Source organism: Kinneretia sp. DJ1R-11 (genome assembly GCF_025717595.1).
Lineage (GTDB): Bacteria > Pseudomonadota > Gammaproteobacteria > Burkholderiales > Burkholderiaceae_C > Paucibacter_A.
Genome location: NZ_JAJIRR010000005.1, coordinates 114946 through 315097, shown reverse-complemented (window position 1 = coordinate 315097; position 200152 = coordinate 114946). Strand labels below are relative to the sequence as shown.

176 protein-coding genes, 5 tRNA genes, 1 other RNA gene and 2 pseudogenes (1 of these 184 cut by a window edge) are annotated in these 200152 nt (G+C 65.9%); 101 read left to right on the top strand and 83 right to left on the bottom strand.

Annotation, left to right across the window (positions count from 1 at the left end):
- Nucleotides 1-253: 253 nt before the first annotated feature.
- The 4 genes from LNV23_RS11735 to LNV23_RS11720 all read right to left on the bottom strand — a co-directional run bounded on the left by LNV23_RS11735 (nucleotide 254) and on the right by LNV23_RS11720 (nucleotide 5394).
- On the bottom strand, nucleotides 254-1615 hold the full coding sequence (locus LNV23_RS11735; RefSeq protein ID WP_411910567.1) for a replication-associated recombination protein A: 1362 nt from the start codon (nucleotides 1613-1615) through the stop codon (nucleotides 254-256).
- A gap of 46 nt (nucleotides 1616-1661) precedes the next feature.
- Nucleotides 1662-2276, bottom strand: coding sequence for an outer membrane lipoprotein periplasmic chaperone LolA (gene lolA / locus LNV23_RS11730; protein WP_263563145.1), 615 nt, complete (start codon nucleotides 2274-2276; stop codon nucleotides 1662-1664).
- A 15-nt stretch (nucleotides 2277-2291) separates the two neighbouring features.
- The gene (locus tag LNV23_RS11725; protein ID WP_263563144.1) at nucleotides 2292-4655 is read right to left on the bottom strand and encodes a DNA translocase FtsK; all 2364 of its coding nucleotides are present in this window, start codon (nucleotides 4653-4655) and stop codon (nucleotides 2292-2294) included.
- Between the two features lie 73 nt (nucleotides 4656-4728).
- Entirely contained in the window at nucleotides 4729-5394 is a 666-nt protein-coding gene (locus LNV23_RS11720; protein WP_263520497.1) for a Crp/Fnr family transcriptional regulator, read from the bottom strand.
- 248 nt (nucleotides 5395-5642) lie between these two features.
- On the opposite strand from LNV23_RS11720, the gene trxB reads away from it, so the two are divergent.
- The 3 genes from trxB (at nucleotide 5643) to rpmG (ending at nucleotide 7284) form a co-directional block, all read left to right on the top strand.
- Complete coding sequence (trxB, locus tag LNV23_RS11715) at nucleotides 5643-6605, top strand: thioredoxin-disulfide reductase (protein ID WP_263563143.1); 963 nt, start codon at nucleotides 5643-5645, stop codon at nucleotides 6603-6605.
- 248 nt (nucleotides 6606-6853) lie between these two features.
- The gene (gene rpmB, locus LNV23_RS11710) at nucleotides 6854-7087 is read left to right on the top strand and encodes a 50S ribosomal protein L28 (protein WP_102766965.1); all 234 of its coding nucleotides are present in this window, start codon (nucleotides 6854-6856) and stop codon (nucleotides 7085-7087) included.
- A 29-nt stretch (nucleotides 7088-7116) separates the two neighbouring features.
- Nucleotides 7117-7284, top strand: coding sequence for a 50S ribosomal protein L33 (gene rpmG, locus LNV23_RS11705; protein ID WP_263520495.1), 168 nt, complete (start codon nucleotides 7117-7119; stop codon nucleotides 7282-7284).
- A 90-nt stretch (nucleotides 7285-7374) separates the two neighbouring features.
- Here the strand turns inward: rpmG and LNV23_RS11700 are convergent, their stop codons facing one another.
- The 3 genes from LNV23_RS11700 to LNV23_RS11690 form a co-directional block, all read right to left on the bottom strand.
- On the bottom strand, nucleotides 7375-7887 hold the full coding sequence (locus LNV23_RS11700) for a DUF3016 domain-containing protein (RefSeq protein ID WP_263563142.1): 513 nt from the start codon (nucleotides 7885-7887) through the stop codon (nucleotides 7375-7377).
- 150 nt (nucleotides 7888-8037) lie between these two features.
- Entirely contained in the window at nucleotides 8038-9258 is a 1221-nt protein-coding gene (locus tag LNV23_RS11695) for a DesA family fatty acid desaturase (RefSeq protein ID WP_318023230.1), read from the bottom strand.
- A gap of 154 nt (nucleotides 9259-9412) precedes the next feature.
- On the bottom strand, nucleotides 9413-10678 hold the full coding sequence (locus LNV23_RS11690; protein WP_263563141.1) for an RsmB/NOP family class I SAM-dependent RNA methyltransferase: 1266 nt from the start codon (nucleotides 10676-10678) through the stop codon (nucleotides 9413-9415).
- Nucleotides 10679-10747: 69 nt separating this feature from the next.
- On the opposite strand from LNV23_RS11690, the gene LNV23_RS11685 reads away from it, so the two are divergent.
- A complete protein-coding gene (locus LNV23_RS11685) occupies nucleotides 10748-10999 on the top strand; it encodes a DUF1653 domain-containing protein (protein WP_263563140.1) in 252 nt (83 codons plus the stop codon).
- Nucleotides 10999-11658: a DUF1345 domain-containing protein gene (locus LNV23_RS11680; protein ID WP_263563139.1), complete on the top strand. Its 660-nt coding sequence runs from the start codon at nucleotides 10999-11001 to the stop codon at nucleotides 11656-11658. Before LNV23_RS11685 ends, LNV23_RS11680 begins: the two co-directional genes overlap by 1 nt.
- Nucleotides 11659-11662: 4 nt before the next feature.
- On the opposite strand, the gene purN is transcribed toward LNV23_RS11680, so the two are convergent.
- Nucleotides 11663-12313, bottom strand: a complete 651-nt coding sequence (gene purN, locus LNV23_RS11675) for a phosphoribosylglycinamide formyltransferase (protein WP_263563138.1) — start codon at nucleotides 12311-12313, stop codon at nucleotides 11663-11665.
- 119 nt (nucleotides 12314-12432) lie between these two features.
- Between purN and trpS the strand changes: the two genes are divergently transcribed.
- The 3 genes from trpS to LNV23_RS11660 are packed head-to-tail and all read left to right on the top strand — an operon-like array spanning nucleotide 12433 to nucleotide 15308.
- Nucleotides 12433-13425, top strand: coding sequence for a tryptophan--tRNA ligase (trpS, locus tag LNV23_RS11670; protein ID WP_411910570.1), 993 nt, complete (start codon nucleotides 12433-12435; stop codon nucleotides 13423-13425).
- Between the two features lie 6 nt (nucleotides 13426-13431).
- On the top strand, nucleotides 13432-13893 hold the full coding sequence (locus LNV23_RS11665; protein WP_263563136.1) for a DUF3717 domain-containing protein: 462 nt from the start codon (nucleotides 13432-13434) through the stop codon (nucleotides 13891-13893).
- Nucleotides 13890-15308 carry an MATE family efflux transporter gene (locus LNV23_RS11660; protein ID WP_263563135.1) on the top strand — a complete coding sequence of 473 codons (1419 nt, stop codon included), beginning with the start codon at nucleotides 13890-13892 and terminating at the stop codon, nucleotides 15306-15308. Before LNV23_RS11665 ends, LNV23_RS11660 begins: the two co-directional genes overlap by 4 nt.
- Here the strand turns inward: LNV23_RS11660 and LNV23_RS11655 are convergent.
- The 4 genes from LNV23_RS11655 to ettA all read right to left on the bottom strand — a co-directional run bounded on the left by LNV23_RS11655 (nucleotide 15283) and on the right by ettA (nucleotide 19845).
- Nucleotides 15283-16668: a HAMP domain-containing sensor histidine kinase gene (locus LNV23_RS11655; RefSeq protein WP_263563134.1), complete on the bottom strand. Its 1386-nt coding sequence runs from the start codon at nucleotides 16666-16668 to the stop codon at nucleotides 15283-15285. The genes LNV23_RS11660 and LNV23_RS11655 overlap by 26 nt on opposite strands.
- Before the next feature lie 26 nt (nucleotides 16669-16694).
- On the bottom strand, nucleotides 16695-17408 hold the full coding sequence (locus LNV23_RS11650; RefSeq protein ID WP_263563133.1) for a response regulator: 714 nt from the start codon (nucleotides 17406-17408) through the stop codon (nucleotides 16695-16697).
- Nucleotides 17409-17508: 100 nt separating this feature from the next.
- Nucleotides 17509-18006 carry a Spy/CpxP family protein refolding chaperone gene (locus tag LNV23_RS11645; RefSeq protein ID WP_263563132.1) on the bottom strand — a complete coding sequence of 166 codons (498 nt, stop codon included), beginning with the start codon at nucleotides 18004-18006 and terminating at the stop codon, nucleotides 17509-17511.
- A 174-nt stretch (nucleotides 18007-18180) separates the two neighbouring features.
- The gene (gene ettA, locus LNV23_RS11640) at nucleotides 18181-19845 is read right to left on the bottom strand and encodes an energy-dependent translational throttle protein EttA (RefSeq protein ID WP_263563131.1); all 1665 of its coding nucleotides are present in this window, start codon (nucleotides 19843-19845) and stop codon (nucleotides 18181-18183) included.
- Between the two features lie 377 nt (nucleotides 19846-20222).
- Here ettA and LNV23_RS11635 point away from each other — a divergent pair, with 377 nt between their 5' ends.
- The 7 genes from LNV23_RS11635 (at nucleotide 20223) to LNV23_RS11605 (ending at nucleotide 31683) form a co-directional block, all read left to right on the top strand.
- Nucleotides 20223-21731, top strand: a complete 1509-nt coding sequence (locus LNV23_RS11635; protein ID WP_263563130.1) for a DEAD/DEAH box helicase — start codon at nucleotides 20223-20225, stop codon at nucleotides 21729-21731.
- 102 nt (nucleotides 21732-21833) lie between these two features.
- The gene (locus tag LNV23_RS11630; RefSeq protein WP_263563129.1) at nucleotides 21834-22514 is read left to right on the top strand and encodes an NAD(P)H-binding protein; all 681 of its coding nucleotides are present in this window, start codon (nucleotides 21834-21836) and stop codon (nucleotides 22512-22514) included.
- Nucleotides 22511-23884: an MBL fold metallo-hydrolase RNA specificity domain-containing protein gene (locus LNV23_RS11625; protein ID WP_263563128.1), complete on the top strand. Its 1374-nt coding sequence runs from the start codon at nucleotides 22511-22513 to the stop codon at nucleotides 23882-23884. Before LNV23_RS11630 ends, LNV23_RS11625 begins: the two co-directional genes overlap by 4 nt.
- Entirely contained in the window at nucleotides 23881-25200 is a 1320-nt protein-coding gene (locus tag LNV23_RS11620; RefSeq protein ID WP_263563127.1) for an MgtC/SapB family protein, read from the top strand. The genes LNV23_RS11625 and LNV23_RS11620 overlap by 4 nt, the downstream gene beginning before the upstream one ends.
- Before the next feature lie 2 nt (nucleotides 25201-25202).
- Complete coding sequence (mnmC, locus tag LNV23_RS11615; protein ID WP_263563126.1) at nucleotides 25203-27164, top strand: bifunctional tRNA (5-methylaminomethyl-2-thiouridine)(34)-methyltransferase MnmC2/FAD-dependent 5-carboxymethylaminomethyl-2-thiouridine(34) oxidoreductase MnmC1; 1962 nt, start codon at nucleotides 25203-25205, stop codon at nucleotides 27162-27164.
- A gap of 170 nt (nucleotides 27165-27334) precedes the next feature.
- The gene (locus LNV23_RS11610) at nucleotides 27335-29464 is read left to right on the top strand and encodes a sensor histidine kinase (protein WP_263563125.1); all 2130 of its coding nucleotides are present in this window, start codon (nucleotides 27335-27337) and stop codon (nucleotides 29462-29464) included.
- 8 nt (nucleotides 29465-29472) lie between these two features.
- Nucleotides 29473-31683 (top strand): sensor histidine kinase, encoded by a 2211-nt coding sequence (locus LNV23_RS11605; RefSeq protein ID WP_263563124.1) that lies wholly within the window; start codon nucleotides 29473-29475, stop codon nucleotides 31681-31683.
- On the opposite strand, the gene rpiA is transcribed toward LNV23_RS11605, so the two are convergent.
- Nucleotides 31670-32332, bottom strand: a complete 663-nt coding sequence (gene rpiA, locus LNV23_RS11600; RefSeq protein ID WP_263563123.1) for a ribose-5-phosphate isomerase RpiA — start codon at nucleotides 32330-32332, stop codon at nucleotides 31670-31672. The genes LNV23_RS11605 and rpiA overlap by 14 nt on opposite strands.
- A gap of 268 nt (nucleotides 32333-32600) precedes the next feature.
- Here rpiA and LNV23_RS11595 point away from each other — a divergent pair, with 268 nt between their 5' ends.
- A complete protein-coding gene (locus tag LNV23_RS11595) occupies nucleotides 32601-32984 on the top strand; it encodes a hypothetical protein (RefSeq protein ID WP_263520474.1) in 384 nt (127 codons plus the stop codon).
- A gap of 106 nt (nucleotides 32985-33090) precedes the next feature.
- Here LNV23_RS11595 and LNV23_RS11590 read toward each other — a convergent pair whose 3' ends face one another.
- The 4 genes from LNV23_RS11590 to LNV23_RS11575 all read right to left on the bottom strand — a co-directional run bounded on the left by LNV23_RS11590 (nucleotide 33091) and on the right by LNV23_RS11575 (nucleotide 37619).
- Complete coding sequence (locus LNV23_RS11590) at nucleotides 33091-34680, bottom strand: carotenoid oxygenase family protein (protein ID WP_263563122.1); 1590 nt, start codon at nucleotides 34678-34680, stop codon at nucleotides 33091-33093.
- 32 nt (nucleotides 34681-34712) lie between these two features.
- Nucleotides 34713-35222 (bottom strand): DUF2141 domain-containing protein, encoded by a 510-nt coding sequence (locus tag LNV23_RS11585; RefSeq protein WP_263563121.1) that lies wholly within the window; start codon nucleotides 35220-35222, stop codon nucleotides 34713-34715.
- A gap of 226 nt (nucleotides 35223-35448) precedes the next feature.
- Nucleotides 35449-36585: a 3-deoxy-7-phosphoheptulonate synthase gene (locus tag LNV23_RS11580; RefSeq protein ID WP_263563120.1), complete on the bottom strand. Its 1137-nt coding sequence runs from the start codon at nucleotides 36583-36585 to the stop codon at nucleotides 35449-35451.
- 44 nt (nucleotides 36586-36629) lie between these two features.
- Entirely contained in the window at nucleotides 36630-37619 is a 990-nt protein-coding gene (locus tag LNV23_RS11575) for a DMT family transporter (RefSeq protein WP_263563119.1), read from the bottom strand.
- A gap of 149 nt (nucleotides 37620-37768) precedes the next feature.
- On the opposite strand from LNV23_RS11575, the gene LNV23_RS11570 reads away from it, so the two are divergent.
- From LNV23_RS11570 to LNV23_RS11550, 5 genes are all read left to right on the top strand, one after another.
- Nucleotides 37769-38770 carry a LysR family transcriptional regulator gene (locus tag LNV23_RS11570; protein ID WP_263563118.1) on the top strand — a complete coding sequence of 334 codons (1002 nt, stop codon included), beginning with the start codon at nucleotides 37769-37771 and terminating at the stop codon, nucleotides 38768-38770.
- A gap of 59 nt (nucleotides 38771-38829) precedes the next feature.
- On the top strand, nucleotides 38830-39870 hold the full coding sequence (locus tag LNV23_RS11565) for a quinone-dependent dihydroorotate dehydrogenase (RefSeq protein ID WP_263563117.1): 1041 nt from the start codon (nucleotides 38830-38832) through the stop codon (nucleotides 39868-39870).
- A gap of 13 nt (nucleotides 39871-39883) precedes the next feature.
- A complete protein-coding gene (locus tag LNV23_RS11560; protein WP_263563116.1) occupies nucleotides 39884-40345 on the top strand; it encodes a CYTH domain-containing protein in 462 nt (153 codons plus the stop codon).
- Nucleotides 40346-40530: 185 nt separating this feature from the next.
- Entirely contained in the window at nucleotides 40531-42672 is a 2142-nt protein-coding gene (locus LNV23_RS11555; RefSeq protein ID WP_263563115.1) for a M64 family metallopeptidase, read from the top strand.
- Nucleotides 42673-42861: 189 nt separating this feature from the next.
- Nucleotides 42862-44733, top strand: coding sequence for an immunoglobulin domain-containing protein (locus LNV23_RS11550; RefSeq protein WP_263563114.1), 1872 nt, complete (start codon nucleotides 42862-42864; stop codon nucleotides 44731-44733).
- A 31-nt stretch (nucleotides 44734-44764) separates the two neighbouring features.
- Here LNV23_RS11550 and bla read toward each other — a convergent pair whose 3' ends face one another.
- From bla to LNV23_RS11520, 6 genes are all read right to left on the bottom strand, one after another.
- Nucleotides 44765-45607: a class A beta-lactamase gene (gene bla / locus LNV23_RS11545; protein WP_263563113.1), complete on the bottom strand. Its 843-nt coding sequence runs from the start codon at nucleotides 45605-45607 to the stop codon at nucleotides 44765-44767.
- Between the two features lie 84 nt (nucleotides 45608-45691).
- Nucleotides 45692-48049, bottom strand: a complete 2358-nt coding sequence (gene parC, locus LNV23_RS11540) for a DNA topoisomerase IV subunit A (protein WP_263563112.1) — start codon at nucleotides 48047-48049, stop codon at nucleotides 45692-45694.
- Between the two features lie 11 nt (nucleotides 48050-48060).
- Entirely contained in the window at nucleotides 48061-48765 is a 705-nt protein-coding gene (locus LNV23_RS11535; RefSeq protein WP_263563111.1) for a lytic transglycosylase domain-containing protein, read from the bottom strand.
- Nucleotides 48762-49298, bottom strand: a complete 537-nt coding sequence (locus LNV23_RS11530) for a GNAT family N-acetyltransferase (RefSeq protein WP_263563110.1) — start codon at nucleotides 49296-49298, stop codon at nucleotides 48762-48764. Before LNV23_RS11530 ends, LNV23_RS11535 begins: the two co-directional genes overlap by 4 nt.
- A complete protein-coding gene (locus LNV23_RS11525) occupies nucleotides 49295-50329 on the bottom strand; it encodes a histone deacetylase family protein (protein ID WP_263563109.1) in 1035 nt (344 codons plus the stop codon). Before LNV23_RS11525 ends, LNV23_RS11530 begins: the two co-directional genes overlap by 4 nt.
- A 22-nt stretch (nucleotides 50330-50351) precedes the next feature.
- Nucleotides 50352-52355, bottom strand: a complete 2004-nt coding sequence (locus LNV23_RS11520; RefSeq protein ID WP_263563108.1) for a DNA topoisomerase IV subunit B — start codon at nucleotides 52353-52355, stop codon at nucleotides 50352-50354.
- An 87-nt stretch (nucleotides 52356-52442) separates the two neighbouring features.
- Here LNV23_RS11520 and LNV23_RS11515 point away from each other — a divergent pair, with 87 nt between their 5' ends.
- The 7 genes from LNV23_RS11515 (at nucleotide 52443) to LNV23_RS11485 (ending at nucleotide 58891) form a co-directional block, all read left to right on the top strand.
- On the top strand, nucleotides 52443-53771 hold the full coding sequence (locus tag LNV23_RS11515; RefSeq protein ID WP_263563107.1) for an amidohydrolase family protein: 1329 nt from the start codon (nucleotides 52443-52445) through the stop codon (nucleotides 53769-53771).
- Nucleotides 53772-53793: 22 nt separating this feature from the next.
- Entirely contained in the window at nucleotides 53794-55029 is a 1236-nt protein-coding gene (locus tag LNV23_RS11510; protein ID WP_263563106.1) for an MFS transporter, read from the top strand.
- Entirely contained in the window at nucleotides 55026-55169 is a 144-nt protein-coding gene (locus LNV23_RS11505) for a hypothetical protein (RefSeq protein ID WP_263563105.1), read from the top strand. The genes LNV23_RS11510 and LNV23_RS11505 overlap by 4 nt, the downstream gene beginning before the upstream one ends.
- A 2-nt stretch (nucleotides 55170-55171) precedes the next feature.
- The gene (locus tag LNV23_RS11500; protein ID WP_263563104.1) at nucleotides 55172-55732 is read left to right on the top strand and encodes a class I SAM-dependent methyltransferase; all 561 of its coding nucleotides are present in this window, start codon (nucleotides 55172-55174) and stop codon (nucleotides 55730-55732) included.
- 67 nt (nucleotides 55733-55799) lie between these two features.
- The gene (dapA, locus tag LNV23_RS11495) at nucleotides 55800-56681 is read left to right on the top strand and encodes a 4-hydroxy-tetrahydrodipicolinate synthase (RefSeq protein WP_263563103.1); all 882 of its coding nucleotides are present in this window, start codon (nucleotides 55800-55802) and stop codon (nucleotides 56679-56681) included.
- 127 nt (nucleotides 56682-56808) lie between these two features.
- Nucleotides 56809-58005: an NlpB/DapX family lipoprotein gene (bamC, locus tag LNV23_RS11490; protein ID WP_263563102.1), complete on the top strand. Its 1197-nt coding sequence runs from the start codon at nucleotides 56809-56811 to the stop codon at nucleotides 58003-58005.
- Between the two features lie 88 nt (nucleotides 58006-58093).
- Nucleotides 58094-58891, top strand: a complete 798-nt coding sequence (locus LNV23_RS11485; RefSeq protein ID WP_263563101.1) for an MBL fold metallo-hydrolase — start codon at nucleotides 58094-58096, stop codon at nucleotides 58889-58891.
- Between the two features lie 85 nt (nucleotides 58892-58976).
- On the opposite strand, the gene LNV23_RS11480 is transcribed toward LNV23_RS11485, so the two are convergent.
- The 3 genes from LNV23_RS11480 to LNV23_RS11470 all read right to left on the bottom strand — a co-directional run bounded on the left by LNV23_RS11480 (nucleotide 58977) and on the right by LNV23_RS11470 (nucleotide 61033).
- Nucleotides 58977-59180: a hypothetical protein gene (locus LNV23_RS11480; RefSeq protein WP_263520452.1), complete on the bottom strand. Its 204-nt coding sequence runs from the start codon at nucleotides 59178-59180 to the stop codon at nucleotides 58977-58979.
- A gap of 179 nt (nucleotides 59181-59359) precedes the next feature.
- Nucleotides 59360-59893, bottom strand: coding sequence for a hypothetical protein (locus LNV23_RS11475; RefSeq protein ID WP_263563100.1), 534 nt, complete (start codon nucleotides 59891-59893; stop codon nucleotides 59360-59362).
- Complete coding sequence (locus LNV23_RS11470) at nucleotides 59894-61033, bottom strand: JmjC domain-containing protein (protein ID WP_263563099.1); 1140 nt, start codon at nucleotides 61031-61033, stop codon at nucleotides 59894-59896.
- Between the two features lie 183 nt (nucleotides 61034-61216).
- On the opposite strand from LNV23_RS11470, the gene LNV23_RS11465 reads away from it, so the two are divergent.
- Genes LNV23_RS11465 through LNV23_RS11440 form a run of 6 tightly spaced genes read left to right on the top strand, consistent with a single transcriptional unit; the run spans nucleotide 61217 to nucleotide 69177 of the window.
- Nucleotides 61217-62500, top strand: coding sequence for an efflux RND transporter periplasmic adaptor subunit (locus tag LNV23_RS11465; RefSeq protein ID WP_263563098.1), 1284 nt, complete (start codon nucleotides 61217-61219; stop codon nucleotides 62498-62500).
- 59 nt (nucleotides 62501-62559) lie between these two features.
- Nucleotides 62560-63345 (top strand): ABC transporter ATP-binding protein, encoded by a 786-nt coding sequence (locus tag LNV23_RS11460; protein WP_318023229.1) that lies wholly within the window; start codon nucleotides 62560-62562, stop codon nucleotides 63343-63345.
- The gene (locus tag LNV23_RS11455; protein WP_263563097.1) at nucleotides 63345-65807 is read left to right on the top strand and encodes an FtsX-like permease family protein; all 2463 of its coding nucleotides are present in this window, start codon (nucleotides 63345-63347) and stop codon (nucleotides 65805-65807) included. The genes LNV23_RS11460 and LNV23_RS11455 overlap by 1 nt, the downstream gene beginning before the upstream one ends.
- Nucleotides 65808-65861: 54 nt before the next feature.
- A complete protein-coding gene (locus LNV23_RS11450; RefSeq protein ID WP_263563096.1) occupies nucleotides 65862-67247 on the top strand; it encodes a sigma-54-dependent transcriptional regulator in 1386 nt (461 codons plus the stop codon).
- Nucleotides 67244-68620 (top strand): sensor histidine kinase, encoded by a 1377-nt coding sequence (locus tag LNV23_RS11445; protein WP_263563095.1) that lies wholly within the window; start codon nucleotides 67244-67246, stop codon nucleotides 68618-68620. Before LNV23_RS11450 ends, LNV23_RS11445 begins: the two co-directional genes overlap by 4 nt.
- A 32-nt stretch (nucleotides 68621-68652) precedes the next feature.
- Nucleotides 68653-69177, top strand: a complete 525-nt coding sequence (locus LNV23_RS11440; RefSeq protein WP_263563094.1) for an FKBP-type peptidyl-prolyl cis-trans isomerase — start codon at nucleotides 68653-68655, stop codon at nucleotides 69175-69177.
- 15 nt (nucleotides 69178-69192) lie between these two features.
- Here LNV23_RS11440 and LNV23_RS11435 read toward each other — a convergent pair whose 3' ends face one another.
- A complete protein-coding gene (locus LNV23_RS11435) occupies nucleotides 69193-69414 on the bottom strand; it encodes a SlyX family protein (protein ID WP_263563093.1) in 222 nt (73 codons plus the stop codon).
- A gap of 54 nt (nucleotides 69415-69468) precedes the next feature.
- Between LNV23_RS11435 and LNV23_RS11430 the strand changes: the two genes are divergently transcribed.
- The 7 genes from LNV23_RS11430 to LNV23_RS11400 all read left to right on the top strand — a co-directional run bounded on the left by LNV23_RS11430 (nucleotide 69469) and on the right by LNV23_RS11400 (nucleotide 75508).
- A complete protein-coding gene (locus LNV23_RS11430) occupies nucleotides 69469-70272 on the top strand; it encodes a sulfurtransferase (protein ID WP_263520443.1) in 804 nt (267 codons plus the stop codon).
- Nucleotides 70269-71273, top strand: coding sequence for an alpha/beta fold hydrolase (locus tag LNV23_RS11425; protein ID WP_263563092.1), 1005 nt, complete (start codon nucleotides 70269-70271; stop codon nucleotides 71271-71273). The genes LNV23_RS11430 and LNV23_RS11425 overlap by 4 nt, the downstream gene beginning before the upstream one ends.
- 63 nt (nucleotides 71274-71336) lie before the next feature.
- The gene (locus LNV23_RS11420; protein ID WP_263563091.1) at nucleotides 71337-72131 is read left to right on the top strand and encodes an ABC transporter substrate-binding protein; all 795 of its coding nucleotides are present in this window, start codon (nucleotides 71337-71339) and stop codon (nucleotides 72129-72131) included.
- Nucleotides 72132-72156: 25 nt separating this feature from the next.
- A complete protein-coding gene (locus LNV23_RS11415) occupies nucleotides 72157-72849 on the top strand; it encodes an ABC transporter permease (RefSeq protein WP_263563090.1) in 693 nt (230 codons plus the stop codon).
- Nucleotides 72846-73532, top strand: a complete 687-nt coding sequence (locus tag LNV23_RS11410; RefSeq protein ID WP_263520439.1) for an ABC transporter permease — start codon at nucleotides 72846-72848, stop codon at nucleotides 73530-73532. Before LNV23_RS11415 ends, LNV23_RS11410 begins: the two co-directional genes overlap by 4 nt.
- A gap of 25 nt (nucleotides 73533-73557) precedes the next feature.
- Nucleotides 73558-74685 carry a succinylglutamate desuccinylase/aspartoacylase family protein gene (locus LNV23_RS11405; protein ID WP_263563089.1) on the top strand — a complete coding sequence of 376 codons (1128 nt, stop codon included), beginning with the start codon at nucleotides 73558-73560 and terminating at the stop codon, nucleotides 74683-74685.
- A gap of 34 nt (nucleotides 74686-74719) precedes the next feature.
- Nucleotides 74720-75508 carry an ABC transporter ATP-binding protein gene (locus LNV23_RS11400; RefSeq protein WP_263520437.1) on the top strand — a complete coding sequence of 263 codons (789 nt, stop codon included), beginning with the start codon at nucleotides 74720-74722 and terminating at the stop codon, nucleotides 75506-75508.
- 34 nt (nucleotides 75509-75542) lie between these two features.
- Here LNV23_RS11400 and LNV23_RS11395 read toward each other — a convergent pair whose 3' ends face one another.
- Both LNV23_RS11395 and LNV23_RS11390 read right to left on the bottom strand, forming a co-directional pair.
- The gene (locus LNV23_RS11395) at nucleotides 75543-76253 is read right to left on the bottom strand and encodes a DUF599 domain-containing protein (protein ID WP_263563088.1); all 711 of its coding nucleotides are present in this window, start codon (nucleotides 76251-76253) and stop codon (nucleotides 75543-75545) included.
- 46 nt (nucleotides 76254-76299) lie between these two features.
- On the bottom strand, nucleotides 76300-77025 hold the full coding sequence (locus tag LNV23_RS11390; protein ID WP_263563087.1) for a pirin family protein: 726 nt from the start codon (nucleotides 77023-77025) through the stop codon (nucleotides 76300-76302).
- Between the two features lie 111 nt (nucleotides 77026-77136).
- Between LNV23_RS11390 and LNV23_RS11385 the strand changes: the two genes are divergently transcribed.
- From LNV23_RS11385 to LNV23_RS11360, 6 genes and pseudogenes are all read left to right on the top strand, one after another.
- On the top strand, nucleotides 77137-78105 hold the full coding sequence (locus LNV23_RS11385) for a LysR family transcriptional regulator (protein ID WP_263563086.1): 969 nt from the start codon (nucleotides 77137-77139) through the stop codon (nucleotides 78103-78105).
- The gene (gene gluQRS / locus LNV23_RS11380; protein ID WP_263563085.1) at nucleotides 78105-79019 is read left to right on the top strand and encodes a tRNA glutamyl-Q(34) synthetase GluQRS; all 915 of its coding nucleotides are present in this window, start codon (nucleotides 78105-78107) and stop codon (nucleotides 79017-79019) included. Before LNV23_RS11385 ends, gluQRS begins: the two co-directional genes overlap by 1 nt.
- 53 nt (nucleotides 79020-79072) lie before the next feature.
- Nucleotides 79073-79432: pseudogene (locus tag LNV23_RS11375) on the top strand (FKBP-type peptidyl-prolyl cis-trans isomerase); the annotation flags it as partial.
- Between the two features lie 30 nt (nucleotides 79433-79462).
- Nucleotides 79463-79810, top strand: a complete 348-nt coding sequence (locus LNV23_RS11370; RefSeq protein WP_263563148.1) for an FKBP-type peptidyl-prolyl cis-trans isomerase — start codon at nucleotides 79463-79465, stop codon at nucleotides 79808-79810.
- 125 nt (nucleotides 79811-79935) lie between these two features.
- Nucleotides 79936-80694 (top strand): MgtC/SapB family protein, encoded by a 759-nt coding sequence (locus tag LNV23_RS11365; RefSeq protein ID WP_263563084.1) that lies wholly within the window; start codon nucleotides 79936-79938, stop codon nucleotides 80692-80694.
- On the top strand, nucleotides 80681-82048 hold the full coding sequence (locus tag LNV23_RS11360; RefSeq protein WP_263563083.1) for a M1 family aminopeptidase: 1368 nt from the start codon (nucleotides 80681-80683) through the stop codon (nucleotides 82046-82048). Before LNV23_RS11365 ends, LNV23_RS11360 begins: the two co-directional genes overlap by 14 nt.
- Before the next feature lies 1 nt (nucleotide 82049).
- Here LNV23_RS11360 and LNV23_RS11355 read toward each other — a convergent pair whose 3' ends face one another.
- The 3 genes from LNV23_RS11355 to cysM form a co-directional block, all read right to left on the bottom strand.
- Entirely contained in the window at nucleotides 82050-82277 is a 228-nt protein-coding gene (locus LNV23_RS11355; protein WP_263563082.1) for a sulfurtransferase TusA family protein, read from the bottom strand.
- Nucleotides 82278-82366: 89 nt separating this feature from the next.
- Complete coding sequence (locus LNV23_RS11350; RefSeq protein ID WP_263563081.1) at nucleotides 82367-82903, bottom strand: NUDIX domain-containing protein; 537 nt, start codon at nucleotides 82901-82903, stop codon at nucleotides 82367-82369.
- Nucleotides 82900-83832 (bottom strand): cysteine synthase CysM, encoded by a 933-nt coding sequence (cysM, locus tag LNV23_RS11345; protein WP_263563080.1) that lies wholly within the window; start codon nucleotides 83830-83832, stop codon nucleotides 82900-82902. The genes LNV23_RS11350 and cysM overlap by 4 nt, the downstream gene beginning before the upstream one ends.
- A gap of 97 nt (nucleotides 83833-83929) precedes the next feature.
- Between cysM and LNV23_RS11340 the strand changes: the two genes are divergently transcribed.
- Nucleotides 83930-84014 (top strand) — tRNA-Leu (locus LNV23_RS11340).
- Between the two features lie 309 nt (nucleotides 84015-84323).
- Entirely contained in the window at nucleotides 84324-84902 is a 579-nt protein-coding gene (locus LNV23_RS11335) for a rhomboid family intramembrane serine protease (protein WP_263520429.1), read from the top strand.
- 14 nt (nucleotides 84903-84916) lie between these two features.
- Here LNV23_RS11335 and LNV23_RS11330 read toward each other — a convergent pair whose 3' ends face one another.
- Nucleotides 84917-85846, bottom strand: coding sequence for an SDR family oxidoreductase (locus LNV23_RS11330; protein ID WP_263563079.1), 930 nt, complete (start codon nucleotides 85844-85846; stop codon nucleotides 84917-84919).
- A 119-nt stretch (nucleotides 85847-85965) separates the two neighbouring features.
- On the opposite strand from LNV23_RS11330, the gene LNV23_RS11325 reads away from it, so the two are divergent.
- The 7 genes from LNV23_RS11325 to LNV23_RS11295 all read left to right on the top strand — a co-directional run bounded on the left by LNV23_RS11325 (nucleotide 85966) and on the right by LNV23_RS11295 (nucleotide 94038).
- The gene (locus tag LNV23_RS11325; RefSeq protein WP_263563078.1) at nucleotides 85966-87000 is read left to right on the top strand and encodes a CDP-6-deoxy-delta-3,4-glucoseen reductase; all 1035 of its coding nucleotides are present in this window, start codon (nucleotides 85966-85968) and stop codon (nucleotides 86998-87000) included.
- Nucleotides 87001-87029: 29 nt separating this feature from the next.
- Nucleotides 87030-87758 carry a 2OG-Fe dioxygenase family protein gene (locus LNV23_RS11320; RefSeq protein ID WP_263563077.1) on the top strand — a complete coding sequence of 243 codons (729 nt, stop codon included), beginning with the start codon at nucleotides 87030-87032 and terminating at the stop codon, nucleotides 87756-87758.
- 338 nt (nucleotides 87759-88096) lie between these two features.
- Nucleotides 88097-89194 (top strand): Leu/Phe/Val dehydrogenase, encoded by a 1098-nt coding sequence (locus tag LNV23_RS11315; RefSeq protein ID WP_263563076.1) that lies wholly within the window; start codon nucleotides 88097-88099, stop codon nucleotides 89192-89194.
- Nucleotides 89195-89390: 196 nt separating this feature from the next.
- Nucleotides 89391-89636, top strand: a complete 246-nt coding sequence (locus LNV23_RS11310) for an AbrB/MazE/SpoVT family DNA-binding domain-containing protein (RefSeq protein WP_102767035.1) — start codon at nucleotides 89391-89393, stop codon at nucleotides 89634-89636.
- Nucleotides 89637-89678: 42 nt separating this feature from the next.
- The gene (locus tag LNV23_RS11305) at nucleotides 89679-90083 is read left to right on the top strand and encodes a type II toxin-antitoxin system VapC family toxin (protein WP_102767036.1); all 405 of its coding nucleotides are present in this window, start codon (nucleotides 89679-89681) and stop codon (nucleotides 90081-90083) included.
- 45 nt (nucleotides 90084-90128) lie between these two features.
- On the top strand, nucleotides 90129-92744 hold the full coding sequence (gene acnB, locus LNV23_RS11300) for a bifunctional aconitate hydratase 2/2-methylisocitrate dehydratase (protein ID WP_263563075.1): 2616 nt from the start codon (nucleotides 90129-90131) through the stop codon (nucleotides 92742-92744).
- Nucleotides 92745-92910: 166 nt separating this feature from the next.
- Nucleotides 92911-94038, top strand: a complete 1128-nt coding sequence (locus LNV23_RS11295; protein ID WP_263563074.1) for a DUF5694 domain-containing protein — start codon at nucleotides 92911-92913, stop codon at nucleotides 94036-94038.
- A gap of 47 nt (nucleotides 94039-94085) precedes the next feature.
- On the opposite strand, the gene pdxR is transcribed toward LNV23_RS11295, so the two are convergent.
- Nucleotides 94086-95630, bottom strand: a complete 1545-nt coding sequence (gene pdxR / locus LNV23_RS11290; protein WP_263563073.1) for a MocR-like pyridoxine biosynthesis transcription factor PdxR — start codon at nucleotides 95628-95630, stop codon at nucleotides 94086-94088.
- A 147-nt stretch (nucleotides 95631-95777) separates the two neighbouring features.
- Between pdxR and LNV23_RS11285 the strand changes: the two genes are divergently transcribed.
- The 6 genes from LNV23_RS11285 (at nucleotide 95778) to LNV23_RS11260 (ending at nucleotide 99445) form a co-directional block, all read left to right on the top strand.
- A complete protein-coding gene (locus LNV23_RS11285; RefSeq protein WP_263563072.1) occupies nucleotides 95778-96458 on the top strand; it encodes a pyridoxamine 5'-phosphate oxidase family protein in 681 nt (226 codons plus the stop codon).
- 77 nt (nucleotides 96459-96535) lie between these two features.
- The gene (locus LNV23_RS11280) at nucleotides 96536-97072 is read left to right on the top strand and encodes a GbsR/MarR family transcriptional regulator (RefSeq protein ID WP_058719891.1); all 537 of its coding nucleotides are present in this window, start codon (nucleotides 96536-96538) and stop codon (nucleotides 97070-97072) included.
- An 82-nt stretch (nucleotides 97073-97154) separates the two neighbouring features.
- Nucleotides 97155-97619, top strand: a complete 465-nt coding sequence (locus LNV23_RS11275; RefSeq protein WP_263563071.1) for a thiol-disulfide oxidoreductase DCC family protein — start codon at nucleotides 97155-97157, stop codon at nucleotides 97617-97619.
- Between the two features lie 31 nt (nucleotides 97620-97650).
- On the top strand, nucleotides 97651-98547 hold the full coding sequence (locus LNV23_RS11270) for an NAD-dependent epimerase/dehydratase family protein (protein WP_263563070.1): 897 nt from the start codon (nucleotides 97651-97653) through the stop codon (nucleotides 98545-98547).
- Complete coding sequence (locus LNV23_RS11265; RefSeq protein WP_263563069.1) at nucleotides 98544-98936, top strand: DoxX-like family protein; 393 nt, start codon at nucleotides 98544-98546, stop codon at nucleotides 98934-98936. Before LNV23_RS11270 ends, LNV23_RS11265 begins: the two co-directional genes overlap by 4 nt.
- Nucleotides 98933-99445 carry a DUF2269 family protein gene (locus LNV23_RS11260; RefSeq protein WP_263563068.1) on the top strand — a complete coding sequence of 171 codons (513 nt, stop codon included), beginning with the start codon at nucleotides 98933-98935 and terminating at the stop codon, nucleotides 99443-99445. The genes LNV23_RS11265 and LNV23_RS11260 overlap by 4 nt, the downstream gene beginning before the upstream one ends.
- On the opposite strand, the gene LNV23_RS11255 is transcribed toward LNV23_RS11260, so the two are convergent.
- Genes LNV23_RS11255 through LNV23_RS11245 form a run of 3 tightly spaced genes read right to left on the bottom strand, consistent with a single transcriptional unit; the run spans nucleotide 99435 to nucleotide 103218 of the window.
- Entirely contained in the window at nucleotides 99435-100799 is a 1365-nt protein-coding gene (locus LNV23_RS11255) for a dihydrolipoamide acetyltransferase family protein (RefSeq protein WP_263563067.1), read from the bottom strand. The genes LNV23_RS11260 and LNV23_RS11255 overlap by 11 nt on opposite strands.
- A gap of 2 nt (nucleotides 100800-100801) precedes the next feature.
- Nucleotides 100802-101866: an alpha-ketoacid dehydrogenase subunit beta gene (locus LNV23_RS11250; RefSeq protein WP_263563147.1), complete on the bottom strand. Its 1065-nt coding sequence runs from the start codon at nucleotides 101864-101866 to the stop codon at nucleotides 100802-100804.
- A 20-nt stretch (nucleotides 101867-101886) separates the two neighbouring features.
- Entirely contained in the window at nucleotides 101887-103218 is a 1332-nt protein-coding gene (locus LNV23_RS11245) for a thiamine pyrophosphate-dependent enzyme (protein ID WP_263563066.1), read from the bottom strand.
- A gap of 211 nt (nucleotides 103219-103429) precedes the next feature.
- On the opposite strand from LNV23_RS11245, the gene LNV23_RS11240 reads away from it, so the two are divergent.
- Both LNV23_RS11240 and LNV23_RS11235 read left to right on the top strand, forming a co-directional pair.
- The gene (locus tag LNV23_RS11240) at nucleotides 103430-105466 is read left to right on the top strand and encodes a bifunctional 2',3'-cyclic-nucleotide 2'-phosphodiesterase/3'-nucleotidase (RefSeq protein WP_263563065.1); all 2037 of its coding nucleotides are present in this window, start codon (nucleotides 103430-103432) and stop codon (nucleotides 105464-105466) included.
- Nucleotides 105467-105598: 132 nt separating this feature from the next.
- Nucleotides 105599-107686 (top strand): sensor histidine kinase, encoded by a 2088-nt coding sequence (locus LNV23_RS11235; RefSeq protein WP_263563064.1) that lies wholly within the window; start codon nucleotides 105599-105601, stop codon nucleotides 107684-107686.
- 9 nt (nucleotides 107687-107695) lie between these two features.
- Here the strand turns inward: LNV23_RS11235 and LNV23_RS11230 are convergent, their stop codons facing one another.
- The 4 genes from LNV23_RS11230 to coaBC all read right to left on the bottom strand — a co-directional run bounded on the left by LNV23_RS11230 (nucleotide 107696) and on the right by coaBC (nucleotide 111031).
- Nucleotides 107696-107989, bottom strand: a complete 294-nt coding sequence (locus LNV23_RS11230; protein WP_263563063.1) for a flagellar basal body rod protein — start codon at nucleotides 107987-107989, stop codon at nucleotides 107696-107698.
- Between the two features lie 193 nt (nucleotides 107990-108182).
- Nucleotides 108183-109124 carry a sensor domain-containing diguanylate cyclase gene (locus LNV23_RS11225; protein WP_263563062.1) on the bottom strand — a complete coding sequence of 314 codons (942 nt, stop codon included), beginning with the start codon at nucleotides 109122-109124 and terminating at the stop codon, nucleotides 108183-108185.
- A 203-nt stretch (nucleotides 109125-109327) separates the two neighbouring features.
- A complete protein-coding gene (gene dut, locus LNV23_RS11220) occupies nucleotides 109328-109786 on the bottom strand; it encodes a dUTP diphosphatase (RefSeq protein ID WP_263563061.1) in 459 nt (152 codons plus the stop codon).
- A gap of 24 nt (nucleotides 109787-109810) precedes the next feature.
- Entirely contained in the window at nucleotides 109811-111031 is a 1221-nt protein-coding gene (gene coaBC, locus LNV23_RS11215; protein WP_263563060.1) for a bifunctional phosphopantothenoylcysteine decarboxylase/phosphopantothenate--cysteine ligase CoaBC, read from the bottom strand.
- Nucleotides 111032-111092: 61 nt separating this feature from the next.
- Between coaBC and LNV23_RS11210 the strand changes: the two genes are divergently transcribed.
- Nucleotides 111093-111869 carry a YoaK family protein gene (locus LNV23_RS11210; RefSeq protein WP_263563059.1) on the top strand — a complete coding sequence of 259 codons (777 nt, stop codon included), beginning with the start codon at nucleotides 111093-111095 and terminating at the stop codon, nucleotides 111867-111869.
- Here the strand turns inward: LNV23_RS11210 and trmB are convergent.
- The 9 genes from trmB to LNV23_RS11165 are packed head-to-tail and all read right to left on the bottom strand — an operon-like array spanning nucleotide 111814 to nucleotide 120812.
- Nucleotides 111814-112554 carry a tRNA (guanosine(46)-N7)-methyltransferase TrmB gene (trmB, locus tag LNV23_RS11205; RefSeq protein WP_411910566.1) on the bottom strand — a complete coding sequence of 247 codons (741 nt, stop codon included), beginning with the start codon at nucleotides 112552-112554 and terminating at the stop codon, nucleotides 111814-111816. The genes LNV23_RS11210 and trmB overlap by 56 nt on opposite strands.
- A gap of 55 nt (nucleotides 112555-112609) precedes the next feature.
- Nucleotides 112610-113926, bottom strand: coding sequence for a thymidine phosphorylase (gene deoA / locus LNV23_RS11200; RefSeq protein ID WP_411910569.1), 1317 nt, complete (start codon nucleotides 113924-113926; stop codon nucleotides 112610-112612).
- A gap of 11 nt (nucleotides 113927-113937) precedes the next feature.
- Nucleotides 113938-114705, bottom strand: a complete 768-nt coding sequence (gene deoC, locus LNV23_RS11195) for a deoxyribose-phosphate aldolase (RefSeq protein WP_263563057.1) — start codon at nucleotides 114703-114705, stop codon at nucleotides 113938-113940.
- A 10-nt stretch (nucleotides 114706-114715) separates the two neighbouring features.
- Entirely contained in the window at nucleotides 114716-115561 is an 846-nt protein-coding gene (locus LNV23_RS11190; RefSeq protein WP_263563056.1) for a purine-nucleoside phosphorylase, read from the bottom strand.
- 33 nt (nucleotides 115562-115594) lie between these two features.
- Nucleotides 115595-116023, bottom strand: a complete 429-nt coding sequence (gene cdd / locus LNV23_RS11185) for a cytidine deaminase (protein WP_171828024.1) — start codon at nucleotides 116021-116023, stop codon at nucleotides 115595-115597.
- A gap of 8 nt (nucleotides 116024-116031) precedes the next feature.
- The gene (locus tag LNV23_RS11180; protein ID WP_263563055.1) at nucleotides 116032-117012 is read right to left on the bottom strand and encodes an ABC transporter permease; all 981 of its coding nucleotides are present in this window, start codon (nucleotides 117010-117012) and stop codon (nucleotides 116032-116034) included.
- Nucleotides 117005-118153, bottom strand: a complete 1149-nt coding sequence (locus tag LNV23_RS11175) for an ABC transporter permease (protein WP_263563054.1) — start codon at nucleotides 118151-118153, stop codon at nucleotides 117005-117007. Before LNV23_RS11175 ends, LNV23_RS11180 begins: the two co-directional genes overlap by 8 nt.
- Nucleotides 118150-119763: an ABC transporter ATP-binding protein gene (locus tag LNV23_RS11170; RefSeq protein WP_263563053.1), complete on the bottom strand. Its 1614-nt coding sequence runs from the start codon at nucleotides 119761-119763 to the stop codon at nucleotides 118150-118152. The genes LNV23_RS11175 and LNV23_RS11170 overlap by 4 nt, the downstream gene beginning before the upstream one ends.
- Before the next feature lie 56 nt (nucleotides 119764-119819).
- Nucleotides 119820-120812 (bottom strand): BMP family lipoprotein, encoded by a 993-nt coding sequence (locus LNV23_RS11165; protein ID WP_263563052.1) that lies wholly within the window; start codon nucleotides 120810-120812, stop codon nucleotides 119820-119822.
- A 478-nt stretch (nucleotides 120813-121290) separates the two neighbouring features.
- On the opposite strand from LNV23_RS11165, the gene LNV23_RS11160 reads away from it, so the two are divergent.
- From LNV23_RS11160 to LNV23_RS11135, 6 genes are all read left to right on the top strand, one after another.
- Nucleotides 121291-121647, top strand: coding sequence for a FeoA family protein (locus LNV23_RS11160; protein WP_263563051.1), 357 nt, complete (start codon nucleotides 121291-121293; stop codon nucleotides 121645-121647).
- Nucleotides 121640-123508 (top strand): ferrous iron transporter B, encoded by a 1869-nt coding sequence (feoB, locus tag LNV23_RS11155; RefSeq protein WP_263563050.1) that lies wholly within the window; start codon nucleotides 121640-121642, stop codon nucleotides 123506-123508. Before LNV23_RS11160 ends, feoB begins: the two co-directional genes overlap by 8 nt.
- Nucleotides 123509-123667: 159 nt before the next feature.
- Entirely contained in the window at nucleotides 123668-124093 is a 426-nt protein-coding gene (locus LNV23_RS11150; protein ID WP_263563049.1) for a hypothetical protein, read from the top strand.
- A gap of 130 nt (nucleotides 124094-124223) precedes the next feature.
- On the top strand, nucleotides 124224-126119 hold the full coding sequence (locus LNV23_RS11145) for a cyclic nucleotide-binding and patatin-like phospholipase domain-containing protein (RefSeq protein ID WP_263563048.1): 1896 nt from the start codon (nucleotides 124224-124226) through the stop codon (nucleotides 126117-126119).
- Nucleotides 126120-126163: 44 nt separating this feature from the next.
- Nucleotides 126164-130168, top strand: a complete 4005-nt coding sequence (locus tag LNV23_RS11140; protein ID WP_263563047.1) for a non-ribosomal peptide synthetase — start codon at nucleotides 126164-126166, stop codon at nucleotides 130166-130168.
- Nucleotides 130165-130872: a TVP38/TMEM64 family protein gene (locus LNV23_RS11135; protein WP_263563046.1), complete on the top strand. Its 708-nt coding sequence runs from the start codon at nucleotides 130165-130167 to the stop codon at nucleotides 130870-130872. Before LNV23_RS11140 ends, LNV23_RS11135 begins: the two co-directional genes overlap by 4 nt.
- Nucleotides 130873-130892: 20 nt before the next feature.
- Here LNV23_RS11135 and LNV23_RS11130 read toward each other — a convergent pair whose 3' ends face one another.
- The 8 genes and pseudogenes from LNV23_RS11130 to uvrC form a co-directional block, all read right to left on the bottom strand.
- A complete protein-coding gene (locus LNV23_RS11130) occupies nucleotides 130893-131303 on the bottom strand; it encodes a low affinity iron permease family protein (protein WP_263520392.1) in 411 nt (136 codons plus the stop codon).
- A 173-nt stretch (nucleotides 131304-131476) separates the two neighbouring features.
- Nucleotides 131477-131552: transfer RNA gene (locus LNV23_RS11125), tRNA-His, on the bottom strand.
- 135 nt (nucleotides 131553-131687) lie between these two features.
- Nucleotides 131688-133604 carry a peptidylprolyl isomerase gene (locus LNV23_RS11120; protein ID WP_263563045.1) on the bottom strand — a complete coding sequence of 639 codons (1917 nt, stop codon included), beginning with the start codon at nucleotides 133602-133604 and terminating at the stop codon, nucleotides 131688-131690.
- Nucleotides 133605-133718: 114 nt separating this feature from the next.
- Nucleotides 133719-133794, bottom strand: a tRNA-Val gene (locus LNV23_RS11115).
- Nucleotides 133795-133838: 44 nt separating this feature from the next.
- Nucleotides 133839-134117 (bottom strand): annotated as a pseudogene (locus tag LNV23_RS11110) (HU family DNA-binding protein); the annotation flags it as partial.
- 234 nt (nucleotides 134118-134351) lie between these two features.
- Nucleotides 134352-134918, bottom strand: a complete 567-nt coding sequence (pgsA, locus tag LNV23_RS11105) for a CDP-diacylglycerol--glycerol-3-phosphate 3-phosphatidyltransferase (RefSeq protein WP_263563044.1) — start codon at nucleotides 134916-134918, stop codon at nucleotides 134352-134354.
- A gap of 122 nt (nucleotides 134919-135040) precedes the next feature.
- Entirely contained in the window at nucleotides 135041-135628 is a 588-nt protein-coding gene (locus LNV23_RS11100) for a hypothetical protein (RefSeq protein ID WP_263563043.1), read from the bottom strand.
- Nucleotides 135615-137675 carry an excinuclease ABC subunit UvrC gene (gene uvrC, locus LNV23_RS11095; RefSeq protein WP_263563042.1) on the bottom strand — a complete coding sequence of 687 codons (2061 nt, stop codon included), beginning with the start codon at nucleotides 137673-137675 and terminating at the stop codon, nucleotides 135615-135617. The genes LNV23_RS11100 and uvrC overlap by 14 nt, the downstream gene beginning before the upstream one ends.
- Before the next feature lie 33 nt (nucleotides 137676-137708).
- On the opposite strand from uvrC, the gene earP reads away from it, so the two are divergent.
- Together earP and efp are read left to right on the top strand one after the other, a co-directional pair.
- Nucleotides 137709-138788 (top strand): elongation factor P maturation arginine rhamnosyltransferase EarP, encoded by a 1080-nt coding sequence (earP, locus tag LNV23_RS11090; protein WP_263563041.1) that lies wholly within the window; start codon nucleotides 137709-137711, stop codon nucleotides 138786-138788.
- Nucleotides 138789-139011: 223 nt separating this feature from the next.
- Nucleotides 139012-139566 (top strand): elongation factor P, encoded by a 555-nt coding sequence (gene efp / locus LNV23_RS11085; RefSeq protein ID WP_263520386.1) that lies wholly within the window; start codon nucleotides 139012-139014, stop codon nucleotides 139564-139566.
- 81 nt (nucleotides 139567-139647) lie between these two features.
- Here efp and LNV23_RS11080 read toward each other — a convergent pair whose 3' ends face one another.
- Both LNV23_RS11080 and ilvB read right to left on the bottom strand, forming a co-directional pair.
- A complete protein-coding gene (locus LNV23_RS11080; protein ID WP_263563040.1) occupies nucleotides 139648-141339 on the bottom strand; it encodes a GGDEF domain-containing protein in 1692 nt (563 codons plus the stop codon).
- Between the two features lie 167 nt (nucleotides 141340-141506).
- Nucleotides 141507-143321: a biosynthetic-type acetolactate synthase large subunit gene (gene ilvB / locus LNV23_RS11075; protein ID WP_263563039.1), complete on the bottom strand. Its 1815-nt coding sequence runs from the start codon at nucleotides 143319-143321 to the stop codon at nucleotides 141507-141509.
- Between the two features lie 100 nt (nucleotides 143322-143421).
- Between ilvB and LNV23_RS11070 the strand changes: the two genes are divergently transcribed.
- The gene (locus LNV23_RS11070) at nucleotides 143422-143883 is read left to right on the top strand and encodes an Lrp/AsnC family transcriptional regulator (protein ID WP_263520383.1); all 462 of its coding nucleotides are present in this window, start codon (nucleotides 143422-143424) and stop codon (nucleotides 143881-143883) included.
- Between the two features lie 78 nt (nucleotides 143884-143961).
- Here the strand turns inward: LNV23_RS11070 and LNV23_RS11065 are convergent, their stop codons facing one another.
- The 8 genes from LNV23_RS11065 to LNV23_RS11030 form a co-directional block, all read right to left on the bottom strand.
- Nucleotides 143962-144384, bottom strand: coding sequence for a hypothetical protein (locus LNV23_RS11065; protein ID WP_263563038.1), 423 nt, complete (start codon nucleotides 144382-144384; stop codon nucleotides 143962-143964).
- A 38-nt stretch (nucleotides 144385-144422) separates the two neighbouring features.
- Nucleotides 144423-145295, bottom strand: coding sequence for a 2OG-Fe(II) oxygenase (locus LNV23_RS11060; RefSeq protein ID WP_263563037.1), 873 nt, complete (start codon nucleotides 145293-145295; stop codon nucleotides 144423-144425).
- A 37-nt stretch (nucleotides 145296-145332) separates the two neighbouring features.
- Nucleotides 145333-146118 carry a peroxide stress protein YaaA gene (yaaA, locus tag LNV23_RS11055; protein WP_263563036.1) on the bottom strand — a complete coding sequence of 262 codons (786 nt, stop codon included), beginning with the start codon at nucleotides 146116-146118 and terminating at the stop codon, nucleotides 145333-145335.
- A gap of 106 nt (nucleotides 146119-146224) precedes the next feature.
- Nucleotides 146225-147583 carry a TolC family outer membrane protein gene (locus LNV23_RS11050; RefSeq protein WP_263563035.1) on the bottom strand — a complete coding sequence of 453 codons (1359 nt, stop codon included), beginning with the start codon at nucleotides 147581-147583 and terminating at the stop codon, nucleotides 146225-146227.
- A gap of 78 nt (nucleotides 147584-147661) precedes the next feature.
- The gene (locus LNV23_RS11045; protein ID WP_263563034.1) at nucleotides 147662-148015 is read right to left on the bottom strand and encodes a rhodanese-like domain-containing protein; all 354 of its coding nucleotides are present in this window, start codon (nucleotides 148013-148015) and stop codon (nucleotides 147662-147664) included.
- 1 nt (nucleotide 148016) lies between these two features.
- A complete protein-coding gene (locus LNV23_RS11040; protein ID WP_263563033.1) occupies nucleotides 148017-148670 on the bottom strand; it encodes a protein-L-isoaspartate O-methyltransferase family protein in 654 nt (217 codons plus the stop codon).
- 31 nt (nucleotides 148671-148701) lie between these two features.
- Entirely contained in the window at nucleotides 148702-151890 is a 3189-nt protein-coding gene (locus tag LNV23_RS11035; RefSeq protein WP_263563032.1) for an efflux RND transporter permease subunit, read from the bottom strand.
- Between the two features lie 13 nt (nucleotides 151891-151903).
- Nucleotides 151904-153082 carry an efflux RND transporter periplasmic adaptor subunit gene (locus tag LNV23_RS11030; RefSeq protein ID WP_263563031.1) on the bottom strand — a complete coding sequence of 393 codons (1179 nt, stop codon included), beginning with the start codon at nucleotides 153080-153082 and terminating at the stop codon, nucleotides 151904-151906.
- Between the two features lie 263 nt (nucleotides 153083-153345).
- Here LNV23_RS11030 and LNV23_RS11025 point away from each other — a divergent pair, with 263 nt between their 5' ends.
- The 6 genes from LNV23_RS11025 (at nucleotide 153346) to LNV23_RS11000 (ending at nucleotide 159465) form a co-directional block, all read left to right on the top strand.
- A complete protein-coding gene (locus LNV23_RS11025) occupies nucleotides 153346-154170 on the top strand; it encodes an undecaprenyl-diphosphate phosphatase (protein ID WP_263563030.1) in 825 nt (274 codons plus the stop codon).
- A gap of 69 nt (nucleotides 154171-154239) precedes the next feature.
- Nucleotides 154240-155052, top strand: coding sequence for a type I methionyl aminopeptidase (gene map, locus LNV23_RS11020; protein ID WP_263563029.1), 813 nt, complete (start codon nucleotides 154240-154242; stop codon nucleotides 155050-155052).
- Between the two features lie 11 nt (nucleotides 155053-155063).
- Nucleotides 155064-157658: a [protein-PII] uridylyltransferase gene (locus LNV23_RS11015; RefSeq protein ID WP_263563028.1), complete on the top strand. Its 2595-nt coding sequence runs from the start codon at nucleotides 155064-155066 to the stop codon at nucleotides 157656-157658.
- Between the two features lie 112 nt (nucleotides 157659-157770).
- Nucleotides 157771-158553 carry a DUF2189 domain-containing protein gene (locus LNV23_RS11010; protein WP_263563027.1) on the top strand — a complete coding sequence of 261 codons (783 nt, stop codon included), beginning with the start codon at nucleotides 157771-157773 and terminating at the stop codon, nucleotides 158551-158553.
- Between the two features lie 73 nt (nucleotides 158554-158626).
- Nucleotides 158627-158845, top strand: a complete 219-nt coding sequence (locus LNV23_RS11005; protein WP_263563026.1) for a DUF2788 domain-containing protein — start codon at nucleotides 158627-158629, stop codon at nucleotides 158843-158845.
- On the top strand, nucleotides 158842-159465 hold the full coding sequence (locus LNV23_RS11000; protein ID WP_263563025.1) for a YitT family protein: 624 nt from the start codon (nucleotides 158842-158844) through the stop codon (nucleotides 159463-159465). Before LNV23_RS11005 ends, LNV23_RS11000 begins: the two co-directional genes overlap by 4 nt.
- Here the strand turns inward: LNV23_RS11000 and LNV23_RS10995 are convergent.
- The 8 genes from LNV23_RS10995 to lgt all read right to left on the bottom strand — a co-directional run bounded on the left by LNV23_RS10995 (nucleotide 159447) and on the right by lgt (nucleotide 164268).
- Nucleotides 159447-160049, bottom strand: a complete 603-nt coding sequence (locus tag LNV23_RS10995; RefSeq protein ID WP_263563024.1) for a DUF3501 family protein — start codon at nucleotides 160047-160049, stop codon at nucleotides 159447-159449. The genes LNV23_RS11000 and LNV23_RS10995 overlap by 19 nt on opposite strands.
- A 101-nt stretch (nucleotides 160050-160150) precedes the next feature.
- Entirely contained in the window at nucleotides 160151-161020 is an 870-nt protein-coding gene (locus tag LNV23_RS10990) for an alpha/beta hydrolase (RefSeq protein ID WP_263563023.1), read from the bottom strand.
- A gap of 262 nt (nucleotides 161021-161282) precedes the next feature.
- Nucleotides 161283-161594: a thiosulfate oxidation carrier complex protein SoxZ gene (soxZ, locus tag LNV23_RS10985; protein ID WP_263563022.1), complete on the bottom strand. Its 312-nt coding sequence runs from the start codon at nucleotides 161592-161594 to the stop codon at nucleotides 161283-161285.
- Between the two features lie 19 nt (nucleotides 161595-161613).
- On the bottom strand, nucleotides 161614-162108 hold the full coding sequence (locus tag LNV23_RS10980; protein WP_263563021.1) for a thiosulfate oxidation carrier protein SoxY: 495 nt from the start codon (nucleotides 162106-162108) through the stop codon (nucleotides 161614-161616).
- A gap of 213 nt (nucleotides 162109-162321) precedes the next feature.
- Nucleotides 162322-162396, bottom strand: a tRNA-Val gene (locus LNV23_RS10975).
- A 100-nt stretch (nucleotides 162397-162496) separates the two neighbouring features.
- Nucleotides 162497-162571, bottom strand: a tRNA-Val gene (locus tag LNV23_RS10970).
- Nucleotides 162572-162711: 140 nt separating this feature from the next.
- Entirely contained in the window at nucleotides 162712-163419 is a 708-nt protein-coding gene (dnaQ, locus tag LNV23_RS10965) for a DNA polymerase III subunit epsilon (protein ID WP_263563020.1), read from the bottom strand.
- 48 nt (nucleotides 163420-163467) lie between these two features.
- A complete protein-coding gene (lgt, locus tag LNV23_RS10960) occupies nucleotides 163468-164268 on the bottom strand; it encodes a prolipoprotein diacylglyceryl transferase (protein ID WP_263563019.1) in 801 nt (266 codons plus the stop codon).
- Between the two features lie 159 nt (nucleotides 164269-164427).
- Here lgt and LNV23_RS10955 point away from each other — a divergent pair, with 159 nt between their 5' ends.
- On the top strand, nucleotides 164428-166089 hold the full coding sequence (locus LNV23_RS10955) for a tetratricopeptide repeat protein (protein WP_263563018.1): 1662 nt from the start codon (nucleotides 164428-164430) through the stop codon (nucleotides 166087-166089).
- A 12-nt stretch (nucleotides 166090-166101) separates the two neighbouring features.
- Here LNV23_RS10955 and LNV23_RS10950 read toward each other — a convergent pair whose 3' ends face one another.
- On the bottom strand, nucleotides 166102-167106 hold the full coding sequence (locus LNV23_RS10950) for a tetratricopeptide repeat protein (RefSeq protein ID WP_263563017.1): 1005 nt from the start codon (nucleotides 167104-167106) through the stop codon (nucleotides 166102-166104).
- Between the two features lie 64 nt (nucleotides 167107-167170).
- Nucleotides 167171-168127 (bottom strand): LysR family transcriptional regulator, encoded by a 957-nt coding sequence (locus LNV23_RS10945; RefSeq protein ID WP_263563016.1) that lies wholly within the window; start codon nucleotides 168125-168127, stop codon nucleotides 167171-167173.
- A 97-nt stretch (nucleotides 168128-168224) separates the two neighbouring features.
- Between LNV23_RS10945 and ilvD the strand changes: the two genes are divergently transcribed.
- Entirely contained in the window at nucleotides 168225-169925 is a 1701-nt protein-coding gene (ilvD, locus tag LNV23_RS10940; RefSeq protein ID WP_263563015.1) for a dihydroxy-acid dehydratase, read from the top strand.
- 40 nt (nucleotides 169926-169965) lie between these two features.
- Here the strand turns inward: ilvD and LNV23_RS10935 are convergent, their stop codons facing one another.
- Nucleotides 169966-170952, bottom strand: a complete 987-nt coding sequence (locus LNV23_RS10935; protein WP_263563014.1) for a transporter substrate-binding domain-containing protein — start codon at nucleotides 170950-170952, stop codon at nucleotides 169966-169968.
- Between the two features lie 180 nt (nucleotides 170953-171132).
- Here LNV23_RS10935 and LNV23_RS10930 point away from each other — a divergent pair, with 180 nt between their 5' ends.
- The 3 genes from LNV23_RS10930 to LNV23_RS10920 all read left to right on the top strand — a co-directional run bounded on the left by LNV23_RS10930 (nucleotide 171133) and on the right by LNV23_RS10920 (nucleotide 175789).
- On the top strand, nucleotides 171133-171810 hold the full coding sequence (locus LNV23_RS10930; protein ID WP_263563013.1) for a response regulator: 678 nt from the start codon (nucleotides 171133-171135) through the stop codon (nucleotides 171808-171810).
- Nucleotides 171811-171986: 176 nt separating this feature from the next.
- The gene (locus tag LNV23_RS10925; protein WP_263563012.1) at nucleotides 171987-174446 is read left to right on the top strand and encodes a response regulator; all 2460 of its coding nucleotides are present in this window, start codon (nucleotides 171987-171989) and stop codon (nucleotides 174444-174446) included.
- The gene (locus tag LNV23_RS10920) at nucleotides 174443-175789 is read left to right on the top strand and encodes a diguanylate cyclase domain-containing protein (RefSeq protein WP_263563011.1); all 1347 of its coding nucleotides are present in this window, start codon (nucleotides 174443-174445) and stop codon (nucleotides 175787-175789) included. Before LNV23_RS10925 ends, LNV23_RS10920 begins: the two co-directional genes overlap by 4 nt.
- Before the next feature lie 30 nt (nucleotides 175790-175819).
- On the opposite strand, the gene LNV23_RS10915 is transcribed toward LNV23_RS10920, so the two are convergent.
- Together LNV23_RS10915 and LNV23_RS10910 are read right to left on the bottom strand one after the other, a co-directional pair.
- The gene (locus LNV23_RS10915) at nucleotides 175820-177115 is read right to left on the bottom strand and encodes a DUF1501 domain-containing protein (RefSeq protein ID WP_263563010.1); all 1296 of its coding nucleotides are present in this window, start codon (nucleotides 177113-177115) and stop codon (nucleotides 175820-175822) included.
- Nucleotides 177116-177170: 55 nt separating this feature from the next.
- Nucleotides 177171-178628 carry a DUF1800 domain-containing protein gene (locus LNV23_RS10910; RefSeq protein WP_263563009.1) on the bottom strand — a complete coding sequence of 486 codons (1458 nt, stop codon included), beginning with the start codon at nucleotides 178626-178628 and terminating at the stop codon, nucleotides 177171-177173.
- A gap of 269 nt (nucleotides 178629-178897) precedes the next feature.
- Between LNV23_RS10910 and LNV23_RS10905 the strand changes: the two genes are divergently transcribed.
- Together LNV23_RS10905 and LNV23_RS10900 are read left to right on the top strand one after the other, a co-directional pair.
- Nucleotides 178898-180643: a DUF885 domain-containing protein gene (locus LNV23_RS10905; RefSeq protein ID WP_263563008.1), complete on the top strand. Its 1746-nt coding sequence runs from the start codon at nucleotides 178898-178900 to the stop codon at nucleotides 180641-180643.
- Between the two features lie 119 nt (nucleotides 180644-180762).
- Complete coding sequence (locus LNV23_RS10900; RefSeq protein WP_263563007.1) at nucleotides 180763-185592, top strand: NAD-glutamate dehydrogenase; 4830 nt, start codon at nucleotides 180763-180765, stop codon at nucleotides 185590-185592.
- A gap of 247 nt (nucleotides 185593-185839) precedes the next feature.
- Here the strand turns inward: LNV23_RS10900 and LNV23_RS10895 are convergent, their stop codons facing one another.
- Nucleotides 185840-186853, bottom strand: a complete 1014-nt coding sequence (locus LNV23_RS10895; RefSeq protein ID WP_263563006.1) for a sulfate ABC transporter substrate-binding protein — start codon at nucleotides 186851-186853, stop codon at nucleotides 185840-185842.
- A 165-nt stretch (nucleotides 186854-187018) separates the two neighbouring features.
- On the bottom strand, nucleotides 187019-187282 hold the full coding sequence (locus LNV23_RS10890; RefSeq protein ID WP_263563005.1) for a DUF1488 family protein: 264 nt from the start codon (nucleotides 187280-187282) through the stop codon (nucleotides 187019-187021).
- 127 nt (nucleotides 187283-187409) lie between these two features.
- Between LNV23_RS10890 and acnA the strand changes: the two genes are divergently transcribed.
- From acnA to LNV23_RS10820, 14 genes are all read left to right on the top strand, one after another.
- Nucleotides 187410-190202, top strand: coding sequence for an aconitate hydratase AcnA (gene acnA, locus LNV23_RS10885; RefSeq protein WP_263563004.1), 2793 nt, complete (start codon nucleotides 187410-187412; stop codon nucleotides 190200-190202).
- 142 nt (nucleotides 190203-190344) lie between these two features.
- On the top strand, nucleotides 190345-190974 hold the full coding sequence (locus LNV23_RS10880) for a sensor histidine kinase (RefSeq protein WP_263563003.1): 630 nt from the start codon (nucleotides 190345-190347) through the stop codon (nucleotides 190972-190974).
- Entirely contained in the window at nucleotides 190971-191654 is a 684-nt protein-coding gene (locus LNV23_RS10875) for a response regulator transcription factor (protein ID WP_263563002.1), read from the top strand. The genes LNV23_RS10880 and LNV23_RS10875 overlap by 4 nt, the downstream gene beginning before the upstream one ends.
- A gap of 260 nt (nucleotides 191655-191914) precedes the next feature.
- Nucleotides 191915-192484, top strand: a complete 570-nt coding sequence (locus tag LNV23_RS10870) for a contractile injection system cap protein (protein WP_263563001.1) — start codon at nucleotides 191915-191917, stop codon at nucleotides 192482-192484.
- Nucleotides 192481-193308, top strand: coding sequence for a hypothetical protein (locus tag LNV23_RS10865; protein WP_263563000.1), 828 nt, complete (start codon nucleotides 192481-192483; stop codon nucleotides 193306-193308). Before LNV23_RS10870 ends, LNV23_RS10865 begins: the two co-directional genes overlap by 4 nt.
- Before the next feature lie 22 nt (nucleotides 193309-193330).
- Nucleotides 193331-195688 (top strand): phage tail sheath family protein, encoded by a 2358-nt coding sequence (locus LNV23_RS10860; RefSeq protein ID WP_263562999.1) that lies wholly within the window; start codon nucleotides 193331-193333, stop codon nucleotides 195686-195688.
- Between the two features lie 62 nt (nucleotides 195689-195750).
- Nucleotides 195751-195827: non-coding RNA, sX9 sRNA (locus LNV23_RS10855), on the top strand.
- 55 nt (nucleotides 195828-195882) lie between these two features.
- The gene (locus LNV23_RS10850; protein ID WP_263520804.1) at nucleotides 195883-196341 is read left to right on the top strand and encodes a phage tail protein; all 459 of its coding nucleotides are present in this window, start codon (nucleotides 195883-195885) and stop codon (nucleotides 196339-196341) included.
- 5 nt (nucleotides 196342-196346) lie between these two features.
- Nucleotides 196347-196835, top strand: a complete 489-nt coding sequence (locus tag LNV23_RS10845; RefSeq protein ID WP_263562998.1) for a phage tail protein — start codon at nucleotides 196347-196349, stop codon at nucleotides 196833-196835.
- Nucleotides 196832-197065, top strand: a complete 234-nt coding sequence (locus LNV23_RS10840) for a DUF5908 family protein (RefSeq protein ID WP_263562997.1) — start codon at nucleotides 196832-196834, stop codon at nucleotides 197063-197065. The genes LNV23_RS10845 and LNV23_RS10840 overlap by 4 nt, the downstream gene beginning before the upstream one ends.
- Before the next feature lie 20 nt (nucleotides 197066-197085).
- Complete coding sequence (locus LNV23_RS10835; protein WP_263562996.1) at nucleotides 197086-197802, top strand: CIS tube protein; 717 nt, start codon at nucleotides 197086-197088, stop codon at nucleotides 197800-197802.
- A gap of 10 nt (nucleotides 197803-197812) precedes the next feature.
- Entirely contained in the window at nucleotides 197813-199594 is a 1782-nt protein-coding gene (gene vgrG / locus LNV23_RS10830; RefSeq protein WP_263562995.1) for a type VI secretion system tip protein VgrG, read from the top strand.
- Nucleotides 199595-199618: 24 nt separating this feature from the next.
- Complete coding sequence (locus LNV23_RS10825; protein ID WP_263520795.1) at nucleotides 199619-199918, top strand: PAAR domain-containing contractile injection system baseplate protein; 300 nt, start codon at nucleotides 199619-199621, stop codon at nucleotides 199916-199918.
- A 2-nt stretch (nucleotides 199919-199920) separates the two neighbouring features.
- Nucleotides 199921-200152: the 5' portion of a gp25 family contractile injection system sheath assembly initiator gene (locus tag LNV23_RS10820; RefSeq protein WP_263520793.1), read on the top strand. 176 nt of this gene lie beyond the right edge of the window; only the first 232 of its 408 coding nucleotides appear in the window; it begins with the start codon at nucleotides 199921-199923; the stop codon falls past the right edge of the window.

Genomic DNA, 200152 nt, shown 5'->3' with positions numbered 1-200152 from the left:
AGCACCAGCCCGTTGATGATTTGCTGGAAAAAAGTTTCCATGAAGCCTCTCCGGTTCGGGGATCCACGCCGCGCGCAGACCCACCCATTGGTTGTGCTGAAAGACGAGCAAAAAAAAGGCCCGCCACAAAGTCGGCGGGCCCACTTGGCCATCTAGTCCTGCAGCCTGCGAGTCATTGTAGGAGTCGCTTTCCGCCGGACTTCGCTGGTAAATACCCCTAGCGCGGGCCGCAAAAAACCTCGGCAAATTGGACTCATTCGTCGCCCCCACGAGCTTCTTCATTGCGCCGCCGCAGCTCGGTCAGCCGTTCGCCGATGCGCAACTCCAAACCCCGGCCAACGGGCTCGTAAAAGCGCTGATCCTCGAGGCCATCGGGGAGGTAATGCACCCCCGCCGCAAAGCCTTCAGGCTCATCGTGGGCATAGCGGTACTCACGTCCATACCCTAGCTCGCTCATCAAGCGGGTGGGAGCGTTGCGCAGATGCAGCGGAACCGGTCGGCTGGCATCGGTTTTCACGAAAGCCCGCACCGCCTTGTAGGCGCTGTACACGGCGTTGGACTTCGGTGCCACAGCCAAAAACACCAGGGCCTGCGCCAGGGTGAGCTCGCCCTCAGGCGAACCCAGGCGCTCGTAGGTCTCTGCCGCATCGAGGCAGATGCGCAGCGCGCGCGGATCGGCCAGACCGATGTCTTCACTGGCCATGCGGATCAGGCGGCGAGCGATATAGCGCGCATCGACACCGCCATCGAGCATGCGGGCGAACCAGTACAGCGCGGCGTCGGGGTCTGAGCCTCGCACGGACTTGTGCAGGGCCGAGATGACGTCGTAGAACTGTTCGCCGCCCTTGTCATAACGGCGCAGTTGCTCGCCCAGGGCACGCTCAAGCACAACCTCGTCGATCTCAGCAATGCCGGCGGGCGCGAGTGAAGCCACCGACTCCACGGCGTTGAGCAGGCGCCGCGCATCTCCATCGGCATATGCCGCCAGGCGTTTGGCCGCCGCCGGGGTGATCGGCGGGCAGGCCAGCAGCTGTGTGCCGCGCTGCACCAGATCGAGCAGGTCCTGTTCATCCAGGGCCTTGAGCACATGGACGGTGGCCCGCGACAGCAGCGCCGAGTTCACCTCAAACGACGGGTTCTCGGTGGTCGCACCGATGAAGGTGAACAGGCCCGACTCGACATGCGGCAAGAACGCGTCCTGCTGCGATTTGTTGAAGCGGTGGACTTCGTCCACGAACAGAACGGTGCGCCGCCCTTGCGCCGACACGCTGAGTGCCCGCTCGACCGCATCGCGGATGTCCTTGACCCCGCCCAAGACGGCCGAAATGCTGATGAACTGGGCCTCGAAGGACTGCGCCATCAGGCGCGCCAGCGTGGTCTTGCCGACCCCAGGCGGCCCCCAAAGAATCATGGAATGCAGCCGCCCCGATTCAAAGGCGGTTCGCAAGGGCATGCCGGGGCCTAGCAACTGACGTTGGCCGATCACCTCGTCCAGATGCTGAGGCCGCAATCGTTCGGCAAGCGGAGGATGCAAAGAAGACTGCACTTGCGAGGACCCCGGCGCGGACATTCGAGCCGGAGCCGGCTCACTCTCGGGAAACAGGGAATCGTTCATCAACACTCAATCAAGCCAGCCCGCAGCGGCTGACGGGTCGCAGGCCTCATTGCTCGACCAGATCCGCACCGGCTGGCAGCACAAAACGAAAGCGCTCGGCCGGCAGGTTCGCATTCGTCGCCATGGCGCTGAAGTCCAGGCGCGACTGCTGCCCAAAGCCATCGACGATTTCCAGCGCCGCCAATTCGCGACCCTTGAAGCCGATCTTGAGCGACTGGAAACCACCATCGGCCTGCCGCGGCAATGCCTGGACCCAGTCCAGCCCCCCTTCACTAGGCAAGGCCTTAAGGCTGAAATCGCGCTCAAGATTGCCGCCCGCCAAAAGGGCCGCAGGCGTAGCACCCAAGGCCTGCGACATGCGCCGCGAGCTGGCCTGGTTCAGGTCCGGATCGAAGATCCACACCTTCTGCCCATCCCCAACGATCAGCTGTTCGAAAGGCTTGCTGTAGGCAAAGCGAAACTGGTTGGGCCGCTGGAACTCGAAGCTGCCCATGGACACTTTTTTGCGCTTGCCGTCGGGGGAATTGACGGTCTGCTTGAACTGGGCACTGGCGCTCTTGACCTCAGCGACAAAGGCTTTCAACGCCGCCACGGCGTCAGCCTGAGCCGCCAGGGATGCGCTCACCAGCAGGGTCGCGCACAGGCCGTTCTTCAGGGACATCAGTCGCTGTCTCATTCATTCATCTCGCTTGGGCACGATCAAATCGCGGTTGCCATTGGTGGCCATGCTGCTGACCAGGCCCGATTTCTCCATCTGTTCGAGCAAGCGGGCGGCACGGTTGTAGCCGATGCGCAAATGGCGCTGGACCAGTGAAATCGAGGCCCGGCGGTGCTGCAGCACGATGGCCACGGCCTGGTCGTACATGGGGTCGGCCTCGCCTTCGCCGGCACCACCACCGGCCGCCCCCGCCTCACCGCCCTCACCTTCGAGCACGCCGCCTTCCAGAATGCCCTCGATGTAATTGGGTTCGCCCTGGCTCTTCAGGTACTCGACCACCCGGTGCACCTCCTCGTCGCTGACAAAGGCACCGTGGACACGAATCGGCAGGCCGGTGCCGGAGGGCATGTACAGCATGTCACCCATGCCCAGCAGGGCTTCGGCGCCCATCTGGTCGAGGATGGTACGGCTGTCGATCTTGGAGCTGACCTGGAAGGACAAACGGGTCGGGATATTGGCCTTGATCAGGCCGGTGATCACATCAACCGAGGGCCGCTGCGTGGCCAGAATCAGGTGGATGCCGGCGGCCCGGGCCTTCTGAGCCAGGCGCGCAATCAGCTCCTCGATCTTCTTGCCGACCACCATCATCAGGTCGGCCAACTCGTCAATGACGACGACGATGAAGGGCAAACGTTCCAGCGGTTCCGGCTCTTCCGGCGTCAGACTGAATGGGTTGCCGATCGACTCGCCGCGCTCCTTGGCCTCGTCGATCTTCTTGTTGTAGCCGGCCAGATTGCGCACGCCCATCTTGCTCATGAGCTTGTAGCGGCGCTCCATTTCACCCACACACCAGTTCAGCGCATTGCTGGCCTGCTTCATGTCCGTCACCACGGGCGCCAGCAGATGCGGGATGCCTTCGTAGACGCTCATTTCCAGCATCTTGGGGTCGATCAGGATCAGGCGCACATCGCGCGCTTCCGCCTTGTAGAGCAAGGACAAGATCATGGCGTTGATACCGACCGACTTACCCGAGCCGGTGGTACCGGCCACCAAGCAGTGCGGCATCTTGGCCAGATCAGCCACCACCGGCAGGCCGACGATGTCCTTGCCGAGGCCCATGGTCAGCTGCGAGCTGGCATCGGCATAGACTTGGGAGCCCAGGATCTCGGACAGGCGGATCGTCTGGCGACGCGCATTGGGCAGTTCCAGGGCCATGAAGTTCTTGCCCGGGATGGTCTCCACCACACGGATGGACACCAAGCTCAGCGAACGCGCCAAGTCCTTGGCCAGGCCGACGATCTGCGAGCCCTTGACGCCGGTGGCCGGCTCGATCTCGTAGCGCGTGATCACCGGGCCGGGCGAGGCCGCTACCACGCGCACTTCGACACCGAAGTCGCGCAGCTTCTTTTCAATCATGCGCGAGGTCATTTCAAGCGACTCGGGCGTGACCGACACCACCTGCACAGGCGCTGTGTCCAGCAGGTCGACCTGGGGCAGCTTGGTGTCGCTGGAGTCTACAAACAGCGTGGTCTGGCGCTCCTTGGCGACCCGGGTTGACCTTGGAACCTCCATCACCGGCGCTTCGATGACGATGGGAATGTGATGCTCCTCCACCACCTGGCGCTCAACCTCCACCACCAACTCGCGCTCCTGCGCGGCCTGCTCGCCAAAGCGCTGGTCCTCGGCCTTCTCGCGCTTCTCGAGGCGCTGTTCGCGCCATTGGTCCAGGCGCGCACCCAGTTGTTCGGCCAGATGGGCCCAGGAGAACTTCAGCGCCAGACCGGCGCCGAGCAGCAAAAGGCTGATCCAGACCACGCCAGAACCGGCAAAGCCGAGCACCCGCATGCTCCAGGGACCGAGCGAATAACCCAGCACACCGCCGGCATGACCTGGCAGACGGGTTTCCCAGGAATAGAGCCGGGTCCATTCGAGCGCCGAACTCGCACACAGCAACAGCAGCAAGCCCAGAAACCAGAAAATCATCGGTCGCCGACTGCCCGGCGCTGGCGAACTCTCAGCGCGCAGCAGATCGGCGAGGTGGCTCAGCCAGACGCGCAGCCCGATCAGAAGCAGCCACCAGGCCGAAAAACCGAAGCTGAACAACAGCAGATCCGCGATCCAGGCCCCGACGGCGCCCATGCGGTTGCCATACATGGCGTGTTGGCCGGAAATGGAGAAAGCCGCGTCGGCGCGGTCGTAACTCACAAGGGCAAGCACCACCAGGCACCAGGCGGCGCCACTTAGCAATAGCCAGACCGGCGTACGCAAGGGGTTGGTGCGCGGCGGCGGCGGCGCTGCCGCCTTCTTGGATTGGCGTTTGTAGACTTTGTCGGGCGCGCCGACCTCGTCGTCACGCAACAGGGAACCCAGCGGAAAACTCATGCCACCATTGTGGCGCAGGATTCACACGAACTAGCCCTGCCGGCTACGCCGACGTCACCATCAGGCAAGGAGATCAGCCTGGGAAACGTTCCTTGATGACCACCGAGCCGTTTTCCAGGGTCTCGATGACACCGCGCTCTTCCAGATCCTTCATCACCCGGCTGACCATTTCGCGCGATGCACCGACGACCTTGGCCATGTCCTGGCGCGACACCTTGCCGCGGATGATCTTGAGGCCCTTTTCTTCTTCGGACATGTCCAGCAAGGTGCGAGCGACCCGGCCGTAGACATCCAGCAAGGCCAAAGACTCGATCTGACGGTCGGCATTGCGCAGGCGCGCCACCAAGCCGCGCAGAATGGCGTAAGACAGGCTGCTGCTCTCGGGCAGGCAACGGGCAAACTCATTGCGCCCCAGCACCAGCATGTCGGTCTGCACTTCGGCACGCACGGTGGCCGAATGCGGCTCGTGGTCGATCAGGCTCATTTCACCGACGTAATCGCCGGGCTGCAGCACAGCCAGGATGACTTCGCGTCCACGTGTATCGGCCGTCAGTACCCGGGCACGGCCGTTCAGCAAGATGAACAAGGCATTGGACTTGGTGCCCTGCTCGACGATCAACTCACCGCGTTTGAAACGACGCTTGACCACGCTGTCGGCGATCGACTGCGCCTGGTCGGTGGTGAGCAGAGAAAACAAGGGCACCCTGCGGATCAGATCCAGATTGGACAACATCGCCATGAACAGCCTCCTTTGGTTTAAGCCTGAATTTGGCACGCCCTCAGAGCGTCCGTGACATGCCTAGAATGCACGGGATTGTGCCCACCCGCCTCATATTTCAAACCATGTTTAGCCGGGTAAATCCGGCCATTACCGCCGACGCAACAGCACAGGCCGCAGGCACGAAAGATGCGCAATCCTGCTGCTTTCGACTTGGCCTTCAACTTCCCGCGCTTGCGAAACGATCCAACCGCCCCATCTGAGCCCCCATGAACGCAAACACCCAACACCATACGCTGCTGATCCTGGGTTCCGGCCCGGCCGGCTACACCGCCGCCATCTACGCCGCTCGCGCCAATCTGAAGCCGACATTGCTCACCGGCATGGCCCAGGGCGGCCAACTGATGACGACCACCGAGGTGGACAACTGGCCTGCCGATGTGATGGGTGTGCAGGGCCCGGAACTGATGGAGCGATTCCAGAAGCACGCCGAGCGCTTCCAGACGCAGATGATCTTCGATCACATCAACGAGGTCGATTTTTCCCAGCGCCCCTTCAAGCTCAAAGGCGACAGCGCCAACTACAGCTGTGACGCTCTGATCATCGCCACCGGCGCATCGGCCAAGTACCTCGGCCTGCCCTCGGAAGAGGCCTTCATGGGTCGCGGCGTCAGCGGCTGCGCTACCTGCGATGGCTTTTTCTATCGTGGCCAGGAAGTTTGTGTGGTCGGCGGCGGCAACACTGCGGTCGAAGAAGCGCTCTACCTGAGCAATATCGCCAGCAAGGTGCATGTGATCCACCGTCGCGACAAGTTCCGCGCCGAGCCCATCTTGATCGACAAGCTGATGGCCAAGGCCGAGTCCGGCAATGTGGTTCTCCACCTCTGGAACACGTTGGACGAGGTGTTGGGTGACCAGAGCGGCGTGACTGGCGTTCGCATCAAGAGCACCCAAGGTGGCGGAACGCAAGACCTGACCCTGCAAGGCTGCTTCATCGCCATCGGCCACCAGCCGAACACCGACATCTTCAAGGGCCAGCTGGAAATGAAGGATGGCTACATCGTCACCAAGAGCGGCTTGAACGGCTTCGCCACCATGACCAGCGTGCCGGGCGTCTTTGCCGCGGGCGACGTCCAGGACCATGTCTATCGCCAGGCCATCACCAGCGCTGGCACCGGCTGCATGGCCGCCCTGGATGCGCAGCGCTTCCTGGAGCAGCAAGAGCAAGGCTGAGCGACAGCACAAGCCTGCCACAAGGGCACGCCAGGGCAAATAGCCTGGAGTGCCTTTTCATTTTCAGCTATACTCTTTGGCTTGCTTGCTGGATGGACCGCGCCCAGAAGACAGATACCAGGGCAACCTGCGTGATGTCAGATAGGTTTAGCTTGCATAAAGCGGTCATGAGGTCATCGCGGGTCTTGAGTGTGCAAAAGCAAGCTCGACCGAGATGGCTGGTCATCAAATCAAACCGGAGAAGCGTCATGGCACGCGTCTGTCAAGTCACGGGCAAGAAGCCCATGGTGGGAAACAATGTTTCTCACGCCAATAACAAAACGAAGCGTCGCTTCCTGCCGAATCTGCAGTACCGCCGTTTCTTCCTGGAAACCGAGAACCGCTGGGTTCGTCTGCGTATCAGCAATGCTGCTCTGCGTTTGATTGACAAGGTCGGCATCGACCAAGTCGTCGCCGATCTGCGCGCCAAGGGCGAGCTCTGATCTAGTACTGAGAATCAAGGAGCATCATCATGGCAAAAGGCGCACGCGAAAAGATCAAGTTGGAGTCGACCGCAGGTACGGGTCACTTCTACACGACCGACAAGAACAAGAAGACCACGACCGGCAAGCTCGAATTCATGAAATTCGACCCCAAGGCTCGTAAGCATGTTCTGTACAAGGAAACCAAGCTGAAGTGATTCAGCTCGGCAACTCCCCGGCAACGGGGAGCTCCACAAAAAACCCCGCAAGGCGCAAGCCGGCGGGGTTTTTTCATGGGCGAGGCAAACTCAAGGCTGCTGGATCTTCGCCTCAGCCACGGCCGGCGCCTTGAACTCATCCCGGAACCAGTTGTCGATCATGCGGCGCTCATAGCGGATCGGGTCGGAGTCGGGGTAGCGATTGAAATTGGACATGTAAGCCATATCGTGCAGCCGGATCTTGCCGCTCTGCAGCGTCTTGCCCTTCTCGCTGAGCACATAGCTGAATTCGATGGCAGGAGAACTGACACCGCGCAGCACCCGAATCATCTCCATACGAGGCCCGACAGGCTCCCAATCTCCAGCCAGATCGATATTGCTGATTTCAAACTTGAGATCCTTGCCGGGCAACTGAGCACCCAGTTTCTCCAGATGCGCCTTGATCCCGTCCAGGACCGGCTCACGCTCGCGGCGACTGAAGTCGGCGCTGGCGTCACTGAACTTTTCGGGCTCGATGAAACGAACTTCGACATCGGCCAGAGCCAGCGAAGCCGAGGCACTCAAAGCCAGAACCAGACCGGCGGTACGAAGCAGTTTGCTCATGGTGACTCTCCTTGTGTGTTCCGTTGCTGTGCCTTCAGTCTAATCCTCGGGCGCAAAAAAGGCGCCTCTCAGGGCGCCCTTTTACCGCAGGATTACTTGCGGTCACAGACGGCAGACCGGCCGTCACAAACTGTCAAATCAAGCGGCCACTCAAACCCTAGCCATGCGCAGATTCATGGAGAAGCTGCGCAATTCGGCAATGCCGCTCTCCTCGGCACGACGGCACCAAGCCTGCAAATCAGCCACCAGCTGCTCGGCCGACACATTGGTACGTGTCCACAGCTGACGCAGTTCTTCGCGCATGGTCAGGAGCTTGTCCAGCGCCGGGCTGGCAGCGCGGGCCTTGGCGATCTGCGGCAGAAGACTGTCAGGAATATTGACTTCGTCGCGATGCGACCAGCGCATGGCCAACTTGAATTCCGCCCATTGCGCGCTGTGCTCCTGGCCTTGCGCCTTGAGCTTGTCCAGCTCCGAAGCGCAGGTCGCCTTCAAGCCGCGCCCATACTTGGCCATCACTTCATAGCGATTGGCGATGATGGCTTCCAGCGTGTCCTTGTCGGCAGGCTTGATGTCGCCATGGCGCAGTTTGGGTGCGGTCTTGCGAACCTTGGCCCAGCCCAAGATCTCGAATGCACGGATATAGCCCCAGCCGATATCAAACTCGAAGGGCTTGACCGAGAACTTGGCCGAGGTCGGGTAGGTGTGGTGGTTGTTGTGCAGTTCTTCGCCACCAATCAGGATGCCCCAGGGCGAAACATTGGTCGAGGCATCGGGTGCCTCGAAATTTCGATAACCCCAAAAGTGACCGATGCCGTTGATCACGCCGGTCGCCCAGACCGGGATCCAGACCATCTGGATAGCCCAGACCGTGGCGCCGATGGCACCGAACAGCGCTAGGTTGATGATCAGCATCAAGCCCACGCCTTGCCAGGAGAAGCGGGTGTAGAGATTGCGCTCGATCCAGTCATTGGGCGTGCCCAGACCATATTTGGCCATGGTCTCGGGATTCTTGGCTTCGGCGCGATAGAGCTCCACGCCCGTCAGCAACAAGGCCTTGAGGCCGCGGGTCTGCGGACTGTGAGGGTCTTCCTCGGTCTCGCACTTGGCGTGGTGCTTGCGATGCACGGCCACGAATTCCTTGGTCACCATGCCTGTGGTCAGCCACAGCACGGCACGGAAGAAATGCGAGGGAATAGGCCCCAGGTCCAGCGAACGGTGCGCTTGCGCACGGTGCAGGAAGATGGTCACGGCGAGGATGGTGAAGTGCGTGATGACCAGGGTGAAAGCCACCACCTGCCATGCACTGGCTTCGAGCAGGCCATGGGCCAGCATCTGGACCACCGCATCGTGTACCGACATCAAGAAGTTCATGGGTTCCTAATCCTGCCCAGGGCTGGGCATATCTATGGATTCAAGTCGCTGAATTGTAGGTGCCGGACTCTAAGCACCTCAGTGCATAAGTCTGCTTCAGGTCAAGAACCGGCAACTTTCGACCGGGGCCTGGTCTGACAGGCCCCGCCGGCCATCAGCTGGGCTGTTTTTCCCACACCGCGGCGAAGAAGCCATCGGTTTGGTGCTGGTGCGGCCAGAGGCGCAAATAGCCGTTCTCAACCAGACGGTCCGCCTGCTCGACATGGGCGCGGCTCAGCACCTCGGCGGCGTCGAGCTTCTTGAACTGGGGATGAGCGGCCGAGAAGGCTTCGGCGATCGCCTCGTTCTCGGCATCCAGCAGGCTGCAAGTGGCGTAAACCAGCCGACCGCCCGATTTCAGCAGGCGCGCGGCACTGGCCAGAATGGCCGTCTGCTTGGCCTGCAGCTCTTGTATCGCATGCAATGACTGGCGCCATTTCAGATCCGGATTGCGGCGCAAGGTACCCAGGCCCGAGCACGGTGCATCGACCAGCACTCGGTCGATCTTGCCGGACAGGCGCTTGATGCGCTCATCACGCTCATGGGCGATCTGAGTCGGATAAATATTCGACAGACCACTGCGCGCCAAGCGAGGCTTCAAGGAAGCCAAGCGGTGACCCGAGGTGTCGAAGGCATAGAGCCGGCCAGTGTTGCGCATGGATGCACCGAGGGCCAGGGTCTTGCCGCCGGCACCAGCGCAGAAGTCCACCACCATTTCGCTGCGCTTGGCGTCCAGCATCAGGGCCAGCAACTGGCTGCCTTCGTCCTGGACCTCGACACCGCCGCCAGTGAATAGCTCTAGCTTGTTCAAGGCCGGTTTGCCGTGAATGCGCAGGCCCACAGGCGAGAATGGTGTGAGTTCTGCCGGGATGCCGGCAGCCGCCAAAGTGGCCTGAGCCTCTTCGCGCTTGCCTTTCAGGGTGTTGACGCGCAGATCCAGCGGAGCCTGCTCATTCATGCTGGCAGCCAAGGACCAGAACTGTTCCTCGCCGAGGCGGGCCATCAAAGGCTGGGCCAGCCACTCGGGCAAGTTGTGGCGCAGGCGCGGCGCGAGCTGGGTCTTGTCTATTTGACGGACCTGTTCCAGCCATTGCTGTTCTTGCGTGTTCAAGGCGCCACGCAAAAAGGCCTCGTTGCCCTGCCAGCCCAAAATGGCCAGGCGGCGCTCGATCGGGCCACCGCCAGACTGGGCCAAATGCTGCAGCAGCGGGCGCTGACGCAGCACGGTGTACGCGGTCTCGGCCAAAGCATGGCGTTCGCGCTGGCCCAGGGCCTTGTGTTTGCGGAAGAAGGCGGACACCACGCTGTCGGCGGGAGTGTCCAACTGGAGGACAGCGCGCAAGAGCTCGCTGCTCATTTCAAGAAGGGCATTAGGATGCATAGCGCGATTATCCCAGGCCCGCGGGCTTTCCCTGCCGTGCCGCCATTTTTATCCCTTGCCGCCCCCGACATGAGTGCCGACGATCTTTCCCCCTTGCCCGCCACACCGCTGGGCCGCTACCGCCACTACAAAGGCGGCGAGTACGAAGTGATCGGTACCGCCAGGCATAGCGAAACGCTGGAACCGCTGGTGGTCTACCGCCCGCTTTACAACGCCACCGGCCTGTGGGTGCGGCCTCATGCCATGTTCTTCGGCAGCCTGGAAGTGGACGGGGTGCTGACGGCGCGCTTCAGCGCCATAGACGACATGCCGTCACACTGATGATGCGCGCGCCCCGCTGGCTGCAACAGCTGCGCCTGCGCCCGCGCCTTTTGCTGGCCCTGGGTCTGGGCCTGCTGGTCGGCCTGGCCTGCCCTTCGCACTGGAGCTTGTCGGCGCGCCTGCTCTGCGGCTGGAACGCCGGCGTCTGGTTCTATTTGCTGGCGGTGTTACAGATGATGCTGGCCGCTGACCATGAGCATGTACAGCGCAAAAGCGTGGCGCAGGCGGACGGCGTGGCCGCCGTGCTGTTGCTGGCGGCGGCCGGCGCCCTGGCCAGCCTGGCGGCCATCACCCTGGAGCTGAGCCAGCCGGCCGGCCCTCCAGGCGCCACCTTGGCACTGGCCCTGTTGACGGTGGCGGGCAGCTGGCTGCTGCTGCCGGTCGAGTTCGCCCTGGCTTATGCCAGCCTCTACCACCGCAACACGGTCCATGACAAAGGACCGCACGGCCTGGAGTTTCCTGGCCTGCAAGGTCTACCGGACTACACCGACTTCATGTACTTCGCGGTCACCCTGGCCGCGACCTCGCAGACCTCGGATGTGGCGGTCAGCGCCCGGCCCATGCGGCGCTTGGTCTTGCTGCACGCCCTGCTGTCCTTCATGTTCAACACCGGCGTGCTGGCGCTCTTGATCAACATCCTGGCCGGCATGATCCGCTGAAGGTTCAGCTGAACGACTGACTCGCCCCGCTGAGCTGCTCGACACGACCATCAACCCAGCGCAGCTGGCCTTCGACAAACCAGCGCACCGCCTGCGGATACATGCGGTGCTCGAGCTTGAGCACGCGGGCCGACAGGGTGTCTTCATCATCACCGGGCAGCACCGGCGCCACGGCCTGAGCGACGATGGCGCCATGGTCCAACTCGGCGGTCACGAAATGCACGGTGGCGCCGACGAATTTGCAGCCCATCGCCAAGGCCCGCGCGTGCGTGTGCAGGCCGGTGAAGGCCGGCAGCAGCGAGGGGTGGATATTGAGCATGCGCTCGGCATAGTGGGCGGTGAAGGCCGGAGTCAGGATGCGCATGAAGCCCGCCAGCACCACCAGATCCGGCGCAAAACCATCGATCACGCGCTGCAACTCGGCATCAAAAGCCTCCCGGGCCTGCTGTGCATCCATGCCGGGCCGGCGGAAGGCCTTGTGGTCAACCACGGCCGTGGCAATGCCGTGCTCGGCCGCAAAGCTCAGGCCGGCGGCATCTGGCTTGTTGCTGATCACGGCGGCAATCTGGGCCGGCCAGCCCTCGGCCGCACAGGCGCGCACGATGGCCTCCATATTGGAGCCACGGCCGGAGATCAGGATGACGATGCGTTTCATGGGGCGGCAGTGTAGCTGCCTACAATGCCCGACCTGATCTTTGCTGCGGCCCGCCGATGAGCTCCCTGCCTACTCCTGAACCGACTTCTGCCGCCGCACGCCCGCGCGTGCTCTCGGGCATGCGCCCGACCGGCGCCCTGCACCTGGGCCACTACCACGGCGCGCTGAAGAACTGGGTTCGCCTGCAGAGCACACACGACTGTTTCTTCTTCGTCGCCGACTGGCATGCCCTGACCACCCAGTACCAGGACCGGCAGAACCGCAACAGCATCGAGCGCAATGTCTACGACATGGTGGTCGATTGGCTGGCCGCCGGCATCGACCCCGAGAAGGCCACGCTCTTCATCCAAAGCCGCATGCCCGAGCATGCGGAGCTCTTCACCCTGCTGGCCATGAGCACACCCACCTCCTGGCTGGAGCGCATTCCCAGCTACAAGGACGCGGTCGAGAAGCAACGCGCCAGCAGCACGCCGGGCGATGGCGCCACCTACGGCTTCCTCGGCTACCCGCTGCTGCAGGCGGCCGACATCCTGATCTACAAGGCCGGCTTCGTGCCCGTCGGTGAAGACCAGACCGCCCATGTGGAAGTGACGCGCGAGGTGGCCCGCCGCTTCAACCGCATCTACAGCCCGGATGCGCCCATTCTGCCCGAGCCGCAAGAGCTGCTGACCGAGACCGCGCGACTGCCCGGCCTGGACGGCCAGAAGATGAGCAAGAGCTACAACAACGCCGTCGCCATGCGCGATGCGCCCGAGGTGGTGGACGAAAAGATCCGCACCATGCCCACCGACCCGCAGCGCGTGCGCCGCAGCGATGCTGGCGAGCCCAGCCGCTGCCCGGTCTGGCCCCTGCACCAGCTCTACTGCGACGAGTCCACTCGCGCGTGGGCGGCCGAAGGCTGCCGCTCGGCCAGTATCGGCTGCCTGGACTGCAAAAAGCCTTTGATCGAGGCCATCCAGAAAGAGCAAGCGCCCTGGCGCGAGCGTGCCAATGAATACCTGGCCAACCCCAAGCAGGTGCAATGGATTGTCGAAGTCGGCACCGAGCGCGCCCGCGCCGTCGCCCGCAAGACCTTGAGGGAAGTCCGCACGGCCATGGGCCTGGCCTACTGAACCCGCATGAGCGGCATCCACATCACCGACATTGAGGCCGCCATCAATTGGTGGCGCGAGCGTCACCCGTCGACCGACGGCCTGAGCGCCTGCCCCGAGGTGCAAGCCCTGGCCGAGGTCTACGGCCTGCTGGTCTACCACCGCGATCATGAGTGCGACGAAGACAGCATGCCCGCCGTCGCCAAGGCTGCCTGGCTGCGCTGGTACGACAGCACACCCGACGCGCCCTGTATCGCCATCTGTTCCACCAGCCAGGGCGACGCCTTGTGCAAGGGCTGCGGCCGCACCTTTGACGAAGTGCAGCACTGGCCGATGATGACGCCGGCCGAGAAGCGCATCACCTGGCGCCGCATCACCCAGGAAGGCACAGCCTGGCGCTTCAACCGCTATGCCGAGCGGGCGCGCGAGTTCAAGGGCGTCGATCACCCGCAGCTGCAAGACCCCCAGACTCCGGCGGACCCGGCATGATGGGCCGAGCCCATCTCGAGAGCCTGCGCCGCATCGCGCCGCTGGCCTGGCCGGTGCTGGTCGGGCAGCTTGCCGTGCTCGCCTTCAGCACCATCGACACCGTGCTGGTGGCCCGTTACTCGGCCGTCGACCTGGCTGCACTGGCCGTGGGCAGCGCGATCTTCATCACCGTCTTCGTGGGCTTGATGGGCGTGGTGCTGGCCATTTCCCCCATCGTCGGCCGCCTGTTCGGCGCCGGCCAGATGCGGGAAGCCGGGGCGCAGTTGCATCAGACGCTGTGGCTCTGCCTCGGCTTGATGGGCTTGGGCAGCCTGATCCTGCTGCTGCCCGAGCCCTTTCTGGCGGTGTCGCAGGCCAGCCCCGAGGTTGAGGCCAAGGTACGCCATTACCTGATGGCACTGGCCGCCAGCCTGCCGGCCACGCTGTTCTTTACCGCCTTCCGCGGCTTCAATGTGGCGGTTTCCCGGCCCAAGGCGGTCATGGCCTTGCAGGTCGGCGGCCTGCTGCTCAAGCTGCCGCTGAGCCTCTTGCTCATTCAAGGCTTTGCGCTCGGCCCTTGGCAGGTGCCAGCCTTGGGCGCCCTGGGTTGTGGCATTGCCACGGCGATCGCCATGTGGGCCCAGGCCGCCATCGCCTTCGCCTGGATGCGGCGAGACCCTTTTTACGAGCCCTTCGGTCTGCGCCGCGGCGGCCTGCAAGCCCCCCACTGGCCCGACATCCGCGCCCTGCTCAAACTGGGCGTGCCCATGGGCGGCTCCATTCTGATCGAGGTGACCGGCTTCACCTTCATGGCCATCTTCATTGCCCGCCTGGGTGCCACGCCGGTGGCCGGCCACCAGCTGGCGGTCAATCTGATCAGCCTGATGTTCATGCTGCCGCTGGCCCTGGCCAATGCCACCGGCACCCTTGTGGCGCAATCGGTCGGCGCCCATGACCCGGCCGGCGCACGGCGCCTGGGCTGGCATGGGCTGGAGATCGGCCTGGCCGCGTCCTTCCTGATCGGTGCCCTGGTGTTTTTTGCACGCGAAGCGGTGCTGGGCCTGTACACCAGCGACCCGGTGATCCTGGGCGCCGCCCTGCCCTTGCTGCTCTGGGTCTGGCTTTTTCACGTGGCCGATGCCGGGCAGACCCTGGCAGCCTTCGTGCTTCGCGCCCACCACATCGCCACCGCACCCATGGTCATCTACGCCCTGGCGATCTGGGGCGTGGGCCTGGGCGGCGGCTACTGGCTGGCCTTCGGCCACAGCCCCTCGATCCCGGCCGAGTTCCAGGGCGCGCGCGGCTTCTGGTCAGCGGCCACCGCCGGCCTGGTGCTGGCAGCCGTGGGTTTGAGCGCCTTCCTGGCCTGGGTGCATCGGCAGGAAGAACGCGAGCAGGCCACTGCTGCCCTCAGTTCGCCTCGGTCGGCAGGCTGAAGACGAACACGCTGCCACCGCCGGGCCGCGCTTCGCAGCGCACCTGGCCTTGATGGCGCAGCGCGATCTGCTTGACCAGACTCAGGCCGAGTCCCACCCCTCCGGCCTGTTCGGCATGGCCGGGCAGGCGGAAAAATGCTTCGAAGATTCGTTCACGCATGACCTCGGGCACGCCGGGACCGCGGTCGCTGATGCGCAGCTCGGCCTGGCCCTCGCTGTCGCGCGCGAGTTCCAGCAAGAGCTCCTGCCCACCGTAGCGCTTGCCGTTTTCCAGCAGATTGCGCAGGGCGCGGCGCAGCAGTCGTTCGTCGCCAGGTACCACCAGTTCGGTCAAGCCTGCAGCGGGCTGAAAGTCCGCCGCGCTGCGCGCCGCCTCTTCCGCCGCCAGTCCCATCAAGTCAACCTTGAACTCATGCAAGGCCGGCGTCGCCGCGCGAGCTGCCGCTTCCAGGCGACTGGCCAGCAACACCTCTTCGACCAGGGCGTCCAGCTCTGAAATATTGGTATGAATCTCGGCCTGCAGGCGCACGCGCTGCTCCGGGCCGGCGTTGTCCAGCATGGAAAAAGCCATCTTCAGCCGAGCCAGTGGCGAACGCAGCTCATGGCTGGCATTGGCCAACAGCGACTGCTGAGAGCGCAGCAAGGTCTCGATCTGCGCCGCGGCGCGGTTGAAGCTGCCGGCCAGCGCTGCCACTTCATCGCTGCCGCTGTCATCGACACGCTGCGTCAGCTGACCCGAACCAAACTGCTCGACACCGGCCTTCAGGCTTTCCAGACGCCGAGTCAGTCGTCGCACCACCGGGTAGGCCCCGAGGGCTACGCCAAAGAACAGCAGCACAAGCAGGACCAACAGAATTTGCCCATTGGGTCGAGGCCCGAAGAAGGGCAGGCCCCAGGCCAAGGGCGCGTTGTCACCTCGTTTGAAGAAAGGCCGATCCGGCCCAGGACCACCGCCCATACGTGCGCCCGGCCCCATGCGAAAGCCACCGCGCATCACCAGGAGGCTGCGGTGATCTTCCAAAGGCACGCGCAAGCTGGCGGGGCCCGGCATGCCTTCACGCTCAGAGAATTCCTCAGAAGCGGCGATGCGCTCGCCACGCTCATCAACAAGTGCGATGGCCATATGCAGGCGCTGCCCCCATTCCTGCAAGGCCTCAGCCTGCTCAGAGCGGGGCGCTGAAGCGGGCGGCAAGGAGCCATGGATCAGTTCGGCAAGTGCCAACATGCGCTCGTTGGCCGAGGACTCAAAACTGCCGCGCTCCTGCTCGAAATGGCGCTGGAACAACCACGCCGAGCCAAAAGCAAAGGCCAGCAGCACGACCACCAAGGTCAGGTAGATGCGCAGGTACAGCGACCTCATCTCAGATGCTCCAGCGGCATCGCGCCTCAATGGCCATGGTCGGCGTCCTGCTTGCGGGCGAACACATAGCCGGCACCGCGCACCGTCAACACCCGGCGCGGCGTTTTGGGATCCTCTTCGATCAGCGCGCGGATGCGCGAGATGTGAACATCGATCGAGCGGTCGAAGGCATCGAGCGGATGGCCCTTGAGGGCGTCCATGATCTGGTCACGCGAAAGCACGCGGCCTGGGCTTTGCGCCAGCACCACCAGCAGATCGAACTGATGGCCGGTGAAATCGAGCGGCTTGCCGTCCAGGCGCGCCATGCGTGCAGCCAGGTCAATCTCCAGGCGACCAAAGCGAAGCACATCATCGGCCGGCGCCTCGGGTTCGGCGCGGCGCAGCAGGGCTTTGATGCGGGCTTGCAGCTCACGTGGCTCGAATGGCTTGGCCAGGTAATCGTCGGCGCCGAGTTCAAGGCCCAGGATGCGGTCCATGGGTTCACCACGAGCCGAGAGCATGAGCACAGGCAGGCGGCGCGTGAGCGCGTCGCTGCGCAGTTCACGGCAGAAATCCAGACCGTCACCATCTGGGAGCATCAGGTCCAGCACCAGCAGATCAAAGGCCTGCTCGGCCACGGCGACACGACCGGCAGCCAGGGAGGCGGCCAGAGTCACCTCGAAGCCGGCCGCGCTCAGGTAGTCGCACAACATGGCGGTGAGCCGGGTGTCGTCGTCGATCAGCAGCAGTCTGGAACTCATGGCGGATGCAAAAGGGAAAGTGGCCGAGACCATTCGCCGGCCTCGTCGCGGCGCAGGCTCAAACTGCGCGACGCCGCCGAGCATAAACGAGCGCGGCAACTCAGTTGCCATGCTTGCCGCCTTGCATCTCCATGTGCTTTGCCATGCGAGCCTGCATCTTCTTCATGCGCTCGGCCATCTTGGCGCGCTGCTCCGGGGTCAGCACGCGTGCGGCGTCCACCATGGCCTGGCTCATGCGCTTGCTGATCACCTCATGGTGAGCGCTCATCTGAATGCGCAGGGCCTCGATGGCGGCAGCGTCGATATTGGTCGCGGCAAACAGAGTCTGCGCCTGATCGCGCAGCTTGCGAGAGGTTTCGTGCTCGGCCTTCATATCGGCCCGCGCGGCGTCCATGATTTGCTTGATCTGGCTGCGCTGCGCATCGCTCGCGTCCACCATATCCAGCATGTGCTCAACATGGCCGCCGCCCATGGCCATCATCTCGTGGCCACCACGGTGACCCATGGGGCCTTGAGCCTGCGCCTGGAAGCCGGCGAGCGACAAGCTGGCTGCCACGGCGCCGAGGGCAAACAACTTCTTCAGATTCAGCTGGGACATGACAGATCTCCGTCGGGGTTGGGGTGAATGAATCTTCAGCCCCGCACGTAAGCCTGCTGTGCCCCGGCAGTAAAGATCTGTGAATGCCCAGCGCCAATGAAAAGAGCGCCCACAGGCGCTCTTTCGTTCAGCCGCGAACACCCTCCTGACTGCACAGGACGGTGGCTGGCAGCATCACTTAATCGGCTTGAAGCGCATGCGCTTGGGGCGCGCGCCTTCTTCGCCCAAACGCTTCTTCTTGTCGGCTTCGTACTCGTGGAAGTTGCCGTCAAAGAAGAACCACTGCGAATTGCCTTCGCAGGCCAGGATGTGGGTGCAGATGCGGTCCAGGAACCAGCGATCATGGGAGATCACCATGGCTGAGCCAGCGAACTCCAGCAGCGCCTCTTCCAGCGCGCGCAGGGTTTCGACGTCCAGGTCGTTCGACGGTTCATCGAGCATCAAGACGTTGCCGCCCTGGGCCAGGGTCTTGGCCAGGTGCAAACGGCCGCGCTCACCGCCCGAGAGACTGCCCACCAGCTTTTGCTGGTCATTGCCCTTGAAGTTGAATCGACCCAGATAGGCGCGGCTGGGCATCACGAACTTGCCGACCGTGATGTTGTCCAGGCCACCCGACACGTCTTGCCACACGGTCTTGTCGGCTTCCAAGCTGGCGCGGCTCTGGTCCACAAAAGCCATCTTGGCGGTCTTGCCGATCTTGACGGTGCCGCTGTCCGGGGTCTCGGTGCCTTGCAGCATGCGGAACAGCGTCGACTTGCCGGCGCCGTTGGGGCCGATGATGCCAACGATGGCGCCGGCGGGCACCTTGAAGCTCAAGTTGTCGATCAGCACGCGGTCGCCAAAGCTCTTGCTGACGTTCTCGAACTCGATCACTTCATTGCCCAGGCGCTCGGCCACGGGAATGAAGATTTCGTTGGTGACATTGCGCTGCTGGTATTCGACGTCCGACAGTTCCTCAAAGCGAGCCAGACGCGCCTTGCTCTTGGCCTGACGGCCCTTGGCATTGGAGCGCACCCACTTCAACTCTTCCTTCATCGCCTTCATGCGGGCGTCTTCGGACTTCTGTTCACCTTCCAGGCGTTTTTCCTTCTGGTCCAGCCAGTCGGAGTAGTTGCCCTTCCAGGGGATCCCATGGCCGCGGTCCAATTCCAGAATCCACTCGGCGGCGTTGTCCAGGAAGTAGCGATCGTGGGTGATGGCCACCACAGTGCCGGGGAAGCGCTGCAGGAACTGCTCCAGCCACTCGACCGATTCGGCGTCCAAGTGGTTGGTCGGCTCGTCGAGCAGCAGCATGTCGGGCTTGCTCAGCAGCAGGCGGCACAAGGCCACGCGGCGCTTCTCGCCACCGGACAGCACGCCGATCACGGCGTCCCATGGCGGCAGGTTCAACGCGTCAGCGGCCAGTTCCAACTGCAGATCGGTGTTTTCGCTGCCAGCGGCGGCGATGATGGACTCCAGCTCACCCTGCTCGGCGGCCAAGGCATCGAAGTCGGCATTCTCGTCAGCGTAAGCGGCATAGACCTCGTCGAGGCGCTTCTTGGCGGCCAGCACGCCGCCGATGCCTTCTTCGACCGCCTCACGCACCGTCTGCGTGTCGTTCAGGCGCGGCTCCTGCTCCAGGTAACCGATCTTGATGCCAGGCATGGCGATGGCTTCGCCTTCGTACTCCTTGTCCACGCCAGCCATGATCTTCAAGATGGTGGACTTGCCCGAACCGTTCACACCCAGCACGCCAATCTTGGCGCCAGGGAAGAAGGACAGGGAAATGTCCTTGAGGATGTGACGTTTCGGGGGAACCGTCTTGTTGACGCGGTTCATGGAAAAGACATATTGCGCCATGGCGTGATTCCTGGAGAGTGCGGGTTCGGTACGAAGTGCTGAATGCGCGGGGCCAACCCGGAGGTTCGCCTGACATAGGCCGGGCCGTGTTGAAGTGGGCCGGGCTGGGCGCCAAACCGCACATTGTCGCAGCATCTGCGACACGGTCAGCGCTGCCCAGCGTCACAAGATCACGGCTCATGGCCCGCCCCACGGGGAGAAGCCCGGCCGCGCCACCCTGGCCGGCTATACTGCGAGCTGTCGCCACGGCTACCAGTCTTGCCGTGGCGTTCATTTTTTTGAGCTCCAGCGCCCCTCCTTTTCGCAGGCTCGAAGACTGGCGATGCACCCCGTGCACGCGGCCCAGCACCCGATGAGTTGCGCTCAACAAGCAATCAATGACATTTGAATCTTTGGGCCTTGCCGCGCCCCTGCTGAAGGCCATCGCCGACGCCGGCTACACCACCCCCACCCCGATCCAAGCACAAGCGATCCCCGCCGTCATGCAAGGCGGCGACCTGATGGCCGGCGCCCAGACCGGCACCGGCAAGACCGCCGGCTTCACCCTACCCCTGCTGCACCGCCTGAGCGAAGGCGCTCCGGTGCTGAACAAGCGCGGCAAGCCCGCCATCCGCGCCCTGGTGCTGACCCCGACCCGCGAACTTGCGGCCCAGGTCGAAGAAAGCGTCAAGACCTACGGCAAATACCTGCCCCTGAAGAGCATGGTGATGTTCGGCGGCGTGGGCATGCAGCCGCAAATCAACCGTCTGCGTGACGGCGTCGACATCCTGGTGGCCACCCCCGGCCGCCTGCTCGACCATGCTCAGCAAGGCACGCTGGATCTCTCACAAGTGCAGATCCTGGTGCTGGACGAAGCCGACCGCATGCTGGACATGGGCTTTGTGCATGACATCAAGAAGGTCCTGGCCCTGCTGCCCGCGAAGAAGCAGTCGCTGCTGTTCAGCGCCACTTTCAGCGATGACATCAAGAACCTGGCCGACCGCCTGCTGAACCAGCCCGCCCTGATCGAAGTGGCCCGCCGCAACCAGACCAATGAGTCGATTGCGCAGAAGGTCCACCCGGTCGGCCGCGAGCGCAAGAAGGAACTGCTGGTCCACCTGATCAAGGGCGGCCTGGACGGAGCGCCTTGGCACCAGGTGCTGGTGTTCACGCGCATGAAGCATGGCGCCAACCGCCTGACCGACTACCTGAATGACCAAGGCATCAGCGCCATGGCCATCCACGGCAACAAGAGCCAAGGTGCACGCACCAAGGCCCTGGCCGACTTCAAGAGCGGTGACCTGACCTGCCTGGTGGCGACCGACATCGCCGCGCGCGGCATCGACATCGACCAGCTGCCCCACGTCGTCAACTACGAACTGCCCAATGTCCCCGAGGACTATGTGCACCGCATCGGCCGCACCGGCCGCGCCGGCGCCCAGGGCGAGGCGGTCAGCCTGGTCTGCGTGGACGAGAACGGCTTCCTGCGCGAGATCGAAAAGCTGATCAAGCGCGAGATCCCCAAGGAAATCGTGGCCGGCTTCGCACCCGACCCGAGCGAGCGCCCCGAGCCCATCGTGCTGGGCCGCATGATCCTGAACACCAACGGCAGCCGCTCCGGCGGCGGTGGCCGTGGCGGCAACTCGCGCGGCGGTGGTGGTGGCGGTGGCCGCCCCGGAGCGCGCCCCGGTGGCGCACCGGGCCAGAGCCGTGACGGCGGCGCCCCGCGCTCGGCCGCGCCGCAAGGTCGCTCCGGCGGTGGCGGTGGTGGCGGCGGTGGACGTCCTTCTGCAGGCCGCCCGGCCGGCGGTGGCGGCGGCGGCCGTCCCCAAGGTGGTGGTGGCGGCGGCGGTGGTGGTGGCGCAGGCCGCGGCCAAGGCTCACGCCTGACCAGCCCCAAGCGCTGAACACGTTTCAGCCCTGACCCGAGCCCGGCCCACGCCGGGCTTTTTTCATGGCCGCGCGGACGTAGGATGCAGGCCACGCATATCGCGGATTGGAGTCATCGCTTGAGCCCACACATGCCCAAGGTCTGGATCGCCGGCGCCACCGGCTTGGTCGGCCGCGCGCTGCTGGCCGAGCTCTTGAGCCGGCCACTGGAAGTCCACGCCCTGCTGCGACGCGACGCGCCCGAACTGGGCCGCCACGCGAACCTGCATCCCCAGCGGGTCAATTTCGGCCGTCCCGATCTGGGCCCAGCCCATATTCCGGCACCGGACGAGCTCTACATCACCCTGGGCACCACCATTGCTGCGGCGGGCTCGCAAGAAGCTTTTCGCGAAGTGGACTTCGATGCCGTGCTCCACGTCGCTCGGGTCGCCCGGGCCGGTGGTGCACGCCGCTGCGCCGTCGTCTCGGCCCTGGGTGCCGACCCGAGCTCGCGGGTGTTCTACAACCGCGTCAAAGGTGAGATGGAACAGGCCTTGATGGGCTTGCACTTCAAGCGTCTGGTGATTGCCCGCCCGGCCCTGCTGCTCGGCGAACGTGGTGGCCTGGGCCAGACACACCGTGCCGGCGAGGCTTGGGGCCAGCGCTTGCTGCGCCCTTTGAGCCCCCTGCTGCCAGCGCGCTGGCGGCCGATTCAAGCGGACACCGTGGCGCGTGCACTCACCCTTGCTCTGCATCAAGACGGGCCGGCCGTACAGGTGCTGGAATCCGAAGCCTTGCATAGCTTGGGAGCCCTGCCATGAAGCTGACCTTTCTCGGCGCCGCCGACTGCGTCACTGGTTCGCGCCATCTGCTGGAGCTGGGCAAGCAGCGCCTGCTGCTCGATTGCGGACTGTTCCAGGGATTCAAGACCCTGCGCGAACGCAACTGGGCGCCGCTGGGCGTGGCGGCTGCCAGCGTCGACGCCGTGCTGCTCAGCCATGCACACCTCGACCACAGCGGCTACATCCCGGCGCTGCGCCGCCAGGGTTTCCGGGGTCAGGTCTTTTCCACCTCGGCCACCCGGGACCTCTGCGAAGTGCTGCTGCTGGACAGCGCTCATCTGCAGGAAGAGGACGCACGCCAGGCCAACCGCCACGGCACCTCCAAGCACGAGAAAGCCCTGCCGCTTTACACCGTCAGCGAAACCAAGAAGGTGATCGAGCATTTCGTCGGTGTCCACCGCGACGGTCGCCTCAAGCTCGGTCAGGCCGAGATCCGCTTCACTTCGGTGGGCCACCTGCTGGGCGCCTGCGCCATCACGGTGCGGCATGGCGGCAAGACCCTGGTCTACAGCGGCGATGTCGGCCGCAGCAATGATTTGCTGATGCCGGCGCCGCAGCGTCTGGAAGAGGCCGATGTGCTGCTGATCGAGTCGACCTACGGCAACCGCCAGCACCCGCCCGAGGACGTTCAGGCACGCCTGGCGCAAATCCTGCGCCAGACCTTCCAGCGCGGTGGCAGCGTGCTGCTGCCCAGCTTTGCGGTCGGCCGGGCGCAAGCCCTGCTGCTGGTGCTGCAGCGCCTGCGCGAAGCGGGCGAGCTGAGCCAGGACGTACCCATCTACCTGGACAGCCCCATGGCCATCGAGGCCACCGAGCTGACCCTCAAGCACAAGAAGCTGCTGCGCATCCCGGCGTCCGACGCCCTGGGCCTGTGCGACGGTGTGACCATGATCAGCAAATCGGCCGAGTCCATGAAGCTGGCGCGCAGCATGAGCAGCCCGCGCACCCGGCCTTCCATCATCATCTCGGCCAGTGGCATGGCCACCGGAGGCCGCGTGCTGAACCACATCGAGACCATGGCGCCGCAGGCCCGCCACCACATCGCATTCCCGGGCTTCCAGGTCGGCGGCAGCCGCGGCGCCAAGATGGTGGTCGGCGAACGCCAGATCAAGCTGCATGGCCAGTATGTGCCGGTCAATGCCGAGATCAGCCATCTCGAAGGCTTCTCCGGCCACGCCGATGCCGACGGCCTGATGGCCTGGTTGCGCGGCTTCAAGCGCGCGCCCGAACAGGTCTTCGTGGTGCACGGCGAGCCCGCCGCCAGCGACGCCTTGCGCAGCCGCATTCAAGACGAACTCGGTTGGCGCGTGCGCGTGCCGCAACATGGGGAAGCGGTCGAGCTCGGATGAATCTGCTGGAACAAGCATTTGGTGCCCAAGCCGGCTTGGCCATGGGCTTGATGGCCGCCCTGGGCAGCGGGCTTTTGATCGGACTGGAGCGCGAGCGCCACAAGGGCCGCGGCCACGCGGGCACGCGTGCTCAGGAGCCAGCCGGCCTGCGCACTTTCACCATCGCCGCCCTGGCCGGCGCCCTGGCCCATGGCCTGGCTGTGCCGGGCTTGGTGGCGGTGGGCGCGCTGGCGATCACGGTGCTGGCGGCCATGGCTTACTTTCGCAGCAGCGAGCGCGACCCGGGTCTGACCACCGAAATGGCTCTGCTGGCCACGTATTTGATCGGCGTGCTGTGCGTGCAAGCGCCGCTGCTGGGCACGCCGGCCGCGGTCACCCTGACCGCCTTGCTCAGCGCCCGCACCGCCCTGCACCGCTTTGCCACCCGCATGCTGCGCGAGGATGAATTGCATGACGGACTGCTGCTGGCAGCCCTGGCCCTGGTCGTGCTGCCCCTGATGCCCACCGAGCCCCTGCCCTGGCTGGCGGGCATGAAGGCACATTCGCTGATGGGCCTGATGCTCTTGCTGCTGGGCCTGCAGGCTTTCGGTTATGTGGCGCTGCGTCTGCTGGGTGCGCAGACCGGCTTGGCGCTTTCGGGCCTGATGTCGGGTCTGGTGTCCAGCACCGCCACCATCGCCGCCATGGGCCAGCGCGCGCGCGCCGAACCACCGCTGTTCCTGGCCTGTGCGGCCGGCGCCGTCATGTCGAGCGCGGCCACCTGGCTGCAGGCCAGCCTGATGCTGCTGGCCCTGGCACCGGAGGCGGCCATGCGTTTTCTGCCCATGGGCGGGGCCGGCATCGCGGTGGCTGGCGGGGCCGGTCTGCTATTGGCTCGCCAAGCCCGCCTTACTCAGAAAGCGCAAGCCAGCGACGCAGCGCCCGCGACGGCCAAGGCCGTGCAGCGCGGCGGGCCCCTGCGGCTGAAGGAAGCGGCGCTGATCGCCTTGCTTTTGAGCGTGGTGACCGTGGTGGTCAGCTGGGCCGAGCAGCGCTTCGGAAGCTCGGGCCTGTTCGGCGCGGTGGCGCTGACGGGTCTGGCCGATGCCCACGCACCGGTGGCTTCACTGGCCGGCCTGGCCCATGCCGGCCAGATCGACGCCCGACTGATGTGTCAGGGCGTGCTGGCCGCCATCGCCAGCAACAGCCTGACGCGCAGCCTCACCGCCTGGCTGGCCGGCGGCCCGCGCTTCGCCCTGATCGTGGCCTCGGTGCTGTTCAGCTCCCTGGCGCTGGCCGCCGCCCTGCTGTGGCTGCTGCTGCCTTTTCTGAGCTGACGATGTCGATCCGAAACAAGAAGCTCGTCACACTGACACCCGCCCGCATCGACTTCGCCGACCCCAGCGCACCGCTGGCGCCGGACTTCGGCGATGTCTATCACAGCCGCGCCGGCGCCCTGGCCCAGGCCCGGCATGTCTTTCTTGGCGCCAATGGCCTGCCCGGCCGTTGGGCCGGGCGCGAAGAGTTCGTGATCCTGGAGACCGGCTTCGGTCTGGGCAACAACTTCCTGGCCACCTGGGAGGCCTGGCGCCAAGACCCGCAGCGCTGCGAGCGCCTGGTCTTCATCAGCATCGAGAAGCACCCTTTGCTGCGCGCCGACCTGGCACGTGCCCATGCACAGACTGAGCTGCCCGAGCAGGCGGCGGCGCTGCTGGCCGCCTGGCCCCCGCTGACGCCCGATCTGCATCGCCTCAGCTTCGAGCAAGGCAAGGTGCAGCTGCTGCTGTGCTTCGGGGACGCCCAGCACTGGCTGCGCGAACTGGTGGCCGAGGTCGATGCCTTTTACCTCGACGGTTTCAACCCGCAGCAGAACCCGGAGATGTGGGACCGCCACCTGCTCAAGGCTCTGGGCCGCCATGCAGCCCCTGGCGCCACAGCCGGCAGCTGGAGCGTGGCGCCGCAGGTGCGCGAGGGCCTGGCGGCGGCCGGTTTCGAAGTCGAGCGTCAGCGCGGCTTTGCCAACAAGGGTGGCATGTGCGTGGCCCGCTACCTGCCGCGCCATCAGCTGCAGAAGCCGGCCGCCAGAGCGGCTCTGGCGCCGGGCGCGCGCACGGCCCTGGTGTTGGGTGCCGGTCTGGCCGGTGCAGCCTGCGCCTGGGCCTTGGCGCAGCGCGGCATCGCGTGCACGGTGATCGATGAGCATGGCGGGCCGGCCCAGGCCAGCTCGGGCAACCCGGCCGGCTTGTTCCACGGCACGCTGAACCCCGACGACGGCGTCCACGCCCGCTTCAACCGCGCCGCTGCCTTGGAGACCGAGCGGGTGCTGCGCAGCCTGCCCGATTTGCCCTGGCTGCAACGCGGCCTGCTGCGCGTCGAGAGCGAACGTGATGCCGTGCAGATGCAGGCCTTGATCGAGCGATTGAGCCTGCCGCCCGACTACGTCCAGGCACTGGATGCAACACAGGCGCAAGCGCTCAGCGGCTTGGCCCTGGCCCGGCCGGCTTGGTTCTACCCCGGCGGTGGCGCCTTGCCGCCGGCCGCCTATGTCGCAGCCCTGCTGGCCCACAGCCGCGCGGCTCTGCGCTGGCACAGCCCGGTGCAGCGCCTCAGCCAGGGCACGGATGCCGGCTGGCAGGCTTGGGGGGCGGACGGGCAATTGCTCGGCGAGGCCCCGCTGCTGGTGTTGGCGGGCGGCCACCGGGCGCAGGCCTTGCTGCAAGAAATGGCCCCGGATCTGCCGCTGCTGCGACTGCGCGGCCAGCTCAGCCATGTGGCCGAGGGCGGGCCCCGCCCGCTGCGACCGGTGGCCGGGCAAGGCTATGCCATCGCTGACCCTGACAAGGGCTTCTGGTGCGGCGCCACCAGCCAAGAAAACGACCCGGAGGCCGAGTTGAGGGTCGCCGACCATGAACACAACCTGAGCCAGTTCGCCGACCTGTCCGGCTTGGGCCCGACTCAAGCCGAGAGCCTGCAAGCCAGCGGCGGCCGCGTGGGCTGGCGCCTGGCCACGCCGGACCGCCTGCCACTGGTCGGTGGTCTGACACGGCTGGCAATGACCGAGTCGGCCGAAGAGGCAGCCAGCCGCCTGCCGGACCAGCTCCGCTTCATGCCGCGCCGGCCCGGCTTGGCGGTCTGCATGGGCCTGGGCTCGCGTGGCATCGCTTGGGCGGCCTTGTGCGCGCAAGTCCTGGCAGCCCAAGCGACAGGGGCTCCGGTGTCGCTGCCAGCCAGCCTGATCGATGCCATCGACCCGGCGCGCTTCCTGCTACGCCGACATAGACAGGGTCGCAGCGCGGGCTGAACGCAGGGCCGGGCGCACCGAATGCCCTCGATGAGCGCCGATGCGACAAAAGCTGCACAGTTTTCGCAAACCGTCGGCTGCGCGACACGCGAGGCGGCACGCCCTCGCTTAGCATCGATCCCAGCGCCTTGGCTTGCTGCGGGCGCCAGCCGTTCACTCCCCAGGCCGACATGAGCGACAGCGACCGCCTTGGCATGCCCAACCCCGCGCCCCTGAGCGAGGGCTGCGCCATCGCCCAGACGCTGGAGCAGGCGCGGGGCCATGCCACCAGCTTCGAACAGTCCTTTTTTTCCGACCGCCTGAGCCTGCTGCAGGGCCAGGTCTTGACGGCCGAGCAAGCGCTGGAGCTCGAGGCTTTCCGCGTACTCGCTCTCGCGACAGCGCCCGAGGTCGAGGCCCAGGACCTGCTGCTCAAGGGCCGAGATTTGCTCGGCTTGGCCCAGACCCACGGCTTCAAACTGGCCGAAGCGGCCTGCTGGCGCGCCATTCAGTGGGTGCAGACGCGACTCAAGTTGCACCATGCTGCCCTGGAAAGCGTCGCCCACGCGATGGACTTGTACGAGCAGGCCGAGCGCCTCGATTTGGCGCAGCTGATGCGCGTGGCGCGCTGCCCCGTGCTTTTCATGGCCGAGATGTACCCGGAACTGCGCCAAACCAGCGCAGAGCTGCTGGAGCAGCATGCCGAGCTGCCACCGCCCCTGCGTCAGCTGGTGCTCAACAATGCCGCCTCGGCTGCCTACTACCTTGCCAATGAAGAGGTCGACCCCGGCCAGGCGCGCTGTTTCTGGGAGGAATGCCTGGCACTCCATCAGGAAAGCCTGCGTCTGACCCAGGCCCATGGCCTGGCCTATGCCGAGCTGGTGGCCCACCTGAACTTGGCCGTGGTGCATGCCACCCTGGGTCACGGCAGCGCCTGCCGAGAACACTTGAGCCAGCTCCATGCCCAAGCCGGCGCCGGCCCGCTGCAACAAGCGTCCTGGCTGCTCTGGGAGCGACTATGCGGCGTATTGCTTCGCTGCCGTGAAGGCAGCCGCGATGAAGCTTGGCATGCGCTGCTGGCGCTCGACGCCGAGCTGGCCAAGGCGCCGGTAGTCAGTGTCGGCCACCGCGACGCCGTGCTCCACGCCTTGCGCTATTTCGGTGAGCGCTGGGGCTTCATGGACCAGGCCTTGCGTGCCAGCCTGACCCAGCTGCAACAGGAACGCGAACGCAAGCGAGAGATGTCACGTGCACTCGGTGAGACCGTCCATGCCGTGATGGAGCGGCCGCGCCTGCTGCAGGCGAATGAGCTGCTGAGCCGCCACGGCAGCGAGCTGGAGCAGTCGCTCGCACAGCGCAACCAGGAGCTCAGCCATGCCCTGGCCAAGGTGCAGGCCGAGGCCAGCATCCGCGCTGCGGCAGAAGCAGCCCTGAAGCGTGCCCATGATGATCTGGAAGCCCAAGTGCAGCAGCGCACGGCCGAGTTGGAAGTCGCCCTGCGCACCTTGATGCAGCAAGAAAAACAGCTGGCGCTCTCGCGCATGGTGGTCGGCGTGGCACATGAAATGAATACCCCGCTGGGCAATGCCCGCATGGCTGCCAGCACCATGCAGGACCAATGCCAGGCCCTGCGCCAGCAGGCCCGCGATGGTCAGCTGCGACGCAGCGATTTGGACCAAAGCCTCGCACGCCTGCAAGAAGGCAGCGCCATGGTGGACCGCGGCCTGGCGCGCGCCGCCCAGCTGGTCGAACGCTTCAAGGCCCTGGCCATCAGCCAGCATCAGGAGGTCACCCAGGACTTCGATCTGGCAGCCCAGCTGCGTGACTGGGTCGAGGTTTGGCGCGGCCGGTTGCCGGGCGCTGGTTTTCAGCTGGAGCTCTGCGGCCTGCCGCCCGCCCTGCCCTGGCACGGTCATCGGCGCGCCCTGCACGAAGTGCTGGAGCAGCTCTTTGACAACAGCATTCAGCATGCTTGGTCGGGACGCAGCGCTGGCCGCATCGTGGTCAAGCTGGGCCTCAAGTCGGGCGAGCCCCTGCTCGGCTTGGATTGGCAAGACGACGGGCCGGGCATTCCCTCCGAGCATCTGCCCCATGTGCTGGAGCCCTTCTTCAGCGCCCGGCTCGGCCAGGGCGGCAGCGGCCTGGGCCTGAGCACCGCGCACAGCCTGGTCTGCGCCCTGATGGGAGGCCGCATGGCCGTGCACAGCGAAGCAGGCCAGGGATGCCGAGTGGCCATCGAACTCCCCGCCCACCCCGACTGCGCCGAAGGCGCAGCCCCGTCCCAGCAAATGCCGCTGCGCGAGTCTCAGCCCCGCATTTGAACAAAGACATGAGCAGCCACCGCAGTACCCAACCCATAAGCTCGCAGCCCCAGACCGATGAAGCGCCCCGTAGTGGCAGCGACGCGATGGGCACGGTCAGCGAACGCTTGGCCCGCTTGCGCCATGGCCTGATCGGCTGGCTGGATCTGCAGGCCAAGGAAGAGCTGCGCCTGCTGCAGACTTTGGGGACCAGCAGCGCCGAGGCGGTCGAGATCGAGGCCTACACCTTGCTGCTGGAACTGCACAACGAGCCGCAGCAGGCGCTGCTGGCCTTGCAGCGCTGCAGTGAGCTGATGAGCTTGGCCCAGGGCTTGAAGAAGCCGCTGTGTGAGGCTGCGGTCTGGCGTGTCATGCAGACACTGCAGAGCTTTCTGATGCTGCACCCGGCGGCCCTGCACAGCGTTGGCATGGCGGCCCGGCTCTACGCCGAATGTGGCGAGCCCGAGCTCGAACAGATGATGCTCGAGTCGCGCCACTATGTGCTTTTCCATGCGCAGATGTATGAGGAGCTCTACCGCTCTTGCCAGGCCCAGCTGAGCCTGCCCGGCAACCGCGAGCGCAGCTTCGGCTACCGTCTGCTCTCGGGGGCCGCCGGCGCCGCTTACAACATGGGCATACGGTGCCCGGATGCACAGGCCCGGCAGACCTGGTGGCGCGAGTCCTTGCAGCTGCACCGCGAGGCCCTGGCGCTGAGTCGGCAACAAGGCCAACGCATGATGGAGGCGATCAGCCTGCTCAATATGTGCGTGGTGCTGGCCTCGCTGGGCGAGGTCGAGGAAGCGCGCAGCGCGCTGCGCGGGGTCGACGCCTTGCCCCAAGTCGACCAGGGTCGACCCGGTTGGATGGCCTGGTACCGACTGGCGGTGGCCTTGATCCAGGTGCACAACGATTCCGCGTCGGCTGGCGCTGCCACCGCGGCCTGGGCTGGGCTGCTGGAGATCACCCGCTCGCTTCAGGACGGCGGACTCAACCATGCTGCCGCAGCGGAAGTGGCGCTGCGTACCGTGCGCATCTTGGGCCAGGAGCGCGGCCATCTGCAGGACGCACTCTGGGCCGCCGACACCTTGTTGGAACAGCAGGTGCGCAGCATGCGCGGACTGGCGCAGAACATGTCCGACACCTTGAGTGCCGTCATCGAGCGCCCCCGTCTGATGCAGGAAAAGGAACGCTTGGCCGAGCATGGCTTTGCGCTCGAAAGCTCACTGGCTCAGCGCAATGCCGAGCTGTCCTCGGCCCTGGCCAAGGTGCAGGCCGAAGCCAGCATCCGCGCCGCAGCCGAAGCGGCCCTGAAGCGGGCCCACGACGAATTGGAAGCTCAGGTGCAACAACGCACGGCCGAGCTGGAGCAGGCCATGCGGGCCCTGATGAAGCAGGAGAAGCAGCTGGCCTTGTCACGCATGGTGGCCGGCATGGCCCATGAAATGAACACGCCGCTGGGCAACGCCCGCATGGCTGCCAGTGCCATTCAAGCTCAGGGTGAAAGCTTGAGCCTCAGCATGGCGGCGGGCACGGTCAAACGCAGCCAGCTCAGCGAGCTGATCGCTGGCTTGCACAAAGGCAGTTCGCTGATGGACCGTTCCCTGCAAAGAGTGGCTGCCCTGGTGGAGCGCTTCAAGTCCCTGGACATCCAGGGCACGAGCGAGAGCGCCCAGACCTTCGATCTTTGCGCCTTGATCCAGGAGCTGAGCCTCAGCTGGCAAAACCAGCTCAAGGATGGCCAGATCCTGCTGCAGTTGGAGTTGCCGCAGGCGCTTGAGATTTACGGTCATGCCCATGCCTGCGTGCAGGTGCTGCAAGAGCTGTTTGCCAACAGCTTGAGCCACGGCCTGGCTGGCCAGCAAGAGCCGCCTCCGCGCCTGCGCCTGGCCCTAGGTATGCGCCCCGACCTGGCCCAGGGCCAAGGCCGTGAGCTGATCGAGCTGAGCTGGCATGACAACGGCGCCGGTGTCGCCGCCGAGCATCTGACTCGGGTGCTGGAGCCCTTTTTCTCCACCCGTTTGGGTCAGAGTGGTGCGGGCCTGGGCTTGTCCATGGTTCACAACCTGGTGGTTGATCTCATGGAGGGGCAGATCCAGGTCATCAGCCCGGACCGGCCGGCCGACCGGGGCACCTGTGTTCAGCTGCAATGGCCGCGTGCATTGCCTGGCCCCGACACGAGCCTCAAAGACACCCTGGCCAGCACAGCGGCCCGGCCAGGCACCTCACTCAATCAAAGCTGAGTGTCTTGACGCCTTCGCTGGTGCCAAGCAGGCAGACCGAGGCCCGGTTGCGCGCGAACACACCGACGGTCACGACACCGGGCCATTGATTGACATCGGCCTCGAAGGCCCGCGGGTCGGTGATCTGCAGGCCGGTGACATCGAGGATGTGGCAGCCGTTGTCGGTGACGACGCCAGCGCGCAGGGTGGCCACGCCGCCCTGTACGGAAAAACGCCGCGCCAGTTGCGCGGCGGCCATGGGAATCACCTCAACCGGCAGCGGGAACTTGCCCAGGGCCTGGACCAGCTTGGATTCGTCGGCGATGCAGACAAACTGCTGCGCCAGATCGGCCACGATCTTCTCGCGCGTCAGTGCGGCGCCGCCGCCCTTGATCATGTGGCCGCCATGGTCGATCTCATCAGCGCCGTCGATGTAAACGCCCAGGCTTTGCACCTCGGCGGCATCGAGCACGGGAATGCCCAGAGCCTTCATGCGCTCGGTGGAGCGCACCGAGCTGGAAACAGCACCCGCCACCTTGATCTCGCTGGCGGCCAGTGCGTCGATGAACTTGTCCACCGTCGAGCCGGTACCGACGCCGACGATGCTGCCCGGCTTCACATATTGCAGAGCGGCTTGGCCAACCAGGGTTTTGAGTTCGTCTTGGGTCATGGTGCGTCGAGGGCAAAAAGGAATGAAAAAGCGGCGCGCTTCGAGCATGCCGCAGCCGCGACATTATCGACGAGGCGCCAGCCCAACCCCGCTCGGACCGCGCCGCCCCCGTGATTGCGCTCCGCATACCCCCATGGCAAGACCCTCGAACAAATACTGTTTGCACATACAGCTGTTTGTTTATACAGTTGCCTCAGCGCTGCGACGGGACACCCGGTCTTCCGCATCTGCAGCCCGCGCCCAAACCTGAGACTCTGGAGCACTGACGATGAACCTGGCACCCCACCCCACCCCCGCGGCACAAACCCACGAAGCACAAGGCCAAGCGTCCCACCTGCCCGCCTGGGTGGCGCGCGTCGGTCAAGCGCCTCAACGCAACTTCCAAGGTAGCTTTCAAGGCAGAAACACGCCAGGCAGCCGCGCAAACGGCAAGGTCGGAGCAGGTATTGGCCGCAACCCCGTCACCCGTCTCTTGCGCCTGCTGCGCGACCCGCAGTCCTGGATCACGGCCATCGCCGTGCTCACGGTGGTGGGCCTCAGCGGCGGTGCCTTTGAGGCAGAAGAGTCCCACAGCGAACGCAGCGTCCTGCACCTGAACAGCGGCATGACCAATGACGCGGTGGTGGCCGAACTGAGCAGCAGCCAGCGCTGAAGGTTCAAAGTGAACGAGTGAATGAGTGAACAGGTGACAGGCCCACCGGCTCGATTCACGATTCACGATTCACGATTCACGATTCACGATTCACCTGTTCACCTGTTCACGCCCTCACCACCTCCCCATAGAACTTGCCGTGGAAACCGTAAGTGACCCAGTACGGCAACCACACCCGTGCCAACGGGCCGGCGCTGAGCGCCTGGGCATCGAAGACGCTGGCAAAGCTGCGCTGGCGGCGGCAGTCATAGCCCAGGCCCAGCAACCAGCCTTGCCCCTCGCCGGCCGCCCCTTGCGGCGTGCCGGGCTTGGGCACCAACACATGCTCTTCCAGCACCACCTCGGGGCCAAAGGCAAAGCGCTCGCGGCGGCCGCTGTCCAGGTCCAGATGCATGAGGCCATTGAAGCCCCAGCGCGCGCCCAGGTCCACCGCGGTCGGGTAGTAGACATGGCGGTGGCGCTGGCCCACCACGCGCGGGTCCACCACCGGAAATTCGACCGATTCGCTGCGCGACTGCAGCGTGATGCAACCCGCTGATGCGGGACTGAGTCCGGCAGCGCCCGCCGCGGCCGCCCCCATCTGCAAACGCATGAAGCGCGGCTGCGAACTCTGCGGCACCGGCCGCTCGCCGCGCATGACCTGCTGCAGCTCGGCATTGACCTGGGGCAGCGGGCGCGATTCCACATAGTCGAGGTGCAGCGTCTCGGCTCCGGCCGGGCCTTCGTCCCAGGCATTGCCGAAGTGAAAGACCAGGCTGGCCGGCATTTCGAAGACACGCCGGCGGCTGAAATCAGCCTTGTCCACCACCAGCACCCGGGTCGCGTCTTGCGCCTGCCAGCGCATCGAATCCAACATGCTCTGGCCACCGCGCAAGGCAACCATGTCCAGTTGAATCGGCGGCAGCAGAAACACCAGAAAGCGCTGCGAGACCGCGAAGTCGTGGACCATGGGCACGGGGACAGGTGAATCAAACACCTCGCTACGCAAGACCTGACCCTGGGCCGAGATCTGGTAGACCACCATGCGATCGCCGGCCGTGCCGAAGTTCCAGACCGTGCCGTCCGGCTCCACTTTGGGGTGGGCCGAAAACGGCATGCCGGCCAACTCGGGCGACCAGACCCGCGGGCCGCGGGTGGCCAGGGTCTGCGGATCCAACTCGTAGGCGCTGCCGCCTTCCCAGAGCGCATGGAGCCGGCCATTCAGCAGCAGCACGCTGGTGTTGGCCACATTGAGGCTGTCGGCATTCTGGATGGCCATGCGCGGCGGGATGGCCGTGCCAAAGGCTGGCAGCAAGAAACGCCCGGCTTCCGCCTCGGCCTTGAACTTGCGCGTCTGCACAAAGCGCGCCTTGTGCGCCACCTGGGCCCGACCGGCGCTGCCGCCAAAGGTCCAGGCCTGGACCAGACCATCGCCATCGAACCAATGGCGGTAACGCTCCTCGCCGCGCGCCATCAAGCCGGGGCCGTTGCGGAAATAGGTGCCGCGCAGGCCATCAGGCAGGCGGCCTTCGATCAGCAAGTCGCGTGCGTCCAGATCTTGGCCGCGCAAGCCCTGCAGCGGGGCCAATTCGGGCGCGGCGCTGGCGAAGGCCGGCGCCGCCAAGCCCTGAGCCAAGGCTTCTTGCACACCGCTCCAGGCCAGGCCGCCGGCCACACCGAGCTTGAGCCAGTAGCGTCTTTGCATCTTCATGTTCATGGCATCCACTCCTTGTTGCGTCCGCTGCCCAGTCACTTCAAAGACACGCTCAAGCGCGCACCGGCTTTCACCTCGAACAGCGCCGCCTCGAACTTCGGCGGGCCGAACATGCCGGTGGCATTGTTGGAAAAGGCAAAGGGTTCGGTGGGCATGCGCATGGCGTTCATGTCCAAGCGGCCATTGCTGTTGAGGTCATGGGCCACGTTCAAGGCCAGGCGGCCGGCCGGCAGAGCGCCGAGCTTGATCAGCAGGCGCCCATCTTTTTGCGAGCTGGCCTCGGCGCGCACGACGGCCACCGGTTTCTTGAGCCAGTCCTCGGGCGAGGCAAACACGCTGATCAGGATCTGGCCTTCGCTGCTGGCGATGCCGGTCAGCTCCAGCTCCATGTCGGCCGTCGCAGCGCCAGCGGCAGGCACAACATCGGCCGCCCAAGCCGGCCCGGCCGGCAGGCTCAAGGCCAGGGCCGCGCTCAGCGCGAGCCCGCAGGAAGCAAGAGACAAAAACATGCTCAGTGCATGCGGCTTGCGGTTCATCTTCTTCATGGCAGGACCTCTGGGGTTCAGTGACGATGGCTGAACTCTAGAAAGACCTGCAGCGCCGGCCCAGCGCGATGCGACCAAGCGAAGCGCTGCGGTGCCAGCGACAGCCGGCGGACGCGAAATGAAGGGCTGCGCTCCGATCCCTAGGGCCAAGCCCTGACCCGGAAAGAAAAAGGGCGACCGCTCGCGGTCGCCCCGGATCTGCTGCCGCTCAGGCTCAGGCTCAGGCTCAGCCGCGCCGTGCGCGCACTGCCGCCGCCAGTTCGCGCAGCAGTGGCTCGGTCTGCGACCAGCCCAGGCAGGCGTCGGTGATGGAGACACCGGGCAGCAGATCCTGCTTGGTCTGGCCCTCGGCCAGGTCCTGCCGGCCCGGCTGCAGATGCGACTCGATCATCACACCGGTGATGCGCTGCTCGCCGCCGGCGATCTGTGCGGCCACGTCGCGGCCGACGTCGATCTGGCGCTCGAACTTCTTGCTCGAGTTGGCATGAGAGAAGTCCACCATCACCTGCTCGCGCAGGCCGGCGCTGCGCATGGCCTCGCAAGCGGCGGCAACAGACGCTGCGTCGTAATTGGGTGCCTTGCCACCGCGCAGAATGATGTGGCAGTCGTCGTTGCCGCGGGTTTCGAAAATCGCAGCCGCGCCCATCTTGGTCATGCCCATGAAAGCATGGCTGGCGCGGGCGGCCAGCACCGCATCGCTGGCGACCTTGATGCCACCATCGGTGCCGTTCTTGAAGCCCACCGGGCAGGACAGGCCAGAAGCCAGCTGACGGTGACTCTGGCTCTCAGTCGTGCGCGCGCCGATGGCGCCCCAGGACACCAGATCACTGATGTACTGCGGCGACAGCAGGTCCAGGAACTCGGTGCCGGCCGGCAGGCCCAGCGACGTCACATCAAGCAGCAGCTTGCGCGCCAGGCGCAGGCCTTCGTTCATGTGGAAGCTGCCATCCAGGCGCGGGTCGTTGATGTAGCCCTTCCAGCCCACGGTGGTGCGCGGCTTTTCGAAGTACACGCGCATGACGATCAGCAGGTCTTTCTGCAGCTCGGCGCGCAGGTCCTTGAGCAAGCGGGCGTAGTCCATGGCCTGGTCGTGGTCATGGATGGAGCATGGGCCCACCACCACCAGCAGGCGATCGTCGCGGCCATGCAGCACATCGCTGATGTCGCGGCGCGCCTGCTCGACCAGTTGCAGCGAACTGTCCGGCGGCGGCAACTCATCCAGCAGCAGGGCCGGCGAGATCAAGGGGCGGACGGCGCCGATGCGGGTGTCGTCGGTGCGGGTGCTGTCCTGCGTGCTGGCATCGCCAGCATCGCTGCGGCGGCCGATTTCGCGGTCCTGCGCGGGGTTGTCGAGAGACTGCATGACTCAAACTCCAAGAAACATTGCGACCATTATCCGTGCAGGCCCTAAGCCTGCGTCCGCGCGGAAAAGAAGACCGCAGCCGCCGACACCGCCAGGCCAAACAAGGCCAAGGCCGGCAAGGCCTCGCCCAGCAAGACCCAGCCCATCAGCGTGGACATGGCCGGGATCAGGAAGAACAGCACCGCCACCCGGCTGGCCGAGCCGCGCCGCACCATGCTGAACATCAGGCTGAAGGCGCCGATCGAATTGACCCCGGCCAGCCACAACAGCACCCACCACAGTTGCTCGCTGCGCCACTCGACCTGCACGCCGCCCTCGACAGCTCCGGCCAGGCCCAGCATGGCCAACGCCGCCACCGTCATCTGGATCGCGCTGCCGCTGCGCAAATCCATGCCGGCGCAGAAGCGCTTCTGGTACAGCGTGCCCAGGACCAAACCCGCCAAGCCCAGCAGACCCATGCCGTAGGCCAGCTCCGCCGTGCCGCCGCCCCCCGCACCCTGCTGGCCGATAGGCTTGGCCAGCACCACCAGGCCCACACCCGCCAAACCCAGGGCCAGGCCCCAAGCCTGGCGCGGCCGGATACGTTCGGCCAGCCAGAGATGGCCACCCACCGCCGTCAGCAAGGGCATGAGCCCGATCAAGAGCGCCGCCACACCGCTGGGCAGGCCCCATCGCATGGCCTGATAGACCCCAGCGAAATGCAGCACCTGAATCAAAAGCCCCACCACGCCCAGATGCAGCCAAGCCCGCGCCGAGCGCGGCCAGGGCGCCCGGCTGAAGCCGGTGATGGCCAGCAAGATCAGGGCCGCCAGGCCAAAGCGCAGGCTGAGCAGGCTCAACGGCGCCGCATGGGCCAGGCCCAGCTTGCCCATGGGGTAGCCACTGCTCCAGAACAGGATGAAGAACCAGGGCAATGCCCGACCGGCCAGCTCGGGCCGCGCCCAACCGTCCGGCCCCACCGTCGCCCCTTGCGGCCTGCGCGGTGCGATGGGCGGCGGCTCAGCCGCAGCCGAAGGACAGGAGGAGTGCGTCACAGCATGCGGTGCTACAGAGTTCATCAGCATTCGGCGCGGGCGCCGCCCTCGTTCATTCATTCAGTCAAGAGAAGGCTCCCACTGTAGAAATCGCCGAATCAATCCACAATCCACGATAAATTCATTTCAAAGTTTCCAAAAAAGAAACAATGAAGCAAGCAGGATCGGGCGAGAAAGGGGCGAGCATGGGGCGTTTGGAAGACTTGCAAAGCTTTGTCCGCATCGTCGAGACGCGTAGCTTCTCGGCCGGCGCACGACTGGTGGGCAGCAGCAAATCGGCGCTGAGCAAACAGATCAGCCGCCTGGAGGCCGAGCTGGGCACGCGCCTGCTGCATCGCAGCACCCGCAGCCTGAGCCCCACGCCCGAAGGCCAGGCGGTGTACGAGCGCGCCCTGCGCCTGCTGGACGATGCCCAAGCCCTGGACGCCGAGTTGCGCGACCGGCGCGAACAACCGCGCGGCCTCTTGCGCCTGAGCACCTCCACCTCTTTCGGCAACCTGCAGCTGACTGCGCTCCTGGCTGGCTTTTGCCGCCAGCACCCGCAGCTGCAGGTGGTGTTGGGTTTGAATGATCGCTACCTTGACCTGGCCGAGGAAGGCTTTGATGTGGTGCTGCGCCTGACCGGCGCGCCCTCACCGGGCCTGGTGGCGCGGCGCCTGGCGCCCATCCACTACCGGCTCTGTGCCTCGCCGGCCTATCTGGCCGAGGCCGGCCGGCCCGAGACGGTGGCGGAACTGACCACGCACCGCTGCCTGCGTTTCGGCTATCTGCAAGCGCCCGAACGCTGGCGCTTTCGCCACGTCAGCAGCGGGCAAGAGGATAGCGTCGATGTGCAAGGCGCCCTGCGTTTTGAGAGCGGCCTGACCGTGAACAGCAGCGAATCGCTGCGCGTGGCCACCCTGGCGGGATTGGGCATCGCCGTGCTGCCCAGCTATGCCGTGGGCGGCGATCTGCGCGAGGGCCGGCTGGTGCAGCTCCTGCCCGACTGGCGGCCGATCAGCGGCATTGCCGAGGCCAACACTCTCTATGCCGTCTACCTGCCCAACCGCCAGCCCAGCACCAAGGTGCGGGCCTTGATTGACTACCTGCTGGAGCAGTTGGGCGAGCTGCCACCCTGGGACCGCGAGCCCGCCCCCCAGCCAGCCACCTAGGCTGCGCAGCTCAAAGCTGCGCACGGGGCGAGGTCGGGCCAATGCGACAATTCCCCGCTATGCCTCTGATCCCCTACGCCCTCACCCGCCCTTTTCTGTTCGGCCTGGACCCCGAACATGCCCATGAGCTGACGCTGGGCGCCATCGCCCGGCTGCAGAACACACCGGCGCAATGCCTGTGGTCGCAGCCCCGCATCGCCGATCCGATCGAGCTGGCCGGGCTGAAGTTCCCCAACCGCATCGGCCTGGCCGCTGGCCTGGACAAGAACGGCCGCTGCATCGACGGCCTGGGCGCCATGGGTTTCGGCTTCATCGAGGTGGGCACAGTCACGCCCAAGGGTCAGCCCGGCAATGACAAGCCGCGCATGTTCCGCCTGCCCGAGGCCGGTGCCCTGATCAACCGTCTCGGCTTCAACAACGAAGGCCTGGCCAGTTTCCTGGCCAATGTGCAGCGCGCGCACAGCTTCCGCGCGGCCGGCGGCCTGCTGGGCCTGAATATCGGCAAGAACGCGGTCACGCCCATCGAAGACGCTGCCAGCGACTACCTGCTCGGCCTGGACGGTGTGTTCCCGCATGCCGACTACATCACCGTCAACATCTCCAGCCCCAACACCAAGAACCTGCGCGCCCTGCAAAGCGACGAAGCCCTCGACGCCCTGCTCGGCCGCCTGCAGGAACGCAAGCTGCAGCTGGAAGCGAGGGCCAAACGCCAGGTGCCCATGTTCGTCAAGATCGCGCCCGATTTGGACGAAGAGCAGGTCGCCGTGATCGCCCAAACCCTGCAGAAGAACGGCATCGACGGCGTGATCGCCACCAACACCACCATCTCGCGCGAGGCGGTCAAGGGCCTGGCGCATGCCGAGGAAACCGGTGGTCTCTCGGGCCGGCCGGTGTTCGAGGCCAGCAACCGCGTGATCCGCCTGTTGCGCTCGGCCCTGGGTGGCAACTACCCCATCATCGGCGTGGGCGGCGTGATGTGCGGCGAAGACGCTCGCGCCAAGCTGCAAGCCGGCGCTGACCTGGTGCAGATCTACACCGGTCTGATCTATCAAGGCCCGGCCCTCGTCCGCGACTGCGCAGCAGCCATGGCCCGCGTCTGAACGGGCGCAAGCCATGGCCATCGAAATCGAACGCAAATTCCTGGTCCTTGGCGAGGACTGGAAAGCCAGTGGCCCCGGTGAATTCATCAGCCAGGGCTATCTGAACCGCGACCCGGCACGCACGGTACGCGTGCGCATCAAGGGCGAACAGGCCTGGCTGACCATCAAGGGCCGCAGCGAAGGCGTGGCCCGGGCCGAGTTTGAGTACCCGGTGCCGGTGGCCGACGCGCGCGAGCTGCTGGCCCTGTGCGAAGGCCCGCGGGTCGAGAAGATCCGCCGCGAGATCCGCCACGCCGGCATGCTCTGGGAAGTGGACGAGTTCCTCGGCGACAACGCCGGCCTGGTGGTGGCCGAGATCGAACTCAGCGAGGCCGACCAGGCCTTCGAACGCCCCGACTGGCTGGGCGAGGAAGTCAGCCAGGACCCGCGCTATTTCAACTCGGCGCTCAGCAAGCTGCCCTACAGCCGCTGGTGAACCCGGCCAGGCCGGCCACGCCGACCCATCGGGTTAGTCCCGAGATGCAACGAAACCACGTTTGCATCCATTCTTTCGTTTTGGGCGCATTCCGTACAAGCCGCCCGCGCTGAGTTTCACGACCATGGCGCTCCGTCATCCCCTGGTTGGGCCACCCGCTCGACCGCAACCGATGGAGCATGCCCATGAAGCATTGGAACCCACTCTCACTCTCGATTCCTGGCGCCGCTTTGGCGCTCTTCGCCGTCACGGCACAGGCCCAAGACCTGCTGCTGCGGCTGTCCGCCGACGCCAGGCTCGGCAGCACCAGCCTCGACATCAGCCATGCCCAACGCGGCAGCTTTGCCCAGCCAGGCGCCAAGCGAACGCCGCGCGAGGGCGACCTGCTCGTGATCGGGCGCAATGCCCAAGGGCAGGAGCTGTTTCGCCGCTCGGTCGCCAACCCCAGCCGCAAGACGGCCGAGATCTTCCATGAGGACACAGGGCACATCGAGTTGTCACGCCCCCTGGCAGCACTGGGTGCGATCGAGCTGAGCATCCCAGAGCCCAGCCAGCTCGCCAGCATTGAGTTGAGCGAATACCGCAGCCAGCTGGGCCTGAGCGCAACGCCAGGCCGGCGCCTCGGCCGCCAGGAGCTGGACGCCCTGGTTCAACGCACAGAGCAGCAAAACGCCTTGGCGGCGAGCGCCGTGCCCACGGGCAGCACCCTGCTCTGGGAAAGCGGCAGCAGCGCCCAGCGCATGGACATCGTGATCATCGGCGACGGCTTCACACGGGCCGAAATGCCGGCCTGGCAAACTGCGGCCAAACGGGTGTCGGACGGCATCCTGGCGGACCCGCTGTTCGCCCGCTTCAAGGGCGCGCTGAACATCCGCCGCGTCGACATCGAGAGCGCCCAGTCGGGCGTGACCGAAGGCGGCGTGGTGCGCAACTCGGCGCTGGGCAGCCAGGTGGGCTGTTTCAATATCGCCCGCCTGGTGTGCACCGACGAGGCCAAGGTGCTGGCGGCCGTCTCGGCCGTGGCGCCCGCCAACGGCCGAGACGTGATCATCGTGCTGGTCAACAGCAGCACCTATGCCGGCGCCGCCAGCGGCAATATCGGCGGCTTCTCGCTACACCCCCAGTCGATCGAAATCGCCTTGCATGAGATCGGCCATGCCGCGCTCCAGCTGGCCGACGAATACGACAACGGAACCTGCGACACCAGCAGCGAACCCCGCGCCGCCAATGTCACCCGCGTGGCCACGCGCAGCGGGGTCAAATGGGCGCCGCTGATCGCCGCCACCACGCCGGTGCCGACCAACCCGGGCTCGGTCAGCAATGGCACGGTCGGGGTGTTCCAGGGCGCCGACTACTGCCCCAGCGGCAAGTACCGCCCGACCGAAACCTCGCGCATGCGCGCCCTGTCTAACCCTTGGCATGCCGTCAATGAGGCGCGGGCCAAGGTGGTGTTCGACAGCTACACCGGCGGCGCTGGCGACGCCCTGCCCTTGATCAGCAGCCCGCCGCGCAGCGTGACGGTCAATGCCGGCCAAAGCGCCAGCTTCAGCGTCAGCGCCAGCGGCAACGGCCTGGGCTATCAATGGCGCAAGAACGGCAGCGCCATCGCCGGCGCCACGGCCGCCAGCTACAGCTCCGGCCCCACCAGCCTCAGCGACAACGGCGCGCAGTTCACCGTGCTGGTCAGCAACAGCGCCGGCAGCGTGAGCAGCGCGGCCGCCACGCTGACGGTCAAGAGCAACGACGTCCTGCCGCCCACCATCAGCAGCCAGCCGGCCAGTGTCAGCGTTCGCCTGGGCAGCCCGGCCAGCTTCTCGGTGAGCGCGGCCGGCACCGGGCCCTTGAGCTACCAATGGCGCAGGAACGGTAGCACCATCGCCGGCGCCACAGCGGCCAGCTACTCGATCGCCGCCGCCGCCAGCGCCGACAACGGCGCGCAGTTCAGCGTCGTCGTGGCCAACAGTGCCGGCAGCGTCACCAGTGCCAACGCCACCTTGACCGTCACCGCGGACAACAGCGGCGGCAGCACCGTGAACGGCACGCTGGCGGCAGGCGCCAGCCTGACCTACCCCAGCGGCAGCCCGGGCTACCACCAAAGCAGCGCCGGGGGCAGCTTCAGCGCCACGCTCAAGGGCCCGGCCGGCGCCGACTTCGACCTCTACCTGTACAAGTGGAATGGCAGCAGCTGGGCCGTGGTCGCCAAGTCTGAAGGACCCGACGCCAACGAGGCCTTCAACTACTCAGGAACGCCGGGCTTTTACTACCTGCAGCTCCAGTCCTATGCCGGCAGCGGCACGTTCACGCTGAGCTACACCCTGCCGAAGTAAGGCCCTATTTCACTACACCCCGCCCCAACGCCCGCCCGCTGCGCTCCAAGCCGCAGCGAGGCGCCCTGGCGCGCCCTCTCGAACGAACTCACCACAGACACAGCAGGGCGGCGCCAGCCATGGCACGCCCCCGCTGCAGGCGCAGGCACGATCGTCAGCGCCATGTTTCAAACACATAAGGAGACTTCCATGAGACACATCTTCAAGCAATGGACCTTGTCCTTGCTGGCCGCCCTGGCACTCAGCGCCTGCGGCGGCGGCCAAGACCGCAGGCCCGAGCTGGCCATGAAGGCCGAGTCGGCCCCGATGCGCAAAGCACAAGCGGCAGCAGCGTCCCCGACCACAGCGGCCGCCCAGCAAGGCATCGCCTTGGGTGACATCGACAAAGGCAGCTTCTGCTACAGCGAGCCCATCAACTTCAGCGCCGATGTCAGCGACCTGAAGGCGTCCTACCAAGCCAACAACTGGCTGCAAACCATCACCGGGGTCTACGGCCGCCGCTGGCCCAGCGGCAAGGCCCTGGCCACCGCTCAAGCCAATGATCAGTACTTCAAGGGCTTCGTCGACACCAGCAGCTTCAACAAGCTGGCCGAGTCCCTGATGGTGGCCATCCATGAAGAGACCCATATGTGGGACCTGGCGGCCGAACGGACGCAATGGAACAACTACAGCTCGTCCTGGATTGACGAGCAGACGCAGTTCCTCAAGTTCAATCTCTACGACAGCGACGGTGGCTTTGCGCGCAAGGAGATCTTGAGCCTCATCACCGATGACGCCTCGTCCGAGACCGATGAGGTCTATCTCAAGAACGCCCAGCAAGGGGAGTACCACCTGCAGGGCGTCACGGCCGAACTCAATGCCAGCTTGATGGGCCTGCCGGCGGCGGCGGCGGTCGGCGAGTTCATCGACGGCATCGGCGCCAGCAACTCGCGTGACCTGGCTTTGACCAACACCAGCTATCTGCAGCTGTATCTGCGCGTGGCCAAGTCCAAGCACAGCGCCTACTACGACAAGCTCAAAAGCGACCCCACGCTGCGCAAATGGGTGCTGGTTCAGTTCCTGCGCAATGCCTACCACATCAAACAATCGGAGCGCTGGGCGGCCAAGCTGGGCAGCGCCAAGGTGCCGCGTCTGATCGCGCGGGTCTACGCCGCAGAGAACCTGGCCATTCTGGAAGACTTCACCGGCTACACCCTGCCCAAGACCATCGACAGCGCCTGCATGGGTGCCGCCGGTGCTCCCGTCATCAACAGCCAGCCGCAAAATGTGGTGGCCAGCGTCGGTCAGAGCGTCAGCTTCAGCGTTCAGGCCAGTGGCACGGGCCTGAGCTACCAATGGCGCAAGAACGGCAGCAATCTGGGCAGCAACAGCAGCTCGGCCAGCTACAGCATCGGTGCCGTGCAAGCCAGCGATGCCGGCAGCTACAACGTGCTGGTCAGCAACTCGCTAGGCTCGACCAGCAGCAACGCCGCGTCCTTGACCGTCAACCCAGCCAGCGAGGTTCGCATCAGCATCACCCCGGCCTCGGTGACGCTCAGCCCCGGCGGCAGCCAGCAGTTCAGCGCCGCGGTTACCGGCAGCAGCAACACGGCGGTCAGCTGGCGCGTGCTCGATGCCGGCGGCGGCAGCATCAGCAGCAGCGGCCGCTACACCGCGCCCCAGGTCGCGGGCAGCTACCGCGTCCAGGCCAGCAGCGCGGCCGACGCCAGCAAGACCGCACAAGCGACCATCACCGTGAGCGGCGGTGGCGGCGGCAGCACCGTGAGCGGCTCGCTCAGCGCTGCGGGTGCCAGCGCCACCGTGCCAAGCGGCAGCCCGGGCTATCTGCGCACCACGGTGCAAGGCCTGTTCAACGCCCAGCTCAGCGGCCCCGCGAACAGCGACTTCGATCTCTACCTCTACCGCTGGAACGGCAGCAGCTGGGCCGTGGTGGCCAAGTCCGAAGGCCCGGCCTCCAACGAGGCCCTGAGCTACACAGGCGCCGCCGGCTTCTACTACTTCCAGATCAAGTCCTATGCGGGCGGCGGCGCTTACACCCTGAGCTACAGCACGCCCAAGTGAGGCGGGTGACCAGAGCCGATCGGCCCCGCCTTCAGCGCGCCGCCTCTGCCGGCGGCGGCGCAATCAGCTGGGCCAGGGCGCGCGTGGCCAACTCGGCATGGGCGGCTTCCAGCGCGGCCTGCGGCTGGCTGGAGCCGCTCATGAACACGGCCATCAGGATGGGCGCGCGGTCGGGTGGGAAAAACACCGCCACATCGTTGACCGCGCCGCGGGCACCGGTCCCGGTCTTGTCGGCCGCAGGCCAGCCCTGCGGTGCCCCGGCACGCAAGCGGCGCAGGCCGGTCTCCGAGGCATTCATCCAGACCAGCAGCTGCTGTCGCAACTCCTCCGACAGCACGGAGCCAAGAATGCGATCCAGCAGGCTGACGAAGGCCGCAGGCGTGCTGCTGTCGCGCGGGTCCTCGGGCTCATTGCTGTTGAGCGCCGGCTCGATGCGGTCCAGCCGGGTGATCGGATCGCCCTGCTCACGCGCGAAGCGGGTCAGGCCCGGCGGGCCGCCGACCAAAGGCAGCAGTAGATTGGCGGCCGGGTTGTCGCTGTGCACCAGGATGGCCGCACACAACTCGGCCACCGTCAGCGAGGCCGATTGCGAGCCGCCCGACAGCAGTGCGCCGGTGACCGGCGCATGCGGCAGCAGATCACGCGGGCCATAACGCAGGCGTTGATCAGGCCGCAGCTGGCCGGCGTCGATGCGCGCCAGCACGGCGGCGGCCAGCAGCAGCTTGAAGGTCGAGCACATGGCGAAGCGCTGATCGGCGCGGTAGCCGAGCTGCATCTGGTTCTCGGTGTTCAGCGCAAACACACCGATCTGGCCACCGAGCCTCGCTTCAAGCGCCTGACAGGCAGACTGGAAATCGAGGCTATCCAGGCTCACGGCCGTGGCCCAGGACGGCCGGACCAGGCTCGCCCCCAGGCCTGCGGCTGCCAGGCCACGCCTCAGAAAATCGCGACGCATCGATCAGGGCACCAGCACGCGCAAGACCTTCTGGAAGGCCTCGACCGGCTTGCCCTTGCGGGCACGCTTGCCGGCATAACTGGCCAGTCCCACGCCCTTGAGAGTCTCCTCCTTGGGCTTGGCGCCGCGGCCGGTGCCGATCACCAGCAGGCTTTGCGTGAAGGCGGCCACGCTGAGCAGCGCGTCCTTGTCCTCCAGGTCGACCAGGGTCAGGCCACGGCCACCCTTGGGTTGGTGCTTGAGTTCGTCCAGACCATAGGTCAGCAAGCGGCCACTCAGGCTCAGGCAGGCCAGCTGCACGCCCAGCACCTCACCCGCGGGCACCACGGCCGGCGGCAGCGGCTGCTCCGTGCCTTCCAGGCTCAGGAAGGTCTTGCCCGCTTTTTGCCGGCCAACCAAGTCGCCCACCTGGGCGATCAAGCCGAAGCCGCCGGTGCCGGCCAGCACCAGGCGCTGCTGGGCATTGCCGGCGAAGTAATGCGCAATCTGGCTGCCACTTTCCAGCTCGATCAAGGTGGTGATGGGCTGGCCATCGCCGCGCCCGCCCGGCAGCATGGCCACCGGCACCGAGTAGACCCGGCCGTTGTTGCCGAAGACGATCAGCGGGTCGACGCTGCGGCAGGGGAAGGTGCCGTAGAGCTGGTCACCCGACTTGAAGGCCAGAGCAGCAGGTTCGACCTCATGGCCCTTCAATGCGCGCACCCAGCCCTTCAAGCTGACCACCACGGTGACCGGCTCGTCCACCACCTTGACCTCGGCGGTGGCACGCTTTTCTTCCTGGATCAGGGTGCGGCGATCGTCGCCGTACTGCTTGGCGTCGGCCTCGATTTCCTTGATGACGGTGCGTTTGAGCACGCTCGGATTGGCCAGGATGTCGGCCAGCTTGGCCTCGTCCTCGCGCAGGCTCTTGAGCTCTTGCTCGATCTTGATCGCTTCCAGACGCGCCAGCTGGCGCAGCCGGATTTCCAGAATGTCTTCGGCCTGACGGTCGGACAGGCGGAAGCGCTCGATCAGGGCCGGCTTGGGCTCATCGGCGTTGCGGATGATGCGGATGACCTCGTCGATATTCAGCAGCACCAGCTGCCGGCCTTCCAGCACATGGATGCGATCGCGCACCTTGTCCAGGCGGTGCTGGGTGCGGCGCTGGACCGTGGTCTGGCGGAAGCCCAGCCATTCGCTCAAGATCTGGCGCAGGCCCTTTTGCGTCGGCCGGCCGTCGGCACCGACCATGGTCAGATTCAGCGAAGCCGAAGTCTCCAGGCTGGTGTGGGCCAGCAAGGTGCTGATCAAGTCCTGCTGCTCTACGGTGCGGCTCTTGGGCTCGAAGACCAGGCGCACGGCGGCGTCTTTGCTCGACTCATCGCGCACGCAGTCCAGCACGGCCAGCACGCTGGCTTTGAGCTGCACCTGCTCCTGGCTCAAGGCCTTCTTGCCGGCCTTGACCTTGGGGTTAGAGAGCTCCTCGATCTCCTCCAGTACCTTCTGCGAGCTGCAGCCATGCGGCAACTCGGTGACAACCAGCTGCCACTGACCGCGCGCCAGGTCTTCAATCTTCCAGCGCGCGCGCAGCTTCATGCTGCCACGGCCGCTGAGATATGCCGAGCGGATGTCATCGGCCGGGCTGATCAGCTGGCCGCCGCCGGGATAGTCCGGGCCGGGCAGCAAGGAAAAGAGCTCGTCGTCGCTGAGGTTCTCGTTCTTCAGCAAGGCCACGGAGGCGGCCGCCACCTCACGCAGATTGTGGCTGGGCACCTCGGTGGCCATGCCCACGGCAATGCCGCTGGCGCCGTTGAGCAGCACGAAAGGCAGGCGCGCCGGCAGCTGGCGCGGCTCTTGGGTGGAACCGTCGTAATTGGGCGTGAAGTCCACCGTGCCTTCGTCGATCTCGTCGAGCAGCAGGCGGGCGATCGGCGACAGCCGCGCCTCGGTGTAACGCATGGCGGCCGCGCCGTCGCCGTCGCGGCTGCCGAAATTGCCCTGGCCGTCGATCAGCGGGTAGCGCAGGGAAAAGTCTTGCGCCATGCGCACCAGGGCGTCGTAGACCGACTGATCCCCGTGCGGATGCAGCTTGCCCATCACATCGCCGACCACGCGCGCGCCCTTGACCGGCTTGGCGCCGGTGTTGCCGCTGTAGGACAGGCCCATGCGCTCCATGGTGTAGAGGATGCGGCGCTGCACCGGCTTCTGGCCGTCGCAGACATCGGGCAAGGCCCGGCCCTTGACCACGCTCAGCGCATATTCGAGGTAAGCACGCTCGGCGTAATGGCCCAGGGTCAGGTTGTCACCATCGCCCGCGCCGCCGCTGCCACCGCCACCGGAGTTCGGCGGCGGGTTGTCAAAAATGGAAGTCTGCTGGGTCATGCGATTCGTCGTCAGGGTTCGTTCTTGTGAATCTTGAGTTGCTGGGCTTGGGCGTGCAGGCTGTGTTGCAGCAAGGCCCAGTACAGCTCCAGCACCAGGTGAACATGGGCTTGGGTTTCAGCGAATGGCGGCATACCGCCGCTGTGGCGGCGCACCGCGCCCTCGCCGGCATTCCAGGCCGCCAGGGCCGCATCGATGCGGCCGAAGCGTTGAATCAGATCGGCCAGCATGCGGGCGCCGGTCAGCACATTGGTGCGCGGGTCCAGCATCTGCTTCTTGCTCGGCGCGCTCCTGGCCACCGGGCCGTAGCGCTGGGCGGCCTCGGGCATCAGCTGCATCAGGCCGAGTGCACCGCGCTTGGATTCAGCATCATGCTTGTAGCCCGACTCGACCGCGATCACGGCCTTGAGCAGCTCCATATCGACACCATGCCGGGCCGCGGCCTCGCGCAAAAAAGGCTGGACCGCCTTGACCTCGGGCGCGAACTCCAGCCAGGTCAAGAGGCCCTGGCCGCCGTCGCTCTTGCCCGGCACCTGCAATTGGGCCGCGGCCTCACGCCGCGCCTGCGTACCGCCCAGCACCAGGCTGTAGCGGCTGTCGACCTGGTGCGGCGCCAGATGCGCCATGCCCTGGCCATCGACATAACCCCAGAGTTCGGCGCGTGCGCCGCCGGCCAGGCTGAGCAGCAGCCCGAACAAGAGGAAAAGGCGACTCAAGCCCCCTCCTCGCCCAGGGCCAGGCGGGCCTGGTACTCGCGGTCCAGCAGGGACATGACGACCAGGCTGTCATAGCCATCGGCGCCCTCGGTGGTGACGCGCACGCTTTCGCGCAAGCGGCCCTCTTCGACAAAGCCCTCGCTGGCGTAGAGCTTGAGTGCGCGCGTGTTCAGCGCCTTGACGTCAAGCCAGAAGCGGTGCGCCTTGAGCTGGGTGAAGGCCAAGGCCTTGAGCAGGCGCACCGAGCGCCGGCCCAGACCCGCGCCCTTGGGGCCCAGCACGATGCGCTTGAGCTCAACCGAGCCATGCGGGTTGCGGCAGCCCTGCAGGATGACAAATCCGGCGCGCGTGGCCTCGGGCCCGGCTTCGATGATGAAGTGGCGCGAATCGGGGAAGCGGAGTGCGCCCTCGTGCTGCACCCGTTCCCAGGGCGTGATGAAGGGACGGTTGCTGCCATCCTGCTCGATGGAGACGACATAGTCCAGGTCCGACAGCATGGTCGGACGCAGGTGCACGCGCGGCGTGGTGCTCATGGCCGGGGCTCGAAACCTTGCAGCACGGCGACCACGTTGTGGCCGATGGCCTCGGTGGCATAGCCGCCTTCCTGCAGGAACAGGGTGGGGGCACCGAAGGCCGCCAGGCGCTGGCCCAAGCGGGTGAACTCAGGGCGGTCCAGCTTGAAATGCGAGATCGGGTCCCCGCCATAGGTGTCCACGCCCAGCGAGACGATCAGCAGCTCGGGCGCGTAGGCTTGCAAGCGCGCCAGCGCCGCCTCCAGTGCCGCGAACCAGGCCTCGTTGCTGACACCGGCCGGCAGCGGGAAGTTGGCATTGAAGCCCAGGCCGGCGCCAGCACCGGTCTCGTCAGCATGGCCGAGGAAGAAGGGAAATTCCGTCTGCGGGTCGCCATGCAGGCTGGCGTAAAACACGTCGGCGCGCTCGTAAAAAATGGCCTGCGTGCCATTGCCGTGGTGGTAGTCCACATCGAGGATGGCCACGCGCTGCAGGCCGGCGTCCAGCGCCGCCTGGGCCGCCACCGCCGCGTTGTTGACGAAGCAGTAGCCGCCGAAGAAGTCCGCCCCGGCATGGTGGCCCGGCGGTCGGGTCAGCACATAGGCGCTGCGCTCGCCACCCAGCACCCGGTACAGGCCCGTCAGGCTGGCTTGCGCGCCCCAGTAGGCGGCCTCCCAGCTGCCGGCGGTCAGAGGCGTGCCACTGTCCATCGAGTACAAGCCCATACGGGCTGCAAAGCTGCGCGGCACGACATCGCTGCGCAACGAGCGAACCGGCCAGACCGCCGGGAAGGCATCGCCCTCGCCGCCCAAAGCCTGCCACTCGGCCCAGGCGCCTTGCACAAAGCGCAAGTAAGCCGGCGCATGAACGCGCTCGAGCGGCACCAGGCCATGGTCGACCGGCTCTAGCAACTCGCCCAGCTGGGCGGCCTGCACGGCCGCCAGCACATAGTCGGCCCGGGCCGGCACCTCGAAGGCCGGCACCAGGCGGCCGCGGAAGAACTCGTGCGTGGCCGCGTGCGCCGCATGCCGGGCGTTGTAAACGGTTTTCATGGGGGTAGCAGTCGGAGTGGCTTCAGACGTCCACTTCGACGGAGTCGCCGTGGATTTCCATCAGCTCGCGCCGCGAGGAGGCTTCACCCTTGCCCATCAGCTTGTTGATGGCAACCTCGGTTTCGCCCAGGTCGAGCGCGCCATAGGTGACCGGGCTCAGGCGGCGAGTTTCGGGGTTGAGTGTGGTGTCCCAGAGCTGCTCGGCACTCATTTCGCCCAGGCCTTTGAAGCGGCTGATGCTCCAGCTGCCTTCGCGGGCGCCTTCCTTGCGCAGCTTGTCCAGGGTGGCGCTGAGTTCGCCTTCATCCAGCGCATAGATCTTGGCGGCCGGCTTCTTGCCGCGCGCCGGTGCGTCGACGCGGTAGAGCGGCGGCCGTGAGACGAAGATGTGGCCGGTTTCGATCAGCTTGGGGAAATGGCGGAAGAACAGGGTCAGCAAGAGCACTTGAATGTGCGAACCGTCCACGTCCGCATCGGACAAGATGCAGACCTTGCCGTAGCGCAGGCCGCTGAGGTCGGGCGAATCGTTCTTGCCATGCGGGTCCACCCCCAAGGCCACCGAGATGTCGTGGATCTCGTTGTTGGCGAACAGGCGGTCGCGCTCGACCTCCCAGGTGTTCAGCACCTTGCCGCGCAGGGGAAGCACGGCTTGGGTTTCCTTGTTGCGGCCCATCTTGGCGCTGCCGCCGGCCGAATCACCTTCGACCAGAAAGACCTCGTTGTGCAACAGATCGCGGCTTTCGCAATCGGTCAGCTTGCCCGGCAGCACAGCCACGCCCGAGCCCTTGCGCTTCTCGACTTTCTGCGAGGCGCGCTGGCGGGTCTGCGCCTGCTTGATGACCAACTCGGCAAGCTTTTTGCCGAACTCCACATGCTGGTTCAGCCACAGCTCCAGGCCCGGCTTCACATAGGTGGACACCAGGCGCAAGGCGTCGCGGCTGTTCAGGCGCTCCTTGGTCTGGCCCTGGAACTGCGGGTCCAGCACCTTGGCCGAGAGCACGAAGGACGCGCGCGAGAACACATCGTCCGGCATCAGCTTGACGCCCTTGGGCAGCAGGCTGTGCAGCTCAATAAAGCCCTTGATGGCGCCGAACAGGCCATCTTTCAGGCCCGACTCATGCGTACCGCCGGCCACAGTAGGGATCAGGTTGACATAGCTCTCGCGCATGGTCTGGCCTTCTTCGGTGAAGGCCACGCACCAGGCGGCGCCTTCGCCCTCGGCGAAGTTCTCGGTCTCGCTGCGGCCGGCGTACTGCTCGCCTTCGAACAGCGGGATCAGCGCGTCGGCCGTCAGGGTCTGCTGAAGGTAGTCACGCAGGCCGCCTTTGTAGGACCAGGTCTGCACATCACCGGTTTTCTCGTTCGTCAGCGTGACGATGACGCCCGGCATCAACACCGCCTTGCTGCGCAGCAGGTGGACCAGTTCGTTCTTGGGCAGCTCGGCGCTTTCGAAATATTTCGCATCGGGCCAGACGCGCACCGTCGTGCCCTGCTTGCGGTCGCCGCGCTCGGCCTTGCGGGCCGTGACAGGCTCGACCACATCGCCGTTCTCGAACGCGAGGTTAGCCACCTCTCCGCCACGCCAGACCGTCACCTCCAGGCGCTTGGCCAGGGCATTGGTGACGCTGACGCCGACGCCGTGCAGGCCGCCCGAGAAGCTGTAGGCACCGCCCGAACCCTTGTCGAACTTGCCGCCGGCATGCAGGCGGGTGAAGACGATCTCGACCACGGGCACGCCCTCTTCGGGGTGCAGGCCAAAGGGGATGCCACGGCCGTCGTCGGCGATGGAGATGGAGCCGTCGCTGTGCTGGATCAGGTCGATGCGCTTGCCGAAACCGGCCAGGGCCTCGTCGGCCGCGTTGTCGATGACCTCCTGGATGGTGTGCAGGGGGTTGTCGGTCCGGGTGTACATGCCCGGGCGCTGCTTGACAGGCTCCAGGCCCTTGAGCACGCGAATCGAGCCCTCGCCGTAGCTGCCGGGCGTGGCGGAAGAAGTATTGGGAGAGGAGGAAGCTTTGGTGGCCATGGGGGCGGATTCTAGGGTTTGCCTCGGGGGCGGCCGGCAAATCGGAGCTGGGGTGTGCACTCTCAAACTCGCTACCATGCCCGGCCTATGCCAGCATTTGCCACTTTCCTGTTCCGCCCGGCCGGCGCTTGCGCCACCGCTCTGGCCGTGTTTCTTTTCACAGCACCCGGCCAGGCTCAGAGCCAGCCTCTGCCTGCGGAAGACGATCTACGCCCCGGCGCCTCGGTGACCATGGAGCTGAAAAACGCCCAATGGTTCGACGGCCAGGGCTTCCGCTCCGGCACGCTGTACGTTAAGGACGGCAAGTTCAGCGGCCAGAAGATCAAAAAAGCCCAGCGGCACATGAACTTGAAGGGCCAGTTCCTGATTCCGCCCCTGGCCGACGCCCACAACCACAATCTGCAGAACGCCTGGGCTTGGGGCCGCTACGGCCAAGGCTATCTGCGCGACGGCGTGTTCTACGCCCTGATGCAATGTGCCGAACCCAAGGGCGCCGGCGCCGTGCGCCCCCTGGCCGCATCCGGCGCCCAGGCAGCCGGGCCGGAGTTGGTGTTCGTGACCGCCTGCATCACCTCTTCGGACGGCCAGCCCTTGGCCCAGTTGCTGACCGAGGATCCCAGCTCAGGCGCGCCACGCCCCAAGCCCGAGGACCATATCGACAAGACCGTGCTGGTGATGGACAGCCTGGAACAGGTCGAGAAGAAGTGGCCCCTGGTGCAGGCTCGCAAGAGCGAGGCGCTCAAGTTCATGCTCAGCCGCTCGGAAAGCCCCGAGCTCCACGCCGACCCCAAGCAGTTCGGCCGCCTGGGCCTCAAGCCCGAGCTGCCGGCGGCCATCGTCAAGAAAGCGCTGCAGGACCGTTTGCTGGTGATCGCCCAGGCCGACACGGCGGCGGACTTCAACATCGCTGTACTGTCCGGCGCCCACTGGGTGGCGCGTCTGCCGGGCCTGTTCTTTTTTGAGGGGACGGGCGCCGAGAGCTACCGCATCAGCCCCGAGATGGCCGCCGAGGCCGCGCGCCGCAAGGTGGCCGTCATCACCGCCACGGCCGCCAGCGAGCTGTTCCGCATGTCGCCCGAGCAGCTGACCAAGGTGCGCGCCCAACAGGCCGACAATTTGCGCACCCTGCAAGCGGCCGGTGTGCCCTTGCTGCTGGGCTCGGACCTGTTCAACGGCTCGGTGCTGGGCGAACTGCGCAACCTCGACCGCCTGGGCGTGATCGGCCGGCCGCAATTGCTCAAGATCGCCACCATCACCACGCCCCATGTGCTCTTTCCCAAGCGCCGCCTGGGCTGCTTCGAGCCCGGCTGCGAGGCCAGCTTCCTGCTGCTGCCCGCCAACCCGATCCACGATCTGGACGCGCTGAGCAAGATCCAGATGCGGGTGCGCCAGGGACGGGTGCTGGGCGCCGGCTGAGCGCTTTGGTTACAGTCGCTCGATGACCGCCAGCCCCACGCCCACCGCCGCCCCGCGCCTGTCCATGTTCCAGGTGCTGCTCTGCGGCGCCATGATCGTGACCATGTCCATGGGCATACGCCACGGCTTCGGCCTGTGGCTGCAGCCCATCACCATGGACCGGGGTTGGACGCGCGAAACCTTTGCCTTCGCCTTAGCGATACAGAACATCGCCTGGGGCGTCGCAGGGCCCTTCACCGGCATGCTGGCCGACCGCTTTGGCCCCTTCCGAGTTTTGCTGGTCGGCGGCCTGCTCTATGCCCTGGGCCTGGTGCTGATGGCACTCTCGACCTCCGGCCTGGCCTTCACCGGCAGCGCGGGGCTCTTGATCGGCATCGCCCAATCGGGCACCACCTATGCGGTGATTTACGGCGTGATCGGCCGCAATGTGCCGGCCGAGAAGCGCTCCTGGGCCATGGGCGTGGCAGCGGCCGCGGGCTCCTTCGGCCAGTTCCTGATGGTGCCGGTGGAAAACTGGCTGATCGCCACGACCGGCTGGCAGAACGCGCTCTTCATCCTTGCTTGCGCCGCCCTGGTCATCCTGCCCCTTGCCCTGGGCCTGCGTGAGCCGCAGGTCGCCAAGCCGGTACACAGCCATTCGCAGAGCATCGTTCAGGCCTTGCGCGAGGCCTTCGGCTACCGCAGCTTTCAACTGCTGATGGCCGGCTACTTCGTCTGCGGCTTCCAAGTCGTGTTCATCGGCGTGCACATGCCCAGCTACCTCAAGGATCAGGGCCTGTCACCCCAGGTGGCCACCTACGCCTTGGCCCTGATCGGCCTCTTCAATGTCTTTGGCACCTACGGCGCCGGCGCGCTGGGCCAGCGCTACCCCAAGCGCTACCTGCTCTCGGCCATCTACGGCCTGCGCTCGGTGGCCATCGTCGCTTTCTTGCTCACGCCGCTGACGCCGGTGTCGGTCTACATTTTCTCGGCGGTGATGGGCGTGCTCTGGCTGTCCACCGTGCCGCCCACCAATGCGGTGCTGGCGCAAATCTTCGGCGTGCAGCACATGTCCATGCTCAGCGGCTTCGTGTTCCTGAGCCACCAGGTGGGCAGCTTCCTGGGCGTCTGGCTAGGCGGCAAGCTCTACGACAGCACCGGCAACTACGACGTGGTCTGGTGGCTGGCCGTGGCCCTGGGCGTGGCCGCAGCCCTGGTAAATCTGCCGGTGCGTGAAGGCCCCATCTTGCGCGGCGAGCCGCGCCCCCAAGCTGCATGAGTCCGACCCAGCTTTCTGCCAAGATCAAGCCGGCGCTGCGCTGGGTGCTGATCCTGCTGGTCCTGGGCCTGGTGTTTCTGGCCTATCTGCAGCCGGGCCTGATGGTGCAGCTGTCCGAGCAGATCTGGGCTTGTTTCTGAGCATGAGTGCTGAAGTCTCACCCTGGTTGCGCCGCTGGGCGCAGGCTCAAACTGCCGGTGCCACAGCGCTGGACTTGGCCTGTGGTTCCGGCCGCCACCTGCGCCATCTGGCCGCGCAGGGCATGAAGGTCTGCGGCGTCGATCGGGATGCCGCCGCACTCGCCGCATCCGAAGGCGTGGCGACTGAGCTGATCTGCGCCGACATCGAAATCGGCCCCTGGCCGCTGGAGGGCCGGCAGTTTGACCTGGTGCTGGTCAGCAACTATCTGTGGCGGCCGCTGTTCCCGCTGATCCGCGCGGCCGTGGCGCCCGGCGGCTGGCTGATCTACGAGACCTTTGCCCTGGGACAGCACACCATCGGCCGCCCGGCAAGGCCAGACTTTTTGCTGCAGCCCGGCGAACTGCTGAGCCTGTGCCAGGGTCTGCGCATCGTCGCCTTTGAAGATGGCTTTGAAAAAGGCCGCGAGGGCGTCAACCCGCGCTATGTCCAGCGCGTTGCCGCTGTTTGCGAAGCGCCGAGCGCCACTGCGGGCACTGTTTTTCAGGCCTATGCACTCGATTGAGTCCCCGGGCCCCGAGCGCACACGCGCCGCTGAGTAGAATCCACCGCATCAAATAGGACATTCCTCCATGAACCCGATTGTTGGCAGCATTGTCGCGCTTGTGACGCCGATGCAAGAAGACGGCAGCGTTGACTACCCGGCCCTGCGCGGCCTGATCGACTGGCACATCGCCGAAGGCACCGACTGCATCTGCGTCGTCGGCACGACCGGCGAGTCGCCCACGGTCAGCATGGAAGAAAATCGCCAGATCATCCAGGCGGCCGTGGAACATGCCCGTGGCCGCGTGCCCATCATGGCCGGCACCGGCGCCAACAGCACCTCAGAGGCGATCGAGCTGAGCCGCTTCGCCAAGGAAGTCGGCGCGGACTGCACCCTGTCGGTGGTGCCCTACTACAACAAGCCCTCGCAAGAAGGCATTTACCAGCACTACAAGGCCATCGCCGAGGCCGTCGACATCCCGATGATGTTGTACAACGTGCCCGGCCGCACCGTGGCCGATATGGCACCCGAGACCACCTTGCGCTGCGCCACGCTGCCGGGTGTGTTCGGCGTCAAGGAAGCGACCGGCAATATCGAACGCGCGGCCCAGTTGATCAAGTCGGCCCCCAAGGGCTTCCACATCTACTCGGGCGATGACGGCACCGCCATCGCCCTGATGCTGCTGGGCGGCAGCGGCAATGTCAGCGTGACAGCCAATGTGGCACCGCGCGCCATGCACGAGCTGTGCAAGGCCGCCCTGGCCGGCAATATCGCTGAGGCCCGCCGCATCCACTTCCAGTTGCTGAGCCTGCACAAGCACCTGTTCTGCGAACCCAGCCCTGCGCCTGCCAAGTGGGCGCTGTCGCAGTTGGGCCGCATCAAAAACCAGTTGCGCCTGCCCATCGTGCCTCTGACCGAAGCCGGTCAAGCCCAGGTCGGCGCTGCCATGCGCGAGGCCGGCCTGCTCTGAGCAGGTGCAGCGCGCGATTACTTTGCTCACCGTTTCCAGTCTGCTCTAATCCGCAGCAGCTTTGCGTGCCACCAGCCCTTCGGGGCCGGCTCACAAAGCCCAACCGTCGCTCCCTTGTCCCCCGGAGATGTCTAGCGTGACTCGTTCCTCCTCTTTTGTTTCCTCCTCGGCCACCCCGGTGCGCCTGGCTTGCCTGCTGATGCTGGGTTCGCTGGCGGCCTGCAGCACGACGGAAGGCATCTTTTCCTCGGACAAGGTCGATTACCGCGCCAACGCCCGCCAGACCGCTGGCCTGGACGTGCCACCGGACCTGACCCAGTTGGCCCGCGACAGCCGCAGCGGCAATGCCGGCGGCTCAGTCAGCGCCAATGCCTTGCAGCAAGCCAATGCCGCACCCAAGGTCAGCGCCAGCGGCCTGAGCCCGGCCAACACCGTGGCCCTGAACGCCGTCGGGGACATGCGCCTGGAGCGCAACGCCAACACGCGCTGGCTGCGCAGTTCGCTGACGCCCGAGCAGCTGTGGCCACAGCTGCGTGAGTTCTGGCAACAGCGCGGCTTCGAGCTGAGCAAGGACGCCGCCGAAGTCGGCGTCATGGAAACCAACTGGAACGAGAACCGCGCCAAGCTGCCGCAGGACCTCATCCGCTCCACCATTGGCAAGGTCTTCGACGGCCTCTACTCGACCGGTGAGCGCGATATGTTCCGCACCCGCATCGAGCGTGCCGCCGATGGCAAGGGCACCGAGATTTTCATCAGCCACCGCGGCATGATCGAGGTCTACACCGGCCCGCAAAAAGACAACACGGCCTGGCAGCCGCGCCCGAATGACCCGCAGCTGGAAGCCGAACTTCTGTCGCGCCTGATGCTCAAGCTGGGCGCGAAGGAAGAGCTGGCCAAGGCCGCCGTGGCAGATGTGCCGGCCGCCGCGCCGGGCAAGAGCACCGCCCCGACCACCGTGATCACGGCCGGTCGTCCGCTGTCGGAAGTGCCGGACGCCATCAAAGTCAGCGAAGGCTTCGAGCGCGCCTGGCGCCGGGTTGGCCAATCGCTGGACCGCCACGGCTTCACCGTGGAAGACCGCGACCGCAAGCTGGGCCTGTTCTTCCTGCGTTACGCCGACCCCAACCAGGCCGGCAAGGAAGAACCCAACTTCTTCGAGCGCCTGTTCAGCGGCGACAAGGCTGCAACGTCCACGCGTTACCGCGTCTCGGTCAAGTCCGAAGGCGAGCAGTCGACCGTCACCGTACTCGACGACAAGGGCCAGCAACAGACCAACGAGATTGCCAAGCGCATCCTCAATCTGCTGATGGACGATCTGCGCTGATCGTCAGAAGACAGCCGGACCAAGCAGCAACGCCGCCGCCCCAAGGGTGGGCGGCGTTTTTCATTGACCATCAGGATCGAAAAGCACCATGGGCATGCGTTTTTGCAGCCTGGGCAGCGGCAGCGGCGGCAACGCCACGCTGATCGAGGCCAGTCAGGGCATCACCGACACGCAGATCCTGGTTGATTGCGGCTTCAGCTTGCGCGAACTGACACGGCGCCTGCTGCGCGCCGGCAGCACGCCGGAGGCGCTCAGCGCGGTCTTCATCACCCATGAGCATGGCGACCATGCCGGCTGCGTGCTCAAGCTGGCGCAAGCCCACCGGATTCCGATCTGGACCAGCCGCGGCACTTGGGGCGCCATTGAGCGCCGCGCCGCTGACCTGGACGGCTTCGACCGCAAGCTGCTGCATTTCACCCGCAGCGGCGACACCCTGGAACTCGGTGACTTGCAGCTGCAGCCCTTTGCCGTGCCGCACGATGCCGAAGAACCGCTGCAGCTGCGCTGCAACGATGGGCAACAGCATCTGGGCGTGATCACCGACCTGGGCCATGTCTGCGCCAGCGTGGTCCAGGCTCTGCAAGGCCTGGATGCCTTGCTGCTGGAATGCAACCACGACGAAGCGCTGCTGCGCGCCTCCAACTATCCCGCCAGCCTCAAGCGCCGCATCCTCGGCACCCATGGCCATCTGTCGAATGAGGCCAGCGCAAGCCTGCTGACTTCACTGCTTCATTCGGGCCTTGGCGCGGTAGCCGCGGCCCACCTGAGCGAGCGCAACAACCGCCCGGAGTTGGCGGCGGCGGCCGTGGCGGCGGTGCGCGGCTGCCGGCCCGAGGAAGTGCCTGTCGCCTCGCAGGCCGAGGGACTGGACTGGATCACGCTCTGAAGCGCGGGACCAGCAGCAAACAACAGGCGTGAAAAAACCGCCGGGCCTTGCGACCGGGCGGCTTTATCAAGTGATCGGAGACCGATTACTTGCTGGCAGCAGCCGAAGCAGCGTCAGCAGCGGCAGGAGCCGATGCGTCAGCAGCAGGAGCCGAAGCGTCCATGGCGGGAGCAGCAGGAGCCGAAGCTTCCACAGCGGGAGCGGCCACGGGAGCGGCTTCTTCCTTCTTGCCGCAAGCGGTCAGAGCAACAGCAGCCAGCACAGCAGCCAACAGGATCGACTTGTTCATACTTGTCCTCAAAATTCGTTAAACGAAGATGCAATTACCGGTAATTTTTTGAAGCAACGCCACGACGCAAACACTTTTCAGCAGCGCGCCGTCGCAGAACTTCGGCATGACAAGGCGAGGAAAACCTCGAGCGCTTTCTTCACCTAGCCGCCAATTATAGCCATTGCTTTTGGCATCTTTTACAGGCCCAAGGTGGTCGCTGCAAAGCTTTCGTAAGAATGTTGTGCGATCGCGTCAAACCATTCCTTCCATCGCACAAGTTCGGCCGCATCGAAAGACACGCTGCCGCGCCAGTTGCGCGTACTCAACAAACGCACGGTGACACAGGCCGACTCAGAACGGGCCCAGAACAAGGCCACCGGCCCGCCCGGCCCGACAGCGGCCATGGCCTCGGGCTCGAAGGCTCGCGCTTGCACGCAGTGCCCGTAGCGCCCACGCCAGGCCACAAATCGTGGATGCGCACGGCGCATGCCGTCGAACTGCGGCGCCAGCAAGCGCAGGCAGCGTGCGGATGGCAGCGGCCGCGCCCAGCGGCTCAGCTCGTCCAGCAGCCCAGCCTCTGACCAGGGCCAAAGGCTGAAATCCGGATCGAACGCACCGAGCTCAACACTGTCCTGCGCGCATGCCTGGGCGACAGCCAGACGCAGGGCCTGCTGAAACTCGGCACGGCCGCTGAACTCACCGGCTTGCAGCGGAGCTGGGCCCGCTGCCAATCAAGCCTCCGCGTTGGCATCGGACACTCGCACCCAGCCGTCTTCGGCCCAGAGGTTCAGCAAGTCGCGCGCATCTTCGGACAGCTGCAGCACCTGCTTGCCCGTCAGCTCGCGCTGGTCAGCCAGAACCCGCATCAGGCGCGCATCGCGGCCGCCGGCTCGGAAGGACTCGCCGTTGATGAAGACATGGGCCGCGTCGTACATCATGCGACTGCGTCGATCCAGGCAGGCACCCGCCCCGGCCGGCAAGGTTTGCCCCGGATCAATCCACACGCGCGGCTTGGGCTCGGTGAGTGCCTCGCCCAGCGCCCGCTCCAGGGCCAGGGGCTCGCGCAACGCACGCTCGACCGCATCGCGGGAAAAGTCCAACAACTGCTGAGGCACCAAGCCCGGCGCCTCGGTGGCCGGCTGCTTCGGATCGGCATACATGCGGTTGGCATAACTCTTGGAATCATCGTCCATCAAGCGCTGGAGCAGCTCGCGCGCCAGCTCGGCACGCCAGGGCGTGCGAAAGCCCACCGAGCAGGTCATGCACTCGCCGATGGCAATGCCGTCGTGAGCCCAGCCGGGCGGCAGGTAGAGCATGTCGCCGGCTTCGAGCACGAACTCTTCTTCCGGCTCGAAATCAGCCAACAGCTTGACCGGCACGCCTTCACGCAGCGCACCCGTGGTCGCCACACCCTGGCGGCCGATGCGCCAGCGGCGCTGGCCATGAACCTGGATCAGGAAGACATCGTAGGAATCGAAGTGCGGGCCAACGCCGCCACCGTCGCTGGCGTAGGAGATCATCAAGTCGTCCAGCCGCGCCTCGGGCACGAAACGGAACTGCGCCAGCAGCTCATGCGCAGCCTGCACATGCAAATCCAAGCCTTGAACCAAGAGAGTCCATCCCGGCTTGCTGAAAGGCGGTAGCTTGGCCACCGGCCCCTGCTTGAGGGCCCACTTGTCGTTGAATTGCGAGACTAGGCGTGACTCCACATCCTCGCTGGCAGCCAGTACAGCCAACTCGCTGCGGCTGACCGGCGGGCGGATGCCGGGCAAAGCCTGACGCACCAGCAGCGGCTTTTTCTGCCAATGGCGGCGCATGAATTGTTCGGGGCTGAGGCCGCCCAGCAGCGGAAGTTTGGCTTGGATGTTCATGAGCGCATTGTCGCCTGTGCCTCGCCGGCCGCTGTCCCGGAAGCGGGACGGGATGCCGATCCGCCGTCCCAATATCGCAATGCCTCCCCTGGCATTGGGTGCCGATCCGTGTCGCCAAGCCCTTGAACACGGCCCTGGCGCGCCTGCCAGGCAGCTGGCACGGCTCCTGCAATAGCTTGAGCCATGGACCTTCAAAGAACCCTCACCCCCGCCCAGCGCTGGCGGCGCCGCGCCAGCCGGCCGGCCTTTCTGATCCTGGCCTTGCTGCTGGTCTTGAGCCTGGCCGGCGGACTGCTGGCCCTGCGCCTGCGGGCCGCGCCGATCGAGCTGACCGCATCCGCCCGCGGCATCCAATTCGCCGCCGTCGAACGCGGGCCGCTGGCCCTTGATGTGCGAGGCAGCGGCGTGCTGGTGTCCAGCGATCCGCGCTGGATCACCGCGCAAAGCGAGGCCCGCGTGGAGCGCCTGCTGGCCCAGGCCGGCAGCAGCCTGCACCAAGGCGAGCCCCTGATGGTGCTGAGCAACCCGCAGCTGCAGCAACGCGCACAGGAAAGCCGCTGGCAGCTGGAACAAGCGCAGGCCGAGCTCAAGGCCTTGCAGGCCAGCCTGGACAGCCAGGCCATGAATGCCCAGGCGGCAGTGCAGCGCGCGGAATTCAGCGCCCGCAGCGCCGAGCTGCAATGGCAGGCCGACCAAGAGCTGCTCAAGGACGGCATGGTCTCCAAGCTGGCCTTCCAGCGCAGTCGCTTCAGCGTCGAGCAAGCTGGCCAGACCTTGCAACTGGAGCGCGAGCTGCTGCTGCAGCACCGCGCCGCCATGCAAGCGCAACTCGATGCCAAACGAGCGGCGCTGGCACGCCTGCACAAAGCCTGGCAACGCGATCTGGAACTGGTCGAGGCCCTGCAGGTGCGTGCGCCCAGCGACGGCGTCGTGCAAGAGCTGACCCTGCAAGCCGGCCAGAGCGTGGCCGCCGGCGCGCTGCTGGCCAAGCTAGCCCGAGCCGACGCCTTGTACGCGGAAATCCAGGTGCAGGAGGCACAGGCGCGCGACATCGCCGTCGGCCAGAGCGCGCAGATCGACCTGCGCAGCGGCGAGCCCGCGGGCCTGCTGCGGGCCGAGGTCAGCCGGGTGGCACCCAAGCTCAGCAACAGCCTGCTCAAGGTGGATCTGCGCCTGCTCGACCCCCTGCCCCGCGGCGCCCGACCCGACCTCGGCATCGACGGCAGCATCGCCCTGAGTCGCCTGGCCGAGGCCGTGCAGGTCCAGCGCCCGGTCTTCAGCCAGGCCATGAGCCAGGCCCAGGTCTACCGCCTGGTCGGCGACGACCTGGTCGAGCGGGTCAGCGTGCAGTACGGCCCCGCCTCGGTCGGCCGCATCGTCATCCAAAGCGGTTTGCAAGCCGGCGACCGCATCGTCATTTCTGACACCAGCAGCTGGCGCCTGGCCGAGCGCGTGCGCCTGCGCTGAACAGCACCAGTTTTTTGAGCCCTATATTCATCGCCACGAAGAAAAGAGAGATACGCACCATGAACCCGAACAGCAACCAGCACAGCCAGGCGGTCGAAGCCCCGCTGATTCGCCTGCAAGGCATCCAGAAAAGCTTCCTCAGCGACGAGCTGGAGACGCGCGCGCTCGACGAGGTCAGCCTGGAGGTGCGCAGCGGCGAGTTCCTGGCCGTCAGCGGCCCTTCAGGTTGTGGCAAGTCCAGCCTGCTGTCCATCCTCGGCCTGCTCGACAGCCCCAGCGCCGGGCGCTATGAACTGAACGGCCAGCGTGTCGACCAGTTGGACAAGCGCGCCCGTGCCCTGCTGCGCAACCGCCAGATCGGCTTTGTCTTCCAGGCCTTCAATTTGATCGGCGACCTGAACGTCGAAGACAACGTCGCCCTGCCGCTGAGCTACCGACCCGAGATGAGCCGCGCCGAGCGACGCGCCCGCGTGGCCGAGGCCCTGGCTCAAGTGGACATGGCTCACCGGGCTCGCCACCATCCAGCCCAGCTCTCGGGCGGCCAGCAGCAGCGCGTGGCCATCGCCCGCGCCCTGGTCGGCCAGCCCAGCCTGATCCTGGCGGACGAACCCACCGGTAACCTCGACTCACGCAATGCCGAGCTGGTGATGGAGCTGCTGCAAAGCGTTCATGCTCGAGGGGCCACACTCTGCATGGTCACCCACGACCCGCGCTACGCCGCACTGGCCCAGCGCACCGTGGCCCTGTTCGATGGCCGCATGGTGGCGGATCTGCCGACGGCTGCCTTGTACCCCGGCAGCGCCAAAGCGGCTGCAGGTGCGTCCGCAGTGGCGGAGGCCCTGTGATGCTGGACGATCTGCGCCACACCTGGCAGTCCTTGCTGCGCCATCCCGGCCATGCCCTGCTGAGCCTGCTGACTCTGAGCTGCGGCCTGGGCTTCGCCATCTACGCCGCTGGCGTGTACTTCAGCTTCACCGCCGGTGACCTGCCCTTCCCAGAGCCCGAACGCCTGGTCGCCATCGAAGCCAGTCGCGACGGAGAGCGCAGCCAGGCCAAGAGCGTGCACTACCTCGACTTGCTCGAGTACCAGCGCCAGACGCCCAGCCTGGAGGGGCTGCTGCCCCTGCAGACGGGCATTGCCACCCTGGGCGGCCACAAGCAGTACCCGGCCAATTTTCAAGTGGCCCATATACCGGCCGAGATCTGGCCCTGGCTGGGCGCGGCGGCTCGCCCGCAGCTGGGCCGAGCCCTGCAAGCCAGTGACAGCCAGCCCGGCGCTGCACCGGTGGCGGTGATCGGCGCCGAGCTCTGGCGTCGCTTTCTCGGCGCCGACCCCTCCATCGTCGGCAGCCGGCTCAAGATCAACGGCGTGGACACCGAGATCGTCGGCGTCTTGCCCGGCGCCCTGCGCTTTCCCATGACACAGGAACTCTGGCTGCCCTTCCGGCCGCCGGCTGGTCCGCTCACGCGCGGCCAGAGCTACTCCATGGGTACGCCGCAGCATGTGTTGGCCCTGGGTCGACTCAAGCCCGGCGCCAGCCGGGAACAAGCCACGAACGAGCTGAACTTGAGCGCCCAGCGCCTGGCCCAGGACTTTCCGGCGAGCAACCGCCGCGTCGGCGCCCTGGCCCTGCCCTATGCCGCCTGGGGCATGCCCGATGTCGAGATGATTTATCTCGGCCTGGCCGGCGCCGGAGCGTTGCTGCTGGCCCTGGTCTGTCTCAACACCGCCAATCTGCTGCTGGCGCGCGCCAACGAACGGCGGCAAGAGCTGGCCGTGCGTGCCGCCCTGGGCGCGCCGCGCGGCCGCCTGGTGATGCAAATGCTGATCGAGACCTGGCTGCTCTGCCTGGTCGCCGCCGCACTGGGAGTGTTCTTCAGCGCCTGGGCCCTGGAAGCCACCCAGCAGGCCGTGGCCGCCACGGCCGATGGACGCCTGCCCTTCTGGATTCATTTCGCCATGCGTCCGCAAGCGGCCCTTGTCGGCCTGGGCCTGAGCTTGCTGACGGCCCTGGCCACCGGCCTGCTGCCGGCCTGGCGCGCCTCGGCGGTGGACCTGAACGCTGTGCTGCGTGACGGCCGCGGAGGCCAGGGCCGGGCCAGCGGACGATTCGCCCGCGCCCTGGTCTGGTTGCAGATCGCACTCTCGAGCCTGCTGCTGCTGGCCTCGGGCCTGCAAACCTATGTGGTGCACCAGCGCCTGACGGCAGGCACCGGCGCTCGCATGGAGGGCGTGTTGACTGCCCGTCTGACGCCGCGCCAGGCCGAATACGCTGGCAACAGCGACGCAGCCCGCGCGGCACGTGAGGGCTTGTGGAACCGCCTGGAGGCCCGGCTGGCCGAGGCCGCCGCCAGCGCCGGAGCCCGTCTGGCCCTGTCCACCAGCCTGCCCGGCGGCGGCATGATCGACACCGATGAAATCCTGCCCGAAGGCATGACGGTGCAGGAGAACCACTATCCCCTGGGCGGCAACTACCGCATCAACGCTGGCTTCTTCCAGGCCATGGAAGTGAAGCTGCTGGCCGGTCGCGAGTTCGGCCCGCAGGACCGCGTCGACAGCCTCAAGGTGGCGGTGGTCAACCAGAACTTTGCCCAGCAGCACTGGCCCGGGCAAGACCCGCTGGGCAAGCGCTTTGCCATCGTCGAAGGCGATGCGCAAAAGCGCATCGGCGCCTGGATCACCGTGGTCGGCGTCACCCCGCATGTGCTGCAAGGCATCGGCCGGGAGCGAGGCCTGCGGGCCGCCAACTTCTACCTGCCGATCAGCCAGCACGCGCCGGGCGATATGGGCATCGCCCTGGTCGGCGTGCCCGACAACACCGCCAGCCGCGAGCTGCTGGCCCGCGCCGTGGCCCAGACCGACCCGGGCTTGGCGCTGGAGCAGGTGTTCAGTGCTGAAGAACGCCAACGCATCGCCCACGGCGGCGAAGACGTGATGGCCGCCATGAGCCTGATCCTCGGTCTGCTGACTCTGGGCCTGGCCAGCAGCGGCATCTACGGCGTGACCAGCCGCGCGGTGCAGCTGCGCAGCCAGGAAATCGGCGTGCGCCGTGCCGTCGGCGCGAACGATGCGCAGCTGATGCGCATGCTGCTGGGCCAGGCCTTGCGTCTGCTGGCCCTGGCCCTGCCCCTGGGTTTGCTCGGCGGCGCCCTTGCCCTGGCTGGCGAGCTGGGCAGCAGCTTGCCGCTGGGACTGGGCGTCACGGCCGTGGCCTTGCTGATCACGGGCCTGGTGCTGTTCTCGACCTGGCTGCCGGCGCGACGGGCCTTGCGCCAATCGCCCACGGCGGCCCTGAACAGCCCTTGAAAGCCGACCCGAAAGCCTGGGCGAGAATGCCCTTGCCATGAGTCCAACGCATCGATGAGCGCCACACCTGCTTCCAGCCTGCCCATCCTGGTGGTCGACGACGACGCGGCCGTGCGCAGTGCCTTGCGCATGTTCATCAAGAGCGAGGGCCGGTCCTGCGAGCTGGCTGACTCGCCCGAGCAGGCCCTGGCGGTCCTGGCCAAGGCGGAATTCGGTCTGCTGTTGGCCGACCTCAACTACGCCCGCGACACCACCTCGGGCCAGGAGGGTCTGGACCTGATCGCCCGCGCCCGCGCGCTCGATGCCCATCTGCCCATCGTCGCCATGACGGCCTGGGGCAGCGTGCCCCTGGTCGTGCAAGCGCTGCAGGGCGGCGCCAACGACTTCATCGAAAAGCCCTGGGACAACACCCGCCTGGCCGGCATCATCCGCAGCCAGCTGGCCTTGGGAGAGAGCCTTCGTCGCGCCCAGCGCCTCGCGGCAGAGAACGCGCTCTTGCAAGCCGGCAGCGGTGAACGCCCCTGGATCGGCCGCTCGACACCCATGCAGGCCTTGATGGCCCAGGTGGCAGCGGTGGCGCCGGCGGATGTGAACCTGCTCATCCGGGGTGAAAACGGCAGCGGCAAGAGCCAGTTGGCGCAGGCCATCCACCGCCAGTCCGCGCGCGCCGCTGGACCTTTCATCAGCGTCAATATGGGCGCCATCCCCGAGACCTTGTTCGAGAGCGAGATGTTCGGCCACGAGAAAGGCGCCTTCACCGACGCCCGCCAGGCCCGCATCGGCCGCTTCGAGCTGGCCGACGGTGGCACGCTGTTTCTGGATGAGATCGGCAACATCCCCCTCGGCCAACAGGCCAAGCTGCTGCAGGTGCTGGAAGGCGGGCAGTTCGAACGCCTGGGCTCGGCCCGCTCGCGCCGCGCCGATGTGCGCCTGATCGCGGCCAGCAATGCCGATCTGGACGCCATGGTCGAGCAGGGCCTGTTCCGGCGCGACCTGCTGTACCGAATCAACAGCGTGCAACTGACCCTGCCACCGCTGCGCGAGCGCGGCCAGGACATCCTGGACCTGGCTCGGCATTACCTGGCTGAGTTCGAGCGCCGCTACCAGCGGCCGCCCAAGCAATTGAACGAGGCGGCGCAGGCCGTGCTGCTGGCCCATGCCTGGCCCGGCAATGTGCGGGAACTGGCCCACTGCATGGAACGCGTCAGCCTGCTGGCACCGGCGGAGCAGATCACGCCGGCCGACCTCGGCTTGAGCCCAGCGGCTACGACGGTTCCGGCCAGCACCTTGCTACCGGCCGAGTTGACACTGGAGGAGGCCGAAAAGCTGTTGATCCGCACCGCCTTGCGCCGCTGCGGCGGCAATGCCTTGCAGGCGGCCCAGGCCCTGGGCCTGAGCCGCTCGGCCTTCTACCGCCGGCTGGAGAAGTACCAGCTGTGAGCGCTGCGAGCGAACGCGTCACTCCGGGGCTGGCACTGGCGGCCGGTCGCGGCTTTGCAGGCCAACTGCGCCGCGCAGCCCTGATCGGCGGCGCGCCGGCCTGGGCTCTGGTCTGTCTGCTGGTCTGGCAACAAACCTGGCTGATCTATCCCAAGCTGCTGTGCATCGCCCTATGCAGCCTGGCCTGGCTGGGCACGGCCGCCTGGCTGCATGCGCGGGCCGAACACCAGAGGCGCCTGCTCGGCCATGTCATCGAGGCCATGGCCAGCGGCGACTACAGCCAGCGCCTGCGCCTGCAAGGCGGCTCGGCCGAGCCCGACGAGCTGGCCACCCAGCTCAACAACCTGGTCGACAGCCTGCACCGCCAGCGCCTGCAATCCCTGGCCGCCGAGCGCCTGGCCGAGAACGTGGTGCAAACCTTGGATGTGGCGGTGTTCGCCTTTGACGCGCAGCAGCGGCTGCAGCTGGCCAACCCCAGCGCCCTGGGCCTGCTGCAACGGCGCCGCGAACAGGCCATCGGCCGCAGCGCCACCGAGCTGGGCCTGGACGAACTGCTGGGTGCCGACCCCGAGGCCTTGCGCGAACAGGTCTTTCCCGGCGCCGCCGGTCTCTGGCGGCTGCGCCAGCATCACTACGAGGTCGAGGGCCAAGCGCGCCGCCTGCTCTTCGTCAGCGACCTCAAGCAGGTCTTGCGCAGCGAGGAGCTGCAAGCCTGGCAGCGCCTGCTGCGCGTGCTCAGCCACGAAGTGAACAACTCGCTGGCGCCGATTGCCAGCCTCAGCGACACGCTGCAACGGCGCCTGGAGGCCCTGGGGCCCGAAACATCAGAGCCCAGCGCCGATTGGCGCGCCGAGCAGGCCGAAGCGCTGAGCCTGATCCACGAACGGGCCCGCCATCTGGCCGATTTTGTGCGCCGCCATGCGCAGCTGGCGCGGCCGCTGGAGCCGCGCAAGCGTGTGTTTGACCTGCTGGCCCTGCTGCGCCGTCTGCCGGCTCTGCTGCCACAAGCGCAGCTGACGCTGGAATTCGACGGCAGCTTGCCGGAGGCCCTCGAGTTCTACGGCGACCCGGGTTTGATGGAGCAGCTCTTCATCAATTTGCTGAAGAACGGCATCGAGGCCGGCGGCGCGCCGCTGCAGCTGCGCTTGCAGGCCGAACCGCTGCAGATCACCTTGCTGGACCGCGGCTGCGGCCTGGCCAACCCGGCCAATCTGTTTGTGCCCTACTACACCACCAAGGCCCAGGGCAGCGGCATCGGCCTGGTGCTGGCGCGCCAGATCGCCGAGTGCCACCAAGGCAGCTTGCAGTTGCAGGCGCGCTCCGACGGCCCGGGTTGCCAAGCCCAGCTGCGCTTTGCCCGGCCCCAGGGCTGAGCCAGGGCAAACCCTTGTGGAACAATACGGCCATGCAAATTTCCGCCCCCTGTGTGGTCTCCCTGAGCTGGAGACTCGAAGATGCCCAAGGCCAGTTGATCGACGAGCTGGCCGAACCGCTGGAGTTTTTCTACGGTGGCAATGATCTGTTCGCCAAGGTTGAAGAAGCCCTGCTTGGCCAGGAAGCCGGCTTCGAAGCGGCCGTGGCCCTGGAGCCCGAGCATGCCTTCGGCGACTACGACTCCCGTCTGGTCTGTTTCGAGGCGCGCAGCCTCTTCCCCGATGGCGTCGAGCCCGGAATGCAGATCGAAGGCCTGCCCGAAGGCGCCGTGACCGAAGACATGCCGGACGGTCTGATCTTCACCGTCACCGAAGCCTACCCCGAGCATGTGGTGCTGGACGGCAACCACCCGCTGGCCGGTGTGGGCCTGCGCATGTACATCAAGGTGCGCGATGTGCGCGAGGCCACGGCCGAGGAAATCGAGGTCGGCAGCCTGGGCGAAGCCGTGTTCAGCGTCGGCATGGCCGGCGCACCGGACGGTGAGCCGCTGCACTGAAGTCGCGAAGTCGCCTCAGTAGTGAGGCGGCAATTCGTCGCGCAGGCTGCGAAAGCCCGGCCCGCTCGCTTCGGCAGCCGGCCGCTCACGCAAGGCCAGCAGTTCCCGCGTCAAGGCGTCGAGCTGCTGCTGCTGGCGAACGATGATCTGATTCAGCTGTTCCACCAGGTCTTCGGTGAACGAAGCCTTGATTTCCAGATCGACCAGGCGGGTCTCGATATTCTGCAGGGTGTCCATCTGCACATTGGAACACCGGCCACGCCGACCTGACTGCCTACAATTCGCCCGACCATGCCGAACGCCAACGCCCTGCCCGTTCTCAATATTTCTTCCTACAAGTTCGTGCCGCTGCCGGACTGCGCAGCGCTGCGCGACCTACTGCACGAGCGCGCCCTGGCCCTGGAGCTCAAGGGCACGGTGCTGCTGGCGGAAGAAGGCATCAATCTGTTTCTGGCCGGCCCCGGCGAGGCGGTGATGGCCTGGGTGGACGCCTTGCGCCAGGATGCGCGCTTTGCCGACCTGACGCCCAAGGAAAGCTGGAGCGAGGCCGTGCCCTTCAAGAAGCTGCTGGTCAAGGTGAAGCCGGAAATCATCCGCATGAACCACCCGACCATACGCCCCGACCAGCAGGCGCGCGCCCCGGCCCTGCCCGCCGCGACTCTGGCCCGCTGGCTGGACCAAGGCCATGACGACGAAGGCAGGCCGGTGGTGACCCTGGACACACGCAATGCTTTCGAGGTCGACTACGGCACCTTTGAAGGTGCCATCGATTGGCGCATCCACAAGTTCAGCGAGTTTCCCGAGGCCGTACAGGCCCATCGCGAAGAGTTGCTGGGCAAGACCGTGGTGAGCTTCTGCACCGGCGGCATCCGCTGTGAAAAGGCGGCCATCTATCTGCAGCAGCAGAATCTGGACGGCCCGGTCTATCAGCTCGAAGGCGGCATCCTCAAGTATTTCGAAGAGACCGGCGGCCCGCATTACCAGGGCAGTTGCTTTGTATTCGACCAGCGCGAGGCCTTGGGCGCCGCGCTGGAGCCGGCCACCGAAATCCAGCGCCCGGCCAGCGAGGCCCACCGCGCCGCGGCGCCACGATGAGCCGCCGGCCTCTCAAGGAGGACGCCGACGGCGGGCGAACCATGGGGCACAAGCTGGCCGCTTGGTCGCTGCGTGTATTCGGCGCGCTGCTGTTCATCGCGGCGCTGCTGTTCGGCGCCAGCAAGGCCCCGGACCGCAGCCTGGAAAGCCTGGTGCCGCAATGGGCACCGCCGCCCTCGGACTTCATCGAACTGCGCGGTCAGCCCATCCACATACGTGACCAGGGCCCGGCCGGCGACTCCGTGCCTGTGCTCCTGCTGCACGGCACCAGCAGCAGCCTGCACACCTGGGAAGGCTGGGTGAAGACTCTGGCGGCCCAGCGCCGAGTCATCAGCGTCGATCTGCCCGGCTTCGGCCTCAGCGGCCCCAGTCCCACGGCCGACTACCGCGACGAGGCGTACCTCGATTTCATGGCCGCCCTGCTCGATCATCTGAAGCTGGAGCGTGTCATCCTCGGCGGCAACTCCCTGGGCGGGCAGATCGCTTGGCAATACGCCGTGCGAGCGCCCGAGCGGGTGCAGGCCCTGATCCTGGTCGATGCCGCCGGCTACCCCTTCGCACCGCAAGAGGTGCCGCTGGCCTGGCAGGCGAGCCGCCTGCCCTTGATCGGACCGCTGAGCGAGCATGTGCTGCCACGCAAGCTGGTCGAGTACAGCGTCCGCCAGGTCTACGGCAACCCGAATCTCGTCAACACTGCGCTGGTGGATCGTTACTTCGAGCTGACGCTGCGGGCCGGCAATCGCACAGCACTGCGCCAGCGCCTGGACCAGTGGCGCGGCGGCGAGCAGGCCGCCAAGATCCAATCCCTGCGTCAACCCACCCTGATTCTCTGGGGCGAACGTGACCGCCTGCTGCCTCCGAGCGACGCGCAGGCCTTTGCGCGCGACATCGCCGGCAGCCGCCTGGTGATGCTGCCCGGTTTGGGCCATGTTCCGCAGGAAGAAGACCCCGCCGCCTCGCTAAAGCCGGTGCTCGAGTTCTTGCATACGCTCAAACCCTAGGTAGCAAGTGCTGCGAAGCAATGCAAGATCAACCCTTCCTTTTTTGACCCCTCTGGAGAGGCCATGCAAAAACGTCATCTGATTGTCCTGAGCACCTTTGTCGCCCTGGCTTGCGGTTCTTTCGCCGCCCAGGCTCAAGCCCCGGAATGGAAAAAGATCCGCATCGGTGTGGAAGGCGCCTACCCGCCCTTCTCCGAAGTTGGTGCCGATGGCAAGCTCAAGGGCTTCGAGATCGACCTGGCCATGGCCTATTGCGCCGAAATCAAGGCCGAGTGCACCTTGGTGCAGCAGGACTTTGACGGTCTGATCCCGGCCCTGCAAGCGCGCAAGGTCGACGCCATCATCGCCTCCGTCTCCATCACCGACGAGCGCAAGAAGGCCATCGCCTTCTCCAATGCCTACTACAACACCCCGGCCCGCTTTGCCGCCAAGGCCGATGCCAAGCTGGACGTCTCGCCGGCTGGCCTCAAGGGCAAGAAAATCGGCGTGCAGCGCGCCACCATCCATGAAAAATTCGTGGACGCCACCTTCAAGCAAAGCCAGATCGTGCGCTACGCCACCCAGGATCAGGCCTTCCTGGACCTGAAGTCGGGCCGCATCGACCTGACCCTGGCTGACCTGGTCGCCATCGACCAAGGCTTCCTGGCCAAGCCCGAAGGCAAGGGTTTCGCCTTCGTCGGCCCGAGCTATGACGATGTCAAGTACTTCGGTGTGGGCTCCGGCGTGGGTATGCGCAAGGCCGATGCCGCCTCACTGGGCAAGAAGTTCAATGACGCGATTGCTGCGGTCGCCGCCAACGGCACCTTCAAGAAGCTGAACGACAAGTACTTCGCGTACGACATCGCCCCCAAGAAGTAAGTAAGTAGTAGAAGCGAAGTTTTCGATGTTCCTGCATGGCTTTCTGAACAGCCTGCTGGAGGGAGCCGGGGTCACGCTGAGCGTGGCCCTGGCCTCTTTGGCGATGGCCATGGCCCTGGGTTTGCTGGGCGCCATCGCCAAGCTCTCCAAGTTCCGCTTCGCACGCGGTCTGGCCTACCTGTACACCACGCTGATCCGCGGCGTGCCCGATCTGGTGCTGATGCTGCTGATCTTCTATGGCGGCCAGGTGGCAGTGAACGAGATCGCCCTCAGGCTGGGCCATGAGGAATACATCGACATCAACCCCTATGTCGCCGGGGTGCTGACCATCGGCTTCATCTTCGGTGCCTACCTGACCGAGGCCTTCCGCGGCGCCTTTCTGGCCGTGCCACCGGGGCAGCGCGAGGCCGGCCTGGCCTTTGGCCTGAGCGGCTGGCAGATTGCCTGGCGCATCACCCTGCCGCAGATGTTCCGCCATGCCCTGCCGGGCCTGTCCAACAACTGGCTGGTGCTGATCAAGAGCACCGCCATCGTCTCGGTGATCGGCCTGTCCGACCTGATGACGCGCGGCCAGCAGGCCGCCGGCTCGACCCGCGAGCCCTTCGTCTTCTACCTGGCCGTGGCCCTGATCTACCTGAGTTTCACCAGCGTGTCGGAGCTGATCTTCAACTGGCTGGAAAAGCGATTCTCCATCGGTGTGCGCAAGGGGACGCTGTGAACCTGGAAGCGATTCAAGAAAACCTGCCGCTGTATTTGAGTGGTGCCCTGGCCACCTTTGAACTGCTGGTGATTTCACTGCTGCTGGGCCTGCTGATCGCCGTGCCCCTGGGCGTGCTGCGAAGCCTGCGCGGCAGCTGGATCTCGCGCGTGATCTGGGTCTACACCTATGTGTTCCGCGGCACCCCCATGCTGGTGCAGCTGTTTCTGATCTATTACGGCCTGGCCCAGTTCGAGGCGGTGCGCGAGAGCTTTGCCTGGCCCTGGCTGAGCTCGGCCTGGTTTTGCGCCTGCCTGAGCTTTGTGCTCAACACCGGCGCCTACACCACCGAAATCATTGCCGGCAGCATCCGTGCCTTGCCCGCCGGCGAGATCGAAGCCGCCAAGTCCCTGGGCATGAGCCGCTGGGTGATGTTCCGCCGCATCGTCCTGCCCTCGGCCCTGCGCCGCTCGCTGCCGGCCTACAGCAATGAAGCGATCTTCATGCTGCACGGCACCTCGCTGGCCAGCATCGTCACCATCATGGACCTGACCGGCGCCGCGCGCCAAGTCAACTCGACCTACTACATCCCCTTCGAGGCCTTCATCACCGCCGCGGTCTTCTACTTCCTGATGACCTTGAGCCTGGTGGCCCTGTTCCACAAGGCCGAGGCACGCTGGCTCAAGCCCTTGATGCCACGCTGAAACCCGAACCCGACACTGTCCTCCCATGCAGATCCAGACCCATCCCCTGATTTCCCCGGCCCCGGGCACGCAGCGCGAGCTGATCTCGCTGCACTACGGCCAGCCGGCCGGCGAGCGCATCGGCCAGAAGGCCTACATCCAGGCCTCGCTCCATGCCGATGAGCTGCCCGGCATGCTGGTGGCCCACCACCTGCGCAAGAAGCTCGATGCCCTGCAAGCCGCCGGGCGCGTCACGGGCGAAGTGATCCTGGTGCCCATGGCCAACCCGATCGGCCTGTCGCAGCAAATGCTGTACATGCACATGGGCCGCTTCGAGACCACGACGGGTGAGAACTTCAACCGCCACTACCCCGACCAGATCGAGGCCACGGCCCTTGCCGCGGAAGGCGAGTTGAACCAGGACGCCGACCACAACACCCGCGTGCTGCGTCGCGAGCTGAAAAAGGCCGTGGCCGCTGCCCCGGTGGACACGGAGCTGCAAGCCCTGCGTCGCACCCTGATGAGCCTGAGCTGCGATGCCGACATCGTGCTCGACCTGCACTGCGATGCCCAGGCCGTGATGCACCTCTACACCGAGACGCCTTGCTGGCCCGAGTGCGAGGTGCTGGCTCGTTTCATCGGCTCACGGGTCACCCTGCTGGCCCAGGAAAGCGGCGACTCGCCCTTCGACGAGGCTTGCTCGCAGACCTGGTGGAAATGGGCCAAGCGCTTCGAAGGCAAGTTCCCGATCCAGCAAGCTTGCATGTCCGTGACGGTCGAGTTGCGCGGCGCCGCCGATGTCGAACACGCGCTGGCCGAGGCCGATGCCCAGAACATCATCGACTTCTTGATCTACCGCGGCCTGATCAGCGGTGAGGCGCCGGCCTTGCCCGAGGCCGTCGGCGACGCCCGCCCACTGGCCGGCTGCATGCCGATCAAGGCACCGGTGGCCGGCGTGCTGACCTTTCTGCGCCAGCCCGGCGAGACCGTGGCGGCTGGCGATGTGCTGGCCCATGTGATCGACCCGATCAGCAATGCCGTGACCGAGCTCAGAAGCCCCGTCGATGGCCTGTTCTTCGCGCGCGACTTCGTGCGCTTCGCACCGGCCGGTATGAAGGTCGGCAAAGTGGCCGGCCTGCAGGCCTTGCGCACCGGCAAGCTGCTGGGCGCCTGAGTTCGAAGATAAGAAAACCAAGAAGCTGTCCGAGATGTCCACCGTGCCAGAAACCCAGCCCGCCAGCCTGATCGTCGAGAACCTGCACAAGCGCTACGGCGAACGTGAGGTGCTGAAGGGCGTGTCCCTGTCCGCCAAGAAGGGCGATGTGATCACCCTGATTGGGTCCTCAGGCTCCGGCAAGAGCACCTTTCTGCGCTGCCTGAACCTGCTGGAACAACCCTATGAGGGCCGACTGTCCCTGCGCGGTGAAGAGCTCAAGCTGGTGCGCGACCGCGACGGCAGCCTCAAGGCGGCCGATGCCAAGCAGCTGCAGCTCTGGCGCGCGCGCCTGGCCATGGTGTTCCAGAACTTCAACCTCTGGGCCCACCGCACGGTGCTGGAGAACGTGATCGAAGCACCCGTCCATGTGCTGGGCGTGCCCAAGGCCGAGGCGATTGCCAAGGCCGAGGCCTTGCTGGCCCGCGTCGGCGTCTCGCACCGCAAGGATGTCTACCCGGCCCAGCTCTCGGGCGGCGAACAGCAACGCGTGGCCATCGCCCGCGCCTTGGCGGTCGAGCCCGAGGTGATGCTGTTCGACGAGCCCACCTCGGCCTTGGACCCCGAGCTGGTCGGCGAGGTGCTCAAGGTCATGCGCGACCTGGCGGCCGAAGGGCGCACCATGATTGTCGTCACCCACGAGATGGGTTTTGCCCGCGAAGTGTCCAACTACACCTTGTTCCTGCACCAGGGCAAGGTCGAGGAAGAGGGCCATCCGCGCGAGGTGCTGAGCAAGCCCAACAGCCCGCGCCTGCAGCAGTTCCTCAGCGGCGGCTTGAAGTAAGTAGCTAAGCCCGGGGCGCTCCGGCGCCTGGTACTTACTCGTCGCGCAGGACTTCCAGCACGTCCGAGTGGAACTCGCGCTGGTAGAGCACATAGATCACGCCCAGCGTCGAACCCATCAAGGCCAGCGGCGAGAAGAACCAGGCGATGGCGGCGAAGCTCAGGTAGTAGGCGCGCAGACCGTCGTTGAAGGTTTCGGCCGCCAGGCCCATGACGCGGCCGGCGCGCTTGGCAAAGGCTTCACGCGAGAGCTCGCCGCTCTCGAACTGCTCGGCGGCCGGCGCCGAGCCCACCAGCAAAGCGCCAAAGGTGTACTGGCGCATGCTCCAGGTGAAGCGGAAGAAAGCGTAGACAAAAATCGCCGTCAGCAGCACCAGCTTCATCTCGAACACCAGGTTCGATGTGCGGGCGGCAAAGGGCAGATCGCGCACCAACTCGGTGGCCTTGTCGCCCGCGCCCAGCACGGCCAGCAAGCCACCGATGATCAGGATGGTGGTCGAGGCAAAGAAGGACGGGCTGGTGGACAAGTTCTGCACCACCACCCCATCGATCACACGGACCTCGCGGTAAGTGACCTGCATCATCCAGCGCGTGCGCTCACGGTTGGTTGCGGCCAGCAAGGAGCCGCTGAACTGAGACTGGCGCCGGGCGAACACCGCGTAACCAACCCAGGCACCAAAAAACAGCAGCAGCGCCGCCCAGTCCAACAGTGGCAGCAAAGAAAGGGCGGAAAACAAACTTGTCATGGCCTCAACTGTAGGGGCAGTGGCTCCAGCCGATCGCAGGAAATACTCAGGCAATCAGATCAAACACCAACACCTCGGCATCCTGTCCAGCCTCCAGTCGCACGGCACTTTCACCGCGCAGCTGCAGGGCATCGCCGCCTTGCAGGGCCTGTCCATTGACCACCAAGCTGCCGCGCACCAGGTGCACATAGGCAATGCGTCCGGCCGCCAGCGGCAGCTCCGCCTGCTCGGCGCCGTCCAACAAGCCCGCGTAGAGCTTGGCATCGGCATGGATGTAGACAGCATCCGCGCCGGCTTCGCCCGAGGCCACCAGACGCAGGCGGCCACGCTTTTCTGCAGACGCAAAGTGCCGCTGCTCGTAACTCGGCTGCACGCCACGCTGATTGGGCTGGATCCAGATCTGCAGGAAGTGCGTGGTCTGACCCTCGGCATGGTTGAACTCGCTGTGGCGCACGCCACTGCCGGCACTCATGCGCTGCACATCGCCGGGGCGGATCACGCCGTCGTGGCCGCCGCCACCGGCCGCGCCATTGCCCATGCTGTCCTGGTGGGCCAGCTCGCCCTCTAGCACATAGCTGATGATTTCCATGTCGCGGTGACCGTGGGTACCGAAGCCGGTGCCGGCCGCAATGCGGTCTTCGTTGATCACGCGCAGATCGCCAAAGCCCATGCGGCGCGGGTCGTGGTAATCGGCGAAAGAGAAGCTGTGGAAAGACTTCAGCCAGCCGTGATCGGCAAAGCCACGTTCAGACGATTTGATCAGTTCCAGCATGTCCATCTCCTGTTTGAGCGCGCCATCGGCGCGGCATGGATGAACTGTAGAAGCCTTGCTCCTGCGCTTGGCGCTGGCCGCTTGAAGCCATCATTCAAATAAGATGAAGCCATGCCCCAACACCTCGACAAACGCCGCGCCCTGACCCCCGAGGCTCTGTCCATGATGGACACCATCGCCCGCACCGGCAGCTTCGCCGCCGCGGCCCGGGAAATGGGCCGCGTGCCCTCGGCCCTGACCTACAGCGTGCGCCAACTCGAAGAAGCGCTCGACGTGCTGCTCTTCGACCGCCGCAGTCGCCAGGCCGAGCTGACCGCCGCCGGCCAGGAGCTGCTGCTCGAAGGCCGGCGCCTGCTGCAGGAAATGGATGCCGTGGCCAATCGCGTGCGCCGCATTGCCACCGGCTGGGAAAGCGAGCTGACGATTGCCGTCGACGATGCCATCGCCCGGCGCGCCATCTTTGACCTCATGGAAGCTTTTTATCAGCTGCGCGACGAGGCCGGCCAGGCGCCGCCGACCCGTCTCAAGCTGCGCGTGGAAGTGATGGTGGGCACCTGGGAGGCACTGATGTCGGGCCAAGCCGACTTGGCCATCGGCACCTCGACCCAGCCGCCCAGCGCCGGCTTCAAATGCGAGCTGCTCGGCAATATGGAGATGATTCTCTGCGTCGCGCCTCACCATGCCCTGGCTTCAGCCTCCACGCCGCTGACGGCGGCGCAGATCGCCCAGCACCGCATCATCGCCGTGGCCGACACGGCGCGCAGCCTGGCGCCGCGCACCGTGGGCGTGCTGCCGGGTCAGGAGGTGCTGACCATGCCTTCGATGGCGGCCAAGCTGGAGGCGCTGATGCGCGGCCTCGGCTGCGGCTCCCTGCCCACGCCCATGGTGCGACGTCACATCGAGGCCGGCCGCCTGGTGCACAAGATCAGGGATCAGGAGCCGGGTGTTGTGCCCATGCACTACGCTTGGCGCGACAACGGCCAGCCGCCGGCTCGCGCCCTGGCCTGGTGGCTGAGCCAGCTGCAGAGCCCGGCCACCCGAGGCGCCCTGCTGGAACAGCACGAGGGGCTGCTGCTCTGATGCCGGCAAGCCTCGCTCGGCCCGGTTACACCGGCCGCTTCGCGCCCTCACCCACCGGCCCCCTGCATGCCGGATCCCTGGTCGCCGCCCTGGCCAGCTGGCTGGACGCACGCGCCCACGGCGGCCACTGGCTGGTCCGCATCGAAGATGTGGACGGCCCGCGCTGCCCGCCGGGCGCTGATCAGGTCATCCTGGCTCAGCTGGCCCGTTGTGGCCTGCTGCCGGACCAAACACCGCTCTGGCAGTCGCAGCGCAGCACGCGCTACCAAGCCGCGCTGGAGCGCCTGCAAGCGCTGGGCTGGGCTTACGGCTGCGCCTGCTCGCGCAAGGAGATTGCCGAAGCGCTGCTGGCCCAGGGGGGGGCGCCCGAGCGCCATGGCGAGCTGGTCTACCCCGGTACCTGCCGCGCCGGCGCCCAGGGCCGGGCGCCGCGCGCCTGGCGCCTGCGCAGCAGCACCGGGCCGCAAGACGAGAGCCATGTTCAGATCACCTGGCAAGACCGCCGCCTGGGCTCCCAGACGCAAGACCTGACCCTGGCCGTGGGCGACTTCGTGCTGCGCCGCGCCGACGGGCTCTGGGCCTATCAGCTGGCCGTGGTGGTCGATGATGCCGAGCAAGGCATCAGCGATGTGGTGCGCGGCGAAGACCTGGCCGACAACACGCCGCGCCAGATCCGCCTGCAGCAACTGCTGGCCCTGCCCACGCCGCGCTATCTGCACACGCCACTGGTGCTGGGTGCCAATGGCGAGAAGCTGTCCAAGCAGAACGGTGCCGCGGCGCTGCAGCTGGACGATCCCGTCCTGGCCCTGCGCAGCGCCGCCACGAGCCTGGGCCTGCCGCCGGACTTGCCCGGCACGAGCTCAGGCGAGTGGCTGGCGAGCGCCGTACAAGCTTGGCGGCTTTTGGTGGCATGATGCCGGCCTCTTCGTCCCCCTCTGGCGACTTGCGCTTTTTGAAGGAACCATCCATGAACACCACCCCCAGCGGCCTGCAGTTTGAAGACACCGTGGTCGGCGAAGGCGCCGTCGCCAAGTCCGGCCATGACGTGACCGTCCATTACACCGGCTGGCTCTACAACAAGGACGCCGACGGCAACTGGAGCAAGGGCGCCAAGTTCGACTCCAGCAAAGACCGCCGCGACCCCTTCAAGTTCGAGCTGGACGGCGGCATGGTGATCCGCGGCTGGGACGAAGGCGTGCAAGGCATGAAGATTGGCGGCACGCGCGTGCTGGTGATCCCGGCCGAGCTGGGCTATGGCGCACGCGGCGCCGGCGGCGTGATTCCGCCCAATGCCACCTTGATGTTTGAAGTCGAACTGCTGGCCCTGGCCGGTGGTGATGAAGCCATCGAGTTGAAGCTGAGCAGCCTGCCCAGCGGACTGCAGTTCGAAGACACCGTGGTCGGCGAGGGCGCCGAGGCCAAGGCCGGCCAGCGCGTCACCGTGCACTACACCGGCTGGCTCTACAAGAACGGCAACAAGGGCAAGAAATTCGATTCCAGCAAGGACCGCGGCGACCCGTTCCGCTTCCACCTGGCCGGCGGCGAAGTGATTCGTGGCTGGGACGAGGGCGTGCAAGGCATGAAGGTCGGCGGCACCCGCATGCTGGTGATCCCGGCCGAACTGGGCTATGGCGCGCGCGGCGCCGGCGGTGTGATCCCGCCCAATGCCACCCTGCTGTTCCAGGTGGAGCTGCTGGCTGTCTGAGCCGCGCCACGATGCTAGCAAAAAGGTCCTGCGGGGCCTTTTTTTCTTGGTCGAAGCCCGTGGGCACAGGACTAGCATCGCGCCAGGGAGACTGGCATTTCAGTGACAGACTGCGGAGAACACCGATGAGCTTGCTCGACCTCGACCACCTGTTGCGCTACTGGACGGCCACTCAGTGGCAAGCCAATGTGCTGATGCTGCTGCACCTGATGGGCGCCATGTTCTTGGGCCTGGTGCTGGGCTATGAGCGGGCCTACCATGGCCGCGCAGCGGGCATGCGCACCTATGCCCTGGTCTGCATGGCCTCGGCCGCGGTCATCATCCTGCTGGCCTACCCACAGCAATGGTTCGGGGGCCTGCAGGCCGGCGCCGTGCTGCCGCCTTCATCTGACCCGACTCGGGTGATCCAGGGCGTGGTCACCGGCATCGGTTTTCTCTGCGCCGGGGTGATCATGCGGGAAGGCATGAACATCAGCGGCCTGACCACCGCCGCCTCGCTCTGGGCCGCCTCGTCCATCGGCATCTTGGTGGCCATGGGTTTCTATTTCGCCGCCATCATGCTGACCCTGCTCTGTGCCAGCCTGATGATGTGGGGCGCCAAGCTGGAGAGCACCCTGCCTTCGCACCCGGCCATTGCCGTGATGCTGCGCGGCGAGCCCGGGCGCCTGTTTCAGCAGGCCGAGCTGGCCGAGTTTGCCGACCGCCTGGGCTTTCGCTTCGCGCCCGGCTCGCTGAGCATCGAATCCAGTGCTCAATGCGAAGAATGGCGCTTTGTCTGCACCGCCCGGCGCAATTTCCGTGGCGAAACTTTGACCCGCTTTGCCAACCATGTGATGGAGATTCCAGGTGTTTCCGAGTACCGCGTCACCCATGCGCGCAACTGAGCGGGGCCGCGAGTGGCGCCGGTGCTGGGCGGGCAGCTTTCTCGCCCTGCTCGCGAGCACAGGGCAGGCGGACTGGCTGGGGCAGCATTACGCCTTGCGTTTGAGGCCTGATTTCGCGCAACAAACCCTGGACGGAGAGGCGCAGATCGAGCTGACACAGCAAAGCTCGGCCCTTGCCAAGACCCAAAACACCGTGCAGCTGCGCTCGCCCCGGCTGGACATCAGCGCTGTACGCCTGGAGGGTCAGGTCTTGCCGCTGCGGCGTTTGGATGGGCCCGAAGCCTCATGGCAGGTGGACCTGCCCGCCCATGCGACCCGGCAGACACGACTGAGCTTGAACATCCGCTACCGCGCCCAAGCCGGCGAGGGCCTGGTGTTCGGCCCGGAGCATGTCTACACGGCCTTCCACAGCTGCCAGTGGCTGCCTTGCGCGGGCCCGGACCTCAGCCGCGCGAGTATCGAAATCAGCCTCGATTTACCCGAGGGCTTCGACAGCCTGGCCAGTGGCCGCAGCCTGCCCGCCGTGGGCCGCGTGCAGCGCTGGCAGCAAGACCTGCCCTACCCGCTCTACACCCTGGGATTCGCCGCTGGACGATTCAGCCGCGTGCAGATGGATTCAGGGCTTGTCGGGCAACCGGAGCTGGCTTTTCTAGGTGTCAGCGACGACACGGAAGCCTTGCGTGCCAAGTTCGCACCGAGTGCTGCCATGTTGGCCTTCTTCAGCGACAAGGCGGGCGTGGCCCTGCCACAGCCCGTCTACAGCCAGCTGTTGCTGCCGGGTGGCGTGGCGCAGGAAGCCAGCAGCTATGCCTTAATCGGCCGCCGCATGCTGGACCCGATTCTGGAAACGCCGCAGGAAGACTGGGTGATTGCGCATGAGCTGGCCCACCAGTGGTGGGGCAATTTGCTCAGCTGCGCGCAGTGGCATGATTTCTGGCTCAATGAAGGCATCACCACCTTCATGACTGCCGCCTGGAAGCAGCATCGCTGGGGAGAGGCGGCCTACCAACGTGAGCTGGGTCTGTTCCAGAAAGGCGTGCAGCGTGCGCGCGATGCCGGCTTCGACAAACCCCTGAGCTGGCCGGGCGACTACCCCAGCCTGAGCCTCAAGCGCGCCGTTCACTACAGCAAGGGCGCGCTCTTCATGGTGGCCTTGCGCGAACACATGGGCGACCGGGACTTCTGGGCCGGCCTGCGCCATTACACGCAAAGCCATGCCGGGCGCAGCGTGCAGGCGGCCGACTTCCAGAAGGCCATGCAGGCCCAAAGCGAGCGCGACCTGGGACCGCTGTTCCAGCACTGGGTGTTCGAGGGCGCGTCAGCCAGCGCGCCGGGGCTCAAAGCTGAGCGCTGATTCAGCGACGCTTGAGGATGTGGATGTATTCGTCGGCCTGCGTGCTTTGCTGCACCAGCTCATTGCCGGTCTGGCGGGCAAAGGCCTGGAAATCGCGCATGGAACCGGGGTCGGTGGCCAGCACCTTGAGCAGTTGACCGCTTTCCATCTCGGCCAGGGCCTTCTTGGCCTTGAGGATGGGCAAGGGGCAGTTCAGGCCGCGGGTGTCGATTTCTTTGTGGGCGTCCATGGAGATCCTCGTTTGCGCTGCATTTTAGGTGGCGAGCGCCTTGCCCAGGCGCAGATCTGCACCCGGGCTTGCCCCCTGTTGCAGGCCACTCAGTCCATCCACTGCGGCTCCAGGCCCTTGCTGCGCAGCCAGGTCGCCAGGGCCTGGCCGGTGCCACCGCGCCAGCAGCGCAAGCGTTCGGGCGCGATCAGCTTGTACTCCGCCAGCTCGGGCGAGAGCCGGATCTCGCCGCTGACCTGCACATGGTAGGCAATGATGAGTTGGTTCTTGCGCTGGAAGTCCCAGACGCCCAAGAGGCTCAAGCCCTCGACGCGTAGACCGGTTTCTTCCAGCACTTCACGGCTGACACCGGCCTCGGGCGACTCGCCGGCCTCCATGAAGCCGGTGATCAGGCCGAAGAAGCGCTCGGTCCAGGCGGCATTGCGGGCCAGCAAGACCCGACCCTCGCGGTCCACGCACTCCACCACCGCGGCCAACACCGGCGTTGGATTGTTCCAGTGGGTGAAGCTGCAGGCGCTGCAGCGCAGCCGTGTGGTCGGGCCGCTGTCTTCCAACTCGCTGCGCATCTCCAGCCCTGCCGCGCACAGCGGGCAGAAACGAAACGGCGCTGCGGTTTCCTGACTCATGCCGGGAACACGCCCGTGGACAGATAGCGGTCGCCACGGTCGCAAACGATGAAGACAATGGTCGCGTTCTCCAATGTGCGGGCCAGTTGCAGCGCCACCCAGCAGGCGCCGGCTGCGGAAATGCCAGCAAACAACCCTTCCTGGCTGGCCAGGCGGCGCGCCATGTCCTCGGCATCGGCCTGGCTGACCAGCATCAGCTCGTCCACGGCCTCGGGCCGGTAGATCTTGGGCAGATAAGCCTCGGGCCACTTGCGGATGCCAGGAATGCGCGAACCCTCAGAGGGCTGGGCGCCGATGATGCGCACCGCCGGGTTCTGCTCTTTCAGGTAGCGCGAAGTGCCGGTGATGGTGCCGGTCGTGCCCATGGCGCTGACGAAATGGGTGATCTGGCCTTCGGTGTCGCGCCAGATCTCCGGGCCCGTGGTCTCGTAGTGCACGCGCGGGTTGTCACCGTTGGCGAACTGGTCCAGCACCCGGCCTTTGCCATCACGCTGCATCTGCTCGGCCAGGTCGCGGGCATATTCCATGCCGCCGGAACGCGGCGTCAGGATCAGCTCGGCACCGAAGGCCTTCATGGTCTGGGCCCGCTCGATGGACAGGTCCTCCGGCATGATCAGCACCATGCGGTAGCCGCGAATCGCTGCGGCCATGGCCAGGGCGATGCCGGTGTTGCCCGAGGTGGCCTCGATCAAGGTGTCTCCGGGCTTGACCTCGCCGCGCTCCTCAGCGCGCCGGATCATGCTGATGGCAGGCCGGTCTTTGACGGAGCCGGCCGGGTTGTTGCCCTCCAGCTTGCCCAGGATGATGTTGCCGCGCGCGGCCAGTTCAGGTGTCAGCAAACGCTGCAGGCGAACCAGGGGCGTGTTGCCGATCAGGTCTTCCAGGCTGGGGTAGTGCTTGCGCTGCGGATGGGGATTGGGGCTGCTCATGGGCAATATTCTCGCAGCCAATCGCTGGGCATGTTTTGCACGACTCTAAAAACGTGGCATAATCGTGGGCTTCAGCAGCGACACTACTGCGATCCCGGCCCGGGTGGCGGAATCGGTAGACGCAGGGGACTCAAAATCCCCCGCCGCAAGGTGTGCCGGTTCGAGTCCGGCCTCGGGCACCATAGGTAAAACTAGGGTCGCAGATAGATCAGAGCTGAAAGCGTTGCGCAGTTTCACTGCAGCACGCTACGCATCAAGCCACCCCAGAGGTGGCTTTTTTGCGTCCATTCGAGGCAAGCGGGCAAGCATGCAGCGCAGTCTCCGCGCCCATGAATGCCAATTACGTCGCGCATCACCCCACTTGTGGCGGCACGTAACGTCGAGATCACCGCCGCCGGGCCCGGCCGCTGCGCTTACACTTCGCCCGACGCAGGGGCCGAAAAAGAAGTAAGAAGCGCCCTGCCCGGCCCACCCCAAACCTCCCCGAGCCCATGCCCCCGATCCCTTCGGTTACCAAAGCCTTCATGCTGGCCTGCGTGGGCCTGTACTGTTTGTTCTATCTGGTGCCGGGCCTACAGGTCCCGTTCGAACTCTGGCCTCTGGAGTCGGGGCGCTTCATGCCGTGGCAGCCCCTGAGCTACGCCTTCTTGCATGGCGGCGAGTTCCACCTCTTCTTCAATATGCTGGGCCTGTGGATGTTCGGCTCCGAGCTCGAGCGCGTCTGGGGCGCCAAGCGCTACACCCAGATCCTGGTCGCCAGCACCATCAGCGCCGCCCTGGTGCAGCTGATCGTCACTTTTTTGATGGGATCGATGGCGCCGACCGTGGGGGCCTCGGGCGCGCTGTTCGGTCTGCTGCTGTCCTTTGGCATGCTGTTCCCTGACCGCATCATCGTGCCTTTGTTCCCACCCATCCCGATGAAGGCCAAGTACTTCGTCGCCATCTTCGGCACGCTGGAGTTGCTGCTGGGCCTGAACAACAACAGCGGCGTGGCCCACTTCGCCCATCTGGGCGGCATGCTGGGCGCCTACCTCTTGATCCGCTACTGGCGCACGGCACGCCGGCGCTGACGGAAGAATCGCGCTCAGGCCAGCAGGCCGTCCTCGGGTCGCGGGTAGCGCAGCTTCAAACCCAGCTCGGTCTTCAGCCGGCGGTTGCTCAGGCGGCGTGATTCGCTCATGAAGCTCAGCTGCATGGCCGACATCTGGCTCTGCGCCTCTTCGCGACTGATGCGCGGCGGGCGACTCAGGCCACAGAGATCGGCCGCCAGGTCGAAGTAGTCCCCCATCAAGAGCTCGCTGTCGTCGCAAACGTGGAGCACCCGCTGCGGCGCGCCACGCCAGAGCGCGCGCAAGCAGGCCCGCGCGAGATCGTCGGCATGGATGTGATTGGTGTAGACATCCTCTTCGCGCTGTAGCACCGCCGCGCCGCGCTGCAGGCGCTCGCGCGGATGGCCGCCGACCCGGTTGCCGGCGTAAATGCCCGGCACCCGCAGAATCGTCACCCGGCAGCCAAAGGTCGGGCCAAAGCCGCGCAGCAAGCGCTCGGCATCGACCCGCCGACGCGCCCGATCGCTGCGCGGTGCCACCGGGCGCGACTCATCGAAGCGCGCGCCGCCGCAATCACCGTAGACGCCCGTGGTGCTGGCATAGACCAGATGCGCCGGCCTGGAGCGCCGGGCCAGCGCGCGCAAGAGATTCAAGGTGCGCAGGTCGCGCTCACCTTGGCCCGGCGGCGGCGCCAGATGCAGCACAGCATCGGCCCAGCCGGCCAGACTCGCCAAAGATGCCGGGTCATCCAGATTACCCAGCACCGGCTGGGCGCCGGCCGCGCGCAGCTCGGCAAATCGCTCAGGGCTGGAGCTCAGCGCCCGCACCTGCCAACGCCCGCCCAGCAAGCCCAACACCCGCATGCCGACATCGCCACAACCCACGATCAAGAGCCGCGGTCGCCCCAGACGGCGCGCAGGGTGGCCGAGCTTGGCCGAGGGCAATGAAGGCAGGCTGAAGGACATCGGATCCGGCTCAGGCAAAATGGCGGCACAGTGTACGGCCCGGCATTCCCGGGCCGAATTTGCTTTTTGGCCCGCCGGCCGCTTTGCATCCCTCAGCTCTTGTACCTCCCGCATCCAACATGAACTTCCAGGTCACCGTCCAGCCCAGCGGCCGCGTCTTCTCCGTGGAACGCGATGAAACCATGCTCAGCGCCGCCATCCGCGCCGGCGTCGGCCTGCCCTACGGCTGCAAGGACGGCGCCTGCGGCTCGTGCAAGAGCAAATTGCTGGAAGGCCGCGTGATCCACGGCGCCCACCAGCCCAAGACCCTCACCCCCGAGGAAGAAGCCGCCGGCATGGTGCTGACCTGCTGCGCCACGCCACAAACCGACTGCACGCTGGAAGCGCGTGCCGTGCCCGGCGCCGGCGAGTTCCCGGTCCTCAAGCTGCCCAGCCGCGTGCTGAGCATGAGCCAGCCCAGCGGCGATGTGGCGGTGATCCGCCTGCAACTGCCGGCCACGCAGAACTTCCAGTTCCACGCCGGCCAGTACGTCGAGTTCATCCTGCGCGATGGCGCCCGCCGCAGCTACTCCATGGCCAACGCGCCGCACAATCTGGGCACGCCGGCCTCCGTGGAGCTGCACATCCGCCACATGCCCGGCGGCAAGTTCACCGACCATGTCTTCAGCGGTATGAAGGAAAAAGACATCCTGCGCATGGAGGGCCCTTTCGGCAGCTTCTTCCTGCGCGAGGACAGCGACAAGCCCATCGTGCTGCTGGCCAGCGGCACCGGTTTTGCACCGATCAAGGCCATCATCGAACGCATGCAGCACCTGGGCACGAGCCGCCCGGCCGTCCTCTACTGGGGCTGCCGCAGCAAGGCCGATCTCTATATGCATGCTTGGGCCGTGCAGGCCGCGGCCCAGATGCCGAACCTGACTTATGTGCCGGTGCTGTCCGAGCCCAAGGCCGAAGACGGCTGGACCGGCCGCTGCGGCTTCGTCCACCAGGCGGTGCTGGCTGACCTGCCCGATCTGTCCGGCCACCAGGTGTATGCCTGCGGCGCGCCCATCATGGTCGACTCGGCACGCGCCGATTTCACGGCCAAGGCGGGCCTGCCGGCGGAGGAGTTCTACGCGGATTCCTTCACCTCAGAAGCCGACAAGCAATCTTGAACCCCTGCATCGATTGAGATCCCGCCGCGATGTTCACGCCCCCCTACGTTCCCGCCGCTGACTTCGAAGCGCAGCTGCGCAGCCAGGGGGCCGCGGTGCTGGCCCCCGCCAGCCTGCCGGACTGTCTACAGCTCTCGGCCCAGGACCTGGCCGCGCTGAGCCCCTTCTGGAACGACCTGCCGACCGACGCCTATCTGCGTGACGGCGGCCGCTACCGCTACCGCCGCCATGGCTGTTTCGTCGCAGAGGGCGATCAGCTGATCCAATCGCCACACCGCGCACACTGGCAACCGCTGGACTACAACGCCTTGCACGGCGGCATCGAGCGCTGGTTTGAGCCCATGGCCGAGGCCGCCGTGGCCCTGCCTGCTTGGCGCCAGCTGCTGCTGGGCCTGGCCGGCATCGCCTCGCGGCTCAAGGGCGAGCAGGCTTGGTTCATCGAGGCCCACCAGTTCCGTATCGACACCACCGACGGCATCGGCCGCCCCACCCCCGAGGGCGCACACCGTGACGGCGTCGATTTCGTGGCGGTCTTCCTGATCGACCGGCAAGGCATCAAGGGCGGTGAGTCGCGCGTGTTCGAAGCGCATGGCCCGCAAGGCCAGCGCTTCACCATGAACGAGCCCTGGACCCTGCTGCTGCTGGACGACGAACGCGTGATCCACGAGACCACCCCCATCCAGCCCTCGGCCGAGCATGGCCACCGCGACACCTTGGTGCTGACCTTGCGCCGCGGCGGCTTTCAGGCCTCAGCCTGAGAGGGAGAGAACTTTTTACTGCGCGGCCGCCATACGTCGTTGGCCGAATGCTCGGAATCCTCACGTACATGGAGTACGTTCCGGTTCCTGCGCTCCGCCCGCTAAGTCTGACGGCCGCTCGCTACAAAAGTTCTCACCCTCTGAGTTCAGGTCTGGACTACAAAGCTCACTGGACAAAGCGCGAAGTCTGACCGCTGCCTCTCGGGGCCGGCCAGGGGCAGAATCGCGCCAGCACGTACACTGTGCGGCTGCGTTCGCCACAAGCGAGCGCTTCTTTTTGGGGCCTGCTTGTCCGGTGGGCCCTGCGAACTTTGTCTGCATCACGAGTGCCAACCACCATGAACGATCTCGCCCGCGCGATTGCCGCTGCTCCGGCCGCTTCCATCCCTTCTTCGCTGTTCGGCCTGCCCGATCAAAAGCCGCATGAGCGCGTGCTGCTGGCTGCCGACGCCGAAACCGGCCTCAAGGCCATCCTGGCCGTGCACAGCACCGCCCGCGGCCCGGCCTTTGGTGGCTGCCGTTTCTGGACCTACGACAACGAGCTGGCCGCGCTGAACGACGCGCTGCGCCTCTCGCAAGGCATGAGCCTGAAGAACGCCCTGGCCGACCTGCCCTTCGGCGGCGGCAAGGCCGTGATCATCAAGCCAGCCGGTGATTTCGACCGCCCCGCCCTGTTCGCTGCCTTCGGTCGCGCCGTGCAATCGCTGCAAGGCGCCTACATCACCGCCGAAGACGTGGGCACCACCACGGCCGACATGCTGGGCATGCAGGCCCACACGCAATTCGTCAGCGGCATCCCGCGTGCCGGCGCCTTCGGTGGCGACCCGAGCCCCAAGACCGCCTGGGGCGTGTTCGTCTCGATCGAAGCCGGCGTGCGCCTGCACCTGAAGCGCAACTCGCTGGACGGCGTGCGCGTGGCCCTGCAAGGCCTGGGCGCCGTGGGCTGGCACCTGGCCGAGTTCCTGCACAAGGCCGGCGCCAAGCTGGTGGTGGCCGATGTGGACGCCGCCAAGGTGGCCCGCGCGCAAGAGCAGCTGGGCGCCACCGCCGTGGGCATCCATGAGATCCTGTCGGCCGATGTCGACGTGCTGGCGCCTTGCGCCCTGGGCGCATCGCTGAACGCCAGCAGCATCCCCACCATCCGCGCCCAGCTGATCGCTGGCGCCGCCAACAACCAGCTGGCCACCGTGGAAGACGGCGACACCCTGCAACAGCGCGGCATCTGCTACCTGCCCGACTACCTGGTCAATGCCGGCGGCATCATCAGCGTGGCGCGCGAGTACCGCAATGAAGGCGAAGAGTCGGCTGTGATGGCCGAAGTCAGCCGCATCGGCGAGCGCGTCGCCGAACTGCTGGAACGCGTCAAGGCCGAGGACACGACCCCGGGCCGCGCCGCCGACGCCTGGGCCCGCTCCAAGCTGGTCAAGCCGGTCTGATTCAAGGTTCACCGCGCAAGAGAAAAGGCAGCTTCGGCTGCCTTTTTTTCGCCCCTGCCGGACCGCATCATGTGCGGGTATGGCCTTGATTTCTTGCCATACTCCATGCCGCCGCGGCCGGCGCCTTGCTTGCCGACCGGCTCAGCAAGTACGTATAATCAATACATACTTTCAAACGCATACTGCGGAGCAGCCCATGGAAGCCACCGTCGCTGAGCGCGGGCAGATCACCCTGCCCAAGGCCGTGCGTGATGCACTGGGCCTGACCAAGGGCACCATCCTCAAGGTCGAGCTTGAAGGTGGCCGCATCATCCTGCGCAAAAACGTCGACGACGCCATCTCACGCGCCCGCGGCAAATTCAAGCTGGACGGCTTTGCTTCGGTCGATGAAGCCATGCGCGCCGTGCGCGGCCGCGCCCCCGGCGACCCGCTCGATCAGTAAGCCCCGCGATCTTCCCGCCGCCCAGCCAAGCGCCAGCACCCCATGATCGCCATCGACTCCTCCGTCCTCGTCGACCTGCTCAGCGACAGCGAGCGCGCCGACCTGGCCGAGGCTGCGCTGCGCGACGCCCTGTCCCTGGGCCCGGTGGTGGTCTGCGATGTGGTGGTGTCGGAGATTTGCTCCTCGCTGCAAGACGGCGACCAGGCCATGCAGGCCCTGGAAGACATGGGCATCAGCTTCCACGCCGTCGAGCAAAAAGCCGCCATCCGCGCCGGCGAGATGCAGCGCCGCTACCGCAGCCGCGGCGGCCTGCGCCAACGCACCGTTCCCGATTTCATCGTGGGCGCTCATGCCTTGCTGCAATGCAATGCCTTGATCACCCACGACGAGACCTTCTTCCGTGACTACTTCAAGGGCCTCAAGGTCATCACGCCCAAGGCCACCTGACGCGGTCTCACCCTCACACCCCTCGCAACACCTGGAGAGCTCATCATGCTGCAAGCCTATCGCCAACACACCGCCGAGCGCGCCGCGCTGGGCATCCCGCCCCTGCCCCTGGATGCCAAGCAGACGGCCGAGCTGATCGAGCTGATCAAGAACCCTCAGTCCGCCACAGATTCGGGCGAAGGCGAGTTCCTGCTGGACCTGCTGACCCACCGCGTGCCCCCGGGCGTGGACGATGCAGCCAAGGTCAAGGCCAGCTTCCTGGCGGCCGTGGCCCACGGTGACCTGGCAGTCGCCCTGATCTCCACGACCAAGGCCACGGAGCTGCTCGGCACCATGGTCGGCGGCTACAACGTCAAGCCCCTGATCGACCTTCTGGACGACGCCAGCGTGGCCGCCACCGCCGCCGCTGCGCTGAAGAAGACGCTCTTGATGTTCGACTTCTTCCACGACGTGGCCGAAAAAGCCAAGGCCGGCAATGCGCAGGCCAAGGACGTGATCCAGAGCTGGGCCGAGGGCGAGTGGTTCACCAGCCGCCCCGAAGTCGAGAAGAAAATCACCGTCACCGTCTTCAAGGTGCCCGGCGAGACCAACACCGACGACCTGTCGCCCGCCCCCGACGCCTGGAGCCGCCCGGACATCCCGCTGCACTACCTGGCCATGCTGAAGAACACCCGCCCCGATGCGGCCTTCAAGCCCGAGGAAGACGGCAAGCGCGGCCCGATGCAGTTCATCGAGGACCTGAAGAAGAAGGGCCATCTGGTCGCCTACGTGGGCGATGTGGTCGGCACCGGCTCCAGCCGCAAGTCCGCCACCAACAGCGTGATCTGGGCCACCGGCCAGGACATCCCCTTTGTGCCGAACAAGCGTTTCGGCGGCGTGACCCTGGGCGGCAAGATCGCCCCCATCTTCTTCAACACGCAAGAAGATTCGGGCTCTCTGCCGATCGAAGTGGATGTGTCCAAGCTGGAAATGGGCGATGTCATCGACATCCTTCCCTACGAAGGCAAGATCGTGAAGGACGGCGCCACCGTGGTGGAGTTCAAGCTCAAGAGCGATGTGCTGTTCGACGAAGTGCGCGCCGGCGGCCGCATCAACCTGATCATCGGCCGCTCGCTGACGGCCAAGGCGCGTGAGTTCCTGGGCCTGCCCGCCGCCACCCTGTTCCGCCTGCCGGCCGCACCGGCCGCCACCAAGGCCGGCTTCACGCTGGCGCAGAAAATGGTCGGCCGCGCCGTCGGCCTGCCAGAAGGCCAAGGCGTGCGCCCCGGTACCTACTGCGAGCCCAAGATGACCACGGTCGGCTCGCAAGACACCACCGGCCCCATGACCCGTGACGAGCTGAAGGACCTGGCTTGCCTGGGCTTCAGCGCCGACTTGGTGATGCAATCCTTCTGCCACACTGCGGCTTATCCGAAGCCGGTGGACGTGAAGACCCACCGCGAGCTGCCCGCCTTCATCTCCAACCGCGGCGGCGTGGCCCTGCGTCCGGGCGACGGCGTGATCCACAGCTGGCTGAACCGCCTGCTGCTGCCCGACACCGTCGGCACCGGCGGCGACTCGCACACCCGCTTCCCCATCGGCATCTCCTTCCCGGCCGGCTCTGGCCTGGTGGCCTTCGGCGCCGCCACCGGCGTGATGCCGCTGGACATGCCCGAATCGGTGCTGGTGCGCTTCAAGGGCCAGATGCAGCCCGGCATCACCCTGCGCGATCTGGTGCACGCGATCCCGCTGTACGCCATCAAGGCCGGTCTGCTGACCGTTGCCAAGGCCGGCAAGATCAATGCCTTCTCGGGTCGCATCCTGGAAATCGAAGGCTTGCCTAACCTGAAGGTCGAGCAGGCTTTCGAGCTCAGCGACGCTTCGGCCGAGCGCAGCGCCGCCGGTTGCACGGTCAAGCTGAACCCCGAGCCGATCAAGGAATACCTCAGCAGCAATATCGTGCTGATGAAGAACATGATCGCCGACGGCTATGCCGACGCCCGCACCCTGCAGCGCCGTATCGAGAAGGTCGAAGCCTGGTTGGCCAACCCCAATCTGCTGGAAGCCGACAAGGACGCCGAGTACGCCCATGTCATCGAGATCGACCTGGCCGACATCAAGGAACCCATCCTGTGCTGCCCCAACGATCCGGACGATGCCAAGACCCTGTCCGATGTGGCCGGCACCAAGATCGATGAAGCCTTCATCGGTTCTTGCATGACGAACATCGGCCACTTCCGCGCCGCAGCCAAGCTGCTGGGCGGCCAGCGCGACATCCCGGTCAAGCTGTGGGTCGCCCCGCCGACCAAGATGGACCAGAGCGAGCTGATCAAGGAAGGCCATTACGCGGCCTTCGGCACCGCCGGTGCACGCACCGAAATGCCAGGCTGCTCGCTGTGCATGGGCAACCAGGCGCAAGTGCGCGAAGGCGCCACCGTGGTGTCCACCTCGACCCGCAACTTCCCCAACCGTCTGGGCAAGAACACCAATGTGTTCTTGGCCTCGGCCGAGCTGGCCGCCATCGCGTCCAAACTGGGCCACATCCCCAGCGTGGCCGAGTACCACGAGGCGATGGGCGTGGTGAACAAGGACGGCGCAGCGATCTACAAGTACATGAACTTCGACCAGATCGAAGAGTACGCAGAGAACGCCAAAGGTGTGAACGCCGCCAGCTGCGCTTGAGCACGGGCGCTGCCCCACAGTGAAAGGCCCGCTTCGGCGGGCCTTTTTGTTTCTGCGGCGCAGTTGGGGCCACCGCCCGCGCATTGCGTCGGATCGTGCTGGCCTGCCTCTGAACGAGTCCGAACAATGGCACCACGTTCACTGCCTGCCTTGCTGCAATCTGCCCATGCGAACCCCCACCCTTTCTGCCTGGACCTCGGGACTCTCGACGTTCTTCCTAAGCACCATGCTCAGCGTCAGCCCGCCGCTGCAGGCTGGCACCCCGCCTGCCTTGCTCAAGGACCTGGATCAAGGCATGGCAGGGCAACGATCGCAGGTTTTGGTGCTTGGCACCGTCCATCTGCGGGAGATGGGCCAGGACTTCAAACCCGGCTCGCTCGACCGTCTTCTGGAACGACTGGCCGGATTCAAGCCCGAGATCATCACCGTCGAGGACGAGTCGGGCGAGGAGTGCGATCTGGCTTTGCGCCACCCGGCCAAGTACGGCGAGGACTACTGCAAGCGCCCGGCCGAAGCGCAGGCGGCCACCGGCCTGGACATTCCGGCCGCACTGGCCGAAGTCGAGCGCACGCTCAAGAGCTGGCCGGACGCGCCCATTGCCGCACAGCGACGACGCCTTGCCGCATTGTTCCTGGCCGCCAAAGAAAGCGCTTCGGCTGCTGCCCAGTGGCTGCAACTGCCAAAGGCGGAACAACATGCGGGCGATGGCTTGAACGAAGCCCTGGTCGGGCAATTGCAGCGCCTGGTCGAGCGGCCCAATGAATCGATACAAATCGCCGCGCGGCTGGCGGCACGCCTGGGCCTGCAGCGGGTCCATCCAACCGACGATCACACCGGCGACAACCTCAAGCTCGACGACACGAAAGCCTTTGTGGCCGAGCTGGAAGCCGCCTGGAAATCAGAGGGCAACCTCTTGAAGCACGAGGATGAGCGCAGCCTGGCGCAACTCAAACGCGGCGACGACCTGCTGCCGCTCTACCGTTTCATCAACCGCCCCGAGTACCTGCGCACACTGGCACGCGCGAATATTGTCGGCCCCATGGCTGCCGATTCCCCGCGGCGCTATCCGCAGATATGGGTGGGGGGCTGGGAAGTGCGCAATCTGCGCATGGTCGCCAACATTCGCGAGACCTTTCGCGAGCGACCCGGCGCCCGGGTTCTGAGCATCGTCGGCGCTTCGCACAAACCTTGGTTTGACCAATGGCTAAGCCAGATGCAAGGCCTGGACCTCGTCGACGCCCTGCAAACGCTCGATCAACAAGCGCCACGGCCACTTCCCGCCAGCCTGCCTTGAGGCACATGCCGCGGGCCGCTGACACGCTGCTTCACAGCTGAGGCCGTTCAGCGCAATTCAGCGCGAATCAATGCAGAGAGACGCGCCACCTTGCCGGCCATCTGCTCGGCCGGCACCTGGGCATAACCGAGCATCAAGCCGGACCATGCGCTGGCGCGGCGCCCGACGCGGTGCTGACTCAAGGCCGGCGCGACGATGCCGGCCTGCAGGGCGGCGGCGCTGATGGCCTGGTCATCCAGGCCCAACTCGGGCTCGAAGCACAGCGCCAGGTGCATGCCGGCCGAGGCGCCCCGTACCTGGGCGATGTCGCCGAGCTGCCGCTCCAGCGCCGCGACCAAGGCATCGCGCCGCTGCTGGTAGAGCCGGCGCATGCGCCGCAGATGCAGACCGAAATGTCCCTCGCGCATGAACTCAGCCAAGGCCAGCTGTTCGGCCGCGCGCCCGCGTGGCGCCGAACGGGCCAGCAGGTGATGGAGCAGCTGCACCCGATCGGGCGGCACCACCATGAAACCGATGCGCAGGCCGGGGAACAAGGTCTTGCTGAAGGTACCCAGATACAGCACGGGCGCGTCGCTGGCCGGCTGTACCGCATCCAAGGTGTCGATGTCGGTGCCCAAGCCTTGCAGCGCAGCCAGCGGCGGGCCGTCGTAACGAAACTCGCTGTCGTAGTCGTCTTCGATGATCAGAGCTCCGGCCTGTCGAGCTTGAGCAATCAAGGCCAGGCGACGCTCCAGGCTCATGACCGCGCCGCTGGGGTACTGGTGAGAAGGCGTCACATAGATCAGCCGCGGCCGGTGCTGCAGCCAATCCTGTGGCCGCGGTGTCAGTCCTTGCGCGTCCACCGCAATGCCGATCGGTCGAAGCTGGGCGGCGCGAAACGCAGTCAGCGCGCCGCCATAGCCGGGGCTCTCGATCCAGACCTTGTCGCCGGCATCGGCAAAGGCGCGCGCGCACAGGTCTAGGCTGGCCTGCGTGCCGTCGGTGATGAAGACCTGTTCGGCGCTGCAACGCACCGCCCGCGAGGCCCGCAGATGCGCGGCAATCGCCTCGCGCAAGGCCGGCTCGCCCGCGGGCGGCCCGTAGTTGAGCTGGCTGCTGACCAGCGAACGCCAGGCCCGCATCATCAGGCGGCGCCAAAGATCAAGCGGAAACGCATCCAGCGCCGGCACGCCGGGTGCAAAGGCCGCGGCCAGATCCGCAGCCACGGGCAAACAAGCCAGACCCGCGCTGCGACGTGACAGACCGCGACTCTCAGGCACCGGCGCTGGCAGGTCTCGCGCTGCCAGCGCCCCAGGGCCCACCGACCTGCCCGAGCCCGCCAGTACCGAAGCCGGGCGCGCATGAACCACCGTGCCACGCCGGCCCGCACTGATCCAGCCTTCGCTGGCCAGCTGCTCATAGGCATAGATCACGGTGTTGCGCGCCCAACCGAGTTCGGCCGCCAAGGCACGGCTGGCCAAGAGGCGGCTGCCGGGTGGCAGGCTGCCGCTGCGAATCGCATGGCGCAAGGCCTCATGCAGCAGACGCTGGCGCGACCAGCCAGGCTGACCTTGCTGGGCGGCGTAGCGGGAGATCAGGAGCGCGTGATCCATGGCTCTATCCGTGGTTCGGTGTGGTTCTATGAAATTAGCGGAACCTGGATCTTCTCCTGGAACCAGGCGCCCACTACATTGCGCTCTGAAATTTCTTGCGCGCGCCGGCTTTCACTTGCTCATCAGCTCCACTTTTTCTACGACACCATGAACCCAGTCCCTCCCCGCCCAGCCACAGCGCCCACTGACCGCACGCGTGTGCGCCGCGTGCCCGAGAACGCCCGCTACGAGCGCGAGACCGTGCACGCCATCGTTGACGCCGCCTACCTCTGCCACATCGCCTTCGCCGACGAACGCGGCAGCCATTGCATCCCCATGGCCTGCTGGCGCGAGGGCGAACACCTCTACATCCACGGCTCCAACGGCGGCCGCATGGTCAAGACCCTGCTGCGCCCCGAGACGCAAGCCTGCGTCACCCTCACCTTGCTGGACGGCCTGGTGCTGGCCCGCTCGGCCTTCAACCATTCGATGAACTACCGCGCCTGCATGATCTACGGTCAGTTCGAAGCTGTTCGTGATGAAGCCAAGAAACGGGCGAGCATGGACATCTTCATGCACAAGATCGCCCCCGGCCGCGAACACGAGGCCCGGCGCGGCAATGACAAGGAGTTCGCCGCCACCACCGTGCTGCGCATCCCGCTGGATGAAGCCGCTTGCAAGGTCCGCAGCGGCCCACCGCAGGACGACGAGGAAGACCTGCATCTGCCCGTGTGGACCGGCGTGCTGCCTCTGCGACTGGTCGAAAGTGAGCCACAGGCAGCGGCCGACAACAGAGAGCCGACGCCCGCCTATGTGCGGCAATGGGGAGTGAAGTCTGAGGAGGCCTGAACGCCAAGCTTCCGGGCGTTCACTCAGCGCACAATTTCTGTGTTGACAGAAATTACAGACGAGCTAGACTTCGCTCCATGGAACTCAGCGAAGTCGCACGCAAATTTGTCGTCCACTGGGGTGAGATGGGCAATGCCTGGGGCGTGAACCGCACCGTGGCCCAGATCCACGCCCTGCTCTTCTTTCACGGCCGGCCGCTGCATGCGGAAGAGATTGCCGACACCCTGACGGTGGCGCGCTCCAATGTCAGCACCAGCCTGAAAGAGTTGCAGAACTGGAACCTGATCCGGGTGGCCCATGTGCTGGGCGACCGGCGCGACTACTTCGAGACCTCGGTCGACGTCTGGGAGCTGTTCCGCACCATCGTGCGCGAGCGCAAGGAGCGGGAATTCGACCCGACGGTTCGCGTGCTGAGCTCCTTGGTCGCCGACCCCGGCTTTGCTGGTGAAAGCGCCGACACCCAGGACCGCGTGCGTGAAGCCCTGCGCTTCATGGACACACTCGGTGCCTGGTCTGAGGAAATGCTGAGGCTCTCGCCCACCACCCTGGAGAAGGTCTTGAAACTCGGCGCCAGTGTGCAGAAGTTTGTGCGCGGCTCGGACGGCAAGGACTGACGCGCAAGGCAGCGCATGTCGTCAAAGTCAGGCGCCTTTTTTAATCATTAATTTCTGTCACTACTGAAATATCGGACGAATCATGAATATCACCCTCATGCATCCCGGCGCCTTCCCCCTGACCCTGTTCTACGAATCGGCCTGCCCCCTGTGCGACAGCGAGATGCGAAATCTGATGCTGCGCAATCGCGAGGGCCTGCTGCGCTTTGTCGATGTCTCGGCACCTGATTTCGCCGGCCCGCCGCCGGGCTGCAGCCGCGAAGACCTCCTGAGCCTGATGCATGGCCTGCGGGCCGATGGCCAGGTGATCCGCAGCGTCGAGGTCTTCCGCCTGGCTTACGCAGCCGTGGGCCTGCCCGGTGTCAGCCGCTCCCTGTCCCTGCCCGTGCTGCGGCCACTGGCAGAGACCCTCTACCCCTGGATCGCCCGCCACCGCCACCGTGTGCCGGCCTGGATCAGCGGCCTGGTCTTCGGCCGCGCCCTGCGGCGCGCCGCCGAACACGCCGCCCGCCAGCCGCGCTGCACAGCCGAGCGCTGCACACGCTGAACACGCCTCAACTAAGGCACAGCGCATCACCATGAACATCCTGCTCTGCGGCGCCCAAGGCTTCATCGGCCGCCATGTGTTGGAACGGTTGCTCAGCCAGGGTCACTCGGTTCGGGCCACAAGCCGGACCGCACGCCCCAGCTCTGACAGGACGGGTGTGGAATGGATCCAGGCCGATTTCAGCCGCGAGCTCGCGGCCAGGGTCTGGCTGCCACGGCTGCAAGGTGTCGACGCCGTGATCAACGCCGTGGGCGTCCTTCGCGACCGACCGGGGCAGCCCATGGACGCCATCCATCACCGGGGCCCGGTGGCCTTGTTCGAGGCCTGCACCGAAGCCGGAGTGCGCCGTGTGCTGCAGATCTCGGCCCTGGGCATTGCCGGGAGCGACACGCGTTATGCGCGCAGCAAGCGGGCCGCAGAAGCGCATCTGCTGGCGTTGCAACAAGCCGGGCGCCTGGACGCCACCGTGCTGCAACCCAGCATCGTCTTCGGCCCCGGCGGCGCCAGCAGCGAACTGTTCCTGAGCCTGGCGCGCTTACCCTTGCTGATCCTGCCCGGCGCGGCCCTGAACACCCGCGTCCAACCAGTGGCCGTGCAAGACCTGGCCGAAGCCTGCCTGCGTCTGCTGCCACGGACTGGACCGCCGCAGCTCGCCGTGGTGGGGCCCCAAGCCTTGCGCCTCAGCGATTTCATCGCCAGCCTGCGCCTGCAACAAGGCCGGCCACCGGCTCGAGTGCTGCGCCTGCCCGATGCGCTGAGCCGGTTTAGCGCTCGCATTGGCGACCACCTGCCCTTTCAACCCTGGGGTCGAGAAACGCTGGCCCTGCTGCAGCAAGACAACACGGCCGACCCGGCGCCGCTGCGCCAACTGCTGGATCGAGACGCACGCTCACCGACCGAGTTCTTGAATAACTGGGAGGACGCATGAGCCATGCACTCCATCCCGCCGGACGCCGCGCCGCGCGCCTCAGCCTGGTCGGCCTCTGGCTCTGGACCGGCGTGGTCAGCCTCTGGGAGCTGCATGGCCAATCGGCCGCTCTGCTGCACGCAGCCGGCCTGGATGCAGCGCTGGCCCAAACCCTGATCCTCAGCGGCGCCAGCCTGGACCTGCTGATCGGTACGGCGCTGTGGCGCTGGCATGCGCCGCGGCTCTATTTGGCGGCAGGCCTGGCCATGCTGGTGATGACCGTGCTGGGCAGCCTGCTGCTGCCCACGCTCTGGCTCCACCCCTTGGGCCCGCTGAGCAAGAACCTGCCCATCGCCGCCCTGCTCTATCTGCTCTTTCTCGACGCCCGCGAGGGCGGCAGCTCATCATGAACACCTATCTGCTCATCAAGACGGTGCATGTGGTCTCCAGCGTGCTGCTGGCCGGCACCGGCTTCGGCTCGGCCTTCTATCTCTTCTTTGCCAACCGCAGTGGCTCGCTGGCCGCGCAAGTGGTCGTCTGCCGCCTGGTCAAGCGGGCCGACCTTTGGTTCACCACGCCGGCGGTGATCGTCCAGCCGCTCAGCGGCCTGTGGCTGGCCCAGCAGGCCGGCTGGCCGGTGCTGGGCACACCCTGGCTGACGCTGGGGCTGGCGCTCTACCTGTTTGCCGGGGCCTGCTGGCTGCCGGTGGTCTGGCTGCAGCTGCGAATGTCCGACATGGCCGAGGCAGCGCTGAAGAGCGAACAAACCCTGCCCGCACGCTACTGGCGTTATGCCCGATGGTGGGAAGGGCTGGGCTACGCCGCCTTCGTGGCCATGCCCCTCATCTTCTACCTGATGGTGGCCAAGCCCGACTTGCCTGCGGGCCTGGCGAACCTGCTCCTGCCGCTCAGTCGATGAACAGCAAGGCCGGCGACTCCATCAGGCCGCGCAGAGCCTGGATGAACTCCGCCGCGTCCTGACCGTCGACGACGCGGTGGTCGAAGGAGGAGGACAGGTTCATCATCTGCCGCGCCACCACCTGGCCGTTGCGGATCATGGGCCGCTCGACGATGCGGTTGACGCCGACGATGGCGACCTCGGGGCTGTTGATCACCGGGGTGGTGACGATGCCGCCGAGTGCCCCCAGGCTGGAGATGGTGATGGTGGAGCCGCTGAGTTCGTCGCGGGTGGCGCGGCCGCTGCGGGCGGCCTCGGCCAAACGCCGAATTTCGGCGGCACAGCTCCACAAATCATGGCTCTCGGCATGGCGCAGCACCGGCACCATCAGCCCGGCCGGCGTTTGCGCGGCCACGCCCAGATGGACCGCGTCGAAACGGTTGATCACGCCCGCCTCGTCGTCCAGGCGCGCATTGATCTGCGGGAAGTCCGGCAGCGTGCGCACGATGGCCCGGGCCAGCAGGGGCAAGAGGGTCAGCTTGCCGCGGCTAGCGCCGTACTGGATGTTGAGCTTGAGGCGCAGCGCCTCCAGCTCGGTGACATCGACCTCTTCGACATAGCTGAAATGCGGGATGCGGCGTTTCGCGTCCTGCATCTTCTCGGCGATCTTGCGGCGCAGGCCAACGATGCGAATGGCCTCGACGCCATCGCCGCGCGAGCCCGAGCGGGGTAGGCGTGGCGCGCTGGTCGGGGCTGCAGCAAGTGCAGCCGGTGCCGCAGAAACAGCAGGCGGACGCAGCTGGCTGCCATGGTTGGCAACAAAGGCATCCAGATCGGCCTGCATGATGCGGCCGCCGAGACCGGTGCCGCGCACCTGGGCCAGATCCACGCCCAGCTCCCAGGCGCGGCGGCGCAGCGAGGGCGAGGCGATGGGCTTGTCAGCCAGGCTCAGGCCCAGGTCCTGCGGGGCATGGGCGGCCACGGCAGGCGGCGCGACGGGAGTCGGCGATGGTGCCGGGGCTTGCACGGGAGCCGGCGCCACCGCGGCGGCAACGGGTGCCGGCGCCGGTGACGGCGCCGGTGCGGGTGCAGTTGCAGCAGAAGCCGCAGTTGCTGAAGCACCGGCCTCGCCCTCCACCTCGATGCGGATCAAGGCCGAGCCCACCCGCATCAACTCGCCGACTTCGCCACCCAGCGCCAGCACGCGGCCTTTCACCGGCGAGGGAATCTCCACCGTGGCCTTGTCGGTCATCACGTCGGCCAGGATCTGGTCTTCGCTGACCTGATCACCGGCCTGCACGCGCCAGGCCACCACTTCCACTTCGACGATGCCTTCGCCGATATCGGGCATCTTGATCACATGTTCGCTACTCATCTTCATTTCTCCATGGCGCGCTGCAGGGCCGCAGCGACGCGGGCCGGGCCCGGAAAGTAATCCCATTCCTGGGCATGCGGATAGGGCGTGTCCCAGCCGCTGACGCGCTCCACCGGCACCTCGAGGTGGTAGAAGCAATGCTCTTGCACCAGGGCCACCAGCTCGGCACCAAAGCCGCTGGTGCGTGTGGCCTCATGCAGGACCACGCAGCGGCCGGTCTTCTTGACCGAGGCGATGAGGGTGTCCAGATCCAGCGGCCAGATGCAGCGCAGGTCGATGATCTCGGCATCGATGCCGGTCTCGCGCGCCGCCGCTTCGGCCACCCAGACCATGGTGCCGTAGGTCAGCACCGTGATGTCAGCCCCAGGGCGGAACACCGCCGCCTGGTCCAGCGGCAGGCTGTAGTGGCCTTGCGGCACCAGGCCCAGCGGGTGGGCCGACCAGGGCGTCGAGGGCCGGTCGTGGTGGCCATCGAAGGGGCCGTTGTAGAGGCGCTTGGGCTCCAGAAAAATAACGGGGTCGTCGCACTCGATGGCGGCGATCAGCAAGCCCTTGGCGTCATACGGGTTGGACGGCATGACCGTGCGCAGGCCGCAGACATGGGTGAAGAGCGCCTCGGGGCTTTGGCTGTGGGTCTGGCCGCCGTAGATGCCGCCGCCGCAGGGCATGCGGATGGTCAGCGGCGCGGTGAAGTCACCGGCCGAACGGTAGCGCAGGCGCGCCGCTTCCGAGACGATCTGGTCCGAGGCTGGATAGAAGTAGTCGGCGAACTGGATTTCGGCTACGGGGCGCAGGCCATAGGCCCCCATGCCCACGGCCACGCCGACGATGCCACCTTCGGAGATCGGCGCATCGAAGACGCGTTGCTTGCCGTACTTGGCCTGCAAGCCGTCGGTGCAGCGGAACACGCCGCCAAAGTAGCCCACGTCCTGGCCGAAGATGACCACATCGGGGTCGCGCTCCAGCATCACGTCCATGGCCGAGCGCAGGGCCTGGATCATGGTCATGGGCAGGCGGGCTTGGCTGGCCTCGCTAGCTTCGGCTGCCAGCGCCAGCTGCGCCTCCATCTGTGCTTCCGGTTTGCCGCTCATGGCCGACCTCCGTAGTGACGCGCCTGCGCCAGTTGATCTTTCAAATGCGCGGGCATGTCTTTGTAGACATCGGTAAACATGGACTCGATGCTGGGGATGTGGCCATCGGCCAGGGTGCCGAAACGTTCGGCTTCCTTCTGCGCGGCAATGATTTCGGCCTCAAGCTCCTTCTGCAAGGCCTCATGCTGTGCCTCGCTCCAGAGGCCGCGGTCGATCAGGTGCCGCTTCAGGCGCGCGATCGGGTCCCCCAAGGGGAAGCGCTGCCATTCGTCCGCCGGCCGGTATTTGCTCGGGTCGTCCGAGGTCGAGTGCGGGCCGGCGCGGTAGGTGACCCATTCGATCAAGGTCGGGCCCAGATTGCGCCGGGCACGCTCGGCTGCCCACTGCGAGACCGCATAGACGGCCAGGAAGTCATTGCCATCCACCCGCAAAGAGGCGATGCCGCAGCCGCTGCCGCGTGCGGCAAAAGTCGTACCCTCGCCACCGGCAATCGCTTGGAAGGTCGAGATCGCCCACTGGTTGTTGACCACGTTCAGGATCACCGGCGCGCGGTAGACATGGGCGAAGGTCAGCGCGGTGTGGAAATCGGACTCGGCGGTCGCACCATCGCCAATCCAACCCGAGGCGATCTTGGTGTCGCCCTTGATGGCCGAGGCCATGCCCCAACCCACGGCCTGGATGAACTGCGTGGCCAGATTGCCACTGATGGTGAAGAAGCCGGCCTTCTTGATCGAGTACATCACCGGCAGCTGCCGGCCCTTGAGCGGGTCGCGCTCGTTGGACAAGAGCTGGCAGATCAGCTCCACCAAAGGCACATCCTCGCGCCCCAGAAGCAGGCTTTGCTGGCGGTAGGTGGGGAAGCACATATCGCCATCGCGCAGCGCCATCGCATGGGCACTGCCGATGGCCTCTTCGCCCAGGCTTTGCATGTAGAAGCTGAGCTTTTTCTGGCGCTGGGCGATCAGCATGCGGCCGTCAAACACACGGGTCTTGACCATGGTGCGCAAGCCGCGCAGCAGTTGCTCGGGGCTCAGCTCGGGCGCCCAGGGGCCACGGGCCACGCCGTTTTCATCGAGCACGCGGATCAGGCTGTAGGCCAGGTCCGCCGTGTCCACCGCCGCCACATCGAGCTCGGGCTTGCGCACGGCGCCGGCAGGCGAAAGGTGGAGGTAGGAAAAATCGGTGTGACAACCGGGGCGGCCGGTCGGTTCGGGAACGTGCAGACGCAGGCCCTCGTAGCTTGGCTCGGTCGGGGTGGCTGGCGCGCGATCGGCGTCAGACGCGGGCGGCAGCGGATCCAGCTGGCCCGGCGGGGGGATAGGACTCATACGGCACTCCTGCGCGGATCACGCGCCAAGGCTTTGTTGTCGACAGGGTCGGGAGCTCGACCAGTGCCAAGGGTGGCGGCACCGCTCGGGCTCCTCTCAAGAGCCGCACCGTTCAGGCAGCAGCTCCGGGCTCCAGCGTAGCGGATTGCCGGCTCGGCCCTGGGCAGTAAACCCTAGAACTAACCCTGGAACGCGGTCCGGAGGGGCTAGCATGCGCCCTGCCCTCTTGCCCTCCTGCAGCATCATCCTTCAGCCCATGCGCCGCATCGCCTCCCTCGCCCTGTCCTCCTTCTTTGCCTTCGGCCTGGCCTGGAGCGGCCCTCTGCAAGCCGCGCCGGCCACGCCAGCCACGCTCAAGCTTCGCTTGCTGCAGACCAGCGATCTGCACATGAATCTGCTGAACTATGACTACTACCAGGACCGTGAAACTGAAGACTACGGTCTGGCCAGGACCATTCCGCTGATCCAGCGCGCCCGCGAAGAGGCGCCGAACCACCTGCTGTTCGACAACGGCGATCTGCTGCAGGGCAGCCCGCTCGGTGACCAGGTCGCCCGCGTCCAGCCTTTGCGTGCGGGCGAGACCCACCCCGCTTACAAGGTGTTGAATCTGCTGGGCGTGGACGCCGCCAATGTGGGCAACCACGAGTTCAACTACGGTCTGCCTTTTTTGCGCCAGGCCCTGGCCGGCGCCAGCTTCCCCTATGTCAGTGCAAACGTCATGGAGCGCGGCGCACAAGGCCAAGCACGCCACGCTTTCACCCCCTATGTGCTGCTGAAGCGCCAATTCAAGGACGAAGCCGGCCGGATGCAGACGCTGAAGATCGGCGTGATCGGTTTTGTGCCGCCGCAGATCATGCAATGGGACCGCCGCCATCTGCAGGGTCAGGTCGAGGCGCGCGACATTGTCGAGACCGCCCGCACCCTGGTGCCACAGATGCGGGCGCAAGGTGCCGATCTGGTCGTGGCCTTGGCCCACTCGGGCTTCGAGAAGACCGAGCAAGGCCGCTTGGCCGAGAACACCGTGGCCGAGCTGGCCCGTGTGCCCGGCATCGACGCCCTGCTTTTTGGCCATGCCCATGCCGAGTTCCCCAGCGCCCAGTTCGCCGGCTACCCCGGCGTCGACCTGGTACAGGGCCGCATCCACGGCGTGCCGGCCGCGATGCCTGGCCGCTGGGGCGACCACCTTGCCGTGGTGGACCTGACCCTGCAACGTCAGGGCCGACACTGGGTGGTCCGCCAGAGCCATGCCGAGCTGCGCCCCATCTTCGACCGCGCCAGCCGTCGTGCCCTGGTGGCGGCCGACCCCATGGTCGCCCATGTGATCGCGCGTGAGCATGGCGACACCCTGAAGGCGATGCGAGCCCCGGTGGCGCACAGCGAGCTCGCCATCCACAGCTACTTCTCTCAAGTGCAGCCCAGCCTTGCCGTGGAGCTGGTGGCCCGAGCTCAGCTGGCCTATCTGGAGCGGGCGGTCCAGGGCACGGCGTTTGAAGGCCTGCCGCTTGTGTCCGCAGCCGCGCCCTTCAAAGCCGGCGGTCGCCAGGGTTGGAACTTCTACACCGACATCCCAGCCGGTCCCTTGGCCGCCAAGCATGTGGCCGACCTTTATCTCTACCCCAACCAGATCAAGGTGCTCAAACTCAGTGGTGCCGAGCTGCGCGAATGGTTGGAAATGTCGGCCGGCCAATTTCGCCGGATCGATCCCGAAGGCCCGGTCGAACAAGAACTGCTGGACGATGACTTCCGTGCCTACAACTTCGACAGCCTGTACGCCGCTCCCTTGGCCGACGGTCAGCCCGGTCTGAGCTATGCGATCAACATCAGCCAGCCGGCCCGCTACAGCGCCGAAGGGCAACTGCTGCAAGCCCAAGCCCGGCGCATCGAGGACCTGCGCTACCACGGCAGGCCGCTCGATGCCCAAGCGCAGTTCCTGGTCATCACCAACCATTACCGTGCCCATGGAGGAGGCGGCTTTCCGGGTTTGAACGCCAGCAAGGTCGTCATCGACGCCCCCGATGAAAACCGCGAGGCGGTGGCCGCCTATTTGGCCAAGCTGGGGCGGGTCGCAGCCCTGCCGCCCGGTGCCGCGCCACAGCCGTCCTGGCGTGTGCTCCCGGTGCCCGGCGTGGCGCTGAAGTTCCGAAGTGGCCAAGGCGGTATGGCCCAGCTGCCCTCCGGTTCGGGCTCCGCGATTGAGCTGATCAGCCGCGAGACCGACGGCTCGGCTTGGTACCGTCTGAAGCCATGATGCCGTGATGCACAAGGGCATGCGCCCGCACGGATGCGGGGCTGACAAAGGCCGAGTGCCGGCATCACAATCAAGCCGTCGCGGAGCCGCTTCGGGCTGAAGCGGCCGGCACCCACACCGGAGCTTGCGCACGTGCACCCTCAGTCAAGATCTGTCCCCCTGCCTGTACCGCCGGAACTGACCGGCGAAGATGACGCCAAGGCCCAAGCCGTACGAACCCAGCTGCTGCAGGCCCAGCATTGGATGAGCCAGATGGATTTGGCGCGCGCCGCGCCCTTGCTGGAGCAGCTGCAAGGCCATTTGCACACGAGCGCCAACCGTCTGCTCGCCCAGGCCCTGCAGCTGAGCTTGCAGCTGCAGGCGGATGCGGGACAAGGCGATGTTGCCCAGCTTCAGGAGGCCTATGAGCTGAGCCAGCAGGCTGCCACTCTTGTGGACGACCCCATCGTCGAAGCGCTGGCCCTGCATACCTTGGCGGAGCTGCAAGCCCGGCTGCGCCTGCACCACGCGGCCCTGTCCAGCCTGGAACGTGCACAGCAGCTCTGCCAAAGGGCACAAGCACAGGCTTTGTCCGAGCAGCTCTTGGCCATGCGTGGCCGCGTGCTGGCTCAGGCCGGCTTGTACGAGGACTTGCTTCAGTCCAGCGAAGCCTTATTGGCTCGGCGCGAACAGCTTCAGCCGGGCACCGTACACCGTATCCTCAACTACTGCGCCTCGGCCTGCTTTTACCTGGCCGATGAGCAGCTGGCACCAGCCGGCCACCCACTTTGGCTGCGCTGCCACAGCCTGCACACCGACGCATTGCAGCTGGCCGAGCGCACAGGCCTGCAGGAAGACGTCATGCTTTCCCTGCTCAATCTGGCCTACATCGATGTGCTCGCAGGCAGCACGACATCCTGTCGCCAGCATCTGGCGCGGCTGGAGGGCTCGAGCGAGAACAGCGTCTGGCGCCAGATTGCCGGCGCCAGCCACGCCATGCGCTTGACCCAGGTCTTGCTGGACTGGCGCGAGCACGCCGACACCGCGCACTGGCAGCCGGTGCTGGCCTTGGAACAGGAGCTTGCGGCGGCCGGCGACAAGATGCGCTTTGTGCACGAGTACCTGCTGCGCGCCATCGTTCGCTTCGGCGAGGCGGCCGGCGACAGCGCTGCCGCCCTGCGCTGCAGCCAGCGCCTGCTGAGCTTTCAGCGCCAACGCCTTCAAGCCGTGACAGGCACCCTGTCGCGCGCCGTCGACGATGTCTTTCTGCTGCAACGCGTGCGCCTGGAGAACGAGCAACTGGCCCGCCACGGCGGCCAGCTGGAGCAGTCGCTGGCAGCCCGCAATACCGAGCTGCAACAGACCCTGAGCCGCCTGCAGGCCGAAGCCAGCATCCGGCGCGCGGCCGAAGCCGCCCTGCAGCAAGCCAATGAGGAACTGGAAGCGCGGGTCCTGGCCCGCACCGCCTCCTTGGAGCAAGCCCTGCGCACCGTCATGCAACAGGAAAAGCAGCTGGCCTTGGGCCGCATGGTGGTCGGCATGGCGCATGAGTTGAACACGCCGCTGGGCAATGCGCGCATGGGCGCCTCGGTGATCCGGGACCGGGCCGTGGAGCTGGAGCAGTGGCTGCAGAACGGCCCGCTGCGCCGCCAGGCCCTGAGCGAAACTGCCAGCTCGCTGCAGCAATGCTCCTCCCTGGTCGACCGCTCCCTGGAGAGCGCCAGCCTCCTGATCCAGCGCCTGAAAGCCTTGTCGCGTGACAGCGAGCAGGAAATGGCCCAGGACTTTGATGTCAGCGCCTTGCTGCGCCGCTTGATCGATCACAACCAAGCCCGCTGCAGTGCGACGGGCATCGTCATCAAGGCCCAGATGCCTGCCCAGCTGGCCATGTTCGGACCCATGCAATCGCTGCACAACGTGGTGCAAGAGCTGCTGGACAACGCCATCCACCATGGGCTCAAGGCTTGTACGGACGGCCAGCTCAACATCGAACTACAGGCAGGGGACGCAGAGGACGGCGGCCTGCGCCTGTCGATTCAGGACAATGGCTGCGGTATCCCGTCTGAAGCGCTACCGCGGGTTTTTGACCCCTTCTTCAGCGGCCGGCTCGGCAGCGAAGGCGCAGGCTTGGGCCTCAGCGTGGTGCGGACGGTGGTGGAGGAGCTGATGCTGGGTCAAATCCACATCGAAAGCACAGCCGGGCGAGGCACCCGGGTCACGCTGCGCCTGCCCTTGCGCTGAGGGCCGGCCTCAGGCGTGAATGTCCAGCATGGTGCCGCTGGCACGCAGCTGGGTCTGCAGAACGCGCAGATTGGCCACGAAGGCGTAAGTTGCGGACTTCTGCGTGGCGAGGTCTGCTTCGGCGGACTGGCCGGTAGCCGGCACCTGACGCAGCTGAGTGCTGCTTTGATCCGACTGCTGGGCCTGCAGCTGCTGGCGCCGGAAATCGGCCGCGCCATTGCTGACCGTGTTCTGCGCCGAGGCACGCAGGCGCTCGTTGGCGGCAGAAATGCCGGACAAGGCGGTGGACAGACCGATGGACATGGCGGCGACACTCCGAAACTGCTGGTGTTGGCCAGGATTGTCCCGAGTGAATCGGCCGCTGCGCGCCGAACTTTAGAAAAGAATGCGTTTTTCCGGCTATTTCCTCACGCCGGGCTCGGCGGCTTGAAGCGCTGGGCACAAAAAAGCCCACCGGCACGAGCGGCGGGCTGTGTTTCGGGGCGACGGCCTGAGCTCAGCCGGCCAATTCCTCGAAAGCGCCGGCCGAAATGAAGACCCGCACGCTGTCGCCCCCGGAAGCCTTGGCCTCGGTGCAGGCCAGAGCGGCAGCGCCCAGCACGGCATCGACCGACTCCAGTGAGGTCTGCAACTGCACCACGCCCAGGCAGGCCTTGACGCGGGTGCGATGCAGGCCCCAACGCAGGCGGTAGGCGGCAATGCCCGAACGCATTTTCTCGGCCACGATCTCGGCGTAATGCTGGTCGCAATTGGGCAGCAACACGGCGAAATGGTCGTCTTCCAGGCGTGCCACCAGGTCGGACGCGCGCACCTTGGTGATCAGCAGCTGACCCAGGCCATAGAGGAAATGGTCGCCGACCTCGGCACCCATGCCGGCCACGACCTCGCCGAACTTATCAATATCGATCCACAGGACCGAAACGGGCTCATGGCGGCGGCTGCCTACATGCTCGGCCAGGCGGCGCTCGAACTCGCGGCGGTTGGCCAGCTCGGTCAAGACATCGTGCTTGGCCGTCCAGGTCGGCTGCATGCGCTGCTGGCGTGCGACGGTGACGTCGTCGACGATCCACAGCGCCTCACCGGCCGGCTGATCCCAATGGACCGGTGTCGCTTGCAGACGGCCCCAGAAGCGGCTGCCATCGCGGCGCACGAACTCGACCTCGTCATCGAGCGGCTTGCCGCTGACAAAAGCCGCGTGGCTGCGCTCGAGCAGGGATTGATGCGACGGGTCGGACACCTGCACGCTGCGGGTGCTTTGGCCACCCAGATCGGTGTCGTCGCCGTGACCAAAGAGGTGATTGAACTGTTCGCTGACCACCTCGAACTGAGCGTTCTTGACGAAGCCCACCGCCATCGGTGCGCGCACCATCAGCGCGCGCATGCGCGCTGCGATCACATCACCGGCGCCTTCAGCTGCGGCTTGCGGCTGTGTTGCCATCTGCATCTCCTTTGTGTCGGCTGTCCCACCGATGTTTCAACTATCGCAGGTGTAAGGCTTTTCAGCCATCCGCAAAGCGCCGAACAGGGCAGAGAAGCCGCTTCATTTGATGCAGGCCCGAGAATCAGCAGGAAAGACATCCAGCCAGCCCGGGCCGGCCGCTGTGGCTTGGCGCCGACAGTGCGGGCGCCGACGGCATCGGTTCAGTGCTTGCCGGTCGAGCCGAAACCGCCCTCACCCCGGCTGCTGGAGTCGCCAAACTCCTCGACGCGTCGGAAGGCCGCCTGCACCACGGGCACCAAGACCAGCTGAGCAATGCGCTCGAAGGGCTGGATCACAAATTCACTCTGACCCCGATTCCAGCAGCTGACCATGAGCTGGCCCTGGTAGTCGGAGTCGATCAGGCCGACCAGATTGCCGAGCACGATGCCGTGTTTGTGGCCCAGGCCCGAGCGCGGCAAGATGATGGCGGCCAGGCCGGGGTCACCGATGTGGATGGCCAGGCCGGTGGGGATCAGGGTGGTCTGGCCCGGCGCCAGAGTGATGGGCGCATCGAGGCAGGCACGCAGGTCCAGGCCGGCACTGCCGGGCGTGGCATAGCTGGGCACCTGCTCGGCCATGCGGGGGTCCAGGACTTTGAGATCGACGGTGGTGGTGGTCATTGAAATCGGCAACGAAAATGAAGTTCAGGAACGGCGGGCGATCTCGGCCACCAGCTGACGGGCCAGGCTGAGCTTGTCGGCGCGGGGCAGCTCGCGCTCGCCCTCGGCATCGATCAAGAGCAAGGCGTTGTCATCGCGGCCGAAGGTGGCTGGGCCGATATTGCCGACGACGAGCTCCACCTTTTTGCGCAGCAGCTTGTCGCGGCCGTGCCGAGCCAGATCCTGGCTCTCAGCCGCAAAGCCCACGCACAGGCGCGGGCGCTGCCCGGTCGGCAGGGCCGCCACGGACGCCAGGATGTCGGGGTTTTCGGTCATCTCGAAAGCCGGCGGGCGATTGCCCTGGCTCGGATCTTTCTTGATCTTGTGCGCGCTCGCCGCCAGCGGCCGCCAATCGGCCACGGCCGCGGTGGCGACGAAGAGCTCATGCTGTGCAGCCAAGGGCAGCACAGCATCGTACATCTGCTGCGCGCTTTGCACATCGATTCGGCGCACATGGCGCGGCGTGGGCAGGTGCACGGGGCCAGCCACCAGGGTCACCTCGGCGCCCGCCTCGGCGGCAGCGCGTGCGATCGCAAAACCCATCTTGCCGCTGGAGAGATTGGTGATGCCGCGCACCGGGTCCAGGGCTTCGAAGGTCGGGCCGGCCGTGATCAAGAGCTTGCGGCCCGCCAGGGGCTTGGGCTGAAAAAACGCGATCAGCTCGTCCAGCAACTCGGCCGCTTCCAGCATGCGGCCATCGCCGGTTTCGCCGCAGGCCTGCTCGCCGTTGCCAGGGCCGAGCACGACGCCACCATCGGCGCGCAGCTGGGCGATATTGCGCTGCGTGGCCGGGTGGGCCCACATCTCGCGGTTCATGGCCGGCGCCACCAGCAGCGGGCAGCGATCGCTGGGCCGCGCCAGGGCCGTGAGGCTCAGCAAATCATCGGCCCGGCCTTGCACCAGCTTGGCGATGCAGTCGGCGCTGGCCGGGGCGACCAGCATCAGATCGGCCTCACGGCTCAGGTTGATGTGGGCCATATTGTTGGGCTCGCGCGCGTCCCATTGGCTGGTGGCCACCGTGCGGCCCGACAGGGCCTGCATGGTGACGGCGGTGATGAAGTGCTCGGCCGCCTCGCTCATCAGCACCTGCACCGTGGCACCGGCTTTGCTCAGGAGCCGGGTCAGCTCGGCGCTCTTGTAGCAGGCGATGCCGCCGGACAGGGCCAGCAAGATGTGGCGGCCGGCCAGAGATGTGGATTCAGACATGGGCGGCACTCTAGCAGCTGTGCCGCAGGCTGCGGCGTGCCAGCCCTTATGCTCAGGGCCTATGCCCGTGGACTATCTCGCTCAGCTGACCGCGCCGGAACGCAGCGCGCGCAGCAATCTGCACCTGGGCGCCGGCCTGGCCTTTGTCGCCGGTGCGCTCAATGCCGGCGGTTTTCTGGCCGTGGGCCAGTACACCTCGCACATGACCGGCCTGGTCTCGGCCAGCACCGACCACATCGCCCTGGGCCAGTTCGGCCTGGCCTTCAGCGCCCTGCTGGCGGTGGCGGCCTTTGTGATGGGCGCGGCCAGTACGGCGCTGATGGTCAACTACGGCCTGCGCCACCGGCCCCGCTGGGCCTATATGCCCACACTCTTGCTGGAGGCGGCGCTGCTGCTGGTCTTCGGCCTGATCGGCAGCCAATTGCTGCCGCACCAGATCCTGCGGGTCTCGCTGACCGCCGTGCTGCTGTGCTTTGTGATGGGCTTGCAGAACGCCCTGATCACCAAGATCTCGCATGCCGAAATCCGCACCACCCATGTCACCGGCCTGCTGACCGATCTGGGCCTGGAGCTGGGCCGATTGCTCTACTGGAACCGTTTACCAGCGAGCGCGCAACAACCCCTCGTGATGGCCAACCGGCAGCGCCTGCGCATCCACCTGAGCTTGGTGCTGGCCTTTTTTGTTGGGGGCTTGATCGGCGCCTTGGGCTTCAAGCACGCCGGCTTCATTGCCACCCTGCCCTTGGCCCTGGGCCTGGTGCTGCTGGCCGGGGCCAGCCTGCTCAGGCCTGCGGGCGGCGGCGGAACACCAGATCCCAGACCCCATGGCCCAGCTTGAGGCCGCGGTTCTCGAACTTGGTCAGCGGGCGATAGCTGGGCTTTTCCGCGTAGCCGGCGGCCGTGTTTTCCAGCAGCGCTTCGGCGCCCAGGACTTCCAGCATCTGCTGGGCATAGGGCTCCCAGTCGGTGGCGCAGTGCAGATAGCCGCCGGGGCGGATGTGTTTGACCAGCTTGGCCACGAACTCGGGCTGGATCAGACGGCGCTTGTTGTGGCGCTTCTTGTGCCAGGGGTCGGGGAAGTAGATGTGCACGCCAGCCAGCGAAGCCGGGGCGATCATCTGCTCCAGCACCTCGACGGCATCGTGCTGAAAGATGCGGATATTGCCGAGCTGCTTTTCCTCGATGTGCTTGAGCAGCGCGCCGACGCCGGGCTCATGCACCTCGCAGCCGATGAAGTCATGGTCGGCCAAGGTCTGGGCGATCTTGGCCGTGGCATCACCCATGCCGAAACCGATCTCGAACACCACCGGTGCTTCTCGGCCGAACACAGCCGCGGTGTCCAGGCGCTGGCCCGCTTGGAAGGGCAGCACGAACTTCGGGCCCAGCTCGGCCAGGGCCTTGACCTGGCCCGAGCCCATGCGGCCAGCGCGCACCACAAAGCTCTTGATGCCGCGGCGGGGCGAGCCATCATCCGGGCTGTCGGGCGTGGCGGGAGCGGGCGTGGCGTCGTCGATATCAGGCATGGCAGGGGTACAGCAGTGGTCAGGTGGATGCAGGTGGATCCACGGGGCGTGAAGTCTAGCCGACACGGGCTTGGATCAGGTCTGCGGGGCCCCATGGCGCCTCAGGCAAGCTGAAGCGGCAGGCCGCCAGCACGGCGGCCGCGGCGCGCTCGGCCGAGGGCTCATCGGCCGCATGGACCCAAGCGAAAGCCTGGCCGGCCTCGAGCACGGTGCCCAGTGGCAAGACCGCCGAGAGACCGACACGCACATCGATGCGGTCGCCCGCCTGGCGCCGACCGCCTCCCAGTTCGACCACGGCCAGACCGATCTCGCGCGTCTGCATCGCGCTCAAGCGGCCCGCGCGCGGCGCACAGACCGGGCGCTGCACCGGCGCGGTAGGCAGGTATCGCTCGGGCCGCTCCAGCAGATCGGCCGGCCCACCCTGGGCCGCCACCATCTGCGCGAATTTTTCGGCCGCGGCGCCGCTGTCCAGGGCGGCTTGCAGCTTGGCTTCCGCATCCGCAGCGTTGGCCGCCAAGCCGCCCAGCTGCAACATCTCGCCGGCCAGGGCCAGGGTCAGGGCATGCAGGCGCGGTTCGCGCGCCTCGCCACGTAGGTACTTCATGGCCTCCAGCAACTCAAGGCTGTTGCCCACGGTCTGGCCCAGCACCTCGTTCATGTCGGTGATCAAGGCCCGCGTCGGTAGACCGGCACCGGCGGCCACGCCGACGATGCTGTGGGCCAGTTCCTGGGCCATCCAGGGCGAGTCGGCAAAGGCGCCGTTGCCGCATTTCACGTCCATGACCAGGCCCTGCAGACCGGCGGCCAGCTTCTTGGACAGGATGCTGGCGGTGATCAGGGGCACGCTCTCCACCGTGGCGCTGATGTCGCGTACGGCATAGAAGCGACCATCGGCCGGGGCCAGGTCGGCCGTCTGGCCGATGATGGCGCAGCCGACCTCGCGCACGATGCGCTCGAAGCGCGCGGCCTCGGGCGTGGCGCAAAAGCCGGGGATGGCCTCCAGCTTGTCCAGCGTGCCGCCCGTGTGGCCGAGGCCACGGCCCGAGATCATGGGCACAAAGCCGCCACAGGCCGCCACCAGAGGCGCCAGCATCAGGCTGATCTTGTCGCCCACGCCGCCGCTGGAATGCTTGTCCAGCACCGGGCCGGGCAGATCGCGCCAGTGCATCTGGCGGCCCGAGTCCCGCATGGCCCGAGTCAAGGCCACGCACTCGGCCCGGCTCATGCCGCGCCAGAGGATGGCCATGGCCAGGGCCGCGATCTGGCCCTCGCTCCAGCCTCCATCGACCAGGCCGCGCACCAGGCTCTGGATCTGCGCTTCGGACAGCGCCGCACCATCGCGCTTGGCGCGAATGATCTCCTGGGCCCGCACGGCCACCGCGCTCAGTAGCTGGCGGTGATGGCGGGCGCGGCCGTGCCGGACAGCACGGCTTCGATATCGCCCAGCAGGCCGCTGGCGCCGAAGCGCAGGCGGCGCGGGTTCAGCGCTGCGGCGCCGAGCTTGTCGGCCGCCATCTCCAGATAGACCTGAGCATCGGCCACAGTCCGGATGCCACCCGAGGCCTTGAAGCCCGCCGAGACCAGGCCGCTGCCGGCGATCTCGCTGAGGATGTGGCGGGCGGCCAGCGGCGTGGCCGAGACCGCGGTCTTGCCGGTGCTGGTCTTGACGAAATCGGCGCCGGCCATCAAGGCCAGGCGGGCCGCGTCCGCGATCAGCTCGGGGGTCTTCAGCTCACCGCTCTCGATGATGACCTTGAGCGTCAGCGGCCGGCTGGCATGGCGCACCTCGGCCAGGAACTCGGCGCACTCGCTGCGCTGACCGGCCATCAGGGCGCGATAGGGCAGGACCACATCGACTTCATCTCCGCCGGCCGTGGCAATCGCCTGCACATCGGCCAGGGCTCGGGCCAGATCGAGGGCGCCGTCCGGGAAGTTTGCCACGGCCGCCACCTTGATCTCGGCCGGCAAGGCCGCGCGCGCTTGCGCCACAAAACGCGGCCACACACAGACGGCCGCCACCGGGCCGAAGGGCGTCTGGGCCCGCCGGCACAGGGCGGCGATGTCCTCGGCCGTGTCGTCGTCGTTGAGGCTGGTCAGGTCCAGGCATTGCAGCGCGAGGCGCGCAGCATCTTTCAATTCCAAAGAGGCCATGGAAGAACGCTCAGTCTTTCAGCGAGGCCAGATCGGCCATGCCGGCCACCACGGCACCCAGGAACTGTGCCGCGCGCTCGCCGGACTGCTGGGCCTGCTGCAGGGTCAGGGCATGAGTCAGGGCTTCATCGGACAAGCCGGCAGCCATATTGGTCATCAAGGCCAGGCCCATGACACGCAGGCCGGCGTGGCGGGCCAGGATGGTTTCCGGCACGGTGCTCATGCCCACGGCGTCGGCGCCCCAGGCGGCAAACATGCGGATCTCGGCCGGAGTTTCGAACTGCGGGCCCAGGGCCCAGCAATAGACGCCCTCGCCCAGTGCCAGGTTCTGAGCCGCGGCCACGCCCTTGGCATGCTGACGCAGCTCCAGGTCGTAGGCGGTGCTCATGTCGACAAAGCGCTCGCTGCCGGGCTCGCCGACCAGGGGCGAGCGCTGCGGTGCGTTGATGTGATCGCTGATCAGCATCAGGCTGCCGGCCGGCATGTGGCTGCGGATGGAACCCGAGGCATTGGTCTGCAGCAGCACCTTGACACCCCAGGCCTTGAGGCTGCGCAGGGCGCCGGCCATGCCGGTGCAATCGCCGCTCTCGTAGGTGTGGGCGCGGCCGCGCAGCATCACAACGGTCTGCGCGCCGATGGTGCCGACCACGATCTCGTTGACATGCCCTTCCACCTTGGGCTGCGGGAAAGCGGGCAGTTCGGTGTAGGGCAGATGCTTGGCGTTCTGCACCAGGCTGACCGCGCCGGCCCAGCCTGAGCCCAGCACCACGGCCACGGCAGGGGCTGCGCCGAACAAGGTCTTGAGCTTTTCGGCGGTCTGGGCGATGGCGGGATTGAGGGTCTTGTGGTCGATCATGATGAGGTTCCTCCTGGGAATTGTTGCGATGGCTCAGAGCTTCAGATGCTCGGGGCCGAAACTGAAAGGCAGCAGCTGTTCCAGCGTCCACTGCTGGCGGATGCCGCCCGGGTCGGCGGCGATGATGATCAGCTCCGGGTCGGCGAACTCGCGCAGCTTCTGACGGCAGCCGCCGCAGGGCGTGATGATGTCCGGGCCGGGGCCGGTGACCAGCACTGCACTGACGCGGCGACCGCCGGCCATGATCATGGCGGTCAAGGCCGAGGCCTCGGCGCACCAGCCTTGCGGGTAGGCGGCGTTTTCGATATTGCAGCCGGCATGGATGCGGCCCTGCTCGTCGAGCACGGCGGCACCCACGGCATAGCCGGAGTACGGCGAATGCGAATGCTGGCGCGCGCCCAGCGAGGCGGCCAGCAGGCGCTGCACGAGATCCGGTGTGAGGGCGTTCTTCAGAGCGTTCACGCGTGTGCTCAACGTTCTTTGAGGTAGGGCCGGCCCAGCGCCTTGGGCGCCAGAGCCTGACCGATGAAGCCAGCCAGCAGGATGACGGTCAGCAAATAGGGCAAGGACTGGATCAGCTGCACCGGCACTTCGCCGACACCTGGGATCACCGCACCCTGCATGCGGATGGCCAGGGCGTCGAGGAAGCCGAAGAGCAGGCAGGCGGCCAGCGTGGGCAGGGGCTTCCACTTGCCGAAGATCATGGCGGCCAGGGCGATGTAGCCGCGGCCGGCCGTCATGTTCGGCGAGAAGGAGGCGTTCTGCGCCAGGGTCAGGTAGGCGCCGGCCAGGCCGCAGAGCAGGCCGTTGAGCATCAGCGCGGCATAACGCAGCCGCGGCACGGACACGCCGGCCGCGTCCACCATGGCCGGGTTCTCGCCGACCGCGCGCAGGCGCAAGCCGGGCTTGGTGCGCTCGAGGAAGAACCAGACGCCGGCCACCAGGAAGAAGGCCAGGTAGACCAGCAGGTTGTGGCTGAGCAGGCCGTGACCGACGATGGCGCCGAGCCAGGGGCCCAAGGCTGCCACGGCCGCCTCGGGTTCGCTCCAGCCGGCGATCAGGCCGGTCAGGCGCACATCGGCCGTGATCGGCGGGGTCTGGCCGCCCTGTGCGAACCAGGCGATGCCCAGCACCACGGTCAGGCCGGCCGCCACCATATTGAGCGCCACACCCGACACCACCTGGTCACCGCGGTGGGTGACGCAGGCAAAGCCGTGGATCAACGACATGGCGCAGGCCACGGCGATGGCCGCGGCCAGGCCCATGCCGGTCGAATGGCTGGCACTGGCGGCCGCCGCAGCGGCAAACGCGGCGAACAACATCTTGCCTTCCAGGCCGATGTCAATCACGCCCGAGCGCTCGCTGATCAAGCCCGCCAGGGCACAGAGCAGCAGCGGCGTGGTGACCCGCAGGGTCGAGGCCAGCATCGAGCCGATCAGGATCTCATCCATGAGCCAGCTCCTTCGCAAAGCCCTTGTTTTTTCCAGACAGCCAGCCGTGCAGCTTGACGAACAGCGGCAGGCTCACGGTCGCCATGGCGCCGGCGAACAGCACGATCAGGCCCTGGGCCGTGACCACCATCTCGCGGCTGAAGCCGGGCAGCTCGAAGGACACTTCCACGCCGCCCTGATACAGCACGCCAAACAGCAGCGAGGCCAGGACGATGCCGACCGGATGGTTGCGGCCCATCAGCGACACGGCGATGCCGGTGAAGCCGGCACCGGCGACGAAGTCCAGGGTCAGCTTGCCCTGCACGCCGGAGATCTCATTGACCGCCACCAGGCCGGCCAGCGCGCCGGCCAGGCCCATGGCCACCAGCACCTGGTACTTGGGGCGGATGCCGGCGTAATGCGCGGCGCGCGGCGCGCAGCCGACGGCGCGCAAGGCATAGCCGGCCGCGCTCTTCCACAGAAACCACCAGACGAAGACGCAGGCCAGCAAGGCCAGCAGCAGGCTCAGGTTCAGCGGCGAGGACGGCATCTCCACACCGAACAGCGCCGCCAGCTGATGCAGAGCCGGCATGCGCGCCGACTCGGCAAAGTCTGCGCTCTCCACCGCCATGCTGCCGGCCGGACGCAGCCAGTTGACCAGCAAGTACACGTTCAGGCTGGCGGCCAGAAAGTTGAACATGATGGTGGTGATGACGATGTGGCTGCCGCGCCAGGCCTGCAACCAACCCGGGATCAAGGCCCAGACCATGCCGAACACCGCCGCGGCGATCACCAGCAGCGGCAGCAGCACCGCGGCCGGCAGATGCGCGCCCAGGGCCAGGGCCAGCAGGCCCACGCCCAGGCCGCCAAATGTGGCCTGCCCTTCCCCGCCGATATTGAACAGGCCGCCGTGGATGGCCACGGCCACAGCCAGGCCGGTGAAGATGAAGGTGGTTGTGTAGTACAGGGTATAGCCCAGGCCGCGCAAGCTGCCGAGCGAGCCCTGCAGCAGCACGCTCAGCGCATGCATGGGGCTCTGGCCAATGGCCAGCACCACCAGGCCGGCCACACCCAGGGCCACGGCCAGGTTCCACAAGGGCAAGAGGCCCAGGTCGATCCAGCGCGGCAAGGCGCTGCTCGATGAAGATGAAGATGCACTCATGCTTGTTGCAACGCCGCAGCGTTCGTTTCTTCTTTCGCGGTGGCGGCCATCAACAGGCCCAGGCGGGTTTCGGTGCACTCGGCAATGTCCAGCTCGCCGGTGATGCGGCCGCCGTTCATGACGATGACACGGTCGGACAGGGCCAGGATCTCGTCCAGCTCGCTGCTGACGACCAGCACCGCACAGCCGGCATCGCGCAGCGCGCGCAGCTGCTGGTGGATGAATTCGATGGCGCCGATGTCGACGCCGCGCGTCGGCTGGCCGACCAGCAGCACCGTGGGCGCCTGGCCGATTTCGCGCGCCAGCACCAGCTTTTGCTGGTTGCCGCCCGAGAACTTGCTGGAGCCAATGTTCATGTCGCGCGGGCGCACATCAAAGCGCTCGGCCATGGCCGCGGCCTCAGACTTCATGCGCTCGTGGTTCATGGCCGCATTCAGCGGGCCGCTGCGGTACAGGGGCAGGTCTTGATAGCCGAGCACCGCGGTTTCCCAGGCCGGGAAGCTCATCACCATGCCGCAGGCATGGCGGTCTTCCGGCACATGGGCCAGGCGGCACTCGCGCGCGCTGCGCGGCTCCAGCCACTGGCCCGACGCGGCGTCGAAACGGCACCCACCGAGTTCCATCTGGCCAGCCTCCGGCGCACGCATGCCGCTGAGCACTTCCAGCAACTCGGTCTGGCCATTGCCCGACACGCCGGCCACGCCGACGATCTCGCCGGCGCGCAGCTGCAGGCCGATGTCTTGCAGCAAGGGCACGGTCTGGCCTGCGGTTAGGCTCAGGCCCTGCACCCGCAGGCGCAGCGGCGCAGCGGCATCCTGGGCGGCGGCCTGTTCGGGCCGGCCCAGATGCACCTTGCGGCCCACCATGGCCTGGGCCAGGTCTTCGGGGCTGGTGTCGGCAATGGCCTTGGTCTGCACGACCTGACCTGCACGCATCACGGTGACGGCATCGCACAGCGCCATCACTTCCTTGAGCTTGTGGGTGATCAGCAGGATGGTGGTGCCGCGCTCGCGCAGGCGGCGCAGGGTCTCAAACAGCTGCAGAGTTTCCTGCGGGGTCAGCACCGCGGTGGGCTCATCCAGGATCAGGATCTTGGCGCCGCGGTACAGGGCCTTGAGGATCTCCAGGCGCTGCAACTCGCCCACCGGCAGGTCACCGACCAGGGCATCCAGATGCACATGCAGGCCGGTTTCGGCCATCAGGGCCTGCAACTGGCTGCGCACCTTGCGCTTGGCTGCGTTGAGGAAAAAAGCCGGCTCGGCGCCCAGCATCACATTGTCGAGGCAGCTCAGGGTATCGACCAGCATGAAGTGCTGATGGACCATGCCAATGCCCAGCTCAATGGCCTGCTGCGAGTCCTTGATCTGCACCGGGCGGCCGGCGATGGCGATGCTGCCGCTGTCGGCCTGGTAATAGCCGTAGAGGATGGCCATCAGCGTGCTCTTGCCAGCGCCGTTCTCGCCGACCAGGCCGTGCACGGTGCCGGCGCGCACGCTCAGGCTGACCTCACGGTTGGCCTGCACGGCGCCGAAGCGCTTGGAGATGTCTCGCAGCTCGACGGCCGGCGGGGCACCGTCCGCGGGCACGGTGCCCTTGCTCTGGGTCGTCATGGATGGATGTCGCTGAATTTCGCGGAAAGTCGCGCAAGATCGCGCCGGTCAGGCGCTCAGTACTTGCAGGCGTTGTCGGCCATGTAGTCGGCCACTTTGATCTTGCCGGACACGATGTCGGCCTTGATGGCTTCCACCTTGGTCTTGAGCGTGGGGCTGATCAGCTTGCTGTTGTGCTCATCGAGCGCGTACTCGACGCCGCCTTCTTTCAGGCCCAGCACCGAGACGCCGGCCTTCCAACCCTTGAGCACGTTGTACACGGCCACGTCCACGTTCTTGACCATGGAGGTCAGCATGGTGCCGGGCTGCAGATGGTTTTGGTTGCTGTCCACACCGATGGCCAGCTTGCCGGCGTCCTTGGCCGCCTGGTAGACGCCCGAGCCCGTGCCGCCCGCAGCGGCGAAGACGATGTCCGAGCCCTTGGCGAACTGCGACTTGGCCAGCTCACCGCCGCGCGTGGGGTCGTTCCAGGCGCTGGAGGTGGTGCCGGTCATGTTGGAGAAGACCTCGGCCTTGGGGTTGGTCGCTTTCACGCCTTGCTCGAAGCCGCACTGGAACTTGCGAATCAGAGGGATGTCCATGCCGCCGACAAAGCTGACCTTGCCGGTCTTGCTGGTGAGCGCGGCCATGGCACCGACCAGGTAGCTGCCCTCGTGTTCCTTGAACACCACCGACTGCACATTGGGCGCGTTGACCACCGAGTCGATGATGGCGAACTGAGTCTTGGGGAAGTCCTTGGCCACCTGCTGCAGGGCCGAGGCCTGGGCAAAGCCGATGCTGATGATGGGGCTGGCGCCACGTTCGGCCATGCGGCGGATGGCTTGCACGCGCTGGGTGTCGTTGCTGATCTCGAATTCGAGATAAGGCTTGCCGGTTTCCTTCTTCCAGCGCTCGACACCGCGGTAGGCCGATTCATTGAAGCTCTTGTCGAACTTGCCACCCATGTCAAAGATGACGGCGGCTTGCCCGGCCTGGGCCAGCGCCGACAGGGACAGGGCAGACAGCGCAAGAGTCACGGCGGCACGAACAAACGAAGGTGTGGCGATCATGGCAGCAGGGATGGGCAGGCACATCGGTGAAAGAACGCCGCCGGGGCCATCAAGGCCGGCCGGCAGCGCGGTTGGGCTTCGGGCAGATTGCCCCCGTCTTTTTACGAACGCCAGACGGTAGTCGACATCGGACGCTGATTGTAAGAAAACTCAGTGTATCGGCTGATAAAGGAAAACGCTAAACGTTTGCGCGCCCCATTTTATGCATTTGCGCAACTGCGGCGCTAGGCAGGGACACCCACTCGGGTGCTCTGTTTTCCAGCATTGAAGCAGCCCCTCAAGCGGCCCGCCGTCCAATCCGCCGTGGCGAAAACGCACAAAGCATGAGCCGCATCAAAAAGCAACGGCACCCAACCCGCGGCGCCAAGCCTAAAATGAGAATAATTCTCGATTGCACTCGCTGACTTTTTCAAAGCCCCTGAAGCCCAAGCCGCATGCGGCCTTCCGATCCCCTCTTCACCGACGCAAGACGCCTCGCATGACAGACTTCAGCGCCTCCAGCGCTCTGCCCGCCGCGGCGGGCGCTCCCCTTACCCCTTGCAGCCACGCCGCCGCAGCCAGCCCCTGGACCCTCAGCACCTTGGCGGAACTCGGGCTGGGTCAAGCCATGCAGGTGCACTCGGTGCGAGCGCCAGTCCATGCGCCCGAGTGGGCCGACTGGCTGGCCGAAATCGGCTTCCTGCCCGGCGAGGCGGTCAAGATCCTCAGCCGCGGACTGCCCGGCGGCGACCCGCTGGTGGTACGCATCGGCCAGTCCACCTTTGCCCTGCGTCGCGCCGAGGCGGCCTGCATCCAGGTTCAGGCCCCGCAAGGCCCGGAGGCGACGCATGGCTGAGGCCGTCATCCATGTGCACCGGGGCGGGCCGCTGCTGGCCCTGGTGGGCAACCCGAACTGCGGCAAGACCGCCCTCTTCAACCGCCTGACCGGCAGCCAGCAAAAAGTGGCCAACTACGCCGGCGTCACCGTCGAGCGCAAAGAGGGTCGCCTGCTCAGCGCCGCCGGCCACGCCCTGCGCCTGCTCGACCTGCCCGGCACCTACAGCCTGAACCCGCGCTCGCCCGATGAGCGCGTCACCTGCGATGTGCTGGCCGGCCGTGCGCGCGGCGAGAAGCGCCCCGACCTGGTGGTCTGCGTGCTCGACGCCACCAATCTGCGCCGCACCCTGCGCCTGGTGCTGGCAGTGCAGCGCCTGGGCCTGCCCTGCGTGGTAGCGCTGAACATGGCCGACCTGGCAGCCCGGCGCGGCCTGACCATCGACTCCGAGGCGCTGTCGCGCGAGCTGGGCGTGCCGGTGCTGCGGACCGTGGCCACCGCAGGCGACGGCGTGGCCGAGCTGAAAGCCCTGCTCGATGACAAGACGGTCTGGGCGCCGGGCGCCCTGCCCCACAGCGAGGCGGACGGCGACCACGAACGCATCAAGCAGATCCTGCAGCGTCTGCAACTGGATCAAGAGCTGCCCGAGCTGCCCAGCGACCGCCTCGACCGCGTGCTGCTGCATCCAGTCGCCGGCCCACTGATCCTGGCGGCCGTGCTCTTCCTGCTCTTCCAGGCCGTGTTTGCCTGGGCCACCGGGCCCATGGATCTGATCAAGGACGGCATGGCCGCATTGGGCGAGTGGGTCGGCGGCGCCCTGCCCGAAGGCTGGCTGCGCAGCCTGCTGGTGGACGGGCTGATCGCCGGTGTCGGCGGCGTGCTGGTCTTCCTGCCGCAGATCCTGATCCTGTTCTTCTTCATCCTGATCCTGGAAGAAAGCGGCTACCTGCCGCGCGCGGCCTTCTTGCTCGATCGCCTGATGGGCAGCGTCGGCCTCTCGGGGCGCAGTTTCATCCCCTTGCTGTCCAGCTTTGCCTGCGCCATCCCCGGCATCATGGCCACGCGCAGCATCGCCAACCCGCGCGACCGCTGGGTCACCATCCTGATCGCGCCGCTGATGACCTGCTCGGCCCGGCTGCCGGTCTACGCCCTCTTGATCGGCGCCTTCATCCCCGCGCGGCAACTGGCCTGGGGTTTGCAGCTGCAGGGCCTGGTGCTGTTCGGGCTCTACCTGGCCGGCATCCTCGGCGCCCTGTGTGTGGCCTGGTTGCTCAAGCGCTTCACCCAAAGCGGGGCACAGGTGCGGCCGCTGATGATGGAGCTGCCGGCCTACCACTGGCCGCATCCGCGCAATATCGCCCTGGGCCTGTGGCAGCGCGCCGTGATTTTTGTGCGCCGGGTCGGCGGCATCATCCTGGTGCTGACCGTGTTGCTCTGGCTGCTGGCCAGCTTTCCCGGCGCGCCCGAAGGCGCCAGCGAGCCAGCCATCGTCTACAGCGTCGCCGGCATGCTGGGCCGCGGTCTGGCGCCGCTGTTCGAGCCCCTGGGCTTCAACTGGCAGATCTGCCTGGCCCTGGTACCGGGCATGGCCGCCCGCGAGGTGGTGATCAGCGCCCTGGGCACGGTGTACGCGCTGTCGAGCGGCGGCGCCGATGCGGCCGAGGCCTTGAGTCCGCTGATCGCACAGAGCTGGAGCCTGCCCACGGCCCTGGCCCTGCTGGCCTGGTTTGTCTTTGCGCCGCAGTGCATCGCCACCCTGGCCGCAGCCCGGCGCGAAACTGGTGGCTACAAAACGCCGGCCCTCATGCTGGCCTATCTTTTTGGTCTGGCCTATCTTGCCGCATGGCTGACCTTCCGCATCAGCAGCGCCCTGCTTGCCTGAAACCGAAGACCGGATTCGCCAACTCCGCCCCATGCCCCGCGTAAACCCTGAGGCCCAAAGCCAGACTCTGCCCCCACACTGCCGGGCCTGCGCACGCACTGCGTGAGGTCGCTGCTGCGCGCTGCCAAAGCAACAACAAGCATGTCTCGAAGGAAACCCATGAAACTGAACCAGCTGATCGCCGCCCTGATCCTGCCTTGCGCCGCTGCCGCCGCTTTTGCCGCGCCGGCCAAGTACGTGATCGATGACCAATCGACCGCCAATCTGATGGATCAAGCCGCAGCCGAAGCCATTTGGTTGAAGAGCATCACACCGGCCACGGTCAAGCTGTTCCCGGCCAAGGCCTGGGGCTTCCTGAGCCAGGTCGAAGGCGGCATCGATGTGGCACAAAAGACCTGCGTGATCACCGCCCGCGCCGTGGTCCTGCCGCGCAAGGGCAAGGACCTGGTGTTCAAGCCGGCCAAGAGCGCGACCACGTTTGGTGCAGTCCCCAACGCCTCGCCCGAGCAGTGCAAGGCCCTGGGCAAGGCCAAGCTGGAAGAAGCGGTGCAAGCCCTGGCCGGTGCCATGGGCACGAGCAACTGATCGATCAGCGACTCGAGTTCTTCCAGCGCCACAGGCGCTGTTGCCAAAAGCCCGGCGTCACCCGACGCGCGGGCTTTTTCTTTGTTCTTTCTGCCCACACGAGCCCGTGAGCGGCAGCTAGACTGACTCGATGGAGTTCCAGCCCGAACACATCCACCGCGAGGCCAGCCTGGCCAAGGTGCTGGCCATGCTGCAGGCCAGCCCGGTGTTCGGGGGCTTGCCGGCCAGGATCTTGAAGGAGCTGGCCGAGGCCATGGAGGTGCAGCAGGTCCAGGGCGGTGCCACCCTGCTGCGCGAGGGCGAAGCCTCTGACACCATCATTTTTGTCATCAGCGGCGGCCTACGCGTGACACGGCGCGACGCTACAGGCCAGCTCTTGCTCTACAACCAAGTTCAACCCGGCCAGAGCATCGGTGAGTTGGGGCTGATCCTGCAGCAAGCAAGAGCCCAGGACCTGAGCGCCGTGCGCGACTCCCGCCTGGCAATACTGAGCCGCCAGGCCTATCAACGCCTGCTGCAGCGCCACCCGACCGAGCTCTGCCAGGTCTTCGTCCAAGCGGTGTACGAACGCCTGCGGCCCCAGCACGAAGTACCGGTGCCACAGCGCATGGCCCAGACCTTTGCTCTGTTGCCGCTGCAGCGGGAGCTGGGTCAAGACGGCTGCAGCACAGCCTTGGCTGAAGACCTGTGCCGCTGCCTGAGCCTGCAGGGCCGCAGCGGCCACCTGCGCGAAGTGCGGGACCCTGCCAGCGGAGCGCCGCAGCTGCTGCTCAATGGCCAGGCCTTGCCGCATGAGGACCTGGCGCATCTGGAAGACCGCTTTGACTTCATCGTCTACCAGGCCCACCATGCCGATGATTTGGGCGCTGAACCCGAGGCCTGGACACGCTTCGCGCTGCGCCAGGCCGATCAACTGATCTTGCTCAGTGGCGCCCACGCCCCGCACACACCCAGCCGGGTTGAACAGGCCCTGCTGGCCGGCGATGGCAACGCGGCACTGAAGCGCCAGCATTTGGTCTTGCTGCACGACGCCCATGAAGCTCAGCCGGTGCTGCCAACGCCGTGGCTGATGGGGCGCACGCTGGAGCGCATTTACCCGCTGCGTCGGGCCCGCCTGGGCGACACCCAGCGCCTGGCCCGCTTCCTGACCGGCAGTGCTCTGGGCCTGGTGTTGGGCGGTGGGGGCGCGCGTGGCTTTGCCCATCTGGGCGTGTTGCGCGCGCTGCAAGAAAGCCAGCTGCCCGTGGATCTGATCGGCGGCAACAGCATGGGCGCACTGATCGCCGCGCAATACGCCTGCGGCCACAGTCTGGAGCAGATCCTGAGTCAGACACGTCGCTTTGCCGCCGGCGGCGAGCGCCTGACCTTGCCCCTGGTGTCCCTGGTGGCCGGCCGGCGGGTCGAGCGCGACCTGCGCCGCATGTTCGGCGAACGCCTGATCGAGCAACTCTGGCTGCCTTTCTTTGCCGCCGCCTGCAATCTCAGCGAAGGCACCACCAGCACCCTGGACCAAGGACCGCTCTGGCGCGCCGTGCTGGCCAGCAACTCGCCCGCCGGCCTGTTCCCGCCCGTGCTGCAGGGCGGCGCCCTCTTGGTGGACGGCGCCATCCTCGACAACGTGCCGGTGCAGGCCATGCGCGTGCGCCTGGGCACGCCCCTGGAGCGACGCCGCGGCAATGGCAGCATCATTGCCGTCGATGTTGATGTGCGCGCCAGCCTGCGCGCCGACAGCGGCCTGGCGCGCCTGGGCAATTGGCAGGTGCTCAAGCGCTGGCTGCGCCCTGGCGCTCCAGCCGCGCCGGGAATTGCCGACATCCTCTACAGCGCCGGCCACATCGGCAGCCTGGGGCAGCGGCAGCGCGCGCGCGCGCAGGCCGACCATTACCTCGAACCGCCCGTGTCAGGATTCGCCCTGATGGCCTACGCCCAAGGGGCAGAGATCGCCGAACTGGGCTACCGCCACGCGATGGAACACATCGAACAATGGGATCGCAAGCAGCTGTTGAATCTCAAGCCCAAGATCTGAGCGCCGATCCGGTCGCGTCGGGCCCTGCCGCCGCGAGCGCAGCCATGGACCTGCCGCTGTCGCTGAGTCAGCGCGAGGTCTGGCTCGATCAACGCGCCTGGCCCGGCAGCGCGCATCTCAATATCGGTGGCGGAGCCCTGCTGCGGGGCCCGCTGGATGTCGCCCGGCTGCAGGCGGCTTTGCGCCTGCTGGTGGCCGGCCACGATGCCCTGCGCCTGGCCCCTGATCTGCACGGTCACCAGCGCTTGCTGCCGGCCTGGGACGCGCAGTTGGAACGGGTGGACTTGCACTTCGCCTCGGACCTCGAAGCCGAGCAGGCCATGGAACGCTGCTGGAACGCTCGCATGGGCGAGCCCTTCGCCCTCGATGGCCGGCCGCCCTGGCGTTTCCTGCTGCTGCGCGCGCACGATGCCCTGCACGGCTTGAGCATCCAGTTTCACCACCTCGTGATGGACGGTTGGGGCACAACCCAGCTGATGCAGGCTTGGTGCACGCTTTACCAAAGCCTGGAGCCCGGAGCCACGTTTGCGCCGAGAGAAGCCTGTGCTGGCGCGCGCTACCGTGATTTCATCGAGGACTCACAGCGCTACCGTCAATCGGCCTTGTTCGAACGTGACGCGGCTTTCTGGCGGCAACAACTCACCGGTCTGGCGCGGGGCGATCGCCAGCCTTTGGTGGCGCGGCGCGCCCAGCCGCAGAGCGTCGATGCACGCGAGTTGCCAAGAGCCCAGCTCTTCCATCTGCCCTTGGATGCCAGCGCCTATGCCCGCATGGAGCAAGCCGCCAAAGCCCAGGGGCTGAGCAGCTTCAATGTCCTGCTGGCCGCCATGGCCCTGTACTTCGGGCGCCTCAGCGGTCAGCGCAAAGTCCTGATCGGCGTGCCCAGCCTGAACCGCAGCGGCCAACGCTTTCGCCAGACACCGGGCATGTTCACCGGCCTGCAATGCCTGCTGCTCGACCTGGACCAGGCCGGCACCGCCAGTGGCCTGATGCAGCAGGCGGGTACGCAGATGCAAGCGGCCCTGCGGCATGCGCGCTACCCCTTGAGCGAGCTGGCCCATGAACTGCCGGGCCTGCATCTGAACGGCCAGGGTGAGGTGCTGGAGCTGCTGCTCTCCTTTGAACGCCAGGACTACCGCCTGCAGTTTGGCGCGGCTCAACTGACGGGATCGCGCCAGCTGTTCAGCGGCCGCGCCCGCTTCCCCCTGGCGATGACGCTGTGCGAATTCGACGGCGGCGCCGCACCCGCCCTGGTGCTGGAAGCCAGCAGCGCCTGCTTCGAGGCGGAAGAAACGGCCTTGCTGGCACGCCGGCTCTGGCAGCTCAGCCAGAGCCTGGCCGCGCAGCCCGAACAAGCGCTGGACCAGATCGAACTGCTGCCGGCCGAGGAACGCTGGGCCTTGCTGCACGGCCTGCACAAGGACCTGGCCCAGCTTGAGGCACCGCAAACCTGGCTGAGCCAGTTCCGCCATCAGGCCGGCCTGCAGCCCGAGGCCTGCGCCTTGGTCTGGGATGAGCATGACACCGTCGCAAGCCTGAGTTATGCCGAGTTGCTTGCGCGCGCCGAAGCGCTGGCCCGGCAGCTGCGCCGCCTCGGTGCCGGGCGCGACCGGGTCGTGGCCCTGGCCATGGAACGCTCGGCCGAGATGGTGGTGGCCCTGGTCGCCATTGGACTGGCGGGCGCGGCCTTCCTGCCCTTGGACCCGCAGGCGCCGCCGGCTCGCTTGGCCGGCGTGCTGCTGGACAGCGGTGCGGTAGCCCTCTTGCTCGATGTCGATGGACCGACGGTCTTGGCCGAACTGCCTGGCCTGCAACAGCGCTGCCTGCGTTTGCCCCAGCCCTGGCCCGAATTTCCGGACTCGAACGATAGCGCAGCCTCGGACGAGGCGCGGGCCGAAGACCTGGCCTATGTGCTCTTCACCTCGGGCTCCAGTGGCCGTCCCAAGGGCGTGATGATGGAACATGGCGCCCTGACGCGACGCCTGGCCTGGCTGGCCAAGAGCTGGGGCATCGGTCCGCAAGACCGGGCCATCCAGGGCACCCAGCTAGGCTTTGACCCGGCCCTGGTGGAGCTGCTGCTGCCGCTGAGCCAAGGCGCCAGCATTGCCCTGCCGCCGCCGGGCCGCGTGCATCCGCGCCGTCTGGCCGAGCTGATCCAGAAGCACGGCGCCAGCTTCGGTGCCTTTGTACCCAGCACCCTGGCCGGACTGGTGGACGCCTGGGCACTGGCGCGCCGCCAAGGCCAGCCAGCGCCCTGTCTGCGCGTTGCCTGCTGCGGCGGGGAGCTGCTGCCGCCGGCCCTGGTGCGGCGCTTTCAGGCCTTGAGCAGTGCACAGCTCTACAACTTCTACGGTCCGACCGAAGCCTGCATCTTTGCCAGCGCCTGGCCCTGCCCGCCGGCCCCTGCCGAAGTCGGGGCAGACACGGAGCAGGCCGACATCACGGAGATCCCCTTGGGCCGCCCCATCGACGACGTCCGCATCTATGTGCTGGACGAGGCCATGCAGCCCCTGCCCTTCGGCTGCAATGGTGAGATCTATATCGGCGGCGGCGGTCTGGCACGTGGCTACCTCGGGCGACCCGAGTTGGACGCGCGGGCCTTTGTGCCCGACCCCTGGGCTCCCAGCGCGCCGGGGCAGCCTCCTGCTCGGCTTTACCGCAGCGGCGATCGCGGCTGGCTGGACGCCGCCGGGCTGCTGCATTTCAACGGCCGCCTGGATCGCCAGGTCAAGCTGCGCGGCCAGCGCATCGAACTCGGCGATGTCGAAGCTGCCTGCCTGCGCCTGCCCCTGGTGCAACAAGCGGCCGTACAACTGCTCACCGAGGCACAGCCGCCGCGCCTGCATGCTTGGCTGGCCGGTGCTGGGCTGAGCGAAGTGGACCTGCCAAGATTGCAGGCTGGCCTGCGCCAGAGTCTGCCCGAGGTCATGCGGCCGGGCTCCTTCAGCCTGCTGGCCGAGTTGCCGCTCGGGCCCCATGGCAAGGTGCAGTTGGCCGGTTTACCCCCGCCGCCGCCACTGGGGCCGTCTGCCGCGTCTCTGGCCCCTGCGACCTACGGCCCGCCACGAGCGCCCAGCAATGCCTTGGAGCACAGGCTGCTCGAACTCTGGGCTGAAGCCCTGCCGGCGGCCGCCCGAGCCGCCCAGATCGCACACGGCCAGGCTGGCCACATCGACCTGGACGCCGACTTCTTTGCGCTCGGCGGCGACTCGCTGGCTGCCCTTGGAGTACTGGCCACGCTGGAGGACGAACTCGGTCAACGCCTTCCCTTGCAACTGATGCAGGAGCATCCGAGCATCGCGGCACTGGCACGGGCCTTGATTCGGCCCCTGATACCGCCGGGCGTGCTGCAACGGCTGGGCGATGCGCAAGCGGGCACACAGCGACTCTTCATCGCCGCATCCGGTCATGGCGATGTGCTGCGGCTGCAGCAGCTGGCGCAAGCCCTGGCCGGCGAAGTGGCCGTCTTCATGTTGCAGCCGCCGCTTCAGGAAGAGCCACTGAGCATTGGCGCCTTGGCAGCGATGTATGCCGATGCCATGGCCGCCGATGGCGACTCGTCGGCCTGGCTGGCCGGCTTCTCGGTCGGAGGCGTCACGGCCTTGGCGGCAGCCGTAGAGCTGCAGCAACGCGGTCAGGCGCCGGCCGGCTTGTTGCTGCTGGACACCATCCACCCCGAAGCCGTACTCGGTGGCACCGCCCCCTGGCGAACGCTGGGTTGGTTGGTGCGCAAGCTCCACGTCCAGGACCTGAGCCTCAATGGCCGACGCCTCGGCGCCATGTTCAGCGACCCGGGCCTGGTGCTTCAGGTCCAGGCCCTGCGTGGCCACCGCTGCCAGGCATTTTCGGGACCGGTCTTGCTGCTGCAATCGGCCGGCCTGGCCAAATGGCACAAGCTGCTCTTCCAGGCATGGCGGCGGCTGCTGCCCGAGCTGCGCAACTGCCAGGTGGCCGGCACCCATGGCTCCATCTTCGATTCAAGCCATGTCGACACCCTGGCTGGCGAGATGCTCAGCTTCATGCGAGCGAAGACAGGGACTCAGGCATGAAGCAAAAGGAAGAACCGACGCAAGCCGCTGCCAGGCGGCGCCTGCGCCTGCGTGCGGCCGGCCTGGCCCTGCTTCTTTTGCTGCTGCTGGGTCTGAGCCTGGGCTGGGCCTATTCGCCCTGGCGCAGCGAAATCGATCCGGCGCAGCTGCTGCCAAAGCTACAGCGCCTGGGTCAGTGGCTGGGGCCCTGGGCAATGGCCGCCTTGATGACCCTCGCCCTGGTGCTGGCCGTGCCCCTGATGCTGCTCACCGTACTCGCTCTGGCAGCCCTGGGCCCGACCCAGGGGTTTATGTGCACCTTGGCGGCCGGTGTTGCGGCCGCCGGCTTGAGCCATGGCATCGGCCACTGCCTGGGTCATGCGGCTCTAAAAACACTGGCCGGCCCGCGCCTTCAACAACTGAGCCAGGCCTTGGCGCGGCGCGGCCTGGTCGCCGTGATCTTGATCCGCTGGTTGCCGATCGCGCCCTTCGCCATCGTCAATATGGTGGCGGGTGCCAGCCACATACGCCTGAGAGACATGATGCTCGGCACCTTGCTGGGCATGTTGCCGGCGACCTTGGCTCTGGCCTTTTTCATGGACCAGTTGATGCATGCCCTTGAGAGCGCCCAGGCCAGCGATGCCTGGCGCTTGTTGGCCGGCCTGATCCTGCTGGGCGTCGCCGGCTGGCTGCTGCGCCGCTGGGCCGCGCGACGGCAAGCCTGACTTGCGCAGCCGGGCCCCACTCAGGGCTCAGGCGTGCCGGTGTCCTGCTCGCCGCGGGTCAGCTCGTTACGTGCACCGGCGGCCAGCGCCTGGTAGCGCCCCCTGAAGGCGTCGAGCTGGTCCTGCTCCAACTCCTCCAGATCCAGCAGCGCATTGTGAGCACCACGGGTGGCCCGGATCAGCTCGTCGAGCTTGACCTGGATCGCCTCGGTGTCCCGGTTCTGCGTGTTCTGGATCAGAAACACCATCAGGAAGGTGATGATGGTGGTGCCGGTGTTGATGACCAGTTGCCAGGTGTCGCTGAAGCCAAACAGCGGCCCAGTGAGCAACCAGACCAGAATGACCGCCACGGCCAAGGTGAACACCCGTGGGCGACCACAGAAATGGGCGGTGGCCTTGGCAAAGCGCGAATACCAATTGCTGGTCGGCATGTAGAGGACTCCTGACGCGCCCGCATGCGGGCCGGAGTCGCAGTGTGAGTCATGGTGAACCTGGGTCGGCAAAAAACGAGCAACTCGCCTTCCGACATTTCGCGCTCAACAGCTTTTTCGTTCCCAAAACGGAAAAAGCCCTCAAGCATTCGCTTGAGGGCTTTTCACGATTTTGGGGTGGCTGATGGGGCTCGAACCCACGACAACAGGAATCACAATCCTGGACTCTACCAACTGAGCTACAACCACCGTCGAGACATAGATTATAGAATGATTTTTTAAGGCGGCGCAAGCACTTTTTAAAAGATGGCGGCGCTTCACCTAAAAGCTTCGTTCATCACTTCCACTCGGTCGCACTCTCGAGCGACCGAATGGAATGAGTTCTTACGGAGCGCTGGCCGAGGCGGCAGCCATCGGCGCCTTGATCACGGCCTTGTAGCGCGTCTTCAGAGCATTGAGATAGGCCTGAGCCTCGACACCCGACCAGGCCTGCGCGTATTGGGCGGCGGCACGCTTGGCATCCACCACGGCCGGGTCACGCGGCAGCAGCTTATTGATGCGTGCCAGCACATAGCTGCCGTCACCGGCATCGATGCCAACCACGGTCGGCAGCTTGCTGGCATCGGCCGAGAGAATGCCTTCCAGCACCTTGCGCGGCAGGTCGCGCGGCAAGGCACGCGAGACCACCACGGCGGCTTCCAGGCCGCCAGCTTCAGAGGCTCCAGCCTTCTGCAGCTCAGCCACGCGAGCCGCACCGGCCTTAGCGGCCTGAGCACCGGCCAATTGACGAACCAGCTGGCTGCGCACCGTGTCCTTGACCTGAGCCAAAGGCAGCAAATGAGCCGGGTTGTGCTGAACCACGCGAGCAGCAACCATCTGGTTCGGCGCTGACTCGACGGCTTCGGTGTTGCGCTTGTTGCGCAGGGAATCATCCGAAAACACAGCCTCCAGCAATTTGGCCGAGGCCAGGGGGCCGCTCACGCCAGGTGCCGGCTTGCGCTGCACGGTGGCATTCAAAACGGAGAGCTTCAGCTTGTCGGCCACCGGCTGCAGGCTGTCGGATTGCTCGTAGACGCCGTTGCTGAACTGCTCGGCCACCTCGACATAGCGCTTTTGAGCCAGTTGCTTGCGCACCTCGGCCTCGATCTCGGCGCGCACAGACTCAAAGCTCTTCTTGTCGCCGCCGCGCACGCCGGTCAGCTGAATGATGTGGTAACCAAACTCGGACTCGACCACATTGCTGATCTCGCCCTGCTTGAGCGCATAGGCAGCGTCGTCGAAAGGTTTGACCATGGCGCCACGGGCGAAGAAGTCCAGATCACCGCCGTTGGTGGCCGAACCTTCGTCCTGGGAATTCTTGCGTGCCAGCTCGGCGAACTGGGCCGGGCTCTTGCGCAGCTGAGCCAGCAACTCTTCCGCCTTGGCCTTGGCTTTGGCGCGTTCGTCGGCCTTGGCGTCTTGTGCGGCCTTGATCAGGATGTGGCTGGCACGGCGTTCTTCCGAGACCGTGTAACGGGACTGGTTCTCGCTGTAGTACTTGCGCAGGTCTTCGTCGCTGAAGCTAACGCCGGCCTTCAAAGCTTCCAGGTCGAGTACCAGGTACTGGATCTGAGCGTTCTCAGCCACCTGGAACTGGGCAGCGTTCTTGCTGTCCTTGTAGAAGGCTTCGAGCTCGGCATCGCTGGGGGCGATGGCGGCGGCGAAATCCTTGGCCTGGAAGCGCTGCAGCTGCACTTCGCGTTGCTGCAGCAAGGCGTCAAAGGCCACGGCCGCATTGGCCTCCGAGGCCAGACCGGAGCTCGTCAGGCCGGCCGCCACCTGGCGCAAGGTCAAGTCCTGACGCAAGCGTTCGACAAACATCTGCGAACTCATGCCCTGAGCGGCCAGCAAGCTTTTGTTCAAGCTGCCGTCGGGGTTGCGCAGGAAGGCAAACTGAGGATCGTTCATGAACAGCGACTGCAAACGCTCATCGCTGACGAACAGATGCTCATCCTTGGCTGCCGCTTGCAAGACACGCTCACGCACCAGGCCATCCAGGGCCTCGCGCTTCACTTCAGGTGAGTCGAGCAACTTGGCGTCCAGATTGGGCATCTGGCGACGCATGCGTTCGGCCTGATCGCGCTGCGCGGCGTCCCACTCGGCCTGCGTGATCTTTTGACCCGCGACCGTGGCCACGCCTGCGTTGGCGCCGTCCATGAAGCTGGTATAGCCCTGCATGCCGACCAAGGCAAACGAAGGCAGGATAAGAATCAGCAAGAGCAGCTGAAACAGGCGATTGTGTTTACGGACGAAATCAAACATCGAAACCTCAGACATGCAGACACGACAAAGGCGAACCGGAGTTCGCCTTTGCGTGGGACGGCCTTCTAGGAGCCAAAGCCCACGTCCAGACAGGCTGTCGGACTCGGGCAATACTGGTGGGTGCTGACGGGCTCGAACCGCCGACCTGCGCCGTGTAAAGGCGACGCTCTACCAACTGAGCTAAGCACCCGGGTAAACCGGTAAAAAAACAAAAAACGAGGCTGACGCCGAACTTCAGTTGACCGCGTCCTTGAGGGCCTTGCCGGGCCGGAACTTCGGCACTTTGGCAGACTTGATCTTGATCGCATCGCCGGTGCGGGGGTTGCGCCCCGCACGCGCAGCGCGCTTGGTCACACTGAAGGTGCCGAAGCCTACCAGAGAAACGGAACCGTTCTTCTTCAGCGTGGTCTTGACGCCGCCAATCACGGCCTCCAGAGCACGGCCAGCAGCGGCCTTGGAGATGTCCGCCTGCTGGGCGATGTGTTCGATCAGTTCCGACTTGTTCAATTGTTTCCCCTCAAAAGGAAGTGCGTCCGCGCGGCACTTGCAGGCCTCGGCTTTGCTGAGCTAAAGCAAGCCGGAGCTGGCCTGAAACTCGCGGGGAAACGGATTCTATGCGCATTCAGCCCGCCCGCCTGACAGGGAAAAGCCCCGATACAAAAGACACCGTTCACCAACAGTGGCTGGCCTGCGGCAGGGTTTGAGTACCTTAGGCCAGCGTGCGCGACCAGGGCCCGCTAGGCCTTCTCAACGCGCCTTGGCGCGAATCTCAGGCAGGGCTTTTTGCAGGTAATAGACCATGGACCAAATGGTCAGCACCACGGCGGCGAGCAGCAACCAAGTGCCCCACAAGCGAGTGGGCAAGATTCCAAACAAGAGACCGTCAAAGAGCAGAAAAGGAATCGCCACCATCTGCGCCGTGGTCTTGAGCTTGCCCACCATATGCACGGCCACACTGCCCGAGGCCCCAATCTGGGCCATCCATTCGCGCAGAGCTGAAATGGCAATCTCTCGGCCAATGATGACCAGAGCCACCATGGCATTGACGCGACCGAGTTCGAGCAAGATCAACAGCGCGGCACAGACCAGCATCTTGTCCGCCACTGGGTCCAGGAAGGCCCCGAATGCCGAGGTCTGGTTGAGCTTGCGGGCCAGGTAGCCATCCAGCCAGTCGGTCAACGCGACCAAAATGAACAGCGAGGTGGCAAACAGGTTTTGGCTGTCTTTGCTCAGGTCCAGATAGAACACACCGACGACCAGCGGAATGGCGACGATGCGGGCCCAAGTGAACAGGGTTGGCAGGGTGAAGAACATGCACCCATTGTGCCCAAACAAAACCAGCGACCTCCCACCTTTTCAGGCCTTTTGGGCCTAGACGCCGAGTGACTGGCCTGGCACGGGCCAGACTGTCTCTTTATTGCCGAGGCAACAGGTCCTCAGTCAAGCGTTCTCGGCTTGAAATGACGGTCATCGTTGAACAAGAAGGTCTCGCTGAATTTCCAAGGTTCCGGCATGCGCGAGACATTGCCGAAGGGCGCGGCGCGATGCAAGGCATCAATGGCCAACTGCAAGGTGTCCGGCGCCTGCCCCGGTCGGCGCAAGATGTTGATGCGCTTGATATGGCCGTCATGGAGCAGCTCCACTTCCAGCACCGGAATCGCCAGGAGCACGGCCGGTACCTGCCCCATATAGGTCATGTGCGGGTTGGCCGCCACCAGCCGCAATGCGGCTTGCTTGCGCAACTCGTCATGGCTGCGCACGGGGCCAGGTGGTGGCAAGCCAGTCTTGGCCGTATCCACAGGCTTGGGCGCCTCGCTCTTGCCCGGCAAAGGGGCGGGAGCCGGTGCTGTACCAGGGGCAGCGGCCGATGCCTGTGCCGGGGCGGGCGAACGCGGCCCACTGGAGCAGCCGGCCAGCGCCAGCGCCAGCCCGAGCGCCGCCCAGGCGCAAAGGCGAGCCGACACCACTCTGGCGAGCGCCCGATCGCCCACACCGCCACACATCACTTCATCAGCGCAAGACACGATAGATCTCCTCTGCCAGCTCCTTGGAAACGCCCTTGACGCTGGCAATCTCTTCCACACTCGCAGCGGCCACGCCGCGTACACCACCGAAGCGCTGCAAGAGTTGCGCGCGCTTCTTCGGGCCAATACCGGCCACATCCTCGAGCTTGGAACCGCCGGTGCGCACCGCGGCTCGCTTGGCCCGCATGCCGGTGATGGCAAAGCGGTGGGCCTCGTCACGGATCTGCGCCACCAACATCAGCGCAGCCGAGTCACGCCCCAAATAGACCTTGGGCCGACCGTCGGCGAACACCAACTCCTCGAGGCCGACCTTGCGCCCCTCGCCCTTCTCCACGCCGACGATCAAGGACAGATCCAGCCCCAGTTCCTCGAAGACTTCGCGCGCCATAGCCACCTGGCCGCGACCGCCATCGACCAGCACCAGATCGGGCAGACGCCCGGTACCCAGCTGCGCAGCCTCGGCCAGCTTGCTGTAACGCCGGGTCAGCACCTGACGCATGGCGGCGTAGTCGTCGCCGCCGGTGATGCCCTCGATGTTGTAACGCCGGTATTGGCTGCTCTGCATCTGATGTGCATCGAACACCACGCAAGAGGCCATGGTCGCCTCGCCCGCTGTATGGCTGATGTCGAAGCACTCGATGCGGAAAGCATCCAGCTCCTGCACCGACAACTCCAGCGCATCCACCAGAGCGCGGGTGCGCGCCTGTTGCGAGCCCTCTTCGGCCAGCAGACGGGCCAGCGCCAATTCGGCGCCCTTGACGCACATCTCCTGCCAGATGCGGCGCTGGCCGCGCGGCTGGGATTGCGTGGTGACCTTGTAGCCGGCCTGCTCGCTCAAGGCCTCAGAAAGCGTCTCGTCCACCAGCTCGCTGAGCACGATCAGCGAGGGCACATGGGCATCGAGGTAATGCTGAGCCATGAAGGCCTCCAGCACCAGGCGCTCCGGTGAAAAGGCGCTGAGCTGCTCGTCATCGCCCAGGGAGACGGCAGTCGCCTCCTCGACATGCTTGGGGAAAAAGGCGCGGTCTCCCAGATGGCGCCCGCCGCGCACCATGGCCAGGTTGACGCAGGCGCGGCCGCCTTGCACCTTGGCCGCCAGGATGTCGACATCGCGGTCACGGCCGGTGGCGCTGTTCTCGTCCACCGACTGCTGCTGCAACACGCGCGCCAGAGCCTGGATCTGGTTGCGCACCTCGGCCGCCAGTTCGAACTGCAAGGCATCCGAATAGGCCATCATCTGCGCCTGCAGACCATCCATCACCTCTTGCGTCTCGCCCAGCAAAAAACGCTCAGCGTTGCTGACGTTGCGACCGTAATCGGCACCCTGCCCTTCCGGCACGCAAGGGCCGGAGCAGCGGCGGATCTGGTACAGCAGGCAGGGTCGTGAACGGTTGTTGAAGACCGTGTCCTCGCAGGTGCGCAGCTTGAAGACCTTCTGGATCAGCTGGATCGACTCCTTGACCGCCCAGCCGCTCGGGAAGGGGCCGAAGTAGCGATGGCGCCGGTCCACCGCGCCGCGGTAGTAGCTGATGCGCGGGAACTCATGGCCGCTGAGCTTGAGGTAGGGGTAGCTCTTGTCGTCGCGGAACAGGATGTTGAACTTGGGGTTCAGCACCTTGATCAGGTTGTTTTCCAGCAGCAGCGCCTCAGACTCGGTGCGCACGACCGTCGTCTCCAGGCGGGCGATGCGCGCCACCATCATGCCGATGCGCGTGCCGCCATGGTCTTTCTGGAAATAGCTGGAGACGCGCTTCTTCAGATGCTTGGCCTTGCCAACGTAGAGCACCTGGTCCTGGGCATCGAAGTAGCGATAGACCCCCGGCAGCCCGGGCAAGGCCGCCACCTCTTGCAGGATGCGCTCGCGCTGCTCACGCGCCACCTGCTCGACTTGCTGCACCCGCTGGGCCTCGGCCTCCTCGACGATGCGACGCTCGGCGGCCCACTGGGTCTGGGCCTGCTCTCCGAGGGCGCGGGCATCCGGCTGGGACGAAGCGGCAGCCAACTCTTGCTGGGTTTCGGGCAGGTTCTTGGAATCAGGCACTGGCATGGCCCGCATTGTGCCCGCCTCGATAATCCCGGAATGAGTCTGAGTCCGTGCCTGGTGTGGGATCTGTTCTGCCGTGTGATTGACAACTTCGGCGATGTCGGTGTCAGCTGGCGCCTGGCCCGCGACCTGGCGGCGCGCGGGCAGCGCGTGCGCCTGTGGATCGACGACGCGGCGCCGCTGCGCTGGATGGCGCCCAGGGGCTGGCCTCCCGGCATCACGGTCCACGACTGGCCATCCAGTGAAGCCGCAGACGAGGCTGGCGATGTGGTGATCGAAACTTTCGGTTGCGAGCTGCCTCCAGCTTTCGTCGCCCGCATGGCCGCGCGCGCCAAGGCGCCCCTGTGGCTGAATCTGGAGTACTTGAGCGCCGAAGCCTATGTCGAGCGCAGCCACGGCCTGAGTTCACCGCAGTTCAGCGGCCCCGGACGCGGCCTGGGCAAGCGCTTCTTCTACCCAGGCTTCAGCCCGCGCACCGGCGGCTTGCTGCGCGAGCCCGGCTTGCTGAAAGCACAAAGCCAATTCGACGCTGGCGCCTGGTTGGCTGCCCTGGGCCTGCAGCGCCGGCCGGGCGAGCGCATCGTCAGCCTGTTCGCCTACCCCAACCCGCGCCTCGCAGATTTGCTCGACACCCTCGCCGAGCAGCCGACCCTCTTGCTGGTTTGTCCCGGCGCTGTTCAAGCGGAATTGCTGCAGCGCGAGCTGCCTGCCCCGCTGCGCCTGCATGCCCTGCCCTTCGTCAGCCAGGACGATTTCGACGCCCTGCTCTGGGCAGCCGACCTCAACTTCGTGCGCGGGGAAGACTCTTTTGTGCGTGCCCAATGGGCAGGCAAGCCTTTTGTCTGGCAGATCTACCGTCAGGACGACGGCGCCCACGGCCCCAAGCTGGACGCCTTCTTGGACCTGTATCTGCAAGACGCAAGGGCCGAGCTGGCCACGGCGACGCGGAGTTGCTGGCGCCGCTGGAACGAGCTGGAGGCCGGGCATTTGCGGCTGCCGGCCGCAGCAACCGCCGCAGAAACCGCCACTACACAGGCCCTGCACTGGCGTGCTCAATTGGCGACCCAGCAGGACTTGTGCAGCCGACTGCTCGGCCTGGCCCTCAAATCAAGCTAAAATATAGGGCTTTGTTGCGCCGCAAGACCGGGCACGACACCTCGATGAAGCCGTCAAAGGCTGGCATCTCAAGACAGCAGACCCTGCTTGTTTGACCAAAGTTCAGCGGACCCGCGGGTCGTCTGATCCGCATCAATCAAGCAATGGCCTGGGCCCCGAAGCGATAGCGCGTGATCAAGACGCCGGGCCATCCCGAAGAACTTCTCTCCAAATCGGAACACTCATGAAGATTGCTCAAGAAATCCGCGCCGGCAACGTGATCATGCACGGTAAAGACCCGATGGTCGTGCTGAAGACCGAATACAGCCGTGGCGGCCGCAATGCAGCCACCGTGCGCATGAAGCTGAAGAGCCTGCTGAACAACTCGGGCACCGAAGTCGTGTTCAAGGCCGACGACAAGATGGACCAGGTCATCCTGGAAAAGCGCGACTGCACCTACACCTACTTCGCTGACCCGATGTATGTGTTCATGGACACCGAGTACAACCAGTTCGAAGTCGAAGCCGAGAACATGGGCGACGCCTTGTCCTACCTGGAAGACTCCATGCCCGTGGAAGTGGTGTTCTACGACGGCAAGGCCATCTCGGTTGAACTGCCCACCTCCCTGGTGCGTGAAGTGACCTGGACCGAACCGGCCGTCAAGGGCGACACATCGGGCAAGGTCCTGAAGCCCGCCAAGATCTCCACCGGTTTCGAAATCCCCGTGCCCATCTTCGTGGCCCAGGGCGACAAGATCGAAATCGACACCCGCACGCACGAGTACCGCAAGCGCGTCTGAGGACGCTCTGCCTGGGCCCTCGCGGCCCGGACACTCGAAACAAAGCCAGGCCTGTTGATGCAGCCTGGCTTTTTTTGTGCCTCAAGCCACCGCGCCGTAAAAGCAAACCCGGTTGCGGCCTGAGTTCTTGGCCTGATACATGGCCTGGTCGGCCTGTTTCAAGATCTCGGCCGGATCCACTTCGCCGGCACGGAACATCACCACACCGATACTCGCCGTGCAGGGGTAGCTGAAGGACTGGGCAAGCCCCTCGGCGCCGGATTCGAGTTCAACTTTGACAGTATGGCCATCTATCCGACGCTGCAAGGCATAGGGTTCGGCCAGAGCCAGTCTGATTTTCTCTGCGATGACGGCAGCTTGGGCGCGCGCCAGCTCCGCCTCACCGCTCAGCTCGACCGTCAACACGACGAACTCATCCCCACCGAAGCGCGCCACCGTGTCCTGCTCGCGCACATTGCGCCGCAAGCGGCCGGCTGCCTCCACCAGCAGTTGGTCGCCGGCTACATGGCCCTGCTGGTCATTGAGCGGCTTGAACTGATCCAGGTCGACGAACATCAGGGCGCTGTAGCAAGCGCTGCGCTTGCTCATCGAGATGGCTTGGCCCAGTCGGTCGATCAGGAGGCGACGATTGGGCAATTGAGTCAGCGGGTCCAGGACCGCCTGCAGGCGAATCTGGTCTTCCATGTCTTTTCGCTCCCTGATCTCGGCCTCCAGTTGGCGAGTGGACAGCTCCATACGCGACGTCATGGCATTGAAGGCCTCCGCCACCTCGCGCAGCTCACGCGGCCCCTCTGGTACCAAGCGCGCACCGAACTGGCCGCTATGGATCAGCCGGGTGATGCCCTCAAGTCGCGCGATCGGCCGGGTGATACGCCGTGCGATCAGACCCGCCATCAAAACCAGCATCAGCAAGGTTCCCGAGGCCACGACCAAGGCGATTAAGGCACGGCGGCGGGATTCTTCATAGACCACCGAAGCCGGCACCCCGACAAAGGCGACCCACCCGGTCTCCGGCATCACTTGCACCGAGAAATAACGCCGGACACCATCAATCGCCAGGCTCTCGAACTCTCCACTGCCGATTTCAGCAATGCGCTGTGCGGCCTCGGACTTGGGCTTGCTGCCGATCACGCCTTCGGGATCGAGATTGCGCCAAATCAGCGTGCCGTCGCGCGCAATGAATCCATATCGGCTCTCGGCCGGCAGCCACTGATCGGGGACATTGGGGTTGAAGCTGCTCAAGTCCAGCGGCAGGTAGACCGCACCGACCAGCTCCTGACGCGCATTGCGCACCGGGCTTGCCACAACCGAAACCCACTTTCCGGTGATCAAGCCCTTGTGGGGCAGGCCGACCATGGGGCGTGGCTCGCGCAGAAACTCCTGGAACCAAGGTGTGTCCTGCACGCTGACCGCCTTGCCCCCGGGCAGGGGATGAGCCGAGCACAGCACCCGCCCCTCGAGATTGGCATAGACCACATTGGCATAGGCCGGATTCATGGACAGCAAGCCAGCGAGCGCCGGGTCGCATTGCTGCTCATCCATCAGCTGCACCTGTGGCCGCGCAGCCAAGCGTTCCAGGCTTTGCTGCGCCTTGCTCAAGCTGCCACCGGTGTTGCGAATCATGGTCGCTGCCAAGGTCCGCAAGGAAGTCTTGGTCTGCTCCACCGTGTGCTGCATGTCCAGATAGATGCCCAGACCCAGCAAACCAAACACCGGCAAAGCGGTGGCCAGGAAGAGCAGCAGCAAGTAGGTCCGTATTGACAAGGTCTGCATGAGCAACTGGCTGAAAAGCGCCGCCTTGGATCCGTGTGATCAACCAGGCGCCTCAAGGGCCGCACTGCTGTCACTGGCGCTTCAATTTAGCAGTTGCGGCAGGCCATAGCACGGGAACAAGTCGCTTCATCACGATCACAACAGCCGACGGCCAGCCGGATCGGGTGTCAAGACACGGGCTGATCTACGCCAGGCTCCACATAGGCCTTGTTTTTGCCCAACCAGACTTCCTGATGGCCGGCTCCCGCCGGAATCATGGGGAAGCAGTTTTCTTCGGCCAGGACCTGAACATCGAGAAAAAACGGCCCCGTGCTGGCCAGGCATTGCTGCAGCGCGGCGTCCAGGTCCTCGCGCCGCTCGACCCGCAAGGCCTGCCAACCGAAAGCGCGCGCCAAGGCCACGAAATCCGGCAGCGCCTCGGTGTAGCTGTGGCTGTAACGGCCGCCGTGGATCAACTCCTGCCATTGCCGCACCATGCCCATGCGGCCGTTGTTGGACAGCACCAACTTGACCGGCAGGCGGTGCTGCACGGCGGTCGACATTTCCTGGATGTTCATCAGCACCGAGGCGTCGCCACTGACGCAGACCACCAGCTCATCCGGGCATGCGATCTGCGCCCCCAAGGCAGCGGGCAAACCGTAGCCCATGGTGCCTGCGCCCCCCGAGGTCAGCCAACGCCCAGGGGCCTCGAAACGCAAATGCTGGGCCGCCCACATCTGGTGTTGGCCCACATCGGTGGAGACGATGGCGCCCTGCCCCGGCCTCTGCTGCTCGGCGGCCTGCTGCAGCTGGCGCATCAAGGCCTGCGGCAGGATGGCGCCCACGCCAGGGTCATCAAAACCGAAACTATCGGCGGCACGCCAGGTGGCGATGCGCGCCCACCAAGCGCGCAGATCCAGGGTTTGCGCCCGCCTGACCCAGCCTTGTTCCAGGGCCGCCAGCGTGGCCGCACAATCACCAGGCAAAGCCACATCGGCAGGCACCACCTTGCCAATGGACCCCGGGTCGATGTCCAGATGAATGACCTTGGCACCGGGGCAGAAACTGTCCAGGCGACCGGTGACTCGGTCGTCAAAGCGCGCGCCAACACAAACGATCAGGTCGGCGTGATGCATGGCCAGATTGGCCTCCAGACTGCCATGCATGCCCAGCATGCCCAGCCACTGCGGACTGGAGGCCGGAACCGCGCCCAAGCCGAGCAAGGTCAGGGTGCACGGCGCAGTGGTGGAAGTGACCAAACGCTGGAAGCTGGCGCAGGCCGCCACGCCCGAGTTGATCAAACCTCCACCGCCATAGAACACCGGGCGCTGCGCTGCGACCAACAAGTCGAGTGCTGCCGCAACAGCGGCAGCGTCCACGACCGGCGACGGCAGCTCAGCTTGGACCGGCGGCTGCCATTGCGAGGTCGGCAGCGCCTGCAGCTGGATGTCCTTGGGAAAGTCGATCAGCACCGGGCCGGGTCGCTCGCCGCAAGCGCGCCAGCAAGCCTCTTGCACTGCGGCCGCCACCTGCTCGACCGCGCGGATCTGCACATTCCATTTCGTCACCGGCTTGGAAATGCCCAAAGCGTCGCATTCCTGGAAAGCATCGGTGCCGATGGCCGTGGTCGCCACCTGGCCGCTGATGCACAGAACTGGAATGCTGTCGCAGAGCGCATCCAGCAGTCCCGTGGTGGTGTTGCTCATGCCAGGCCCCGAGGTCACAAACACCACACCGAGCCGGCCGGTGCTGCGCGCATAGCCCTCGGCTGCATGCACGGCGGCCTGCTCGTGGCGCACCAGCACATGCCGCAGGCGCGGCTCGGCATGCAGGGCGTCGTAGAGCGGCAGCACGGCGCCGCCGGGGTAGCCGAACACGGTATCCACGCCGAGAGCCAACAGGCTGGCAATCAAGGCCTGCGCACCGTTGCTCGGGACGGCGGGCTGAAGAACCGGGGCGAGATCGAGATCCGCGGCGAACAGGGTTTCGGGCAATGCACTCATGCCAGCACTGTGCCCAAGAAGCGCCAGCAAAGGCTGCCGAATTTTTCCTTGAATCAGCAAGCCATAAGCAAAATTTGCTGCAAAGTTAAACTCACACAGCATGAAGCTCGATAAATTCGATTTCGCCATCCTGGCCTGCCTGCAGCAGGACGCCCGCATCAGCCTTCAGGAGCTGAGCGGCCGCGTTGGCCTGACCAGTTCACCCTGCTGGGCGCGCATCAAACGCATGGAGGAAGCCGGCGTGATCGAGGGCTATGCCGTGCGGCTCAATGCCGCCAAGATCGGCTTGGCCGACACCGTGATCGTGCAGGTGACTCTGGACAACCATTCCGACGAAGCCTTGTTCGAATTCGGCCGCGCGCTGGAGCAGATCCCCGAGGTGCTGGAGGCTTTCCTGGTCTCGGGCGACTACGACTACTACGTGCGCATCGCCGTCTCGGACACGCGCGACTACGAGCGCCTGCTGCGCGAGCGCCTGTACAAGATCCCGGGCATCCGCCACAGCAAGTCGAGCTTTGTGCTGCGGCAACTGAAGCAAAGCCAGCTGCCTTTGCGGAGCTGAGCTCCGAGACTCACCGCTCCTGCACCCAGGCCCGAAGTCTCCCGACTTCAGGCGTCTGGCAAATGCAGCTGCCTGTCTTCAATGCGCCTTGCGCTTGGCCGCCGCCTGATGGGCTTTTTTCTTGCTGGTCTTGCCGCCCTCGGCCGCAGGCTTCTTGCCCTTGGCGCCGGCCATGCCGCGGGACGCTTTCGCCTTCGCCTTCGCCTTGGCACCGGACGCCTTGGCAGCCGCTTTACCGCCCCCTTGACCCGCAGCCTTGCCTGCCTTCTTGTCCGCCTTCTTGCCAGATTTCTTGCTTGCCTTGGCCGCCGCTGCTGGCGACGCCTGTTTCGCCGCAGTCGCCGCGTCTTCAATCTGATGCAAGCCCACCACCGCCGGCGCCACAGGCTGCGGAGTCTGGATGACCGTGCCTTGGCTGCTGATCTGGCTGTGCGCCGAAGCGGCGCTGAGCGCGCCCAGCAGGCCCACGCACAGGGCGATGATGATGTTCTTATGGTTCATGACTTGCAACTCCTGAATCACTCTCAAATCCCTTTCATTCAAACAAACACGCCCTGACGCAGCCACTTGGTCGCCACCCACTTCTCGCCCTCGCGCACCGGCGCACCGCCGTGCAGGGTCAGGGTCTGGGGCTGCGGCCTGTCATAGCTGAAGAACACGGCATTGCCCTTGACCGGCAAGACATCGAGGCCAATGTCCGGAAAGATGGTGGCGCCGCCCGCCGTCGGCGTGTTGAGGTACATCACCAGGGTGCCGACCCGCTGGCCGCCGCGCTTGAGGATGGCAGGCGTGCTGCTCATCCCAGGGTCGAAGTAATCGTAATGCGGCAAATACTCGGCACCGGGCCGGTAACGCAAGACTTGCAGGCCCTCGCCATGGTCCACCGGCCAATTCAGCAAAGCTGCCAGACGTGCCTCGATGCGGCGGATCAATTCATTCTCGCCGCGCTCGAAGAACATGCCTTCGCTGGTACGAGCGGCATTGACCTCGCTGCCGCTGTCCTTGGCCGCCACGGTTTCCGAGCGCGCCAAGCGCGCCTCGGACTGCGCCACCATGGCGTCGCACTCTTCATCCGACAGCAGGCCGCCGAACACGAGCACGCGCGGATGGCGCAGGCTCAGCAGCACGCGCACGGCGCGGTCACCGATCTGCAGCACTGGCGACCCACGACTCAAATCGGGCTCAGGCACCGGGCTGCCGGCGGCGGCCTCACGCACCGCTTGGCTGAGGCCGGTGGCCATGGGCTGAACCAGGGAGGGATCCAAGGTCTGCGCCAAGGCGCTCGCGGCCACCGAGGCGTCCCAGCCGCTGCTTTGCATGGCGGCCAGCAATTGCTCCTGGCTGCAGCCCTGGGCCAGCTGCGAAGCGATCCACTGGCGCAGATCGGCGGTGATCAGTTGTTGTGCACTCATGGTGAACTGAGGGACTCAGAAAAGGGAAGGAAAACCTTCAATCGGCCTGACGACGACGGAACACCAGGCGCTCGGGTGTCGAGACTTCGGCATGGTAGCGGTAGCCGTCGAGATTGAAGTCCAGCAGTCCTGCCGGCGTGTCCACGCCCTCGGTGATGGCGAAGCGGGCCATCAGGCCGCGCGCACGCTTGGCGAAGAAACTGATGATTTTGTACTGGCCGTTCTTCCAGTCCTCGAACACGCATTCCAGCACCCGCGGCTGCAAGCACTTGCGGTCGGCGGCCTTGAAATACTCCTGCGAGGCCAGGTTGACGATCACCGGCACCTGGCTGGAAGCGGCTCGCGCATTCAGGTGTTCGGCCAGCCGGTCACCCCAGAATTGATAGAGATTGCTACCGCGCGGATTCACCAGACGCGTGCCCATCTCCAGGCGATAAGGCTGCATCAGGTCCATCGGGCGCAGCACGCCGTACAAGCCCGAAAGAATCGCCACATGGCTCTGCGCCCATTGCAGCTGCTCGGGGCTCAGGCTGACGGCCTGCAGGCCGTCATAGACATCGCCATTGAAGGCCAACACCGCAGGCTTGCTGTTCTTCTCGGTGAAACGCGGACGCCAGGCCCGATAGCGCGCCACATTGAGCTCGGACAAAGCTTCGGAGAGATCCATCAAGCGGGCGATATCGGCCGGCGTCTGCGTCTTGAGCACCTCGATCAACTCACTCGAATGGGAGGTGAACTGTGGCTTGGTGATCCAGGGTTTCAGCGCGTCAGCAACCGGTGTTTCGTAGTCCAGGGACTTGGCGGGAGAGAGCAAATAAAGCATGGGTACCATTGTCTCCCAGAGCCCATGAAAAACGCCCGCAGGAGGCAAGCTCCGGCGGGCGATTCGGGGGCCAAAGCGCCTTGACGGGCGATCAGCGACGCCAGCCTTACTTGGCCAGCAGCTGATTCACGGCCGACACATCCTCGGGCTTGAGCTGGCCCGAGGCCTGGCGCAGCCTGAGGCTGGTCATGACCACGTCGTAGCGTGCCTTGGCCAGGTTTTGCTGGGTGTTGAAAAGCTGGGTCTGGGCATTGAGCACGTCCAGATTGACCCGCACGCCGACCTTGTAGCCCAGTTGCGTGGCTTCCAGCGCCAGCTTGGACGAAGACTCGGCCGCTTCCAGGGCCTTGACCTGGGCCGTCAGGGACTGCACGCCGAAGAAGGCGCGCTTGGTGCCTTCGGACACGGCGCGGCGGGCGTAGTCGAGGTCGTTGCGTGACTTCTCTTCCAGGGCCAGGGTTTCCTTGATGCGGTTCTGGGTGGCACCGCCAGTGTAGAGCGGCAGACTCAGGGTCACGCCAAGGCTGGCCGTGCCGGTCGTGCCCTTGAGCTGAGCGCCCGAACCACGGGCATCCTGGGCGCCCAGGCTACCGTTGAGGTCCACCGTCACGCCGTCGGCAGCGCGCGCTTTACCGATTTCCAACTTGGCCACTTCGAGGCCCATGCGGGCCTTGCGAATCAGCGGGTGCAGCTCGTCGGCCTGCGCCACCCAGGGGTCCACCGTCAGCGGCGTCACGGCTGGCAGGGCCACGGGCACAGCCAATGGCTTGGGCGTCACGCCGTTGCGGCCAACCAGCTGGTCCAGGGTCACACTCTTGATGCGCAGATCGTTCTCGGCAGCAATCTCGGTGGCCAGGGCCAAGTCATAGCGAGCTTGCGCTTCGCGGGTGTCGGTGATGGTTTGGGTACCGACTTCGAAATTCCGTTTGGCCGAAGCCAGCTGTTCGGAAATCATGACCTTGCTGGCGCGTGCCGTGCCCAGCACGTCCTGGGCACCCAGCACATCGAAATAGGCTTGCGCGACACGCACGATCAGATCCTGCTCGGCACTCTCCAGGTCGGCCTGAGCAACCGTCAGACCCAATTGCGCTTGAGCGATGCTCAGCTTGTTGCCCGGGTTGTACAAGGCGTACTTGCCTTGCAGGCCGGCCGACAAGGTACTAGCACCAACACGGCCAACATTCGGCGGGTCTGTTTCGTCACGCTTGGCCGTCACCCCGAGGCCGAGGCTGGGCCGAGCCAAGGCATCGGCCTGAGCCGCCTTGTACTGGGCCGAATCCGCCAGCGCACGGGCCGACAGAAACTGCGCATCAAAAGCGCGGGCCGCGTCGTACAGCTCCTGCAGACTTTGCGCCTGGGCGCTGCCAGCGCCGGCCATCAACAGCGCCAGCGCCATGCCGACACGGCTCAGGGCACGGCCCGGGTTGGAGGAATGGCGCGAATTCATAGCACGTGGGTCACGCATGAGCTTCCTTGTCAGCGATTAGCTTTTTGAGTCCTGAGCCGTGATCCTAGCGGGATGCACGCTTGTTGGGTTTGGTCATCAATAGCGAGGCACGCCAGGGTCCACCTGCAAGGACCACGCGTCAATGCCACCGGCGAGGTTATAGACGGAATCGAAGCCCTGGCGCTGTAGAAATGCGACGACTTGCTGACTTCGCATGCCGTGATGGCAATAACAGACGATGGATTGCAGGCGGTCGAGCTCTTCAAAGCGCTCGGGCAGCTGCCCCATGGGAATCAATTGCGCCGGCACGCCCTCGATGCGAATGCTGGCCAACGCCGCTTCCCAAGGTTCACGCACGTCCAGCAGCAGCGGCAAGCTCGCCACGTCCGCCCCGGGTGCGCTGCGCGCACACAGCGCGTGAAAATCAGTCACGCTCAGCGAGGGCTGCATCTCAGAACTGGAAGCTGCTGCGCTCGGTGAAACCGTGCAGACGCGGCGCCACGGTGTCGAACAGCTCGACGGTGCGGTAGTTCTTCTCGTCCACACGGGTGATCAGCTGGGCGCGCATCACCGGCTCTTCGCCGACGATGGCGGCCAGGCGACCGCCCACCTTGAGTTGGGCCAGCAGCGCGGCCGGCACCTCGGCCACCGAGCCCGACAGCAGGATGACGTCAAACGGTGCTTCTTTGGCCAGGCCTTGCGAGCCATCCTGCTCCAACACGGTGACGTTGAGCACGCCGGCGCGCTTGAGCGTGAGGGTGGCATGGGCTGCCAACTCGGGATTGATTTCCAGGCTCAGCACGCGTTGGGCGCGGTGGCCCAGCAGCGCCGCCATGAAGCCACTGCCGGTGCCGACTTCCAGCACCTTTTCATGGCGAGCCACTTTCAGCTCTTGCAGAAGGCGGGCCTCGACGCGCGGTGCCAGCATGCGCTGACCGTCGGCCAGTGGAATCTCGGTGTCCATGAAGGCCAGGCCCTTGCAGGCCACTGGCACGAAATCTTCGCGCTTCACCACCGCCAAGAGCTGGAGCACATCAGCGTCCAGCACATCCCAAGGGCGGATCTGCTGTTCGATCATGTTGAAGCGGGCTTGTTCGATGTTCATCTCGGTCCAGTCTTTTGCGTGTTGTTCAATCTCAATCCGCCGAGGCCGCCTCAGGCGCGCCCGGTACGGCGGGAATTCTATTTCCAGTCCAGCGCCGTTTCGCCCAGGAGGCCAGATCGTCCAGATAGCAATAGATCACCGGCACCACCACCAGGGTCAGCAGCGAGGAGGTGATCACGCCACCAATCACCGCCTGGCCCATGGGCGCGCGCTGCTCGGAACCCTCGCTGAGCGCAAAAGCCAGGGGCACCATGCCGAAGACCATGGCCAGCGTAGTCATCAGAATGGGCCGCAGCCGCACATGGGCCGCATGCAGCAAGGCCGCCTCGCGCTCCATGGGCTCCTGGTCCACGCCATTGCCATGCTGGCCCGCGCGCGAGCGGATGGCAAAGTCAATCAAGAGAATGGCGTTCTTGGTCACCAAACCCATCAGCATGACGATGCCGATGACGCTGAACATATTGAGCGTGGAGCGGAACAAGAGCAGGGCCAGGAACACACCCACCAGGGTCAGCGGCAGCGAGCTCATCAGCGCCAGCGGCTGCAAGAAACTCTTGAACTGGCTGGCCAGAATCATGTAGATGAAGACCACGGCCAAACCCAGCGCGCCGACGGCGTACTGGAAGGACTCGTTCATATTCTTGGTCGAGCCACCAAAGCTGTAACGGTAGCCGGGCGGGAAGGCGGTCTCGTCCAGCACCTTCTTGATGTCGGCCGACACCTCGCCCGAGCTGCGGCCCAAGGCATTGGCGTCCAGAGTGATCTCGCGCGCCATGTCGCGGCGGTTGATCTGGTTGGGCCCGGTCGAGGGGCGCACCTCGGCCAGTTGCGACAGCGCCATCACGCGCGGCATGCCGTCGGCGGCCGCCGGCAGGTTGATGGGCATGCGCTGCAAGTCGGCCAGAGAGTCGCGGCTTTGCGGCCCTAAGCGCAGCAACACATCGTAGTTCTCGCCGTCCGAGGCTCGCCAGTTGCCCACGATGGTGCCGGCCAACAAGGTGCGCAGCGTGCCCGCCAGGGCATTGACGTTGAGGCCGGCATCGGCCGCCACATCGCGCTTCACTTCGACCGACACCGTCGGCTTGTTGGGCTTGAGCGTGGTGTCCAGATCGACCAGGCCGGGGATCTTCTGCAGCCGGGCCACCACCTGCTTGGAGATGCGCTCCAGCTCGCCCAGATCGCTGCCCTGGATGGAGAACTGCAGGCTCTTGCCGCCGCCCAGATCGGTCTGACCGATGTTGGTGACGGTGATGCCGGGCACGGTGGCCAGGCGCTGGCGCATGGGCTCGGCCAGGTCGGCCACGCTGCGCTGGCGGTCCTTGCGGTCGACCAGGCGCACATAGATGGCGCCATAGATCTTGCCGGCGGCAAAGCCGCTGTTGATGGTGGCCACGGTGTAGCGCACCTCGGGCAGCTCGCGCAGCAAGGCGTCGATCTGCTTGGCGCGCGCCTCGGTCACCTCCAGGGCCGAGCCCACGGGCGTGTAGAAATTGATCTGCGTCTCCGACAGGTCGGCCTTGGGCACGAACTCCTTGCCCACGCCGGCCAGCAGCACAAAGCTGGACAAAAACGTTGCCAGCGCGATCAGCAGGGTTGCGCCCTTGTGGCGCAGAGACCAGGCCAGGATGCGCTGGTAACCCGCCGACAGCCAGTTCGTGAAGCGGTCCACCGCGCCAGTCAGGCGGCCCAAGGTCTTGTCGTACAGCGTCACCGGCGGCCCCTGATGCACCCCATGAGCCTGAGGGTCGTGCCAGACACTCGACAGCATCGGGTCCAGGGTGAAGCTCACGAACATGGAGATCAGCACCGCCGCGACGATGGTGATGCCGAACTCATGGAAGAACTTGCCGACGATGCCGCCCATGAAGCCGATGGGCAGGAAGACCGCGACGATGGACAAGGTGGTGGCCAGCACCGCCAGGCCGATCTCGGCCGTGCCGTCCAGCGCCGCCTGGCGCGGCGTGGCGCCCATCTGCACATGGCGCACGATGTTCTCGCGCACGACGATGGCGTCATCGATCAACAAGCCCACGCACAGGCTGAGCGCCATCATGGTGATGTTGTTGATGGTGAAGCCGAAGGCATACATGAACAGGAAGGTGCCGATCAAGGCGATCGGCAGGGTCAGGCCGGTGATGACAGTCGAGCGCCAGCTGTTCAGGAACAGGAACACGATCAGGATGGTCAGGGCCGCGCCCTCGAACAGCGTGCGTTTGACATTGGCCACCGAGACGCGAATCGCGCGCGAGTTGTCGCGGTTGACCTCGACCTTGACGCCCGGCGGGGTCAGGTCTTGCGCTTCTTTGAGCGCGCGCTGCAGGCCGTCCACCACCTCGATGGTGTTCTCGCCCTGGCTCTTCTGCACACTCAGCAGCACCGTGCGCTGGCCGTTGTAGAGGGCCAGGCTTTCCACCTCCTGCGGGCCGTCCACCACATCGGCCACCTGCCAGAGCTTGACCGAGGCGCCGCCCTTGCGTGCCACCACGATGTCGCGGAAGTCCTCGGGCCGCTTGAGCCGGGCATTGATCTGCACCACCCGCTCTTGCTCCAGCGAGCGCAGATTGCCCATGGGCAGCTCCTGGTTCTCGCTCCGCACGGCGGCCAGCACCTGATCCACGGTGATGCCCAGCGCTTCCATAGCCTGCGGGCGCAGCTGCAGCTGGATCTGGCGCTGCAGGCCGCCCACCACGCTGACCGAGCCCACGCCGCGCACATTCTCCAGGCGCTTTTGCAGCACCTGGGTGGCCCAGGTGGTCAGCTCCTGGGTGTTCTTCTTGCCGTCCTCCGAGAGGATGGCGACGTTGAAGATGGGCGTGCTCTGCGGGTCGAAGCGTGAGATGCGTGGGTCCTTGACCTCATCGCGCAGATTCGGCCGCATCAGCGCCACTTTCTCGCGCACGTCCTCGGCCGCCTTGCGGCCGTCGACATCGAGGTTGAATTCGATGATGACCACCGAGCTGCCCTCGTAGGAGCGCGAGGTCAACGCATTGATGCCGGCCACCGTATTGACGGCCTCCTCCACCTTCTTGGTGACTTCGCTCTCGACGATCTCGGGCGAGGCGCCCGGATAGTCCATCTGCACCACCACGGTGGGGAAGTCGATATTGGGGAACTGATCGACCGACAAGCGCTGGTAGCTGAACAGGCCCAGCACGACAAAAGCCAGCATGACCATGACGGCCATGACGGGGTTCTGGATGGAAACGCGGGTGAACCACATGGCGGCGGCCCGATCAGCGTGCGGAGGCTGCGGAAGCTGAGCCCGCCGCGCTGACTGGCCCCCGACTCACCACAGTCCCCTCCGGCACCTGGCCCGCCGAGAGCGCCAGCAGCAGCGCCCCAGCGGCCACACCGCTGCGCAGCTCCTGCACCGCCACGCTTCGGCCGCCGACCAGACCTTCGCCGACCAGCCCCAGTTCCACGGTCTGGGCCTTGACCCGGCCGTCGATCACTTGCAAAACATAGGGTTTGGCCTTGTCCAAACGCAGACTGGAGGCCGGAGCCACCAGGGCCTCACGCTCCACCAGCAAGATGCGGCCGCGAGCGAACATGCCCTGGCGCAGGCCCGGTCGGCCGTCCAAGCGCAAATAGACCATGACCGCGCGCGAGCCGCTCTGCGTGGCCGGGTTGATGCGCGCCACCGTGGCCGGCACCGGCTCGGCAAGACCTTCGATCTGCAACTGGGCCAGGGCACCGGGCTTGAGCCCGACACTGAGCTCCGGCGCCACGGCCGCTTCCAGCTCCAGCTGGCTCAGATTGACGATCTCCAGCACCCGGCCGTCCAGGGCCAAGCGCTCTCCGGGCTGGGCCAGGCGCTGCGCCACCTGGCCGGCAATCGGCGCGATCAGCTGGGCATCGGACTTGGCTTTGCGCGCCAGGCCGACCGCGGCTTCGGCCGCCTGCAGAGTCGCACGGGCACCGGCAGCGCTGGCGCTGGCGGTCTCCATGGCCGTGGAGGAGATGAAGCCCTGGGCGACCAGGGCACGGTTGTTGTCCAGATTGCGCTGGGCGATGTCCAGCTGGGACTTGGCCGCTGCGGCATTCTCCTGGGCTTGGCGCAGGCGCAGGTCCACCTCGACCGGGTCGATCTGGCCCAGGGCCTGGCCAGCTCGCACGGTGTCGCCTTCGCGCACATCCAGCCGCAGCAACTCGCCCGCCACCTTGGCCTTGATCAGCACCGACTCGCGCGCCTTCAGGCTGCCGCTGAGTTCCAGGGTTTGGGAAAAACGCTGTTTTTGCACCTGCAGCAGGTCCATCTCGGTCAGCACGAGCGCCGGGGGCGTCTTGGCGGCTGTTGCGCCCGCTGCGCTGACCGCAGCGCCGGGCTTACGGCTCTGCATCCATTTGCCGCCCAGGGCGAGCAGAACGATCAAGCCCAGCAAGGGCACAGCAATCTTCATCCAAGGCTTCATGCGCGGAACACTCTCAGGCAAGACGCGGCAGCGGCCGCGTGAACAGCATTGCAATTTCGGCCACTCATACAGCTGGCGATGGCCGGGCCGCAGCATACCCAGCAGGAGCCGGGTGCGCTGGCAGCGACGGCCCCGATTGTGGGGCCGGCTCGCACGGCCAGCAGGTAAAGAATCTTATGCCGGCTCGACCAAGCCGCCCAAAGTGCCGAAACGCGCGCGGGCTATCATCGCGGCCATTTCAAAACTGAGAGGGAGTGCCCTGCGTGGACATCGTATTGCTGATCAAGGCCGCCATCATGGGCATCGTCGAGGGGCTGACCGAGTTCCTGCCCATCTCGTCCACCGGACACCTGATCCTGACCGGCGCCCTGCTCGGCTTCGATGATGCCAAGAGCAAGGTCTTCGACATCGCCATCCAAACCGGCGCGATCTTCGCCGTCATCCTGGTTTACTGGCAGCGCTTGCGTGAAGTGGCCACCGGCCTGGGATCGGACGCGCGCGCACGCCGCTTCACCCTCAATGTGGCCATCGGCTTTTTGCCAGCGGTGATCCTGGGCCTGCTGTTTGGCAAGGCCATCAAGGCCCATCTGTTCACGCCGACCGTGGTCGCCAGCACCTTCATCATCGGCGGCTTCATCATCCTCTGGGCCGAACGCCGCCAACAAGCCACGGTGCGCATCGCCCATGTGGACGATATGACGCCGCTGGACGCGCTCAAAGTCGGCCTGATCCAGTGTCTGGCCATGGTGCCTGGCACCAGCCGTTCGGGCTCCACCATCATTGGCGGCATGCTGATGGGCCTGTCGCGCAAGGCCGCGACCGACTTTTCCTTCTTCCTGGCCATCCCGACCTTGATCGGTGCCGGCGCCTACAGCCTGTTCAAGGAGCGTGCCCTGTTGAGCATGGCCGACGTGCCCATGTTCGGCGTCGGTCTGCTGTTCTCCTTCCTCAGCGCCTGGGTCTGCGTGCGCTGGTTGCTGCGCTACATCTCCAGCCACAGCTTCGTGCCCTTCGCCTATTACCGCATCGTCTTCGGCGTGCTGGTCCTGGTGACCTCCTACTTCGGCATCATCGTCTGGAAGGACTGAGGTCTGTGACGACCCGGGGGTTTGCAGCGTCGGAAGCAAAGCCCCGGGCGCAGCCCCTAAAATCCCCACATGACGATCACGATCAAATCCGGCGCCGACATCCCGGCCTTGCGCATTGCCGGGCGCCTGGCCTCCGAGGTGCTGGACATGCTGACCCTGCATGTCAAACCGGGCATCACCACCGAGCAACTCGACAAGCTGGCGCATGACTACATCGTCAATGTCCAGCAAGCGATTCCCGCGCCGCTGAACTACACGCCGGCCGGCTACATCCCCTACCCCAAGTCCATCTGCACCTCGACCAACCACCAGGTCTGCCACGGCATTCCCAATGACCGAGCACTGAAGAACGGCGACATCGTCAACATCGATGTCACCGTGATCAAGGACGGCTGGCACGGCGACACCAGCCGCATGTTTGTGGTTGGCGAGGGCTCGATCGCTGCCAAGCGCCTGTGTGCCTTCACCTACGAGGCCATGTGGAAGGGCATTGCCAAGGTCAAGCCGGGCGCGCGCCTGGGTGACATCGGCCATGCCATCCAGAGCTTTGCTGAGAGCAACGGTTTCTCCATCGTGCGCGAGTTCTGTGGCCACGGCATCGGCCAGGTCTTCCATGAAGAGCCGCAGGTGCTGCACTACGGCCGCCCCGGCACGCTGGAGGAGCTGGTACCCGGCATGGTCTTCACGATTGAGCCCATGATCAACGCCGGCCGGCGCGAGATCAAGGAAACCGGCGATGGCTGGACCATCGTCACCAAGGACCGCTCGCTGTCGGCCCAGTGGGAACACACGCTGATGGTCACCGAGACCGGCTACGAGGTCTTCACTCTGTCCGAGGGCAGCCCCGCCCTGCCCGCCTTCATCACCAGCACCTGCACCTGAGAGGCGCCGCCATGGCCAGCAGCATCACGGAGCTGCGCCAGCAGCTCAAGGGCGGCAAGCAGGCGCTGATCGAAGCGTTCCGCGCCGCGCCGCCGACCCAGCGCGCCGCCGAGCGTCTGCTGCGCCAGCTGGCCCGCCATGTCGACGGTGTGCTGCAGCAGCTCTGGGCCCAGGCCGAGATGCCGCCCGGTTTCTGTCTGGTGGCCGTGGGCGGTTATGGCCGCGGCGAGCTCTTCCCCTACTCCGATGTCGATGTGCTGCTCTTGCTGCCGGACGGGGTCGAATCGCACCAGCCCGGCGCCGTCAAGCAAAGCATCGAAGCCTTCATCACCGCCTGCTGGGACATCGGCCTGGAGCTGGGCTCCTCGGTGCGCACCCTTGGTGAATGCCTGCAGGAAGCATCCGCCGATGTGACGGTGCAGACCGCCCTGCTGGAAGCCCGGCCGCTGGCCGGCGCACGCGCGCTGTTCAAGCAGATGGTGCAAGGCCAGCATGCGCATCTCGACGTCAGCGCTTTCTTGCGCGCCAAGACGCTGGAGGCCCGACAGCGGCACACGAAATTCGAGGACACGCCCTACTCGCTGGAACCGAATTGCAAGGAAAGCCCGGGCGGCCTGCGCGATCTGCAGGTGCTGATCTGGATCGCCCGCGCCGCCGGCCTGGGCCATACTTGGAAAGCCCTGGCCGCACGTGGCCTGATCACGGCCTTCGAGAGCCGCCAACTGCAGCGCAACGAAGGCCTGCTCAAGCTGATCCGGGCCCGCCTGCATGCCGTGGCCGGCCGACGCGAAGACCGCCTGGTCTTCGACCTGCAGACCGCCGTGGCCGAGAGCTTCGGCTACCAGTCCAGCAAGGCCCAGCGCGCCTCGGAAGTGCTGATGCGGCGTTTCTACTGGGCGGCCAAGGCCGTGACCCAGCTGAACCAGATCCTCTTGCTGAACCTGGAAGAACAGATCAACGGCTCCCAGCAAGGTCTGATGCGCCCCATTCCAGGCCATGAGCAGCAGTTCCTGGACCGCGCCGGCATGCTGGAGGTGGCCAGCGACGAGCTTTACGAGCGCGAGCCGCATGCCATCCTGCGCACCTTTCTGGTCTACCAGCAGACGCCCGGCATCAAGGGCTTGTCGGCCCGCACCTTGCGCGCGCTCTACAACGCCCGCGCGCAAATGGACGCGGCCTTCCGCCGTGACCCGGTGAACCGCGCCACCTTCATGCAGATCCTGCGCCAACCCGAGGGCCAGACCCACGCCTTCCGGCTGATGAACCAGACCTCGGTGCTGGGGCGCTACCTCTGGGTGTTCCGCGGCATCGTCGGCCAGATGCAGCACGACCTGTTCCACGTCTACACCGTGGACCAGCACATCTTGATGGTGCTGCGCAATGTACGGCGCTTCTTCATCCCCGAGCATGCGCACGAGTACGCCTTCTGCTCGCAGCTGGCGGCGCAGTGGGACAAGCCCGAGCTGCTCTATATCGCCGCACTCTTCCACGATGTGGCCAAGGGCCGCGGCGGCGACCATTCCGAGCTCGGTGGTGATGACGCGCGGCGCTTCTGCCGCGACCATGGCCTGAGCAAAGAGGACAGTGAACTGGTCGTCTTCCTGGTTCAGCACCATCTGACCCATTCGCGTGTGGCGCAGAAGGAAGACCTGTCCGAACCCGAAGTGATCCAGCGTTATGTCGCCACCGTCGGCGATGCCCGCCACCTGACAGCGCTCTACCTACTGACCGTGGCCGACATCCGCGGCACCAGCCCCAAGGTCTGGAATGCCTGGAAGGGCAAGCTGCTGGAAGACCTCTACCGCCTGGCCCTGCGCGCCCTGGGCGGCGCCCAGCCCAATCTGGCCGCCGACATCGAGGCCCGCAAGAACGAAGCGCGCCACACCCTGGCCCTGCACTCCATGCTGCCCGGCACCGAGACCGCGCTCTGGGACACCCTGGCCATCAGCTACTTCGCCCGCCACGAGGCGGGCGAGCTGGCCTGGCATGCGCGCTCGCTCTGGCGCCATGTGCAGACTGCCACGCCGGTGGTCCAGGCCCGGCCCTCGCCGATTGGCGAAGGCCTGCAGGTGCTGGTCTACTCGCCGGACCGCCAGGACCTGTTCGCCCGCATCTGCGGCTATTTCGACGGCGCCGGCTTCAACATCCTCGATGCCAAGGTGCACACCACGCGGCGTGGCTTCGCCCTGGACACTTTCCAGGTCATCAGCCCCGATCTGGAACTGCACCACCGAGACCTGGTCTCCCTGGTTGAAACCAAGCTGAGCCAAGCCCTGCTGGCCCAAGGCCCGCTGCCGGAGCCGCGCCGCGGCCGGCTCTCGCGTCGAGTCAAGAGCTTCCCCTACACACCGCGCATCGCCCTGCGCCCGGACGAGCGCGGCCAGGCCTGGCTGCTGTCCATCAGCACCAGCGACCGCGCCGGCCTGCTTTACGCGATTGCCCGCGTGCTGGCCCGCCATGGCATCAATTTGCAACTGGCCAAGATTTCCACCTTGGGCGAGCGGGTGGAAGACACCTTCTTGGTCGATGGGCCTGCGCTGCAGCAGAACCGCGCTCAGCTTCAAATAGAGAGTGAATTGCTCGATGCAGTGAGCCTGCCCGCCTGAGTAGAGTGCAGCGCGGGCGCCATCCAGCAGCCCACCCGTGTTTGTCTTGATGGGCATCAAGGACAAGGCCGTGCGAGCATGGCACCATTGCTGCTGAGACCTGACCCCGCCCATGCCCTTCCTGGACACCGAAAAAGCCCTGGCCCAATCACGCAAGTTTGGCGTGAAGCCCATCCCCGCCCTGCGCCCCCTGGGCTGGCTGGCGCGCGGCTGGCGCGATATGTGGCGCTGCCCCGGTGCCTCGCTGGCCCATGGTCTGGCCATGGCCTTGGCCGGCAGCCTGATCGTGCTGCTGGCGCGCCACCATTTCTGGCTGCTGGCCGGGGCCTTCAGCGGATTCCTGCTGGTGGCACCCATCCTGGCCACCGGCCTCTATGTGATCAGCCGTGATCTGGAGCTGGGCCGCACGCCCACCCTGCACACCGTGCTGCACACCTGGTGGCCACGCGACGGGCGCCTGGTGGTGTTCGGCGTGTTGCTGGCCTTTGCCGGCACCGGCTGGGTCATGACCTCCGCCTCGCTGATCACCGGCTTCAGCGGCCATGCCATCCGCGAGCCCATCGATTTCATCCGCCATGTGGTGCTGAACGAAGACTCTTACCTCTTCGAAGCCTGGCTGGCCCTGGGCGCCTTGCTGGCCGCGCCGGTGTTTGCCTCCACCCTGGTCGCCGTGCCCCTGCTGCTGGACCGCGACATCGGCGTGCTGGGCGCCGTCTTCACCAGCTGGCGCGTGGTCATGGAATACCCCGCGCCGGTGGCCTTGTGGGCCGCCATCATCATGTTGCTGACCCTGCTGGGCATGGCCAGCTTCATGGTCGGCCTGGTGCTGGTCGTGCCCTTGCTGGGCCATGCCAGCTGGCATGCCTACCGCGATCTGGTCAGCATCAACGACTGAACGAACGCGCCGCAACATAAGCCAAGCACAGCCGCCGAACACAGACGCCCAGATCGGACCGAAAGACACCAGGATGTTTGGATACAGCGAACAGGAACTCGCCCAGTTTGGCCTCACCTGGGGCGTGGGCGGCTTCATGGCCTATATGGTGTTCATCATCCTGCAGCTGGCCCGCGAGTCCAAGGCGGGCCGCTTCGGCACCTTCATCCTGCTGCTCGGCCTGGGCTTCGGCCTGGTCGGTTTTCTGGCCAAGGGCGTGATCAAGTACTTCATGTCGGGCATCGTCGGATGAGCTTGCGCGAAACCCTGAGCCGGACTTTCAAGCATTCGCTGCTGGAGGACGTGCAGGCCATCGTCACCGGCACCTTGTTCGTGGCCCTGGGCGTGGCCTTGTTCAAGCAGGCCGGCATGCTAACCGGCGGCACCGTGGGCATCGCCTTTTTGCTGCACTACAGCCTGGGCCTGTCTTTCGGCGCCTTGTTCTTCTGCATCAACCTGCCGTTTTACTGGCTGGCCTACAGGCGCATGGGCCTGCCCTTCACGCTCAAGACCATCGCGGCCGTCAGCCTGATGGCCGTGTTGGCCGAGGTGCTGCCACGCTGGCTGCAGTTCGCGGAGCTGAACGCCTGGTTCGCAGCCGTGGCTGGCGGCCTCTTGATCGGCGCTGGCATGCTCATCCTCTTTCGCCACCGCGCCTCGCTGGGCGGGCTCAATGTGTTGGTGCTGTATCTGCAAGAAAAGCGCGGCTGGCGGGCCGGCTATGTGCAGGCGGGGCTGGACGGAGTGATCCTGCTGTGTGCCCTGGGCTTTGTTGCACCTGAGCGTGTCGGCATGTCCTTGCTGGGCATGGTGGCCATCAATGCCGCCCTGGCCATCAATCACCGACCCGGCCGCTATATGGCGGTGTCCTGAAAGTCACCGACCAGGCTGCTCAAGGTGGACGCGGGAATCGGTTCGTCAACCGGATAGGCGGGATGCTCGCAGCCAATATTGGCCGGTGTGCCAATACGCAGGGCATCGCGCTGCTCGGGGCTGAACTCGAAGCGCAGGAAATGCACGGCTGAGGGCTTGTCCGGGGCAGCTCCGGGCGCCGCGGGCGGTAGATCCTCATTGGCCAGAGCATAGACGCGCTCCATGCCTTGCACCTCGACAAAAAAGCGCTGCTCAGCGCCCTGCAGCGCCGGCAATTCGACCTCGCGCTGCTGGGGGTCGGTGAACTCGATCAACAAGCTGGCCCGCCAATTGCTGCCGCTGGGCAGCAGGCGCGCATAGAGGCTCAGCTCACGCTGAATATCCTCGGGCTCTACCAGGCGCTCGGCCAGCAAGACCTCCTGCAGCTGGTAACGCAAGGTCTGTTCGCTCTCGAACTGCAAGCTCATGTGTTCGCCCAGCAGCACCGAGCGACGGCGCCGGTACTCCTGGATCTCGGCTTGATGGGCCCGCCGGTATTCGCCGTAGTCCTCCAGACTGAGGAGACTTTCCGCGCTGATGCTCATGGCCTGGTCCTCATCCCTGATCCGTCCCTGTCGATGCTGCTCGTTCAGCCCCAGTTACGGCCAAGCTGCAGCACGCCCATGGTAGCGCGGCCTCAGCCGCGTCAAAGCAAAGCGCTGTACCAACGCAGATCGAGCAGCTTGCGCGCCAGTTGGTGGCTGCGGCCCTGAGGATCTGCCAAATCATGAAGGATGTCGAAGTGATTACAGCCGGCGATCTCTTCACAAATCGGCACCGCACGCCGCCCCCAGGCCTGACGTATCAAGCGATTCTGACGACGAAACTCTTCACTTTCGGCGCCGCCGCAGATGGCGTAGAGCGGCGTGTCGGGCGCAGGGAACTGAACCGGGCTCAATCGCCGCACCGACTCAGCATCGAGCTTGAGGTCAGACTGTAGGAAGGAAGTCTGGCGCAAGGGCGCCAGATCATGCACGCCTGAAATCGACAGAACGCCCTTGACCAGATGGCGAGGAAGATCGGGCGCAACTGCTTTCCAGTCGCAGCAGCTCAGCATGCTGGCCAGATGACCACCCGCCGAATGGCCGACAAGGACGATGCGATTGGGGTCGCCGCCGTGATCGGCTGCATGGCGCCACACCCAGGCCAGGGCCTGCACCAGTTGCAAAGGGATGCGCTCCATGCCGACCGAGGGACACAAAGCGTAGTTGGGAACCACCACCATGGCCCCTTCATCCGTGAAGGCACTGGCGACAAAGGAATGGTCCGACTTGTCGAGTGCGCGCCAGTAGCCGCCATGTAGAAACACCAGCACCGGCGCCTGAGCGGTGGCTGTCGGAAACACATCCAGGCGCTCCGAGGGCGCATCGCCATAGGCAATGTCGAGTTCGCAGAGCGCCTGCTCCCGGACCAGCTTCGAAGCCCGGCTCCATCGATCCAGCAGCACCGCGCTCTCAGCGACCCGGGCGCGGTTGTTGTACTGCGCGTCAAACCACTCGGCACTGCGACGAAGCATGGAATGTCCTCAGAGTCAGAATTGCAAGGGATGCCGATCAAGCGGGGGCTGCTCAATCACGGGCCAAGCCAGCATGCCAAGGCTGCCTGCGCCTGTCCAGACCGACCACACAGAGATGTCGTTTCAAACGCGACGAGCGCATGCCTGGCGCGAGTTTGCCAACGCCATGCCACAACGCTTCTCGCCGGCAGCAAGATCTGACCCCCTGGGTGAGCGTGGCGTTTGCGGCCAGTCGCCTAAGGCTGCAAAGGCAAAACAGCGGTCACGCCACCGCAGCCGTGTCGCTGCGCGTGCCGCCCTGGTTGTCCGTCCAAGACACCTTCACGGTATCACCCGACTTGGCGCCCTTCAGGGAAAACTCCAAACTGGGATTTCTGGCCACGTTCGGACCCACGTCCACGCTCAGAACTTCCTTGCCATTCAGCTCGGTCCTCACGGACTGGATATAGCGTGCCGCGATGGTCTTGCCGGCAGCATCCAAGCGCAGGCCACTTTCCATTTCATGCGTGATCGCCACTCGCACGGCGAGCTTGTCGCCACTCAATCGCAGGCGGATTCGAATCGGATTTGCCATGGAACTGTTTCTCCTGATCTCAGCACCGGACCGGCGTACTGCTGACACCATCCGCCCGCAAACCTCGGGCAGGTTTCGCATCGGCACCGCAAGCACCCATGGCGACCTTGACTTCCTTTTGCGCAAACAAGACCTTCTTGTCCTGTGTGATGGCCACGGCGAACACCACCGAACTGCGCGCCAGCCGCAAGCGTGTAGACACCTCGGCCTCAATATCCGCACCCAAATTGAACACGGCGGCCAAGGCCGTCGGTGCGCTGTCGAGCAAGAACATGATCTGCTTGACACCCGCCTGGCTGCAAGCGGCCGTCACGAGCACCGAAGCACCATCCTCGGCAATGTCCGGCGCCTGGATGCTCACATCACGGCTCTCGACCGGCGCCGCATAACCCAAGGCCGCCACGGCTTCATTCAGGGTCTTGGCATCGAATGCGACTCGAGCTGCAACTGGACTTGGGGCTTGCGCGCATGCCCATTCAGGCAAGGCACCGCCACCCAAGAGCAAAGCGGCCACTCGGGCTCCGGCCGTCAAACAAACTCTGCGCTTGATCATCATGTTCTTCTGAGGCTTCACTCGTCTCCCCTCGCCCAGGGCCGCTGCGTTGAAAACCTCCACTCTATCCGCTCTATCCGCTCTACGCCGAGCGGCCGACAGCAGCTCAAGCCATCGCAACGCTGGGGCAAAGAAAAAGCCCCGCAAGCGCATGACTTGCGGGGCTTTCAGCCTTGGTGGGCGGTGCAGGGTTCGAACCTGCGACCCCTGCCGTGTGAAGGCAGTGCTCTACCACTGAGCTAACCGCCCGGTAACTGGTACCGGGTATTTCTACGATCTCGACGCGACTGCCAATTTCCAGAGCGCCCCAGTTCGATTGCTGGAGCTTTTTGCACTCAAGGTGCAGTCCTGGTGGGCGGTGCAGGGTTCGAACCTGCGACCCCTGCCGTGTGAAGGCAGTGCTCTACCACTGAGCTAACCGCCCGGTTGTCTTGGTCGCGTCTTTTGACTCACTCGGCTCACTCGTCTTTCGACTTGCAAACTTCGCTAACCGGGAAGCCCACGATTATGCCATGAGTTTTTGAGTGCCGCAAGAATTTACTCAAAAACTTCGCAGCAACTCGGTCAAGCCCCGTCCTGCCAGACCCGCTTGCCGCCGCTGCTCTTGTCCAGCTCGCCCAGCACTTTGGTGTGGGCAGCGAGCTCGACCTCGTCGGCGCGCAGCACCGGCAGCTGGAAGCTGCGCAGGTCCACCGCCGCCAGCTTGAACTCAGCCGAATTGCTGTCGCTGCCGGCGTCGTCGATCAGCAGCGCATCCTGGCCGCGGGTCATATTGATGTAGACGTCGGCCAGGAGCTCCGCGTCCAACAAGGCGCCGTGCAGAGTCCGGCCCGAGTTGTCCACTTCCAGACGACGGCACAGGGCGTCCAAGGAATTGGCCTTGCCCGGGAACATCTCGCGCGCCATCAAGAGCGTGTCGCGTACGCCGCCGACGATGTCGGTGATGGGCGGCTTGCGCAGCCGCTTGAGCTCGGCATTGACGAAACCGATGTCGAACGGGGCGTTGTGAATGACCAGCTCGGCGCCGGCCAGGAACTCGAGCAGCTCCTCGGCGACTTCGGCGAACTTGGGCTTGTCGGCCAGGAAGGCCTCGGTCAGGCCGTGGACGCGCAGCGCGTCCTCATGGCTGGCTCGCTCGGGGTTGATGTAGAGGTGGAGGTTGTTGCCGGTCAGCTGGCGGTTGATCATCTCAACGCAGCCGACTTCAATCACACGGTCACCGCCCTCGGCCTGCAGGCCGGTGGTTTCGGTGTCGAAGAAAATTTGACGCATTCGTAGTCAGTCAGCTCGGGGAGGACAAGGAAACAGAGCGCGCATCGCTCAGGCCGCATGGCGGCGGCTGGCCCAGAGCCAGATCGCCAGCCCGGCCGCGATCATGGGCAGGCTCAGCCATTGTCCCTGACTCAGTTGCAGGGCCCGCAGGCCGAGGAAGTCGTCGGGCTGGCGGAAGAACTCGGTGACAAAGCGTTGCGCGCCGTAGCCGATCAGGAAGAGGCCCGAGACCTGGCCCGTCAGACGCGGCCGCCGGGTGTAGAGCCACAGCAAGACAAAGAGGAACAGGCCTTCACCGAGCAATTGGTAAAGCTGTGACGGGTGGCGCGGCTCGGGCGAGCCCGATTGCGGAAACACCATGGCCCAAGGCAAGCTGGGGTCTGCAAAACGGCCCCAGAGCTCGCCATTGATGAAGTTGCCAAGTCGGCCAGCGGCCAGGCCGGTGGGCACGCAGGGCGCGATCAGGTCGGTCACCTCGAAGAAGCTGCGGCCGCGCAATTTGGCAAACACCGCCATGGCGACGATCACACCGAGCAAGCCGCCGTGAAAAGCCATACCGCCCTTCCAGACCGCGAACACTTCAAGCAAATGGTCGATGTAGTAGTCGGGCTTGTAGAACAGCACATAGCCCAGGCGCCCGCCCAGCACCACGCCCAGCACGCCGAAGAACAGCAAGTCATCGACATCGCGCCGACTCCAGCCCGCCTGTGCATAGGGCGCCTGCTGCACCCGTCGCCCAGCCAGGAACAGGAACATGCCGAAGGCGGCCAGGTACATCAGCCCGTACCAGTGGATGGCCACGGGGCCGAGACGGAGGGCAATCGGGTCGAACTGGGGATGAACCCACATGGCGGCAATCCTGAACGGTGAGGCAAAAAGCGGGCGCAGGCCGCCACGAAGAGCAGCGGCACATCAGGCCGGCATCATAGCCAGCGGCGCCTGCAGGACGCTCGGCCCAGTGCTTGTACCCCTCCTCCATACCGTTGAGTTCACGCGATACTGCCGGCCATGTCCGCCCTGCCCGCTCCTTGCTTGGCCACCGCCACCAACCCCAGGGGCTGGCGGCGGCAGCCGCTGCTGCAAGGCGGCCTACAGCTCGGCCTGGTTCTGGGCCTGAGCCTGCAACTGGCGGCCAGCACCGCACCGCCCTCGGAATCACTGGCGACCGCCAGCGCTCCACGCCTGCTCGGCTTTGGCGACGCCACACAACGCCGCATCGTCAGCAGTTCGCCTCTGGCACAAGCCTGGTTCAACCAAGGATTGCAGCAGGCCTTCGCCTTCGATGAGATCGAGGCTCGCCGGGCCTTCTCGGCGGCCTTGGCCGCTGACCCGCGCTGCAGCATGTGCGCCTGGGGTCTGGCCTGGCAGCATGGCCCGAGCTACAACAGCCGCGTCCGCGGCGATCTCGGCGAAGCACGGCGCTATGCACGCCTGGCCCAGCAGCTCTCGCTGGCCCATCGCGAAGCGCCGCTGGAGCGAGCCCTGGCCGAGGCCATGCTGGAGCGTCTGCAGGAAGGCGATGTCGCCAAGTTGCCGGCCGCCACCCTGGCCGTGCTCGAGGCCTGCGGACCGGACACGACGGAGTCCCGCCAGGTTCACCCGCTGGACCGGGTGTTTGAGCGACGCATGCGCATCCTCAGCGAGATGTTCCCCAAAGACCCGGAGCTGCTCGCCTGGTGGGCCGAGGCCTTGTTCGTCATCCACCCCGAACCGTCCGGCCTGGACGCACTCTGGGCGGGCCTGAGCAGCCGCTTGCTCCAGGGCGTGGCCCTGCATCCGCAGCACACGGGACTGATTCACTACCTGAGCCATGCCGCCGACTCGAGCGCCGACGCGCCACGTGCCATCAACGCGGTGCAGAACCTGCAGCATCTGGCCCCGGCCTCGCCTCATCTGCAGCACATGAGCTCGCACCTGCTCGTCAAGCTGGGGCGTTATGCGGAAGCCGTGCAGGCCAACCAGCGTGGGCTGGCAGCGCAAGCCCAACTGGACCGGCAGCTGCAGACGCAGGGCTTCACGGCCGGCATCAACTGGAACCCGCACAACCAGCGATTCCTGTGGATTGCCGCGCAGCTCGGTGGTGACCTCAAGACCTCCTTGGCCATGGCCGAACAGCTGGCGGCCGAAGCGCCAGACGGAGAATGGGGTGACTTTCTGCGCGGCCTGCCCTGGTTGACCCTGGTGCATTTCGAGCGTTGGCGCGACATCCTCGCCCGCCCGAAGAGCGACGGTGTCAGCCCGCCCCTGTTGGCCCATGCCCGCGGCTTGGCTCGCCTGCGTCTGGGCCTGCTGGCGGACGCGCGCGCCGATGTGGCACTGCTGGAGCACCATCTCGATGAGGAGTCGCGCAGCTCTCAGGAGCGCAAACCGGCCCGGGTCGCCTTCGCCACCCTGTTACTGGCGCCCTTGCAAGCCGAGCAGGCCTGGAGCCGCGGCGACGCCCCGGCAGCATTGGCCACGCTGCGCGAAGCGCTGCGCCTGGAAGCCGACATGAGCCCCAGCGAGCCACCGCTCTGGGCTGCCAGCGCACAGCGCGGCTTGGGTCAAATGCTCTTGCGCACACGGGAGCGGGCAGCCGCCATTGCAGCCTTTGAAGCCGACTTGCAGGCCTTCCCGGCCAACCAAGCAGCCAGAGTCGGCCTGGCAGCGGCGCAAGCCCTGCCGCGCTGAGCGCGGCCCTGATCAACCGAGTTCGGCCAGGCGCTTGCGCACTTCGTCCTGGTTGCGCGGGTTGGCTTTCTTATTGCTAAGGAAGCGCTCCAACACCGCCTTGCCCTGGGCCTTGTCGCCCTTGGCCAGCAGGGCAAAGCCGAGGCGATGGTCGACGGGATAGCGGTCGGCACCCTCGGCCGTGCGGGCACGCTCCAAGGACTTGATGGCTTCGTCGATCTGGCCCGTTTCGCCGAGCAGACGGCCCATGCCGTAATGGCCGGCCGCATGAGCCGGGAAGTCGCGCTGCAGGCGCTCAAAAAGAGGCTTCGCTTTGGCGTACTGTTTCTCAGAGAACAGCTGGATGGCCAGTTGGTAGAGGCCGGCGCGTTGGCCGCTGAGCAAGTCCTTGTCCTCGCCGGGCTTGATGGCGCTGAGCTCGCGCTCGGCCTCGGCCCAGCGCTCTTCCTTGATCTCCACGCGGGCGCGCAGCAGCTTCGCATGCTCGGGCTGGCGGGCCTGAGCGGCGGCCGCCAACTCACGGGCTTTGCTGACGCTGCCACCGGCAATGCCGGGCGCCATCAGATAGAACTGCTGCAGAGCGTCGCGCGCATCAAAGAGCAGCGGGTCCAGCTCAACGGCTCGGCTGAGGTTGTCCTTGATCTTGCCGCTGAGGCTGATGGCTTTCATCATGCCGCCGCTCATGGCCTGCACGCCCTGCAGCGAGCCCAGCACATAAAAGCATGCGGCCTGGGCCGGCTGACGATCGGCGCAGGCTTGCACCGGCTTGATGGCCGACTCCACGCGCTTGGGGTCGCCCGCCTCCAGGGCCAGCAGGCCAAGAGCCAGCACGGCCTGGCTGTCTTCGGGCTCGGCCTTGAGCCGGGCCTGGGCGGCCTGCTCCAGCTCCGTGCTCTTGCCGGCTTCCAACCAGTCACGCCACTGCGGGTCTTTCAGCACCTCGGCCTGGGCCAGGCCGAGGCTGAGCCCCAGGCTCAGGGCCAAAAAGCCATATCGAACAGTCTTCACACGCTTCACGGGGTCTCTCCTGTTGGGGCCTGCGCATTAGAACGAGCGGGAGCGGCCGAGGTTGGCGGGGTATTCACCGAGGACGGAAGGTGGCTTTCGACACTTGCTGCGGCAACAGGCCAGCGGGCAGCTGAGCCGCCACATGCTCGATAAAACGCCAGACGGCCGGCGCTGCATCGCGCCGCCAGATCAGCCGGGTCTCGCCGCGCGGCATCGGCGGCTGCAGGCCGGCCGGCGCCTGCACGGCGCGATAGACCACGCCAGGGCGCTGAAAGCCCTGCATGCTGGCCGGCACCCAGGCCGCGCCAATGCCGGCCGATACCAGATTGACGATGGTCTGCATCTGGATGGCCTCTTGCTCGATGCGAGGCTCGCAAGCCTGCGCCCGGTAGACCATGACGATGGCATCAAAGAGCGAGGGCGCAATGGCGCGCGGAAACATCACCAATGGCAGGTCCAACACCTCGGCCAGGGGCAGCTGCTCGCGGCGCGCCAGGGGCGAATCGGCACTCAGTGCCAGCAGCAGCGGCTCGTCGGCGACTTGCAGCGACTCGAAACCTGGCGGCGTCGCGCCCAGGGCATGGAGCACAAAGCCAGCATCGATCTCGCCGGCATCGAAGGCTTGCAGCTGAACATCCAGCGTGGCCTCGCGCAGGCTCAGCGCCACATCGGGCACCTGCTCGCGAAAGCCCTTGAGCCAGCGCGGCAGCTCGCCATAGCCCACGGTGGAGACGAAAGCCAGGCGCAGACGCCCGGCCGAACCATGCGCCGCCGCCTGGGCCAGGGCCGGCAACTCGGCGGCCTGAGTCAGCAAAGCTTGCGCCACCGGCAGCAGGGCCGAGCCGGCGGGGCTTAGGCCCACCGAGCGGCTGCTACGGATGAAGAGGCTGGCGCCCAACTCGGCCTCCAGCTTCTGGATGGCCTGGGTCAGCGGCGGCTGGGTCATGTGCAGGCGCTCGGCGGCGCGGCCGAAATGCAGCTCTTCGGCCACGGCAACAAACTGGCGCAGGCTGCGCAGATCCAAGCTCATTGATTCATCCAGCGTATTAATTCAATCTGAATAATATAATTGAAAACCAATCGGCCGTCCGAGATACTGAAGCCACCCCAGCAGGAGACACCACACCATGAGCCAAGACAGCCAGCCCATCCGCTTTGACCGCCGCTCCAAAAACATCACGGAAGGCGTGGCCCGCGCACCCAATCGCTCCATGTATTACGGCATGGGCTATCAGGAGACGGATTTCGGCAAGCCCATGATCGGCGTGGCCAACGGCCACTCGACCATCACGCCCTGCAACTCTGGCCTGCAGAAGCTGGCCGACGCGGCCGTGATCGGCCTGAAAGAAGCCGGCGCCAACCCGCAGATCTTCGGCACGCCCACCATCAGTGACGGCATGGCCATGGGCACCGAGGGCATGAAGTACAGCCTGGTCTCGCGCGAGGTGATCTCCGACTGCGTGGAAACCTGCGTGGGCGGCCAATGGCTGGACGGCGTGATGGTGATCGGCGGCTGCGACAAGAACATGCCGGGCGGCATGATGGGCATGCTGCGCGCCAATGTGCCGGCCATCTACATCTACGGCGGCACCATCAAGCCGGGCCACTACAAGGGCCAGGACCTGAACATCGTCTCGGTCTTCGAAGCCGTGGGCCAATTCAGCGCCGGCAAGATGAGCGAAGAGGACTTCTGCCAGATCGAGAAGCGCGCCATCCCCGGCAGCGGCTCCTGCGGCGGCATGTACACGGCCAACACCATGAGCTCGGCCTTTGAAGCCCTGGGCATGAGCCTGCCCTACTCCTCGTCCATGTCCAACGTCGAAGACGAGGTGGTCGAGAACACCAAGAAAGCCGCCGCCGTGCTGGTCGAGGCCGTCAAGGCCGACCTGAAACCGCGCGACATCGTCACCAAGAAGGCCATCGAGAACGCCGTGGCAGTGATCATGGCCACCGGTGGCTCGACCAACGCCGTGCTGCACTTCCTGGCGATTGCGCACGCGGCCGAGGTGGACTGGACGATCGATGACTTCGAACGCATGCGCAAGAAGATTCCGGTGCTCTGCGACCTCAAGCCCAGCGGCCGCTTTCTGGCCGTAGACCTGCACAAGGCCGGCGGCATTCCCGCTGTGATGAAGGTGCTGCTGCAAGCTGGCCTGCTGCATGGCGACTGCATCACCATCACCGGCAAGACCGTGGCCGAGAACCTGGCCGAAGTGCCCGAGCTCTCGACCACGCAAGAGGTCATCCGCCGGGTGGACCAGCCCATGTATGCCCAAGGCCATCTGGCTATCCTGCGCGGCAATCTTTCGCCCGAAGGCTGCGTGGCCAAGATCACCGGGCTGAAGAGCCCCGTGATGACCGGCCCAGCCCGGGTGTTCGAGGACGAGCAATCGGCCCTGGCCGCCATCATGGCCGGCAAGATCGCGGCCGGCGACATCATGGTCCTGCGCTACCTCGGCCCCAAGGGCGGCCCCGGCATGCCCGAAATGCTGGCCCCCACCGGCGCCCTGATCGGCCAAGGCTTGGGCGAAAGCGTGGGTCTGATCACCGACGGCCGCTTCTCCGGCGGCACCTGGGGCATGGTGGTCGGCCATGTGGCGCCCGAGGCCTACGAGGGCGGCGTGATCGCCCTGGTGCACGAGGGAGATCGCATCACCATCGACGCGCACGAGTTGAAGCTGGAGCTGCATGTCGATGCCGATGAACTGGCCCGCCGCAAGGCCGCCTGGGTCAAGCCTGCACCGCGCTACACCCGCGGCGTGCTGGCCAAGTTCGCCAAGAACGCCTCCAGCGCCAGCTCGGGCGCCGTGCTGGATCGTTTCGAGTGAGCAGCGCCGGCGGCAGCCGGCTCAGCAAGCCGCTGCGTGCTCAGCGCAGCAGCGGCGCAATCACCCGCTGCCTCACCAGCGGATGCCAGAGCCTGCCGTCTTGACGCAAGGCGGCCTGGGGCAGTTCCGGATTGGCCAGATGGAACCAATGCCGCGAAGCCAGCCGGGCCTGGGCCAACTCCGCGCCATTGAACTTTTCATGCAGAGCCTCGAAGCTGCCATCGGCCTGCACGGTGCGCCAGCCATGGCGCAGGCGCTCGGCCAGCTCGGGCCGTGCGTGGTTGACGATGAAGCTGTAGGTCGAGGGATAGGCGATCAACCAGTCGCTGAGCACCACCAAACCCGGTAGCGCATTGACGATGCCGTAAGCCTCATCGGCCGCCAACGCGAACAAATCAAAACGTTCCCGCTGCAACATGCCTTCGAACACGCGCAAGCGCGGTATCGGCAGCATGTTCCAGCCATTGGACTTGAGCACCGCAGCGTCGGGCCAGTGCGCAACCTGGCCTATACGCAGGCGCCGGGCCACTTCCACGTCCCGCACCGCTTCCAGTTCACGGCGACGGCTGGCCAGCGCAATCGGCAAGCGCAAACCATTGAGACCGCGCCGCATGCAGGTATGAACCGGAATACCGTCGGCATCGCGCGCCTTGGAAGTCATGGTGGCCATGACATCGAGCGTGCCGATGCGCAGATCCAGCATTTGCCGGCTTTGCGTGAGGTTTTCGCGCGGCGGCATGGCCTCCAGCTGGAAGGGGCCGTGGCTGGCTTCGGTCTTGCCGAGCAGCAGGTTCAGCACGGCCAGGCTGTAAGACATCGAACCGTCGCTCTCCAGCGGCAGCTCATGGCGCACCCGCAGCAGCCCCGCGGCCGAGACCGGCCTGGCCATCCCCAGGCCGAAGCCAAGGCCCATGCCAGCCACCGGACCGAGCTTGAGCAGTCGCCGCCGGGCCTGGTCCAAGCCTCCAGACTGTTGAGCCGGCTCTGCCACCTCGCCCTCCGCACCCACTGCATCGCCTGCGTTCATCGTTTGCCTTGTCCTTCATGAAAGCGGCCCTGTCGCACCGCCTTTTTGGCAATTGTCACAGACGCGCCGGAGCCCACATCAGGGTTCACGCGCTAGGCAGGCCCACGGCTTGCCGGAACATAATTCCCCAGTCCCCTGCCAGCGCGGCTGGTCTTGACGGGACAGCGCAGGAGTGAAGCCATGGATTCAGACGCTTCCGCAGCCGATTCGGGGGCTTGCGTGCCCGCAGCCATCCTCATCGTCGACGACACGCCGCCCAATATCGGCTTGCTGCACGCGATGCTTCAGCCCTTGGGACACCGTGTTTACGCCGCCAGTTCGGGCCTGCAGGCGCTGGACTTGGCCGAGCGCATCAAGCCCGATTTGGTCTTGCTCGATGTCATGATGCCTGGACTGGATGGCTTTGCCACCTGCCGAGAACTGAAAGCCCGCCCGCAGCTGGCTGACGCGCCCGTGATCTTCATCACCGCCTGCAACGATGCAGAACAGGTCGTGGCCGGCTTTCAGGCGGGTGCGGCCGACTACATTGCCAAGCCGATACGGGTCGAAGAAGTGCTGGCCCGCGTGCGTACCCAGCTGGCGCTGCGCCGCTGCCGTCAACAGGAGCGAGCCGAGCAGCTGCAGCTGCAGACCCTGGTCGAGGGCATGCGAGAAGGGCTGCTCCTGCTCGACCCGCAAGGCTGCATCCGCTACAGCAACCCGGCCCTGCAACAGCAGCTGGGCCACAGTGCCGCCGAGCTGCTCTGTCGTCCTCTGAGCAGCCTGCAGCTGCAGCCCCAATTCTTGACGCTGCCGCCACTCCTGAATGGCGAGCCCAGCAGCATCGCCTTGCTGCAGCAGCCCGAGAACACGGCATGAGTGCCAAACCCAGCGGCTGGCGGCGCCGAACCCAGCAACGCCAAGCCAGGCCACCCTGAAATTCGGCCCACCGCACCGGCAGTCGCGATGTCATCTCGCGCCCGCCAGTACGCACCTGCTCGCCAGGCGGCAAAGACCCCGGCGGCACATAGCAACAGCACAGGGAGTGCATGGACATGACGCGACTTTCAAGCGCAGCATCGGACACGAGCGAACGACCCGCCGGGGCGGGCCGACAGGGCGATGAGCTGCAAACCTTCGCCGACGACGATTTGTTCGTGACAACGGAGACCGGGAAAAGCCCAGCATCATGTCTTCAAGCGCCAGCCCTGCCACCTTGGCGCATCCTGATCGTCGATGACGATGACGGCATCCATCAGGCCACATTGCTCGCCTTGGGCCTGCTGCGCTTTCGCGGCCGGCCCTTCCAGTTTCTCAGCGCCCACAGCGCCGCCGAGGCCTGCGCACTTCTGTCCAGTACGCCGGACATCGCCCTGGTCCTGCTCGATGTGGTCATGGAAACCGAAGACGCCGGCCTGCGCTTGGTGCGCACCATCCGCGAGGACCTGAACAACCACCTCGCACGCATCGTGCTGCGAACCGGCCAGCCCGGCCTGGCGCCGCAGCAGCAGGTGATCGTCGACTACGACATCGACGACTACAAGAACAAGGCCGAGCTGACCGGAGCCAAGCTCTTCTCCACCGTGGTCTGCGCCTTGCGCGCCTATGACAATCTGCGCGCCATGGCCGAACAGCAGGCCGCCCTGCGCGCCTCGCTGAAGACGGTGCAGAACCTGGAGCTGGCGCTCAACGAGCATGCCATCGTCGCCGTGACCGAACGGGACGGCCGTCTGCGCACCGTCAACGACAAGTTCTGCCGCCTCGCCTGTGCATCGTCCGAAACTCTGCTCAACAGCCACCATGCACCCCTGCTGGAACGTGCCACCACCTTGGGCCGCGCAGGCCTGAGCCTGGGTCAATGTCTGGCCGAAGGCCGGGTCTGGCAAGGCGAGCTCAGCCATGTGCAGCCCGACGGCACCCAGCGCTGGGCGGAGACCACAGTCGTGCCATTTTTGGATGAACACGGCCATCACACCCACAGCGTCGCCGTGGCCACCGACGTCACCGAAGCCCGACTGGCGCGCCAGCAGATCCTGGAGCTCAACCACGATCTGGAACTGCGCGTGCAACGCCGCACCAATGAGCTGGAAGAGGCCAAGCAGGTGGCCGAGGCGGCCAACCATGCCAAGTCCATTTTCCTGGCCAATATGTCGCATGAGATCCGCACGCCCTTGAATGCGGTGCTCGGCTACGCGCAACTGCTGAGCCGAGACCCTCAGCTGCCCCAGAGCTTGCGCAGCATCGTCGTTCCGATCGAAAAAGCCGGCGCCCATCTGCTGACCCTCATCAATGACATCCTCGATCTGTCCAAGATTGAAGCTGGCGGCATGAGTCTCGATTCGGTCGAGATGGACCTGGGCGCACTGGCCAGCGAGATGGGTGATCTGTTCGCCCTGCGCTGCGCTCAGCGCGGCATCGGCTGGCGTTGCGAACTGCAGCTGCCCACGCCTTGCGTGCTGCGCGGCGACGCCGGCAAGCTGCGCCAGGTCTTGCTCAATCTGCTCAGCAATGCCGTCAAGTTCACCGACTGCGGCGAAGTGCTGTTGCGCATTCGGGTGCTGGGTGAAGCGGCGCCCGACACGCCCAGCCTGCGCCTGGAGTTCGAGGTCAGCGACACCGGACTGGGCATTCCCGAAGCCCAGCAGGCGCTGGTGTTCGCGCCTTTTCACCAGGCCGAGGCCGGCGAGCAGCGCGGCGGCACCGGCCTGGGTCTCGCGATTTCCTCCCGCCAGGTCGAGTTGATGGGCGGCCGGCTGCAGCTTCAGTCCCGCGAAGGCCAGGGCTCGCGCTTCAGCTTCTGCCTGCAGCTGGCCCGCAGCGATGGCGGCAGCCTCTTGCAGGACAGCGGTTTCGGCGCCCTGCTCAGTCTCAGCGAAGGGCGGGCATTGAGTGCGCTGGTGGTCGACGACATCGAGGCCAACCGGGATGTGCTGACGCGCATGTTGCAGGGACTGGGCGCCCAGGTCCAGCAGGCCGAGAACGGGCTGCAAGCTCTGCAGCTGCTGCAGGACCAGCGCTTCGACATTGTCTTCCTGGACATCCGCATGCCGGTGCTGGACGGCATGGCCACCCTCAAGCGCCTGCGCAGCGAGCTGCCACGACCACAGCCGGTGGTCGTGGCGCTGACGGCCTCGGCCCTGAGCCATGAGCGCGAGACCTATATGAGCGCCGGCTTCGATGATTTCATCGGCAAGCCCTTTCTGTTCGAGACCGTCCACCAGCTGCTGCGCCGACATCTGGGGCCGCTGTTCGCCGGCGGCAACACGGCCAGCGACAGTCAGCAAAAGCAAGAGCTGGTGCCCATCTCCGTCTCTGCAGCCTTGCTGGCCCAGCTGCAAGCCGCCGTGCAGACCGGCTGGATCAGCGAACTGGAGCGAGGCATCGAATGCCTGCTTCAGGCCAGCCCGGCCGAGCAAGCTCTGGGTGAACGCCTGCTGGCGGGCCTGCGTCAATACGATATGGCCAGCCTGCAACGTGAGTTGCAGACTGTCCAGGCCGCCGAGTTGCCTGCATGAGCGCCCTTCCCGATCATGGCGGCGCGACGGCAGGCGAGGCCGAACTCTTCGGCCTCTGCGCTCGCCAGCCCCAGGCTTGCTCCCTGCTGATCGTCGACGACACGCCGGCCAATATCGGCGTGCTGCGCACACTGCTCAAGCCCCGGGGCCACCAGATCTTTGCCGCCACCTCGGGCCAAGGCGGCTTGGACATTGCTGCCCAGGTGCCACTGGACCTGATCCTGCTCGATGTCTGCATGCCCGAGATGGACGGTTTCGAAACCTGCCGCCGATTCAAGGCGGCGGCACACAGCCGTGACATCCCCCTGATCTTTGTCAGCGCCCGCACCGACAGCTGCGATGTGGTGGAAGGCTTCAGCCTGGGCGCGGCCGACTACATCAACAAGCCCGTGCGCGTCGAGGAAGCGCTGGCCCGCATCGACGCCCAGCTGCAGCTGCGCCAGCATCTGCAGATCCAGCGCCAGCAGGCCGAACGCATGCGCGCCATCGTCAACCACATGGCCGAGGGCCTGCTGCTGATCGACGGGCACATGCGGATCCACAAGGCCAATCCGGCCGCCGAGCATCTCTTCGGCTACGCACCCGGCCAGCTGTGCGGCCAGTCCCTGCACCAGCTGCTGCGCCAAGAGCAGCAGGATGAGCTGGAGGAGCAGGGCCTGCGCTTGCAGGCGGGTCGTCAGGAACTGCAAGCACTCAAACGCGGCGGGGACTGCCTGCACATCGAGTTGAATCTGAGCCCCCTGCCCGGCCAAGCCGATTTGCAGATCGCGCTGTGCCACGACATCAGCCAGTACAAGCGTTCCGAGCAGAGCTTGCGCCGCCTCGCCGAGGTCGACGCCCTGACCCATCTGGCCAACCGCCGGCATTTCGACAGCTGTCTGGAGCTGGCGTGGCGGCAGGCGACGCAGAGGCAGACGCCTCTGAGCTTGCTGCTGCTCGATGTCGACCATTTCAAGCAATACAACGACAGCCTGGGGCACCAGGCCGGCGACCACTGCCTGCAGGAGCTGGGGCAGCTGCTGCAGGCGCAGGCCGGACAGGCCGATGCACCCACAGGCACCCTGGCCGCGCGCTATGGCGGCGAGGAATTCGCCGTGATCCTGCCCGGCGATGCCGCACTGGCGGTCCGCTGGGGCGAGGCCTTGCGCACAGCGCTGCTGGCCCGCCAACTGCCCCACCCGGCGTCTTCTGCCGGGCCATGGGTGACGGTCAGCATCGGCTGTGCCTGCCGGGTGCCGCAGGCCGACAGCCGCATCGCCGATCTCTTCAAGGCCGCTGACCGGGCCATGTACGAGGCCAAGAGCCTGGGGCGCAACCGGGTCGTCCAGGCCTTGAGACCTTGAGTGTGCGGCGGGCCTTAGCCCCTCAGCGGATCAGGCCCTCAGCAAGGCCAGCGGCTTGCCGCTCACCGTCGCAGCCCAGTTCGGAAACACCTGCGCCAGGCCGGCGTCCGACACACCGAGATGACGCTGCAGCACAGGCGCCAGCACGGCGCGGAAATCGGTGCTCACCGCCAGGTCCCGGCCTTCGACCAGGGCTGACGTCTCCAAGCCCGGCCATTCGCCCAACACCTGCCCCCCCGCCACAGCACCGCCCAGCAACCACATGACGTTGCCACGGCCGTGGTCGGTTCCGCCGGTGCCGTTCTCGCGCACGGTGCGGCCGAATTCGCTGAGCACCACGACCACGGTGTCGCGCCAGCTCTCGCCCAGGCCTTGGGCCAGCGCCTCCAGGCCCTCGCCCAAGCTGGCCAGCTTGTTGGCCAGCTGGCCCTGAGCAGCGCCCTGGTTGACATGGGTGTCCCAGCCGCCGACCGAGGTGAAGGCCAGCTGGGTCTGCGGGTCGCGGCCGACCAGTTGACCCAAGCGCCGGGCATCGGCGGCGAAGCTGCGGGCCGAAGCGGCGCCGCGGTCGGCGCTCTCGGCGCTGGGCGCGGGCGACGTCATGGCCGCAGCCGAAGCCGCCATGGCAGGCTCGCTATCACTCGCCAGGCTGCGCTGCATCTGGCTGCGCCCCTCGGTGGTGTTCTGAAAGGTGCGCGCCAGGCTCGGGTCAGCGGCGTAGAGCTTGGCCAGACCGGCTTGCAGAGCCGGCTGGTCAATGGCTTTGCGCTCAAGCGCGCGCGGGCCCAGGCCCAGTGTGGCCACCGCCGCCGGCCCGGCCAGGATGCGCGGCGGCGTGGTGCCCATATTCAGCGCCCGGGTCGGGCCGGCGCTGCCGGGCAGCTGGGCGACCAGGCGGTTCATCCAGCCGTCCGGCGTGCTCTTGCGGCCGGGCGTGCCGGCCTCGAGATAGTCCTGCGCATCGAAATGCGAGCGCGTCGGGTCGGGTGAGCCGCTGGCGTGCACAAAGCTCAAGCTGCCCTGTGTCCAGAGCGGCATCAGGCGCGCCAGGGCCGGATGCAGACCGAACAGCGAATCCAGACGCAGCGCACCGCCTTCCGCGCCGGGCTTGGCCAAGGCCAGACTGGGCCGCGCCACGGCATAGGCGGGGTCGCCCCAGGGCGCCAGCACGCTCAGCCCGTCCACCGCGCCGCGCAGCAGGATCACGACCAGTTTGCGGCGCGGCGCGGCGCTGCCCTGCCCCGGCCCGGCTTGGGCCCAGGCGGGCAAGCCCAGGGCCAGACCGGCCAGACCGTGATTCAAGACCCAGCGACGACGTGAAAGCATGGACATGGTCATGGACAGCAACTCCTGGAGATGGCAAGTGAATCGAGAGGCGCGTTCAGCGGCGCATGAAGTCCGGGCTGCCCAGCAAGAGGGCAAGCTGCATCTCGGCCGGCTCGGCCGCGACCACGGTGCGTGTGGCTTCACCAAGCCAGGGGCCCAGGCTGCGCAGCAAAACCGGGCCGCGCCGCGCTGAACGGTCCACGCCGGCCGTGCGTTCGTTCAAGCGGCTCAGCCACTGGATGCGCTGGGACAGGGCCTCCGGATTCAACCAGGCCGAGGCAACATTCTTGTACCCGTCCGGCGTGGCCGCACCGTACAGCGGCATGCCGGCCTGGGCCAGCGCGCCAAGCAAGGGCTGCACATCCTGCGGCTGCGCGTCGAGCACGCGCAGGGTCGAGAGCAGGTACTGATAGGGGGTCTTGAACTTGCTGTGCAGATGCTCGCGCTGCCAGAAATGCTCGCTGCTCAGCAAGGTCTGCACCCAGGCCCGCAGATCGCCGCCGCTGCTCAGGAACTTGGCACTGAGCTCGGCGACCAAGGCCTCGGGTGGCTCGTCGGCCACAAAGGCCTGGGCCAGTTTGCGGCTCAGATGGCGGGCCGTGGCCGGGTGGCTTGCCAGCACATCGAGCGCCCATTCGCCCTCGGCCTGGCCGCGCGCCGTGACCGGCCGGCCCAACCACTGTTTGGGGCCGGTGTCATGGCGGCGTGCGGCGAACTCGAACAGCTCGCCCGTGCCTCGCCCTTGCGGCCCACGCACATCGACCGTCCAGCCGGTCAGCATGCGCGCCAGCTCGGTGACGTCTGCCTGGCTGTAGCCGCCGTCCACGCCCAGGGTGTGCAGCTCCATCAGCTCGCGGGCATAGTTTTCATTGAGCCCGCGCGGCCGCGCCACTTGTTCGTCAGCCAGACGAGCGGGCGGGCGGAAACCCGGCGCGACGCTCTGGGCGTTGTCCAGGTAGAACAGCATGGCCGGGTGCTTGGCCGTGGCACCCAGCATCTGGCGGAAGCGGCCCCAGAGATGCGGGCGTACCGCCTCGCGCTCATAGCTACCGACCAAGGCCGCCACCGGGCCCTTGCCGGCGAAGACATTGAAGTGGTTGAACCAGAACTCCAGCAGCTGCTCTTCCAGCTGGGCCGAGCTGTGCAGGGCACGCAGCAGGCGTTGCTCGGCCGCCTGTGCCAGGATGGGGCGGACCAACTCGCGGCGGGAAGCCTGCTCGGCTGCGGGCGCGCTGCCGGCCGAAGCCGCAGCTTGCAAGCGAGCCAGTCGCCTTGCTTCTTGGTAACGATCGAAGAGCTGCGCCTGGCTCAGCCCCAGTGTCTCCAGCCCTTGGAGCCGGGTCAGCACGGCATCGGGCAAGACCTGACCCCCGGCGCTTCCACGCAGCTGGCTGGCCAGGAATTGCTCCAGCCAAGCCTGGGGGCCCAGACGCTGTAGGTCCTGCAGCTCGGCCGAACGCGGCCCATAGCTCAGGCGCGACAAGGCATGCCAGGCGCGCTCTTCTGCGCTCATGGGGCCGGCCGCGGGCCGCTGGGGCTGAGCAAGGACTGGCCCCTGCCCGCCTAGAAGTCCGCCCAGTCCACTCAGCGCCATCAAGCCGCCGCTCAATCCAGTTCGTCTCGTGATCATCTGCAAAGCACTCCTGCGACAAGCCGGGTTCAGGCGCCCATCATCGGGCCGGGACGGCCCCGGCTCTTTGTCTGCTTTGCAAAGTTCTGCAAGCCAGGCGCAGCGCGGGCCTGGCATACGATGCCGCATCACCACGCCATGCCCGCCCCGTCATGCCCAACACGCCCAGCAACACCGCCCTCCTGAAAGAACGCCTGCATGCCCTGTTCGAGCGCTGCTGGGAACGCGAGCTGGCCGAGAATCCGCTGCAGGCCAGCTATATCGGCGACCCTCGCTACAACGCGCTCTGGCCCGATCTGTCCGAGGAGGCGCAGGCGCGCAGCGAGGCCGCCAACCGCGCGGCCCTGGCCGAGCTCGATGCCATCGAGGCGGCCGGCCTGCCGGAGGACGAACGGCTCAACGCCCAGCTGTTCCGCCATGAGCTGAGTGCCCGGCTCGATGTCCTGCCCTTCCAGCCGCTCGCCTGGGCGATCTCCGCCCGCGAAGGGCCGCAGGCCCTCAACGAAGTGGCCGAGCTGATGCCGCTGGACGCGGCGGCCGACTTCGAGGTCTGGCTGCAGCGCCTGCGAGGCCTGCCGGCCTATCTGCAGCAGTACGGCGAGCTGCTGGAGCGCGCCGCCACCAGCGGCCGCACCCAGCCCCGTCTCTTGATGGAACGCGTGCTGCCCCAGCTGGACGGCCAGTGCGTCAGCGAGCCCGAGCTGAGCCCGTTTTTCAGCGCCTTCCGCCAGCTGCCGGCACGCATCGCGCCCGAGGAGGCCGAGGCCCTGCAAGCCGAAGCGCTCCAGGTGATCTCGGAGTCGGTGCTGCCGGCCTACCAGCGCTTTCGCAGCCTGTTTGCCGAGCGCTATCTGCCCGCCTGCCGCGAGAGCGTGGGCATCTGGGACAGCCCGGACGGCGAGGCCTACTACGCCAACCGCATCGCCTTCCACACCAGCACCACGCTGAGCGCCGAGGACATCCACGCCATCGGCCTGGCCGAGGTGGCGCGCATCCAGAGTGAGATGCAGGCGGTGATGGACGAGCTGGGTTTCGAGGGCAGCCAGCCCGAGTTCTTCGAGCAGCTGCGCAGCGACCCGCGCCACTACTGCCAGAGCGAAGACGAGCTCTTCTGCGCCTATGTGATGGCGGCCAAAAAGATCGAGCCCGAGCTGCCCAAGCTCTTCGGCAAGTTGCCGCGCATGCCTTACGGTGTACGGCCCATTCCCATGAGCAGCGCGCCCAACACCACGGCGGCCTACTACAGCGCCCCGTCCGATGACGGCCGCCGCGCCGGCTACTTCTACGTCAACCTCTACCGGCCCGAGATGCGGCCCAAGTTCGAGATCGAGGTGCTGACCAGCCACGAGGCCATGCCCGGCCATCACCTGCAACTGGCCCTGGCGCAGGAGCTGGGTGAGCTGCCCAAGTTCCGCCGCTTTGCCGGCTACAACGCCTACTTGGAAGGCTGGGCGCTGTACAGCGAGCGCCTGGGCTATGAGCTGGGGCTCTACCAAGACCCGTATTCGCGCTTCGGCCAGCTCAGCTACGACATGTGGCGCGCTGTGCGCCTGGTGCTGGACACCGGCCTGCACGCCATGGGCTGGAGCCGCGAGCAGGCCATCGACTACTTCCGCCACCATGCGCCCAAGAGCGAGCTGGACATCGTCAACGAGGTGGACCGCTACATCGGCTGGCCCGGCCAGGCCCTGTCCTACAAGATCGGCCAGCTGCACATGCTGGCCCTGCGCGCCCGGGCCGAGCGGGCGCTGGGCGAACACTTCGATCTGCGCGCCTTCCACGACATGCTGCTGGACAGCGGCGCCCTGCCTCTGGAGCTGCTGGAGCGCAAGGTCAGCGACTGGCTGGCCGGGCTGCAGTTTTCCAGCGAGACGCCGAAAAACATGAAGTCCGTCTGAGCCGGCAAGGCCTGACCCTGCGTCTTCTCAAACCGAGAAGCCTCGCTTGCTGGTTAAATGGCTGTCGCAATGCCCGGGCACACTGGACACACAAGCATCCTTCCAAGGAGACAAGAGCAATGACCGACCCCCAAGAAGCGCTGCAAAGCGAACGCATCGACACCGTGCTGGCCCTGGCCGCCAGCCGCCCGTTGGCCGCCGAGCAAAAGGGCTTGATCGAGAGTTTCGGCCGCGAGTATTTCGCCCGCCTCGACCCCGAAGACCTGCTTGCCCGCACGCCCGAGGACCTGCTCGGCGCCCTGCTTTCGCATCTGCAGTTCGGCGCCAAGCGCCTGCCCGGCCAGACCCTGGTGCGGGTGCAGAGCCCCTCGGTCGCCGAACATGGCTGGGCCTCGCGCCACTCGGTCATCGACATCGTCAATGACGACATGCCCTTTCTGGTCGACACCACGACCATGGAGATCAACCGGCAAGGCCTGACCCTGCACCTGATCATCCACCCCATCTTTGCCGTCGAGCGCGACAGCCAGGGCCAGCTCAAGGCCATCGGTCCGCGCCGCGAGGGCGAGACCGGCGGAGCCCGTGAGTCCTGGATGCATATCGAGGTGGACCGCATCATCGACGTGCAGCAGCGCCAGGAACTGGTGGCCGGCCTCGAGCGTGTGCTGGCCGATGTGCGCACCGCCGTGGAAGACTGGAAGCCCATGGTGGCGCGCCTGCGCCAGGTGATCGAGGAAGTGCGCGTGGCGCCGGCCAGCCTGCGCGCCGCCCATATTCAGGAAAGCGTGGCCTTCCTGGACTGGCTGGCCGACGACCACATGACCCTGCTCGGCTACCGCTGCCACGACCTGGTCTTCGATGAAGGCAAGGAAGCGCTGAGCCTGCAGCCCGGCAGCGGCCTGGGCCTGCTGCGCGAGACCGCCGAGGAAAAACTCTCCAGCAGCTTCTCGCTGCTGCCGGCCAATGCCCGCGCCATGGCACGCGCGCCCGAACCGACCGTCATGGTCACCAAGGCCAACACCCGCTCCACCGTGCACCGCGCCGGCTACACCGATTACGTCGGCGTCAAGCGCTACAACGCCGCCGGCGAGGTGATCGGCGAGCACCGCTTCATCGGACTCTTCACCTCCACCGCCTACAGCGCACGGGTGTCGGAAACGCCCATCCTGCGCAGCCGTGTCGGCGCCATCACCACGCGCGCCGGTCTGCCGCCGGGCGGCCATCTGGCCAAGGCCTTGCAGCACATCCTGGAGACCTACCCGCGCGACGACCTCTACCAGATCTCCGACGACGAGCTCTACGAAACCGCCCTGGGCATCCTCGCCCTGGGCGAGCGCCAGCGCTTGCGCCTGTTCGTCTGCCGCGACCCCTTCGAGCGCTTCTTCAGCTGCCTGGTCTATGTGCCGCGCGAGGCCTACTCCACAGACATGCGCATCAAGTTCCAGCGCATCCTGATGCAGGTCTTCAGCGGCACCAGCGCCGAGTTCGATGTGCAACTCAGCGACGCCGTGCTGGCCCGCATCCACTTCACCGTGCGCACCACGCCGGGCCAGGTGCCCTTGTACGAGCGCCGTGACATCGAGGCCAAGCTGACCGCCGCCGCCCGCCGCTGGGACGACGATTTGCGCGACGCCCTGATCGACGCCGAAGGCGAGGCGCGCGGCCTGGAGCTCTTCAAGCGCTGGGGCGCCGGTTTCCCGGCCGGCTACCGCGAGCGCGTCAGCGCCCGCGCCGCCGTGCCCGATGTGCTGAAGATCGCCGGCCTCAATGGCGACAACCCGCTGGCCCTGGCCCTCTACCGCCCCTTGGGTGGCGAGGCCGGCAGCCTGGGCTTCAAGGTCTACCGCCGCGGCGGCGCCGTGGTGCTGTCGGACAGCCTGCCCATGCTCGAACACATGGGCGTGCGCGTGCTGGGCGAACACAACCACCGCATCGTTGACGCAGCGTCCGCCGACGCCGGCGACGGCGCCGACAGCGTGTCCCTGCACGACTTCCAGCTGCAGGCTGCGGTGTCCGAAGAGATCGACCCCGAGGCCCTGTCCAAGCTGTTTGAGGACACCTTCGCCCGGGTCTTCCGCGGCGAGGTCGAGAACGACGATTTCAACCGTCTGGTCTTGCGCGCCGGCCTGGGCCACGACGAGATCGTGGTGCTGCGTGCCTACGCCAAATACCTGCGCCAGATTGGCTTTGCGCTCTCCCAGGCCAGCATCGAGGCCACCCTGGCCGCGCACCCGCGCATCGCCCGCATGTTGGTGGGCCTGTTCAAGCTGCGCTTCGACCCCGAGGCCCATGACGACGCTGGCGCCACAGCCCAGGTCAACGGCATCGAGAAGGCTCTCGAGAAGGTCTCCAATCTGCAGGAAGACCGCGTGCTGCGCCAGCTGCTGGCCCTGATCCTGGCCACGCTGCGCACCAATTTCTGGCGCACCGGCATCGGCCACTCGGGCGCACCGGGCGCACGCCGCAGCTTCGTCAGCTTCAAGCTGGACTCGGCCAAGGTGCCGGGCCTGCCCGAGCCGCGGCCGCTGTACGAGATCTTTGCCTACTCGCCGCGCTTTGAAGGCATCCACCTGCGCGGCGGCAAGGTCGCCCGCGGCGGCCTGCGCTGGTCCGACCGGCCGGAAGATTTCCGCACCGAGGTGCTGGGCCTGGTGAAGGCGCAGATGGTCAAGAACACCGTCATCGTGCCGGTGGGCAGCAAGGGCGGCTTTGTGCTGAAGAAGGCGCCGCCGTCCAGCGACCGCGAGGCCTTCATGAAGGAAGGCGTGGCCTGCTACCAGGACTATCTGCGCGCCCTGCTCGACCTGACCGACAACTACGCCGGGGGTCAGGTCGTGCCACCGCCCCAGGTGGTGCGCATGGACGAGGATGACCCCTACCTCGTGGTTGCCGCCGACAAGGGAACGGCCACCTTCTCCGACTACGCCAACGCGGTCAGCGCCGAGTACGGCCATTGGCTGGGCGACGCCTTTGCCTCGGGCGGCTCGATCGGCTATGACCACAAGGCCATGGGCATCACTGCCCGCGGGGCCTGGGAATCGGTCAAGCGCCATTTCCGCGAGATGGGCCTGGACACGCAGAGCCAGGAGTTCACCGTGGTCGGCGTGGGCGATATGTCGGGCGATGTGTTCGGCAACGGCATGCTGCTGTCGTCGCACATCCGCCTGGTGGCCGCCTTCGACCACCGCCATGTCTTCATCGACCCGAATCCCGATGCGGCCAAGAGCTTTGCCGAGCGCGACCGCCTGTTCAAGCTGCCGCGCTCCAGCTGGGCCGACTATGACGCCAGCCTGATCTCGGACGGCGGCGGTGTCTGGGCCCGCTCGGAAAAGTCGATCCCGATCTCGCCGCACGCCCGCGCCGTGCTGGGCATCGAGGCCGAGCGCCTGGCGCCCACCGAGCTGCTCAGCGCCATCCTCAAGGCGCCCGTGGACCTGCTCTACAACGGCGGCATCGGCACCTACATCAAGAGCAGTGGCGAGAGCCATGCCGATGTCGGCGACCGCGCCAACGACGCCTTGCGCATCAACGGCGCCGACTTGCGCTGCAAGGTGGTGGCCGAAGGTGGCAATCTCGGCTGCACCCAACGCGGCCGGGTCGAGGCGGCGCTGCACGGTGTGCGCATCAATACCGATGCGATCGACAACTCGGCCGGCGTGGACACCTCGGACCATGAGGTCAACATCAAGATCTTGCTGGGCCTGGCCACCGGCGACGGCGAGATGACGGCCAAGCAGCGCAATGCCCTGCTGCCGCAGATGACCGACGATGTCGCCGCCCTGGTGCTGCGCGACAACTATTTCCAGACGCAAGCGCTGTCCATCGCAGGCCGTCAGGGCGTCAGCCTGATTGATTCGCAGACGCGCTTCATCCGCTATCTGGAACGCAATGGTCAGCTCAACCGGGCCATCGAGTTCCTGCCCACCGACGACGAGATCAAGGAACGCAAGGCCCGCGGCATCGGCCTGACCAGCCCGGAAATGGCCGTCCTGCTGGCCTACAGCAAGATGTGGCTGTCCGACCAGCTGATGAGTTCGGACCTGCCCGAGGACGCCTGGATCGGCAGCGCCCTGGCGCGCTACTTCCCGCCCCTGCTGCGCGAGAAGTTCGCGGCCCTGATTCCGCGCCACCCGCTCAAGCGCGAGATCATCGTCACCCATGTGCTGAACAGCATGCTCAACCGCGTGGGCGCGACCTTTGTGCACCGCCTCAGCGAATCGACCGGCGCCAAGCCCGCGCAGATCGTGCGGGCCTACCTGGCCACCCGCGAGGTCTTCGGCTTCGTGCCGCTGTGGCTGCAGATCGAGGCCCTGGACAACAAGGTGCCCGATGCGGTGCAGGCGGAGCTGATCAACGAACTGGGCCGCTTGGGCAGCCATGCCACCACCTGGTTCCTGCGCTCACGCCGCCTGGCCGAGCCCATGGAGCAGGTGTTCCAGCGCTTCACACCGGCCGTGGATGCCTTGCGTGCCCGGGTGCAAGCCCAGGCCCTGCAGTCGCCGCGTGCCGAAGCCTGGGTGGCCGCCGGTGTGCCGAGCGAGTTGGCGCAAGCCGTGATCACGGCCGAGGCCTTGTTCGCCGCCCTGGACATTGCCGAGATTGCCGACGCCACCCAGCAGCCCCTGGGCGAAGTGGCCGATGTGCATGCCAGCCTGGGCGAACGCCTGGGCCTGGCCCGCCTGCGCCAGCAGATCGACGCCCTCCCGACCGACAGCTACTGGCAGACGCAAGCCAAGGCTGCGCTCGGCGACGACCTGGCCGGCCTGCAACGCCAGATCGCCCACGATGTGCTGAGCCATGCCGGTGAGCAAAAGCTGAGCGCCTGGGAGCAAAGCAACCAGGCCGCGCTGGAACGCGCTCAACGCCTGCTGGCCGAGCTCAGCGAAGCCAAGGGTGTGGACCTGGCCATGCTGTCCGTCGCCCTGCGAGAGCTGCGCAACCTGGCTTGAGCGTTCTTGCGACCACGACAAAACCCCGCCTGAGCAAACAGCCCAGGCGGGGTTTTCTGCCTGCGGGATCAACGTGAAGACAGGTACTGCTTGCGGCACAAAGCAGCCGAATACAAAAGGCAACCACGGAGGCACAGAGGCACAGAGAAATACAAAGCCGAATTGGTTTTTGCTCTGTGCCTCCGTGCCTCTGTGGTTGCAATTGAATTTCCGCTTCGTGCCGCTAGCAGCCTAGGAACCTAAGGTCTCAACGCCCCGGCGTGAAGATCTGGTCGAACACGCCGCCGTCATCAAAGTGGGTCTTCTGGGCCGTGCGCCAGCCGCCGAAGAGCTCGTCGATGGTGAAAAGGTTGACCTTGGCGAACTGCTTGGCGTACTTGGCGGCCACCTTGGCGTCACGCGGGCGGTAGTAATTCTTGGCGGCGATTTCCTGGCCCTCCGGGCTGTAGAGGTAGTCCAAATAGGCCTGGGCCTGCTTGCGCGTGCCCTTCTTGTCGACGTTCTTGTCAACTACAGAAACCGGTGGCTCAGCCAGCACCGAGAGGCTGGGCGTGACGATCTCGAACTTGTCCGGGCCCAGCTCCTTGACGGCCAGATAAGCCTCGTTCTCCCAGGCGATCAGCACATCACCAATGCCGCGTTCGACAAAGGTGGTGGTTGAGCCGCGCGCGCCGGAGTCCAGCACCTTGGTGTTGGCGTAGATGCGCTTGACGAAAGCCTTGGCCGATTCGGCATTGCCGCCCGGCTGCTTGAGCGCAAAGCCCCAGGCGGCCAGATAGTTCCAGCGGGCGCCGCCCGAAGTCTTGGGGTTGGGGGTGATCACATCCACACCGCTGCGAGCCAGATCGGGCCAGTTGTTGATGCGCTTGGGGTTGCCCTTGCGCACGAGGAACACGATGGTCGAGGTGTAGGGGCTGGCATTGTTGGGCAGGCGCTTCTGCCAGTCCACCGGGACCAGTTTGGCAGCATCGTGCATGGCATCGATGTCATAGGCCAGGGCCAAGGTGACGACGTCGGCCTCCAGGCCGTCGATCACCGAGCGCGCCTGCTTGCCCGAGCCGCCATGGGATTGCTTGATCGTCACCGTCTCGCCGGTCTTGGCCTTCCATTGCTTGGCGAAGGCCGCATTGAACTCCTGGTAGAGCTCGCGGGTCGGGTCGTAGGAGACATTGAGCAGAGTCGTCTGTGCCTGAGCAGGAATGGACAGCAAGCCCAATGCAGCCAGGCTCAGTGCGTTGAAGGAACGGCGAAACAAGGTCATGGCAGGTGCAGCGGGAAAGCCGAAGGTTTGCGGATCAGGCCACTGTAGAAAAACCGCGGCTCCGAGCGAAGCAAAGATTTCGACCTTGCTTATGCGCAAAACGAATGTCAGCGCCAAAACAGCAGCAGCAAGCGTCGTTCAAGCCGCCGCAGCACCGCAGCGAGATCAGGGTGCCGGCAACTCGCGCAGGTCGGCTTCGCGCAGAAAGACCGGCGGGCGCGAGCCCAAGGCTAGGCGGCGGTGCACGGCAGCCTGCAACTCGGGAATATGGCTCAGATAGGTAGCCAGGGGCTCGTCATCGACCCGATGGGCCTGGTAGCGGTGATGCAAGGCCTCGCGGCTGACGCTGGCGCCCACCTCGACGCCGGCGACCTCGACCCAGAAGCGCACGCAACCGGAGTCGCTATGGAAAAACGCAGGTGTGCTCATGGGCTCAGCGTGGCGACAGCCCGGGCGACCGTCTGTACGCCAGCGCACCAGGCATGGCGAGACTGAAGACGCTGCGCCCTGTCATCAATCGAGCCCACAATCCAACCATCTTCCCAAGGAGGCTGCGATGACCGAATCTGACCCGAACGTCCACTCTGCAACGACTCACCCCTTCGCCAGCACGGTGCGCCACTTCCAGTTCGGCAAGGCGCGCAGCGGCCGGCTCTACTCCCTGCCGGCCCTGGCCGAGCAATTCCCACAGATCGACCGCCTGCCGGTGAGCCTGCGCATCATGCTGGAGTCCCTGCTGCGCCACTGCGGCGAGCCGGGTGTGACGCCCGAGCATGTGGCCCAGCTGGCGCAGTGGCAGCCGGTGTCGACCGAGCCGCGCAGCCTGGAAATCCCCTTCCCCGTGGCCCGCGTGGTGCTGCAGGATTTCACCGGCGTGCCCCTGCTGGCCGACCTGGCCGCCATGCGCGATGTCGCCACCGGCCTCGGCCTGCCGGCCAAGAACATCGAGCCACTGGTGCCAGTGGACCTGGTGGTGGACCACTCGGTCATGATCGACCACTACGGCAGCGCCGATGCGCTCGACCTGAACATGAAGCTGGAATTCCAGCGCAACCGCGAGCGCTACCAGTTCATGAAGTGGGGCATGCAGGCCTTTGACACCTTCCGCGTCGTGCCGCCCGGCTTCGGCATCGTCCACCAGGTGAACCTGGAATACCTGGCCCGCGGCGTGCACAAGAGCGGCCCCAAGGACGCCGATGGCGCCAAGCTCTACTACCCCGACAGCCTGGTCGGCACCGACAGCCACACCACCATGATCAACGGCATCGGCGTGGTCGGCTGGGGCGTGGGCGGCATCGAGGCGGAAGCCGCCATGCTGGGCCAACCGGTCTATGTGCTGACGCCCGATGTGGTCGGCTTCGAGCTGCGCGGCGAGCTGCGCGAAGGCGTCACCGCCACCGACCTGGTGCTCAGCGTCACCGAGATCCTGCGGCGCGAAAAAGTGGTCGGCCAGTTCGTCGAGTTCTACGGCCCCGGCGTGGCCCGCCTGAGCGTGCCCGACCGGGCCACCATCGCCAATATGGCACCCGAGTACGGCGCCACCATGGGCTTCTTCCCGGTGGACGAAAAGACCCTGGACTACTTCCGCGGCACCGGCCGCACCGGCCGCGAGATCGCCGCCTTCGAGGCTTACTTCCGCGCCCAGGGCCTGTTCGGCATCCCGGGCACGCCCGAGGCCTCGCCGCAGCTGCAGCAGATCGAATACACCCGCCGCATCGTGCTCGATCTGGGCCAGGTCACGCCCTCGCTGGCCGGCCCCAAGCGGCCGCAGGACCGCATCGAGATCACCCATCTGAGCCGGCGCTTTGCCGAACTCTTCAGCTCGACGGACAGCGCCAGCGGTTTCAACCAGCCGGCCGAGAAACTCACGCAGAGCTTCCCCGCCCGCAGCGGCCTGGCCCTGCGCAACGGCGATGTGCTGATCGCCGCCATCACCTCCTGCACCAACACCTCCAACCCCAGCGTCATGCTGGCCGCCGGCCTGCTGGCCAAGAAGGCCGTGGAAGCCGGCCTGCGCGTGCCGGCCCACATCAAGACCTCGCTGGCGCCGGGCTCGCGCATCGTCACCGAGTACCTGCAAGTGACCGGTCTGCTGCCCTATCTGGAACAGCTGGGCTTCAATGTGGCGGCCTATGGCTGCACCACCTGCATCGGCAATGCCGGCGACCTGACGGCCGAGATCAACGAAACCATCACCGCCAATCAGCTGATCTGCGCCGCCGTGCTCTCGGGCAACCGCAATTTCGAGGCCCGCATCCACCCCAACCTCAAGGCCAACTTCCTGGCCTCACCGCCCTTGGTGCTGGCCTACGCGCTGGCCGGCAATGTGCAGGTGGACCTGATGACCGAACCGGTGGGCCGCAACAGCGAAGGCCGCGACATCTTCCTCGGCGACATCTGGCCGCACAGTGAAGAAGTGCAAGCCCTGCTCAGCCAGGCCATGAACCCCAAGGCCTTCCGTCGCAACTACGAGCAGGTCCAGAGCAAGCCCGGCAAGCTCTGGAAGCAGATCGAAGGCGTTGTAGGCGACAGCTACAACTGGCCGGCCAGCAGCTATATCGCGCGCCCGCCCTTCTTCACCGGCTTCGCCCTGCCGGCGCCCGAGGTGTCCGACGGGCAGGCCAGCATCCAGGGCGCCCGCATCATGGCCTTGTTCGGCGACTCCATCACCACCGACCACATCTCGCCGGCGGGTTCCATCAAGGCGAGTTCGCCGGCCGGGCTCTACCTGCAGGAGCAAGGCATCAAGGCCGTTGACTTCAACAGTTACGGAAGCCGGCGCGGGCACCATGAGGTGATGATGCGTGGCACCTTTGCCAATGTGCGCATCAAGAACCTGATGCTGCCGCCAGGGCCTGACGGCCAGCGCGTCGAAGGCGGCCTGACCCTGCTGCAACCCAGTGGCGAAGCACACCCCATCTACGACGCGGCCATGAGCTATCTGAAGGCCGGCGTGCCCACGGTGATCTTCGCCGGCGAGGAGTACGGCACCGGCTCCAGCCGCGATTGGGCCGCCAAGGGCACGGCTCTGCTGGGCATCAAAGCCGTGGTGGCGCGCTCCTTCGAACGCATCCACCGCGCCAATCTGGTCGGCATGGGTGTGCTGCCCCTGCAGTTCATGCCCGGCGACAGCTGGCAAAGCCTGGGCCTGCGCGGCGACGAGTTGATCGACCTCGTGATCGAAGGCGAGTTGCTTCCCCAACGCCCGGTGCAGCTGCGCATTCACAGCAGCAGCGGTGATGTGTGCATATGCACAGTGCTGCTTCGAATCGACACGCCGATCGAGGTCAGCTACTACCGACATGGCGGCATTCTTCCCTATGTACTGAGGGGTTTGCTGGCCAGCTGAGGGACCCAACGAGATCGCGTTAAAGAAGCCGACATGGCGTCCGCATCCCAAGGATCGCAATAGCTTACAGATTGACCCCGGGTCAGCAGCGGACATAGCATCCGCCGGCTCCTGCAATGTGCCTCTGATCAGGGAACCGGAAATGACGTATCTCGCCACGGCCACCTGCCCGACTCCGTTCTGCCCCAAGGTGTCGGAGCTGGCACGCCATCTCCATGATGAGCTGTCGCAGTCCTTGGCCTTTGCCTTGCTTCGCCTCGACGAGGCTCAGGGGCGCGGCGATCTCAGTGCGCTCAAGAGCGCACGCAGCGCAGTGCGCCAGGCCCTGCAAGCCTCGCGGCAGCTGCTGCAAGGCCTGCCCACCGCAGGCGCAGGGCAGGACCTGGCCGCTGCCCTGCGTGTGGCCATGGACACACTGCGGCAAGAGCAAGAAGGCAGCCGCCAGCTGCACTTTGTGAACGAGGGCGTGGTGCCTGAGCTGAAGCCCGAAACCCATCAGGTGCTGCTGAGCGCCACGCGCGAGTTGCTGGTCAATGCCTGCAAGCATGGAGGCGACGGGGCGATCGAGACGCGCGTGTCCGCCTGCGCGAACCGCCTGGCGATCACCGTCAGCAATGCCAGCGGCAGCGTCGGCAAACGAGCCGAGGCCTGGATGTCCTCCGGCCGCGGCCTGAGCCTCACGCACACCCGCTTGCACAGCATCGGTGCACGCCTGCGCTGGCGCCAGGCGGCCAGCCAGGTGCAAGCCCGCATCACCTGGAGCTCATCATGAGAGTTCGCGTGATCATTGCCGATGACCACCACCTGGTTCGCGAAGGCCTGGTGGCACTGCTGGAACGCGAAGTCGACATTGAGGTCGTGGCACAAGCTCGCGACGGCATGGAGCTGGTCCGGCTGGCCCGCACGCACAACCCCGATGTGGTGATTCTGGATGTCGCCATGCCGCGCATGAACGGCATCGAGGCGATCCGCCGCATTCGCGCCGAACCCTTGTCCTGCAAGCTGATCTGCCTGTCCGTGCATGCCGAGACCCAGCAGGTGGCCGCTGCCCTCGAGGCCGGCGCCAACGGCTATGTGCTCAAGGAGAACTCTTTTGACGAACTCGCGCGTGGCGTCAGGCGCGTGATGGCCAATCAGCTCTTCCTCAGCGGCGAGCTGGTGGGCGAGATGCTTCAGCACCGCAGCGCATCCGAGGCTGAGCCCGAGTCGGCCGGCCACAGCCACTCGATCTCCGCCCGGCTGACACCGCGCGAGCGCGAAATGGTGCAGCTGTTTTCGGAAGGCTACTCCGCCCAGGAAATTGCCTCCCAGCTGCACCTCAGCGCCAAGACTGTGGCCACCCATCGCGAGCATGTCTTTGCCAAGCTGCAAATCCAGGGCATCGCCGAGCTGACGCGCTTTGCGCTGCGCGAAGGGCTGAGCACGCTCGATGTGATGCGCAGCCGGGCTTGAAGCACCGGGTCGGGGCGCCGGGTCGAGACTCACAAGGCGCCGGCCTTGCTGACAAGTGATCAGCAATATTCCTAGGCACAAACCCGCAGCAGGCAAGACCTGACCCCATGGCTGCGCGCCTGCCTGCATCTCAGACAGGGTTTGCCCGATCGGCAAAAGTCTGATGGCAAATCAGCTGCGCTCCGATGGTGGCGCCGAGGCCGCGGCACTACCCTTCTTCCAACCGGTGCCATGGGGGCGCCGCCTGGCCTGGACGCACCATGATCGATGCCGCACTGACACAGATTGCCGGTCAGCTGAACCAGCATCTGCGCCAGCGTTTCCAGGTCAGCGAGGACCTGGCGGTGCTGTCGAATCTGCATGAGCAGAACGGCAGCGCGGTGCCCATCGTCGCCAACAAGCTGGTGATCTTTCTGGCCGGCGTGGAACGCGACACCATGGCCCATCGCGCCACGCCCACGCGCGGCATGAGCAGCGAGCTGCGCCAGCAGGAGCCGGTGTTCCTGAATCTGCTGATGATGTGCGCGGCCAATTTCAGCGGCGCCAACTACCCCGAGGCGCTGAAGTTCCTGTCCGGCGCCATCGGCTACTTTCAGGCCACGCCGGTCATCGATCACCACAATGCGCCCAACCTCGATGCAAGGCTGGAGCGGCTGATTCTCAATATCGAGAACCTCAGCAGCTCGGAGATGCACAGCCTCTGGGGCATTCACAGCGGCCGCTACCTGCCCTCGGTGCTGTACCGGGTGCGCATGGTCAGCGTGGACGGCGAGCAGATCGTCGGCCGCGACACGCCGATCCGCGTCAGCGATGTACGGGGTTTGTCATGAGCCTCAGCTTGAGCAGCGACGCCGCCACCGATCATGGCCGCCAGCGCCTGCGCGAGCCGCGTGCGGCGGAGCAGTTCCAGCTGCTGCTGAGCGTCGGCTTGCAGCATGACTACGGCGCCAGCGCCTTGAGGGGTCTGAGCCTGACGCCCAGCCAGGCCACCCGCGATCTGTGCCGCCAACATGGCCTGCTCTTGCGCAGCGACGCCGGCGGCCTCAGCCTGATCGGCGCTCAAAGCGCCCTGCCCCAGCTCTGGCAGGCGCAGCGCGACGAGGGCTGCGACTACCTGCTCTCTTGGCGCCTGGACGGCGGCGCGCCGCTGTTCGCTTTGGCCAGCGACGAACACGCAGCACGCCACCTGCTCCTGCCGCTGACACCCCATTCTGCCCTGGACCAGGACTGCGAGACCTGGTGCGCCGGCCTGGGTCGTCGCGAACTGCTGCGCATCGCCAGCCGCCGCTGCCCATGGAAATACCTGCTGCTGGGCGACTGGGCCGAGCTCTGTGCCAGCGGCCAGATCGATGACCTGATGCTGAGCATGAGTCCGGCCCTGTCGTCCCTCTCAGAAGGCAGCGAAGCCCTGCGCTTCCAGCGCGACGCCGCCCAGGAAACCCTGCCTGACGGACGCCTCGCCTGGGTGTTCCGCAGCCCCGAGGCCTTGCCGCTGGCCGAGCGCAGCAGCCGCCGGGTCGCCTTGAGCGACGCCGGCAGCACCCCCGCGCGTGTCCTGATGGACGCGCTTCCCCATGGTGCCCCAGGCAGCCTTCGACGCGAAGTTCGCGCCGGCAGCACGCAATGGGTGACCGAAATCTTCCTCACCCGATGACGACTCAACCAGGAGAATCGAGATGGCTGTAATGAAGACGCCGGGCGTCTATATCGTCGAGAAAAACGCCTTTCCCAACTCCGTGGTCGAGGTGGCCACGGCGGTGCCGGCCTTTGTCGGCCACACCGAGTTTGCCGACAACCACAACACGCCCTTGTCGCTGCGGCCCTGGCCGATCAGCTCCATGGCCGAGTACCACCAGTACTTCGGTGGCCCGCCAAAGCCTCGCTTTGAGCTGAGCGAGGAAAGCGACCCGCTGAATGCGCAGTTCCAGGCCTTGAGCGAGCCCGACACGCCCACCAGCAAAAAGGGCTACAAACTGGCCCAGGTCAAGGGTGTCAAGGGCGGGGACTTCGGCCTCTACAGCGCCCTGCGGCACTTCTTCCAGAACGGTGGCGGGCGCTGCTATGTGGTGTCCATCGGCAGCTACAAGCAGGAACTCGACCCGGAGCTGTTTCAAAAAGGCATCGATGCCTTGAAGAAGGAGCAGGAGCCCACCATGGTGCTGGCCCCTGAGGCCGTGCGCTTCGAGGACGCCAACACCTGCAAGGACATTCAGCAAGCCATGCTGAACCACTGCGGCTACGAGATGAAGAACCGCGTGGCCATTCTTGACGTCTACAACGGTGACAAACCGCGCGAGTACCCGCCCGGCGATCCGGTCGCGAAATTCCGCGACAGCCTGGGCATCAACTTCCTCGACTTCGCCAGCGCCTACTACCCCTGGCTCAACACCTCGGTGGTGAGCGAGAAAGAGATCGACTACCAGAACATCGACAGCGACAGCCTGGATCTGCTCAGCACCCTGCTGCGTGCCGAACTCAATCTGCCCGCGGCGCGCCCGGACGACAGCAAGCCCAAGCAGCAATCCTTGTGGGACGAAGTGGCCAAGCTGAAGACCGACTTCACACCCGTCGTCATCGACGAGGCTCGCAAGCAGCGTGACGAGGCGGCGGCCAAGGTGGCAGCCGCTGCGGCGGCCAAGGCCAAAGCGACAGCCGAGGCCGCAGCCAAAGCCCGAACCGAGGCGCGCGCCAAGGTCGAGGCCGATGCCAAGGCCGCGAACAAGACCGCCGAGGAGATCGCTGCGGCCTTGGCCACTTTTGACAAGGCCAACCCCGCACCCCAGGCTGCACCAGCGCCAGCGCCCGCCGACGCTGCTGCCGCCAAGGCAGAGAAGGAGCGCAGCGAGGCACGCGCCAAGGTGGAGGCCGATGCCAAGGCCGCAAACAAGACCGCCGAGGAGACTGCTGCGGCATTGGCTGCCTTTGACAAGGACCACCCCGCACCCCCGGCCGCGCCAGCCCCGGCACCCGCACCCGCCGACGCTGCTGCCGCCAAGGCAGAGAAAGAGCGCAGCGAGGCACGCGCCAAGGTGGAGGCCGATGCCAAGGCCGCAAACAAGACCGCCGAGGAGACTGCTGCGGCATTGGCTGCCTTTGACAAGGACCACCCCGCACCCCAGGCCGCGCCAGCCCCGGCACCCGCACCCGCCGACGCTGCTGCCGCCAAGGCAGAGAAAGAGCGCAGCGAGGCACGCGCCAAGGTGGAGGCCGAAGCCAAGGCGGCCGGCAAGAGCGACGAGGAAGTCAGCGAAGCGTTGAAAGCCTTTGACGAGGCCAACCCCGCGCCTGCGCCCAAGCCAGCCGGCGATGCCGATGCCAAGAAAGCCGTCGACAACCCGCTCGGCAGCGAGGCCCTGGAAGCCGGCGTGAAGGCGCGGCGCGATCTGCTGAACAAGACCTTGCTCAGCGTCAGCAATGTCTACAAGGCGGTGCTGACCGAGGTGCGCCGCCAGCTCAATGTGCTGCCGCCCAGCAGTGCCATGGCTGGCATCTACACCATGGTGGACAACACCCGAGGCGTCTGGAAGGCACCGGCCAATGTCAGCCTCAATGGCGTCATCTCACCGACCGTGAGCATCTCGCACGAGCAGCAGGAAGACCTGAACGTCAGTGCCCAGGGCAAGTCCATCAATGCCATCCGCAGCTTCATCGGCGAAGGCGTGCTGGTCTGGGGCGCGCGCACGCTGGACGGCAACAGCCTCGATTGGCGCTACATCAATGTCCGGCGCACCATGATCATGCTGGAGGAAAGCTGCCGCCTGGCCGCCAAGGCCATGGTCTTCGAGCCCAACACCGCCAACACCTGGGTCACCATCAAGAGCATGGTGGCCAACTTCTTGACCAGTGTCTGGAAGCGCGGCGGCCTGATGGGTGCGGTGCCCGAAGACGCGTTCAGCGTTCATGTGGGGCTGGGTGAAACCATGACGCCCAACGACGTGCTCGAAGGCATCTTGCGCGTCACCGTGCTGGTCGCCATGGTGCGCCCGGCCGAGTTCATCGAGATCACCTTCCAGCAGCAAATGCCCAAGTCCTGAGAGGCAGTGTCCTTTCTACTGCGCGACCGCCATGCGTCGTTGGCCGGATGCTCGGAATCCTCACGTACAGCTCGTACGTTCCGGTTCCTGCGCTCCGTCCGCCTCGCCTGGCAGCCGCTCGCTACGGAAGTACCCAGCCTCATGGCCTCTTAGCGGAACTACACGAACAGCAATTGAGTTAACGGAGAAACACCATGGCTGACGACGGCTCCAAGCAATCCACCAATGTCTGGCCACTGCCCAAATTCCACTTCCAGGTGAAGTGGGATTCGGCGGTGATGTCCTTCGAAGAGGTCTCCGGCCTCGATGTCGAAGCCCAACCGATCGAGTACCGACACGGCGACAGCCCGGTGTTCTCGGCGATCAAGATGCCGGGCTTGAAAAAGTACGGCAATGTCACGATGAAGAAAGGCGTCTTCAAGTCGGACAACAAGTTCTGGGACTGGTTCAACCAGATCAAGATGAACACCATCAAGCGCGTGCCGGTGACCATCAGCCTGCTTGACGAAGAAGGCAAGCCCACCATGGTGTGGACGCTGACGAACGCCTGGCCGACCAAGGTCACCGGCACCGATCTGAAGTCCGAGGGCAATGAAGTGGCGGTCGAGACCATCGAGATCGCCCACGAAGGCCTGACCATCGCCAACGGCTGAGGCCCATGAGCGCCCTTACATCGACCCTGAACCAGGCGCTCGAAATGCTGCAGGCGCCGCCTGTGGCCTTTCATTTCTCGGTCAATGTGGGCGCCCTGCCCCTGCCCTTCGACAGTTCCTTCCAAGAGGTGTCGGGGCTGACGCAAAGCATGGAGACCGAGGAGCTGCGCGAAGGCGGTGAGAACCGCTTCAGCCACCAGCTGCCTCTGGGCACCAAGCAAGGTCGCTTGAGCCTCAAGCGCGGCGTGGCGACGGTCACTTCACCGTTGATGCTGTGGTGCAAGGAAACACTGGAAGGCGGCTTGACGCGCCCCATCCTGACCATGCCGGTGCTGGTGCGGCTGAAAGGTGCCGATGGCCTGCCCCTGCGGGCCTGGCTGCTCGACAACGCCTACCCGGTCAGCTGGGAGATCGAAGCGTTCTCCTCCACCAAGAACGAGTTGGCCATCGAGCAGATCGAGCTGGCCTACACCACGAGCATGCGACTGCTATGACGCTGGAAGTCCGACAACTGCTGCTCAAGTCCACCGTCAGCGACGATGCGTCGGACGACGAGGCCAGCCCTTCCACCCGCTCCAGCGCTGCGGCCAAGTCCGCGGCCGGCGGCTGCGGTGCTGGTGGTGCGGGCGAGGACTGCGAGGACCGCGAGCAGTTGAAGGAAGAGATCCTGGCGGAATGCCGGGTCTGGCTGCTGGCGCAGCTGCAAGCGCTGCGCGAGCGCTGAAACCGAGGCGCAGACCCACCATGTCCGTGCTCTCCTCCGCGCTGTCCCTGTCCGGCACCAAGCAGGCCCTGTCCATCACGCGCTGCGAGATCGATGACAAGACCGGCATCGTCACGGTCGACTCGGGCAGCCAGTACAAGCTGGTGATCAACCCCTCAGAATTCAGCCACGAGCGCACGATTTGCTACAACACCAAGCGCAGCCTCGGCCAGTCCAGCAATCCGGTCAAATTCAGCGCCATCAACCCCGACAAGATCAGCTTCTCGGTGGTCTTCGACGGCACCGGTGTGGTGCCTCTGCCCCTGGGCTCCAGCGCCCCGCGCGAGGTGGCCGACCAGCTCGATGCCCTGGGCAAGATCATCTACACCTACAACGGCGGCAAGCACGAGCCCAACCATGTGCAGCTGCTTTGGGGCACCCTGATCTTCTACGGGCGGCTACAGAGCATCTCGACCGCCTACAACTTGTTCAAGCCCAGCGGCGCGCCGCTGCGGGCCAAATCCGAGTTGGTCTTGCTGGGCTTTGTCTCGCAGCAGCTGGGGCGCTTGGCGGCCAATCGCTCCAGCCCCGACCTGAGCCATTCGGTCGAGGTGCGGGAGGGCGACACCCTGCCCCTGCTGTGCCAGCGCATCTATGGCGACAGCCGCTACTACACCGAGGTGGCCCGCTTCAATGGTCTGCGCGAGTTCCGCCGACTGAAGCCCGGCCTGCGCCTGCACTTTCCGCCGCTGGGCTGATGGGGGCGCCATGAGTGACAGCGATTCCAACGACGGCGTGCTGCGCCTGATCGTCAGCTGCGACGGCCAGGAACAGGAAGACCTGGCCATCATCAGCTGCAGCATCCGCCATGCGCTCAATGCCGTGCCCTGGGCCCGCCTCGTGATCGCCGATGGCGACATGCCCCAGAACAAAAGCCCGCTCAGCGACGGGGCCCTGTTCAAGCCCGGCGCCCAGATCGAGATCCGCGCCGGCTATGCCAATGATGATGCGCTGGTGTTCAGCGGCATCGTCGTGCGCCATGGCTACAAGATCACCGGCAACAACTACAGCCGGCTGCTGGTCGAATGCCGCGACAAGGCATGCAAAATGACCTTGGGACGCAAGAGCGCGAACTATGTCGATCAGACCGACAGCGCCATCATCTCCAGCTTGATCAGTGCAGCCGGTCTGACGGCCACGGTCGACAGCACCGCCATCACCCACAAAGAGCTGGTGCAGTACTACTGCAGCGACTGGGACTTCATGCTGGCGCGTGCCGAGCTGCTGGGCCTGGTGGTGAACGCCGCGGCCGGCAGCGTCAGCGTCAAAGCGCCTGAAGTGAGCGGATCACCGGTGCTGACCCTGACCTGGGGTGACAACCTGTTCGAGCTGCACGCTGACATCGACGCCCGCAGCCAGTGGACGGCCGTCCAGGCCCAAGGCTGGGACCCTGCACAACAAGCCCTGGTTCAAGGGGCATCGGCCACACCGCCTACGCTGAACAGCCAAGGCGATCTGGACAGTGCCAGCTTGGCCGCCGTGGCCTCGCCCGAGACCTTGCTGCTGCAAAGCCCCGCCAGCAGCGACAGCGCCCTGCTCGACAGCTGGGCCAAGGCCGTGCAGCTCAAAGCCGGCCTGGCGCGTGTGCGCGGCCGCATGAGTTTTCAAGGCACGGCCGTCGCTCTGCCTGGAACGCTGATCACCTTGGCCGGCGTGGGCACGCGCTTCAACGGAGATGTCTACGTCAGCGCCGTGCAGCACGAGATGGTCGACGGCAACTGGGTCAGCGAGGCCGAGTTCGGGCTCGATCCGAGCTGGCATGTCGAGCGCCCCGATGTCGTGGCCCCCTTGGCCAGCGGCCAGCTGCCCGGTGTCAGCGGCCTGCAGATCGGCGTGGTCATGAAGCTCGACGCCGACCCCGCCGGCGAAAGCCGCATCCAGATCAAGCTGCCCAGCCTGAGCAATGCCACCGAAGGCATCTGGGCCAGGCTGCTGCAGTTCCACGCGTCCAACAGCTTTGGCGCCTTCTTCTTGCCCGAGGTGGGCGACGAGGTCCTGGTCGGTTATCTGAACGGCGACCCCAGCAGCCCGGTCATTCTGGGCAGCCTCTACAGCAGCAAGCAAGTCAGCCCCTATGTGCTGGAGGCGGCCAACAACACCAAGGCCATCGTCACCCGCTGCAAGCACAAGATCGAGTTCAACGAAGAAGACAAGATCATCACCGTCACCACGCCGGCCAACAACAAGCTGGTACTGGACGACAAGGACAAGAGCATCCTGATCCAGGACCAGAACGGCAACAGCATCAAGCTCAGTGAGAGTGGCATCGCCCTGGACAGCCCCAAGGACATCAAGCTGACCGCCAAAGGCGGCATCACTTTGGACGCCGTCAATGCGATTTCCATCACGTCCAAAGCCGACGTCAAGGCTGCCGGTCTGAACATCGCCTGCGAGGCCAAGGTCGGTTTCAGCGGCAAAGGCAGCGCCACGGCGGAACTCAGCGCCTCCGGCCAGACGACGGTCAAGGGCGCGATGGTGATGATCAACTGAAGCCCGAAAAGAGCGCCCGACACCATGCCACCCGCCGCCCGCCTCACCGACATGCACACCTGCCCCATGGTCACACCGGGCTTGCCGCCGATTCCTCATGTCGGCGGCCCGGTCATCGGCCCCGGCGTGCCGACGGTGCTGATCGGCAAACTGCCGGCTGCCGTGGTTGGCGACAACGCGGTCTGTGTCGGGCCACCGGATGCCATCGTCAAAGGCTCGGCCACCGTGCTGATCGGCGGCAAGCCGGCGGCCCGCATCGGCGACACGACCGCACATGGCGGCGCCATCGTCCTCGGCTGTTTCACCGTCATCATCGGAGGCTAGCCATGAGTTTTCTCGGTCGAGGCTGGAGCTTCCCGCCGCGCTTTGATGGCAGCAAGCGCCTGGTCATGGTGGAGAACGAGATCGACATCGAGGAGAGCTTGCGCCTGCTGCTGGCGACCCGCTGCGGCGAACGCGTGATGCAAGCCGCGTATGGCACCACCCTGCACCGCCTGGTCTTCGAAGGCGCCAGCGAGCAATTGCTGACGGAGCTCAAGGACATGCTCAAGAAGGCCG

What these genes read in the sequence shown, in the direction of transcription:
- LNV23_RS11735 (WP_411910567.1), bottom strand. Translation starts at nt 1,615, where the DNA reads ATGAACGATTCCCTGTTTCCCGAGAGTGAGCCGGCTCCGGCTCGAATG.
- lolA (WP_263563145.1), bottom strand. Translation starts at nt 2,276, where the DNA reads ATGTCCCTGAAGAACGGCCTGTGCGCGACCCTGCTGGTGAGCGCATCC.
- LNV23_RS11725 (WP_263563144.1), bottom strand. Translation starts at nt 4,655, where the DNA reads ATGAGTTTTCCGCTGGGTTCCCTGTTGCGTGACGACGAGGTCGGCGCG.
- LNV23_RS11720 (WP_263520497.1), bottom strand. Translation starts at nt 5,394, where the DNA reads ATGGCGATGTTGTCCAATCTGGATCTGATCCGCAGGGTGCCCTTGTTT.
- trxB (WP_263563143.1), top strand. Translation starts at nt 5,643, where the DNA reads ATGAACGCAAACACCCAACACCATACGCTGCTGATCCTGGGTTCCGGC.
- rpmB (WP_102766965.1), top strand. Translation starts at nt 6,854, where the DNA reads ATGGCACGCGTCTGTCAAGTCACGGGCAAGAAGCCCATGGTGGGAAAC.
- rpmG (WP_263520495.1), top strand. Translation starts at nt 7,117, where the DNA reads ATGGCAAAAGGCGCACGCGAAAAGATCAAGTTGGAGTCGACCGCAGGT.
- LNV23_RS11700 (WP_263563142.1), bottom strand. Translation starts at nt 7,887, where the DNA reads ATGAGCAAACTGCTTCGTACCGCCGGTCTGGTTCTGGCTTTGAGTGCC.
- LNV23_RS11695 (WP_318023230.1), bottom strand. Translation starts at nt 9,258, where the DNA reads ATGAACTTCTTGATGTCGGTACACGATGCGGTGGTCCAGATGCTGGCC.
- LNV23_RS11690 (WP_263563141.1), bottom strand. Translation starts at nt 10,678, where the DNA reads ATGCATCCTAATGCCCTTCTTGAAATGAGCAGCGAGCTCTTGCGCGCT.
- LNV23_RS11685 (WP_263563140.1), top strand. Translation starts at nt 10,748, where the DNA reads ATGAGTGCCGACGATCTTTCCCCCTTGCCCGCCACACCGCTGGGCCGC.
- LNV23_RS11680 (WP_263563139.1), top strand. Translation starts at nt 10,999, where the DNA reads ATGATGCGCGCGCCCCGCTGGCTGCAACAGCTGCGCCTGCGCCCGCGC.
- purN (WP_263563138.1), bottom strand. Translation starts at nt 12,313, where the DNA reads ATGAAACGCATCGTCATCCTGATCTCCGGCCGTGGCTCCAATATGGAG.
- trpS (WP_411910570.1), top strand. Translation starts at nt 12,433, where the DNA reads ATGCGCCCGACCGGCGCCCTGCACCTGGGCCACTACCACGGCGCGCTG.
- LNV23_RS11665 (WP_263563136.1), top strand. Translation starts at nt 13,432, where the DNA reads ATGAGCGGCATCCACATCACCGACATTGAGGCCGCCATCAATTGGTGG.
- LNV23_RS11660 (WP_263563135.1), top strand. Translation starts at nt 13,890, where the DNA reads ATGATGGGCCGAGCCCATCTCGAGAGCCTGCGCCGCATCGCGCCGCTG.
- LNV23_RS11655 (WP_263563134.1), bottom strand. Translation starts at nt 16,668, where the DNA reads ATGAGGTCGCTGTACCTGCGCATCTACCTGACCTTGGTGGTCGTGCTG.
- LNV23_RS11650 (WP_263563133.1), bottom strand. Translation starts at nt 17,408, where the DNA reads ATGAGTTCCAGACTGCTGCTGATCGACGACGACACCCGGCTCACCGCC.
- LNV23_RS11645 (WP_263563132.1), bottom strand. Translation starts at nt 18,006, where the DNA reads ATGTCCCAGCTGAATCTGAAGAAGTTGTTTGCCCTCGGCGCCGTGGCA.
- ettA (WP_263563131.1), bottom strand. Translation starts at nt 19,845, where the DNA reads ATGGCGCAATATGTCTTTTCCATGAACCGCGTCAACAAGACGGTTCCC.
- LNV23_RS11635 (WP_263563130.1), top strand. Translation starts at nt 20,223, where the DNA reads ATGACATTTGAATCTTTGGGCCTTGCCGCGCCCCTGCTGAAGGCCATC.
- LNV23_RS11625 (WP_263563128.1), top strand. Translation starts at nt 22,511, where the DNA reads ATGAAGCTGACCTTTCTCGGCGCCGCCGACTGCGTCACTGGTTCGCGC.
- LNV23_RS11620 (WP_263563127.1), top strand. Translation starts at nt 23,881, where the DNA reads ATGAATCTGCTGGAACAAGCATTTGGTGCCCAAGCCGGCTTGGCCATG.
- mnmC (WP_263563126.1), top strand. Translation starts at nt 25,203, where the DNA reads ATGTCGATCCGAAACAAGAAGCTCGTCACACTGACACCCGCCCGCATC.
- LNV23_RS11610 (WP_263563125.1), top strand. Translation starts at nt 27,335, where the DNA reads ATGAGCGACAGCGACCGCCTTGGCATGCCCAACCCCGCGCCCCTGAGC.
- LNV23_RS11605 (WP_263563124.1), top strand. Translation starts at nt 29,473, where the DNA reads ATGAGCAGCCACCGCAGTACCCAACCCATAAGCTCGCAGCCCCAGACC.
- rpiA (WP_263563123.1), bottom strand. Translation starts at nt 32,332, where the DNA reads ATGACCCAAGACGAACTCAAAACCCTGGTTGGCCAAGCCGCTCTGCAA.
- LNV23_RS11595 (WP_263520474.1), top strand. Translation starts at nt 32,601, where the DNA reads ATGAACCTGGCACCCCACCCCACCCCCGCGGCACAAACCCACGAAGCA.
- LNV23_RS11590 (WP_263563122.1), bottom strand. Translation starts at nt 34,680, where the DNA reads ATGAACATGAAGATGCAAAGACGCTACTGGCTCAAGCTCGGTGTGGCC.
- LNV23_RS11585 (WP_263563121.1), bottom strand. Translation starts at nt 35,222, where the DNA reads ATGAAGAAGATGAACCGCAAGCCGCATGCACTGAGCATGTTTTTGTCT.
- LNV23_RS11580 (WP_263563120.1), bottom strand. Translation starts at nt 36,585, where the DNA reads ATGCAGTCTCTCGACAACCCCGCGCAGGACCGCGAAATCGGCCGCCGC.
- LNV23_RS11570 (WP_263563118.1), top strand. Translation starts at nt 37,769, where the DNA reads ATGAAGCAAGCAGGATCGGGCGAGAAAGGGGCGAGCATGGGGCGTTTG.
- LNV23_RS11565 (WP_263563117.1), top strand. Translation starts at nt 38,830, where the DNA reads ATGCCTCTGATCCCCTACGCCCTCACCCGCCCTTTTCTGTTCGGCCTG.
- LNV23_RS11560 (WP_263563116.1), top strand. Translation starts at nt 39,884, where the DNA reads ATGGCCATCGAAATCGAACGCAAATTCCTGGTCCTTGGCGAGGACTGG.
- LNV23_RS11555 (WP_263563115.1), top strand. Translation starts at nt 40,531, where the DNA reads ATGAAGCATTGGAACCCACTCTCACTCTCGATTCCTGGCGCCGCTTTG.
- LNV23_RS11550 (WP_263563114.1), top strand. Translation starts at nt 42,862, where the DNA reads ATGAGACACATCTTCAAGCAATGGACCTTGTCCTTGCTGGCCGCCCTG.
- parC (WP_263563112.1), bottom strand. Translation starts at nt 48,049, where the DNA reads ATGACCCAGCAGACTTCCATTTTTGACAACCCGCCGCCGAACTCCGGT.
- LNV23_RS11530 (WP_263563110.1), bottom strand. Translation starts at nt 49,298, where the DNA reads ATGAGCACCACGCCGCGCGTGCACCTGCGTCCGACCATGCTGTCGGAC.
- LNV23_RS11525 (WP_263563109.1), bottom strand. Translation starts at nt 50,329, where the DNA reads ATGAAAACCGTTTACAACGCCCGGCATGCGGCGCACGCGGCCACGCAC.
- LNV23_RS11520 (WP_263563108.1), bottom strand. Translation starts at nt 52,355, where the DNA reads ATGGCCACCAAAGCTTCCTCCTCTCCCAATACTTCTTCCGCCACGCCC.
- LNV23_RS11515 (WP_263563107.1), top strand. Translation starts at nt 52,443, where the DNA reads ATGCCAGCATTTGCCACTTTCCTGTTCCGCCCGGCCGGCGCTTGCGCC.
- LNV23_RS11510 (WP_263563106.1), top strand. Translation starts at nt 53,794, where the DNA reads ATGACCGCCAGCCCCACGCCCACCGCCGCCCCGCGCCTGTCCATGTTC.
- LNV23_RS11505 (WP_263563105.1), top strand. Translation starts at nt 55,026, where the DNA reads ATGAGTCCGACCCAGCTTTCTGCCAAGATCAAGCCGGCGCTGCGCTGG.
- LNV23_RS11500 (WP_263563104.1), top strand. Translation starts at nt 55,172, where the DNA reads ATGAGTGCTGAAGTCTCACCCTGGTTGCGCCGCTGGGCGCAGGCTCAA.
- dapA (WP_263563103.1), top strand. Translation starts at nt 55,800, where the DNA reads ATGAACCCGATTGTTGGCAGCATTGTCGCGCTTGTGACGCCGATGCAA.
- bamC (WP_263563102.1), top strand. Translation starts at nt 56,809, where the DNA reads ATGTCTAGCGTGACTCGTTCCTCCTCTTTTGTTTCCTCCTCGGCCACC.
- LNV23_RS11485 (WP_263563101.1), top strand. Translation starts at nt 58,094, where the DNA reads ATGGGCATGCGTTTTTGCAGCCTGGGCAGCGGCAGCGGCGGCAACGCC.
- LNV23_RS11480 (WP_263520452.1), bottom strand. Translation starts at nt 59,180, where the DNA reads ATGAACAAGTCGATCCTGTTGGCTGCTGTGCTGGCTGCTGTTGCTCTG.
- LNV23_RS11470 (WP_263563099.1), bottom strand. Translation starts at nt 61,033, where the DNA reads ATGAACATCCAAGCCAAACTTCCGCTGCTGGGCGGCCTCAGCCCCGAA.
- LNV23_RS11465 (WP_263563098.1), top strand. Translation starts at nt 61,217, where the DNA reads ATGGACCTTCAAAGAACCCTCACCCCCGCCCAGCGCTGGCGGCGCCGC.
- LNV23_RS11460 (WP_318023229.1), top strand. Translation starts at nt 62,560, where the DNA reads ATGAACCCGAACAGCAACCAGCACAGCCAGGCGGTCGAAGCCCCGCTG.
- LNV23_RS11455 (WP_263563097.1), top strand. Translation starts at nt 63,345, where the DNA reads ATGCTGGACGATCTGCGCCACACCTGGCAGTCCTTGCTGCGCCATCCC.
- LNV23_RS11450 (WP_263563096.1), top strand. Translation starts at nt 65,862, where the DNA reads ATGAGCGCCACACCTGCTTCCAGCCTGCCCATCCTGGTGGTCGACGAC.
- LNV23_RS11440 (WP_263563094.1), top strand. Translation starts at nt 68,653, where the DNA reads ATGCAAATTTCCGCCCCCTGTGTGGTCTCCCTGAGCTGGAGACTCGAA.
- LNV23_RS11435 (WP_263563093.1), bottom strand. Translation starts at nt 69,414, where the DNA reads ATGGACACCCTGCAGAATATCGAGACCCGCCTGGTCGATCTGGAAATC.
- LNV23_RS11430 (WP_263520443.1), top strand. Translation starts at nt 69,469, where the DNA reads ATGCCGAACGCCAACGCCCTGCCCGTTCTCAATATTTCTTCCTACAAG.
- LNV23_RS11425 (WP_263563092.1), top strand. Translation starts at nt 70,269, where the DNA reads ATGAGCCGCCGGCCTCTCAAGGAGGACGCCGACGGCGGGCGAACCATG.
- LNV23_RS11420 (WP_263563091.1), top strand. Translation starts at nt 71,337, where the DNA reads ATGCAAAAACGTCATCTGATTGTCCTGAGCACCTTTGTCGCCCTGGCT.
- LNV23_RS11415 (WP_263563090.1), top strand. Translation starts at nt 72,157, where the DNA reads ATGTTCCTGCATGGCTTTCTGAACAGCCTGCTGGAGGGAGCCGGGGTC.
- LNV23_RS11405 (WP_263563089.1), top strand. Translation starts at nt 73,558, where the DNA reads ATGCAGATCCAGACCCATCCCCTGATTTCCCCGGCCCCGGGCACGCAG.
- LNV23_RS11400 (WP_263520437.1), top strand. Translation starts at nt 74,720, where the DNA reads ATGTCCACCGTGCCAGAAACCCAGCCCGCCAGCCTGATCGTCGAGAAC.
- LNV23_RS11395 (WP_263563088.1), bottom strand. Translation starts at nt 76,253, where the DNA reads ATGACAAGTTTGTTTTCCGCCCTTTCTTTGCTGCCACTGTTGGACTGG.
- LNV23_RS11390 (WP_263563087.1), bottom strand. Translation starts at nt 77,025, where the DNA reads ATGCTGGAACTGATCAAATCGTCTGAACGTGGCTTTGCCGATCACGGC.
- LNV23_RS11385 (WP_263563086.1), top strand. Translation starts at nt 77,137, where the DNA reads ATGCCCCAACACCTCGACAAACGCCGCGCCCTGACCCCCGAGGCTCTG.
- gluQRS (WP_263563085.1), top strand. Translation starts at nt 78,105, where the DNA reads ATGCCGGCAAGCCTCGCTCGGCCCGGTTACACCGGCCGCTTCGCGCCC.
- LNV23_RS11365 (WP_263563084.1), top strand. Translation starts at nt 79,936, where the DNA reads ATGAGCTTGCTCGACCTCGACCACCTGTTGCGCTACTGGACGGCCACT.
- LNV23_RS11360 (WP_263563083.1), top strand. Translation starts at nt 80,681, where the DNA reads ATGCGCGCAACTGAGCGGGGCCGCGAGTGGCGCCGGTGCTGGGCGGGC.
- LNV23_RS11355 (WP_263563082.1), bottom strand. Translation starts at nt 82,277, where the DNA reads ATGGACGCCCACAAAGAAATCGACACCCGCGGCCTGAACTGCCCCTTG.
- LNV23_RS11350 (WP_263563081.1), bottom strand. Translation starts at nt 82,903, where the DNA reads ATGAGTCAGGAAACCGCAGCGCCGTTTCGTTTCTGCCCGCTGTGCGCG.
- cysM (WP_263563080.1), bottom strand. Translation starts at nt 83,832, where the DNA reads ATGAGCAGCCCCAATCCCCATCCGCAGCGCAAGCACTACCCCAGCCTG.
- LNV23_RS11335 (WP_263520429.1), top strand. Translation starts at nt 84,324, where the DNA reads ATGCCCCCGATCCCTTCGGTTACCAAAGCCTTCATGCTGGCCTGCGTG.
- LNV23_RS11330 (WP_263563079.1), bottom strand. Translation starts at nt 85,846, where the DNA reads ATGTCCTTCAGCCTGCCTTCATTGCCCTCGGCCAAGCTCGGCCACCCT.
- LNV23_RS11325 (WP_263563078.1), top strand. Translation starts at nt 85,966, where the DNA reads ATGAACTTCCAGGTCACCGTCCAGCCCAGCGGCCGCGTCTTCTCCGTG.
- LNV23_RS11320 (WP_263563077.1), top strand. Translation starts at nt 87,030, where the DNA reads ATGTTCACGCCCCCCTACGTTCCCGCCGCTGACTTCGAAGCGCAGCTG.
- LNV23_RS11315 (WP_263563076.1), top strand. Translation starts at nt 88,097, where the DNA reads ATGAACGATCTCGCCCGCGCGATTGCCGCTGCTCCGGCCGCTTCCATC.
- LNV23_RS11310 (WP_102767035.1), top strand. Translation starts at nt 89,391, where the DNA reads ATGGAAGCCACCGTCGCTGAGCGCGGGCAGATCACCCTGCCCAAGGCC.
- LNV23_RS11305 (WP_102767036.1), top strand. Translation starts at nt 89,679, where the DNA reads ATGATCGCCATCGACTCCTCCGTCCTCGTCGACCTGCTCAGCGACAGC.
- acnB (WP_263563075.1), top strand. Translation starts at nt 90,129, where the DNA reads ATGCTGCAAGCCTATCGCCAACACACCGCCGAGCGCGCCGCGCTGGGC.
- LNV23_RS11295 (WP_263563074.1), top strand. Translation starts at nt 92,911, where the DNA reads ATGCGAACCCCCACCCTTTCTGCCTGGACCTCGGGACTCTCGACGTTC.
- pdxR (WP_263563073.1), bottom strand. Translation starts at nt 95,630, where the DNA reads ATGGATCACGCGCTCCTGATCTCCCGCTACGCCGCCCAGCAAGGTCAG.
- LNV23_RS11285 (WP_263563072.1), top strand. Translation starts at nt 95,778, where the DNA reads ATGAACCCAGTCCCTCCCCGCCCAGCCACAGCGCCCACTGACCGCACG.
- LNV23_RS11280 (WP_058719891.1), top strand. Translation starts at nt 96,536, where the DNA reads ATGGAACTCAGCGAAGTCGCACGCAAATTTGTCGTCCACTGGGGTGAG.
- LNV23_RS11275 (WP_263563071.1), top strand. Translation starts at nt 97,155, where the DNA reads ATGAATATCACCCTCATGCATCCCGGCGCCTTCCCCCTGACCCTGTTC.
- LNV23_RS11270 (WP_263563070.1), top strand. Translation starts at nt 97,651, where the DNA reads ATGAACATCCTGCTCTGCGGCGCCCAAGGCTTCATCGGCCGCCATGTG.
- LNV23_RS11265 (WP_263563069.1), top strand. Translation starts at nt 98,544, where the DNA reads ATGAGCCATGCACTCCATCCCGCCGGACGCCGCGCCGCGCGCCTCAGC.
- LNV23_RS11260 (WP_263563068.1), top strand. Translation starts at nt 98,933, where the DNA reads ATGAACACCTATCTGCTCATCAAGACGGTGCATGTGGTCTCCAGCGTG.
- LNV23_RS11255 (WP_263563067.1), bottom strand. Translation starts at nt 100,799, where the DNA reads ATGAGTAGCGAACATGTGATCAAGATGCCCGATATCGGCGAAGGCATC.
- LNV23_RS11250 (WP_263563147.1), bottom strand. Translation starts at nt 101,866, where the DNA reads ATGGAGGCGCAGCTGGCGCTGGCAGCCGAAGCTAGCGAGGCCAGCCAA.
- LNV23_RS11245 (WP_263563066.1), bottom strand. Translation starts at nt 103,218, where the DNA reads ATGAGTCCTATCCCCCCGCCGGGCCAGCTGGATCCGCTGCCGCCCGCG.
- LNV23_RS11240 (WP_263563065.1), top strand. Translation starts at nt 103,430, where the DNA reads ATGCGCCCTGCCCTCTTGCCCTCCTGCAGCATCATCCTTCAGCCCATG.
- LNV23_RS11230 (WP_263563063.1), bottom strand. Translation starts at nt 107,989, where the DNA reads ATGTCCATCGGTCTGTCCACCGCCTTGTCCGGCATTTCTGCCGCCAAC.
- LNV23_RS11225 (WP_263563062.1), bottom strand. Translation starts at nt 109,124, where the DNA reads ATGGCAACACAGCCGCAAGCCGCAGCTGAAGGCGCCGGTGATGTGATC.
- dut (WP_263563061.1), bottom strand. Translation starts at nt 109,786, where the DNA reads ATGACCACCACCACCGTCGATCTCAAAGTCCTGGACCCCCGCATGGCC.
- coaBC (WP_263563060.1), bottom strand. Translation starts at nt 111,031, where the DNA reads ATGTCTGAATCCACATCTCTGGCCGGCCGCCACATCTTGCTGGCCCTG.
- LNV23_RS11210 (WP_263563059.1), top strand. Translation starts at nt 111,093, where the DNA reads ATGCCCGTGGACTATCTCGCTCAGCTGACCGCGCCGGAACGCAGCGCG.
- trmB (WP_411910566.1), bottom strand. Translation starts at nt 112,554, where the DNA reads ATGCCTGATATCGACGACGCCACGCCCGCTCCCGCCACGCCCGACAGC.
- deoC (WP_263563057.1), bottom strand. Translation starts at nt 114,705, where the DNA reads ATGGCCTCTTTGGAATTGAAAGATGCTGCGCGCCTCGCGCTGCAATGC.
- LNV23_RS11190 (WP_263563056.1), bottom strand. Translation starts at nt 115,561, where the DNA reads ATGATCGACCACAAGACCCTCAATCCCGCCATCGCCCAGACCGCCGAA.
- LNV23_RS11180 (WP_263563055.1), bottom strand. Translation starts at nt 117,012, where the DNA reads ATGGATGAGATCCTGATCGGCTCGATGCTGGCCTCGACCCTGCGGGTC.
- LNV23_RS11175 (WP_263563054.1), bottom strand. Translation starts at nt 118,153, where the DNA reads ATGAGTGCATCTTCATCTTCATCGAGCAGCGCCTTGCCGCGCTGGATC.
- LNV23_RS11170 (WP_263563053.1), bottom strand. Translation starts at nt 119,763, where the DNA reads ATGACGACCCAGAGCAAGGGCACCGTGCCCGCGGACGGTGCCCCGCCG.
- LNV23_RS11165 (WP_263563052.1), bottom strand. Translation starts at nt 120,812, where the DNA reads ATGATCGCCACACCTTCGTTTGTTCGTGCCGCCGTGACTCTTGCGCTG.
- LNV23_RS11160 (WP_263563051.1), top strand. Translation starts at nt 121,291, where the DNA reads ATGACAGACTTCAGCGCCTCCAGCGCTCTGCCCGCCGCGGCGGGCGCT.
- feoB (WP_263563050.1), top strand. Translation starts at nt 121,640, where the DNA reads ATGGCTGAGGCCGTCATCCATGTGCACCGGGGCGGGCCGCTGCTGGCC.
- LNV23_RS11150 (WP_263563049.1), top strand. Translation starts at nt 123,668, where the DNA reads ATGAAACTGAACCAGCTGATCGCCGCCCTGATCCTGCCTTGCGCCGCT.
- LNV23_RS11145 (WP_263563048.1), top strand. Translation starts at nt 124,224, where the DNA reads ATGGAGTTCCAGCCCGAACACATCCACCGCGAGGCCAGCCTGGCCAAG.
- LNV23_RS11140 (WP_263563047.1), top strand. Translation starts at nt 126,164, where the DNA reads ATGGACCTGCCGCTGTCGCTGAGTCAGCGCGAGGTCTGGCTCGATCAA.
- LNV23_RS11135 (WP_263563046.1), top strand. Translation starts at nt 130,165, where the DNA reads ATGAAGCAAAAGGAAGAACCGACGCAAGCCGCTGCCAGGCGGCGCCTG.
- LNV23_RS11130 (WP_263520392.1), bottom strand. Translation starts at nt 131,303, where the DNA reads ATGCCGACCAGCAATTGGTATTCGCGCTTTGCCAAGGCCACCGCCCAT.
- LNV23_RS11120 (WP_263563045.1), bottom strand. Translation starts at nt 133,604, where the DNA reads ATGTTTGATTTCGTCCGTAAACACAATCGCCTGTTTCAGCTGCTCTTG.
- pgsA (WP_263563044.1), bottom strand. Translation starts at nt 134,918, where the DNA reads ATGTTCTTCACCCTGCCAACCCTGTTCACTTGGGCCCGCATCGTCGCC.
- uvrC (WP_263563042.1), bottom strand. Translation starts at nt 137,675, where the DNA reads ATGCCAGTGCCTGATTCCAAGAACCTGCCCGAAACCCAGCAAGAGTTG.
- earP (WP_263563041.1), top strand. Translation starts at nt 137,709, where the DNA reads ATGAGTCTGAGTCCGTGCCTGGTGTGGGATCTGTTCTGCCGTGTGATT.
- efp (WP_263520386.1), top strand. Translation starts at nt 139,012, where the DNA reads ATGAAGATTGCTCAAGAAATCCGCGCCGGCAACGTGATCATGCACGGT.
- LNV23_RS11080 (WP_263563040.1), bottom strand. Translation starts at nt 141,339, where the DNA reads ATGCAGACCTTGTCAATACGGACCTACTTGCTGCTGCTCTTCCTGGCC.
- ilvB (WP_263563039.1), bottom strand. Translation starts at nt 143,321, where the DNA reads ATGAGTGCATTGCCCGAAACCCTGTTCGCCGCGGATCTCGATCTCGCC.
- LNV23_RS11070 (WP_263520383.1), top strand. Translation starts at nt 143,422, where the DNA reads ATGAAGCTCGATAAATTCGATTTCGCCATCCTGGCCTGCCTGCAGCAG.
- LNV23_RS11065 (WP_263563038.1), bottom strand. Translation starts at nt 144,384, where the DNA reads ATGAACCATAAGAACATCATCATCGCCCTGTGCGTGGGCCTGCTGGGC.
- LNV23_RS11060 (WP_263563037.1), bottom strand. Translation starts at nt 145,295, where the DNA reads ATGAGTGCACAACAACTGATCACCGCCGATCTGCGCCAGTGGATCGCT.
- yaaA (WP_263563036.1), bottom strand. Translation starts at nt 146,118, where the DNA reads ATGCTTTATTTGCTCTCTCCCGCCAAGTCCCTGGACTACGAAACACCG.
- LNV23_RS11050 (WP_263563035.1), bottom strand. Translation starts at nt 147,583, where the DNA reads ATGCGTGACCCACGTGCTATGAATTCGCGCCATTCCTCCAACCCGGGC.
- LNV23_RS11045 (WP_263563034.1), bottom strand. Translation starts at nt 148,015, where the DNA reads ATGCAGCCCTCGCTGAGCGTGACTGATTTTCACGCGCTGTGTGCGCGC.
- LNV23_RS11040 (WP_263563033.1), bottom strand. Translation starts at nt 148,670, where the DNA reads ATGAACATCGAACAAGCCCGCTTCAACATGATCGAACAGCAGATCCGC.
- LNV23_RS11035 (WP_263563032.1), bottom strand. Translation starts at nt 151,890, where the DNA reads ATGTGGTTCACCCGCGTTTCCATCCAGAACCCCGTCATGGCCGTCATG.
- LNV23_RS11030 (WP_263563031.1), bottom strand. Translation starts at nt 153,082, where the DNA reads ATGAAGCCTTGGATGAAGATTGCTGTGCCCTTGCTGGGCTTGATCGTT.
- map (WP_263563029.1), top strand. Translation starts at nt 154,240, where the DNA reads ATGACGATCACGATCAAATCCGGCGCCGACATCCCGGCCTTGCGCATT.
- LNV23_RS11015 (WP_263563028.1), top strand. Translation starts at nt 155,064, where the DNA reads ATGGCCAGCAGCATCACGGAGCTGCGCCAGCAGCTCAAGGGCGGCAAG.
- LNV23_RS11010 (WP_263563027.1), top strand. Translation starts at nt 157,771, where the DNA reads ATGCCCTTCCTGGACACCGAAAAAGCCCTGGCCCAATCACGCAAGTTT.
- LNV23_RS11005 (WP_263563026.1), top strand. Translation starts at nt 158,627, where the DNA reads ATGTTTGGATACAGCGAACAGGAACTCGCCCAGTTTGGCCTCACCTGG.
- LNV23_RS11000 (WP_263563025.1), top strand. Translation starts at nt 158,842, where the DNA reads ATGAGCTTGCGCGAAACCCTGAGCCGGACTTTCAAGCATTCGCTGCTG.
- LNV23_RS10995 (WP_263563024.1), bottom strand. Translation starts at nt 160,049, where the DNA reads ATGAGCATCAGCGCGGAAAGTCTCCTCAGTCTGGAGGACTACGGCGAA.
- LNV23_RS10990 (WP_263563023.1), bottom strand. Translation starts at nt 161,020, where the DNA reads ATGCTTCGTCGCAGTGCCGAGTGGTTTGACGCGCAGTACAACAACCGC.
- soxZ (WP_263563022.1), bottom strand. Translation starts at nt 161,594, where the DNA reads ATGGCAAATCCGATTCGAATCCGCCTGCGATTGAGTGGCGACAAGCTC.
- dnaQ (WP_263563020.1), bottom strand. Translation starts at nt 163,419, where the DNA reads ATGCGTCAAATTTTCTTCGACACCGAAACCACCGGCCTGCAGGCCGAG.
- lgt (WP_263563019.1), bottom strand. Translation starts at nt 164,268, where the DNA reads ATGTGGGTTCATCCCCAGTTCGACCCGATTGCCCTCCGTCTCGGCCCC.
- LNV23_RS10955 (WP_263563018.1), top strand. Translation starts at nt 164,428, where the DNA reads ATGTCCGCCCTGCCCGCTCCTTGCTTGGCCACCGCCACCAACCCCAGG.
- LNV23_RS10945 (WP_263563016.1), bottom strand. Translation starts at nt 168,127, where the DNA reads ATGAGCTTGGATCTGCGCAGCCTGCGCCAGTTTGTTGCCGTGGCCGAA.
- ilvD (WP_263563015.1), top strand. Translation starts at nt 168,225, where the DNA reads ATGAGCCAAGACAGCCAGCCCATCCGCTTTGACCGCCGCTCCAAAAAC.
- LNV23_RS10935 (WP_263563014.1), bottom strand. Translation starts at nt 170,952, where the DNA reads ATGAACGCAGGCGATGCAGTGGGTGCGGAGGGCGAGGTGGCAGAGCCG.
- LNV23_RS10930 (WP_263563013.1), top strand. Translation starts at nt 171,133, where the DNA reads ATGGATTCAGACGCTTCCGCAGCCGATTCGGGGGCTTGCGTGCCCGCA.
- LNV23_RS10925 (WP_263563012.1), top strand. Translation starts at nt 171,987, where the DNA reads ATGACGCGACTTTCAAGCGCAGCATCGGACACGAGCGAACGACCCGCC.
- LNV23_RS10920 (WP_263563011.1), top strand. Translation starts at nt 174,443, where the DNA reads ATGAGCGCCCTTCCCGATCATGGCGGCGCGACGGCAGGCGAGGCCGAA.
- LNV23_RS10915 (WP_263563010.1), bottom strand. Translation starts at nt 177,115, where the DNA reads ATGCTTTCACGTCGTCGCTGGGTCTTGAATCACGGTCTGGCCGGTCTG.
- LNV23_RS10910 (WP_263563009.1), bottom strand. Translation starts at nt 178,628, where the DNA reads ATGAGCGCAGAAGAGCGCGCCTGGCATGCCTTGTCGCGCCTGAGCTAT.
- LNV23_RS10905 (WP_263563008.1), top strand. Translation starts at nt 178,898, where the DNA reads ATGCCCAACACGCCCAGCAACACCGCCCTCCTGAAAGAACGCCTGCAT.
- LNV23_RS10900 (WP_263563007.1), top strand. Translation starts at nt 180,763, where the DNA reads ATGACCGACCCCCAAGAAGCGCTGCAAAGCGAACGCATCGACACCGTG.
- LNV23_RS10895 (WP_263563006.1), bottom strand. Translation starts at nt 186,853, where the DNA reads ATGACCTTGTTTCGCCGTTCCTTCAACGCACTGAGCCTGGCTGCATTG.
- LNV23_RS10890 (WP_263563005.1), bottom strand. Translation starts at nt 187,282, where the DNA reads ATGAGCACACCTGCGTTTTTCCATAGCGACTCCGGTTGCGTGCGCTTC.
- acnA (WP_263563004.1), top strand. Translation starts at nt 187,410, where the DNA reads ATGACCGAATCTGACCCGAACGTCCACTCTGCAACGACTCACCCCTTC.
- LNV23_RS10880 (WP_263563003.1), top strand. Translation starts at nt 190,345, where the DNA reads ATGACGTATCTCGCCACGGCCACCTGCCCGACTCCGTTCTGCCCCAAG.
- LNV23_RS10875 (WP_263563002.1), top strand. Translation starts at nt 190,971, where the DNA reads ATGAGAGTTCGCGTGATCATTGCCGATGACCACCACCTGGTTCGCGAA.
- LNV23_RS10870 (WP_263563001.1), top strand. Translation starts at nt 191,915, where the DNA reads ATGATCGATGCCGCACTGACACAGATTGCCGGTCAGCTGAACCAGCAT.
- LNV23_RS10865 (WP_263563000.1), top strand. Translation starts at nt 192,481, where the DNA reads ATGAGCCTCAGCTTGAGCAGCGACGCCGCCACCGATCATGGCCGCCAG.
- LNV23_RS10860 (WP_263562999.1), top strand. Translation starts at nt 193,331, where the DNA reads ATGGCTGTAATGAAGACGCCGGGCGTCTATATCGTCGAGAAAAACGCC.
- LNV23_RS10850 (WP_263520804.1), top strand. Translation starts at nt 195,883, where the DNA reads ATGGCTGACGACGGCTCCAAGCAATCCACCAATGTCTGGCCACTGCCC.
- LNV23_RS10845 (WP_263562998.1), top strand. Translation starts at nt 196,347, where the DNA reads ATGAGCGCCCTTACATCGACCCTGAACCAGGCGCTCGAAATGCTGCAG.
- LNV23_RS10840 (WP_263562997.1), top strand. Translation starts at nt 196,832, where the DNA reads ATGACGCTGGAAGTCCGACAACTGCTGCTCAAGTCCACCGTCAGCGAC.
- LNV23_RS10835 (WP_263562996.1), top strand. Translation starts at nt 197,086, where the DNA reads ATGTCCGTGCTCTCCTCCGCGCTGTCCCTGTCCGGCACCAAGCAGGCC.
- vgrG (WP_263562995.1), top strand. Translation starts at nt 197,813, where the DNA reads ATGAGTGACAGCGATTCCAACGACGGCGTGCTGCGCCTGATCGTCAGC.
- LNV23_RS10825 (WP_263520795.1), top strand. Translation starts at nt 199,619, where the DNA reads ATGCCACCCGCCGCCCGCCTCACCGACATGCACACCTGCCCCATGGTC.